Annotated in this window: 194 protein-coding genes and 2 tRNA genes; 89 read left to right on the plus strand and 107 right to left on the minus strand. The window is 48.2% G+C overall.

The window, feature by feature from the left end; translation table 11 throughout:
- From OI18_RS24405 to OI18_RS09350, 4 genes are all read right to left on the minus strand, one after another.
- On the minus strand, positions 1–563 hold a 563-nt coding region (locus OI18_RS24405; RefSeq protein WP_039139322.1), incomplete at its 3' end, for a GumC domain-containing protein.
- Positions 564–577: 14 nt separating this feature from the next.
- Entirely contained in the window at positions 578–1,375 is a 798-nt protein-coding gene (locus OI18_RS09340) for a polysaccharide biosynthesis/export family protein (RefSeq protein WP_052273035.1), read from the minus strand.
- A 136-nt stretch (positions 1,376–1,511) separates the two neighbouring features.
- Positions 1,512–2,018 (minus strand): UpxY family transcription antiterminator, encoded by a 507-nt coding sequence (locus tag OI18_RS09345; RefSeq protein WP_039139324.1) that lies wholly within the window; start codon positions 2,016–2,018, stop codon positions 1,512–1,514.
- A gap of 430 nt (positions 2,019–2,448) precedes the next feature.
- Positions 2,449–3,042 (minus strand): acyltransferase, encoded by a 594-nt coding sequence (locus tag OI18_RS09350; protein WP_039139325.1) that lies wholly within the window; start codon positions 3,040–3,042, stop codon positions 2,449–2,451.
- A gap of 76 nt (positions 3,043–3,118) precedes the next feature.
- Here OI18_RS09350 and OI18_RS09355 point away from each other — a divergent pair, with 76 nt between their 5' ends.
- Both OI18_RS09355 and OI18_RS09360 read left to right on the plus strand, forming a co-directional pair.
- Complete coding sequence (locus tag OI18_RS09355) at positions 3,119–4,270, plus strand: acyltransferase family protein (protein WP_039139584.1); 1,152 nt, start codon at positions 3,119–3,121, stop codon at positions 4,268–4,270.
- A 41-nt stretch (positions 4,271–4,311) separates the two neighbouring features.
- Complete coding sequence (locus OI18_RS09360; protein ID WP_039139328.1) at positions 4,312–4,890, plus strand: hypothetical protein; 579 nt, start codon at positions 4,312–4,314, stop codon at positions 4,888–4,890.
- On the opposite strand, the gene OI18_RS09365 is transcribed toward OI18_RS09360, so the two are convergent.
- Positions 4,891–5,607 carry a nucleotidyltransferase family protein gene (locus OI18_RS09365; RefSeq protein ID WP_039139331.1) on the minus strand — a complete coding sequence of 239 codons (717 nt, stop codon included), beginning with the start codon at positions 5,605–5,607 and terminating at the stop codon, positions 4,891–4,893.
- Positions 5,608–5,628: 21 nt separating this feature from the next.
- A complete protein-coding gene (locus tag OI18_RS09370) occupies positions 5,629–7,089 on the minus strand; it encodes a RapZ C-terminal domain-containing protein (RefSeq protein ID WP_039139585.1) in 1,461 nt (486 codons plus the stop codon).
- A 58-nt stretch (positions 7,090–7,147) separates the two neighbouring features.
- Here OI18_RS09370 and OI18_RS09375 point away from each other — a divergent pair, with 58 nt between their 5' ends.
- Positions 7,148–9,949: a TonB-dependent receptor gene (locus tag OI18_RS09375; RefSeq protein ID WP_039139332.1), complete on the plus strand. Its 2,802-nt coding sequence runs from the start codon at positions 7,148–7,150 to the stop codon at positions 9,947–9,949.
- 45 nt (positions 9,950–9,994) lie between these two features.
- On the opposite strand, the gene OI18_RS09380 is transcribed toward OI18_RS09375, so the two are convergent.
- Genes OI18_RS09380 through OI18_RS09400 form a run of 5 tightly spaced genes read right to left on the minus strand, consistent with a single transcriptional unit; the run spans position 9,995 to position 14,900 of the window.
- Positions 9,995–11,410 (minus strand): APC family permease, encoded by a 1,416-nt coding sequence (locus tag OI18_RS09380; RefSeq protein ID WP_039139334.1) that lies wholly within the window; start codon positions 11,408–11,410, stop codon positions 9,995–9,997.
- Between the two features lies 1 nt (position 11,411).
- Entirely contained in the window at positions 11,412–12,491 is a 1,080-nt protein-coding gene (locus OI18_RS09385; protein WP_039139336.1) for an aromatic ring-hydroxylating oxygenase subunit alpha, read from the minus strand.
- A gap of 44 nt (positions 12,492–12,535) precedes the next feature.
- Positions 12,536–13,597 (minus strand): PA0069 family radical SAM protein, encoded by a 1,062-nt coding sequence (locus tag OI18_RS09390; RefSeq protein ID WP_039139337.1) that lies wholly within the window; start codon positions 13,595–13,597, stop codon positions 12,536–12,538.
- Positions 13,598–13,608: 11 nt separating this feature from the next.
- Complete coding sequence (locus OI18_RS09395) at positions 13,609–14,250, minus strand: hypothetical protein (protein ID WP_052273036.1); 642 nt, start codon at positions 14,248–14,250, stop codon at positions 13,609–13,611.
- A gap of 14 nt (positions 14,251–14,264) precedes the next feature.
- Positions 14,265–14,900 carry a hypothetical protein gene (locus OI18_RS09400; RefSeq protein WP_039139339.1) on the minus strand — a complete coding sequence of 212 codons (636 nt, stop codon included), beginning with the start codon at positions 14,898–14,900 and terminating at the stop codon, positions 14,265–14,267.
- 131 nt (positions 14,901–15,031) lie between these two features.
- Between OI18_RS09400 and OI18_RS09405 the strand changes: the two genes are divergently transcribed.
- Genes OI18_RS09405 through OI18_RS09420 form a run of 4 tightly spaced genes read left to right on the plus strand, consistent with a single transcriptional unit; the run spans position 15,032 to position 19,108 of the window.
- On the plus strand, positions 15,032–15,466 hold the full coding sequence (locus tag OI18_RS09405; protein ID WP_039139340.1) for a LexA family protein: 435 nt from the start codon (positions 15,032–15,034) through the stop codon (positions 15,464–15,466).
- A gap of 19 nt (positions 15,467–15,485) precedes the next feature.
- The gene (locus OI18_RS09410) at positions 15,486–16,751 is read left to right on the plus strand and encodes a Y-family DNA polymerase (protein ID WP_039139341.1); all 1,266 of its coding nucleotides are present in this window, start codon (positions 15,486–15,488) and stop codon (positions 16,749–16,751) included.
- Positions 16,679–17,941, plus strand: a complete 1,263-nt coding sequence (locus OI18_RS09415) for an exo-beta-N-acetylmuramidase NamZ family protein (RefSeq protein ID WP_082037908.1) — start codon at positions 16,679–16,681, stop codon at positions 17,939–17,941. The genes OI18_RS09410 and OI18_RS09415 overlap by 73 nt, the downstream gene beginning before the upstream one ends.
- Before the next feature lie 18 nt (positions 17,942–17,959).
- Complete coding sequence (locus tag OI18_RS09420) at positions 17,960–19,108, plus strand: metallophosphoesterase (RefSeq protein WP_240312745.1); 1,149 nt, start codon at positions 17,960–17,962, stop codon at positions 19,106–19,108.
- On the opposite strand, the gene OI18_RS09425 is transcribed toward OI18_RS09420, so the two are convergent.
- Both OI18_RS09425 and OI18_RS09430 read right to left on the minus strand, forming a co-directional pair.
- A complete protein-coding gene (locus OI18_RS09425) occupies positions 19,102–19,908 on the minus strand; it encodes an N-acetylmuramoyl-L-alanine amidase (RefSeq protein ID WP_039139343.1) in 807 nt (268 codons plus the stop codon). The two genes, OI18_RS09420 and OI18_RS09425, sit on opposite strands and share 7 nt — an antisense overlap.
- A complete protein-coding gene (locus OI18_RS09430; protein WP_052273038.1) occupies positions 19,905–21,086 on the minus strand; it encodes a DEAD/DEAH box helicase in 1,182 nt (393 codons plus the stop codon). Before OI18_RS09430 ends, OI18_RS09425 begins: the two co-directional genes overlap by 4 nt.
- A 109-nt stretch (positions 21,087–21,195) precedes the next feature.
- On the opposite strand from OI18_RS09430, the gene OI18_RS09435 reads away from it, so the two are divergent.
- A complete protein-coding gene (locus OI18_RS09435) occupies positions 21,196–22,104 on the plus strand; it encodes an SAM hydrolase/SAM-dependent halogenase family protein (RefSeq protein WP_039139346.1) in 909 nt (302 codons plus the stop codon).
- Here the strand turns inward: OI18_RS09435 and OI18_RS09440 are convergent.
- A complete protein-coding gene (locus tag OI18_RS09440) occupies positions 22,101–22,976 on the minus strand; it encodes an aldose 1-epimerase family protein (RefSeq protein ID WP_039139349.1) in 876 nt (291 codons plus the stop codon). The genes OI18_RS09435 and OI18_RS09440 overlap by 4 nt on opposite strands.
- An 8-nt stretch (positions 22,977–22,984) precedes the next feature.
- Entirely contained in the window at positions 22,985–26,323 is a 3,339-nt protein-coding gene (locus tag OI18_RS09445; protein WP_039139351.1) for a methylmalonyl-CoA mutase family protein, read from the minus strand.
- Between the two features lie 116 nt (positions 26,324–26,439).
- On the opposite strand from OI18_RS09445, the gene OI18_RS09450 reads away from it, so the two are divergent.
- From OI18_RS09450 to ispG, 10 genes are all read left to right on the plus strand, one after another.
- Positions 26,440–27,447, plus strand: a complete 1,008-nt coding sequence (locus OI18_RS09450) for a DUF2157 domain-containing protein (protein ID WP_052273039.1) — start codon at positions 26,440–26,442, stop codon at positions 27,445–27,447.
- Positions 27,434–28,603, plus strand: coding sequence for a hypothetical protein (locus OI18_RS09455; protein ID WP_039139352.1), 1,170 nt, complete (start codon positions 27,434–27,436; stop codon positions 28,601–28,603). The genes OI18_RS09450 and OI18_RS09455 overlap by 14 nt, the downstream gene beginning before the upstream one ends.
- 24 nt (positions 28,604–28,627) lie before the next feature.
- Positions 28,628–29,194 (plus strand): hypothetical protein, encoded by a 567-nt coding sequence (locus OI18_RS09460; protein ID WP_039139354.1) that lies wholly within the window; start codon positions 28,628–28,630, stop codon positions 29,192–29,194.
- 128 nt (positions 29,195–29,322) lie between these two features.
- Entirely contained in the window at positions 29,323–30,666 is a 1,344-nt protein-coding gene (locus OI18_RS09465) for a vanadium-dependent haloperoxidase (RefSeq protein ID WP_039139356.1), read from the plus strand.
- Between the two features lie 26 nt (positions 30,667–30,692).
- Complete coding sequence (locus OI18_RS09470) at positions 30,693–31,775, plus strand: hypothetical protein (protein ID WP_039139358.1); 1,083 nt, start codon at positions 30,693–30,695, stop codon at positions 31,773–31,775.
- A gap of 46 nt (positions 31,776–31,821) precedes the next feature.
- Positions 31,822–32,766 (plus strand): hypothetical protein, encoded by a 945-nt coding sequence (locus tag OI18_RS09475; protein WP_039139360.1) that lies wholly within the window; start codon positions 31,822–31,824, stop codon positions 32,764–32,766.
- A 10-nt stretch (positions 32,767–32,776) separates the two neighbouring features.
- Complete coding sequence (locus OI18_RS09480; protein ID WP_039139361.1) at positions 32,777–34,327, plus strand: vanadium-dependent haloperoxidase; 1,551 nt, start codon at positions 32,777–32,779, stop codon at positions 34,325–34,327.
- Positions 34,314–36,581, plus strand: coding sequence for a TonB-dependent receptor family protein (locus OI18_RS09485; RefSeq protein WP_039139362.1), 2,268 nt, complete (start codon positions 34,314–34,316; stop codon positions 36,579–36,581). Before OI18_RS09480 ends, OI18_RS09485 begins: the two co-directional genes overlap by 14 nt.
- 2 nt (positions 36,582–36,583) lie before the next feature.
- Entirely contained in the window at positions 36,584–37,120 is a 537-nt protein-coding gene (locus OI18_RS09490) for a hypothetical protein (RefSeq protein WP_039139363.1), read from the plus strand.
- A gap of 67 nt (positions 37,121–37,187) precedes the next feature.
- On the plus strand, positions 37,188–39,212 hold the full coding sequence (gene ispG / locus OI18_RS09495; RefSeq protein WP_039139364.1) for a (E)-4-hydroxy-3-methylbut-2-enyl-diphosphate synthase: 2,025 nt from the start codon (positions 37,188–37,190) through the stop codon (positions 39,210–39,212).
- Between the two features lie 210 nt (positions 39,213–39,422).
- On the opposite strand, the gene OI18_RS09500 is transcribed toward ispG, so the two are convergent.
- From OI18_RS09500 to OI18_RS09510, 3 genes are read right to left on the minus strand one after another with little or no spacing between them, the layout of a single operon-like run.
- A complete protein-coding gene (locus tag OI18_RS09500) occupies positions 39,423–40,073 on the minus strand; it encodes a tetratricopeptide repeat protein (protein WP_039139366.1) in 651 nt (216 codons plus the stop codon).
- Complete coding sequence (locus OI18_RS09505; RefSeq protein WP_039139368.1) at positions 40,070–41,068, minus strand: vWA domain-containing protein; 999 nt, start codon at positions 41,066–41,068, stop codon at positions 40,070–40,072. The genes OI18_RS09500 and OI18_RS09505 overlap by 4 nt, the downstream gene beginning before the upstream one ends.
- A gap of 57 nt (positions 41,069–41,125) precedes the next feature.
- A complete protein-coding gene (locus tag OI18_RS09510) occupies positions 41,126–41,944 on the minus strand; it encodes a penicillin-binding transpeptidase domain-containing protein (protein ID WP_039139369.1) in 819 nt (272 codons plus the stop codon).
- A gap of 67 nt (positions 41,945–42,011) precedes the next feature.
- Between OI18_RS09510 and OI18_RS09515 the strand changes: the two genes are divergently transcribed.
- The 6 genes from OI18_RS09515 (at position 42,012) to OI18_RS09540 (ending at position 47,784) form a co-directional block, all read left to right on the plus strand.
- Positions 42,012–42,974, plus strand: coding sequence for an aldose 1-epimerase (locus tag OI18_RS09515; RefSeq protein ID WP_039139371.1), 963 nt, complete (start codon positions 42,012–42,014; stop codon positions 42,972–42,974).
- A 24-nt stretch (positions 42,975–42,998) separates the two neighbouring features.
- Positions 42,999–43,766 (plus strand): hypothetical protein, encoded by a 768-nt coding sequence (locus tag OI18_RS09520; protein ID WP_039139373.1) that lies wholly within the window; start codon positions 42,999–43,001, stop codon positions 43,764–43,766.
- Positions 43,766–44,443 (plus strand): lysoplasmalogenase, encoded by a 678-nt coding sequence (locus tag OI18_RS09525; RefSeq protein ID WP_052273040.1) that lies wholly within the window; start codon positions 43,766–43,768, stop codon positions 44,441–44,443. The genes OI18_RS09520 and OI18_RS09525 overlap by 1 nt, the downstream gene beginning before the upstream one ends.
- 9 nt (positions 44,444–44,452) lie before the next feature.
- Positions 44,453–46,054, plus strand: a complete 1,602-nt coding sequence (nadB, locus tag OI18_RS09530; RefSeq protein ID WP_039139375.1) for an L-aspartate oxidase — start codon at positions 44,453–44,455, stop codon at positions 46,052–46,054.
- A 61-nt stretch (positions 46,055–46,115) separates the two neighbouring features.
- Positions 46,116–47,069: a lysophospholipid acyltransferase family protein gene (locus OI18_RS09535; RefSeq protein WP_262494001.1), complete on the plus strand. Its 954-nt coding sequence runs from the start codon at positions 46,116–46,118 to the stop codon at positions 47,067–47,069.
- A 55-nt stretch (positions 47,070–47,124) separates the two neighbouring features.
- Positions 47,125–47,784 (plus strand): response regulator transcription factor, encoded by a 660-nt coding sequence (locus tag OI18_RS09540; protein WP_039139377.1) that lies wholly within the window; start codon positions 47,125–47,127, stop codon positions 47,782–47,784.
- Positions 47,785–47,799: 15 nt separating this feature from the next.
- Here OI18_RS09540 and OI18_RS09545 read toward each other — a convergent pair whose 3' ends face one another.
- The 4 genes from OI18_RS09545 to OI18_RS23730 all read right to left on the minus strand — a co-directional run bounded on the left by OI18_RS09545 (position 47,800) and on the right by OI18_RS23730 (position 51,009).
- Entirely contained in the window at positions 47,800–49,206 is a 1,407-nt protein-coding gene (locus OI18_RS09545; RefSeq protein ID WP_039139378.1) for an MBL fold metallo-hydrolase, read from the minus strand.
- Positions 49,207–49,265: 59 nt separating this feature from the next.
- A complete protein-coding gene (locus tag OI18_RS09550) occupies positions 49,266–49,607 on the minus strand; it encodes an ArsR/SmtB family transcription factor (protein ID WP_039139380.1) in 342 nt (113 codons plus the stop codon).
- A gap of 83 nt (positions 49,608–49,690) precedes the next feature.
- On the minus strand, positions 49,691–50,365 hold the full coding sequence (gene tsaB / locus OI18_RS09555; RefSeq protein WP_039139382.1) for a tRNA (adenosine(37)-N6)-threonylcarbamoyltransferase complex dimerization subunit type 1 TsaB: 675 nt from the start codon (positions 50,363–50,365) through the stop codon (positions 49,691–49,693).
- Complete coding sequence (locus OI18_RS23730) at positions 50,365–51,009, minus strand: 3-hydroxyacyl-CoA dehydrogenase family protein (RefSeq protein ID WP_082037909.1); 645 nt, start codon at positions 51,007–51,009, stop codon at positions 50,365–50,367. The genes tsaB and OI18_RS23730 overlap by 1 nt, the downstream gene beginning before the upstream one ends.
- A 29-nt stretch (positions 51,010–51,038) precedes the next feature.
- Between OI18_RS23730 and OI18_RS09565 the strand changes: the two genes are divergently transcribed.
- Entirely contained in the window at positions 51,039–51,419 is a 381-nt protein-coding gene (locus OI18_RS09565; protein ID WP_039139384.1) for a RidA family protein, read from the plus strand.
- A gap of 53 nt (positions 51,420–51,472) precedes the next feature.
- Here OI18_RS09565 and kbl read toward each other — a convergent pair whose 3' ends face one another.
- Positions 51,473–52,669, minus strand: coding sequence for a glycine C-acetyltransferase (kbl, locus tag OI18_RS09570; RefSeq protein ID WP_039139385.1), 1,197 nt, complete (start codon positions 52,667–52,669; stop codon positions 51,473–51,475).
- A gap of 79 nt (positions 52,670–52,748) precedes the next feature.
- Between kbl and OI18_RS09575 the strand changes: the two genes are divergently transcribed.
- The 10 genes from OI18_RS09575 to OI18_RS09620 all read left to right on the plus strand — a co-directional run bounded on the left by OI18_RS09575 (position 52,749) and on the right by OI18_RS09620 (position 61,960).
- Complete coding sequence (locus tag OI18_RS09575) at positions 52,749–52,973, plus strand: hypothetical protein (RefSeq protein ID WP_152616777.1); 225 nt, start codon at positions 52,749–52,751, stop codon at positions 52,971–52,973.
- A gap of 129 nt (positions 52,974–53,102) precedes the next feature.
- Positions 53,103–53,588, plus strand: coding sequence for an RNA polymerase sigma factor (locus tag OI18_RS09580; protein ID WP_039139389.1), 486 nt, complete (start codon positions 53,103–53,105; stop codon positions 53,586–53,588).
- Between the two features lie 24 nt (positions 53,589–53,612).
- Positions 53,613–54,701 carry an anti-sigma factor family protein gene (locus OI18_RS09585; RefSeq protein ID WP_039139392.1) on the plus strand — a complete coding sequence of 363 codons (1,089 nt, stop codon included), beginning with the start codon at positions 53,613–53,615 and terminating at the stop codon, positions 54,699–54,701.
- Positions 54,702–54,734: 33 nt separating this feature from the next.
- The gene (locus OI18_RS09590) at positions 54,735–55,562 is read left to right on the plus strand and encodes an outer membrane beta-barrel protein (protein ID WP_039139394.1); all 828 of its coding nucleotides are present in this window, start codon (positions 54,735–54,737) and stop codon (positions 55,560–55,562) included.
- Between the two features lie 93 nt (positions 55,563–55,655).
- A complete protein-coding gene (locus tag OI18_RS09595) occupies positions 55,656–56,063 on the plus strand; it encodes a DUF4332 domain-containing protein (protein ID WP_039139395.1) in 408 nt (135 codons plus the stop codon).
- A gap of 26 nt (positions 56,064–56,089) precedes the next feature.
- Positions 56,090–56,575, plus strand: a complete 486-nt coding sequence (locus OI18_RS09600; protein ID WP_052273043.1) for a BON domain-containing protein — start codon at positions 56,090–56,092, stop codon at positions 56,573–56,575.
- Positions 56,576–56,587: 12 nt separating this feature from the next.
- A complete protein-coding gene (locus tag OI18_RS24985; RefSeq protein ID WP_052273044.1) occupies positions 56,588–56,962 on the plus strand; it encodes a LysM peptidoglycan-binding domain-containing protein in 375 nt (124 codons plus the stop codon).
- 130 nt (positions 56,963–57,092) lie between these two features.
- Positions 57,093–57,650, plus strand: coding sequence for a L,D-transpeptidase family protein (locus OI18_RS09610; RefSeq protein WP_039139397.1), 558 nt, complete (start codon positions 57,093–57,095; stop codon positions 57,648–57,650).
- 259 nt (positions 57,651–57,909) lie between these two features.
- Positions 57,910–60,639: a T9SS type A sorting domain-containing protein gene (locus tag OI18_RS23735; RefSeq protein WP_152616778.1), complete on the plus strand. Its 2,730-nt coding sequence runs from the start codon at positions 57,910–57,912 to the stop codon at positions 60,637–60,639.
- A gap of 61 nt (positions 60,640–60,700) precedes the next feature.
- Complete coding sequence (locus OI18_RS09620) at positions 60,701–61,960, plus strand: 1-acyl-sn-glycerol-3-phosphate acyltransferase (protein WP_039139398.1); 1,260 nt, start codon at positions 60,701–60,703, stop codon at positions 61,958–61,960.
- Here the strand turns inward: OI18_RS09620 and acs are convergent.
- Positions 61,941–63,854 carry an acetate--CoA ligase gene (acs, locus tag OI18_RS09625; protein WP_039139400.1) on the minus strand — a complete coding sequence of 638 codons (1,914 nt, stop codon included), beginning with the start codon at positions 63,852–63,854 and terminating at the stop codon, positions 61,941–61,943. The genes OI18_RS09620 and acs overlap by 20 nt on opposite strands.
- A gap of 43 nt (positions 63,855–63,897) precedes the next feature.
- Here acs and OI18_RS09630 point away from each other — a divergent pair, with 43 nt between their 5' ends.
- From OI18_RS09630 to OI18_RS09660, 7 genes are all read left to right on the plus strand, one after another.
- On the plus strand, positions 63,898–65,364 hold the full coding sequence (locus tag OI18_RS09630) for an MFS transporter (RefSeq protein WP_039139402.1): 1,467 nt from the start codon (positions 63,898–63,900) through the stop codon (positions 65,362–65,364).
- 9 nt (positions 65,365–65,373) lie between these two features.
- A complete protein-coding gene (locus tag OI18_RS09635) occupies positions 65,374–65,592 on the plus strand; it encodes a DUF6814 family protein (protein WP_039139403.1) in 219 nt (72 codons plus the stop codon).
- Positions 65,593–65,666: 74 nt separating this feature from the next.
- Positions 65,667–66,017: a hypothetical protein gene (locus OI18_RS09640; RefSeq protein WP_039139404.1), complete on the plus strand. Its 351-nt coding sequence runs from the start codon at positions 65,667–65,669 to the stop codon at positions 66,015–66,017.
- A 95-nt stretch (positions 66,018–66,112) separates the two neighbouring features.
- Complete coding sequence (locus OI18_RS09645; RefSeq protein WP_039139406.1) at positions 66,113–67,690, plus strand: SulP family inorganic anion transporter; 1,578 nt, start codon at positions 66,113–66,115, stop codon at positions 67,688–67,690.
- Positions 67,687–68,322 carry a carbonate dehydratase gene (can, locus tag OI18_RS09650; protein WP_240312746.1) on the plus strand — a complete coding sequence of 212 codons (636 nt, stop codon included), beginning with the start codon at positions 67,687–67,689 and terminating at the stop codon, positions 68,320–68,322. The genes OI18_RS09645 and can overlap by 4 nt, the downstream gene beginning before the upstream one ends.
- Before the next feature lie 17 nt (positions 68,323–68,339).
- Entirely contained in the window at positions 68,340–69,254 is a 915-nt protein-coding gene (gene gldA, locus OI18_RS09655; protein WP_039139408.1) for a gliding motility-associated ABC transporter ATP-binding subunit GldA, read from the plus strand.
- Positions 69,255–69,286: 32 nt separating this feature from the next.
- Entirely contained in the window at positions 69,287–71,143 is a 1,857-nt protein-coding gene (locus OI18_RS09660; RefSeq protein WP_039139410.1) for a 2-oxoacid:acceptor oxidoreductase subunit alpha, read from the plus strand.
- A 5-nt stretch (positions 71,144–71,148) separates the two neighbouring features.
- Here the strand turns inward: OI18_RS09660 and OI18_RS09665 are convergent, their stop codons facing one another.
- Together OI18_RS09665 and OI18_RS09670 are read right to left on the minus strand one after the other, a co-directional pair.
- Positions 71,149–73,374 carry an FUSC family membrane protein gene (locus OI18_RS09665; protein ID WP_052273047.1) on the minus strand — a complete coding sequence of 742 codons (2,226 nt, stop codon included), beginning with the start codon at positions 73,372–73,374 and terminating at the stop codon, positions 71,149–71,151.
- A gap of 7 nt (positions 73,375–73,381) precedes the next feature.
- On the minus strand, positions 73,382–74,629 hold the full coding sequence (locus OI18_RS09670; protein WP_039139412.1) for a Pycsar system effector family protein: 1,248 nt from the start codon (positions 74,627–74,629) through the stop codon (positions 73,382–73,384).
- Between the two features lie 110 nt (positions 74,630–74,739).
- On the opposite strand from OI18_RS09670, the gene OI18_RS09675 reads away from it, so the two are divergent.
- Positions 74,740–75,573 carry a hypothetical protein gene (locus tag OI18_RS09675; protein ID WP_039139413.1) on the plus strand — a complete coding sequence of 278 codons (834 nt, stop codon included), beginning with the start codon at positions 74,740–74,742 and terminating at the stop codon, positions 75,571–75,573.
- The gene (locus tag OI18_RS09680; RefSeq protein ID WP_052273048.1) at positions 75,574–79,257 is read left to right on the plus strand and encodes a BamA/TamA family outer membrane protein; all 3,684 of its coding nucleotides are present in this window, start codon (positions 75,574–75,576) and stop codon (positions 79,255–79,257) included.
- Positions 79,258–79,270: 13 nt separating this feature from the next.
- On the opposite strand, the gene OI18_RS09685 is transcribed toward OI18_RS09680, so the two are convergent.
- The 10 genes from OI18_RS09685 to OI18_RS09730 form a co-directional block, all read right to left on the minus strand.
- Positions 79,271–81,646 (minus strand): hypothetical protein, encoded by a 2,376-nt coding sequence (locus OI18_RS09685; RefSeq protein ID WP_152616779.1) that lies wholly within the window; start codon positions 81,644–81,646, stop codon positions 79,271–79,273.
- A gap of 166 nt (positions 81,647–81,812) precedes the next feature.
- Complete coding sequence (locus tag OI18_RS24990; protein ID WP_052273049.1) at positions 81,813–83,051, minus strand: murein L,D-transpeptidase catalytic domain-containing protein; 1,239 nt, start codon at positions 83,049–83,051, stop codon at positions 81,813–81,815.
- 232 nt (positions 83,052–83,283) lie between these two features.
- The gene (nth, locus tag OI18_RS09695) at positions 83,284–83,955 is read right to left on the minus strand and encodes an endonuclease III (RefSeq protein ID WP_039139417.1); all 672 of its coding nucleotides are present in this window, start codon (positions 83,953–83,955) and stop codon (positions 83,284–83,286) included.
- On the minus strand, positions 83,952–84,182 hold the full coding sequence (locus OI18_RS09700) for a hypothetical protein (RefSeq protein ID WP_039139418.1): 231 nt from the start codon (positions 84,180–84,182) through the stop codon (positions 83,952–83,954). Before OI18_RS09700 ends, nth begins: the two co-directional genes overlap by 4 nt.
- Before the next feature lie 110 nt (positions 84,183–84,292).
- Positions 84,293–84,604: an FtsB family cell division protein gene (locus OI18_RS09705; protein ID WP_039139610.1), complete on the minus strand. Its 312-nt coding sequence runs from the start codon at positions 84,602–84,604 to the stop codon at positions 84,293–84,295.
- A gap of 87 nt (positions 84,605–84,691) precedes the next feature.
- Positions 84,692–85,984: a phosphopyruvate hydratase gene (gene eno / locus OI18_RS09710; RefSeq protein ID WP_039139419.1), complete on the minus strand. Its 1,293-nt coding sequence runs from the start codon at positions 85,982–85,984 to the stop codon at positions 84,692–84,694.
- A gap of 82 nt (positions 85,985–86,066) precedes the next feature.
- Complete coding sequence (locus OI18_RS09715; RefSeq protein ID WP_039139420.1) at positions 86,067–88,988, minus strand: serine hydrolase domain-containing protein; 2,922 nt, start codon at positions 88,986–88,988, stop codon at positions 86,067–86,069.
- Between the two features lie 196 nt (positions 88,989–89,184).
- Entirely contained in the window at positions 89,185–91,044 is a 1,860-nt protein-coding gene (mutL, locus tag OI18_RS09720; protein WP_240312747.1) for a DNA mismatch repair endonuclease MutL, read from the minus strand.
- Positions 91,045–91,103: 59 nt separating this feature from the next.
- Positions 91,104–92,444, minus strand: a complete 1,341-nt coding sequence (locus OI18_RS09725) for a D-alanyl-D-alanine carboxypeptidase/D-alanyl-D-alanine-endopeptidase (protein ID WP_039139424.1) — start codon at positions 92,442–92,444, stop codon at positions 91,104–91,106.
- Positions 92,445–92,482: 38 nt separating this feature from the next.
- Complete coding sequence (locus tag OI18_RS09730) at positions 92,483–93,622, minus strand: formimidoylglutamase (protein WP_039139426.1); 1,140 nt, start codon at positions 93,620–93,622, stop codon at positions 92,483–92,485.
- Between the two features lie 33 nt (positions 93,623–93,655).
- On the opposite strand from OI18_RS09730, the gene OI18_RS09735 reads away from it, so the two are divergent.
- Positions 93,656–94,342 carry a phosphatidylserine decarboxylase family protein gene (locus tag OI18_RS09735; protein WP_240312748.1) on the plus strand — a complete coding sequence of 229 codons (687 nt, stop codon included), beginning with the start codon at positions 93,656–93,658 and terminating at the stop codon, positions 94,340–94,342.
- Positions 94,343–94,348: 6 nt separating this feature from the next.
- On the opposite strand, the gene OI18_RS09740 is transcribed toward OI18_RS09735, so the two are convergent.
- Positions 94,349–95,056, minus strand: a complete 708-nt coding sequence (locus tag OI18_RS09740; RefSeq protein WP_039139430.1) for a YjjG family noncanonical pyrimidine nucleotidase — start codon at positions 95,054–95,056, stop codon at positions 94,349–94,351.
- 86 nt (positions 95,057–95,142) lie between these two features.
- On the opposite strand from OI18_RS09740, the gene OI18_RS09745 reads away from it, so the two are divergent.
- The 3 genes from OI18_RS09745 to OI18_RS09755 are packed head-to-tail and all read left to right on the plus strand — an operon-like array spanning position 95,143 to position 98,626.
- On the plus strand, positions 95,143–96,066 hold the full coding sequence (locus OI18_RS09745) for a DUF2167 domain-containing protein (RefSeq protein ID WP_082037910.1): 924 nt from the start codon (positions 95,143–95,145) through the stop codon (positions 96,064–96,066).
- A gap of 18 nt (positions 96,067–96,084) precedes the next feature.
- Positions 96,085–96,783: an SDR family oxidoreductase gene (locus OI18_RS09750; protein ID WP_039139433.1), complete on the plus strand. Its 699-nt coding sequence runs from the start codon at positions 96,085–96,087 to the stop codon at positions 96,781–96,783.
- Positions 96,784–96,802: 19 nt separating this feature from the next.
- Positions 96,803–98,626, plus strand: a complete 1,824-nt coding sequence (locus tag OI18_RS09755; RefSeq protein ID WP_039139434.1) for a BatD family protein — start codon at positions 96,803–96,805, stop codon at positions 98,624–98,626.
- A 50-nt stretch (positions 98,627–98,676) separates the two neighbouring features.
- Here the strand turns inward: OI18_RS09755 and OI18_RS09760 are convergent, their stop codons facing one another.
- The 5 genes from OI18_RS09760 to OI18_RS09780 are packed head-to-tail and all read right to left on the minus strand — an operon-like array spanning position 98,677 to position 102,349.
- Positions 98,677–99,378: a response regulator transcription factor gene (locus OI18_RS09760; protein WP_039139437.1), complete on the minus strand. Its 702-nt coding sequence runs from the start codon at positions 99,376–99,378 to the stop codon at positions 98,677–98,679.
- Positions 99,378–100,361, minus strand: coding sequence for a sensor histidine kinase (locus OI18_RS09765; RefSeq protein ID WP_039139439.1), 984 nt, complete (start codon positions 100,359–100,361; stop codon positions 99,378–99,380). Before OI18_RS09765 ends, OI18_RS09760 begins: the two co-directional genes overlap by 1 nt.
- 1 nt (position 100,362) lies before the next feature.
- A complete protein-coding gene (locus OI18_RS09770) occupies positions 100,363–100,842 on the minus strand; it encodes a gliding motility lipoprotein GldH (protein ID WP_160290212.1) in 480 nt (159 codons plus the stop codon).
- Positions 100,843–100,858: 16 nt separating this feature from the next.
- A complete protein-coding gene (locus OI18_RS09775; RefSeq protein WP_039139443.1) occupies positions 100,859–101,734 on the minus strand; it encodes a YicC/YloC family endoribonuclease in 876 nt (291 codons plus the stop codon).
- Positions 101,735–101,770: 36 nt separating this feature from the next.
- Positions 101,771–102,349 carry a pseudouridine synthase gene (locus OI18_RS09780; RefSeq protein ID WP_240312749.1) on the minus strand — a complete coding sequence of 193 codons (579 nt, stop codon included), beginning with the start codon at positions 102,347–102,349 and terminating at the stop codon, positions 101,771–101,773.
- Between the two features lie 181 nt (positions 102,350–102,530).
- Here OI18_RS09780 and OI18_RS09785 point away from each other — a divergent pair, with 181 nt between their 5' ends.
- Positions 102,531–103,490, plus strand: a complete 960-nt coding sequence (locus tag OI18_RS09785) for a UDP-3-O-(3-hydroxymyristoyl)glucosamine N-acyltransferase (protein WP_039139447.1) — start codon at positions 102,531–102,533, stop codon at positions 103,488–103,490.
- Here the strand turns inward: OI18_RS09785 and OI18_RS09790 are convergent.
- The 6 genes from OI18_RS09790 to OI18_RS23745 all read right to left on the minus strand — a co-directional run bounded on the left by OI18_RS09790 (position 103,475) and on the right by OI18_RS23745 (position 109,412).
- Complete coding sequence (locus tag OI18_RS09790) at positions 103,475–104,548, minus strand: carboxypeptidase-like regulatory domain-containing protein (protein ID WP_039139448.1); 1,074 nt, start codon at positions 104,546–104,548, stop codon at positions 103,475–103,477. The two genes, OI18_RS09785 and OI18_RS09790, sit on opposite strands and share 16 nt — an antisense overlap.
- A gap of 72 nt (positions 104,549–104,620) precedes the next feature.
- Positions 104,621–105,643 carry an NAD-dependent epimerase/dehydratase family protein gene (locus OI18_RS09795; RefSeq protein WP_052273050.1) on the minus strand — a complete coding sequence of 341 codons (1,023 nt, stop codon included), beginning with the start codon at positions 105,641–105,643 and terminating at the stop codon, positions 104,621–104,623.
- A 2-nt stretch (positions 105,644–105,645) separates the two neighbouring features.
- Positions 105,646–106,485 carry a 3-hydroxyacyl-CoA dehydrogenase NAD-binding domain-containing protein gene (locus OI18_RS09800; RefSeq protein WP_039139449.1) on the minus strand — a complete coding sequence of 280 codons (840 nt, stop codon included), beginning with the start codon at positions 106,483–106,485 and terminating at the stop codon, positions 105,646–105,648.
- 35 nt (positions 106,486–106,520) lie between these two features.
- Complete coding sequence (gene pheS, locus OI18_RS09805; protein ID WP_039139451.1) at positions 106,521–107,549, minus strand: phenylalanine--tRNA ligase subunit alpha; 1,029 nt, start codon at positions 107,547–107,549, stop codon at positions 106,521–106,523.
- Between the two features lie 36 nt (positions 107,550–107,585).
- Positions 107,586–108,443 carry a phosphatidate cytidylyltransferase gene (locus OI18_RS09810; protein ID WP_039139453.1) on the minus strand — a complete coding sequence of 286 codons (858 nt, stop codon included), beginning with the start codon at positions 108,441–108,443 and terminating at the stop codon, positions 107,586–107,588.
- A gap of 3 nt (positions 108,444–108,446) precedes the next feature.
- Entirely contained in the window at positions 108,447–109,412 is a 966-nt protein-coding gene (locus OI18_RS23745; protein WP_052273051.1) for a CPBP family intramembrane glutamic endopeptidase, read from the minus strand.
- Between the two features lie 87 nt (positions 109,413–109,499).
- Here OI18_RS23745 and dusB point away from each other — a divergent pair, with 87 nt between their 5' ends.
- Positions 109,500–110,534, plus strand: coding sequence for a tRNA dihydrouridine synthase DusB (gene dusB / locus OI18_RS09820; RefSeq protein ID WP_039139455.1), 1,035 nt, complete (start codon positions 109,500–109,502; stop codon positions 110,532–110,534).
- Positions 110,535–110,536: 2 nt separating this feature from the next.
- Here the strand turns inward: dusB and OI18_RS09825 are convergent, their stop codons facing one another.
- On the minus strand, positions 110,537–111,148 hold the full coding sequence (locus tag OI18_RS09825; RefSeq protein WP_039139458.1) for a glutathione peroxidase: 612 nt from the start codon (positions 111,146–111,148) through the stop codon (positions 110,537–110,539).
- A gap of 1 nt (position 111,149) precedes the next feature.
- Complete coding sequence (locus tag OI18_RS09830; protein ID WP_052273052.1) at positions 111,150–112,568, minus strand: aldehyde dehydrogenase; 1,419 nt, start codon at positions 112,566–112,568, stop codon at positions 111,150–111,152.
- A gap of 48 nt (positions 112,569–112,616) precedes the next feature.
- Between OI18_RS09830 and OI18_RS09835 the strand changes: the two genes are divergently transcribed.
- Both OI18_RS09835 and OI18_RS09840 read left to right on the plus strand, forming a co-directional pair.
- On the plus strand, positions 112,617–113,054 hold the full coding sequence (locus tag OI18_RS09835) for a nucleoside deaminase (protein WP_039139460.1): 438 nt from the start codon (positions 112,617–112,619) through the stop codon (positions 113,052–113,054).
- An 83-nt stretch (positions 113,055–113,137) separates the two neighbouring features.
- Complete coding sequence (locus OI18_RS09840) at positions 113,138–113,512, plus strand: hypothetical protein (protein ID WP_152616780.1); 375 nt, start codon at positions 113,138–113,140, stop codon at positions 113,510–113,512.
- An 81-nt stretch (positions 113,513–113,593) separates the two neighbouring features.
- On the opposite strand, the gene OI18_RS09845 is transcribed toward OI18_RS09840, so the two are convergent.
- The gene (locus OI18_RS09845; RefSeq protein WP_039139464.1) at positions 113,594–115,003 is read right to left on the minus strand and encodes a SusD/RagB family nutrient-binding outer membrane lipoprotein; all 1,410 of its coding nucleotides are present in this window, start codon (positions 115,001–115,003) and stop codon (positions 113,594–113,596) included.
- Between the two features lie 11 nt (positions 115,004–115,014).
- Entirely contained in the window at positions 115,015–118,146 is a 3,132-nt protein-coding gene (locus OI18_RS09850; protein ID WP_039139465.1) for a SusC/RagA family TonB-linked outer membrane protein, read from the minus strand.
- A 208-nt stretch (positions 118,147–118,354) separates the two neighbouring features.
- On the opposite strand from OI18_RS09850, the gene OI18_RS09855 reads away from it, so the two are divergent.
- The gene (locus OI18_RS09855) at positions 118,355–118,963 is read left to right on the plus strand and encodes a superoxide dismutase (RefSeq protein ID WP_039139467.1); all 609 of its coding nucleotides are present in this window, start codon (positions 118,355–118,357) and stop codon (positions 118,961–118,963) included.
- A 63-nt stretch (positions 118,964–119,026) separates the two neighbouring features.
- On the plus strand, positions 119,027–119,617 hold the full coding sequence (locus OI18_RS09860; RefSeq protein ID WP_039139469.1) for a hypothetical protein: 591 nt from the start codon (positions 119,027–119,029) through the stop codon (positions 119,615–119,617).
- A 1-nt stretch (position 119,618) separates the two neighbouring features.
- Here OI18_RS09860 and yidD read toward each other — a convergent pair whose 3' ends face one another.
- From yidD to OI18_RS09940, 17 genes are all read right to left on the minus strand, one after another.
- Positions 119,619–119,849, minus strand: coding sequence for a membrane protein insertion efficiency factor YidD (gene yidD, locus OI18_RS09865; RefSeq protein ID WP_039139471.1), 231 nt, complete (start codon positions 119,847–119,849; stop codon positions 119,619–119,621).
- The gene (gene rnpA / locus OI18_RS24205) at positions 119,846–120,253 is read right to left on the minus strand and encodes a ribonuclease P protein component (RefSeq protein WP_039139472.1); all 408 of its coding nucleotides are present in this window, start codon (positions 120,251–120,253) and stop codon (positions 119,846–119,848) included. The genes yidD and rnpA overlap by 4 nt, the downstream gene beginning before the upstream one ends.
- Before the next feature lie 104 nt (positions 120,254–120,357).
- Entirely contained in the window at positions 120,358–120,513 is a 156-nt protein-coding gene (rpmH, locus tag OI18_RS24210; RefSeq protein WP_072038984.1) for a 50S ribosomal protein L34, read from the minus strand.
- 125 nt (positions 120,514–120,638) lie between these two features.
- The gene (gene murI, locus OI18_RS09875; protein ID WP_039139474.1) at positions 120,639–121,475 is read right to left on the minus strand and encodes a glutamate racemase; all 837 of its coding nucleotides are present in this window, start codon (positions 121,473–121,475) and stop codon (positions 120,639–120,641) included.
- Positions 121,476–121,550: 75 nt separating this feature from the next.
- Entirely contained in the window at positions 121,551–122,057 is a 507-nt protein-coding gene (locus OI18_RS09880) for an OmpH/Skp family outer membrane protein (protein WP_039139476.1), read from the minus strand.
- 68 nt (positions 122,058–122,125) lie between these two features.
- On the minus strand, positions 122,126–122,638 hold the full coding sequence (locus tag OI18_RS09885; RefSeq protein WP_039139616.1) for an OmpH/Skp family outer membrane protein: 513 nt from the start codon (positions 122,636–122,638) through the stop codon (positions 122,126–122,128).
- 29 nt (positions 122,639–122,667) lie between these two features.
- Entirely contained in the window at positions 122,668–125,394 is a 2,727-nt protein-coding gene (locus tag OI18_RS09890) for a BamA/OMP85 family outer membrane protein (RefSeq protein ID WP_039139478.1), read from the minus strand.
- A gap of 53 nt (positions 125,395–125,447) precedes the next feature.
- Positions 125,448–126,203, minus strand: coding sequence for an isoprenyl transferase (locus OI18_RS09895; protein WP_039139480.1), 756 nt, complete (start codon positions 126,201–126,203; stop codon positions 125,448–125,450).
- 105 nt (positions 126,204–126,308) lie between these two features.
- Positions 126,309–127,160 (minus strand): type IX secretion system protein PorG, encoded by an 852-nt coding sequence (gene porG / locus OI18_RS09900; RefSeq protein ID WP_039139481.1) that lies wholly within the window; start codon positions 127,158–127,160, stop codon positions 126,309–126,311.
- Between the two features lie 70 nt (positions 127,161–127,230).
- Positions 127,231–128,112, minus strand: a complete 882-nt coding sequence (locus OI18_RS09905) for an NAD kinase (protein WP_039139483.1) — start codon at positions 128,110–128,112, stop codon at positions 127,231–127,233.
- A 32-nt stretch (positions 128,113–128,144) separates the two neighbouring features.
- The gene (locus OI18_RS09910; RefSeq protein WP_160290213.1) at positions 128,145–129,608 is read right to left on the minus strand and encodes a POTRA domain-containing protein; all 1,464 of its coding nucleotides are present in this window, start codon (positions 129,606–129,608) and stop codon (positions 128,145–128,147) included.
- A gap of 89 nt (positions 129,609–129,697) precedes the next feature.
- Entirely contained in the window at positions 129,698–130,360 is a 663-nt protein-coding gene (locus OI18_RS09915) for a CBS domain-containing protein (protein WP_039139486.1), read from the minus strand.
- Between the two features lie 29 nt (positions 130,361–130,389).
- Positions 130,390–131,166, minus strand: coding sequence for an alpha/beta fold hydrolase (locus tag OI18_RS09920; RefSeq protein ID WP_039139488.1), 777 nt, complete (start codon positions 131,164–131,166; stop codon positions 130,390–130,392).
- A 93-nt stretch (positions 131,167–131,259) separates the two neighbouring features.
- Positions 131,260–131,808, minus strand: coding sequence for a CvpA family protein (locus OI18_RS09925; RefSeq protein WP_039139489.1), 549 nt, complete (start codon positions 131,806–131,808; stop codon positions 131,260–131,262).
- Between the two features lie 94 nt (positions 131,809–131,902).
- Entirely contained in the window at positions 131,903–132,352 is a 450-nt protein-coding gene (locus OI18_RS09930) for a GatB/YqeY domain-containing protein (RefSeq protein ID WP_039139492.1), read from the minus strand.
- 14 nt (positions 132,353–132,366) lie between these two features.
- A complete protein-coding gene (gene gldC / locus OI18_RS09935) occupies positions 132,367–132,717 on the minus strand; it encodes a gliding motility protein GldC (RefSeq protein WP_039139494.1) in 351 nt (116 codons plus the stop codon).
- 33 nt (positions 132,718–132,750) lie between these two features.
- Positions 132,751–133,863, minus strand: a complete 1,113-nt coding sequence (locus tag OI18_RS09940) for a glycosyltransferase (RefSeq protein ID WP_152616781.1) — start codon at positions 133,861–133,863, stop codon at positions 132,751–132,753.
- A gap of 83 nt (positions 133,864–133,946) precedes the next feature.
- Between OI18_RS09940 and OI18_RS09945 the strand changes: the two genes are divergently transcribed.
- The 4 genes from OI18_RS09945 to OI18_RS09960 are packed head-to-tail and all read left to right on the plus strand — an operon-like array spanning position 133,947 to position 137,943.
- A complete protein-coding gene (locus OI18_RS09945) occupies positions 133,947–134,702 on the plus strand; it encodes a DUF4290 domain-containing protein (protein ID WP_039139498.1) in 756 nt (251 codons plus the stop codon).
- Positions 134,703–134,759: 57 nt separating this feature from the next.
- Positions 134,760–136,064, plus strand: coding sequence for a UDP-N-acetylglucosamine 1-carboxyvinyltransferase (gene murA / locus OI18_RS09950; protein ID WP_039139500.1), 1,305 nt, complete (start codon positions 134,760–134,762; stop codon positions 136,062–136,064).
- Entirely contained in the window at positions 136,064–136,642 is a 579-nt protein-coding gene (gene gmk / locus OI18_RS09955; protein ID WP_039139502.1) for a guanylate kinase, read from the plus strand. Before murA ends, gmk begins: the two co-directional genes overlap by 1 nt.
- 23 nt (positions 136,643–136,665) lie before the next feature.
- Positions 136,666–137,943: a hemolysin family protein gene (locus tag OI18_RS09960; protein ID WP_039139503.1), complete on the plus strand. Its 1,278-nt coding sequence runs from the start codon at positions 136,666–136,668 to the stop codon at positions 137,941–137,943.
- Between the two features lies 1 nt (position 137,944).
- Here OI18_RS09960 and OI18_RS09965 read toward each other — a convergent pair whose 3' ends face one another.
- Positions 137,945–138,778, minus strand: a complete 834-nt coding sequence (locus tag OI18_RS09965) for a phosphatase PAP2 family protein (RefSeq protein ID WP_052273054.1) — start codon at positions 138,776–138,778, stop codon at positions 137,945–137,947.
- Positions 138,779–138,863: 85 nt separating this feature from the next.
- Positions 138,864–139,865: a recombinase RecA gene (gene recA / locus OI18_RS09970; RefSeq protein ID WP_039139504.1), complete on the minus strand. Its 1,002-nt coding sequence runs from the start codon at positions 139,863–139,865 to the stop codon at positions 138,864–138,866.
- Between the two features lie 296 nt (positions 139,866–140,161).
- On the opposite strand from recA, the gene OI18_RS09975 reads away from it, so the two are divergent.
- The 4 genes from OI18_RS09975 to OI18_RS09990 all read left to right on the plus strand — a co-directional run bounded on the left by OI18_RS09975 (position 140,162) and on the right by OI18_RS09990 (position 142,628).
- The gene (locus tag OI18_RS09975; protein ID WP_039139506.1) at positions 140,162–140,626 is read left to right on the plus strand and encodes a DUF4920 domain-containing protein; all 465 of its coding nucleotides are present in this window, start codon (positions 140,162–140,164) and stop codon (positions 140,624–140,626) included.
- Between the two features lie 69 nt (positions 140,627–140,695).
- Entirely contained in the window at positions 140,696–141,112 is a 417-nt protein-coding gene (locus tag OI18_RS09980; RefSeq protein WP_160290214.1) for an META domain-containing protein, read from the plus strand.
- Position 141,113: 1 nt separating this feature from the next.
- Positions 141,114–141,674 carry a 1-acyl-sn-glycerol-3-phosphate acyltransferase gene (locus tag OI18_RS09985; RefSeq protein ID WP_039139508.1) on the plus strand — a complete coding sequence of 187 codons (561 nt, stop codon included), beginning with the start codon at positions 141,114–141,116 and terminating at the stop codon, positions 141,672–141,674.
- An 81-nt stretch (positions 141,675–141,755) separates the two neighbouring features.
- Entirely contained in the window at positions 141,756–142,628 is an 873-nt protein-coding gene (locus OI18_RS09990) for an OmpA/MotB family protein (protein ID WP_039139510.1), read from the plus strand.
- A 58-nt stretch (positions 142,629–142,686) separates the two neighbouring features.
- Here the strand turns inward: OI18_RS09990 and OI18_RS09995 are convergent, their stop codons facing one another.
- Positions 142,687–143,772, minus strand: coding sequence for a glycoside hydrolase family 18 protein (locus OI18_RS09995; RefSeq protein WP_039139512.1), 1,086 nt, complete (start codon positions 143,770–143,772; stop codon positions 142,687–142,689).
- A gap of 227 nt (positions 143,773–143,999) precedes the next feature.
- On the opposite strand from OI18_RS09995, the gene OI18_RS10000 reads away from it, so the two are divergent.
- Positions 144,000–146,261, plus strand: a complete 2,262-nt coding sequence (locus OI18_RS10000) for a T9SS type A sorting domain-containing protein (protein ID WP_039139513.1) — start codon at positions 144,000–144,002, stop codon at positions 146,259–146,261.
- Here the strand turns inward: OI18_RS10000 and OI18_RS10005 are convergent, their stop codons facing one another.
- A complete protein-coding gene (locus OI18_RS10005) occupies positions 146,262–147,113 on the minus strand; it encodes a dienelactone hydrolase family protein (protein ID WP_039139514.1) in 852 nt (283 codons plus the stop codon). It lies immediately after the preceding gene.
- Between the two features lie 177 nt (positions 147,114–147,290).
- Here OI18_RS10005 and OI18_RS10010 point away from each other — a divergent pair, with 177 nt between their 5' ends.
- A complete protein-coding gene (locus OI18_RS10010; protein WP_039139515.1) occupies positions 147,291–149,714 on the plus strand; it encodes an outer membrane beta-barrel family protein in 2,424 nt (807 codons plus the stop codon).
- An 18-nt stretch (positions 149,715–149,732) separates the two neighbouring features.
- Here the strand turns inward: OI18_RS10010 and OI18_RS10015 are convergent, their stop codons facing one another.
- Positions 149,733–150,155, minus strand: a complete 423-nt coding sequence (locus OI18_RS10015; RefSeq protein WP_039139516.1) for a YybH family protein — start codon at positions 150,153–150,155, stop codon at positions 149,733–149,735.
- Positions 150,156–150,204: 49 nt separating this feature from the next.
- Here OI18_RS10015 and OI18_RS10020 point away from each other — a divergent pair, with 49 nt between their 5' ends.
- The gene (locus OI18_RS10020; protein WP_039139517.1) at positions 150,205–150,567 is read left to right on the plus strand and encodes an arsenate reductase family protein; all 363 of its coding nucleotides are present in this window, start codon (positions 150,205–150,207) and stop codon (positions 150,565–150,567) included.
- 112 nt (positions 150,568–150,679) lie between these two features.
- Positions 150,680–151,468, plus strand: a complete 789-nt coding sequence (locus OI18_RS10025) for a hypothetical protein (protein ID WP_039139518.1) — start codon at positions 150,680–150,682, stop codon at positions 151,466–151,468.
- Between the two features lie 3 nt (positions 151,469–151,471).
- Here OI18_RS10025 and OI18_RS10030 read toward each other — a convergent pair whose 3' ends face one another.
- Positions 151,472–152,758 (minus strand): vWA domain-containing protein, encoded by a 1,287-nt coding sequence (locus tag OI18_RS10030; RefSeq protein ID WP_052273056.1) that lies wholly within the window; start codon positions 152,756–152,758, stop codon positions 151,472–151,474.
- A 210-nt stretch (positions 152,759–152,968) separates the two neighbouring features.
- Between OI18_RS10030 and OI18_RS10035 the strand changes: the two genes are divergently transcribed.
- Positions 152,969–153,262, plus strand: a complete 294-nt coding sequence (locus OI18_RS10035) for a hypothetical protein (RefSeq protein ID WP_039139519.1) — start codon at positions 152,969–152,971, stop codon at positions 153,260–153,262.
- Positions 153,263–153,266: 4 nt separating this feature from the next.
- Here OI18_RS10035 and OI18_RS10040 read toward each other — a convergent pair whose 3' ends face one another.
- Complete coding sequence (locus tag OI18_RS10040) at positions 153,267–155,609, minus strand: ATP-dependent helicase (protein ID WP_039139520.1); 2,343 nt, start codon at positions 155,607–155,609, stop codon at positions 153,267–153,269.
- A 91-nt stretch (positions 155,610–155,700) separates the two neighbouring features.
- Positions 155,701–156,237 carry a thermonuclease family protein gene (locus OI18_RS10045; RefSeq protein ID WP_052273057.1) on the minus strand — a complete coding sequence of 179 codons (537 nt, stop codon included), beginning with the start codon at positions 156,235–156,237 and terminating at the stop codon, positions 155,701–155,703.
- Between the two features lie 151 nt (positions 156,238–156,388).
- Here OI18_RS10045 and OI18_RS10050 point away from each other — a divergent pair, with 151 nt between their 5' ends.
- Entirely contained in the window at positions 156,389–156,781 is a 393-nt protein-coding gene (locus OI18_RS10050) for a DUF421 domain-containing protein (RefSeq protein WP_039139521.1), read from the plus strand.
- Positions 156,782–156,787: 6 nt separating this feature from the next.
- Here the strand turns inward: OI18_RS10050 and OI18_RS10055 are convergent, their stop codons facing one another.
- The 3 genes from OI18_RS10055 to OI18_RS23755 form a co-directional block, all read right to left on the minus strand.
- Positions 156,788–157,867: a DNA topoisomerase IB gene (locus OI18_RS10055; RefSeq protein ID WP_039139624.1), complete on the minus strand. Its 1,080-nt coding sequence runs from the start codon at positions 157,865–157,867 to the stop codon at positions 156,788–156,790.
- 118 nt (positions 157,868–157,985) lie between these two features.
- Positions 157,986–158,141: a hypothetical protein gene (locus OI18_RS24680; RefSeq protein WP_160290215.1), complete on the minus strand. Its 156-nt coding sequence runs from the start codon at positions 158,139–158,141 to the stop codon at positions 157,986–157,988.
- Positions 158,142–158,200: 59 nt separating this feature from the next.
- On the minus strand, positions 158,201–159,433 hold the full coding sequence (locus OI18_RS23755) for a rhodanese-like domain-containing protein (RefSeq protein WP_160290216.1): 1,233 nt from the start codon (positions 159,431–159,433) through the stop codon (positions 158,201–158,203).
- Positions 159,434–159,966: 533 nt separating this feature from the next.
- On the opposite strand from OI18_RS23755, the gene OI18_RS10065 reads away from it, so the two are divergent.
- Positions 159,967–161,562 carry a hypothetical protein gene (locus OI18_RS10065; protein ID WP_052273060.1) on the plus strand — a complete coding sequence of 532 codons (1,596 nt, stop codon included), beginning with the start codon at positions 159,967–159,969 and terminating at the stop codon, positions 161,560–161,562.
- Between the two features lie 12 nt (positions 161,563–161,574).
- Here the strand turns inward: OI18_RS10065 and OI18_RS10070 are convergent, their stop codons facing one another.
- Together OI18_RS10070 and OI18_RS10075 are read right to left on the minus strand one after the other, a co-directional pair.
- Positions 161,575–161,811: a hypothetical protein gene (locus tag OI18_RS10070; protein WP_039139522.1), complete on the minus strand. Its 237-nt coding sequence runs from the start codon at positions 161,809–161,811 to the stop codon at positions 161,575–161,577.
- 23 nt (positions 161,812–161,834) lie between these two features.
- Positions 161,835–162,602 carry a glycoside hydrolase family 25 protein gene (locus OI18_RS10075; protein WP_039139524.1) on the minus strand — a complete coding sequence of 256 codons (768 nt, stop codon included), beginning with the start codon at positions 162,600–162,602 and terminating at the stop codon, positions 161,835–161,837.
- Between the two features lie 55 nt (positions 162,603–162,657).
- On the opposite strand from OI18_RS10075, the gene OI18_RS10080 reads away from it, so the two are divergent.
- From OI18_RS10080 to OI18_RS10100, 5 genes are all read left to right on the plus strand, one after another.
- The gene (locus tag OI18_RS10080) at positions 162,658–163,683 is read left to right on the plus strand and encodes a radical SAM/SPASM domain-containing protein (RefSeq protein WP_039139525.1); all 1,026 of its coding nucleotides are present in this window, start codon (positions 162,658–162,660) and stop codon (positions 163,681–163,683) included.
- Positions 163,684–163,740: 57 nt separating this feature from the next.
- Positions 163,741–164,196, plus strand: a complete 456-nt coding sequence (locus OI18_RS10085) for a MarR family winged helix-turn-helix transcriptional regulator (protein ID WP_039139527.1) — start codon at positions 163,741–163,743, stop codon at positions 164,194–164,196.
- 29 nt (positions 164,197–164,225) lie between these two features.
- Positions 164,226–165,482 carry a glycoside hydrolase family 10-like protein gene (locus OI18_RS10090; protein WP_052273061.1) on the plus strand — a complete coding sequence of 419 codons (1,257 nt, stop codon included), beginning with the start codon at positions 164,226–164,228 and terminating at the stop codon, positions 165,480–165,482.
- 197 nt (positions 165,483–165,679) lie between these two features.
- Positions 165,680–166,234, plus strand: coding sequence for a peroxiredoxin (locus OI18_RS10095; protein WP_039139630.1), 555 nt, complete (start codon positions 165,680–165,682; stop codon positions 166,232–166,234).
- A 65-nt stretch (positions 166,235–166,299) separates the two neighbouring features.
- A complete protein-coding gene (locus OI18_RS10100; RefSeq protein ID WP_240312750.1) occupies positions 166,300–166,893 on the plus strand; it encodes a carboxymuconolactone decarboxylase family protein in 594 nt (197 codons plus the stop codon).
- Positions 166,894–166,974: 81 nt separating this feature from the next.
- Here OI18_RS10100 and OI18_RS10105 read toward each other — a convergent pair whose 3' ends face one another.
- On the minus strand, positions 166,975–167,286 hold the full coding sequence (locus OI18_RS10105) for a hypothetical protein (RefSeq protein ID WP_152616782.1): 312 nt from the start codon (positions 167,284–167,286) through the stop codon (positions 166,975–166,977).
- Positions 167,287–167,409: 123 nt separating this feature from the next.
- On the opposite strand from OI18_RS10105, the gene rpoN reads away from it, so the two are divergent.
- Positions 167,410–168,891: an RNA polymerase factor sigma-54 gene (gene rpoN, locus OI18_RS10110; RefSeq protein WP_039139531.1), complete on the plus strand. Its 1,482-nt coding sequence runs from the start codon at positions 167,410–167,412 to the stop codon at positions 168,889–168,891.
- A gap of 6 nt (positions 168,892–168,897) precedes the next feature.
- Positions 168,898–169,629 (plus strand): hypothetical protein, encoded by a 732-nt coding sequence (locus OI18_RS10115; RefSeq protein ID WP_052273062.1) that lies wholly within the window; start codon positions 168,898–168,900, stop codon positions 169,627–169,629.
- A 78-nt stretch (positions 169,630–169,707) separates the two neighbouring features.
- Here OI18_RS10115 and OI18_RS10120 read toward each other — a convergent pair whose 3' ends face one another.
- The 10 genes from OI18_RS10120 to OI18_RS10165 all read right to left on the minus strand — a co-directional run bounded on the left by OI18_RS10120 (position 169,708) and on the right by OI18_RS10165 (position 185,211).
- Positions 169,708–170,442, minus strand: coding sequence for a murein L,D-transpeptidase catalytic domain family protein (locus OI18_RS10120; RefSeq protein ID WP_240312751.1), 735 nt, complete (start codon positions 170,440–170,442; stop codon positions 169,708–169,710).
- A gap of 84 nt (positions 170,443–170,526) precedes the next feature.
- Entirely contained in the window at positions 170,527–171,582 is a 1,056-nt protein-coding gene (locus tag OI18_RS10125; protein ID WP_052273064.1) for an AI-2E family transporter, read from the minus strand.
- A gap of 31 nt (positions 171,583–171,613) precedes the next feature.
- The gene (locus tag OI18_RS10130; RefSeq protein ID WP_052273065.1) at positions 171,614–173,038 is read right to left on the minus strand and encodes an MATE family efflux transporter; all 1,425 of its coding nucleotides are present in this window, start codon (positions 173,036–173,038) and stop codon (positions 171,614–171,616) included.
- A gap of 143 nt (positions 173,039–173,181) precedes the next feature.
- Complete coding sequence (locus tag OI18_RS10135; protein ID WP_039139533.1) at positions 173,182–173,865, minus strand: uracil-DNA glycosylase family protein; 684 nt, start codon at positions 173,863–173,865, stop codon at positions 173,182–173,184.
- A 20-nt stretch (positions 173,866–173,885) separates the two neighbouring features.
- A complete protein-coding gene (locus tag OI18_RS10140) occupies positions 173,886–174,527 on the minus strand; it encodes a response regulator (protein WP_039139535.1) in 642 nt (213 codons plus the stop codon).
- Positions 174,528–174,536: 9 nt separating this feature from the next.
- Positions 174,537–178,769 carry a PAS domain S-box protein gene (locus tag OI18_RS10145; protein WP_039139538.1) on the minus strand — a complete coding sequence of 1,411 codons (4,233 nt, stop codon included), beginning with the start codon at positions 178,767–178,769 and terminating at the stop codon, positions 174,537–174,539.
- A 102-nt stretch (positions 178,770–178,871) separates the two neighbouring features.
- The gene (locus OI18_RS10150) at positions 178,872–180,230 is read right to left on the minus strand and encodes a peptidylprolyl isomerase (protein ID WP_052273066.1); all 1,359 of its coding nucleotides are present in this window, start codon (positions 180,228–180,230) and stop codon (positions 178,872–178,874) included.
- Between the two features lie 86 nt (positions 180,231–180,316).
- On the minus strand, positions 180,317–183,370 hold the full coding sequence (gene infB / locus OI18_RS10155) for a translation initiation factor IF-2 (protein ID WP_052273067.1): 3,054 nt from the start codon (positions 183,368–183,370) through the stop codon (positions 180,317–180,319).
- Between the two features lie 54 nt (positions 183,371–183,424).
- Positions 183,425–184,672 carry a transcription termination factor NusA gene (gene nusA / locus OI18_RS10160; RefSeq protein ID WP_039139541.1) on the minus strand — a complete coding sequence of 416 codons (1,248 nt, stop codon included), beginning with the start codon at positions 184,670–184,672 and terminating at the stop codon, positions 183,425–183,427.
- An 11-nt stretch (positions 184,673–184,683) separates the two neighbouring features.
- Complete coding sequence (locus OI18_RS10165; protein ID WP_240312752.1) at positions 184,684–185,211, minus strand: LSm family protein; 528 nt, start codon at positions 185,209–185,211, stop codon at positions 184,684–184,686.
- 89 nt (positions 185,212–185,300) lie between these two features.
- On the opposite strand from OI18_RS10165, the gene OI18_RS10170 reads away from it, so the two are divergent.
- Positions 185,301–185,561, plus strand: a complete 261-nt coding sequence (locus tag OI18_RS10170) for a DUF4834 family protein (RefSeq protein WP_039139544.1) — start codon at positions 185,301–185,303, stop codon at positions 185,559–185,561.
- Positions 185,562–185,566: 5 nt separating this feature from the next.
- Here the strand turns inward: OI18_RS10170 and OI18_RS10175 are convergent, their stop codons facing one another.
- The 14 genes from OI18_RS10175 to OI18_RS10240 all read right to left on the minus strand — a co-directional run bounded on the left by OI18_RS10175 (position 185,567) and on the right by OI18_RS10240 (position 204,663).
- Positions 185,567–186,226 carry an HAD family hydrolase gene (locus tag OI18_RS10175; RefSeq protein ID WP_052273068.1) on the minus strand — a complete coding sequence of 220 codons (660 nt, stop codon included), beginning with the start codon at positions 186,224–186,226 and terminating at the stop codon, positions 185,567–185,569.
- Complete coding sequence (locus tag OI18_RS10180) at positions 186,207–187,019, minus strand: 3-keto-disaccharide hydrolase (RefSeq protein ID WP_039139547.1); 813 nt, start codon at positions 187,017–187,019, stop codon at positions 186,207–186,209. Before OI18_RS10180 ends, OI18_RS10175 begins: the two co-directional genes overlap by 20 nt.
- Positions 187,020–187,044: 25 nt before the next feature.
- Positions 187,045–189,333 carry a beta-glucosidase BglX gene (gene bglX, locus OI18_RS10185; protein WP_039139549.1) on the minus strand — a complete coding sequence of 763 codons (2,289 nt, stop codon included), beginning with the start codon at positions 189,331–189,333 and terminating at the stop codon, positions 187,045–187,047.
- A 10-nt stretch (positions 189,334–189,343) separates the two neighbouring features.
- Entirely contained in the window at positions 189,344–190,006 is a 663-nt protein-coding gene (locus tag OI18_RS10190) for a GDSL-type esterase/lipase family protein (protein ID WP_082037914.1), read from the minus strand.
- Positions 190,007–190,008: 2 nt separating this feature from the next.
- Positions 190,009–191,745 carry a discoidin domain-containing protein gene (locus tag OI18_RS10195; RefSeq protein WP_039139553.1) on the minus strand — a complete coding sequence of 579 codons (1,737 nt, stop codon included), beginning with the start codon at positions 191,743–191,745 and terminating at the stop codon, positions 190,009–190,011.
- 6 nt (positions 191,746–191,751) lie between these two features.
- A complete protein-coding gene (locus OI18_RS10200; protein ID WP_039139555.1) occupies positions 191,752–192,168 on the minus strand; it encodes a DoxX family protein in 417 nt (138 codons plus the stop codon).
- Positions 192,165–193,853: a GMC oxidoreductase gene (locus OI18_RS10205; RefSeq protein WP_082037912.1), complete on the minus strand. Its 1,689-nt coding sequence runs from the start codon at positions 193,851–193,853 to the stop codon at positions 192,165–192,167. The genes OI18_RS10200 and OI18_RS10205 overlap by 4 nt, the downstream gene beginning before the upstream one ends.
- Positions 193,854–193,862: 9 nt before the next feature.
- Entirely contained in the window at positions 193,863–195,218 is a 1,356-nt protein-coding gene (locus OI18_RS10210) for a glucoamylase family protein (protein ID WP_039139558.1), read from the minus strand.
- Positions 195,219–195,235: 17 nt separating this feature from the next.
- Positions 195,236–196,909 (minus strand): glucoamylase family protein, encoded by a 1,674-nt coding sequence (locus tag OI18_RS10215; protein ID WP_039139560.1) that lies wholly within the window; start codon positions 196,907–196,909, stop codon positions 195,236–195,238.
- A gap of 91 nt (positions 196,910–197,000) precedes the next feature.
- The gene (locus OI18_RS10220) at positions 197,001–197,834 is read right to left on the minus strand and encodes a LamG-like jellyroll fold domain-containing protein (RefSeq protein ID WP_039139561.1); all 834 of its coding nucleotides are present in this window, start codon (positions 197,832–197,834) and stop codon (positions 197,001–197,003) included.
- Between the two features lie 22 nt (positions 197,835–197,856).
- The gene (locus OI18_RS10225; protein WP_039139563.1) at positions 197,857–199,341 is read right to left on the minus strand and encodes a RagB/SusD family nutrient uptake outer membrane protein; all 1,485 of its coding nucleotides are present in this window, start codon (positions 199,339–199,341) and stop codon (positions 197,857–197,859) included.
- Positions 199,342–199,351: 10 nt separating this feature from the next.
- Complete coding sequence (locus OI18_RS10230; RefSeq protein WP_205410016.1) at positions 199,352–202,684, minus strand: TonB-dependent receptor; 3,333 nt, start codon at positions 202,682–202,684, stop codon at positions 199,352–199,354.
- A 163-nt stretch (positions 202,685–202,847) separates the two neighbouring features.
- A complete protein-coding gene (locus OI18_RS10235; RefSeq protein ID WP_039139566.1) occupies positions 202,848–203,984 on the minus strand; it encodes a FecR family protein in 1,137 nt (378 codons plus the stop codon).
- Positions 203,985–204,078: 94 nt separating this feature from the next.
- Positions 204,079–204,663, minus strand: a complete 585-nt coding sequence (locus tag OI18_RS10240) for an RNA polymerase sigma-70 factor (protein ID WP_039139569.1) — start codon at positions 204,661–204,663, stop codon at positions 204,079–204,081.
- A 117-nt stretch (positions 204,664–204,780) separates the two neighbouring features.
- Between OI18_RS10240 and OI18_RS10245 the strand changes: the two genes are divergently transcribed.
- From OI18_RS10245 to OI18_RS10300, 12 genes are all read left to right on the plus strand, one after another.
- A tRNA-Ile gene (locus OI18_RS10245) sits at positions 204,781–204,854 on the plus strand.
- An 86-nt stretch (positions 204,855–204,940) separates the two neighbouring features.
- Positions 204,941–205,789 (plus strand): heparin lyase I family protein, encoded by an 849-nt coding sequence (locus tag OI18_RS10250; protein ID WP_039139571.1) that lies wholly within the window; start codon positions 204,941–204,943, stop codon positions 205,787–205,789.
- 104 nt (positions 205,790–205,893) lie between these two features.
- Positions 205,894–208,863 (plus strand): PAS domain-containing sensor histidine kinase, encoded by a 2,970-nt coding sequence (locus tag OI18_RS23760; RefSeq protein ID WP_052273071.1) that lies wholly within the window; start codon positions 205,894–205,896, stop codon positions 208,861–208,863.
- An 11-nt stretch (positions 208,864–208,874) separates the two neighbouring features.
- Entirely contained in the window at positions 208,875–209,504 is a 630-nt protein-coding gene (locus tag OI18_RS10260; RefSeq protein ID WP_039139573.1) for a response regulator, read from the plus strand.
- A gap of 88 nt (positions 209,505–209,592) precedes the next feature.
- Positions 209,593–209,952, plus strand: a complete 360-nt coding sequence (locus tag OI18_RS10265) for a response regulator transcription factor (protein ID WP_052273072.1) — start codon at positions 209,593–209,595, stop codon at positions 209,950–209,952.
- A gap of 308 nt (positions 209,953–210,260) precedes the next feature.
- Entirely contained in the window at positions 210,261–210,998 is a 738-nt protein-coding gene (locus tag OI18_RS10270) for an outer membrane beta-barrel protein (protein ID WP_039139574.1), read from the plus strand.
- A gap of 87 nt (positions 210,999–211,085) precedes the next feature.
- The gene (gene hflX / locus OI18_RS10275; protein ID WP_052273077.1) at positions 211,086–212,312 is read left to right on the plus strand and encodes a GTPase HflX; all 1,227 of its coding nucleotides are present in this window, start codon (positions 211,086–211,088) and stop codon (positions 212,310–212,312) included.
- Positions 212,313–212,372: 60 nt separating this feature from the next.
- Positions 212,373–212,708, plus strand: a complete 336-nt coding sequence (locus OI18_RS10280; RefSeq protein ID WP_039139575.1) for a Rieske (2Fe-2S) protein — start codon at positions 212,373–212,375, stop codon at positions 212,706–212,708.
- A 172-nt stretch (positions 212,709–212,880) separates the two neighbouring features.
- Positions 212,881–216,090: a SusC/RagA family TonB-linked outer membrane protein gene (locus OI18_RS10285; protein ID WP_240312753.1), complete on the plus strand. Its 3,210-nt coding sequence runs from the start codon at positions 212,881–212,883 to the stop codon at positions 216,088–216,090.
- Positions 216,091–216,122: 32 nt separating this feature from the next.
- A complete protein-coding gene (locus OI18_RS10290; protein ID WP_152616784.1) occupies positions 216,123–217,892 on the plus strand; it encodes a RagB/SusD family nutrient uptake outer membrane protein in 1,770 nt (589 codons plus the stop codon).
- A 65-nt stretch (positions 217,893–217,957) separates the two neighbouring features.
- Positions 217,958–221,392 carry a VCBS repeat-containing protein gene (locus OI18_RS10295; protein WP_052273074.1) on the plus strand — a complete coding sequence of 1,145 codons (3,435 nt, stop codon included), beginning with the start codon at positions 217,958–217,960 and terminating at the stop codon, positions 221,390–221,392.
- Between the two features lie 63 nt (positions 221,393–221,455).
- A tRNA-Asn gene (locus OI18_RS10300) sits at positions 221,456–221,529 on the plus strand.
- Positions 221,530–222,161 lie beyond the last annotated feature (632 nt).

Below are 222,161 nucleotides of genomic sequence, written 5' to 3' on the forward strand. Positions count from 1 at the left end.
TAATTTGTGAGTGGCTGGCCATTATAGTGAATTTTATAGACTCCGTTTTTAAGGTTAAGCGGTTCACCGAATACCCGCGGAGTAACTTCCTCATTAAGCAAGTATTGGTTAGAATCAAGGATAGTAACCCTTAATGAAATATTGGTTGAATCATTCTTCTTAATTATTTGCAGAGAGATGGGACTCGTCTTATAAAGAAGAGTTGACCGTACTTTTCCAATTCCTGTGTATTGAGTCTGAAGGCCAAGTTTTCTTACAACCCGCTGAACAAGAGATGGAGATTTAATAATTACCATTTCATTTTTCAGGTTTGGGCCGGCGTCAATAAAGAACAAGCTATTAAATCTTTCATCACCTGAGGAAAAAGGATTCTGCACTTTAATTATCATCTGTCCCTTTGAGCTATATTTATTTGGGGTATATCGCAGATAAATAAAAGCGATCAGAACAGCGATAACTACAGACAATATTACCCATGGTAAATATTTCAGGTACCGGAATACCAATTCCATGGGGGTAAATTCCTTTTTCTTTAGTGCATTACTTTCAAATGCTGACTCCATACAATTTCTGTAATTTATCTTGTAATCAATGTTACCAGCAATGTAACAACAGACAACAAGCTTGTTGCGATCGCAACGTTCCTCAATAATACCTGTTCGTTACCGGTCGGTTTTCTTCTTGTGGGCTCAACGTACACCATGTCATTCTGTTGCAAATAAAAATATGGTGAGTTGTAAATATCCGGTTTCCTAATATCAAGTCTGCCCATAGTTCGCCGACCGTCAATTTCCCTAACTACCAAAATATTATCGCGTCTTCCAAACGGGGTAAGATCTCCGGCCAGGCCCAAAGCATCTAAAATAGAAATTTTTTGATCCGGCAGGTCAAAATATCCTGGCTTCAACACTTCCCCTAAAATCGTCAAACGATTGTTTGCGAATCTAACTATTACATAAGGGTTCTTCAGATACGTAATTAAACTGTCCTTTAATGTCTGGGACAGTTGACTCCTTGTTAATCCTTCAGCTTTATACATTCCCAGTGAATGGATATAAATGTTACCACTAACATCCACCTGGTAACCCTTTCCCATAGTGCTCATATTACTCGCATTTCCGGCGCCGGCTCCACCGGCATTTCCACCTGCCTGCGGCTGATTATATATTTCCGTTGCAGTTTCGTTATCGCTAAATATAAGAATTGTAAGCAGATCTCCCTTTTTAATGACAGGCTCAGGAATTTCAAACCCCCTATTGCTAATGCTGTCAACACCTTGCAGGTATATCCTGGCCTTATGATTCTTTTCAGAAGTCAGACATGAGGAAAGGCCAGCAAGAAGTAAAAAGATAAAGATGTTAGTATAACGATACATTGTACGGTACATTAAATTAGTCGCTTAGTATTTCACAAAGCCTGATTGTAGTCATTCTTTTAAAACTAAAAGTGCAGCGGATTAATACTGCACAATTATTTTGTTGAGAATCTTTATGAATCAGAGTCAACCAGGCTTAATTAATTTTATTCAGTTTTTCTTTGTCAATATGGGCTACAAGTTTGGCCCCCAGACTCTGGATATGCAGTTCAACCGTTCTCCTGTCGGCATGTAGAACAACACCTTCATGATCCATGAAAACGCCACTGTTTATTACAACCCTATCTCCCGGTTTAATTGAATTTAAAGATTCAATCTGCACATCAGTATGGTCGTTCAGAAAGCGTTTGATGCGTTCAATCTCTTCTTCGTGTACCCGTGCCGGTTTGCCGAGCCAATATACAAAGTTTACCACGCCATCAATATAGCGCACACCTGGCTTTTCATCTTCTGAAACCTTTACAAATACATAACTTTTGAAAAGGGGTTCTTCTATTATTTTAAAACGGTCGCTCCATTTTTTTCTGACCTTGTTAAGCGGGCAATAGCTTTCCAGGCCCCGACGCAGCATCAGATCGTGCACTTTCTTTTCCCACCGGGGCTTGGTATAAATTGCGTACCAGGTCTTTTTATCACTGCTCACATCTACTAAATTTAAACACTCCAGTACATGGCTTCGCCCTCTCAGTCACAGTCGCCTGTTTACCGAGCAGGGGGCATTGTGCTATAATCGTGCCAATAAAAAATGGTTGTTGGTTGATTATCAATAATTTAATCTTATTCATTCCATTAACACAATGAACAATGATACTGATTTTTCAACCTGGATACCTTCGCTATAACCAGACAACTGCAATCTTAACCAGGGCTATATAAACGCGAAGAAGGCAAGGCAGGTCAACTGACCTACTATGCCTTCTTCCTCATATGAATAAAATATAAAATTCGATGCGCTAACTTAGTCAGCTCTTCTCTCACAGATTTCAATTTTTGGGTCCAGTGGAAAGGTGCCGGGCACCGCACTTTTCAATGGGCAAATATATGGGTAAAAAGCCGCAAATATTTGATTTCGATCAGGTTTCATTTATAATGGAAATCAATCCTTTCTGGTGGCGGTAAGTCTTGTTTTCCGCCTCGCAGAAAAAGGTGTCGGAGCCGGCAAAATCGAGCTTGTATCCATTGCGGCTGACCCAGCCCTGCACCTTGGCAGGGTTACCTGTTACCAATGCATGCGCCGGCACATCCTTCGTAACCACCGCACCTGCGCCGATAAAAGCATATTCACCGATTGAAATGCCGCAAATGATCGTGGCATTGGCCCCGATACTGGCCCCATGGCCAACGGGCGTGGGCCGGAATTCCTGCTTCCGCTCAACGAAAGCCCTCGGGTTAATGACATTGGTAAAGACTACCGAGGGGCCGACAAAAACATCGTCCGCCAGGCTCACCCCGTTAAACAATGATACATTGTTCTGGATCTTCACTCCGTTCCCGACCTGAACATTGTTGTCGACATATACATTCTGTCCCAGGATACAATTGTCACCAACCACCGCTCCCTGCATCAGATGACAAAAATGCCATATACGTGTGCCCGACCCAACAACGGCCCCGCCATCAATAACGGTTGTGGGATGAATAAAAGCAGATGGATCAATCAATGACATACTGTTCGCATTAGTAATTAAAGGTAAGCATTGCAATTGCGGTTTTTTGTATTTTGTCCCTTTAACCGAAACCAAAGTGAACCAACGTTTTTATTCCCTTGATGTTTTCCGCGGCGCCACCGTATGCCTTATGATCCTGGTCAACAATCCTGGCACCTGGGGAGCAATCTTCGACCCGCTTGAACATGCGAAATGGCATGGTTGCACACCAACGGATCTCGTTTTTCCCTTCTTCCTTTTTGCAGTAGGAAATGCCCTTGCCTTTGTAATGCCCAGGATGCAGCAGATGCCGCAATCGCAGGCGCTGACAAAAATTATCCGCCGCGGTGTAAGCATCTTCCTGATCGGTTTGCTGCTGAACTGGTTCCCTTTCGTTAAGTGGGATGGAGCGGAACTCGTGTTCAAACCATTCTCCACCCTGCGGATCTTTGGCGTACTGCAACGCATTGCACTCGCCTATACGTTCGCAGCACTGATCATCTATTTCTTTAAAACCAAGGGGGCTTTTTACACCGCAACGATTTTGCTGCTTGGCTACTGGGTCATTACGGCTATGTGCGGCGACCCGGCAGATCCCTATAGCCTCGAAGGCTTCTGGGGTACGGGCCTCGACAGGTCACTGCTTGGTGCAGATCATTTATATAAAGGCGAGGGTGTTCCGTTTGACCCGGAAGGACTGGCCAGTACGATTCCTGCCATTGCACAGGTGATCTTTGGTTTCCTGGTGGGCGATTATATTCAACAGAAGGGAAAGAACGCTGAGATGGTTGCCAACCTTTTTGTAGCTGGTGTAACTCTCTGGCTTGCTGGTATGGCATGGGGTCTTGTGTTTCCCATCAACAAAAAGATCTGGACAAGCTCTTATGTTCTTTACACGATCGGACTCGCCATCATGATACTGACCACTTTTATCCAGCTGATCGAATTCAGGAACTGGAAAGGCGGATGGAGCAGGTTCTTCGATGTATTCGGGAAAAACCCCCTGTTCATTTTCGTAATGAGCGGCGTAATCCCGAAACTGCTTGCACTGGTTCGAATTCCTAACGGAATGAACGACCAGGGACAACAGAAATATGTAAGTCCGCTGGGTTGGTTTTATGAACACATCTGTAAGCCCGTTAGTACGAAACTGGAAACAGGCTCATTATTATATGCAGTTTTGTTCATCCTGTTTTTCTGGTTCATGGCCTGGGTAATGGATCAAAAAAAGTGGTATGTAAAAGTGTAAAATCTTGCTAAATTTTTTAGCTTTGTGGGAAATCCGATGCTATGCCACAGTCAATATCCCACGCAGAAATCTGCTACCTCAACCGCCTTGCACTGTATACCCGTGAAGATCCCCTGAAGGCTGATCCACAGGAGATCTACGCTTATTTCTTTGACCTTGAACAACCAGCTGAGATCTGTAACAGGTTGCTGCATTATTGCACAACAGCTGCAGGCAGCGGTTCGCCGGTTGAAGGAAAACTTGCATCGTCACGGGCTGTGGGTTTCTTCCAGAAACTTGAGCTCCTTACCGAAATCAGCTACCTGGTGTATGCAGGGGTCATTTCTATTAAACCGGCAAACGAACCAAGGCAGCCGCTGGCCGTTCTCAAAGATTGTTTCCAGTATAAATCTTTAGGTGAATGGAAAGAGCTTGCTGAAAGCTGGTGTGATTGCTGTCTTACAGGTCAGTCAATAACCGACTTCATCGATGCACAAGATATCCTGTTGTCTGTCTTTAACTGGTGGAAGTTAATTGATGTTTCCTGGGAATTGTTTAGCAGCGCTGAAAACAACAGGGCAGAGGAACCCGAAGCGTACTATTATACAAAGGCGCATCAAAGGGAAATGCTGGTGGCATAGTCAGCTGAATAATTCTTCAGCTATTGCTATGCTGTCGGGTTTGCCGACATCAACAAGTTTATCACCGCTGTGGTCGAATCCCATGATCTTATGTTCTTTCGCCAGGTCGAGGTAGGTATCAACCAACGAAAACTTACCTCGCTGGCGAATTAAACTGAATACCTGTGGTTCGAATACAACCACGCAGCTGTAAGCCCATTCTTCGAGACCTGGCTTATCGATGGAAATTCTCCGCTCGCCCGATTTGGTGTTGGTCCACCCGCAAAGTTTTTTATCCTCATCGAAGAGAAAGTACCTGCTTGTCTTACGACCGGTTACCCCAAAACTGATGAGTGCTTCTTCTTTATGATGGAATGCAAGTAATTGATTAAGGTCGAGATCGGTGAGGATGTCGGCATTGATGGTCACAAAGGGTTCATCACTTTCGAGAAGCGGTCTTGCCTTGAGCAATCCGCCACCGGTTTCCAGTACTTCGTCTTTTTCATCGCTGATCAGCACCTTACTGCCCCAGCCGTTATTTGCTTCCACCGCGTCAATGATCTGGTCGGCAAAATGATGCACATTCACCACCACTTCGTTGATCCCAAACCGTTGGAAGTATTCAATGTTCCGCTGAAGCAGGGACTTCCCGTTAACCGGTGCCAATGCTTTCGGATGTTTATCTGTCCAGGGTTTGAAACGGGTTCCCAGTCCTGCCGAAAATATCATGCCCTTCATGGAAGTAGAATATTGTTGTACTTATGCCGGGTTGTTGACCCAGTTCTTTGCATCCTGCTCAATATGTTTCAGTTCGATCCTAACCCCGAATTTATTTTTGAGGTGACGGGCCAATGCATCGGCAGCATACACACTGCGGTGTTGCCCGCCCGTGCAACCAAAGTTCACCTGCAGGCTGCTGAATCCTCTCTTGATATAATCTGACACGGTAATATCAACGAGGTCAAATACACTGTTCAGGTAATCAGGCATACTCGTCCGTTGTTCGAGGAAATCCCTCACGGATTTGTCGCGACCGGTTTGTGTTTTAAATTCTTCGAACCTTCCGGGGTTGAAGATCCCCCTGCAATCAAATACAAATCCACCACCGTTCGCGGACGGGTCGGCAGGGATACCACGTTTATACGAGAAGCTGTGGATGTGCACCACCAGTGGCGTTTCTTCCGTTGCCTTCAGTGGTTCAAATCTTTCCATTACTTCATCACTCGTACAGAACTGGAGGCATTTGTCGAATTCCGGTACTGCGATTCCCATGCGGCGATTACCGGTAAACCATTTCAGGTTGCGTAATGCGAGCGGGATGCTGGTGAGGAATTGCGCTTTACGTTGGAAGAAGCCACGGAAGCCATAGGCACCCAGCACCTGCAAGAGGCGGATCAGCACATAGCCATTGTATTGCGCGGTAAACAGGTACCTGTCGAGTGGCTGAGACAGGTGATTGCTTGCTTCATCGATATAGTAATCGAGCAGGCTGTTCTTCCATTCGTCGGGCAGTTCGGCCCTCGCCTGCCAGAGCAATGAAGCGACATCGTATTGCAGGGCACCAAGCATTCCGCCCTGGTAATCGATGAAGTGAACCTGGTCATCTTTCACCATGATATTCCGGCTTTGAAAGTCGCGGAACATGAAATGTTTGTTTTCTGTATGGGTGAGATAGGTACTCAGTGCTTCGAAGTCATCGAGCAGTGCCTGTTTATCGTATGGAAACTTAAGTGTATCCAGGAAATAGTACTTGAAATACAGGAGGTCGCTTAGGATCGCCTGCTTACCAAATTCGCGTGCGGTCAGGCAATGGTTATAATCGATCTGTGTTCCTCCCACAACCTGGAGGTGTGCAAGCTTTGAAAGGCTTTGCCTGAACAGCGAATAAACATAGTCGTTATATCCATGCGTTTCGAGCAGGTTAAGCAGGGAAACGTCACCGAAATCTTCCTGCAGGTAAATATTCCCGTTTTCATTGACTGCGACCACATTTGCAACCGGGCATCCGACTGACCCTAGGCCTGTGCTGAATGCAAAAAAAGTCTCATTCTCTTTCAGGTGGTCATTATAGGTGGCAATACAGGTTTCACCGTTATCGCCGGTCACCCTGAAGTACATCCTGTCACTACCACTTTGCGGTAATTTTACAATCGAAGCGGCTTCTCGCCCACTTGTATACCTGCTCCACAGGTCGCCTATCTGCTGTAAGATTTGTTCCATGATAATTTCAGCAAGATAGGGGATAATATTTCTTATATTCACTGAAACACCCATTCAGATGAAAATAACCAGACTACTGCTGGTGCTTACAGCTATGCTGAGCACCTTTTCGCTGTTTGCCCAAACCACGATCACGGGCAAAATAACCGACAGTAAAACAGGCACTCCGCTGCAAGGTGCTTCAGTCAAAATCAAATCTGCCCGCACAGGAACCACAACCAACGAAGCGGGAGTATTTTCAATAACTGCAAATCCATCGGACGTACTCGAAATAACAATGGTCGGTTATACGATACAGTCAGTGCCAGTGGGAAATGAAACCAACCTGAGTATTTCAATGGAACCTGCCATTACCGACCTTAGTGGCGTGGTGCTCGTGGGAACACGCAGGGCTGGCCGGGTCAAAACCGAAACGCCCGTTCCGGTTGATGTGGTAAACGTTGGACAGGTTTCACTGCCGACTGCAAGAATGGAGCTGACTTCAATAATCAATTATTCAGCTCCTTCCTTCAACTATAATAAACAGAGTGGCAGCGATGGTGCCGACCATATTGACCTTGCCACACTTCGTGGACTGGGTCCCGACCAGACATTGGTGCTGGTGAACGGAAAAAGGAGGCACCAGACCGCGTTCATTGCCGTATTCGGAACCCGTGGTCGCGGCAATTCGGGAACAGATCTCAGTGCACTTCCACTTGGCGCTGTTGACAGGGTGGAAATACTAAGGGATGGTGCTTCGGCTCAATATGGATCAGATGCCATAGCCGGGGTGATCAACCTGGTGCTGAAAAGAAATACCGGTGAGCTTACAGGAAATATTGGCTGGTCAGGGTATTATGATAAAAAATACAACCCGGCATTTGAACCGGAACTTGGTCAGTATGTGTACAACTCAAAACTTGATGGAAACGCATTCAATGCAAACCTCAATTACGGAGTGAATGTTGGCAAGCAGGGTGGCTTCATCAATTTCACCGGCAATTTTGTATCCTCAGGCAAAACATACCGGCAGGCGCTTGCAACGGATGAAACTGACAAAGACTGGCTTCCCACAAATGTGTACAGGCGTGCGCATGGAGACGGTTCGCTGGATGCGGGTGGCGGATTTTTTAACGCAGAACTGCCCTTCGCCAATAAAAAAACCAGCTTTTATGCCTTTGGCGGGTATAACCACAAATCATCAGATGCGTATGCCTTTACGCGGAACTGGTCTGCGCGGCCTGACAGGTTTCCGACTGATGCAAGCGGAAATATGATCGATGTTCCGGGGATAATCAAACAAACATCAGATGGCGAAGATTATTTTAACCCGCATATCCAGACGAAGATCAATGACGGATCTGTCGCAGCCGGCCTGAAGGGCAATATGGGATCATGGAACTGGGACCTGAGCAACTCCATCGGGTACAACGACTTTCACTTTTATGGTGACAAAACATTCAATGCTTCTCTCGGTGCCGACCAAACGCATTTTGATGATGGCGGGTTCCGGTTCACCCAAAACACCGTTAACCTCAACACAAGCCGGGAATTCAATACTGTGGCGAGTGGTCTCAACCTGGCGTTTGGTGCGGAGTTGAGAAATGAATGGTACAAGCTGAAAGCCGGTGAAGAAGCGTCTTATCGCAACTATGATCCTACGGGAGAAAAGGCAGGAGGCGCACAGGGCTTTCCCGGGTACCAGCCATCCGATGAAATAAAAACAGACCGCACTGTCCTGGGAGTATATGCTGATGCAGAACTTGATGTTACCAGCAAGTGGCTTGTGGGAGCTGCAGCACGATTTGAAAACTACAATGATTTCGGGTCAACCTTCAACTGGAAAGTTGTTACCCGTTATAAACTCAGCAATGCAGTGAACCTGCGCGGATCGTTCAGCACCGGGTTCAGGGCTCCATCACTTCAACAGATCAATTTCTCCTCAACTTTCACCACTGTGCAGGGTGCAGATATCAAAGAGGTGAAAATTGCCCCGAACTACAGCCCGATTACGCGCGCTGCAGGAATCCCGGAACTGAAGCAGGAAAAATCAAAGAATGCAAGCCTGGGTTTCAGTGCCAAGTTGATAGATGGACTTACACTTACTGTTGATGGCTATTGGGTGGAAGTGAAGGATCGCGTGGTGTTGTCAGGACAGTTCAGTTCAGAAGACGAGGGCCTGGATCCAAGCCTGATCGAGGAAATGCAACGTCTTGATGTAAGCCTGGCCCAGTTCTTCGCAAACGCCGTGAATACAACCAACAAAGGCATAGACCTGGTACTGGAATACAACAAGGCATATGGCAAGAATAATTTGCGGTTGTTGTTAACCGGGAATATCCAGGACATGAGCATTGACAAGATCAATGTTCCGGAGAAATTAAGCGGTACGGCTGACCTGCGTGCAACTTTCCTTACGGAAAGGGAGCAGAAGTTTATCCTGGCCTCGGCGCCCAATTCCAAAGTTGCATTCAATGCAGAATACAACTGGGAGAAACTGGGAATCGGCACCCGGCTAACTTATTTCGGAAAGACGGTGATCTATGGATATGGCGACGGCACTGCAGAAGATTTTATTCCGCCGTTCGACCGGGGTGACCTCTATGCTTATGTGCCCGCAGATCTTGACTCCCATCCCGTAAAGGATGAATATTCCTACGATGGCAAACTGGTGTGGGATGTATATGCGTCATACAGGCTCACAAAGCAGGTTAGTCTTTATCTCGGTGCGGACAATATCACCAATAATCATCCTGATCTTGGATTTGCACCGGGTGCGAAAGGCTGGGCATTTAATAATGAAACCGGCGGACCCTGGGATGCAGTACAGATGGGTGCAAACGGGCTGCGCCTGTTCGCGAGAGTCGGATTCAGGTTTTAATATCCCTTCGCTAAAGCTACGGGATACGAGGTCTGCCTACAGCGGTTAGCGAATTTCTTTCTTCCGGGTAAACCAGTAGATGGGTAGTCCTACAAGTGTGATCAGCACACCGAGCAGGGAATTGATAATCGGAATCTTACCCTGCTGGTAGTGAATGATATCCTGGCAAATCGTAATGACCAGGAAAATAAAGGTGAAAGCAACGAAGACAGCGGGTATGACAGGGTAGCCTGGAACTTTATAGGCCCTGGTCATACCCGCATATTTTTTTCTCAGAACAAAGAGTCCCAGTGCGCTCATGCCGTAAAAAAACCAGCTGACAAAAATGAGCATGTCGGTAAGCATATCAAAAGAGCCGCTGATGATCATGAGTGATGTCCAGACTGCATTCAGGATCAGAGCATTGCCGGGAGTCTGATGGCCGGGATGTACTTTTCCTGCCCATGCAAACAGTTTGTTTTCCTGGCCCATTGCAAAAGTTACGCGGGAAGTGGACAACACGTTTGCGTTTACCGTGCCGAAAGTGGACAGTATCACCATAAGTGCGATCAGGCTGCCTCCTATCGCACCCCAGGTAACGGTAGCCGCATCGGCGGCAACGAACTTCGATACCGCCAATGTTGCCGGGGCAAGCGCATACAGGTAGGCTACATTCACCAGCACATAAATGATGATACAGGCAGACAAGCCGACAAGCAGGCTGCGCGGGATATTCTTTTGCGGGTTCCTGATTTCCCCTGCGATGAATGTGATGTTATTCCAGCCATCGTAAGCCCAGAAGGCCCCGGACAATGCGGCAACATATGCACCGATCCAGGAAAGCGAAAGGGTATCACCGGCAGCTTCACCGAGATGACTGAATGATCCTTTGTCGTTTGAAAGGATTCCGCCGATCAGCAGGATAATCGCAACAGCCTTTAATGCAGTAAGGATCCTCTGGAGGGCACTGCCGGTACGGACACTGCGGTAGTTTACGAAGGTCAGCAACCAGATCAGGGCGATGGTCAGAACCTTTACACCGGCATTGGCGAGCGGAAAAACATAGCCTATAAATGGGATATATAACCGAAATGAAGTTTCCGTTCCAGTTGCGAAACGCGGAAGCTCGACAAAGTAGTTAGCGTATTCGGCGCATACATAGGCGATCGATGCATTACCCGCGGTATTGAAGACTGCAAAAGCTGCCCAGCCATATAAGAACGCAAATGCATTTCCATACATTTTCTGAAAAAACACATACTGGCCGCCGGTCTCCGGGAACAGTGATGCTACTTCCGCATTTGAAAGGGCACCAAATAAGGTTACGATGCCGGCGACCACCCATACAGAGAGCAGCAGGAAGGGACTTTGCAATTGCTGAAGCATCAGTGCAGGCTTCATGAAAATGCCTGACCCGATAACGCCGCCGATCACTATGGCCATCGCGGTTCGCCCGTTAAGCGTTCGTTGCAGGCTGCTCATGTTAACCGATGAATTCAGCGATCAGTGAATGAAAATGATGCGTTCCTTTTTCATGACGCACGGAATAACGGCCATGCGTATAAAATCTTGAGCGGATCCCTTTCTGGACATTCTGCACTACTTCTTCGTCTTCCAGTTCTACTGTATCCAGTCCGCTCCCAGCCCCTGTTTCCAGTTTAGTCGCATCATACACAAAAGTGAGAAACGACACTTTGCATTCGCCCGGCGACAGTGGCTGAACAAGGTTGAAGGATAATCCCCACGGGTAGAAATTGAACATCATGTTGGGAAAGACCCAGTAATAATAGGCGGCAACATATTTCCCGAAATCAGGTGAAGATGCAGGAAGGTCAAAACAACTGTCGCCTTTTTTACCGATGCCAAGCTGGAGGCTGCTGTACCGGTAGATCTCCGTGCTGTATTCGCCGAAGTCAAGCACCGCGTTAAGACCTGAATGAACAAATGGAATATGAAATCCTTCGAGATAGTTTTCACAATATAATGCCCAGTTTGCCTTCACGTGATAATCGCGTGAGAGTTCGGGCCTGTATTCCAGTTTATCCAATGGTAGCCAGCCAACGCGATCGATCATTTCCCGGAATACTTCTTCTGCAGGAATTTTTGGTGCCAGGGAACTGAACAGCAGCTTACCCCAGCTGAACAGAGGCAGTTGCTTCAGGTCATCATCTGCTGTAGGAAAATCAAGTACTTCCTTAAACTCGGGCATCGACTGAAACTTACCATCCAGCCTGAAGATGCGTCCATGGTATTTGCAGCGCAGCTGGTTTGCCTTACAAGGTTCATAGGCAATCAGGTTTCCGCGATGGGTGCACACATTGGAAAGGCAATGCAGCTGGTCTTCCCTGTCGCGCGTTAGCACAAGCGGCTCATCAAGGTAGTGCTCGAGCATGGTTAAAGGAAAACAGTCGCCTTTTTCCTTTACAAGATCGGACGAGCCAACAAACTGCCAGCAGGGCGCAAATATTTTTTCTTTGGCAAGATTGAAATATACAGGATCGATGTAGAAATCGGTAGACAGGGTCTTTGCCTTTGCGATATCCGGATCGATGAAAAAACGCATGGAGACTGTGGTTTCACTAAAGATAATTCGATAAGTGAATAAGTCTAAAACAATTTCAGCTGTTTGCCGGGGATTGAGAAAGCAGAAGTATCCAGATCCCAGCGTTCTTCATTCAATTCGTAGATCTTGCTGAATTTTTTGAATTGCTGTTTTATCAAGTCCGCAACGGCACCTTCGCCCCGCATGCGCGTTCCGAACCTGCTGTCATTCACTTTTCCGCCATGGCCTTCTTCAATTCCATGCCATACTTTATCAGCCCTGTCGGGGAAAGTTTTGTAGAGCCAGTCATGGAACAACAACTTAACTGCACCATTGAGGCGGATGAACGTGTATGCGGAAAATTTCGCTCCCGCCGCGGCACCGGCTTCGAGGATGGCGGGTAGTTCATGATCATTCAACCCGGGAATCATGGGTCCGAGCATTATTCCTGCACGCACGCCTGCATCGCTCAGTTCCTTTATTATCCGCAACCTTTGCTGTGCAGTGGTGGTGCGTGGTTCCATCACCCTGCGTAAAGGCTCTTCGAGGCTTGTTACGGAAACGATCACGCTGGCGAGTTTCTTCTTACCCATTTGCGCGAGGAGATCGTTGTCTCGCAATACTGCCGCGTTTTTCGTGATGATGCCAATGGGCTGGTTGAATTCATTGCACACTTCCAGCAGGCGCCTGGTGATACGGAACCGTTGTTCCGCAGGCTGGTAGCAATCCGTATTGCCGCTGACGGAGATAGGCAGGCATTCCCACGATGGCTTCATCAGGAATTTGCGCAACAGTTCAGGTGCATTCTTTTTTACGATTACGTTCCGCTCGAAATCGAGGCCGGCACTATAACCCCAGTACTCATGCGAATTCCGGGCATAGCAATAGATACAGCCGTGTTCACAACCCTGGTAAGGGTTCATGCTGTAAAACATGCCTACATCCGGACTGTCAACTTTATTTACCAGGCTTTTTGCTTCCTGCTCTATGTAACGGGTAGATGGATCAGATTCTGTCCAGTCGTCAATAGCTTCGACATGTTGTTTCGCTGCGGAAAGCTTGTCGAATTTATTGGCGGGATTGATCTGTGAGCCGCGGCCTTTAATTGTGGTTGTATTGCGAGGCATGGGGAGTGATGTTATTGGAAGAGTGTGCCTTGTTTTATGCCGACGGGGAGATTGCGCATTTCGAATCGCCGGGCGATTTGCCAGGGCAACGTTGGATCTTTCCGCTTCAGCAACAGGCAGGCATCGGCAATGAATTGCGCCGTGAACTGGCGATGGGAATATTCTTTCCATCCCTTCTCAAATGCACCATGATTCAGTTTTGTTGCCAGGTAAAGCCGGTGTTCCGGTGAAAAAAATGCCGCATGTTCTTTATCCGGCCGTAACAGGTGCTGGATGGTTTTAAGATCATTGATATGCTGGCGGATGAGATTTTTATTGGCAACCGGGATGAAGATGGAATGGGTGGGTTGTGCTTCAAAATCTTTCAGCTGCACAAGGAATGGGCACCACCCGGTTATCATTTCGCCAAGGGAAAACCTTAAACGTTCTTCCAGTAAAGCGCGTTGCCTGAATTTCACAAGGGGTAAGATGACTGATCCGGACGCCGGCGGCACCTTACAGATTTCAGCGAACTGGGAGCGCACCCTTCTCACTTTTTCCTTTAAAGATTCCGGCACGGCAAGTACCAGCTGGTATTCGAACATTTCATACCCGGGCATTGTGGCAATGCCGGAATATGCCTTTACCTGGATTTCATTTGCTTTCACGCGCATAACGATTGAATTAATTATACTGCAAACAATTTTGTGTTTTCAGCAGGCAGGAGTTTCAGCCGGCTTACCGTCTTATCAGAATTGACCCCGCTGTCGTTTTTGATCAGCAGCACTTCATTCACTTCCATTTCTGCCCGGAATGACCGGCCGGAGTAATCGAGCAGGATCTCCAGTTCCGTGCTTTTATTGATGTGATCGGCGATCGGAAGCCGCATGCTCTGGAAGAAACGAATGCCGGTGCAACCGTTATCTTCCAATACCCCTGACAACATTTTCAGTCCATACATAAGCGGCCGGAAAGGCGTTGAGTCCTGTACCCGGACAAACAGCGGGAAACCGGGCATGCTACCGTAGTTATTAAGCAGTACCGGGAAGGATGCCGTCTGGCAGATCACATTCCGGAACCATTTCAATAACAGCTCTTCCATTTCTTCCTTTGCTTCAAACCTTGCCACTACAATTTCCGGCCGCGAGAAGCGGAATTCCTTTGTACCATAATAATTCCTGGCATATTCCGACTCTTCGGACCAGTTCCTGCAAACCTCGCCGGATGGCTGAATAACCAACCTGTATTCCATTGCTGCTGCCCGCACACCCTGGTTATAATATCTATTAGCATTACTATCCGGAGAAGATTGCTGAATTGTCATATGCCGCTTTTTTAACCAACTTATTTAGTATAAAAATACTAACATTTTTAGTATTTCAAAGAATTTTTATTGACCTTTGTCATACCAACCCACCCGACCTCGCAGCCCGCTCACTAACAAATTTTACCGATATGGATTTCGACAAAGTATATGCGCCTGTTTACAAAGGCACTAAAGATTTTGACCAGCACCAGGTCCGCATGACGAATGCCACCGGCTTCGGTGCGTCGGCCGACGATTATGCCGAAAGGGGAATTGACCTCAATGAAGAGCTGGTCCGGAACAAGCCGGCAACCTTTTTCCTCCGGGTGACGGGAAACGCCATGACCGGCGCGGGAATCAATGATGGCGACATTGTAATCGTGGACAGGTCATTAAAAGTGCAGAGTGGCAAAATCGTCATCGCCGTTCTTGACGGTGAGATGCTGATCCGCCGGTACGAAAAGACCTTCAACCGGATGCGACTGCTTCCTGAAACGGAAAAGCTGGCACCAATTGATATTGACCCTGGCTGCGAAACCTTTGGAATCTGGGGGGTCGTTACCTATGTGATACATGGAGTCTGAAAAACAATAACCGGAAACTATGTATGCACTGGTCGACTGTAATTCCTTTTATTGCTCCTGTGAGCGGTTGTTCCGGCCTGATCTTGAAAGCCGGCCGGTAGTTGTGCTGAGTAACAATGATGGATGTGTCATTGCGCGGAGTGATGAGGCAAAACAAATCGGCGTTCCCATGGGAGCACCGTTCTTTCAATACAGGGACCTGATTGAAAGCAACCAGGTGGCAGTGTTCAGTTCAAATTATAACCTGTATGGTGACCTGAGCATGCGGGTAATGGATACACTCCGGGGTATGGTAGGCGAAAGCAATGTGGAAGTGTATTCTGTAGATGAGGCCTTCCTGGACATGGGACAAAATTTTGACGGGAAGATTGCAGGAAGTTTAAAGGAAAGGGTGGAGCAATGGACAGGGATCAAGGTTTCTGTTGGTGCAGCGCCGACAAAAGTCCTTTGCAAAGTGGCGAACAGGCTTGCAAAGAAACACAAGGAAGCTACCGGCTGCAGCCTGGTACTCCGCGACGAGGCGGACATCAGGCAGGCACTTGAAGAGACCGAAGTGGGTGACCTCTGGGGCATCGGCTACAGGTATGCCGAAAAGTTGCGGCAGCTCGGGATAACAACTGGTTGGAAGCTGGCCTGCATGCCGGGCGAGTGGGTCCGGAAAAACCTTGGCGGTGTAACCGGCTTACGGATCCACCGGGAGTTACATGGTGAAGCCTGTATCCCATTTAAGGATCCGCTGGAAAACAAAAAGATGATCTCTACCACCCGCATGTTCGGGAAGCCGGTAACCCTGAAGAATGAGATCAGGGAGGCTGTGGCAACGTACACGGCCAGGGCTGCAGAAAAACTCAGGCGGCAACAGGGTGCTGCGGGCAGCGTGGAAGTGTTCCTGGTTGCCGAATCCGGTGGGAAGTTTTCCTATCACCCGGTCAAATCGGCGCTGTCGGCCCGGCTACCGAAAGCCACTATGCTGACGCATGAACTTAGCCGCTATACACTGGCGCTTGCAGATGCGCTTTTTGAGAGTGGTCCGCGTTACCTGAAGGCGGGTGTTATCTTAAGCGACCTGGTACCGGATGAAAGGGTGCAGGGAAATCTTTTTACGGCAAAATCGCGTGAGGGTGACCGTTATCTCATGGAAGCACTTGACAATATCAATTTCAGCCAGCGTGATGAAAAGGTAAAGTTTGGCGCATCGGGCTTGACAAAAGCATGGAAAATGCGACAGGACTGCAAAAGCAAAAGACATACGACGAGGTGGAAGGAACTGGCGATTGTTCGATAAGTGTTATACATTACCTTATGATCAGGAAAAACGGGATTGATGTATTACTGGAAGAGGGAGGTTATGGCGAGTTGAAAGCACTCCGTTGGGGGTTGGTAACCAACAACGCGGCATTTACGCGATCGGGAGTACCTGCAAGGAAGGTATTGGTGGAGAAGGACTGGAATATTGTAAAGCTGTTTTCGCCGGAACATGGGATCTGTGCCCAGGCGGAGGATGGTCAGCGACAGGGAAATGTCGTTGACCTGCTGACTGGGCTGCCGGTGGAAAGCCTGTATGGAGATTCATTTGCGCCTGCAGACAGGTCAATGGAAGATCTTGACGGGATCCTGTTTGACATCCCGGATTCGGGATGCAGGTTTTATACATTCCTGTGGACCATGACCCATGTGATGGAATCCTGTGCAAAGTGGGATAAGCAGTTTGTAGTGCTCGACAGGTTCAACCCGATTGGACGACAGCTCCCGCTCGCAGAGGGGCCGCTACTGGATGAACAGCATTGCAGTTCATTCATTGGCAGGTGGTCCATTCCAATCCGGCATTGTTGTACCCTTGGTGAACTGGCCGGCTATTTCAGGGGAACGCGGCTTCCGGCTCTCCGGCTGACCGTTGCCAGGTGTGACAGTCCGCCATTGCTGCCGGAAACTGACCCGGCGAAATTGCGCTGGACCGCTCCATCGCCTTCCCTGCCTGATCCGATGAATGCATTGCTTTACCCCGGGATGGGTTTGCTGGAAGGACTTAACGTCAATGAGGGACGGGGCACATCTTTACCCTTCAGGGTATTCGGTGCACCATATCTCAACTCCTATGACCTGGCGGCCAATATCAATGAACTCCGGTTACCCGGACTGACTGCACTTCCATTCAGCTATGTACCAGCGTGGGGCACGTATGAAAAAATGTGGTGTCATGGAATACAATGGCAGGTGTATGAACCTGCTGCATGCAGACCGGTAAATTCCATGATCGCGGTTGCCAGGCTGATGGATTCCATGTATCCCCAAAAACTGGCGCAAAGAGCTTATCCTACACATGCAAATCCGCCTGGCAGCAACCACCTCGACAGGCTGCTTGGCATAGCGAATGCATTCCAGGAAATCAGGAATGGCGACCTGGCCCGATTCCTAACGGTCGGGGACAAATGGAAAGAAATGATCTTGCCGTACCGGTTATATCCCGAATCTTAATTTCAGTAAATTAGGTGTATGCGAAAAGTCCTGCTGGCATTATTTGATGTTATCAGAGCCATCTTCAAATTTTTCCTGAAGCGCCCGGTGACCTGGATAGTCAACAGGGTATCATCTTCGCCAAGGCAGGAAAATGTAAACAAATCCTTATCGGAACTTTACCAATCCATTACTACCAACCCGGGTAAAAAAGGACCGCTCTTTGCGTTCCGGCCCGATGAGCACCCGGTGATCATCTTTTCGGATCTGCACAAGGGAACGCGGGACGGATCGGACGATTTCGGGGTTTGTGAGAAGACATACCTTGCCGCACTGGAATATTACAACAACAACCAGTATTATTACATTAACCTCGGCGACAGTGAGGAACTCTGGGAAAACCTGCTGGTCAATGTGATCAAGTACAACAAGGACACTTTTGAGGCGGAGAAGAAATTCGTTGAACGACGGGCCTTTGCAAAAGTGGTTGGCAACCACGACCTATATTGGGGCAATGACCCCCTCGCGCCGACCTTCCTCAAAAACGTATATGGAACAAATGTAAAAGCGCATTCCGGGGTGGTGCTGCGAGCCGAATTACCGGATGGCAGCCTGGACATCCTATGCACCCATGGTCACCAGGGAGATGCGCAAAGTGACGGCAATGCCTTCAGCAAATGGTTTGTAAGTGCGATCTGGGGGCCGTTGCAGGGTTTTCTCGAGATCAATACCAATTCTCCTTCCTGCAACGATGAAAACAAGACCATTCACAACCAGTATATGTATGAGTGGAGTGCTTCACAGAAAAACCTGATCCTGATCACAGGTCATACCCATCAGCCGGTGTTCAATTCGCTTACCCACCTGGAAAGATTATACCTGCAGCTGGAAGACGCTAAAGAGAAAAATGACGAGACGGAAGTAAACAGGATCCTGGCGGAAATTCCTCGCCGGCGGCGGGAGTACAATCACGTGAATACCCACTACCACAGTATGAAACCCAGTTACTTTAATTCCGGTTGTTGCTGCTTTGATGACGGCAACATAACAGGAATAGAGATTTCAGAAGGTTATATGCGACTCGTGAAGTGGACAAGCAAATCCGGAGTGGCATTGAGAGAAGTAGCGGAGGAAACGCATATAGTGAGTTTAGTGAATGCGCTGGCGAGTTCGGAAAGCAGTCAATGAAGGAGACCATACAACACCTTCCTCGATTCTTCAGTCATTCCTGCTGTTGTGTCTTGCATCCAATGGCGTTTGAAGGCGATTATGGCGGCGGATGTGTCGCGAATGTCAAAGCCTACGAGGCGGAGCGTCATAAGGTGATTGAAATCGGGGGGTAAGGTCATGCCGGTAGTATCTGTATACCAGGTGCCAAATCCGCGCTGGTAAAGATCTTTCCATGGGAAACGCCAGTTTGGATCGTTCTTCCGGGTTGGTGCGATATCGCCATGACCGATAAAATTGGCAGGGGGAATATTGTAGCGGGTCTTCAAAGTATCCAGCAGCCTGTAGAGGCTGTTCAGCTGCAGGCTGTCGAAATATTCAAAGCCGTTATTGTCCAGTTCAATGCCGATACTGCTTGAATTCAGATCGGTGTTATTACCCCAGCTTGAGATACCGGCATGGTGTGCACGCAGGTAGTCGTTCAGCATGTGGTAAACGGTACCATTCCTGCAGATCACATAGTGTGCGCTGACCTGGGTGCGCGGCAGGGTAAAAGTCCGGAGGGTCTGGTCGCAACTGTTTTGTGCCGTATGGTGGATGATGACAAAATTCGGCTTACGCATCGAGAAGTTGGTTGTGCCCACCCACCAGCCGCTGTCACCGATGCTTTGTCCGGGCGGCGTGTTACGGAGACTGCGGGCATATGCTTTCACCTTCTTCCTGTAATCCTTATTCGTGGAGGCATAAGGGTTAGTTGCACAGGAGTACATTATTGCCAGGCCAGCGAGCAGCCCAACTACTGCAATTCGTGTCAGTTTCATTTTCCTTGTTTCCGGGGGGGCTTTCGGTTGTTGCGGAAACTGCCTGCAGGCTTCGGTCTCCGGTGGATCTTATATTCGGGTGCAGGCCCAAGCGCTTCAGGAACTGGAGCTTTTTCCACTTCCTTGCCGATCAGTTTTTCAATCCTTGAAAACCTGCCGATCTCCTTATCACTGACCAGGGTAAATGCCTTACCGTCTTTTTCAGCCCTCGCCGTACGGCCAATGCGGTGCACATAGTCTTCGCCGTCATGAGGCACGTCATAGTTGATCACAACATCGATGGTATCGATATCAATGCCCCTGGACAACACATCCGTAGCCACTACGATCGGAATGCGCCCGCTTTTGAAGCCCTGGAGCAGGTCCTCGCGTTCGTGCTGTTCAAGGTCTGAGTGAATCTCGGCAACATTGAACTTTGCGCGTTTAAGGATCTGGGCAAGTTGTTTCACCGTGTGCTTGCGCGAACAGAAAATGATCAGGCTGCGATGCGGCGTATCAAGGATGATCTGTTGGATCAGCGCGTTCTTCTGGGGTTCGTAGATGACGTAGGCCTTCTGAACGATCTTTTCGGGAGGCCTGGAGATCGCAATATTGACCTCAACAGGATCTTTAAGGATCTTCTTTGCCAGGCTGCGGATCTTTTCCGGCATGGTGGCTGAAAAGAGCAGGCTTTGCCGTTTATCGGGCATGTGGCGGATGATCTTCATGATGTCGTCATGGAATCCCATGTCGAGCATCCGGTCCGCTTCGTCAAGAACAAGGTATTGCAATTCTTTCAGGTCAACATAGCCCATATTCAGGTGGGCGATCAGTTTTCCGGGGGTGCAGATCACAAGGTCAACACCATTCCTCAATGCCTGTTTTTCCTGCACAAAGGCGTTTCCATCTCCACCGCCATAAATGGCAATGCTGCTTACCGGGGTAAAGTATGCCAGTCCCTCGACATGCTGTGCGATCTGGATCGCAAGTTCGCGGGTCGGCACAATTATAACTGCGCTGGTATGTCCTTCGTGTCGATGTTCAATCAGCCGGCTAAGAATGGGAAGTAGGAAAGCTGCTGTTTTACCGGTACCCGTCTGGGCGGATGCGATGATATCTCGACCAGCCAGGATGGGCGGCATTACTTGTTCCTGAACTGGGGTAAGGGTTACATAGCCGGATGCGTCGATTCCTTCCATAAGGCCGGAATCCAAGGCCAAATCATTAAAATTCACAAATAATAATACGTTTCAATTCGTGTAAAGATAAGGCTATAATTTTAGCGAACTCAATAAGGACTGACCGGTTATGGCAAACACGTTAAAAAAAATCGCATTTTGTTTATACCTGGCACTGGCCGTACTCGGGCTCCAGGCGCAGAACAAAGCCCTGGTTTTCCAGACAGATTTCGGGTTAAAAGACGGTGCCGTAGCGGCTATGAAGGGCGTTGCGTTCTCCGTTTCACCAGATTTGAAGCAATTTGACCTCACCCATGAAATCCCGCCGTTTGATATCTGGCAGGCTGCCTACCGCTTAGAACAGACCGTTAGTTACTGGCCGTCGGGCACGGTGTTCGTTTCAGTAGTTGACCCCGGCGTTGGGTCGGTAAGAAAATCGGTTGTGGCGAAAACAAAGAGTGGCCATTTCATCGTAACACCGGATAACGGAACCCTTACCCTCATTGCGGAATCCCTGGGGATCGACTCGCTCAGGCAAATTGATGAAAACGTCAACCGACTGAAGGGATCGGGGGATTCCTACACGTTTCATGGACGGGATGTCTATTCCTATACCGGGGCAAGGCTTGCTGCAGGCGTCATCCGCTTTGATGAGGTTGGCCCGGCATTATCGCCGGCTGTTGAACGGATAACATACCAGCCAGCGGAATTCAAAGCCGGCAATTTCCATGGGAACATCCCGGTACTGGATGTTCAATACGGGAATGTATGGACGAATATTCCATTTTCCTTGCTGCAGTCGAATGGCATTGCCTATGGAGACAGCCTGCTGGTCAGGATCTTTCACCACAAAAAACCGGTTTACTCCGGGAAAATGATCTTCGGAACAACCTTTTCTGCAGTAAAGGAAGGACTGCCTGTAGCATATATCAACAGCTTGCTCAACTTTTCATTTGGCATTAATATGGGAAGTTTTGCCGGGAAACACCGGATCGCCAGTGGCAGTGAATGGAGTGTCATCATTGCCAAAGTCCGCTAGAAACACCGAACACTCCATTGCCGGGTCCATTCTTCACCTGGTGCCAGGGACTGGATGCCTTCTTTCTGCTCCAGCTGCTGTTCATGGTGGATGTTGTCGGCAATTCCGCACCACGGTTCCAGGCAAACGAAGCCGGCTCCGGCAGTTGCCCAGATCCCGAAATAAGGAAAATCTTCCCAGCGGAAACTTAAGCCATGCGGATGATTGCTGCATTCGATCCGGATCTCCGAATCAGGAAGACCCTTCAATACAAGTGCATCCTCGCGGAACAGCTCCTCATTTAATCTTAGCTTTCCGTGGTCGAGGGTGACCGTTTCCGTTTCATCGCTGATCAGGCCGTCTTTCAATTTATACCTTACCAACTGGTTGGAGCGGTCGAATACAAGGTAATGGTCGGTATACTTTGCTTCATCCCTGTATTTGAGCAGTGGCACTGCAAAGGCCGGGTGGGCGCCGATCGAAAACCACATCGTATTATCACTACGGTTATTCACGATGTATTTGCAGGTGAGCTGGTCGTCATCGAGCTGGTAGTGCAGGGCCAGGCTGAAGGCAAAAGGATAAACCGCACGGGTTTCACTGTCGTCCTGCAGTGTAAACAGGGCCGCAGTTTCACTGATCTGCTCAGCCAGGAAAGTCCGGTCCCTTGCAAATCCATGCCTCGGAAGCGAATATTGCTGCCCGTTAAAAATATAGGTATTGTCCTTCAACGTACCGACTATTGGAAAGAGTACAGGTGAAAATTTACCCCACCAGGCAGGATCACCGCTCCACATGTAATTAACCTGGGTGGCAGGGTTGATTAACTCCTGCAATTCTGCACCTTTCGGGTGAATGGATGCGATAAGGTGATCGTTCTTTAGCTGGATCATAATTTGAGTTACATGTTACGGCGATACTGACCGCCCACTTCATACAAAGCGTGGGTGATTTGTCCAAGCGAGCAATACTTTACGGTTTCCATCAGTTCTGCAAAAAGATTGCCATTGTTGATGGCTACTTCCTGCAGTCGGCGCAAAGCCATTGCAGATTTTCCTTCATTCCGTTTCCAGAAGCCATGAAGATTCTGGATCTGCTGATCTTTTTCTTCCGTGGTGCTCCTGATCACTTCATTGGGAATTGTGGTGGGAGAGCCTTTTTTATTCAGGAAGGTATTCACACCGATGATAGGCAGGTCGCCGGTATGCTTTTGCATTTCGTAATACAGGCTTTCTTCCTGGATCTTGTTCCGCTGGTACATTCTTTCCATTGCACCCAGCACACCGCCGCGCTCGTTGATCCGGTCGAACTCTGCCAGTACAGCTTCTTCAACCAGGTCAGTAAGCTCTTCCAGCATGAAAGAACCCTGGATAAAATTTTCTGTCTTTGCACTTCCCAGTTCGCGGTTAATGATAAGCTGAATAGCCATGGCGCGTCTTACACTTTCTTCCGTTGGTGTGGTGATCGCTTCATCGTAGGCATTTGTATGAAGGGAATTGCAATTGTCGTAGATCGCATACAGGGCCTGCAGCGTGGTACGGATGTCATTAAAGTCTATTTCCTGTGCGTGCAGGGAACGGCCCGAGGTCTGGATATGGTATTTCAGTTTCTGGCTGCGGTCATTGCCTTTGTATTTCAGCTTCATTGCCTTTGCCCAGATGCGCCTGGCAACGCGGCCGATCACGCTGTATTCCGGATCCATTCCATTGCTGAAAAAGAAACTCAGGTTGGGTGCAAAATCATCAATGGCCATACCACGACTCAGATAGTATTCCACGTACGTGAACCCATTCGCAAGTGTGAAGGCCAGCTGCGTGATGGGATTCGCTCCTGCTTCTGCGATATGGTAGCCACTGATAGACACACTGTAAAAATTCCTCACCTTCCTTTCAATGAAATATTCCTGTACATCACCCATCAGCTTCAGGGCGAATTCCGTAGAGAAGATACAGGTGTTCTGCGCCTGGTCTTCTTTAAGAATGTCTGCCTGGACTGTTCCCCTGACCTGCGACAGGGCTTCTGATTTAAGCTTGTTGTATACATCAATCGGCAGTACTTCATCGCCGCTGAGGCCAAGGAGTTTTAAGCCGAGGCCGTTATTTGTATCCGGAAGCCGTTCAGGTGAAGACGGGTTAAAATAAATCGGTTTCGGCAAGTGAGAGAACTTCTTTTCAAATGCGGCTGGTACCAATTGCTTCTCATCATTTTCTTCAATCCATTTTTCGCAGGCCTGGTCAATGGCAGCATTCATAAAAAAAGCCAGGATGATCGGTGCGGGTCCATTGATGGTCATACTCACCGAGGTACGAGGATCGCAAAGGTCGAAGCCACTGTACAGTTTCTTTGCGTCATCAACCGTAGCAATGCTGACACCGCTGTTACCGACCTTTCCATAAATGTCGGGACGAACCGCAGGGTCCTCACCATAAAGGGTAACCGAATCAAAGGCGGTGGACAGCCTTTTTGCATCCTGGTCCTGGGATACGTAATGGAATCTTTTGTTGGTGCGTTCGGGTCCGCCCTCGCCCGCGAACATGCGGGTAGGATCTTCGCCCTGCCTTTTCAGTTCAAATACCCCGGCGGTGTAGGGAAATTCGCCGGGAACGTTTTCCTGCAGCTGCCATTTCAGGATATCACCCCAGTCCTTAAATTTTGGCAATGCCACTTTCCGGATTGAGGTGCCGCTAAGGGACTTTGTGGTCAGCGGCTGGCGGATCACTTTGTCCCGCACCTGGTACTCAAAAAACTCCTTCGCATATTTTTCCGACAGCGCGGGCCAGCCATCGACAAGATTGCGACAGTCGGGGTGCAGTTGCGCGCTGTATTTCTTCTGGATATCGAGCAATGCCTCGTTACCAGCCATGCTCTTTTCCTGCAGCACACCGTTTACCTGGTAAAGTTTTGAAGCGATTGTCGCCTGTTCCAGCACCCAGGCATCATATTGGCGGTTGTTGTCTGCTATTTCAGACAGGTATCTCACCCGTTTGGGAGGAATGACCTGCGACTTCGAGGAAGTGTCTTTCAGGTGCTGGTGAATCTCGATGTTCCCATAGCGGGTACCTGTTTTCTTTTCCACCGACAGCATGATTTTTTCAAACAGCTCATTAATACCCGCATCATTGAATTGTGCTGCAATGGTGCCTACGATCGGCAGGTCTTCGTCGGCCGCCGCAAACATATTATGGTTGCGCTTATATTGTTTTCTTACATCGTGGAGGGCATCGAGCGCACCGTTCTTATCGAACTTATTGATGGCAACAACATCGGCATAGTCGAGCATGTTGATCTTTTCCAGCTGCGACGCCGCCCCGTATTCCGGGGTCATCACATAGAGGCTGGTATCGCAGTATTCGAGGATGGACGCGTCGCTCTGACCAACCCCTGCACTTTCCAGGATGATAAGTTCAAAACCCGCTGCCGTGCATACATTGATGGCATCCTGCACGTATGCGCTTAAGGCGGTATTATCATCGCGTGTCGCAAGGGAGCGCATATATGCCCGTGGCGAGCTGATGCTGTTCATGCGGATGCGGTCGCCCAGCAAAGCGCCGCCTGTCTTCTTTTTAGACGGGTCAACAGAAATAACGGCAATTGTTTTATCGGCAAAATTGTTGAGGAACCTTCTTACAATCTCATCGGTAACAGATGATTTCCCTGCGCCACCGGTACCTGTAATGCCCAATACCGGAACTTTTCCCTGTTTCTGAACTTTGACATCGCCATTTTCAGCGTTGGTTATTTTTCTTGCGATGCTTCGGATATCCTTCACCTCGCCGAGGGGCATGGAACCATTATAAACACCATTCCCGTTAAGCGCAAAATCGCAGTTGCGGATCACATCCTCGATCATTCCTTCAAGTCCCATATGGCGACCATCATCGGGCGAATAGATCCGCGTAATGCCATAGCTGTGTAATTCACGGATCTCTTCGGGAAGGATGGTTCCGCCGCCGCCACCAAAGATCTTTATATGCCCGCACCCGTTTTCATCCAACAGGTCTTTCATGTATTTAAAGAATTCGACATGCCCGCCCTGGTAGCTGGTAATGGCAATACCCTGTGCGTCTTCTTCAATTGCTGCTTCAACGATCTCATGAACAGAGCGGTTATGCCCGAGGTGGATGATCTCGGCGCCTTTCGACTGCAGGATGCGCCGCATTATATTGATCGCCGCATCATGGCCGTCGAACAATGATGCTGCTGTTACTATCCGTACTTTATTAATTGGAGTATATCCCATAAATCAGGCAATTTCAATTGGTTGACAAAGGTACAACAGCGAAGCTAATAACGAACGCCTGTTAGTTTCTGCAGATCGCCTTTCAAATAAGTATTATATTGGCAGAAATTGCTTTCATGACCCCTGGCTTTTTTGAAACCCTTTACCGGCAGGGACTGATTTCCGAAGACTCTTTCAATAAGGTCAAGGCTGCTCATGAGTCGCCGCGACCGGACCTCAGTACAGAATTAAAAGTGTTGTTATACCTGGGAGTGCTGCTTTCGACAACGGGCGTTGCAGTACTGGTTTACCGCTACATCGACCTGCTCGGTTCATTATCCATTGCCCTGGTCCTTGCTTTATTGGTTACAGTCATATTCAGCTATGGTTTTCTGAAAGGACCAAAGTTTGTTCGCGGTGAGGCAAAAGAACCCTCCACATTATTCGGCTACATGATACTCGCAGGCAGCCTGTTGCTGCTGATCCTTACCGGCTACCTGCAGACCGAATTCGGGGTGTTCGGTAACAGGTGGGGATTGGCAACCTTCGTCCCCATGTGCCTGTTGTTTTTTCTTGCCTATTACTTTGATCATAAGGGAGTGTTGTCACTCGCAATAACCAACCTTGCTGCCTGGATCGGAATAACGATGAACAGGACGAACTGGTATGGACTGGCAGACATGAACAATGACCACACCATCATTGCCGGCTGTATACTGGGAGTATTCCTGATCGCGGTTTCCTGGTACTGCAGGTCTTCCGGGCTCAAGCCACACTTCGATGCGGTGTACCATCAATTTGGCAGTCATTTCCTGTTTATATCGACACTGGCGGGAATGGTTCATTTTATCGAGGCATACCTGTTGTGGCTCCTGCTGTTGGCGGCAGCCGTATACTTCCACGTCCGCAAAGCGTTTGCAGAAGGGTCCTTCTATTACCTGCTGATTGCAAGCCTATATGGGTACCTGGGCCTTGGATTTGTGTTATCGGTTAAAGTATTTGCCAAAGCAAGCGATTCGATAAATACCGTCCTGTACATCAATTTATGTTATTACCTGGCGACGGGCATTATGCTGGCCATTCTTCTTATACAGAAGAACAAAGAGCTCGTCCAAATTAAAATCCCCGCCAATGATCGCTTATAATACTACCGAACTGCATCACCTGCAAGTCCAATTTAATGTGATAGGCTGGGAGGACGAAGGATTGATAACAGCGGAAGAGAAACGTTCAATCCTGGACAAATACCCGGTGAAACTTTTCATGCCGCAATTCTTCCTGAGACTTGGCCTGGGAATATTAACTGTCATTGCTTCCAGTGCGGCTGCGGGAATTCTGTTTATAGCCAATGATGCGAGAGTTCCAGAGGCGCTTTTTATCATCTGCGGTATCGGATCAATAGCGGCGCTGGAAATCTTCATTAAAAAAAAGCACTACCGGTCAGGGGTAGATGATATACTGCTGCACCAGGGAATATTGTACCTGTTTACCGGAACCATGATGATGCTTGCTGATGATGTAAACGACAACGCCGAATTGCTGGTCTTTTCCATTACGGCAATCATCCTGTATGGCATTGCGGCATTGAGGTACCTTGACAGGCTTGCAGCATTATTCTTTGTTGCCGCTATAGTGGTATTTGAGTATGCCTTATTTATGAATACGCTGGGCAGACCTTCCGTGCCTTTGCTGCTGATGAATGCCAGTATCATGACCGCTTTGATTTTCTTATGCAGGAAATCGGTTGGCAAGCACTTCTCCAGGTTTCATAGCGACTTGCTCCGGTTGATAGAACTGGCAGGGATCATTTGCCTGTATATGTCGTTCCATTATTTACTGGTGGCAGGACTCTTCGAACTGCAGCCTATAACGGGAAACCGCGCAGACCTTGCGCCGCTTTCCCAAACATGGTTTTATTGGGCCTGGACAATAATTTTTCCGTTGGGCCTGCTATGGTACAGTACCTGGAAGGTTAATCGTGATTACCTGCGGCTTAGCGTGTTGATGATCCTTTCCATTTTTTACGTAAAGCATTTATTCTATCCATCTATGGCTCCTGAATGGGCTGCACTGCTGTACGGGTTGCTGTTGATTGCTGTGAGTTACTTCGTTATCAGGTACCTGCGGAAGGACAAATCGAAGTTCACTTATGAGGTGAAAGCCGATGGAACAGGAATGAACCAGGTAGAACAACTAGCGGTTACTGCAGCATTCAGCGGCACAGGATTGTCATCTTCAGAGAAGGGAACCCAATTCCATGGCGGTAATTTTGGCGGCGGTGGCGCGGGTTCCGATTATTAATTATTTTTCCTATCTTCCCTCCTTGTGAGAAAACTGGCTGCCATATTAATGGGATTGTTGCTGCTGTTCAACTGGGCAGGATACCGTGCGGTATTCTCCTGGCTTGAGTCGCACTCCAGCGAGTTACTCAATGTACATCTTGACAACAGGAACTACCAGGAAGATGAACTGGTAACCATCAAGCTTCCGATTGATGACCTCCCTTACTATACCAACTCGCCTATTTTTGAACGGGTGAAGGGTGACGTAGTAATCGGCGGAATGAAATACCAGTATGTGGAAAGGCGGATCTACAACGATTCGCTCGAGATGCGATGCATCCCGAATGCCCAGGCCACCAACCTTACCAATGCCCGCGATGCTTTCTTTACTATGGTGAATGACCTCCAGCATGTGAATTCAACAGGAAAGCAGCAGCCGGCAAAACAAACACTGACATTCAAGAACCTTCTTGCGGACTACCTGGTTGAGGAAAATGCAATGCCCCAGCCACCGGTTCAGCCCGAAACGACTTGTAACTACAACCTTTATTCAGATCACCTGGCAGAAGCCTGCTGCAGTCCCGCAGAGCAACCTCCCGATGTTGCTTAGGTTTCGTGACGTTTAAAAAGTTTATAAATAAGTGCTCCCACTCCGGGCATGCCGCAGTATAGTTCACTATATTCTGACATGTCCGGATGGGCTTCACTTAATTTTCCCCCTATTCTTAATTGACCGAAATGAAAACTCTGATGACGGCGGCCATTAGCGGTTGCCTGTTCTTTGTGGCCTGTGTTACCTCCTGCAAACCCGACAATCACAATTACCAGCAAGCAATAAGTGATCCTTTACTGTTCTGCAAGACCGTGAAGAAGCTGAATAACGTGGTGCTTGAAAACAATTTCCCCCCGATGATCGCCAGCCGTAATTACGCTTATGCGACAATCGCGGCTTACGAAGTAATAGCTGCGGGAGATCCCGTGCATTACCAGTCATTGTCGGGCCAGGTGCGTCACCTGCCGGCACTGCCCGCTCCCGGTGATACTGCGAAAATCAATTTTCCACTTGCCTCGATGCTGGCTTTTACCAAAGTGGGTAATGCCGTTACGTTCCCGGAAGGAAGTATGATGGCCCATTACGATGCTTTGATCCGGATGGCCGACAGCCTGGGCATGCCGGAAGAAATGATCACAGCAACAAGGATCTATGCGGACACCGTTTCTTCCCGCATCCTTGCCTGGTCGAAGGGCGATAATTATGCACAAACACGTTCTGCAACAAGGTACACGGTGAATAACGACGCCGGGCGTTGGGTGCCTACGCCACCCATGTATGCCCAGGCAGTTGAACCACATTGGGGTGAGATCAGGCCGATGGTGATGGACAGCCTGGTAGCATGCCGGGCGCAGATTCCACCGGTGTATGATATCAAAAACCTGAAAGGACCATTTTACAGGGATATGATGGAAGTTAAGCACATAGGGGATAGTTTGACCGAAGAACAAAAACATATTGCTGACTTCTGGGACGATAACCCGTTCAAGATGAACGTAAGCGGGCATGTGATGTTTGCTACCAAGAAGTTTTCGCCCCCGGGTCACTGGATGAATATTGTAGGCATTGCCGCACAGAAAGCCGGTGCGGATTTCAATACTACCGTTACCGCCTACACGAAAACGGCGATTGCCATGTTCGATGGCTTCATCAGCTGCTGGGAAGGCAAATTCATTTTTAACTATGTGAGGCCTGAAACGGCCATCAACCAGTTGGTAGACCCGGAATGGAGACCATATATCCAGACACCACCATTCCCTTCTTACCCAAGTGGCCATGCGACGGTATCTGCTGCTGCCGCGGAATCCATGACAAGCGTTTTTGGCGACAAGCTCAGCTTTACCGATACATCGCTGCTTGAATTCGGAATCGGGAACCGTGAGGTCATTTCATTCCGGAGTGCCGCAAAAGAAGCTGCGATGTCGAGGCTTTACGGAGGCATCCATTACAGGTTCGATAACGACCTGGGCGCCGAATCCGGCAAAAAAATAGGTTCACTCGTTGTGAGCCGACTGACTATGAAAAAATAACCAGACCAAAAAACTGAGCGACTATTATGAAAATTATCATACCAATACTTACTGCTGCTACATTTTTTACCATTAATGCGTACTCACAGGGATGTGTGGCCCTACGTGGCACCGGAACAAGCTGTAACGTATCTGCCCAACAGGCCGATGCGGGACAATGGCAGGTATCTATGGGATACCGTTATTTCAAATCCTTCCGGCATTTTAAAGGAAAGGAAGAACAGGAAGAAAGACTGAAACAAAATACTGAAGTGATCAACTGGCAGCACCTGCTCGACCTATCGGTAATGAAACAGGTAAACAACCGTTGGTCAATACTGGTGGGAATGCCGATCGGCATCAACAAGCGGTCATCCTTATACGAACATGGACGCACCGAGCGGCATAATACCGAATCATTCGGGATCGGTGATATGAGGATCATGGCTTACCGCTGGATGATTGATCCCGCCAAACACAGTAAAGGGAATTTCCAGCTGGGTGCCGGGCTTAAACTGCCGACAGGGGATTATGATTACGAAGATTACTTCTATAATGTCGGACCTAACGGTTCGCAGGAACTTAGACCGGTGGACCAGTCCATTCAACTTGGCGACGGGGGCACAGGCGTTGCCGTTGAACTGAACGGCTTTTATAATTTCACACCCCTTGCCGGCGTATATGCAAATGCGTATTACCTGTTCAACCCAAGGGAAGTGAATGGAACCCGCACTTACCGCGAAACATTGAGCCCGACCCTGGCCAATGAATCCATCATGAGTGTTCCCGACCAATACCTCGCCCGCGTAGGATTCAACTATAATTTCCTCGGCAGGATGCGCGGACTCTCCGCCAGCCTCGGTGGACGACTGGAAGGCATTCCTGTTGAAGACGTTCTCGGTGGCAGCAAAGGATTCCGCAGACCGGGCTATATCGTTTCGGTAGAGCCGGGACTGGTTTACCAGATGAAAAAAACAATCCTGTTCGCAAACGTTCCTGTTGCCGCAGTGCGTAACCGCACCCAGAGTGTGACCGATAAAGAAAATTCTGAGATAACAGGTACTTACCGCCATGGTGATGCAGCATTTGCAGATTATTCAATAAATGTGGGATTGACAGTGAGGTTATAGGCAGGGAGAGGCTCAGATTAAATTCAACAACATTAACTGCTTTTTTATGAAGTCAAAATATTTAACCGCATGCATGCTGCTTTCGGGCATGCTTTTTCATTCTGTGACAAGGGGGCAGACAGAAGTGGATGCCATCATGATGAACAAGACCCAGTTCTGTGCAGGATTCATGTACAATTATTCCAAATGGGATGAATACTGGGAGGGCACACTAAAAAGAAACAACCTGAACCTTGGCGATGTAAGCAGCCAGTCCGTAATGTTTATGGCCAACTATGGCATAACCGACAAACTGAATGTAATGGTCGGTGCGCCGTATGTGTGGACAAAAGCCAGCGCCGGCACCTTGAAAGGATTGGATGGTGTGCAGGACATTTCACTCAATGTAAAATGGAAACCTTATACAAAGGTGTTCGGGAAAAACAAGTTGCAACTGTTACTGGTAGGCGGCGTTTCCACTCCCCTAAGTGATTATGTAATAGATTATTTACCGTTATCGATCGGGCTGGGAAGTACAAATGTAACCGGCAGGCTGATGATAGACTACGTTCATACCAGCAGGTTCTTCGCTACCGGCTCTGCAGCCTATGTATGGCGAAGCAATGTGAAGCTGGACCGCACGTCATACTTCGACACTGAGCTTCATAGCACCAACGAGGTGAAAATGCCTGACGCGGCAAGCTTCCAGCTCAGGACAGGTTACCGCGGGAAGTACCTGATAGCCGAAGCATTGCTCAGCAACTGGACTACACTTGGAGGATTTGACATTACGCGGAACAACATGCCATTCCCGAGCAATAAAATGAATTCAACGAGTGCAGGGGTGAATGCCAAATACACGCTGAAGCAGCATACAAACCTGTCCTTCCTCGGCGGTGGTGGCTATGTGATCCATGGAAGGAATTCAGGCCAGGCGTTCAACGTGAATGCCGGGATCTTCTATGCACTGTACTTCAACAAAAAACTGGACAAAAACAATTTCAACCAATAAGTGAATTGTTATGAAAAAGACATTCAGATACGCAGGCATGTTCGTCCTGGTTACAGGAACGATCGTTATAGCCTGTTCCAAAGATATAAATGACAGGACGGCGAACCTGCCGCCCCTCGAGCCTGCTTCAACAGATATTGATGCAGGAACCTGGAAACCGGTATTGCTGGCCAGTCCGGATGAGATCCAGGTACCAGCCCCGATCCCGACGAATGTGCCGGATTATGTAGCCCAGATCAATGAGATCAAGGCCACGCAGGCTGACCTGAGCGACGAAGAGAAAGGCATTGTAAAATACTGGTCTGCAGGCGGCATCTTGCGATGGAATGAGATACTTCGTGAGCTCGTGGCAAAGCATAACCTGCCACCTTACCAGAACGAAGACGGTACATACCCTGCACCCAGTGCGACTAACCCCCTCGCCTATCCGCAGTTTCCGTTTGCCAATCCGCCATACGCAGCAAGGGCATATGCGTATGTGAGTGCCGCACAATACGATGCGCTGGTGGCTGCCTGGCATTACAAAAAATTATACAACAGGAAAGCACCTTACAACGTAGACAGTTCGCTGAAAGTGCTGATCAACCGTTCGGAGCTGCCCTCCTATCCTTCTGAAGATGCGGTGATCGCAGGTGCAGCGGCTGAAATGATGAAACTGCTGTTTCCTGGTGACCAGGATTATATCCAGAAGAAAGCGGAAGAGCATCGCCGTTCCCGCATCATTTCGGGCGCCAATGTCAGGAGTGATCTCGAAGCTGGTGAAGCGCTTGGGAAAGCAGTTGCACAACGCTTTGTCGCAAGAGCAAGAACAGATCGCGCCGGTGTTGCAGGTGGTAACCCGGCCATGTGGAAAAAACTTGAGGATGATTGCATCGCGCGTGGTGAAACACCCTGGTATAGCCTGGAAGTGCCAAAGCGCCCGCCCATGCTGCCAGCGTTTGGCGTAGTTAAGCCATTCCTGTTTGATTCCCTGACAACAATTGCTTTACGTCCTGGCCCACCCCCGCCGGTTGCGAGCCAGAAAATGAAGGACGAAACAAAAGAGATCTATGATTACGTGAAGAATCCGACACGCGAACAGATCAGGATCGTGCATTACTGGGCCGATGGCGTAGGCACCTATACACCGCCAGGCCACTGGGATGCCATCGCAGCTGAAGATTTCATTAAAAAGAATTTCAGTGAAGTACGGTGGGCAAGGAACATGGCATTGCTGAACATGAGTCTCATGGATGCTGCCATTGTATGCTGGGACACTAAAATGTTTTATTTCAATCCCAGGCCGACACAGCTTGACCCGGCAATCAAGACAACTACGGGGATCCCGAATTTCCCGGCATATATCTCAGGGCACTCGACATTCAGTGGCGCAGCTGCCACCATCCTGGGTTACATAATTCCTGACAGGGCAAGCGCTTATACTGCGATGGCAGCCGAAGCATCCTTATCGAGAATGTATGGCGGCATTCACTATCGCAGTGACTGCGAGATCGGAATTGAAACTGGAAATAAAGTAGGGAATTACGCAATTGAACGAGCAAAAACTGATGGCGCAGATTAAATTTTCCGGGCTTCGGGTGTTTTCCGGGGGTTCAGGGCTTCCCGGGCTATTAATTATTGTTTCAGCACTCGGCCTGTCGAAATTCTGCTTCGCGCAGGATTCCGGCAGGCGACATGCTGATTCTTTACCGTATCGTTCCCTTGACAGCGTTCTTGTAACAGCAGATCAACGGTCGTCACGACTCTTGCCAATGCCTGCTGTGAAGGGAACTTATATTTATGCGGGGAGGAAAACTGAAACCGTGCGCCTTGATTACCTGGACGCAAACAGGGTAGATAATAACCCAAGACAATTGTTTGCGAAGGTGCCGGGAATTTTTGTTTATGAAAATGATGGTACGGGGAACCAGGTGAATATTTCGGCCCGTGCCCTCACTGCCCACCGTTCCTGGGAAATGAATGTGCGGCATAATGATGTGATGACCAATTCAGACCTCTATGGATATCCTGCCAGTCATTTCAATGCACCAACGGAATCCATTGAAAGGATTGAACTGGTGAGGGGAAGCGGATCATTACAGTATGGCGCGCAGTTCGGCGGTATGGTGAACTATGTCACGAAGGATGCAGACACCACGAAGAGAATTTCCTTTGAATCATCCAACTCGGTTGGATCTTATGGTTTGTTCAGTACTTATAATGCTGTTGGCGGTAAAGTCAACAGGCTGAAATATTACAGTTATGTGAATTACAGGAAATCGGATGGCTATCGTGACAATAGTGAATACAAATATTTCGCGGCCCATGCGCACCTGGAATATCAATTCAGCCGTGACCTTTCCATGCGACTGGAATATAACCACATGGATTATGTCAACCACATTAATGGGGGGCTTAATGATGTGCAGTTCCGTCAAAACCCGAGGCAATCCACACGTAACAGGAATTATTACAGTCCAACCATTCATTTGCCTTCAATACGGCTCGATTATTCCCTTGGCCGCAATACTCAACTTAATGTAATTGGTAGTGCGGTACTCGGATCCAGGAACAGTGTGCAGTTCATTGCCCTTTCGACAGTTGCCGATACGATCAATGCGGCTACCGGAGAATACAATCCCCGCCAGGTGGACATTGACAACTATCATAGCTATTCAGCCGAAGCGAGGGTCCGTCACTATTACCAATGGTTCGGAAAAACACATGCTGTAGTTGGTGGTGTTCGTTATATCAACAATAACCTTGGCAGGCACCAGCTGGGCAAAGGAACTACGGGAAGTGATTATGATCTTTCACTCACGGATCCGAAGTGGGGAAGGGATATGTCATTCCGGACAAAGAATGTTTCGGTTTTTTCAGAGAACATGTTGCAGCTTCACAGGAAACTAAGCTTTACCGCGGGGTTCAGGTTTGAAAATGGCAGCACGCGGATGGGCGGATATATTTACAACATCGACCCTGTGAACATACCTGTTGAGATCGACCATAGTTTTTTCCTGCTCGGGGCAAGCATGCAGTATGAGGCGGGAAAACACATCCAGGTCTTTGCAAACTGGTCACAGGCTTATCGCCCGGTGATATTTGCGGATATCATTCCGGCAACAACGCTGAATAAAATTGATCCGGGAATTAAGGATGCATATGGGAATAATGCCGAACTGGGGTTGAGGGGAACAGTGGGCAAAAGATTCAGGTTTGATGCAAATATCTTCCTGGTTGATTATAAAAACAGGACAGGAAATGTGGCCGTAACAGATGGCAGTGGCGCAACCTACTTGTATAAGACCAATACGGGGAGATCGCTTGCGGAAGGACTCGAAGTGTATGCTGAACTTGATTTGGTTGGACGTAAGGCCGGTTCTCGCGGGTCGTTCGGACTTTCCGTCTTTACTTCATCTTCGGTCATGTATGCGCGTTACAGGAAAGGAACGGTGGTGGTAAGTGGCAACAATACCGACATCAAAGGGAATAAGGTTGAAGCGGCCCCGCCATTTATCAGCCGCAATGGTCTCCAGTTCAAATTAAAACGCTTATCAAGTACGCTGCAATACAGCTACACAGCAGCAACCTATGCCGACCCGCTTAATACAGAAACACCGAATGCAAGTGGAACAGTGGGCAGGATCCCCGGATACCAGCTTGTAGACTGGAACTTCACTTACCGGTTTGAAAAGTTTGTGACGCTCAGGCTTCTCATGAACAATATTTTCAACAGGCAATATTTCACCCAGCGGCCGGCATTCTTCCCCGGGCCCGGAGGTTTATATCCTTCAGATGGCCGGAGTATAATAATTTCGGCGGGAATAAATCTCTGAAGATGACTACAAGGTTGTACCTGGCCAGTTTGTTCCTGGTCGCTGCGCAATGTTTGGTTGTGGCAGATTTGCGCGCACAATCAGCGTTTCCAGGTGGCTGGGTCGGTAGATGGAAAGGCACCCTGGAATGGTACCAGGGTGTAAATAAACGGGAGCCGGTACAAATGGAACTGCACGTACTGCCTGCCGATAGTGCGGATCATTACAGCTGGCGACTCATTTACGGCGAAGGACAGAAAGACAACAGGCCATACCTGCTGAAGCCATTTGACAAGTCAAAGGGTCACTGGCTGATAGACGAAAAGAACAGCATCGTGCTTGACCAGTTCTTTATTGGTGGCAGGTTCTTCGGCAGCTTCACCGTCGGCGGAAATACAATCACCAACAGCTATTGGTTATCGGGCGACAGCCTCGTCGTGGAGTTTTACAACATCCAGGAGAAGCCGATTGCAGTAACCGGGGGTCGCGACAGTACGGTGCCGAAAGTTAAGAGTTATGGAGTGAGGAGTTATCAAAGGGCCGTTCTTCGGAGACAGTAATTCACTTATCGTTAAATCGCCGGTTCGTGCACCGTTTTATTCTAAATTTGCGTCTCAAAGTGTGACCATGAACTCCTACGCTTCCTCGCTGATAAATTACAAACGACTACTAACCAAAGAGGTACGTATAGGGGATCTTATACTTGGGAATGGTAACCCCATCCGGATCCAGACAATGACCACAACCGATACGATGGATACCATCGCCACTGTGGAACAGTCGATCCGTTGTATTGAAGCGGGCGCGGAACTTGTCCGGATCACAGCCCCGAGCAAAAAAGAAGCAGAAAACCTGCTCGCGATCAAAAATGAATTGCGGAAACGTGGCTTTCATACCCCTCTCGTCGCAGATATTCATTTCACACCCAATGCCGCTGAAATTGCAGCAAGGATAGTGGAAAAAGTAAGGGTCAATCCCGGCAATTATGTAGATAAAAAGAAATTTGAACAGCTCGAGTTCAACGATGCCGAATATGCAGAAGAAATAGATCGCATCAGGCATCGGTTTACGCCACTGGTGAAGATCTGTAAAGAATATGGTACCGCGATGCGGATCGGGACCAACCACGGTTCATTAAGCGATCGCATTATGAGCCGGTATGGCGACACGCCAATGGGAATGGTTGAGAGTGCTATGGAATTCCTGCGAATTTCACGTGACGAAAACTACCACAACATCGTGCTTAGCATGAAGGCCTCCAATCCGCAGGTCATGGTGCAGGCTTATCGCCTCCTTATCCAGACCATGTACAACGAGTTTGGTGAAATGTATCCGCTGCACCTCGGCGTGACGGAGGCCGGGGACGGTGAAGACGGCAGGATCAAATCTGCAATCGGGATCGGGTCCCTGCTCGAAGATGGAATTGGCGACACGATTCGTGTTTCACTCACAGAGGATCCTGAATTTGAGATCCCGGTTTGCAAAGACCTGGTTAAGAGATATGAACCTGTATCCGGCCGACAGGGTCCGGCTTCCCGCTCGAATGGACTTCTTCCGGAACTGGATGCAGAAAACCTTCGTTACTCCCCGTTTGAATACCGCAGGCGGGAAAGCTTTGCCGTTGACAATATTGGCGGGAAAAACGTCCCGGTTGTTATAGCAGACCTGAGCAGGATTGAAAAGATCACCCCGGAACATCTGCAGGGAATCGGGTACACTTACGAACCTTCATTGGATAAATGGACCATCGGTGATGCTGCGGCTGATTACATCTTCACCGGCAGCCAGCCGGTTGATTTTGCCCTGCCAGGTACACTCAAAGTAATTATGTATCCTGCTGCCTGGGAAGCCCTGGCTGACAGTCCGGAGTATTTCCCAATATTCCAGGATAGCGGGTTCGTTTCTGCACCTAAAAAAAGCCAACGACTGAACTTTGTGATGGTCGACTGTTTCAATGACAGCACGCCGCTGAATGACTTTACATTTCTTGAACAGCTCGCAAATGATCCGACAGTAGTGCTCTGCCTTAGCAGTACGAATAGTAATGCACTTCAATCGGTACGCCGCATGTGTATAGAACTGATGGATAAAAGCATCCGTAACCCGGTGATCCTTATGACGGACAGTGGATGGCAAACCACGGACGAACACCTTATTCATTTTGCAGCTGAAACAGGGCCACTGTTGCTTGACGGATTCGGGGATGGAATCTGCCTCGGCTATTCCGGCAACGGGGAAATAAAAAATGTTGAAGTCACCGGCCGCACTTACCTGCCTGTAAGGGATGTCTACCAGTTTACAAACAATACTGCATTTTCGATTCTCCAGGCTACCCGTACCAGGATTTCAAAAACGGAATACATCTCCTGCCCGAGCTGCGGACGAACGTTGTTCGACCTGCAGGAAACCACTTCGCGGATCCGGTCAGTTACCAATCACCTGAAAGGAGTAAAAATTGCGATCATGGGCTGTATCGTGAATGGCCCCGGCGAAATGGCCGACGCTGACTTTGGCTATGTAGGCAGCGGTCCCGGCAAGATCACCCTCTACAAAGGAAAAGAAGTCGTGAAACGCAATGTCGATAGTGAAGTTGCTGTCGATGAACTCATCAATCTCCTCCGCGAAAGCGACGTTTGGGTCGAAAACGCCTAATCGCCTGTGCTAAAACTGGGTTTAATCACCCATTTCACCCGACGGGTGGGACCCGACGGGTGAACCTACATGTGAACCTACTGACGATTTTTCGATACTTGAATTAGCGCTTATCACTGTTGTCCGAACTTCTCAAAAACTGGGTGTTATCCTACATTTTTACCCGACGGGTGAGACCCGACGGGTGAATTACACGATGTCGCAGGGAGATCACCAGTCTTTTTCGGGTTTGTTGGGGCTGGCGGTTTTTTGCTGCATTTTTTTCTGGACCTCTTTTTCTTTTTGTTCGAGTGCGCGGAGGAGTTGTTCAACCTGTTGCTGGTTCAGGCGGCTTTGCTGTTGCTGCTGAGGTTTTGGTTGCTGCTCTTTGTCTTTGTCCTTTTCTTTTTTGTCTTTGGGCTTTTGTTCCTTTTCCTGCTTTTCTTTTTCTTCCTGCTGGCGTTTCTTTTCCCGCAATGCCTTCTCAAGGTTTTCGCGGGCCTGCTGGTCATCAGGATCCAGGCGCAGGGCAGATTTCCAGGCATCTATGCTCTGATCCAGTTGTTGCAGCTGCTGGTGCAGCACACCTTTATCGTAAAGTGCCCGTTCAACAATTTTCGGGTCCTTGCCTTCAGCGATGAGGCGATCGTATGATTCGAGTGCGGCTTCCTTATCGCCTTTTTTCGCGAGGGCGTTGGAGCGATTATACATTGCTGTTATATCTGCCGGAGATTTTTTTACTGCTTTGTCATATTCAGCAACAGCTTCATCATATTTCCCTTCTTTATACAATTTGTTTCCGGACCGAAGTTCGGCAGACTGCCCGAATAGCGTGATGGCGCTGCAGATGGCCACCGGCATTATGCAGAAGATTTTTTTCATGCAGCGGAAATTTTTCTTTCGGGTGTGAACAATTCGACCAGGAGAAGCAGCAGTACCACGGCAAGAAAATAATAGAAATAGGTATTGTATTGAATAAATGAGGAATCCTGGAGTTGCTTCTGTTCGATGCTACCTAATTGTTCGGCGAGAGTTTTAACCGCTGAACCGGCATCCTGCAGATAAACATACACACCATTCCCCTGCTGGGCCAGCTCACGCAGCTGTGCTTCATTCAGCTTGCTGATGACGGTGTTGCCATTGGCATCCCGTTTTGTATCGTTGGTAAGAGGGTCAAAAATAGTGGCGCCTTCAGGAGAGCCGATACCTACAGTATTGATCATGACACCACTCTCCACGAGCTGGCGGGTAATATTCAGCGCCTCGGGATCATGGTCTTCCCCGTCTGAGATCAGGATAATCGCCTTGTGCTTTTTTTCCTTGCTGTTGAATGATGATCCTGCCATCCGCAATGCCTCGCCGATTACTGTCCCCTGCGTAGGCACTGCCTCGGGCCCAGCATTCTGTAAATACATTTTGGCAGCAGAAACATCTGTTGTGAGTGGCATCTGGAGGTAGGCGCGACCTGCAAACCAGATCAGGCCAATCCTGTTGTCGGCCAGGTCTTCGATCAGCAGGCTCACGAGCTGCTTCGCTTTTTCGAGGCGGTTCGGTTTCACATCCTGGGCCAGCATGCTTTTGCTGACATCCATCACGATCATCACATCCACGCCCTTCCGGTTCACATTGCCGCTTTCTCCTTTTGTTCGGGGATTTGCCGCGGCAACGACAAGCAGAACGAGGGCAGTACATGCCAGCACCATTTTGATGAAATACCGTTGCGCGCTGAAGTTCCTGGTGAGTCCGCTTATAATTGCGGGATCACCGATCTTGATTGCCGTCTTTTTCTTCCACCGGAGTATAGCCAGGTAAAGAAGGATGATAACCGGCACGGCTGCCAGGCCGGCGAGCAGGAATATGTTTTCAAAGTGGAACAAGGACCCGTAGTTTTTTCACAATGTACTGTTCCTGCGGGCAAAAAGGAAGCCAAAGTCTTATTTCTTTCCTTCCATGAATCCCAGTTCTTTCAGGATCCCCTTCAGGATTGACAATCTTACTTCTTTCATATTTATGTCAGGATCAGATGACCGGAGTTGCAGTGCGAAGAAATAGGGATGCCTGTTCTCTTCGATCCAGCCCACCAGCCAGCCGATTGCATCACCATTTTCAGCGTGTTCCCAACCGGTCTTATAACTCAGCTTGTAATTGCTGTTGTCTTCCATCAGCATCATTCTCCTGACAATGTCCTGCGTGCGGCGCTGAAAGGGCAGCTGGTCAAAATAAAGTCTCTTGACCAGTCCAAGCTGCTCATCGGGAGTGATCTTTATGGAATTATCCAGCCAGAAGGTATCGATCCTGCTAATCTTTGCGGGCTTATACCTGCTTGCATAGCCGAGGCTGTCGAGCCAGAACTGCATAGTGTCCTTTCCGATCCGGCGGGCCAGCTCCTGGAACCAGGGCACTGCAGAATAACGGAATGCCCTGTACATGCTCAGGTCCTGGTTCCATTCGGGTACCGGGCGGGTGATGCCGTCCCACGGAATAACTGTACTGTCATCCTTTACCCTGCCTGTTTCAATCCCGATCAGGGAGTTGACAATTTTAAAAGTAGAAGCGGGCAGGTATGCGCTGTCGCGGAATTTTTTGGTGTCACTCAGTACAAAATTCCCCTGTCCATTATCAAATAAGCCAAAAACCCCGGTAACATGATGTTCGGTGAAATACTTTTCAAGGCCCTTTTCTTCTGTCACGTTATTAGGTGAACATGCGACGGCGAGCACTGACAAACAGAAAAAGCCAAACAGGTAACGCATAAAAAAATATTGTGGCGCAAAGTTAGGGGAACTGTCATTTGAAGTTCAATTATGGTAGATTTGAAGCATGAGATTTCGCATAACGCAGCAGGTGTCGGAAGGAATCCGCCTCCTCCACCTGCATGACGACGAGATGCAGGCAACCGTTTCCATCGCACCTGACCAGGGCGCAATGCTCCATGCTTTTGAAGCGCCGATAAACGGGAGTACCTACAACATAATCAACAATTATACAGACATCGGCGACATAGACAGGAACCTGTCGCTCAGTTATAAAAGCAGCAAGCTCTCTCCTTTTGCGTGCAGGATCAGGGATGCACGGTACAGCTGGGAGGGAAAACAATATGAATTCGAAAAGAAATTCATTGATGGTTCTGCGATCCACGGTTTGCTGTTCAATAAAAATTTCAGCGAGGACGGAAAGCAGGTAACTGACTTTATGGCTTCTGCCAGCTTCTCCTATGAGTATAAGGCCGAGGACCCAGGATACCCTTTCCATTACCGCTGCAGGGTGACCTACACCCTGCTACCGGGACTTACCCTGCAGGTACAGACTTCGCTTCAGAATAAGGGGGAGGAAAAGATCCCGATTTCCGACGGCTGGCATCCTTATTTCCAGCTGAATGCGCCGGTTGACGATTGTTTCCTGCAATTTCCCTCCGGGGGGATGGTAGAATTTGATTCACACCTTGTTCCCACGAGGCAGGTGTTACCCTTTGATACATTCAATGAACCGAAGGCAATCGGGGATACGATGCTGGATAATTGTTTCCTGCTGGATCCGGAGGGCGGGCAGCCGGCTTGTGTTTTCAGTAGTCCGGACCGGAAAGCCAGGATTGAATTCACCACCGACGGTCAATATCCCTACCTGCAATTGTATATTCCCGGCGACAGGAAGAGCATAGCGATCGAGAACCTGAGTTCTGCACCCGACAGTTTCAACAACCGGATGGGACTCGTAACGCTGGATCCGGGTGAGGAAAAAGCCTTTACCTTGCATTACACTATAAAAACTGAAGAAACCGTTTAATTGTAACTATTAACAAACCCACTTATGAATAAAGCAAAAATGTTCCTGGCTGCACTGTTTGCAGTTTGCTTCGTTTCCTGTATCCAGATCAATGAGGAAGTAGAAATCAAGGAGGACGGCTCAGGTAAACTGACCATAAAATCAGATATGGGAAAGTTGTTCGAAATGCTGAAAAGCTTTGCCGGTGAGGAAGAACTCAAAAAAGAAGGAATGGACCGTGCACTCGATACCACCATTTACATGAAAGACATGGTAGATACGGCCACTAATATCACCAAAGAGAACAAGGCCTTATTACGGAATGGTGTCATGAACCTGAAAATGAATATCAAGGAGAACCTGTTCAAACTTGACATGAATTATCCGTTCAAAAACTTGTCGGATGCGAATAAGCTGTATTCTGCGATGAGTGGAAATGGCATGATGGGCAATGTGCTGAAAGGACTTAACCCGAATGCCGGTGGCCAGGGTGATGGTGCCGACAATGCCGGAATCGAAAAGATCAGCAGCATTTATGACGTTGCGATATCACCGGGCAAATACAGCCGCACGCTGAATAAAGCGCGTTACGACAGCCTGCTCAACGATCCGAAAGTACAGGAGTCGAGGGGAATGATGGCCATGATGGAAGACATGCAGATGAACCTTACCGTAAAACTTCCGAAGGCAGCAAAAAATGTAAGCAACCCGAAAGCTACGCTTTCACCCGATAAAAAGACAGTGATGCTGATGGGCGGACTGATGAATGCCCTCGATTCACCGCAGAACCTGGAAATCGTTATCCAGTACTGATGAAAGGACGAGGCTGGCTGGCAGGCTACGGAATTGTGGCGGCGGTTCACCTCGCAGCTATTGCTGCAGGCTGGGACACGGTACGGTTTGTCACCAAACCCATGCTGATGGTGATCCTGGTATCGTGGTTCATGATTGTAACCGCAGGATCCGCTTCATTGCGTACCTGGATAATTTCAGCGCTTATCTTCTCCTGGCTGGGAGATGTTTTCTTAATGATACAGGGAGGGTCCGGCTTTATCGCCGGACTTTCTTCTTTCCTGCTTGCCCATGCCTGTTATGTCATATTTTTCCTGCTTGTGCGAAGGCGATCTGGGGTGCCACGCAAATGGAACGGGTACATACTTGCTGCCGTGGTGATTTATGTCGCCAGCTTCAATTACTACCTGTTACCGGCACTCGACTTCGCATTGAAAGTTCCCGTACTGGTATATTCGATTATTATCGGCACCATGTTCATTGCTGTGTTCCATGCTTCGCCACGGAATAATATCTGGCACAACCTGGCCATCACCGGCGCCCTGCTATTCATCATTTCAGACAGCATCCTTGCTGTAAATACATTCCTGGAACCGTTTGGTGCCGCAGATCTGCTGATCATGACAACGTATATCCTTGCCCAGGCATTTCTCGCATCCGGAGCCGCTATTTGGTTGCGGACAGCGCATAAGTCATAATTTTGGCACATGAAAAAAACGGATTTCCTTGTAATCGGATCGGGAATAGCAGGCTTGACGTATGCGCTTAAAATGGCGGAACAGTTTCCGGACAAAAGAATTACCGTGGTAACAAAGGCTGCGGCTGATGAAACAAATACCAAGTATGCACAGGGAGGAATAGCGGGAGTAACCGATTTTGAAAATGACAGTTTTGAAAAACATATTAACGATACTCTGATAGCCGGTGATGGGCTTTGCAATGCCCATATCGTGGAAATTGTGGTCAAGGAAGGTGTGGAAAGGATCAGGGAACTGATTGGATGGGGAGCACAGTTTGACAAGGATGCGGACGGTGATTATTCACTGGGTCGTGAGGGTGGTCACAGTGAATACCGGATCCTGCATCACAAGGACATTACGGGAAAAGAGATGGAAAGGGCACTGCTTGAAAAAGTTAAGCAGTACAGCAATATTGAAATCATCAAGCACTGGTTTGTGATTGACCTGCTGACGCAGCACCACCTGGGTTTCCTCGTTACAAAAAGCACTCCCAACATCCAGTGTTATGGAGTATATGCACTGAATACTTCCACTCACCAGATAGAAAAGATCATTGCGGGACATACACTGCTGGCTACAGGTGGAAACGGCCAGGTGTATCGTTCAACCACGAACCCATCGATAGCAACCGGTGATGGTGTATCGATGGTATACCGGGCAAAAGGAAGGATTGAAAATATGGAGTTCATCCAGTTTCATCCAACGGCATTATATGAACCGGGAACGGGCGGGCAGGCATTCCTGATAACGGAAGCTGTGCGCGGTGATGGAGCAATTCTCCGTAACAAGCATGGAGAGGCCTTCATGGAAAGGTATGATGAAAGGAAGGACCTGGCACCCCGGGATATAGTAGCGCGGGCGATAGACAATGAAATGAAAATTACGGGTACGGAACATGTGTACCTCGATTGCCGGCATATGGACCAGGCGAAATTCATTCATCATTTCCCGAATATTTATGAAAAGTGCCTGTCATTGGGAATAGACATTACCAAGTCGATGATCCCCGTTGCCCCTGCGGCACATTATAGTTGTGGTGGTATCAAGACGGATGAATGGGGCCGTACATCTATCCTGAACCTGTATGCGGCAGGCGAATGTGCATCGACAGGACTGCATGGAGCGAACCGGCTGGCCAGCAATTCGCTGCTGGAAGCGATGGTATTCGGGCACCGTGCGTTTGTACATGCATCGCAGCAAGTGACGGAACTCATTGACCCGGACAGGATCCCTGACTGGGATGCAGGAGGAACGACAGATCCGCGTGAGATGATCCTGATCACCCAGAGCCTGAAGGAACTGCAGTTGCTGATGAGTGATTATGTAGGGATCGTAAGGGCAGACGTGCGACTGGAGCGCGCCATGAAACGGCTGGACCTGCTCTGGGTGGAAACAGAACAACTGTATATTACGACCAAAGTGTCGCCGCAGTTATGCGAATTAAGGAATATGATCAGCGTTGCTTTCCTGATTGTAAAGATGGCCCAGTTCCGGAAAGAGAGCCGTGGGTTGCATTACAATACTGACTACCCCGAAAAAAGCGAATTGCTGCAAAATATAGTCCTCTAACCGACTACCGTGTTTTTCACAGTCCCCCCTGCTTGGATTTAGCAGGATTTGCCCACTACTTTTGTATTTACAACCTGCGGTCATGTATTATCTCGTTTATGGATTTCTTTACCTGGTATCGTTGCTCCCGATGTGGATGTTATACCTGGTCAGTGACCTGGCCGGCTGGGTGATCTTCCGGGTTTTTGGTTACCGGACCAAAGTGGTTAAGATGAACCTTGCGATTGCACTTCCGGACAAAACGGAGGAGGAGAGGGAGCAGGTCGCCAGGAAGTTTTACAGAAATTTTACGGATACTTTTATAGAAACCCTGAAGTTGTTGTCAGCTGGCAGGAAGTTCGTAACGAAACGTGTCAAGGGTGACTTCCATGTATTTGATGAATTATATGACCGGGGGCTGAAGTGCCAGGTACACCTGGGTCACAATTTCAATTGGGAAATGGGAAGCCTGGCAGTGGGGTACAGCTGCAAGTTCACGATGCTTGCGGTGTACCTGCCATTAAACAATAAGGTGATGGACAGAATCTTCCTCCGGTTGCGCACCCGTGCAGGATCTGTCCTTTTACCAGCCACAGACATGCGAAGGCAGATGCTGAAGCACGGAAGAGACAAGCAATACCTGCTTGCACTCATTGCGGACCAGGTACCGGCGAATGTCGGAAGGGCATGGTGGTTGAATTTTTTTGGAATGCCCTCTGCATTTATTCCAGGCCCCGAAAAAGGTGCCCGGGCGGGGAATGTGCCGGTTGTCTTTGTACACATTACGAAGGAGAAGCGAGGTCATTATTATGTTCATGCACATGTTGCTGCTGAAACCCCGGCAACATTACCGGAAGGCGAGCTGACCCGGCAGTACAGGGATTTCCTGGAGCGGGTGATCCATCAACACCCGGATATGTGGCTGTGGAGCCATCGCCGATGGAAAAAGTCCTGGCAGACGAGTTACGAGTCACAGTGGATCGACATTCCGCCGCCACCGGCCAAATCGGTCAATCCTTATGTTTCTACCTTATAGGTCATAATAGTTACTATACCCATTAAGCATTACTCACTAATACAAATTGTTTGTTATGAGACAACCATTCAAAGTGGTGCTGGTGGACGATCATGTACTAATACGAACTGGCATAAGTGCCATAGTACAAAGCTTCCACAATTACGAGGTTCTTTTCGAAGCTTCCAGCGGTAAGGAAATGATTGACCGCATTGAACCCGGAAACCTTCCGGACCTGGTCCTGATGGATGTAAACATGCCGGAAATGGACGGCTATTCTGCAACCGGCTGGCTAACGCGCCATTTCCCCGGAGTAAAAACGCTTGCTCTATCGATGTTTGACACAGAGAATTCTATCATCCGCATGTTCAAGGCGGGAGTGAAAGGCTATGTGATGAAGTACAGCGAGCCGGCAGAACTCAGGGCAGCCATGGATGCCCTGGTCCAGAAAGGCTGTTATTATTCAGAGCTGGTGACGGGGAGACTTGTTCATACGATTAAAAAGTATGACGATGACGAAAGTGCGGGCAACCCGCTCTCCGAACTGAACGACAGGGAGATCGAGTTCCTGAAGTTTGCCTGCACCGAGTTGACCTATAAGGAAATTGCCAAACAGATGTACCTGAGTCCGCGTACAATAGACGGCTACCGGGATTCACTGTTTGAAAAACTAAGTACAAAAAGCAGGGTTGGCCTGGTCACATTTGCGATCAGGAACGGGATTGCAGTAACTTAAGATCGATCCCTGGGATCAATTCAGCATACTGGCTTCCTTTTCTACTTTGATGCCTTTTTGTTCCTTAATAGCGGACCAGCCACCAGAAATGTTGCGGAGGTTATGGATGCCCTGTCGTTTAAGCAATGAAGATGCAATTACGCTTCTATAACCACCGGCACAATGAACATAGATGTTGAGGTTATCTTCAAGTTGTGCCAGCACCGCAGGGTCGCTCATATCACTTAAGGGGATATTGATTGCGCCACTGACATGACCTTCTGCAAACTCGGCGGGCTTGCGCACATCGAGTACTACGAGATTAGGGTCATGCGGCAGATCCATAGCCAGTTCGTCTGTATCAACGTCAATAATGAGATCGAAAGGATAGCCGTGATCCTGCCAGGCTTTGAAACTACCGGACAGGAAACCTGAAATATTTTCGAAGCCGACGCGGGCGAGGCGGATCAAAGATTCTTCCTCCCTGCCTTCGGCAGCGATCAGGATGATGGGTGTATTGAAAGGCAGGAGACTTCCGGCCCATTCCGCATACCGTCCTTCGAGGCCGATGCTTACAGAACCGGGAACAAATCCCGCTGTGAACTCGGCTGAGGGCCTTGTATCCAGGATAGTGGCGGTACCCTGGTCATGCATTTGTTTTACCAGTTCGGGTGTAAGCGGTCTCAGGCCATTTTTCATGATCTCTTCGAGGGGACCGTAACCTTCTTTATTGATCCGGGCGTTGATCGGGAAATATAAAGGTGCTTCGGTGAGTCCTTCGGTGACAGATTTGATGAAATTCTCCCTGCTCTGAGGCTGGAGGGCGTAATTCGTCAGTTTTTGCTGGCCGATGGTACTGAAAGTTTCGGGACCAAGCTGTTTGCCGCAGCTGCTGCCGGGGCCGTGAGCTGGGTAAACGATCACTTCACCAGGGAGGGGAATAATCTTGTTGTTAAGGCTGTCGAACAGCATGGAGGCAAGTTCTTCCTTGCTGAGGTTACCGCTGCTGAGGTCGGGTCTGCCTACATCACCAACAAACAGGGTGTCGCCGGTGAAAACTGCGTGGGGGCGGTCGTTTTCATCCCTGAGCAGGAAACACGCAGATTCAAGGGTGTGACCCGGTGTATGCAGTACTTCGATGGACAGGTCGCCTAACGTAAATCTTTCACCGTCCTTAGCCAGGTGAATGGGATATGCTGTTTCCGTTCCGGGTCCGAAAACGATGGGTGCACCAGTGGCTTTCGAAAGATCGAGATGTCCACTGATGAAATCTGCGTGAAAATGGGTTTCAAAAATAAAACGGATCGTGGCGTTACGGGAAGAGGCAAGTTCCGTATAGGCTGAAATGTCGCGCAACGGATCGATTATAGCTGCCTGGCCGTTACTTTCAATATAATATGCTGCTTCAGAGAGGCAGGATGTATAGAGTTGCTGGATAAACATAGCTGCAAAAATAAAAAAAGCGGGGCATTTGGACCCCGCTTAACTAGTTACTGGTAGAATTAATTAATGATATCTTCCACACAACGGCTGATCTCAACGATCCTGGGTTCATTCAGGCGGTAGTAAATAAATTTACCATCGCGTTCGGTCTTCACGATGCCTGCTCTGCGAAGAATCGCAAGGTGCTGCGATGCTACAGATTGTTCCAGCCTTAACCTAACATAGATTTCTGTCACGGTTAACTTGTCATTCTCCTCCAGCAATTTCATGATCTGCTGACGGAGTTTGTGATTCATTGCCCTAAGCGTCAGCGCGGCCTTTTTAACGTGTAAGAAATCAACTTTCATTTCCGGGCCTTCTACCTCGTTTACCAATAGAAAATTTCCTGCTACTGTGTTCATGTCTGAAGATTGGATTTTTTAAAATCAATGAATGCCTTAACCTTAGCACGCAAATTTACATAGCAATTTTTTAAAATGCTTCATCATTTTGCTTTTACGGGCGTGTAAAAAGCTTTTATGTATTGGGGTTCAGCGTAAGCGAGGTCGCAAAACTCCCTCCTGGCGTACATTCCGGCCGCTAATTCGAGTCCATCAGCCGCTGACACCGTCACGTTTCCGAAGCTTGCATCAACGCTTTTTAACATGTTATTATATTTCGGCGATCCATCACCGAAAAAGCAGATGTGTCTTTTTTCCAGCCAGTTATCAAAACTTCCCGGTTCAAGGACCAGGGCAGCCGGCGGCATAATTTCATCCAGGTCGCGGTTGAAAATGGCGGTATATACTTCCATGCGGCGGGCGTCGATCATCGGGCAGTACCAGTTGTCGCCTTCCAGTTGTTTTATGGCTGCGTTCGCCATAATTTTAAGGGTATTCACCGAAATAAGCGGGATTTTCAACACGTAGCAAAGCCCTTTCGCTGTTGCCATGCCTACCCGGAGACCAGTATATGAGCCTGGGCCGGCAGATACGGCAACGGCATCGAGATCATTAAGGGTGGTTCCGGACAGCCGGGTCAACTCCTTTATGGCGGGCTGGATCCAGGCTGCATGTTCTTTCTGACGGTCATTTTTAAGCAGGACAGGATCCTTACCATCAATAGATATACAGACACCGGCGTCCTGCAGGGCAGTATCGATCATTAAAATTCTAGCCATTATACAGATTGAACGGCTGCCCCAAGGCCTGGAGACGGAGCATATTTGGAATCAGTTTTAGCGAGTTTTTCCAGCAGGCCATACACTTTTTTAACCCCGATCCTTTCTGCCCATTCGAAGGGACCAAAGGGATAATTGGTCCCCAATTTCATGGCCGTATCGATTTCCCGGGCAGTGCTGATCTTCTCATGGAGGGTGTGATAGGCTTCGTTGATAATCATGGAAATGATCCTTGGCCTGATCATGCCGGGAGAATCAGGGACCACCTGCCAGCTGAAGCCACAACCAGCGGCAAACCTTTCGAGAACCTGGGGAACCTGGCCATCTTTTGTCGAGAGCTCAAGCATTTCCAGGAATCCAAAGCCTGGCCAGCCATTGAACCTGGCTACATCCAGGCCAATTTCTTCAAGGGTAAGATCTACGGCATTTACCAGCAGAACGGCGGGCTGAAGCGACTTTAACCGGCTGAGATAGCTTTCTCCGGCCTCGAATTCAAAATCAATATAGACGTCTGCACGTATTGCGCAGAAGGTCTCAAGATCCTGGCTCCGCAACAAATTTACATGTTGTCCGCAGGCAGGCGGAAATGCGTCTTGTGCACTATTGGAATGAATGGAAACTGTAAGTGAAGTTTCAAACATCATCAAAAGTACAAAGCAATTATTTTTGGGACATGGAAAAAAAGATCATCATGACCACGAAGGCTCCCGATCCGATCGGACCTTACAGCCAGGCTGTCGAGGCCGGCAATTTAGTATTCCTCTCCGGCCAGGTTGCATTCAATCCAGAAACCGGCAGCATTGATGCTACCGATATTCCAGGTGAAACCGTGCAGGTAATGAAAAACCTGGACGCAGTGCTCCGGGAAGCCGGCTTAACCTTCGACAATGTCGTTAAAACGACCATCTTCCTGAGTGACATGAGTCATTTTGCCGCAGTGAACGAAGTGTATGGTAAATATTTCAAGGGAAATTATCCAGCCCGCGAAACGGTGGCAGTAAAGGGCCTGCCAAGGAACGTAAACGTGGAAATATCTATGATTGCCCTTAAGTAATTCAATAAGTGAATAGGTGTGGTTCACCTATTCACTTATCCACTATTCGCAAGTCAGACTACCGATTTTATCACTTCGAGTTCCTTTCCGACTTTGGTAAATGCAGCAATTGCGGTATCGAGGTGATGCTGGTCGTGCGCTGCACTGAGCTGGACGCGGATCCGGGCCTGTCCTTTTGCTACGACGGGGAAGAAGAACCCGATCACGTAGATCCCTTCTTCAAGGAGACGGGCCGCAAACTTTTGGGCAATTACGGCATCATATAACATAATGGGAACGATGGGGTGATCGCCTGGACGGATATCAAAACCCGCATCGGTCATCTTTGAGCGAAAATATTTCGTGTTGTTTTCCAGCTTGTCGCGGAGTGCCGTCGTTTCACTGAGCATGTCGAGGACAGAGATAGAGGCGCCAACGATCGAGGGAGCAAGTGTATTGCTGAAAAGATAGGGCCGGCTTCTCTGGCGGAGCATTTCGATGATCTCGCGGCGGCCACTTGTAAAGCCACCGGATGCACCCCCGAGTGCTTTACCGAGCGTACCCGTAATAATATCGATACGGCCCATTACGCCCCTGTATTCGTGGGTACCCCGGCCGGTTTTCCCCAGGAACCCGGAAGAATGGCATTCATCGATCATGACGATAGCATCGTATTTGTCTGCCAGGTCGCAGATGCGATCGAGCTGTGCGATGGTACCATCCATGCTGAATGAGCCGTCAGTTACAATTATCCGGCTCCTGGCATCCTGGGATTGCTGAAGCTGGGTTTCCAGGTCAGTCATATCGTTATGCTTATACCTGAAACGGCGGGCCTTGCAAAGCCTTACGCCATCAATGATTGAAGCGTGGTTCAGTTCATCTGAAATAATAGCATCCTGGTCACCGAAAAGCGGTTCGAAAACACCACCGTTGGCGTCAAAGGCGGCTGCGTAAAGGATAGTGTCTTCCGTGCCGAGAAAATCCGCAATTTTCTTTTCCAGTTCTTTATGAATATCCTGTGTTCCGCAGATAAAACGAACGCTGCTCATTCCATAACCATGGGAATCGATGGCCTGGTGAGCGGCTTCGATCACCTTGGGATGGGAGGAAAGCCCCAGGTAGTTATTGGCACAAAAATTCAATACCTGCCTGCCGTTGACCGTAATCTCCGCACCCTGCTCACTGGTAATAATCCTTTCTGATTTGAAAAGTCCGGCCGACCTGATCTCTTCCAGCTCCACGCCGATGCGCTGGACAAATTTTTCGTTCATGCTAAAATTTTAGGTTGTAAAAATAGGGCAGGCTGTAACGTATTCCATTTAACTTGCGTCAAATCCTTAAAACCAGGTCATGAAAGTTCGGGATAAGTGGCGAATTGCCATAATGATTGTCATCACTTCAGCAGCAGTTTTTGCCTTCCGGCAGCACGCGCTGTCAGTTTACCAGCACCAGAACCATAAGTGTTCCAGCAAGGAACCTGAGTGCCCGAAAGTACCCGGGAATGGCAAGGAGGGATCTGTGCAGGGCGGCGAAGGGTCGATCATCTGGAATTCACTGTCTGACCATTTATTATAAGCAATTAGCCATGAAAGAAGTTAATGATCCAGCCCCGACGGCTGGATTTTTTTTGAACAGGTGTAACTTTATCATGAAGCTGACCGTATTACATATGAAACCGCCTATAAAATTCAAGTACAACTGTTTATGACAGAAAGGGAATACAATGAATGCGTCAGGTTACATGCGGATAACGTTTACCGGTTTATCCTGAAAAACCTCAGGCATGAAGATGACGCCAGGGATGTGGTTCAGTCTGCTTTTGAAAAAATGTGGCTGAAACGGGAAGAGGTATCTTATGACAAGAGCAAAAGTTACCTGTTTACCGTGGCTTACCATCAGATGATCGATCACCTGAGGAAAGTTAAACGGATAACACTGAAGGAGGAGTTTCATGAACACACGAGCATCATCAACAAACCGGCAAACAACCTCAAGAAAGTGCTGGACGAAGCTTTGGCAAAATTGAGTGAAACCCAGCGGAGCCTGGTTCTGCTGAAGGATTATGAGGGTTATTCTTATGAAGAGATCGGCAAGATCACTTCGTTAAGCGAAAGCCAGGTGAAGGTTTACCTCCACCGGGCGAGGATCCAGCTGAGGAATTACCTGGTAAAACCGGAGAACGTGTTATAATGTGTTACCCAAAAAAGGCAAACAATGAACATCAACAGACATAATTACGAAGAGTTTTTCCTGATGTATGCCGACAATGAACTTTCGGCTGCGGACAGGGCCGCCGTTGAGGCATTCGTGATGGATCATCCCGACCTGAAGACCGAACTGGAGATGCTGTTACAGACTATTCTTCCCGCAGACGACCTGAATGTCTTCTCGGAAAAGGAAAGCCTGTACCGGACCACTGATACCTCCCTTGTTAACCTGACGAATTATGAATCCTTTTTTGTCCGTTATGCTGATGATGAACTGACCAACGACGAAAAAGCAGCTACAGAACAGTTTGTATATCGTCACCCCGAATGTGAGGCAGATTTTGAAACGATTCAGCGGGCGAAGCTGGTTCCGGATATCACGATCCAGTTCCCTGATAAATCAATCCTGTACAGAAGCGAATCCGGCAAACGTAAACCGGTAGTCGCACTCTGGATGAGGTATTCTGCAGCAGCTGCCGTTATCATACTTGCCGCAATATTATGGGTTAGCCAAAGGCCGATGCCTGTTACACCCGATACAGGTACAATAGCGATAACAGAACAGGGCAAAGAACAGGACAAAGCACAAAATAAGCCGGGCTTACAGGAAATTGAGCAGCCGAAGGAAACTGTTGTAAAAGAAAGTCAGCTGGCTGCAACCGAAAAAATAAAACCCGCAAGGAAATCTGCGGACCAGGCACCTGAAGCCGCCCGGGTAAATGGCAGGGAAGAAACATTACTCGCTTCGAAAGGCCAGCAACCGGTGCAGGCAACAAATTTGCAACCTGCCACGGGGATCCGTCCAACCGAGAAAACATTACCCGTACCAGAGGTGGTTGCCGTTGCAGAGAAAGCTAAACCGGATGTTACGATCAGTCAGCCGGTATATGTAGAGACCAACAATACACCCAATGTGGTATATGCGAACAACACAGACAGGGAAGACATCATTTATGTAGGAACAGAAAATGTTTCCAGGAAAACCCCGGTTCGCGGACTGCTTCGTAAGGCAGGACGGTTCCTTGAACAAAACAACCCGCTATCAACTGAACGGAAAAGATCTGGCGTCTTTACTGCCAGCAATGAACAGGAATAAACAATCACTTACTCATACGATAAAACGAAGGATATGCTAAAGAATATCACATTCTTGGCCATGATAAGCTTTGCCGCAACCGGCGCAATGGCCCAGACAGACAGCACTGAAAAGAAATCAGATACCACGCGGATCGGTAATATTATCATCATCAATGACGGTACCGGAACTCCTTCCGGCCAGGGTTCAGATGAAGTGTACCGGAAAAAGTCAGCCCGCACTTCCAACCTGCATACAGACTGGATGGTATTTGACATCGGGTTCAACAACTTCAACGACAAGACGGATTATTCCAGCGAAGGAGCGCAGAACTATGCACCGGGAAGCGATGCGAACTGGTTCAATCTCCGGAATGGGAAGTCAGTGAACGTGAACATCTGGCTGCTGATGCAGAAGCTGAACCTGGTGAATCATGTGGTGAACCTGAAATACGGATTGGGAATTGAGTTGTACAATTTTCACTACGAGGAAAATATCCGTTATGCCAAGAACCCTCCGGGAGTGTACAAAGATGTAATTGATTACAGGAAAAATAAACTGGCGACCGATTATGTAACTGTTCCCCTGATGCTCAATTTTAATTTCACGCCGCATAACCCTTCGCACAAATCATTTGGAATAAGTGCGGGAGTAAGCGCAGGTTACCTTTACAGTTCGAGAAATAAATATATCAGTGATGAAACAGACAAGGAAAAGACAAAGGGTAACCTGGGGTTGAATGATTTCAAACTGTCATATATAGCCGAAATTCAGTTGGGCCCGATCCAGTTCTATGGTTCCTATGCATCAAAAACAATGTATAAGAACGGGCTTGATCATACTCCATACTCATTCGGCCTCCGGTTCAATCACTGGCAATAAGAAACAGCTGGAACGATATTTTCAAGGCAGCCCCCAAAGGGCTGCTTTTTTATTGCCTCCTTCTTGGTATATTAGATATTAAAATATGTTTAGATGAGTTATAATGTAATTGACATTGAAGGAATAGGTGAAACCTATGCGGCAAAACTCGAGCAACATGGCATCCGTACAACAGTGGACCTTCTGCAGAAGGCGGGAACCAAAGCGGGGAGGGAAATCCTTGCTGCGGGGACGCGGATCCCGGAAACCCTTATCCTTACCTGGGTAAATCATGCAGACCTGTTCCGGTTATCCGGCGTAGCCGGGCAAACGGCGGAATTGCTGGAGGCGGCGGGAGTGGATACGGTGAAAGAACTGGCCAACAGGCGGGCCGATAACCTGCATAAAAGGCTGATGGAGATAAATACGGAATTCGGCCTGTCGGGAAGGGTTCCGGCCGTAGACAAGCTGGAAGCCCTGATCACGGAAGCCAAAGCCCTTGACCAGAAGGTATTTCATTAGATTTCTTCATAATTAAAAAGCAGAGTATGAAAAGTCAGATTACCCGGGCATTACTTGGGTTAGTTATGGGGCTGATAGTCGCCCTGAGCGCCTGTAAACCTAAGGATGCCGACATTGAAAAGAGTATTGCGGGCGCCATATCCGCTTACCCCGGCGTGAGTGTAACGGTCAATGACGGAACCGCAACATTAACCGGCGAGGTAGCGGATGAGTCCACCCGTTCAGCCGTTGAAACTGCAGCAAAGTCAGTCAAGGGGGTTAAATCTGTCAACAACCAGCTCACGGTTCCACCGCCGCCACCACCGCCGGTAACCATAAACCCGGATGCCACCCTGCAGCAATCCGTTTCGACAATAATTACGGATATGAAGCTATCCAAAGTGAACGCGGCAGTTTCGGATGGGGTGATCACGCTGACCGGCGAGATCAAAAAGGCAGAATTGCCGGGGCTGATCCAGAAACTCAATGAGATCAAGCCCAAAAAGATCGAGAATAAGTTGGTGATCAAATAAAAACAAACAACAATGGCATTGAAAGACAAATACAAGGAGTTGATCGATGCGGCCATGGCCCAGGGGATCAATGACCTTCAGGTGAGGGAGCAGGACGGGGTATTATATATAGATGGGACGGCGCCGGGAGAATCGGTAAAGCAGTCACTCTGGGATACGTATGAAAAGCTGAATCCCGATTTCAGGGATTCTGATCTTATCATGAACCTAACGGTAGCGGGAGGCGGAGCGGAAACCTATACCGTAAAAAGCGGCGACAACCTGAGTAAAATCGCGAAGAAATATCCCGGGCTGAGCTGGAAGGATATTTACGAAGCGAACAAAGACCAGATAAAAGATCCAGACCTGATTCAGCCGGGATGGAAGCTTAAGATCCCTTCAAAATAAAGAAGCGCCCCGTTACCGGGGCGCTTTTGTTAAGGCAATTCAAAGTTTTTCCACATCCGAAATATTTGGATAACCGGCAGCGTTTTTGAAGGAGTTAAAACCGTCGAAGCTCCTTTAAAAACAAACCTTTATGCAGCTGTCACGCGTATCCGTATCCCTAATGCTTTTATGCACCACCGCATTATTTTCTTTTTCGGGTCACCACTACCGTAAGATCCGTTACAACCGGCTTAATGGCGAACTCAATGGAACGCCGCGCCTCCTGATCGACAAATCCGACTACGAACTGAGCGTTTTTGATGATGAGGGGTGGTATGCGACCTACCCGGTCGTGTTTGGCGAGAAGACCCTCGGGGACAAGATGATCGAGGGTGACCGTAAAACACCGGAGGGTGAGTATAAGATCGTTTCAAAGCGCCCGCATGAAAAATGGGGCCAGATCATGCTCATCGACTATCCCACACCGGCTGACCAGGCCAAGTTCAAGGACAGGAAATCCAAGGGCCTGATTCCGTCAAAAGCCAGGATTGGTAATGGCATTGGCATCCATGGTACCTGGCAGCGGGATGACATGGCAGTGGATTATTTCCAGAACTGGACCAACGGCTGTATAAGCCTCAAGCGGTCCGAAATGGAAGAGCTTTATGCCATGATCCCGATCGGAACCAGGGTGAGTATCCGAAAATAGGGTAGTTTTCCCCTATAAATTTCCTCAAAAAACTTTAGCCATATCATAGATATGGCTATTTTTGTTCGTACCTTAACAGGGGATATTACGCCCCTCAAAGTCTTCCAACTATCCTTTACAGATCGACCAGTTTATTTTAAATCCTTTTTCCCTGTCGTAGAAATTTTGATTTTCAACGGTAAGCCCCGCTTCTGCCGCTGACTATTACAATTTCAAAACTGATCTGTTTATGTATTCACATCCAAACAAATACTCTAAAATGAGAAGACTTTTACACTTAACCATCCTATGTTTGTTCATTTCCGGCGGGCTTTTTGCCCAGAACCGGTTTTGGGTCGGAACAGCTGCCAATGGCGACTGGCACGATCCCGCAAACTGGTCGCTTACATCCGGAGGTCCGGGTGGCGCATCGGTACCAGGAGAACTTCCTGCCGGAGCAGCACTAACGGCTGTATTTGATGGAGGTAGCACCGCCAATGCTGATGTAAACTCTATTGCCAACTTAGCCTCGCTACAGATCCGCAACACCTATACCGGAACCATAACACAATCCGATATCTTACTAGTATCGGGAAACATGGTTGTAAACGGAGGTACATTTATCGGAGGCTCAACTCTTGTAGTATCTGGAACTTACTATCAAAACGGAGGGTCAGTTACTTTAGGCAATGTAGCAAATACTATAGTAGGATCTTTTTCCGTAATAAGTACCGGCACTTTTACAACTGGCGGTGGCAACCTTACGTTGAATGGAAATGTTGTCGTGACAACTCCATCGAATTTTACTGCTACAACAGGAACAGTGATATTTGATGGAAATGCAAGTGCATCCATAACAGTAGCCGGGTCAACACGGGCGGGATTAACTTTCAACAACGTCACTCTCAATAAGGTCAATAACGTAGATGATGCGTTGAATAACCTGTCTTTGTCAGGAGGTGATACATTGATTGCTGCGGGCACACTTATTCTTCAAAACGGAAATCTCGAAGGAGGTGGTAGTGTAATAAGGGCCGATGGTAACGTTACAATTGGGGCAAATTTTGATGGCGCCACAGGTGGCGACCTAGTTTTCGGCGGTGCTGCAAATCAGACTGTAGTACTTAACAAACCTTTCGGCCTTACGTCTAATTCGGGTATAGTGGTAAATAAAACTAATCCTGCTGGAACGGTTTCCTTTACAACTACACTTCCTTCAAATACAATTGCGCCGTTTGTCAATCCTTCAGCATTTTTTAATGTTGCATCCGGCACGGTCAATTTCCCTGACAACGACCAGGTTGAAATGAATGTTGTCAATTTTACAATTGGAGCAAATGGAACATTTACCTCGACAACGGGTACTATGAACCTTACAGGAAACTTTTTAAACAATTCCACATCAGCAACTGCATTCCAGCACAACAATGGTACTGTAGCATTCATAGGAACGTTTAACCGCACTTATAATGTAAGGGGAGCCGGAACTAATGGCAGCACAATCTTTTACAATGTTACTATTGAGAAGACTAACACGCCAGGAAACCTTGCTGTAAACAATGGAGATACTCTAATTGCAGAAAACTCCCTACAGTTGATTGATGGCGGTTTGACTGTTGCATCCGGTTCAACTTTAGGCCAGGGTTTTGTGCAGGTTAATGGTAACCTGTCAACAACAGCAAACTTTGCCCCTCTCGGTAGTTATCTTCACCTAGTTCTCGGCGGAGCGACTCCTTCTAACATCTCACTGGCAGCAGGTACCGAAGGACATATAAACGGGCCTGTAACCCTAAATAAATCCGGTGGTGGAATTACGCTGGCAAGTCCAGTTAACTTTGACTACCCCGCACAGCAGATTAATTTCAATGGTGGTATAGTAACCAGCACCGCAACGAATTTTATAACATTTGGCGCAACAGCTGTTGCCAATGGTGGTAACAGTGGAAGTTATATTGATGGCCCGGTACGCAAGTTAGGCGTGACAGCTTTCACGTTCCCAACGGGAGACGGTGGATTCTTTGCACCGGTTCGCATAAGTGGAAACACTGGCTTCAGCGATCCATTTGTAGGTGGTTCAAAAACCTTCCAGGCAGAATACTTTCATACAGACCCGGATCCGCTTTACGATACTGAATCTATCCAAGACCCGAATCCCCTGCTGAAAGTAAGTAATGCTGAATACTGGAGAGTGGCTGACGTAGGAACTATATCTGCGACTCAACGTCCATATTTGTGGCTTTCTTATGAAGACGTCAGAAGTGGCGGACTTACGGTACCGGCTACTGTTTATGTTGCCGCATGGCTCGCAGCTGATCAGTGGGCTAATTTGGGTAACGGTGGTTTGAACTCAGCTGGCGGTGTAAATTTTATCCGCTCCGGAGCTCGTAACACAACAACAAATGAAGCTGACCCGGTATTCACTTTCATAACTGACGAACCTGAAAACAACCCGCTGCCGGTAACCTGGCTCGGCTTTACCGGCCGTTACTACAATGGCGTGGTTGAACTGAACTGGAGCACATCGCTTGAACTGAACAACGCTTCATTCACTGTAGAGCGTTCAGGTGACGGTGACAAATACCAGGCGATCGGAACAGTTCCGGGCAAAGGCACAACCAACTATGTTTCTTATTACAACTTCATTGATAAAGAACCTGTACCTGGTGTGAACCATTACCGGATCAAGCAAACCGATATCGACGGCAAGTTCAGCTACAGCAAGGAAATCAGGGTAACAACAGCAGCGCTCAGCCAGAATGGCCTGCGCCTGTTCCCGAACCCGATGACTGCCAGCCAGCCGCTGATTCTTGAAAATGCAGAATGGAAGAACCAGAAAGCTACGATCTCCATATTCAGTTCAACCGGTGGTCTCGTACAACAGGAACAAATTACATTCGGAGCAGACAGCCGCAGCAGGCTGAATCTTTCAAGACTGAAGAAAGGCAGCTACTTCATCACTACCACACTTCCTGATGGTAAGAAACAGACACTTACATTCATCGTACAATAACCGATAATCAACAGGTTACGAAGAGGGCGCCATAACAGGCGCCCTCTTTACTTTTGCACCTATGTTATACAGGCTGATCAAAATCATGATGCGTACCGCCCTGCGATTATTTTACCGCCAGGTAATTGGCAGGAATCTTTCGCAGATCCCTGCTGATGGTCCTGCCCTGCTGGTGGCGAATCATCCTTCTTCATTAATGGATGCCGCGCTTATCGGGATCATGTTGCGGCGGCCTGTTCACTTTTTTGCCCGTGGTGATCTTTTCGCCAACCGTTTCGTAAGCCGCATCCTTAATGCATTGCATATGCACCCGGTACACCACCATGAAGCCGGACGGCAAACGCTTGGCGCCAATGACGACGCGTTTGAAAAAGCATCTTCGCTTCTTGCTTCAGGTGAGCTGGTCCTGTTTTTCCCTGAAGGTTTGAGCCATACCGATTACCACCTTATGGCATTCAGGAAAGGCGCTTTCAGGATCGCGCTAAAAACGGCAGAGGACCATCCTGGCATTCAGCTTCCGATAGTGCCGATCGGGATTAATTACAGTCACCCGACGCGCCTGTTCAGCAGGGCATGGTTGAATGCAGGACCACCTATTCCAACAGAACAATTTCTATCACTATACCGGATCAACCCTGCACAGGCAATCCGCCTTCTTGCCAACACGGCATGGCTTGGCGTTAAGGCACTCGTGGTAGAGAGCCCAAAACACTACTCCGCACATCTTTCTATGGCTTGTGAAATGATCCGCAGTGATTATCCCTGGAACCAATATGTACCGGAAGGGATCATCGATAAAGAAATTGAACTGGGAAAAAACTGTGCTGAATGGAAACCTGAATTGCAGTCTGAGATCAATGAGTATGCAGGCAGGCTGCAGCACATTGGCTTGCGCGATGAACATGTTGTTGCCGCACAGGCTGGGAAACTGTCGGGCCTGCCGGTTATCCTGGGGTTCCCGGCTGCTTTTATCGGCTGGGTCCTGAATGCACTTCCCCTCTTACTTGGAAAAGTAATAGCAGATAAAAAAGTAAGCAGGACTGACTTCTACAGCTGGGTGCTGGTATCCGTTTCCGCTATCCTCTATATAATATGGATGATTATATTATTTGCCATGGCTGTAGTGTTCCTGCCAGCCTGGAAAACGATTGCCTTTATATTTATCACAATTGCAACGGGCCAATATTCCTGGAATTACCTTGCCTATTTCAGTCAATGGCAAATACAAAAACAGGGCTTGAGTATCGATACCCAAACCCTGTCTTCTTTATCCGATGACCGGGAAAATATTCTCCGGGAGATTACAATTTCCCGTTCCTGATTTCATCAACCACGCCCGGGTCAAGAAGTGCAGAGGTATCACCCAGCTGCTCTGTCTCACCTTCTGCAATCTTTCTCAGGATCCTTCTCATGATCTTGCCACTACGGGTCTTTGGCAACCCGGTAACGAACTGGATCTTATCCGGTTTTGCAATGGGACCAATAATGCGGCTAACGGTCTGCGTTATATCCTGCCTGCTCAGATTATCATCGCCATGTGATCCCTGGTAGATCACGTAAGCATAGATGCCCTGGCCTTTAATATCGTGAGGGTATCCCACCACAGCGCTTTCCACCACACCGGCATGCATGTTGATCGCATTTTCAACTTCCGCGGTACCAATCCGGTGACCGCTGACATTGAGTACATCATCCACGCGCCCGGTTATGCGATACATACCCTGTTCGTCGCGGTGACAACCATCGCCGGTGAAATACATATTCTCGTAGGTAGCGAAGTAATTCGTCCGGCACCTCTCGTGATCACCATAGGTGGTGCGGATGATAGATGGCCACGGGAAGCGGATGCAGAGGTTTCCGCTCACGTCATTCCCTTCAATCTCCTCTCCTTTTTCATCTACCAGCACCGGTTGAACGCCGGGCATCGGAAGCGTGGCATAAGTAGGTTTCGCTGGCGTTATTCCGGCGAGGTTGCTGATCATGACACCACCGGTTTCCGTCTGCCACCAGGTATCCACTATCGGGCATTTTTTCTTACCGACATGTTCATCGTACCAATGCCAGGCTTCTTCATTGATGGGTTCGCCAACCGTTCCCAGTACTTTCAGCGAGGACAGGTCCTTGCCTTTCAGTGGTTCCAGTCCGAAGCCCATCAGCGAACGGATCGCGGTTGGTGCTGTATATATTACGTTCACTTTATGCTTCTCCACAATATCCCAGAACCTTCCCGCATCCGGCCAGGTGGGGATGCCTTCGAACATGAGCGAGGTTGCGCCGGCGCTAAGCGGTCCATATACAATATAGCTGTGTCCGGTGATCCAGCCGATATCTGCCGTACAGAAATGAATGTCGCCCGGTTGATACTGGAACACATTTACGAATGTGTAATTGGTGTACACCATGTAGCCTGCACTGGTATGCACCACACCTTTCGGTTTGCCGGTGGATCCGGAAGTATATAAGATGAACAATGGATCTTCTGCATCCATTTCCTCTGCCGGGTAATCAGGATGACCCATGGTCTCCACTTTCTTGATCTCATCTTCCCACCACACATCACGGCCTTTGATCATGGAAACCGGCGTGCGCGTACGGGTCAATACAATCACCCTTTTTACAAACTTGCATTGAACGAGCGCATCGTCGATCACATTTTTAAGCGGGATCTCCTTGTTGCCGCGAAAAGCACCGTCGCAGGTAATGACAAATTCTGCGTTGGCATCAATGATCCTGTCAGCAATGCTTTGTGCACTGAAGCCACCAAAGATCACGCTGTGGATGGCACCAACCCTTGCACAAGCAAGCACTGCGATAGCGAGTTCAGGCACCATGCCCATATAGATACAAACCCTGTCACCTTTCCGGATGCCATTGTTTTTAAGCACGTTGGCAAACTGGATCACTTTATTATGCAGTTCGCGGTAAGTGAGCACGCGATGATGCTCTTCAGGATCATTGGGCTCCCAGATAATTGCAGGGCGATTGCCGAATGAACCGAGGTGTCGGTCAAGGCAGTTCTCGGTGATGTTGAGTTTGCCGCCCTTGAACCATTCAATTTTCGGTTCACGGAAATTCCAATCCAACACTTTATCCCACCGTTTACGCCAGTAAAAATGTCCGGCAATACCTGCCCAGAAACCTTCGGGATCGTCAACACTTTTTTTATACGCTGCTTTGTACTCGTCAAATGACCTGATCTGATACGGGAATGACATATGGCATTTTTAGGAGTTGCTAATTTAGTATGTTTATGTAAATATGAACAACTCTACTGCTAAAACAGGAATATGGCGCGTGATCGGCGCCTCTTCCGCCGGCACCCTGATTGAATGGTATGACTTCTACATCTTCGGCAGCCTGGCAACCGTAATAGCAAGCCAGTTCTTCCCTTCATCCAATCCCACAGCGGCATTGCTGAGCACACTCGCAACATTTGCAGCGGGTTTTATCGTAAGGCCATTCGGCGCACTTGTTTTCGGCCGGCTTGGAGACATTATCGGGAGAAAATATACTTTCCTGCTTACACTGGTGCTGATGGGCGGATCAACTTTTGCGATCGGGCTGGTTCCGGGATATGAACGAATCGGGTTTGCTGCACCAATCATTGTTCTCATATTACGTTTATTACAGGGGCTCGCACTTGGTGGTGAATATGGAGGCGCCGCAACATATGTTGCGGAACATGCACCTGCGAACCGGCGCGGATATTTCACTTCATGGATCCAGACCACAGCCACGCTTGGCCTTTTTCTTTCACTTGGTGTGATATTGCTCACAAGGCATATGCTGGACAGCGACCAGCAGGAATCAATAAGAAAGTTTAATGACTGGGGATGGCGGATCCCTTTCCTTATATCTATCCTGCTTGTGCTTGTATCGATTTATATCCGGCTTAAAATGAGTGAGTCGCCGATGTTCATGAAACTGAAGTCGGAAGGAAAAACTTCGACCAACCCGATCAAAGAAAGTTTTGGCAGGAAAGAGAATCTTAAGATGGTGTTGCTCGCACTCTTTGGCGCAACCATGGGCCAGGGTGTTGTGTGGTATACAGGGCAATTCTATGCGCAATCATTTATTGAAAATGTATGCAGGGTCAACTTTGACCAGAGCAGGACGATCTTAATCTGGGCAATTGTATTTGCCACACCTTTCTTCGTGGTGTTCGGCAGTTTAAGTGACCGCATCGGGCGAAAGTGGATCATGATCACCGGCATGTTGCTGGCTGTGCTGTTTTACCGGCCGATCTATAAACAGTTCCTTGAACTCACCAATGTACCGGCGCTTGAAAAAACGATGACCGCATCAGTGACGGAGCAAAAACAAGGTTATGCGATCAAACACTTCTCCAACGGTTTCAGTTACCGGGAGAACGAGACGGATTCAACAAAGTATACGGAGAAGAGACTTGATACTGCAACCTATTGGAAGTTTGTTTTGCTTGTATTTATCCAGGTCATATTCGTAACGATGGTTTACGGACCGATTGCGGCATTCCTTGTAGAATTGTTTCCCACAAGGATCCGGTATACGAGTATGTCACTTCCATATCATATCGGCAATGGGGTTTTCGGCGGGCTGACGCCATTTATCGCCACTTTGCTGACGACAGTATATACCGGAGATAAACTGACAGGACTATGGTACCCGCTGATCATTGCAGCCATCTGCATGGTGATCGGGGCTGTTTACCTCAGTGCCAAAACCGATCCTAACGTAAACGATTAAACGCAGGCCATGAATACAATTAAACGATACCTTGGAATTGCCTGGATCTTACTCGGTCCCCTGTCTGCCGCATACCTGGTCAAAACAGCCATAGTGGAAATTTCCGCAAAACCGGAAACGAATACGATCATCCAATGGCTGGTGATCACGGGCGTGTTTCTTCCCATTGCCGCAGGGATGGTTTTATTCGGTTACTATGCTTTCCGGGGAGAATACGACAACAATTAACCTGAATTTATTAACTGTTAAATGACTTAACATTTTCCTTATTTCTGGTGGATGTTAGATAAATTTGCATCCCGATGAATAATCAGGTGACAAGATATTGCCCCTCCTTATACCGCTTCAGGTGGCTGGCTACCTGTATGGCGGTATTTTTCATGGTGGCACTTACAAGTACACTTGTCTCCCTCCCATTTGCTTCCCGGCAGAACAGGACTGTCATTCTCAATACTGTTGAGGAGGAAGCCGGTAGCACAACCAATACATTTAATGAAGAGCATAAGAGTGGTAAATCGCTACATGGCCACTTCTTTGATTTTGATTCATTCATGCAGCTGAACAGGGTGGCGGTAAAGTATGACGTACCACGCTCTGTGAATATTCTGTCCTCAAGTCACTCCCGCAGGATCATCCAGCCTCCCGAATGCTGATCCGCTTTTCGCTTTTTTTCACTTACTGACTACTTCCATTGACACTGCCGTACCCGCAGGAATGGACAGATTATTTTATTCCATAAACATATTGTATGACTACACGTCAACAAAAGCTGTTTGGCAGCCTTAGTGCTGACATCCCATCTTCTATTGTAGTATTCCTTGTAGCGTTACCCCTTTGCCTTGGTATCGCTCTCGGATCTGGTGCGCCGCTGTTTTCCGGGCTGATTGCCGGGATAGCCGGTGGCATCGTTGTCGGTTTGCTCAGCGGATCACAGCTGAGTGTAGCAGGACCAGCGGCAGGGCTTACCGCCATTGTTGCTACGGCAATCGGAAACCTCCCCACATTTGAAGCTTTCCTGCTTTCCGTAGTGATTGCAGGTATTTTCCAGGTCATCCTTGGGATCCTGAAAGCGGGAATCCTTGGTGACTATGTTCCGGGAAATGTGATCAAGGGCATGCTTGCCGCGATCGGGCTTATCCTTATTCTAAAGCAGTTACCGCACCTGGTCGGGTTTGATGCCGACTTCGAAGGTGATGAGTCATTCAGGCAGACCGACGGTGGTAATACTTTTACCGGCATCGCAAGTGCCCTGAATTATTTTGTGCCGCTGGCAGCGGTGATAGGGCTCCTTTCCCTTGGCGTCCAGATCTTCTGGGAAAAAACGGTTGCCAAAAAAGGCGGTATTTTCCGCCTGATCCCGGCGCCACTAGTAGTGGTGCTGTTGGCAGTGGGAATCAATCAGTGGGCTATAGCCCAGTTTCCCGGATGGGCGCTTCCGGCACATGCCATGGTAAGCATCCCGGTGGCAACTTCGGTAGAAGGGTTCGTTTCATTTTTCACGTTCCCTGATTTTACCCAGCTCGCCAATCCAATAGTCTGGAAAGTAGCTGCAACACTCGCCATTGTTGCGAGCCTGGAAACACTGCTGAATATTGAAGCGGCAGATGAGCTCGATCCTTACCAACGCGTAACCCCGACGAACCGCGAGCTCAGGGCACAGGGTATCGGTAACCTGGTTTCAGGATTGTTGGGTGGTTTGCCGGTGACATCGGTGATCGTGCGGACTTCCGCCAACGTGAATGCAGGTGCGAAATCGAAAATGTCAACCGTTTTCCATGGTATGCTGCTCCTGCTTTGTGTGGCGTTTATCCCAAAGCTGTTGAATATGATCCCGCTACCTGCACTTGCTGCAGTGCTAATTTATACAGGTTTCAAGCTTGCCAAGCCGGCAATATTCAAGCAATTCTATCAAAAGGGATTTGACCAGTTCGTGCCATTTGTGGTTACGATCGTTGCGATCCTGTTTACAGATCTCCTGGTAGGGATCATGATTGGATGCCTGGTGGGCCTGTTTTTTGTAATGCGCAGCAATTTCAGGACCTCGGTTTTTGTGGTGAACGATGAAAACAGGTACCTGTTCAGGCTCCGGAAGGATGTTTCCTACCTGAACAAGCCAATTATCAAGAGAAAACTGGAACACGTTCCAGATAATGCCTATGTACTTATTGATGCGACCCGGGCAGATTTTATAGATCGTGATGTGGTGGAGGTGATCGAAGATTTCCTGAAACACGCACCTTTGAAGAACATTACGGTTGAGTTGAAAAAGAGTATCAATAAAGAGCAGGGATTTACTAAACCAGAAATTTTAAATTTTACAGCATGATGACTGCATACGATAAACTATTATTAGAGAATAAGGCCTGGGCAGCAGAACAGGTATCCACAGATCCCAACTTTTTCAAGAGACTATCTGGAATCCAAAAACCGGACTTCCTGTGGATCGGCTGCAGTGACAGCCGGGTGCCGGCAAATGAGATAACCGGAACACAGCCAGGCGAGATCTTCGTTCACCGGAACATTGCGAATATGGTTGTTCATACCGACCTCAACCTGCTGAGTGTGCTGGAATATGCAGTGGTGCACCTGAAGGTGCAGCATGTAATTGTTTGCGGCCACTACGGTTGTGGCGGGGTGAAAGCTGCGATGACCAAGCACAACTTTGGGCTGATCAATAAATGGCTCAGGAACATCAAGGATGTATACCGCTTTCACCGGGACGAAATTGACAGCATTGAATCAGAGGAAAAGCGGACCGACAGGCTGGTTGAGCTGAATGTGCAGGAGCAGGTGATGAACCTTGCCAAGACGTCCATTATCCAGAAGGCGTGGAAAGCGGAAGAGCGTCCGCACCTGCATGGCTGGGTTTACGGGCTCAACGATGGTATTATCAAGCCGGTATTTGAAATGGCCCCGAATACGCATATTGACAACCTGTATGAATACGATGACATTTAATTCAGTAGGTTTGCCGGATGTCGATTTCCGTTGAGTCAATACTAAAGAAATACGGCGAACAGACGGCCGTGAATAATATATCCTTTACAGTTGGTAAGGGCGAGGTAGTTGGTTTTCTGGGACCGAATGGTGCCGGAAAATCGACAACCATGAAAATGCTGACCGGGTACCTGGTTCCGGACGGCGGAAAGGCATACGTGTGTGGAATTGACGTGCAGTCGGATCCGCTTGCGGTCAAGGGCAAAACCGGCTACCTGCCGGAGTCCAACCCCTTGTATTATGACATGTTTGTGCGGGAGTACCTGGGTTTTATTGGTTCCATACACAAGATAGCCCACCTGGAACAGCGGATCGAAGAAGTGATTTCACGGGTTGGCTTAACACCCGAAAGCAATAAGAAGATCGGCCAGCTTTCGAAGGGCTATAAACAGCGTGTAGGCCTGGCCGCCGCGCTGATACATGACCCAGAAGTTCTGATCCTGGATGAACCTACTACCGGGCTGGATCCCAACCAGATCCTGGAGATCAGGGAAGTGATCAGGGAGCTGGGACGGGAAAAAACGGTGCTTTTTTCTTCACACATCCTGCAGGAAGTGGAAGCGGTATGCGACAGGGTTATCATCATCAATAAGGGAAGTGTTATTGCTGACAGCAGCCTGTCGGCCATCCGCACTTCAACAGGCGGAGAAGTGATCAGGGTCCATTTCAGCGAGTCCATTGAAGCCCAATGGATTGAGCGGGCAGTGACAAGTCTCCAAAGGCTCGAAAGGATCTCTGCCCAGGAATGGAACCTGGCAGCCGGTGATATTACGGAAGCCAAGCGGCAGATCCTGGAAATGGCTGTAACCAGGAGCCTGAACATCATTTCCCTGCAAACTGCACAGAATAGCCTGGAGGATGTTTTCCGGGAGCTGACGGGCAACGGGAACTGACAAAGCTCGCTGCTCTTTCCTACCTTTGCAGCATGATCCGAAAAGAAGAACTCCTTCCCGAAGTAGTGATAAAGTTCGCCGGCGACAGCGGTGATGGCATGCAGCTGACCGGGACACAGTTTACCAATAATACGGCTTTGCTGGGCATTGACCTGGCTACTTTCCCTGATTTTCCAGCTGAAATCCGTGCACCACAGGGCACCATTCCCGGTGTAAGCGGTTACCAGCTGAGGTTTTCCAGTGACCGGATCTTTACCCCGGGTGATGAATGCGATGTGTTGGTAGCCATGAATGCCGCTGCGCTCAAAACCAACCTGAAATCACTGCGCAAGGGTGGAAAGATCATTGTCAATACCGATGGCTTCGATGCAAAAAACCTGCGTCTTGCCAATTACCCGGATAATGTGAACCCGATCGAAGACGACAGTCTCACCAATTATGAGGTCATCCGCATGGATGTGACCAAGATGACCCGTGAGGCACTGAAGGAATTCACCCTGGGAACCAAAGAAAAAGACCGGGCTAAAAACATGTTTGTGCTGGGTTTCCTGTACTGGATGTATAACCGCGACATGGAAAGCAGTATTCATTTCCTTACAGAAAAATTCGGCAAGAAGCCCGAGCTGCTCAACAGTAACATCAAGGCACTGCAGGCTGGTTACAATTACGGGGATACCACGGAAACATTTACGACGAGATACAAAGTTGAGAAAGCCAGGATGGAGCCAGGCCAGTACCGCAGTATAATGGGAAACCAGGCACTGGCGTATGGACTGATCGCAGCTTCACAGAAGAGCGACCTTCCGCTGTTCCTTGGCACTTACCCTATTACACCAGCGTCAGACATTCTGCATGAGCTAAGCCGGCATAAGAGTTTTGGAATCAGGACCTTCCAGGCAGAAGATGAGATTGCCGGGATCTCTGCGGCAATCGGTGCAGCCTATGGCGGAAGCCTCGGGGTCACCACCACATCCGGCCCGGGTATGGCGCTGAAAACCGAAGCAATGGGTCTTGCCGTTATGCTTGAGATCCCGCTGCTGATCATTAACATCCAGCGCGGTGGCCCGTCAACGGGACTGCCCACTAAAACAGAACAAAGTGACCTTTTGCAGGCATATTATGGAAGGAACGGTGAGTGCCCCATGCCCGTGATCTCTGCTTCCACACCAAGTGATTGTTTTAATGCGGTATATGAAGCGGTGCGGATAGCGGTTCAGCATATGACACCGGTAATTTTCCTGAGTGACGGTTATATTGCCAACGGTGCCGAACCATGGAAATTTCCCACAAGTGCCGACCTGCCCCCGATCGAAGTCAACTTTAAGACTGAACTGGGACATGGTGAAGATAAATTCCAGCCATACCTGAGAGATGAAAAGCTGGTTCGTCCATGGGCCGTTCCGGGAACACCAGGCCTCGAGCACCGGGTGGGTGGACTTGAAAAGCAAAATATTACCGGGAACATCAGCTATGATCCCGATAACCACCAGCTGATGGTTAAGATCCGGCAGGAAAAGGTTGATAAGATCGCAGAATATATCCCTGAGCAGAAACTCGACAGCGGACCGGAAAAGGGCCAGCTGCTGGTTTTGGGATGGGGCTCTACCTATGGCGCAATCAAAAGTGCTGTCTCCGAATTGCAATCGCAGGGTTATGCTGTAAGTCATGCACACCTCAGGCACCTCAGGCCCTTCCCGCGTAACCTGGGTGAGATCCTGAAGAATTTTGATCATGTACTGATCCCGGAGATCAACAATGGCCAGTTGGTGAAAATTGTGCGGGAACAATTCCTGGTTGATGCAAAAAGCTTCAATAAGATCATGGGAATTCCCATCACGAAAACGGAGCTGGTGCTGAAAATAAAAGAGATGCTGGGTGGGATGAACTAATGTGTTCAGTTGCTGCTCACCAGGCGTGACGATAATTTTTCCAGTTCAATACTGATCTTGTTGATATACTCAAACTGATCAGCAAGAGTTTTAAGTTCAGATAACTTACGGCGGGTGGCAGTTTCAAGACTACCCGCTGCTAGTTCCCTGAGCCGTTGTTGCAATAACTGTTTAAGTTCCTCCCTGATTACAAAGTTTTCCTCGTCGTTTAAAATTGCATTTGCATCTTTACTTCCCTCAAGTAACCTGGCTGCATTTTCCAGGTGACCCAGTGATGCTTTAATGATCGGCTTGAATTTGTCGGAAGCATATTCTTCAGCCAGCCTCCTGTAAGAGGATAAGGTAGCGGTGTGTGAAATGATCATATGGCAGGCTACTACCATCTGGTGAATGACCTGGCTTTTCTTCTGTTGTCTTCGCGGTTCGTTGAGCATCCGCTGAAAGGCGTCAGATAAGTTGGCAAGTTGTACAAACGCTTCTTTCCGGTGAAGTTTATAATCGAGGTTATTCAGGGGCTCCGCGATAAAAGGCTTCGAAATAAAACTGAAATATTTCGCCTGTGCTTCGATCGCGTTTTGCAGGAGCTCCTGGATCTGTTCATGTTCCCATCTTGGCGGAATGGCGAAAGTGGCAATGAAGGCAATCATTGACCCGGCAAAAGTATCGATCAGCCTGTCCCGTAATACTTCCGTGAAATCACCGGGTTTCAGGAAGTGGAAAGCGATAAGGACATAGACGGTCATGGCGACAACTGCCACCATGTACTTTACCCGGAGCATGCTGTATGCTATGACCATCCCGATGATCATCAATCCGACAAGCGCCCGGTCGTCCCGGATCACCCAGAGGATGAGCGCACCGACCACGGCCCCGGTAAATGTACCGGTAAGCCTTTCGATATTCCTTTGTTTCGTGAGACTATATGCAGGTTTAAGGATCACTATGATGGTGAGCAGGATCCAGTAGCCGTGACCAAACGGAAGGATCTTTGATAAAAAATAACCTGCGACCAGTGAAAGGCTGACCCTGACGGAATGCCGGAAGATATTTGAGTTGATGCTGAGGTTGTTTGCCAGCAGTTTCAGGTTGAATTCGGAAGGAGATACGAAACGCGAATAGTCTTCCCTTGATGAAGTGTCCGTTCCTATCTTTTTATCAAAACTGGTGTACCGGTGAAGCGCCTCGATGCGCCTGTAAAGGTCTTTCAGGCTGTCAAGGATGTGCCGGAGACTGATAAAGCCTTCGATATTACTGTCATCCATAGACGAAGCCCTTACTTCGAGGAACCTGTTTTCAAGCGCTTTCAGTTCGCCCTCCAGTGCGGGATTGAGACGGGAACGCCTGCCTTCCTGTAATGCAAGCCCGGTTTCTTCAGCTTCAGTCGCAATTTTCAGGATAAATTCACGGAACGCAGGTAAGAGGGCGCTTTTATCCAGCATTTCGTGGAGGTGGCGATAGTCCTGCTGCGAAGTCATGATCCTTTCAAAAAGGTCCACACTGTCGAGGAAGATCATCATCAGGATCCGGCTCGTATGCGTTGATTCCCGGACGATGTCCCTTGTCTTGAACATCATTTCCCTGACAAGGTTTTGTTTGTTGTGAACCTGCACCTGCTGATCGAGCAAGGTCTTATAAGTCTGTTCGTAATCTACCGTACTGTTATAAAAATCGGCGCGGGTTCGCAGGTAGGAAGCAGTCGAGATCAATGCATCCCCCAAAGCCTGCTGGAGTAATTTATACGGTCTCAACCTGTAAAGGGCCATACTAATAGCAAGGTAAAAGATCCCGCCGCCGCTTACCAGCAATGCATTCCGGAGAACCTGGAAACTGTCGTACCGTTCATCGATGCTCAGGATCATCACCAGCAGTCCCGCCCCACCAACAGAATTTGCCCGGGTTCCATACACGCCGATGAAAGAACAGGCAAATCCCATTACGCCGATAAAGACAGCGAGCAGCCAGGGATAAGCAATGCTGAAACCAGTGAGCAGGGAGGCAAGAAAAATGAGGAGGATGGCAGCAACCATTCCATTGATCCGATGATGAATAGGGCCGGTATTATCAGTAAGCGCCACGCACATGGCACCGAGCCCGAGTGCTATTCCTGCCTGCAGGTGACCCAGCCATGATGCCGTCAGCACAGGAATCATTACGCCTGCTGTTGTGCGGGTACCTTCCGATACATAATAACTGCTGCTGTACTTCTTATATTCCCTGATGTAATCGATCATGCGCCTTTTACTTCATACCCATAAAGCTTGCGATGCCAAAAGAAATGACTGCTATAATCAGGCCGAACATAAAAATATTATAGGACAGCCTGAGGAAATGGTATTTGCGGGCAAGCACTTTTCCGAGGTAATAAATATCCTTGATCATACTGCCATAGAGATACTCCCTGTCATTCATCATTTCCTTCATGCCCCATTCATAGTCGTTGAGATTCATTTTAAAGAAGTTGCCGAAGAAAAGGAGATTGACTTTTTTCTCCCTGATATCCTCTTCTGTAAATACACCCTTTGTTACATTGGGCCTGGTGGCCATGATGGCAAAGACAACTGCGAGCAGGCAAACGCAGGAAAGGATGATTGTGGGAATGATGAATTGCGGGTAATACTGAAGTTTACCGATCAGCACTGACACCAGGATGGAAAGTACGATGGTATTTACGGAGATCATGATATTTGCCTTACTGTCGGCCATCTGGCTAAGGCTGACATGGTTATCGCTCATAATGCGGAACATGGTGGCGATACCTCTTTCCGTACGGTTGAGTTTGTCTTTTTCCCGCTTTGCTTTTTCTTTCAGGTGAATGGGCTGTTCGACTTCGGGCAGCGGTTCGGATTCTTCAATTTCGGGTTCGTGTTTTTCAATAATTTCTTCACGGTTGCCCTTATCTTTTTCCATCAGTTCTTTCAGGTGCCTGTCCTGGACAGGCTGCAGGTGCTCCCGGCCAAAGGAGGTGAAAAAATGATGTTGCTGAAGAAAGCGGATGTTCAATTTCCGCCAGGTCTTTTTACTGATATCTTTTCCGAAAGCTACATTCAGTTCTTTCCGCAGCAATTTATTTTCTTTTTCGAACTGGTCAGAACCCAGGTGATAAAGGTCTGAGTCGCACAGGATCTCTTCAATAATGGTGTTGGGAGATTGTGGCATCCGGGTAGCCATGATACAACCCTTAACACTGCTGATGAGAGATTCGTCAACATGCCTTGCTTTCAGAAACTCACCTGCGATCTGGACACTTACACTCTCATGGCCTTCATATTGACGGCTATAACCGGTATCATGAAACCAGGCAGCCAGCAACAAGGCAGTATGTTCCTGTTCGCTCAACGAATAATTCGCTGCGATAGTTCCGGCAGCAGCTACGACTGCGAGTGTGTGGTGCAGATCATGAAAATGATAAGCAGCAGGCACCTGCTCGGAAAATAACTGCGTAACATACTGTTCGGCTGATGTTATCAGTGAGTCATTAGTTGGCATCCCACCTGTTTATGAATCTAAATTAACTCATATTGGGACATTCACCACAGTTCATATTTTTCCCGCATATATACAATTCAAATTGGTTGTCAATAGTTAACTTGCAGTGTATGAGGTATTCAGTTCTGTTCACCCTCATGGCGGTGATCGCAACAACGTTCGAAAGCTGTGACAGAATGGTTTCCTTGTCGTTCGATCCCGGCATACCTGGTTACACTCAGAGTCCCGACAGAACCATACTTCTTAAAAAAGCCCTGCGGGAAATATCGGGAATTCATGACCTGAATGAAACTGAACTGCTGGGAATAAACGATGAGGACGGCACCCTGTTTTTCATTAATAAAGTAACCGGCAGGTTCCGTGAGCAGACATTCGGAAAGCAAGGCGATTATGAAGACCTGGCCATTACTCCCTATGGGTATTATATACTCGCCAGCAACGGTGACCTTCATCATGTGGACAGGAGCAGCGGAAAAGAGACTGCAGTTTACAGCCGGTCATTTCCGAAGTTCGTAGAGTTTGAGAGTCTTTGCTATGATGAAAAACATGACCAGTTGCTGCTCATCTGTAAGTCCTGTGGCCCGAATGATCCTTACATCAATGCATGGCGGTTTGATCCGAAAACGAACAGCTTTGATCCGAATCCGGTGTTCTCTATTCCGTGGACAGAAATAAGAAAAAAAGGAAAGGATGACACAATTGAATGTCTTCCTTCTGCTGCGGCCATTCATCCCGTAACAGGCAGGTTGTTCATTATTGCTTCGATGGGAAAGGTAATGCTGCAGAGCACTGTTAGTGGCGAACTTGAAGCAGTCTATGGCATTAACCCGGATATTTTCCAGCAACCGGAAGGCTTGTGTTTCGCACCCGATGGTGATATGTACATCACCAATGAAGGCAGGCAGTCCAAGGCAAGTTTACTATACTATCCATATAAGAGATAAATGAAAACCTACCGCGGGATATTTTACCTACTGGCTGTTCTGCTGGCAGGAGAGCGTGCCGGTGCACAAAGTGATTCCATAAAATCAAGGATCATACTGGTTGGCGATGCCGGTGAGCTGACTAAAGGCAAGCATCCAGTGATGGAAGCTGTTTCCAAACTTAACCAGGGTGGAAAAGGAGTGGCGGTCGACCGCACCACGTTGTTTTTCCTTGGCGACAATATTTACCCGGTTGGTCTGCCCGACCCGGGCACATCGAATTACCAGAAAAAATATGAGCTGCTGCAACTGCAATGGCAGAAAGGGAAGCTGGCGGCGGGCAACCTGGTCTTTATACCGGGTAACCACGACTGGGCCAAGGGCCGGCCATCTGGTTGGCGGCAGGTCACAAGGCAGGCAATTGTTGTGAACAGCAATCCCGACAGCAGCATCAGGTTCCTTCCAGAGTATGGCTGCCCGGGCCCTGAAGAAGTGGCATTAAGCAGCGATGTAACAGCCGTTATAGTAGATAGCCAATGGTGGTTGCAGCAGGATGGACGTCCGGGTGAAAGCAGCGATTGCGATTGCAAATCAGAAGAGGAGTTGTTGCTGAGGCTGAAAGACATCGTTTACCGCAACCGGAATAAACTATTGTTGTTCATTACCCACCATCCATTTTTATCGGAAGGAATTCACGGCGGTTACTTTACGTTTAAGCAGCACATCTTTCCACTGACAGATGTTAAGCCGGGATTGTTTGTTCCACTACCGGTTATCGGTTCGCTTTATCCCATTGTCAGGGGTGGATTCGGAAATATCCAGGACCTCAAACATCCACGTTATAAAAGCCTGATAAACGGAATTGATTCAATACTTGATGATCATCCGTATTGTATCAGGATAGCCGGCCATGAACATGGGTTACAACACCTGGAGAAAAATGGCCATCACTATATCGTGAGCGGATCGGGTGCAAAGGTCACCAGGCTTCATAATGGTCCATACACTAAATTTCAGCAGGAAAGCCTGGGGTATGCGACATTGGATGTACTTGTCAATGGATCAGTTGAGTTGAAATACCTTGGCGTGAACAGTGATAATGGAAATAAGGAACTTTACTCAACGGTTTTGCCCAGGTTCCAGCCAGTTGCAGATGCAGGCGCCGTTGAAAAACGGCCGGACTTTCCCGATTCAGTAACCGCAATTGCGGCTTCCCGGTATAAAGCGGGCTCCTTCAAGAAATGGTTGCTTGGAAGCAACTACCGGCCGGAATGGACAACGCCGGTGAGGGTTCCTGTCCTTGACATTACGAATTACCTGGGTGGGTTAACACCAACCCGAAGAGGCGGTGGACTGCAATCCCGTTCACTGCGATTTGAAGACAAATCCGGAAAAGAATATGTGATACGCAGCATTGAAAAATTTCCTGACAAAACCCTGCCGGAAGAATTGCGGGAGACTTTTGTAAAAGATGCTGTGGTAGATGGCATCAGTGCTTCTTATCCTTATGCCGCGCTATCTGTACCCGCTATGGCTGATGCGGCAGGTGTTCCTCATATGACGCCCAGGTTGGTATTCCTGCCTGACGATCCGGCGCTGGCACAGTACCGCCCTGATTTCGCAAATGCTTTATACCTGTTCGAACCACGTGACCCCGACAGTGTTGCAAAAAGTACAAGCACGATTAAACTGGCAGAGAACCTGCAGAAAGACAACGACAACCAGGTTGACCAGAAAGCGGTGCTCAGGGCAAGATTACTGGACATGTTCATGATGGACTTTGACCGACATGAAGACCAATGGCGATGGGGCAACATTTCAACTAAGGAGGGAAAGAGCTACTACCCGATCCCGCGCGACCGTGACCAGGCTTTCTTCATGAGTGAAGGAGTATTACCCTCGGTGATCCGCAAACCCTGGATCCTGCCGAAGTTCCAGGGCTTCAGGCCGAAGGCCATCAATATCAACACATTTAATTTCAACGCGCGTTATTTTGACCGGATGTTCTTGACCGAACCGGATGAAGACGATTGGAAAAAAGCGATTGCCGTTTTTGTTCCGACGATGACCGATTCTGTAATTGCAACCGCCTTGAATCAACAACCTTCAGCTATTCGCAATCAACATGCTGTGTCTATAGTGGAAACGCTGAAAAAAAGAAGGGCGACACTTCCTGATGAGGCCCTTCAGTATTATCGGTTCCTGTCAAAGACGGTTGATATACCGGGTTCGGATAAGCGGGAATGGTTCGACCTGGAATGGAGGGATGACGGCAGTCTTGCAGTGAAGGTTTATAAAATAAACCGTTCCGGGAAGCGGTCCGACAAATTGTACGACAGGATCTTTGATCCCTCATTAACCCGCGAGCTCAGGTTATACGGCATGAATGGGGATGATGTTTTCAACCTGCACGGGAATGCAAAACGCAGCCCGCTGATACGCATCATCGGTGGTGTCGGAAAAGACACATTAACTGCGGACCAGAAGGGAGTATCCGCCGGAAAAATAAAGTGGTATGACCTGGCGACAGAGCAGAATGTGAAGACCGGTGAAGGGAAATTCAGGAAAAAGTTCTCTGACGACCCTGCTGTGAACAGTTATGAGCGCCGCAGTTTCAAGTACAATATCACTGCCCCACTCCTTTCTGTTGCATACAACCCGGATGACGGTGTATTTCTTGGTGCGGGTGTGGTGTCGACAAGACATCGTTTCAGGAAAGATCCATTTCACATCAAACAGCAATTCACCGCGAACTATGCCATTGCTACAGGCGCATATAATTTCCGTTACCAGCTGGATGTAACGGAGCTGGTACCTTTGCCAATCGGGAACCTGAAAAATCTTGATCTCCGGTTCATTGCTAATCTAAAGGCACCGAACTATACCCAGAACTTCTTTGGCTTCGGTAATGAAACTGAATTCCCGAATGAAGGCGACAAGAAGATCTCTTACTACCGCGCGAGGTTCAGTCTTGCCGAAATGGGCGCATTGGTGAGGGCGAAGCCGGTCAACAATTTGTCGATATTGACAGGGCCGTTATTTCAACACTTCTGGATTGACAAGGATGATGAAAAGAACGAAGAGAAATTTATAACCGATCCAGCCAGCGGTATCAACCAGGAGACGCTGTACGAACCAAAAACTTATTTTGGCTGGCAATTACAGGCAGTTGTAGATAACAGGAACAGTGTGATCATGCCATCACGCGGTTTTTATTGGAATACATTCTCAAGGTGGGTGGAAGGCATTTCTGATCATGCATATGCGTTCAAGCAGGCGCAGACAGACCTTTCCTTCTATACGAGTTTCAGCGCGAGGGCGAATGTAGTGGTTGCTGTAAGGGTCGGTGGTGGCGTGAACAGCGGGAGCTATGAATTCTTCCAGGCACAATACCTGGGTGTATCTGACAACCTGCGGGGCTTCCGCAAATACCGGTTTGCGGGCAAGCAAATGGTATTCAATAATATCGACCTGCGGTTGAAACTTGGGGAAATCAAAGGTTATATACTCCCGGCAACTGCCGGCCTCGTATTCTTCAATGATATAGGCCGGGTATGGATCCCCGGGGAAAAATCAGGACTCTGGCACGATGGCTTTGGAGGTGGAATATGGATGGCTCCTGCAGGCAAATATGTTTTCACGGCCTGTTATTCACATAGCAGCGATGGAGGATTCCCATTTATCTCTCTTGGATTTCAATTTTAGGTCGAACTGCCGATTATTTGGCTTCGATGATCTGCGGCTTGATTTTGGGCTCCTGTTTTTCAGAAGCGACTTCCATGTTTATGCCTACACGGAGTGCTTTCAGCCCGATGACACCCTGCAATTCTTCAAGCTCCAGTTGCTCAAGGTCGTGCAGCAGGAGCTTTTGGTTCTGAAGGAATTCTATGTAATCGAGATATTCCGCAGCCTCTTTCGATTGTGAGAACACAATTGCCAGTTTGCCCGGCTGGGTAAGCCGCTCATGCGATCCTTTCACGTGCACTTTATCGATCCGTTTTTTTATGATCTCATAACGGATGTTGTAGGCCCCATCCACATCGAACTTTCTTTCGGCAGTCCGGAAGCTGATGGAGATCGGTATACTGTGCGCAAGGATCAACTGGGTTGTCTGCAGGCGTGTGGAGAGACGGCCCTGGAGTTGCTGCACCATATGGGCTGCTTTAGCCAGTGTGGTCAGCTGCCACATTTTAAGATTTTTCAGGTAGAAGGTATCGAAAGGCTTGTCAGGGCTGATGGATTGCCCTATATACATATTGAAGTCAACACCGTCGGTTACAAATCTTTCGAAGTAGTGAGGATAGATGCGTTGAGCCACTTCCTGTTCCTGGTCGATGAACCTGGCGAGTTCCTGGTTGATGAGCATGATGCTTTCTTCGAAATCGTGGCGGTGGTCGACCCGTAACCGGATACGCGAATCGATATGATTGAAGTATTCATCGATTTCCCTCGACACTGAGGGCACAACGATGCGAAGGTGTTCGAACAATTCAATCACTTCATTTTTGAGGAAGTTATCGATCATTATTTCGTCACCGGAAAACAGGATGTTCGATACGTTGAACAGGTATTTGTCGATACGGTATGCAACTTCCTGCAGGAGTGGCATCGTTGTCTGCTGCTGTGCGCTGCGAATGATCTCACCTGCATTGGTCAGCTGGTCTAACAGGTCGAGCTGAATGGCGTTATTCCTTTCAATAGATGAATTCCGGATGTCAATGGCGCCATATAACGGAAATACATGATCGAAGAAAATCGGATCGATCTTGGCTTTAATACCCTGCTTTTTATTAACCAGGTATTGCATTGCCGCTTCGGTGAATTTCCATTCTACCGAAGACTGTACGGCCGTGAAATGACGTTTGATCACTTTGTCCACTTCGTTGTCCATTGCTTCTGCTGCCTTTTCCAGGGCAAGGATAAAGAGCGGGATAGACGGCATGATCTGTGTAATGTGCCGGTGTTTCAGCATCCCCGGGGTTTCGTGCGTTGCTGAGAGGATGCCTATCAGCTCGCCATTGCTTTTCAGCGGGAAAAGAATGGCGCTGTAATTCCATTCAGCGGGTAATTGCCCGAGGAAAGGATGCTTCTGAAGTAGTTCGCTGTTGATATTGCTGTAGATAACAGGATCGTTGCTGTCTTTAAATAGACTGAGCAGCCACTTCAGGAGTTCCTGTTTTACGGCTTTGCTATTTTCAGAGACATCACGGCCTTTGGCCTGGCTATATTGTTCCAGGACGTAATGTCCATTGACCTTGAAAAACGGGATGATACCCATTTTCACATTGGGCATTCCGATCAGGGTCTGCATTTCCTGTTCCAGTTGGGTGAAAAGTCCTGAATCGTCAAAGGAGTGATTATCCAGGAGAATGTTCTTGATATTACTGATCACCTCACGCTGTGTTACATCTTTGATCCTTACGATGGTGATGCCTTCGAACCTGAAGCGGTCCAATGGCAGAAGTTCGCGCAGGCTGTCGATCTTCATCACATCACTGAGACTGCAACAGGCATTGAGGTTATTGATGTGTGGAAGGGCATCGAGGGCAAAAACATCAATAAAGGTTGGATCCATGTCGATTTCGTAATAATTAACCAGGCCGGAAACCGGGTTCTTTATTCCTATAATACTGGTAACGTTTCCATCGACTTTCTGGCCATAAAATTTTGCGAGGATAAGTTTGTATGCAGTGGAACACTTATCATCAGAAAGCTGCTGTTCAACCACCTGTTCGGGAAGGTAGTTCAGCTCGCCATTCTGGTCCAGGAATTTCTGCCGGAAAAGACTGCTTGAATAAATCACTTTATAACTGAACGGAACGCCGACCGCGTACAGATCTTCCTCATCGGAAAAGGTGACAGGAAAGAGAGTGGTCATGAGCATTTCGACCCATTCTGCGTTGTCGTCGAGAACGCTGGGGTCATCAATCGGTTCCAGCAATTCAGGATGGTTGCGGATCCGGTCCAGCAAATTCTGGTATAGTTTTCTTGTACCGGGCCGGCCCTCCGATGCGCTTTTTTTCCATGCTTCGATCAAAGGGGTAAAAGAAAGCCTGCTGTTCAATACGCCTCCCCCGGACAGATTTCGTTCCATGATATAGTTATTTTCTGCAGCTTCAGCGGCAATAAACAAAGGTAAGAAGAGCTTGGTAATTCCACAGATAAACAGGTGAAAGATGGATTGGTTCAAAAAGCAATAGGTCAGCAGGTGAATGTCTCACCAACTGACCTATTGATCTATAGACTTTTGTGTAGAGTTATTAGCTTCCGGTAATATTTTGGTTAGCGGTTGGCAGATAAGTGTCGTCGTACATCCACATCAGGAGGGGTTTGTCGCTGTTGTCGATCAAGTTACTAAGCGACTCGAGCACCTTGGGAGATACTGATGGACAACCTTCACTCTGGCGGATCGGGAAATTGGTTTCCATGTCAGGAATGCTACCCATGGCATGGAGTACAATTGCCCGCTGATGAGCCCTGCTGTTCGTCGCATCCAGGCCATACAGGCGGTACGACAGGCCGAAGTCCCCGTCATAAGGTTTACCGACCTTATACATTCCAAGTGAGGTGCAATTGCTACCCGCACTGTTTGAATAGTCCTTATCCAGGTTGAGCTTAAGCTTACCACGACCCTGGGCAACCAGGGCACTTTTTATAATCTTCATGGTGCTGAGGTCAACGACAAAAAATCTTTTGCGGTTGGATTTGACACTCATATCAGCCAGGATCGCATAATCGGTATTGTAACCGTTCTTTTTAGCGACTTTAGCGATCTGCTGCGCTTTACGGGTCAGTTCGGCCATATTTACCAGGGAATTTCCTGTTTCTTCAGAAAATCCATCCCAGGTGGGCGGAATGTACTTGTAAAGACTTGATTTAACCTTTGTCTTTCCCCTGAAAGAATAAGAAGATTCGTGTTTAGCGACAGTTACGGCTTCTTCACGTAGAGGTGCCATCACATCTTCTTCGTCGAGCGTCCTGGTGTTGGAAGTAACCACTGCATACTCCGCGTCATTGTAATTAACGACTGAACGGCGCGAGCGGGGGCTTTTGTTGACGTGCGTACCGGAATTGTCATCCAGGCGACCCTGGTAAGATGAATTTTCATCGGATTCCAGGCTTGCAAGGGCCTCAGCGTCTTCAGAAAGTGCTTCGGAAAGTGATTTGTCAACCACAATACGCTCTTTGCGGGAAGGCTTTTTGGTTTTCTTCGCTACATCCCCACTTGATGAGGACTTGATGTTAAGCTGCTTTTCAATCTTTTCAGCTTTCTTGTGACTGGCGTCAGCAAGTTTGTTAACTATTGCGATTTTGGCGGGGGTTTTTACCTCCAGCCCTGGGATATTGGATTTTTCATAGTTCATCAATCCTTGAGACTTCATAAGATCCTGCCGGGATTGTTCGGTCGGATCAGAAGAAAACAGAACGTAGGGATTAAAGTAGGCAACAAGCAGCAAGACGCCACCAATGCCAGCAGCTACGCATAGCTTTGTTTTCATAGATTAGACGTTTTCGTTTTAATAGAATGCGGATCGGGCTTCAACTAAAACGAAAATTATACCCTTTTATGCAGGGCACATAGGTAAAAACACATGAAAATACCCCATAGTAGAAATACTAACGGCATAGTTTGTGTGATAATCAATGATTTACGAAATAACCTTTCGATGATTGGGCGGAATTATTCGACGGAAAATTTTAATTTTTTGTAGCTGCAGACAGCCAAACTACCTATTTACCCTGAGTGGTTTTGCCTGGTTGTTTTGCCATCAGGTGGGAGTAATATTTACAAACATCTTTGAGTCCGCAGGCTGGGCAGCGGGGGGATCTTGCGATGCAGACGTAACGTCCATGGAGGATAAGCCAATGGTGGGCAATATGGACCAGGTCGACAGGCAGGTGCTTAACCAGCTGTTTTTCAGCCGCTAATGGTGTCTTTGCGTTGTGGGTGAGTCCAATTCTCTGTGCAACCCTGAAGACGTGGGTGTCGACGGCCATATTGGGTTGCTGGTCAACAACGGAAGTGATGACGTTGGCGGTTTTCCTGCCAACACCCGGGAGCTGAACAAGTTCGTCGACCGTCAGGGGGATTTCTCCGCCGAATCTTTCCACGAGCATTTTACCGAGCCCGGCGAGATGCCTGGCTTTATTATTTGGATAGGAGATGCTTTTGATCAGGGGAAGGATTTCTTCCGGCGTAGCTTCTGCGAGTGCAAATGCATCCGGGTACCTGTCAAACAACGCGGGAGTAGTGAGGTTTACTCTTTTATCGGTACACTGGGCTGAAAGCACAACAGCCACCAACAGCTGATACGGGTTGTCATATAACAATTCCGTCTCAGCGTCGGGGGCATGTTGTTGGAAATACTCAATTACTTTCCGGTACCGTTCCTTTGTGGTCATGCACCGGTCTCCACTGCTTCTCTCGCATAGTTCAGTACATTCAGTACTACTTCCATACGCGGAGTTTCAAGGGGCAATTGTAATTCTTTTGTAGAGTCCTGAAGGATAGCAAGTTGTTCCCTGAGTTCCCAATCCTGGGTTAATGCGGCTTCAATTGCTGCATTTTGTTCAGGGGAAGTTTCTTTGTACAAATACAGAAGCAAATCTTCCGGTGTAAAGATTGACATAAGCAAACCATTTATTGTCCAGTAATAATCCCGGGGTCCAGTCCGGGGTTTCGTCCAGGTATAAAAACGTGATCTGTTGAGTTATATTGCCTTAACCTAAAAAATAAATTTTACTCAGTTACCTTATCCTCAATGATGAACAGGTCTTCATTGTCCCTTTTCATCCTGTAACGCTCCCTGGCGTATTTTTCGAGGAGGTCGGGATCTGTCTGTAGTTTAGCCAGTTCAGCGCGGGTTTGGTCGATCTGTTGCTGGTAATATTCCTTACTTTCTTCCAGCTTGTTCAACTCAGATTTATAGCGGAAATGCGTCGTGATGACGTCCCGGTCATCGAAAAATACCATCCACACGGAGAAAACAACCAACGACAGCAGGTATTTGTTCCGTATTACCGGTAAAATTTTTGAAAAAACCGTCCGCATGGTACTTTTTGAGAGTCCGGGAAGTGTTGAAGCCTGATGCCGGCACCCGGTTTTGGGTTCCGGCATCAGTCATCTATTTCCGATTAATTATTTCTTTCCGAATTTAATCTTTCCGGCGGGAAAAACGGCAGATTCGGCGAGCATTTCTTCGATACGGATCAACTGGTTGTACTTGGCCATCCGGTCTGTACGGCTGGCGCTACCAGTTTTAATCTGTCCGCAGTTCAGGGCCACAGCGAGATCGGCGATGGTAGTATCTTCAGTTTCGCCGCTACGGTGACTCATGATGGTGTTATACCCATTATGCTGCGCGAGCGTTACTGCGTTGATGGTTTCGGTAATAGTTCCGATCTGGTTAACTTTTACCAGCAGTCCGTTTGCGATTCCCTTGTCAATTCCCTGCTGAATCCTTTCCACGTTGGTCACGAACAGGTCGTCACCCACGAGCTGGCAACGGTCACCAACGGCTTCCGTAAGCATTTTCCAGCCATTCCAGTCATCTTCAGCCATCCCATCTTCGATTGAAACGATGGGATATTGCTTAACCCAGCTTTCCCAGAATTTAACCAGTTGTTCGCTGCTGAGTTTCTTGCCATCACTTTTGTGGAACACATATTTTTTGGCCTTTGCATCCCACAGTTCGCTGTTCGCAGCATCCATCGCGATTACAATCTGGGAGCCGGTCTTATAACCTGCTGCAGAAATTGCTTCGAGTACGGTTTCGATTGCCTCGTCATTGCTCTGGATATTTGGAGCAAATCCACCTTCATCGCCCACATTGGTGCTGAAGCCCTTCTTCTTGAGCACGCTTTTCAACGTATGGAAAATTTCCACACCCCAGCGAAGTCCTTCCGAAAAGTCCGGTGCACCAACCGGCATGATCATGAATTCCTGGAAATCGATCTTGTTATCCGCATGGGCTCCGCCATTGAGGATATTCATCATCGGCATGGGCAATGTCTTCGCATTGGTTCCGCCGATATAGCGATACAATGGAAGTCCAGCTTCGAGAGCAGCAGCTTTTGCAGCGGCCATACTCACGGCGAGGATCGCATTTGCTCCCAGTTTTCCTTTATTGGGAGTTCCGTCGAGCTGGATCATAAGGTTGTCAAGGCCAGCCTGGTCTGACACTTCCCAGCCGAGCAATTTGTCTGATATTATGCTGTTTACGTTTTTTACAGCCTTCAGTACCCCTTTGCCTACATATTTTTTCTTGTCCGCATCCCTCAGCTCTACTGCTTCGTGTATGCCTGTGCTGGCTCCGCTCGGAACAGCTGCCCGTCCCAGCGCACCTTCATCTGTTATCACATCTACTTCTACTGTGGGGTTACCGCGGCTGTCGAGTATTTGCCGGGCATGTACTTCGGAAATGTAGCTCATTGTTTAGCTTGTTTAGTTTGGTGATGAATGGATACACAGCAAGCGGAAGCAAAGGTAATAGAAAGTGAAATAGGTCGCCCACTCACTTCTTCACTTTAATAGAACCGTAGATCACTTCCTGCACTTTAGGTCTCACACTCATCTTGAGGAACCTGTTCATATCACCGTTATTGTTGACCCGGTTACTGAGAAAAATATACGTGAGATTATAAGTGGGGTCGATCCAGATGCAGGTGCCTGTGAAGCCGGTATGGCCATAGGTTTCCCTTGAGACGGAAAGGGAAGGATACGGTTCACTGCGCACGGCATTATCCTTTTCGGGTTTGTCGAAGCCAAGTCCACGCCTGCTGACATCGCTGCTATAAGCGGTGAACTGGTTGATGATTGCAGCGCTCAGCAGTCTTTTGCCATTAATGGTGCCCTTGTTCAGCAGCATCTGTGAAAGCACTGCAAGCTCATACGCATTGCTGAACAGTCCTGCATGTCCGGCAACACCGCCAAACATGGCAGCTCCCGGATCATGTACATCCCCCTGTATCAGTTGCTTCCTGAAAGTTGTCTCCTGTTCGGTTGGGGCAATAAAGTTTTTTGGAAACCTTGCACGTGGAGTGAAGCCTGTATGATTAAGCATCAGGGGCTCGTAAAAATTTTCGCGGGCAAACACATCGATAGGTTTGCCTGAGATCGCTTCTACGATCTTTCCCAGGAAAATGAAGTCATTATCACTGTATATGTATTTGCCGCGCATTCCGAGTTCGCTTTGCAGGATCCTTTTGTAAAGCGTGTCGGTCCAGTCTTTACGCATAAACATATTGTCGGCTACACGGACATTAAATACTGAATCCGGTTTATACGCATATACTGATCCGTTCGGAGAGCCGTCCTGAGGATCGATGGTTTCCCTGTAAAAAGGGATAAAAGCCTTCAAGCCGGCCTGGTGAAGGAGAATATCGCGGATAATCAGCCCTGACTTATCGGTACCGATTGTCCAGGGAAGATAATCACCAAGGGTACGGGAAATATCGAGCTTTCCGTCGTCCACCAGCTTCATAACGCTGAGCGTAGTCGCCATCACTTTCGTTACTGAAGCGAGGTCGTAAAGAGTTTCGCAATGCACTGCCGCGGAATCTGTGTAGGCATAGTTACCGAAAGCTTTTTCGTAGGCGATTTTGCCATCGCGGACAACCATTACCACGCATCCCGGAATTGCTTTCTGGGCAATGGCATCGGTGCAGATGGAATCAATTTTCAACAGCTTGTTGTAATCGAGGCCGACATTAGCTGCCCAGGTTTCGGGCAGGATCCTATGTTCAACGATCCCTGACCCGTAGCGGAAAGCATCGCAGGTGGTTACAGGGAGCTTTCCCTTTGCAGGAAATTTCCCGTTAAGCAGGTCGGCTGCGGCTTCCTGGGTAACAGGGTCATCTTCATAAGCAGCGAGCACCACGCTGTTATCACAGGAGTTCCTGGTTGCATACGGGTTTCCAAAATAGAAAGTCACCTGGCGGTATTGTTTTTCGACCTGGCTATTCAGGTAAACAGCCGCAGCACTGATTCCAAAATTCCGGGCCGGAACGCGGTTATAATTATGAAACCCCGTGATGATGATGTCATAACGGTTACGCATAAGTGTCAGCAGCGCGTCGGCCTGTGTGCTGTCGAGACTGTAGTCAAAGTTGTACACATGAGCATTGTAGTCGTCCCGCATCCTGTCTGCAAACTGGCTGTCTTTTTTGCCACCCATGGCTATATAGGCAACGCGTTGACTGGTGCCGGCTGTCAACGGTAAAATATTTCCCGAGTTGCGAAGCAGTGTTATCGCCTCTTCCGCAACCCTTCTCCTCATTGCGGGAACGTCTTTATTGAGATCGGCGGTCAGATTATGAAAATCAACCGGCTCCCAGTTTGCCAGGCCGTACTGGTATTTCGCATGTAATACTTTTTTCACTTTCTGGTCGAGATCTGCCCATTTGAGTTTCTTACGCTTCAGTGCTTTTTTAACCTGTTCAATGCCGCCGGGAATGTCGCCGGGAAGACATAACATATCATTACCTGCGATAAGAGATTGTGCGCTGGCTTCGCCGTCGGGGAAAAATTTGGCGACGCCCTGCATTTCCAGTGCGTCGGTAAAGCTCAGTCCCTTGTAGCCCAATTCCTTGCGGAGTAAGCCGTTTACATTTTTCTTAGAAAGGGATGTGGCGAGGTTTTTTGTTTTGTCGATGGAAGGAATTGCGAGGTGAGCGATCATAACGCTTCCGACACCTGCGTTAAACAGTTCGCGGAAAGGATAAAGCTCGAGCGAATCCAGTTCGTCCCGGGACTTATTGATCACGGGCAGGTCGTAGTGAGAATCGACCGCCACATCACCATGGCCCGGGAAATGTTTCGCGCAGGCCATCACTCCATGATCCTGCATTCCTTTCATATACTGCAGGCCGTATTGTGCTACTTTGAATTTGTCTTCGCCGAATGACCGGTCATTGATCACTGGGTTATCGGGATTGTTATTGATATCTACTACGGGAGCATAATTAACCTGGATGCCTATGCGCCTGCATTGATCCGCCACAATCTTCCCGTAATCATACATGAGTTGCGCGTCCTGCATGGCACCAAGCATCATCTGCCTGGGTAAGGACTGTACACTGTCGAACCTCATTCCAAGTCCCCACTCACCATCAACCGTTACGAGAATTGGTGTCTTCGCCATTTTTTGTAAAGCGTTTACTCTTTGTGCCTGCTGGATCGGTCCGCCCTGGAAGAGGCAGATGCCCCCGACATTGTATCGCTTTACAACATCGTTGACGAGACTGTCATAAAATACAGGCTGACCGTTCCTGATCGAAGACATTCTAACGACCATCAACTGCGCAATTTTTTCGTCTTCAGAAAGCGTACTGAAAACGCTGTCTACCCACTGCTGCGCTGATAATTTGCTTTTCTTCTGGGCAAATGAGCTCCCACACAGAATGAGACCTGCTGCCACTAACCATCCTTTTTTCATATGATTGCTTGCAAAATGCTAAGGGGTAAAGATATTAAAAAGGAAAAATTAAAAATTAAAATTGGAAAAGGCAGCGAACGATAAATTCAGTACAGATGCGGGTTTGTAAGGGCTGAGAGAAGAAGAAGTTACATATTACAAGTATTGCCCGCAAAAAGGTGAACGCGAACTGGCGACTGTTCGAAGAGGGAAATGTTTATTTTTCGAATAACCTATTTAAATAGTCGCGGTTGAATTCTATGAAGGTAGGTTTACCTGTGGCTGTCACATTTGGTTGTGCGCAGGAAAGCAGGTCGCGGGCCAACTGGCGCATTTCGGCCTGGGTAAGTTGTGTGCCGGTGCGGATGGCATGTTGTGAGGCGAGAGAACGGATCAGTTTTTCGCGCTTTGAAAATTTTACGTCGCTGCTGAAGTGTTTGTACTGATCGAGTAATTGCTCAATAGCGGCACGTTCATTACCCTGGAGAATATCAGCCGGTGTACCCTGGATAACAAAACTGTTCTGACCGAATGGCTCTATATGGTAACCAAGCAGGGCCATATCGGAAAGCATTTCAAGCAGCATGGCAGCATCTGCCGGTGAAAGATCAATAGTTACGGGGAACAGACTTCGCTGTGTGGCCATGGGTTTGCCGACGAGGGCAGCGGCATATCGTTCATACAATACCCTTTCATGCGCGAGTTGTTGCTGGATCAGGATATAACCCTGCTGAACAGGGGCAATGATATACTGCAGCTGGATCTGCAGGAAGTCGCAGACTTCGGGCAGCTGCCATTTCTTTTTAGGCGGTTCCCAATCGAAAGATGATGCCTGTTCATATTCGAAACTGCCTTCATTTTTTCCACCTGATGATGAGGCTTCAATAAATGTTTCCCAACTCTTCAATGCGCCGGAGGGCGAATCTGTTTTGTTTCCCGCAGGATCCGGTTTGCTTTTTTCAATAAAGTGGGCCTGGTGCTGACGGGTAAACGCCTGGTACAGCCCTGAACTGCTCGCGGCAGATTGCTGCTCCTGGGTGAATGGTTTGGAAACCGCATCAAGCTTCTGGATTCCTTCATCGATATCGAACTCAAGTGTTGGCGTGATACTGAATTGGGCCAGGGCATGCTTTACAGCGGCCTGGACAAATGCATACACTATCTTTTCATCTTCAAATTTGATCTCCTGCTTTGTCGGGTGCACATTCACATCAATCTGTTCGGGATTGAGATCTATAAACAGCACGTATGCGGGAAAACTGTCGCCGGGAATGAGATCCTGGTAGGCCTGCATCACCGCATGATTCAGGTAGGCACTCCGGATGAACCTGTTATTCACAAAAAAATACTGGTCGCCGCGAGTCTTTTTCGCTGATTCCGGCTTGCCGACAAAGCCCTGGATATTCAGGTAGTCGGTCTGTTCCTGGACACTTACCAGCCTGGAATTATAGTGACTTCCAAGCAACTGCACTAATCTTTGTTTAAGCGAACCGCGATCGAGGTGGAATACCTGCTGGCCGTTATGGGTAAGGGAAAAAAACAGCTGCGGAAAAGCCATTGCCACGCGGATGAATTCATCGATGACATGGCGCATTTCTGCGGCGTTGCTTTTCAGGAAATTCCGGCGTGCGGGTACGTTGAAGAAGAGATTCTTCATGGAAATGCTGGTGCCTGGTGCCGCTGCGCAGGGCTCCTGGCGCACCACTGCACTGTTCTCAATCTCGATATATGTGCCGAGCTCATCTGAGTGGCGCCGGGTGCGTAGTTCGACCTGCGATACCGCAGCAACGGAAGCGAGCGCCTCGCCCCTGAAACCCATCGTGTTGATATGGAACAGGTCTTCTATCTGCCTGATCTTGCTGGTAGCATGACGCTCAAAACACAGGCGGGCATCTGTTTCATTCATGCCCTTGCCGTTATCAATAACCTGGATAAGTGCTTTACCGGCATCGTTAACGATCAGCCTGATCTCTGTTGCACCAGCATCAACGGCATTTTCCAGCAATTCCTTTACTGCACTAGCCGGTCGCTGTATCACTTCCCCTGCCGCGATCTGGTTGGCAATATGATCGGGCAACAATTGTATATTATCAGGCAATTGGTATCTCTTCTTTAGGCAGCAAAGGTAGGGAAAGACTATTCACTGTGAACCTTCTTCAGAAAGGCTTCGACGCTGCGACGCACCAATGTTGCGCTGGTATTGTGATTATTTACCTGCACGGAAAATATCAGGTGTTTTCCGCTTTTGGTTGTCAAGTACCCACTTAGGGCTACATGACCACTGAGCGTTCCTGTTTTAGCATGAATATCACCATTCATTTCTTTGTAATATCCCGCAAGCGTTCCTTCATTTGCACCGGCAAGAATGGAATCGATCCTGTTCCTGCCGAATTCCTGTTCCATCCGTAGCAGCAACCAGACAAAATCATTAGGTGTGAACTGGTTATACCTGCTCAGTCCGCTGCCGTCCACCCATTTCGGCTGCTGTGGAATACCTTTCAGGTCGGATCGCAGCAGGGTGTCAATTATTTCTTCTGTGTTCATTGCCCCGAGAAGATGCTGCGAGGTCATGAGAAGGCATTGTTCGGCAAAAAGGTTGTCGCTGCGGTGCATCATCAGCCGGAGCACCTGGTCCAGTGGCTGTGAATAACGCACGGAAGTGCAGGCGGGGATTTTTTCAGAAGGAACATATGTTACTGACCTGCCAATTGTATCACGCAGAAGGTCAAGGGCCGACAGCAGGCCATTGGTTACGAACGGCACTTCGATGGAGCGGATCAATTCCTTTCCTTCCGTAACATTAAAAATATTGTCATAACGCTCGCGGACAACTGTAAAATTTGTGCCTTTAACGGGATTGAAACGCAGCTTCCAGGACACTTCAGGCTCAGAGTATACAAATGCCTCATCCACCATTTTTCCATCGGGATTTTCAGCTTTTTCAACTACCTGGGTCCATTTGATCACGTTGCCATACACAGGCAATGAACTCCTTTCCGCCATGTAGTTGCTGTTGTAATCGTCCCACGACCAGCCATACCCGAGTTCTTTCTCGTGCCAGTTGCCGTTGCTGATCACCAGTTCCTTCCCGGATTTTTTCAGCCATTCGATTACGGGTTGCTGTTTGAAGTCGGGATGCAGGAGGGTGGGATCACCGGCCGGCTGCAGGTAAATACTATCGGCGGTTTCGCGATAGCGGAGCGACGGTAGTGAATCACCGAGGTGGCGGAGCGCTGCATACATGCTGAACAGCTTGACATTGCTCGCCGGAACAAAATACTTTTCGGACTGGTATTCATACACGCTGCGGCGGGCATCGGCATCGTAAATGCTGATCCCGATATGTGCCTCCCTGAGTCCTTCTTTATTCAGCAGGAGGTTCCTTGCTTCCTTTCCAATCTGCTTAGCGGGTGAGCAGGATGCCAGGCCGGCAACGGCACCGGCTACCAGGAGTCCCGTCAAATAAGATGATCGCATTTTTCAAATGTAGGTTCACAAATTCACATTCCCGCATTTCAGGCGCTTCTCTCCTGCGCCCGCAGCCAACGCTCGGGAATATCATTATTGCTGGCAATTACATAGTCTTTATAAGAGCAGGCGATAAAGCGTTGGTCGGGCAGTTGCATCCACCAGCGGCCGGTCTTCTTGCTCTGGAGGAATACTGTTTCAACTTCGGCAAAGGCCGTATTGTACTCGTAAAAAGCTTCTCTTTCCCTGATGGCGGCTTCGCGCCTGCCTTTGCTGATGCCGTCGATAAAGTACCAGATCATCTGGCTGACCTGTTTTGCCGTGAGCTGCTGGTGATCGTTAGCCGGCTGGTAGCCGTAAATGCCGAAGCTGTTGACGGTGGGGCTCATTCCTGCATACCGGGCAAGCACGCAGGCTTCCTCGCCATTGAGACCGTTCGGCGATACAGCAGAGCCGGGCGCGTACGCATGGGCGATAGCGGACAGGTCGAAGCTGACCATACGGCAATTGCGGATCACAGGTTCCATTTCGTCAATCTGTTCCTTGATCTGTCCCACGCGGAAACAATCGAACCTGAGCTTATCCATGTTCTCGAGCATATATGGATGAACATAATAGCTTTGGAAGGCAAGGTGGCTGTAATGGCGCATGAAATTGGGTTCACCGGTCAGCAGTTCCATCAGGAAATGTTCTGCCTGCGGCAGTGCATCCATATCCAGGTCAATACGTGCATCAATGCATGCAGCTTCTATCAGTTGCTGCCTGCCGGCATAAGAATGATATTGTGAAAGCGTGAGGTCGTGTCCACCCCCGATAATCAAAACAATTTTGCCTGCCTCTGTCAGTTCAGTGATGACAATCTTAAGGGCAGCATAGGAATCGCTCAGAGATGCGCCGGGTTTGATGTTGCCGATATCCGCAATTTTCACGTCAGGATGCCAGTAAAAGGTTTTCAGGAATTCTTTGCGGATGAGGTCAGGTGCCGCTGAAAAGGGGCGACCCATACCGATGCCCCGCTCCTCGCCGCAGCCTACGATCACAAGATCGGATTCAGTAAGGTCCGGAAACTCATCTTCAAATACAGTAATATGTTTTCCCATCTGGCCTGCCCGGTAACCTTCGTCACCATTCAATACGGAAAGCGAAACGGGCACTAAATAATCGGTTAAATGCTGCAGGTCACTCATGGCTGCAAGATAATAATTGGACAATTTTTGCTTATGCCTAATTTTGTCGTTCAACCAATTGACATGACCATTCACAAAGAAGGATTTAAATCTATTGCCATTGCTACGCTGATATTCGCTTTTCTTAATATTCTTTCCTTTTTCTTTATCAGCGCATCTGCACCGATTGTCAGCTGGATCATCCTGGTAGTTACCCTTGGCCTGTTGCTGTTCATCATATCATTTTTCCGGATCCCGAACAGGCAAATGACTTTTGGCGACAGCCAGGTTATTTGTCCGGCCGACGGCAAAGTTGTTGTTATAGAAGAAATCACAGACGAGGAATATTTTAATGGAAAGAGGCTGCAGGTCAGCATTTTCATGAGTCCCGCCAACGTTCACGTAAACCGCAATCCCGTTTCAGGAGAAGTTGTTTACAGCAAATACCATAAAGGAAAATACCTGGTGGCCTGGCATCCCAAATCCAGCACTGAAAATGAGCGGCACAGTGTTGTTATCAGGCAGAAAAATACCGAGATCCTGGTAAAGCAGATTGCGGGCGCGCTAGCTAAACGGATTATCAATTACCTGAAGCCCGGAATGCAGGTAAAACAAAATGAAGAACTGGGATTCATCAAATTCGGCAGCCGGGTTGATGTATTACTTCCGGTAGGAACGCAGGTGAACGTGCAGATCGGCCAGATGGTAAAAGGCGGCCAGACAGTGCTGGCCGTATTGTAACCGGGCTTATTCAATTTCAAAGAGGGCCTTCAGCTCATTCAGTGAATATACGGTGTAGGTAGAATCCACACAGGGTGAGTTGTTGATGTGATTCACATATACCTGGTCCATTCCTGCATTTTTTGCGCCGAGGATATCCACTTCAATATTATCCCCGATCATGAGGCTGTTATGTGGCTGGGCTCCGGTTAACCGGAACGCATACTCGAAAATTTCGCGTTGGGGTTTAATGCTGTTGCTTCCCTCGGAAGTGATGACCTGGCCGAAATATTGCCGGAGCCCTGAATTTTCCAGTTTGCTGTGCTGCGTGGCTTCAAAACCGTTTGTTATCAGGTGGAGCGCAAATCCTTTTGCCTTGAGATAATCGAGCAATTCAACGGCATGGGGAAAGAGTAATGTCCGTGTCGGCAGAAGTTCGAGAAAGATATCGCTCATTCTTCGTGCGAGTTTCTCGTCGCCGATCCGGAAGTCGAGCAATGTATGCCACATTCTTTTCCATCTCAGGTCATCGACGCGGATAAAACCTTTCCGGTACCTTTCCCACAATTTGTCGTTGTGCTGGATATACTGGGTATAAAATTTCTCAAAGTCATTAATGCCCCGATCAGGAAGCGAAAGCTCAGAAAAGAGTTGCTTCAGCGACTGGCGTGCATTTGAATCAAAATCCCACAGGGTATGATCAAGGTCGAAAAATAAATATTGATATTTTTTCATAAATCAGACCTGCAAAGTTATTGCAACAACGGAAACCTTGTACTATATTGCCCCCCGATCCTAAACCCTAAAAAATCTACATCCGTATGCAAAAGCCCCTAATGACAGGGTGTGCCCTGTTGTTTTCGCTGATGTCTATCGCAGATCCCCTCGACGACAGTCTCCGGCTTACAGCTTCAGAAGAAGCACAGGTCATCAACCAATTAAATCTCAGGCTTGATTCAGCGGATAAAAAACTAAAATTCCGCAGCGGTTCCTTTTCGCTTGCCGATGGAAGGATACGACTCCAGGTTCCGGATGATTTACGTTTTATCAATGGCGGACAAAGCAGGTTCGTGTTGGAACAGCTCTGGGGCAACTCACCGGATTCATCTGTGATCGGGATGATCGTGAACAGGAAGTTCAGTGTGAACAGGTCTGCCAATGATTTCAGTTTTGTGATAGGATACAATGAGATCGGTCACGTACCGGATGCAGATGTTTCGAAAATTGATTTCCCTTCATTGCTCAGCCAGCTGCAGGAACATATGGAAGCCGCCAATGACAACAGGAAAAAATTTGGCTACAATACAATGAAGGTAACCGGCTGGGCAGGAGAACCCACATACGATGCCAAACAAAACATGCTGACCTGGGCAACCGAAATCAGTGTGTCGGGCACGGAGGAAAGAATCCTGAATTATGAAGTGCGCCTGCTTGGCAGAAGCGGGGTTATCACAATCAGTGCGGTAGCCACGATGGACCAGCTTGCAACGGTAAAAGAACTATTACCCCGCATCGTTGAAGAAATTCAGTTTGAAAGTGGTTTTGCTTACAGTGATTTTAAACCGGAAAGAGAAACTGAAGGCACTTGGAAACTGGAAGATCTTGTAACCGGCAAGGAACCAGAAAACGCAGGCAAGACCATGAGCACATCACGGAAGGTCTTGTTTTCCCTTGGCGGACTTGCGCTGGCGGCAGGGTTTGCATTTAGCATTTCTAAAAGAAAAGGCAGATCAATGCAAGCGTAAGATGGCTTACATTTACGCATGAATATTGTGATCACTGGCGCCAGTAAGGGTATCGGGAAAGCTTTAGCTGAACAATATGCTGCTGGCGGTCATACGCTTTTCCTGTGCAGCAGGGGAGAAACTGGATTGTATTCCGCAATGGAATCCTTGCTGCGGCAATTTCCCCAGGCCACTATAAAAGGAAGACCTGCAGATGTTTCCGACCGTGCATCTGCGGAGGAATTTGTATCATGGGTACTTGAATCCGCAGTGCCGGACATACTTATAAACAATGCCGGGAATTTCATTCCCGGAAGCATCTATAACGAAGCTGAAGGTGTCCTGGAACAGATGATGCTTTCCAACCTGTATAGTGCTTATCATGTTACCAGGGCTTTTCTTCCGGCCATGATGGAAAAGCGTTCGGGTTATATTTTCAACATGTGTTCCATCGCTTCCATTAAAGCTTATAGTAACGGTGGCGCTTACAGTATCAGCAAACATGCCTTACTGGGATTCAGCAGGAACCTGCGGGAAGAATTAAAGCCATATAACATCAAGGTTTCTGCTGTGATGCCGGGTGCGGCATACACTGCATCATGGGAAGGTGCGGGAGTTGATCCGGCGCGGTTAATGGAAGCGGCTGATATAGCTGTGATGATCGAAGCAGCGAGCAGGCTGTCGCCCCAGGCCTGCGTCGAGGATATTATAATGAGACCTCAACTCGGAGATCTCTGAAACTGTTGAACTGCAGCATATGAAATGGAGGAGTTTCATACTGGCCATTTTTCTTTTCGCCCTGCCATTCGCAGGATGGTCGCAGCCTGCATTTTCGACAGTTGCCGATGAGCTGACAATAAGCAGGAACGGCATTCTCCAGGTACAATACATCATTGAAAATGCGGACAAGATCGAAAAGTTCAAGGAACCAGTATTCACTGATTTCAAGATCATGCACGGCCCGGTTGAGACATCGGGCATGTCGCTTGTCAACGGCCAGCTAACGCAATATAAAGCGATGACTTATGTGCTGCAGCCATTGCATACGGGCAAACTGACGGTACCTGGTGCAACGGCATGGATCGATGGCCAGAAGATGCAGTCGAACAAATTGATCATCGAGGTAGATGACAGCAATGTACCTGCTCCAAATCCTTTCCCGATGAATCCGGGCATCTCATCTTTCCGTGAACAGCCTGAGGAAGATTATATCCTCGGCCCAAACGACAAACCGGTCGAAAAAATCAAAAAGAACCTGCTGGTAAAGCTTGAGCTGGATAAGACATCAGCTTATATCGGCGAACCGATAATGGCGACGTATAAATTGTATACACGTCTCCGTTCTGAGTCGCGGGTGATAAAGCGGCCGAGCATGAATGGATTCAGTGTATATGACATGATTGACCCGGATGGCGCCGGTCCTGTTGCGGAAGCGATCAATGGCAAAATGTACCAGGTGCACATTATCCGCAAAACGCAGTTGTTCCCACTGCAGGAAGGCGATTTTGTACTTGAGCCGGTGGAGCTCGAAAATGTAGTGAGGTTCCTGAAACCATCTTCTCCCCAGGCTGAACCGTCGAACCGCACTCCGCTGGAAAGAATGTTTGATGACCTGTTGGGAGAACCTACTGGTAACTGGGAGGAATACCGGCTCACACTAAGCAGTCAGCCACAGACCATTCATATCAAACCCCTTCCCGCGGGCGCACCTGCAAGCTTTGACGGAGCTGTCGGTAATTTTACCATCAGTGGCAAACTGAAGGACAGCACGGTTGCTGCCGAGGACAATGCGGAATACGAGCTTGTGATCGGAGGCAGTGGAAATCTCCCGCTTGTAAATGCTCCTGCATGGAAGCTTCCGGCTGGAATCGAAGCATTTGACCCGGTTGTTTCGGAAGAATTGAACAAAATGAAATCACCTATGGAGGGTAGGAAGTTTATCCGGTATACTTTCACACCCACCAAAGCCGGCAGCTATATTTTACCGCCAATTGAATTCAGCTATTTTGATCCGGCGACAGCAAAATACAAGACCCTGAGTACGGACAGCAATATTCTTGCAGTAACAGATGCCATTAAACGAAAGCGTAACATGCTGGCCGGGCCTGAAGAAAAAAGCGGGAATGGAATAATGATGGTCGTTACAGGCGGATTTGTTGTGCTGGCGACTTCCGTTCTTGCTTTTGTATTTATTACACGAAGAAATAGACGGAAAAAAGCTGCATTACTTAATCAGCAGGCTGAAGGCACCACAGAAGAGGTTGCTCATGATCTTTTCGCGGCAGCCAAAAATGCCGTGGCGGAAAACGATGTCCATTCCTATTACCGGGAAATTGAAAAAGCCTTATGGCTGGCCATTGCTGAAAAGCTGAACCTTCCGGGATCATTGCAGCAGAAACCCATGGCTACAAAACTGTTGCTTGAAAAAGGCCTGCAGGCTACTGAAGTGGAGGAACTCCACAGGTGCTGGAATGAATGTGAGTGGGCGTTATATGTGCCTGCAACGGAACTGTCGATTGACCATGACCTGCTTCCACGGGCGGAAGAGCTCGTAAATAAAATCAATTTATGCCTACGCTAAAGCTTCAGCATACGAAGCGCTAAAGCTTCGGCCTACGAAGAGGAAAAATTCTATTCACTGTACTTATAACCGACGCCCCGTACAGAATGAAAGTATCGGGGGTTCCTGCTGTCGTCTTCGAAATACTTCCTGAAGTTGAGAATGAAATTGTCGATGGTCCGCGTGGTCGGATATACGTTATAGCCCCATACCGTCTGGAGGATCTTTTCGCGGGTCACGACGTCATTCTTATTTTCAAAAAGCAGTTTGAGCAGCATTGCTTCCTTTTTGCTCAGCTGAATTTTTTCGCCGCTTTTCGTTACAGCTTCCTGGGCCCTGAAATCAACCATATTGCTGCCGAATGAATAGGTGTCACCAATCGTGTCTTTGTCCTGCAGTTTTTTACTCTTGTCAATCAGTTTCTGGACCCGCAATAATAGTTCTTCGAGGTCAAAAGGTTTTGTCAGGTAGTCGTCAGCGCCTTTTTTCAACCCGAGTACCCTGTCGGCACTGCTGTTACGCGCGCTGAGTACGAGGATGGGTACATCCATATTCTGAAGCCTGATGCTTTCCATTGCTGTCAGGCCGTCCATTTCCGGAAGCATTACGTCGAGAATGATCAGGTCGAAGTACTCATTCTGAACTGCTTTTACTGCACTAATGCCGTCGAAGGCGGAACTAACTTCATACCCTTCCAGCTCGAGATTAAGTTTCAGTGAATCGTGAAGGTTCTCTTCATCCTCCACCAATAATATTGATAATGGGTTTGCCATCAGTTATTTCGGAATTGAATAGTAAAGATACTTCCTGACGGATGATGATCACTTACAGAAATCGTTCCCCGGTGATCCGTGACAATCTTTTTGCAGAGGTACAGTCCCAGCCCGGTTCCTTTTGTTTTCCTTACTTCTTCGTTGCCGATCCTGTAGAACCGCCTGAAGATCTTATTCTTTTCATCGTCGGGGATTCCCGGTCCTTCGTCTGTTACTTCCAGCACTATCCCATTGGTATTGTTTGCCAGCCTGAGTTGGATGGCCGATTCCCTGGGAGAGTATTTGATTGCATTGTCGACCAGGTTGCTCATCATGATCTCGATGAGAAGCGGATCACCCCGAAAACTGATCGCCGGTTCTATGCTCCATTCGAAATTGCGGCCGGGAAAGCGTTGCTGGAAGTCCACCATCATCTTATCTGCGATCGCCGACAGATCGAGATCTTCCTGTATAAGCTTATAGCCTCCCCCTTCGAGTTGTGAAGAGATGAGGATATTGTTTGTAAGAGAGTTCAACCGGTTAATTTCCTGCAGCGTCATCTGGATCAATTTCTGCTGCTTCTGTTCATCCAGGCGGTGCTTCTGCAGGGTTTCAAGATTCAGCTTTCCAACAGCAATCGGTGTTTTGAGTTCGTGGGTGATCGCCATCATAAAATTCTGTTGCTGGAGGGCGACCCTGAATTGCCGACGGACTGCCCTGAAAACGAAAACGGCACCAACCAGGATTATCAGCAGGAAGGTGGCGCCTTCGCCCTGGTACTGCAGTTTTTTCCGCCGGGCTTCATCATTGATCTTTTCACTTTTCCGGAGATAAGAGGGATCGTCAGCAACCAGCTCCATCAGCTTATAATTAGCCATCTGCTCGTTTTGCTGCTGCAACCTGATGTACCAGAAAAAAAGCGCGGCAATGATATACATCAACAGGAACCAGTAAAGTGCCGTTGCAATAGCCAGCTTCTGTCTTGGTAAAAATCTGAACAACATATCAGTTGGTGTCTCTTTCCACCCTTATTCCAACATTCAGGACATTATCGAGCGGGTCATCGCGCATGATCTGTTCGAGCCTGAACCGGTATGTGCCGGCCTTTAGCTGAACGGGTGCCTGTGAAATCCGGATCCTGTGTTCATAGATATCATCCATTCCTGCACCCAGCCAGCCCTTTTCATTGCTGGCCAGTTGAAGGTCGAGAGCCTGCGGTTTTGTTGTGGAATCGCCCGGAGCCATCGTATATACATTAACCCAGAGATTATTATAACGATAGGCATCGTTGTGTCGCAATGAAACAAAAATATTATACCGGGAAAGGGTATCCGTTATTACAAAACTGAATTCCGGCCTGTCGGATGACTGCCAGCGATGATCCTTGAAAGAGGTATTCTTTTCGAAGACATCCACTTTCCGGCATGCACCGGTGAAAAAGGACAATGCGAGCAGGGAGAGCAGAACAATGTTACGCAGTTTCATAGCAGCAAAAATATACTTATAAAACATTCAGCACCTGCTCCTTGGCTTTTTCAAGTTCATCCTTCATAATTACTACCGACTTCTGGATCGTAGAATCATATGCCTTGGCGCCGGTGGTATTGATCTCCCGTCCTATTTCCTGGAGCAGGAAGGATAGTTTCTTCCCGATTTCCGCATCGTTTCCTTTCAGCATTGACCGGAAATAGTCGCAGTGATTGCTGAGACGCACCTGTTCTTCGCTGATGTCTATTTTTTCGATGTAAAAGATGATTTCCTGCTCAAGACGGTTCTTGTCATAATTTTCGCCACCTACATTTTCTTCCAGGAGTTTTACGAGTCCTTCGCGGATCTTCACTTTTCGCAGGGGTTCCAGCTCGGCGATTGTATCCTGTTGCTTTTCAATATTGGTGATCCTTTTAAGCAGGTCTTCTTCAAGCACCCTGCCTTCTTCCAGGCGATGAACATTAAGGTCATCAATGGCTTCATCTATGATTGCCCGGAACTCTATCCATTCCTCGTCGGTCAAAGTATCGGAAGTTGGTGTAATCACTTCCGGAAGTTTGAGGATGTTTCCCAGGATCTGGGTGGAATCGAGTCCAAGTTCCTTGCTGAGTTCCGCCAATGGCTGATAGTACGCTTTGGCAAGAGAGATATTAATGGATACCGGCTTGGCGCTGCCGGTTTGTTTTAGGCTGATGGTGCAGTCGATCGTTCCTCTTTGCAGTTTCTCTGACAACCTTTTCCTTATATCAAATTCAAAGGGCTTTAAAAATGCCGGCATTTTAAGCGAGCATTCGAATTGTTTTCCGTTCAGCGACTTGATATCGACCAGGAAGGTCTTATCGCCTACGTTTTTCTCTGCTCTTCCAAAACCGGTCATAGATTTCAGCATGTAATAAATGTTTATGCGGCAAGGTAATGAATAAGGCTAAAGCCATGACAATAATTCCTGTTTCGAAAACTGGCGTAATTCGCCCGGTTGCCAGCCCGTTATATCCAGTTTACCGATGCTCATCCTGATCAGCCGAAGAGTGGGGAATCCCGTAGCCGCTGTCATTTTTCTTACCTGCCTGTTCTTTCCTTCCTTAAGTGTAAGTTTTATCCAGGAAGTGGGAATGTTTTTCCTGAACCGGATCGGTGGATATCGATCAGGTACTTCGGGAGGGGCTTCGAGGAGTTGTACCCGTGCCGGCCTGGTTTTGTAAGATTTGCCATCCACATTGATGATTACCCCTTTTTCCAACCGGGCAACGGCATCATTGGTAATCTGTCCATCGACCTGGACGAGGTATGAACGTTCATGTGCATTTGATGGATGAAGGATGGCTGCGTTGATAGTTGGATCGTTAGTGAGAATCAAAAGACCTTCGCTGTCATAATCAAGCCGGCCAACAGGATACACGTCAGACGGCACTTGTATGCAATCTTTCAATGTTCGTTTATTTATTTCCGGGCTGAATTGTGATAATACTTCATAAGGTTTATATAGTGCGAAGTATTTAAACATGGGCATGAAAAAAGCCTGGGAGTAAACCAGGCTTTGTTATTTGGATGGGTTAGTAAGTACGGGAACAAAATTTCCCTACACAATATTAAAAATAATTTTTCCTAACGAAAAAAATATTTACAGATTTTTTATTCACATTTTTTATTGCGTTGTGGAAATACCTTTGTGCAAATTTGAAATCATGCGATTCCCCTCACCTGTTTCTTTGACCTGGATGGCAGAACTCATCAATGCCGAACTAATTGGAAATACATCCGGAATGGCAACCGGCATCAATGAAATTCACCGGGTAGAGGAAGGAGATCTTGCATTTGTAGATCATCCGAAGTATTATGAGAAATGCCTTCAGTCTGCAGCTTCGTTTATCATCATCAACAACCGGGACGTTACAATCCCCGAGGGAAAAGCGTTACTGGTTGTAGATAATCCATTTCAGTCATATACTACCATCGTCAATCATTTCAGGCCGTTTGTTCCTGCTACCACTTCTATCAGCGAATCTGCCGTGATCGGCGACGATAGTTATATTGCGCCCAATGTGTTTATTGGTCACCACGTAAGGATTGGAAGGAATTGCCGGATCCATCCAAACGTTACCATTCTTGATCATTGTATTATCGGGGACAATGTCATCATCCAGTCGGGAACGGTGATTGGTTCAGACGCTTTTTATTACAACACAAAAAAGGACCGCGAATCATGGTATAAGAGAATGCTCAGCTGTGGTGCAGTTCGTATTGAGGATGATGTTGAGATTGGTGCGGGATGTACCATCGACAGAGGTGTAACCAGTGAAACGATCATTGGAAGCGGAACCCGGATCGACAACCTGGTACATATAGGACATGATACCGTTATCGGAAAGAATTGCCTTTTTGCCGCACAGGTAGGGATAGCCGGGGCTACGGTTATTGAAGATGGCGTAATACTATGGGGACAGGTCGGAGTGAGCAAAACGCTTACCGTCGGAAAAAACGCGGTGCTTCTTGCGCAGTCGGGAGTAAAATCTTCCCTTGAAGGCGGCAAGATCTACTTCGGCTCTCCGGCAGAAGAAGCATCACAAAAGAAACGGGAACTTGTCTGGATCAAAAGGATCCCCGAGATCTGGCAAAAACTCAAATCCGATCAGTCAGGCAGGTAATCATAAGGAACTGCTTCAGCCATCCGCTCATAACTCCAGTAACCGGTGTTCACGAGGCTGGCCTGTTCATACCAGTAACCGTTTTGTTCAATTACGAAGCCATCTGTAATATCAAGTATGGAAAGCTGAACCCTGATATGTGCAGGTAATTTGTGAAAGGTTACGAACTGCTTGTCGGGCATTTCGTTGCGGTAAACAATCCGGAATTTGCCGGTCAATGCAATTTCAACCACACTGCTGTCAGAAATATAATAACTGCTGTCGTAGTAATTTTGAACGGGTGTGGCTTCGAAATTTTTTGCATCTGAATTCACTTTTTCAAGTGCAAATCCCTGTTGCTGGATCGTGCTATCGTACCATGCCCGCATAAAATGAAGTTTGCTGCCACGGTATGCCTTCCGCCTGTTTTCCGCCCACAGCTTTTCCTGTTCCGGAGTGCCACTCATTTGTTCAAAGAAAGGATACCCGGAGAAGGTACTGATGCCGGGACCATATTCAAAACTGAGAGAGTCCAGCTGGTAGCGAATCTTATAACCCAGCGCGTTATTAACAATCTGCAGATCTTCGCGTGCCAGTACTTTCAGCCTGTTGCGTTTTTTGCTGTAAAAAAAGCGCAATGCTTCCGGGTTTGCCAGTGTGCACTGTTTTGCATTTGCTGTTGAACCGAAAAACTGTTCGCGGAAAAAGTCGCCATACTTTGCCAGGCCATCGGGCACTTCATTACTTCCTACCACCGCAACTGCTTCCATGCTTTTATCCTTCGCTTTCATTTCAATCTGGAGCGGTTCGGTTGTTTGGGTGGTAATGCGCTGTTCGGCGGATTGGTAACCTGTGTATGAAACGACCAGGTCATATCCACCCCTGGGAAGTTTTATAGTGAATTCACCATCTGCATTAGTGATCACCCCAAAGGTTGTATTCTGGCAGAATACAGATGCGCCGCTCAATGGTTGTTTACTTACAGAATCAGTTACTTTACCGGTAACCGTAAATTGCTCCTGTGAAAACGCCAGGCCTGACAGGCAAATTGTGATAAAGAGTGCGATCAGTTTTTGCATAAGGATCAAATTAAAAGTAGAAACGTCGGTTTACCCGCGACGAGTATATATACCGAACAAAAAAAAGGCCATTTATCGGGAATACTGCTGTAAATACTGCTCGCAGCTGCGGGTAATGGCAAATTCCAGCGGTGTATAACTAAAATCTTTTACCGCAGTCAGCAGTTTAGTGTTGTCAAACATCGTCCTGCTGTGTGCAACTTTTGCGCTTTCGCTGCTCAGCAAAGGTTTTTTCCCGGTGAAGTATGATTTGAGTTTTTCAATCCGCCATGCAAGCTGTCCCATCAACGGAGTTGCCTCACGATATGGAGGTCTCTTACCAAACCCGTTTGCAATGCTGGTAAGGAGCTGGTGAAAGGTCCAGTTATCACCGTTGACAATAAAACGTTCCATATTGATATCACTGGCGAGCAACTGCACTGCTGCCCTGGCAACATCTTCTACATACACAAAACCATTTACCCCGTTTGTATACCAGGGGAATTCTTCATAGACATTCCGGAAGATGGCACAGCTGCTGTTGTGCCAGTTACCATAACCGAGAATAGTACTTGGATTAATGATTGCCCCGCTCAATCCTTCCGCCATTCCCCGCCACATTTCCATCTCCGCTTTATGTTTCGAAATTGCGTAATGGGTATTGATTCGGTTGTCCTTCCATGTTTTGCTTTCATCCACTGTTTCACCTTTTTCCGTTCTGCCAAGCGCTGCCACGGAGCTCACATGGATCACGCGGGAGATTCCCATTTCAATTGCCGTATTCACCACATTTGCTGTTCCCTGAACATTGGTCGAGTACATCAGTTGCCTGTCCGCCGGATGGAAAGAAACGATTGCTGCTGCATGTATGACCGCATCGGTATTCTGCATGGCATCTTCAAGTGAACCAAGATCCAGCACATCGCCCTCGAGCCAGGTGACCTGGCTGAGGATTGATGGTTCAATAAAAAAAGGTGAGGTGCTCCCTGATCTTCGCAAGGCAGTTACACGGTATCCCCCCATAATAAGTTGCCGGATAATATAGGCGCCGAGAAAACCGGTGCCTCCTGTTACCAGTACATTCAGTTTTTCGGAAGGGTAGTTTTGTGTCGTCATGGTCAGTAAGTATAATAACCGGCACCGGACTTCCGTCCAAGCATTCCTTCGGTCACTTTCTCTTTTTGAATTTCCGAAGGCCTAAGTCTTTCCGGTTTACCGAGCTGCTCATATACGCTGCAACTTACGGCATAGTTAACATCATTCCCGATCATATCCATCAGCCCAAACGGGCCCAGTTTAAATCCTGCTGATTCCATCAGCTGGTCAATTACACTGTAAGGAACACCTTCTTCCGCAAGGCGCAGAGCTTCGATGTAATATGGGCGTGCGACGCGGTTAACAATAAAGCCCGGTGAGTCCTGGCAGAGCACGGGGGTTTTGCCCATGTCCCTGGAGAGTGTCATCAATGCCTGCACGACCTCTTCACTGGTATATCCGGTCTTTACTACTTCAACAAGCTTCATAATAGTAGCAGGATTGAAGAAATGAAGGCCGGCGACCCGCGAAGGGTCAGGATGCTGGCGGGCTATTGTTGTAATTGACAGCGATGAGGTATTGCTGGCAAAAATTGTTTCGTCACCATTGATGTCGGCGAGATTCCTGAACAATTCAGTTTTGACTTCGATCTTTTCGACAACCGCTTCGATAACCAGGTCGGCCTTGCAACGGGCCAGGCTGTTCTCGAACCGCAGTTTTTCGAGGATTGATTTTCGGGCGGCCGAGGAGATCTTCTGCTTGTCGGCGAGCAACTGCAGGTTCTTTTCGATCTGTTCGATCGATTGCTGCAACATGGAAAGGCTCAGATCATAGAGAATCACGTCAAACCCATGCTGGGCAGCTGCCTGGGCAATTCCGGTGCCCATGGTTCCGGCACCGCATACACAGATGGACTTGATCATATGATTATTTTTTCAGAAGCTTTTCAGCAGCCTTATCAGAGACTCGCGGTGAATTGTTCGAGGAACCGGACGTCATTTTCACTGAACAGCCGGAGGTCATTGATCTGGTATTTCAGCATGGTGATCCTTTCGATACCCATCCCGAAGGCATAGCCGGTGTATTTGTTGCTGTCGATGCCACAGTTTTCAAGCACCTGTGGGTGCACCATACCGCAACCAAGGATCTCTACCCAACCCGTGTGCTTACATACATTGCAACCCTTGCCATTACAGATCAGGCAGCTGATATCCATTTCAGCGCTGGGTTCGGTGAACGGAAAGTAAGAAGGACGGAATCGGATCTTTACATCGCGGCCGAACAATTCCTGTACAAAGAAATACAGGGTCTGTTTAAGATCAGCAAATGAAACGTGCTCGTCGATATAAAGTCCTTCAACCTGGTGAAAGAAGCAGTGTGCGCGGGCAGAGATCGTCTCATTGCGGTACACCCTACCGGGATTGACTATCCGAATCGGCAGTTTGCCTTTTTCCATTTCGCGGATCTGCACATTACTCGTATGGGTGCGAAGCAGCCAGTCGGGACTGCGATGAAGGTAAAAGGTATCCTGCATGTCGCGCGCAGGGTGGTTTTCGGGAAGATTGAGCGCAGTGAAATTGTGCCAATCGTCTTCGATCTCCGGTCCTTCCGCAACAGAGAAACCCAGTCTCCTGAAAATAGAGAGGATCTCATTTCTCACAAGGCTGATGGGATGCCGGGAACCCACATTCAAAGGATCGCCGGGAAGTGTAAGGTCGACTGATCCGGCCTGCTCTTCCGTGCTGGTGAGTCCCGCTTTCCACTGTTCGTATTTTGCTTCAGCAAATTGTTTGAAGTCGTTGAGGATGGCGCCAAATTCTTTTTTTCTTTCCGCCGGAACATTCTTCATCTCACCGAACAAAGCCTTAACAATACCCTTGGTTCCAAGGAAACGGATGCGATAAGTTTCCAGTGTTTCCGCACCATTTGGCTGGATGGACGAAATTTCCTGCCTGTATCCTTCAATTTGCTGTAACAGATTTTCCATGGGGCAAAGATAATGGAAGTAAAAGTTCTTATATCCTTAGGTGGCGGCCATTACATACAGCCATACAAACGGTGTCGCAAACAGCAGGGAGTCGAACCTGTCGAGGAATCCGCCGTGACCCGGCATAATATGACCGCTGTCTTTAACCCCGGCAAGGCGTTTCATTTTACTCTCAAGGATATCGCCGAATGTTCCCGCCACAGAAGAGATTGCCGCAATTATTGCCGCCTGTTGTGGGGAGAAGCCGGTGAAATGAGCAAGCAATGCCATTGCGCCGACTGCCAGGATAATGCCTCCGAGTGTACCCTCCCAGGTTTTTTTGGGAGAGATCTTCGTCAGTGGTGTTTTGCCGATTGCTGAACCCACGAGATAGGCCATGGTATCATTGATCCAGATCGAAAAGATAATGGCCAAAGGAAGATAGAAGCCGTTGTCGTGACGCATGCGAAGTGATATCAGCAGACCCCAGCTCAAAGAAATATATACGAGTCCCAATCCTGAGTACAGGATATTTTTCAATTCAATGCTTCTTGAAAAAAGCAGTTCCATAATCGGGAGAACGAAAAGGAATAAAAGGCCAAGCCACCAGCCCATTGCATGCAGAGAAAATTCTCCGCCGGTGAAATTTCCGGTGCGTGCCGCTCCGCCGGTGAAATAAAGCAGGAAACACCAACCGGCGATCATGACGCCGTACCGGTGAAATGGCGTGATGCCGGAATACGAGGGTACAAACCGGGAGACGAGTCGCTGGTACTCGATCCAGCAGCCGAAATGAATTACAGAGAAGAGGATGAGAAATGACCACTGATTCCACAGGAGGCCGATGCACATTACCGCCACAAATATCAGGGCGGTTGTGGCCCTTGTCCAGAATGTTTTCCAGTTAAATGCCATGCCTTAGCTATTGGTTAAATCTTCGTCTTTATCTTCCCTTGATGGGAGAATAAGTTCATCATCAGTATCATAGATCTCACCATAATGTGTATGCGAAATCCTGCGCATGTACCATACAAGTCCTGCAATTGCCACAATGCTGAAGATGATCAGTACCGGCTGCATTGCGGGTTCTTTATCAATATATGAGCTATCCCTGTACACATAGATCACCTGCAGTGCATTGTTTACGAAATGCGCGATGATGGAAGGCCAGATGCTACCGCTGTACCAGTAAATTGCGCCAAGCAGGATGCCCAGCAACGCACGGGGAAAGAAACCCAGGAATTGTCCATGAAACGCGGAAAACAACAATGCCGTGATCACGATGCCGAGCCATGGCCGATGGGTAATCTGGATGAACAGCCGCTGAAGTACACCCCTGAAAAAGAGTTCTTCGCAAATTGCGGGAAGCAGGGCAATCAGGACGAGCATTCCCGCCAGGTCTGCCAGGCTGTGCATTTCCAGCATCGCCTTCAGCAATCGGGATGCACTTTCTTCTGCTGCCCTCATACTCGTTTCGGCGGACTTGAGCCAGGAAGGGAATTGCAGGTCCTGGTTCAGGTGATTCAGCCAGGAGGCTGCAGGGAAAGCGATGATCATTAATATCAGTCCGAGCCAAAGGAACCTGGTGGGAACCGGTTTCTTCAGTCCCATATAATTAAAAGGCCGCTGATCGCTCAGGTAGGAAAACAAAAGTGCCGGAACCAGGAAAATGATAACGGATAATAGTCCCTGCAACAATTTTAACGCTGACAGTACACCAGGTTCTTCGAAGGACAACTGCTGCAATTGTTCCACACTTAAACCATAAACCTTTGATACTCCAAAGAATGCGATGAGTCCGAGTGACAGGTAAATGCCGAATGTCAGGCTTCCGAATATGACCAATTGTAACCATGCCGGCTTGAACTTCAGGTAGGTATTCATACTAAACAGGCTGTTTCTGCTGCTGCAAGATGCATTAAATATTGGTTCCTATCTTTGCATTTTTATTGAAAATTAAATAATTGATTATTGGTCAAGATTGGTCCCATAGAGCTTTCCGACTTCCCATTGCTGCTCGCGCCCATGGAAGATGTCAGCGATCCGCCTTTCCGGGCTGTATGTAAAGACAACGGCGCGGACATGATGTATACAGAGTTCATCAGCAGTGAAGGATTGATCCGGGATGCTATGAAAAGCAGGCAGAAACTGGACATCTTTGATTATGAACGCCCTATTGGCATCCAGATCTTCGGTGGCGATGAAGAGGCTATGGCCCTGAGTGCGCAGATCGTAGACGCGGTGAATCCTGACCTGCTGGACATCAATTTCGGGTGCCCGGTAAAAAAGGTGGTGACCAAAGGTGCCGGGGCTGCCGTGCTTAAAGATATTGACCTGATGGTGCGGCTGACAGCAGCCTGTGTACGGTCGACCAGGCTACCTGTAACGGTTAAAACGCGGCTCGGATGGGATACAGATTCCATCAATATCAGCGAGGTGGCGGAAAGACTCCAGGATACGGGGATCAAAGCGCTTTCCATCCACGGCCGTACGCGAAGCCAGCTTTATAAAGGCAATGCTGACTGGACGCATATCGCCAGGGTGAAAGAAAACCCGCGCATTAAGATCCCGATCTTTGGAAACGGTGATATTGATTCACCTGAGAAGGCGCTGGAATACAAGAATCGCTACGGCATTGACGGCATTATGATCGGCAGGGCTGCTATAGGCTACCCCTGGATATTCAATGAGGTCAAGCACTTTATGGCAACGGGTGAGCATTTACCGCCGCCTGATGTAGGCCAGCGCGTAGAGGTGATCCGGAAACACCTTCACAAAAGCATCGAATGGAAAGGCCTTGTTCCGGGCATCAACGAAATGCGGCGACATTATAACAACTACCTCAAAGGTTTACCTAATATCAAGGAATTCCGGCTAAAGCTGGTTACCCTGCGTTCAGTGGAAGAAATTGACGAAGTGCTCGACCAGATCAACACAGCATATACCGGCTTTACATTCGAAAGAAGGAAAATAGATATGGACAGCATGGCATACAGTTGCGGCTAAACTCAGCTTTCAATTGCCTTGATAACCATCGGGTCAAGGGGTTCGACTACAGTATCGAAGAAGTGGGTCAGCGTGCCGTCTTCACTCAAAAGGTATTTCGAAAAATTCCATCTTGGCTGGTTCTCACACCACCCATTTTTTTGGGGGTCGGACAACCAGGTGAATACAGGGTTTTGTCCTTCGCCGCGGGTAACTTTTGATTTTTTTGCAAGTGGAAAATCAACACCGTAATTGATCCTGCAGAACTGCGCGATCGATTCATCAGATCCTTTTTCCTGTTCCTTGAAATCGTTCGATGGAAACCCGATTATGGTAAGCCTTTCGCGATATGCTGCTGATAATTTCTGCAGTCCATCATATTGTGCAGTATAACCACAATCCGATGCTGTATTTACGACGAGCAGTTTCTTCCCTTTAAAATTCTCCAGGGGAATTTTCGATCCATCATTGAGCTGGATGTGCAGGTTATAAACCGGGGTTGCAGGCTTTCGGTTATTCACGTTTGACTGCGACCTTTTTTCAGAGCTCACAAGTTTTCCTGCCAATGAAACAACCGGATAAATAAGTTTCAGGATGCGTTGCCGGAGTGTTGGTGGATGTAAGACGGGTTCCATGTTACCTGATAATCTTTTTGAAGAGATTCAGCTTGCCTTTGAACGGAGGATATTTTATGGCCGGGTCAAACCAGGCAGGGGTCTTCATCACTGCTTTGCTATGCGAAAAACAATCGAATGATTTATTTCCATGGTATGCACCGATGCCGCTGTTTCCCCTGCCACCGAAAGGCAGGTGCGGGTTGGTAGCATGCCAGCTGGCATTATTGACGCACGCCCCGCCAGATGGAACCGCTGAGATCCAGGCTTGTTCTTTTTCTTTCGATTGCGTGAATACATAAAAAGCCAGGGGATCGGGGTTTGCCTGTATAGTGGATAATGCCTCATCCATATTGTCATAAGAAATGACGGGCAGGATGGGTCCGAAAATCTCATCTTTCATGATGGGACTGTCATGATCAACGCCTTCGATAAGCGTCGGTGCAATATATTTTTCATCGCGGTTTGTTTGTCCGCCGAAAAGAATATTTCCCTGCGACAAGTATGATTGCAAACGCTGAAATTGCCTGTCGTTGATTATTCTTCCATAGTTATAACTATTTGATGCGTCTTCCGTGTAGAAGCTGAGAATTGCCGACTTCAATGCATCGACCAGTTTGTCTTTGACGGAACTGTGCACCAGCAGATAATCCGGAGCAATGCACATTTGCCCGGCATTGGAAAACTTGGTGACCGCGATGCGTTTTGCCGCGACGGTAATATTGGCATCTGCTTCCACGACCACAGGACTTTTGCCACCAAGTTCAAGTGTTACCGGCACAAGTTTCGAGGCGGCCAGTTCGTAAATAATTTTGCCGACTGCAGTTCCACCAGTAAAGAAAACATGGTCGAAGCGGAAGCTCTTCATCATTCCGGGAATCACTTCTGCGCCTTCGCCCCCGACATACAACACTTCACTTTCGTCAAATGCCTCACTGATCATTTCTCTCATTACGGCCGCTGTTGCAGGTGCATGTTCACTGGGTTTCAAGACGACGGAATTCCCCGCAGCAAGTGCACCGGCGAGTGGAGAAATCAATAACTGGAAAGGATAGTTCCAGGGCGCCACAATCAATACCACACCAAGCGGTTCCTTATGAATATGACTCACCGAGGGAAGATTCAGCAGGTTGGTGCCAACTCTTTTTGGTCGCATCCACGACTTCAGGTGTTTCAGGATGTGATTGATTTCGGCAATTACGAAACCCGTTTCGGTTACCCACGCTTCTTCAGGGCTTTTGTGCAGGTCAGCATAAAGCGCCTGTTGCAGTTCATTTTCATATTTGAGCACTAAGTCCCGGAGACGTTGTAATCGTTGTTTCCTGTCCTCATACGACCTGTTTTTGCCGGACTGGAAAACTGAACGCATTGCAGACAGCTGGTTGGCCAAGCCCGCGTGGATCCCGTTTTCATTGTGTATGGCAGCAGAAGATGTGAGCATAGCCTGGTTTAGAGTATACAAGGTAAGGAATGATTATTTTCGCTGGCGATGAATGATGAATTTTATATGCAGCATGCGCTGCGGGAGGCGGAAAAGGCTTATGCCAATGGCGAAGTGCCAGTTGGCGCAATTGTGGTTATCCGGGACCGGATCATTGCACGCGGACATAACCAGGTCGAAAAGCTTAACGATCCGACAGCCCATGCGGAGATCATCGCGCTTACCTCGGCATTCAATTACCTGGGGGCAAAGTACCTGCCTGATGCCACCTTGTATGTAACAGTTGAGCCCTGCCTCATGTGTACCGGGGCAATGTACTGGAGCAAACTGGGAAGGATCGTTTGGGGTACCGATGATGAAAAGAATGGCCATGCCCGGATCACGGGAGCGAACTGGCCGTTTCACCCAAAGACTATCGTGGAAAAGGGAATCCTGGCTGATGACTGCGCCGCATTAATGAAAGCTTTTTTCAGGGAAAGACGATGAGGGAGTGAATGTGCGAACATTAACAAACCGTTATTAATCCCCGGTGCACTTTCGTGGTCTAGGGTTGGTAAACATCAGACCAAATGAAAAGAATCATACTAATAGCATTACCACTTTTGTTCCTGCTGGCGTCATGCCGGAGGGAGGACGTAAGGCCGGGCGAACAGATCGATGAATCATACTGGCTAAACCAGGAGCGGGGCGTTGTTGCCTACAGCGACTATACTTGTGACTATTTTATCATTGAAACATTTAACGGGTTTACAGTAATGAGAAGCTGGGGAGGTTTTACTCCCTTGCGGGGATCCGTACTCTATGGCAGCTTCAGCCGGATTGGAAACCGGACATTTTACAACAGGTCTGAGGGTTACCTGGTACAGGGAGACGTCCGGGATTACTGGTTGTCGTATTACGAAGCAATTGACCAGATGGACTGGTATTGTTCCGATGGATATTAGAAATTGAAATGTAAAAACCCAAAATAAAAATGGTTGCCCGGGTAAGGCAACCATTTTTTTATCATTCACCAATCTGATTGATTACTGATCCCACCAGAGTCGCGATGTAACATCGTCAACCTGGGGTGTATTGGCGCCATTGCGGCTGGTTTCAACTGAGGGGTACACCAGTCTCCTGACGAAGGCTGATGTCACTGCGCCCACCGGCATTTTGAAATCGGTATAGTCATAGTCAATACGACGGGCATCATTCCATGTTTCCGGGCTTAAGAACAATGCTTTATATTTTTCTTCCATGATCCGCTGGAGGGTAAGTCCAGCTTCCCCGACTGCAACCACAGCGCTGGCCAGGTAGGCATCCCGATCTGCGGCGCTTACGCCTAAACGGTCGAAGTTTGCAGCAATACCTGCGAGGTACGCGTTGTATGCCCTTGTAAGGTCATTGGCCCTGAATGCGGCTTCTGCTTCAATAAATTTCACTTCTTCATAAGTAATGATCTGGATCGGGGAATTGTCACCGGAATAATAGCCACCGATCTTCAGGTAACTTTCTTCTTTGTTTGTACCAGTTCCTACGCGACCCTGCCCGTTTCGTGTTCCCCTGTAGTCACCGAATTGTGTAAGCGAGGCTATTTTGTCGATTCTCTTATCAGTTATGCCAAAAGTGGTACCGTCCATAGCATCAACCGAGTGTTCCGACAACCATCCACCAAGCAGGTTGCTGGCATTATCGAGAGCTGTCTGGGCCCAGGGGTTGCGGGTGCTGAATGTGGTAATTGCAGCATCATCGGAAATGGAAGCATAAGAGGCTTCTACTTCACTGAGTATGGCAGCTGAAGAATATTGCGCTGTTTTGCTCAACCTGTTCATCATGCGTGCCTTTAATGCATGTGCAGTCTTTACCCATTTTTCAACATTCCCCTTATGGATAAGATCAGAATTATCAGTGGGCAGATTAATGGTTGATCCTTCTTTTTGCAACAGGGTTATTCCTTCATCAAGGTAATTCATGACATCCTGGTAGATCGCCTGTGCATCATCATATTCGGGCCTGATAAATTCACCTGTGAATGCCTGTTCAAAAGGCGCAGATCCCCATAAGTCATGCAACTGGATAAGGTCCATGGCCTGCAGCACCCTTGCCGCACCCTGGTATTGCGTGGCGCCTCTTTCCCCGCTGAATTTGTAGAGGTCATAAGCATCACTCAGGTTGTCATATAAGTTCGACCAGGTGTTGCTTGCATCGATGGGTTCATAGATGTCAGTTGCCGATCCCTCTGTAGATGAAGCAAGGTATTGCACATAATACGAGGTTGTGTTTGAAACACGATACACATTCAATGCTGCATCGTAGGTAACGTTGGCCAATAACCCGTTTAAAGGCGGTGTTGTCGCCTGGTTTGGATTGGTGTTTATGTCAAGATATTTCTTGCATGATGACAAGCCAAGCACAACTCCTGTCACCAGCATCACTTTATTTAGACTTTTCATAATTTCTCAGATTAAAAGTTGAGATTCAATGTGACCAGATAACTACGTGTGGCGGGATAGGTAAATCCGCTGAATCCATCCTGGTTGCTGGCAGCATTAAAACTGGAGCTTTCAGGATCGAAGCCATTGTAGTTGGTAATTATCCAAAGGTTGTTGCCTGTAAGGGAGATTGATGCGCCCTGCACGAAAGACTTTTTCAACAAGGCTTTAGTGAAATTATATGTCAGGCTAACGTTCCTCAATCGTACCCACGAAGCATCCTGTACGAAGTTTTCGGCGATGCCCCTGTAAACGTTGCGATAATAACCACCTGTTGTGCCATATTGGCGACCGTCAGGTCCTTGTCCCTGGCCAAGCCAAACCAATTGTGTATTAGGTTGACCATCGGCAGTAACACCTTTAAATACCATTGACTCTTCCCTGTTCAGTGTATATGAGGCTATTCCAAATGCTGCCATGAAATTGTCCAACTGGTTAAAGCGGTCCATGCCCTGCTGCGTATCAAACAGGAATGAAAGGTTGAAATTTTTATAGGTCAGGCTATTACTGATTCCACCAATCCATTTTGGCTGTGAGTTTCCGAGGAGGCGTTGTGTAAGGTCGCGCTCAGGAAATCCAGCGTTATTTCCAGTTGTGAGGATAACCAGCGGCAGATCAGTTGCTACATGCACGCCGTCGTCTGTTTTATCATCATAATATCTCCTGTATGATGTTCCGTAAAGATTTCCCACGGCAAATCCGGGCACATACTTTTGCGTAACGGAAGATCCTGAATAGCCGAACTGGCTACCCATTACGATCTCTTCCAGTCCATCGCGCAGTGAAATAACTTTATTCCTGTTGCGTGAATAGTTTACACTCACGTCCCAGCGGAAATCCCTTGTCTGTACCGGGTTTGCTGTCAGTCCGAGTTCAATCCCTTTGTTCTCCAGTTCGCCGGAGTTGAGGATAAACTCAGTGTATCCTGTAGCAGGTGAAACAGAAACAGGAATCACCTGGTCGGTGCTATTAAGTTTGTACCAGGTAAACTCAAGTCCAAGCCTGTTATTCAGGAAACGCAGGTCTGTACCGATCTCCAATGTTTTGGTTTTTTCCGGCACGAGGTTGATATCACCGCGAGAATCAGACCTGGTCCACAACACCTGCCCGTTGTTCTGCAACACTGATGTACCATAATACGAGTTGGTACGATACGGCGTGGTGCCTTTACCAATTTCAGATAATGAGGCCCGGACTTTTCCGAATGTCATCCAGGAAGGCATGGTGAACATGTCGCTGAATACATAAGAGAGACTTACAGACGGATAGAAGAAACTATTTTTCCCATGTTGCAGGGTAGACGTCCATTCGTTACGGGCTGTTACAGTTAAGAAGAGGAAGTTGTCATAGCTCAAGGTGGCATCGCCGAAAACACTCACCAATCTTGATTGAGATAAGTACTCGGAGTTTGTCCTGTTCTTGGTATTGTTCAGTGTCAGCAGGTTGGGAATATCCAGCTCCTGTCCGTCGGCAACGAGTGAATGACTTTTATAATCCTGCACATCGTGACCAGCACGAATAACAGTAGAAAACTTACTGGTCCAGTCATTGCTTGCAGTGAGGATCAGGTTGGAGTTGATAATCCTGTTGCCGATGCGCTGTTCATTTACAAAACCAAGCCCGTTATCTTCATACGGCACTTCCCCTTCAACCCCGATCGGGCCGGGAGCCGTATACCTCCTGAAATCGCTGTAGTAATCGATACCAAGACGATAGTCCACATTCAACCATTTTATCGGTTTGTAGCTAAGCAGGCCATTTGCAATAATCCGGTTAACATTATCGCGTAGTTTATTAGTTGCAGTACCATAAATCGGGTTGTTGTTACCGCCATGACTGATCATGGTGCCATCAGGATTCATGTAATCCTTCACATTCCACCGGGGAGACCAGTATGTAAGACTTTCATTATACCGGTCTGCATTTGCCCTGTAACCACCTGAGTTGATATAGTTTATTGTGGGGCTGAATTGCAGTTTATCACTGAATTTAAATTTCCCATTCAGTCTCACACTGATATTCTTATAATCAGTATTTGGAATAGTGCCTTCCTGCTTAAAGTAGGAGATGCTGGATGAAAGCAAAGCAGCTTCTGTTCCACCGGACATATTCACACTTGCGCGAAACTGGTTGCCCTGCTGGTAACCCTGTTTATAGTGGTGGTAAATACGGTCAGGGTGTGTAGGATCAATTGCTTTGGCAGCTTCTGTTGTAGAACCCCATGAAGGCCAGAAGCTTTCCGGATCATAAACGCCACCTGTTCCCTGGGAGTAGGTCCTTTGCACGTCAGGGAACATATTCACTTCATCAATTCCATAGGAAGTAGTGAAGCCGACGCGCATTTTACCTGCTTTGGCTGATTTGGTAGTAATCACAACCACACCGTTCGAACCCAGTGATCCATACAGCGCAGTAGCGGCGCCACCCTTGAGAACGGACATCGTTTCAATATCATCAGGATTGATATCGGCAATCCTGTTTGACATTCCCCTGAGTTCTGACTGGTTACTGCTGCTCACAGATGTGGAGTTGTCGATAACGATACCATCAATCACAAAAAGCGGTTGGTTATTTGCGGTGGGATCGAGGGAATTGATACCACGGATGATGATCCTTGCTCCCTGGCCTGGTGCACCGCCACCGCTGTTAATCTGAACGCCTGCAAGTTTACCCTGCATTGCGTTGATAACGTTTGGCTGACGTGCGTTAACAAGTGACTCCCCTTTTACTTCCTGGGCGGAGTAACCAAGGGCACGCTTTTCCTTCTTCACGCCGAAAGCGGTCACGATCACTTCTTCCATATTATCGCCTTCAGCCAAAGTGACATTGAAGACCGAATTGCTGCCTACGCGTATTTCCTGTTGCCGGAAACCTGTTGATGAAATTACAAGGGTGGAGTTGGTGCCAGGTACTGAAATACTGAAGTTCCCGTTGGCATCGGTACTTGTTCCCCTCGGACTTCCTTTAAGCAACACGGAAGCAGAGGGAACCGGCTCTCCTTTCGAATTGGCCACCCGGCCGGTCACCTGCCGGTCCTGGGATAAACCTACCAGTGGTATGCACATTGATGCAAAGAGGCATACCATGAGCAGTAGTTTTCTCATGATCTTGATTTAAGTAGTTAGAATTAGTTGATTACGAAATATACTGCATTAATCCGGCAGATTCACGCATTCTTTGCAAGTTTCTGCAACATTTTTATGAGTTGCGGGTTAGTATGATGAATTTTTGCGCAATGAGGCAATGCCGTTAAATTTGCTACTCCTTCGCAATTGACCGTTTATTTTTTGAACCAATATAAATTCTGTTCTTATGGCATTCACACTTCCCGCGCTTCCATATGCTCCTGATGCACTGGAACCGCATTTTGACACATTGACAATGCAGATCCATCATGGAAAGCACCATCAGGCGTATGTTGACAATCTGAATAAAGCGATAGCAGGCACACCGAATGAAAATAAGTCCATCGAAGAGCTACTGGCATCTGCTGGAACTATTTCTCCGGCGGTAAGGAACAACGGTGGCGGTCATTGGAACCACACTTTTTTCTGGGAAAGCCTTGCAGCTAATGCTGGAGGCCAGCCTGGCGGAGCATTGGGCGATGCCATCAAAAGCACATTCGGATCCTTTGATGCATTTAAGGAGAAATTTGCCAATGCAGGTATGACAAGGTTTGGCAGCGGCTGGGCGTGGCTGTTAGTAAAGGATGGTAAGCTTGAAGTTAGTTCAACGCCGAACCAGGACAACCCGCTGATGGATGTGGCAGAAGTGAAAGGGACACCGGTTTTGGGTGTGGATGTATGGGAACATGCCTATTACCTGAAATACCAGAACCGCAGGGCTGAGTATCTTGCTGCATTCTGGAACGTTATCGATTGGAAGAAGATCGAAGACAGGTTCTCAAAAGTTTCGAAATAATCTGCAAGCATTATCTTTATACGATCCCGCCGACCCGCGGGATCGTTGTTTTAAAACTATACCATGAAAAAGATCCTGATCGCAGCTGCAGCCGTTGCAGCATTTGCTGCCTGTTCCACTCCGCCTCAAAAAAAGGTAGTTGTCATGTCGAGTGGAAAAATGGTGGTAACCGGTGACGCCATTAAACTGGAACCGGGAACGCAGCACAACGAAGAAACTATTACTGTGAACGGTGATAAGATCACGGTGAACAGTCCATCCGGTGCAAAAGAATACCCGGTTACTGAACCTGGCAGTTGGTTGCTGAATCTCAAGAACGATACCCTGATCGGAAGTTATCAGTCATTTGGCGAGGCCGGATCACGCGAAGGCCGGATTTCGCAGGAGCAGATGCAGGAAAGAATGGATAGCCTGAGCCAGCTTATGACCGGCAGCAATGTAAGTGCAGCAAAAAGGAATTATTTTCTTGCACCCGGCGACTTCAAGAAAATCACTTCCGCAGAGAATGCAATAATTGTGGGACCGTTTAAAGGCATGCCTGCTTCACTTGAGCCGGACAAGAACGGGCAGGTTCCGGAAGTTTACAAGTTCATCACCAATAAGGATGCGAGGGAGACACTGAGTAGAATAGAGAAGATGTTGAAAGAGGGATGATCTACGGCACCGGATCATGCCCGCTTCCGCCCCAGGGATGGCAGCGGCTGATGCGACGGATAGTAAGCCAGAGCCCTTTGAACAATCCATGTTTTTTTAGTGCTTCGAGCCCGTATTGCGAGCAGGATGGTGTGAACCTGCATTTCGGACCAATCAGTGGTGAGATGGTCCACTGGTAAATTCTTATCAGGGCAATAAAGGGAGAGATCAATATGGTTTTAAGCCAATTCATGCTGTGCCGGAAATCTGCTTTTGAACACGGGTAAGGGCATTTGCAATTGCAACCTGGCATTCTTCAAACCGGGGAAGAGATTTGCCGGTAAAAACAAAAAAGAGATCCAGGTTCTTATCATTCGTGCTCATGGCCTGAGCAAGTGCGTGTTTCTGCAAACGGTAGGCTTCCCTTGTCAGTCTTTTAATACGGTTACGATCCACTGCTTTTTTAAAGTAACGTTTACCAACACCCACACCAAACAGGGTCTTTGGAAAATTGGCTGCTGCAGGAACTGCGGGCAGTTCATTTAACCGGAAGTAAACCCGGTACGGAAAAACAGAAATGCTTTTCCCGGTCCGAAAAATTTCATCAATCGCACTGCGGTGCCTGAGCCTTTCCTGTTTGCCTAATGAGTTGCTGATAAAAGCCGATTAATTGGAATGTAAATAAACAAAATTAGCTCCGTTCCGGTAATCCCGTTACGGAGCTAATCAGCTATATCTAAGTCCCGCTTCTGCGGAATCAGTTACTTGAGTTTGCTTTCAGAAGAAACAGTCAGTTTCTTACGGCCCTTCGCGCGACGGCTTGCCAGAACTTTACGGCCATTAGCAGTTTGCATGCGCTTGCGAAAACCGTGAACGGTTTTACGACGACGACGGTGTGGTTGAAATGTTCTTTTCATTTTACAGTTTTTTACTAACCAAAAAAATATCCGCCTGTGGAGAGCCAGGCTTCTGATTTCCAATCACATCGGGCCACCATACCCAACTGTGTCGTGAAAGGGACGGCAAAGGTAGGATTATTTTTTTATAATTCCACCTGTTCAGCATTAACCGGGGCGCCAAAGAATTTGGTTGCCTGCCGTTCGAAGTTGCCCGGATCGTCGGTAGTACAAAAGCGGCGTTTCCCCGTTGCGGAAAGCCTTCCCTGGATTTCGGGGTGGCGCTGGAGGTATTCCTGTAAGCTTGCTGCCACAATTTCGCCCTGCGACAGCACTTCAACCCCGGCCGGAAGATGCTTTCGGATCTTTTCCGCCAGCAGCGGGTAGTGGGTACAGGCCAGCAGCACAGTGTCGATCTTTTCGTCACTCGACAGGAGTTCGCGGATATTTTTTTCAATAAAATAATCTGCTCCCGCCTGGTCGTGTTCGCCATTTTCCACGAGGGGAACCCACATCGGGCAGGCTTCCTGGTAAACTTCCACTTCAGGAAAGAACTTTTCAATCTCGATCCTGTATGACCCGGATGCGACGGTTCCGGCCGTAGCCAGGATCCCCACTTTATTGGTCCGGGAATAGTTTCCAATAACTTCTGTAGTGGGCCGGATCACGCCAAGCACCCGCCTGTCGGGTGCCAGTGTGGGAAGGTCATTCTGCTGAATGGAGCGGAGAGCCTTGGCTGAAGCAGTGTTACATGCCAGCACTACAAGCGGGCATCCTTGTGCGAAAAACCACTTTACTGCTTCAAGCGTATACCGGTAAACTGTTTCAAAGCTTCGCGTACCATATGGTGAACGGGCATTGTCGCCGAGATACAGGTAATCGTATCCTGGTAATTCGCGGACGATCTCCTTCATTACGGTCAGTCCGCCGTAACCGGAATCAAACACGCCGATAGGCGCATAGTCATTTTTACTGTTGGACATAACTGCTGGCTGGTATAAATATAACAAACGCCGGGATGCTATCCCGGCGTTCATACAGAGCCTATGAAAAGTATTTTACTTAAGTCCGAGTTTCTTCTTAACCAGGGGAAGCAGATCGTCTGCCGGGGGAGAAACGATCATGTACTCTTTAGGAAACACATGAGTGTAACCGCTTTCTTTTGCAACTGCAGTAACTGCGTCCATTGCTTTCTTCTGGATAGGACCGCTAAGATCTTCCTGCTTCTTTTGCAGTTCCTGCTGGATACGCTGCTCTTCACCCTGCAGTTCCTGCAGTTTCTTCTGAAGGTCCTGACGCTTTACTGATTTAACAGCTTCGGTCATTTTGGAAGAGTCTGTATTGAATTTCTGAATTGCTTCGTTAAGTGCATTTTCTTTGTCCTGTGCACTTTGAATCAGTGCATCTCTGAACTGGGAAAGGACTGAGTCTGCTTTCTTAGCCTCGGGCATAGAAGCCACGATTTCATTAAAGCTGATATAACCAATTTTGGTCTGTGCCTTCACTGTGCTGCTAACCATCACCAGCGCCATCGCTACCATGAGGAATGATAAAACTTTTTTCATGCGATTTTTTGTTACTTAAAAGTTGTTTTAGTTTGGTTTTTAGTTGTCTTTAAAAAACGCTTTAAATCTTATTTAACACCCAATTCCCTCAACACGTCTTCACTCTTGTCAAGCTTGGGGTCGGCAAATATAACAGTAATTCCTTCACTTTTATCCAAAATAAAGTCATACATCTTGGCCACCGCAATTTTTTGAATTGCCGTATAAACCTTATCCTGTATGGGTTTCACGAGTTCCTGTCTTTTCTTGAACAGGTCACCTTCGAAGCCAAAGCGTTTCCTCTGAAGCTCACGAACTTCCTTCTCTCTTACAAAAATTTCATCCTCCCGTTTTTTCCGAAGTTCGTCACTCAGCATAACCTGTTCAGCTTCATAGTCTTTATACATTTTATCGAGAGCTGCCTGCTTTGCGTCGATCTCTTTCTGCCATTGCTCACTGAATTTGTCAAGGTTTGCCTGGGCATCCCTGTATTCCGGCATTTTGTCCAGGATGAATTTGGTATCGACTACGGCATACCGCTGGGCCTGAACAGCCATTGCTGTTGCTATAAAAAAACAGAGCGTAATTGCTAATCTTTTCATGAGCATGTATTTGATTTAATTTGAATGCGTTATTCAGGTTCGAAACCTAACATGAAGGTGAACCTCGCGGCATCACGAAGCTTACTGTTAGGAGTGATCCTGTCGAATCCTACACCATAGTCAAACCCGAGCAGACCGAACATCGGCAGGAAGAAGCGCATACCCACACCTGCGCTTCGACGGAGGCGGAACGGGTTATAGTCCTGGTAATTGTACCAGCCGTTTGCCGCTTCGAAAAATGCGAGACCGAAGATCGTACTGTTCGGATTGGTGCTGAACGGATAGCGCAATTCAACTGTGTACTTATTAAATATTGTAAAGAATTGGCTTGCGGATGATTTGTCCGGGTTGATGGTCGGATCTGAATTATCATATACCGGGTAACCCCTGTGTGCGATGATGTCATAACCCAGCAATCCGAAGTTGTTGGTGAGACCGGCATCACCCACCTGGAATCTTTCAAACGGTGAGTAATCGAGCTTCGCGTTATATCTTCCCATGAAGCCATATTTAGCAGCGGCTTTCAACACGAACTGGCGGCTGCGGTCTGCGCCCATTGGCCGCCCGATAGGAACATACCATTCCCCTGTGAATCGCCATTTATGGAACTCAGGTAATTCGTACGGGTTTTCCGACTTCACCCTGTCAGGATCGATGAGTGAATATGGTGGTGTTGCCTGTACGCTGGCAACAAAGTTTGAACCGCTTCTCGGGAAGATAGGCTGGTCGATGGAAGACCTGCTCAGTGCAAGCTTCAGGCTGACGTTATGTGCCGTGGTGTTGTCAAGGCCCGGGAACAGGTTGGGATAATTTCTCAGTTTATACTGGGTGAAATTCAATGAATACACCAAAGTAAAATAGTCATCAGGCCATCTCAGCTGTTTACCCAATGCGATCGACAGACCCAATGTACGCAGGTAAGAAGTATCTCCGGCTTTTCGGCTATACGCACCTGTTCTGGGGTCATAGGTATTTGCGAACCGCGTACTGTAAAAACTTACAGTGAATGAGTTCCTGCGTTTACCGCCGAGCCAGGGCTCCGTAAAGGAGAAGTTATAGGAACGGAACTGCCGGCCGTTACTCTGAACGCGGAGACTGAGTTTTTGTCCGTCACCGGTAGGGAGCGGGTCCCAGGTTTCCTTATTGAAAATATTCCTGATGGAAAAGTTGTTGAAAGTCACACCCAGGGTTCCGGTCAGACCAATGCCACCACCCCAACCGGCAGATAATTCCAGCTGGTCGTTTGATTTCTCTTCAAGTTTGTAGTTGATATCTACGGTACCATCGTCGGGGTTTGGAACCGGGTTGATGTCAATCTTTTCCTGGTTGAAGTAACCGAGGTTGGCAATTTCACGGTTTGAACGGATCAGGTCGGTCCGCGAAAATTTTTGTCCGGGTACTGTGCGCAGTTCCCTGCGGATCACATATTCTTTTGTTTTGTCGTTTCCGGAAATGTTGACATTCTTTATGGTAGCCTGCGGGCCTTCACGCATCCTGATCTCGAAATCAATGGTATCGTTATATACGGCAGTTTCTACCGGGTCAACCTGGAAGAACAGGTAACCGTCATCCATATAAAGGCCGCTGATATCGCCGCCTTCAGGAGTAAGTTGTTTACCGAGTTTTGTGTTCAGTGTTTCCAGGTTATAGATGTCGCCTTTCTTAATTCCAAGCAGCACATTTAATATGGAGTCGCTGTACTTGGTATTACCTCTCCAGGTGATGTTACCAAAATAGTAACGGCGACCCTCATCCACTTTGAGGTCAATATTAAGGTTGCCTTTTTTAGTATAGTATTGGGTATCGGCAATAATTCCTGCATCGCGGTATCCGAGTGAGTTATAATACTCAAGGACCTTCTCCTTATCTTCTTCGTATTTGGTCTGGTTATATTTTGCAGAGCTGAATAATTTGAAGCGGAAATAAGGGTCAAGGTAATCTCTTGTTTTCGTAACAGAGAGGAATCCCCAGTCATTAACGTATTCGTTGAAAGTTTGTCTTTTATGTGTACCGAACGAACTGGAGTCAGTTGTGGGGTAAAGCGTGATCCTTGTAGTTTCCTTTGTACCCTTCAGCTTTTTCTTCAGTTTAACTTCGCTGACATTTTCATTGCCATAAAAACTAACATCGTTGATCCTTACTTTTCCTCCCTTGCTGATTACAAAAGTGAGGTGCTGAGTATTTACAAATGCGGGATCAGCTTTTTCTTCGATGTCAACCTTTGCTCCCCTGAAACCTTTTTCCACATAATACTTCACGATGTTTTCGACGGCCGTGCGTTTCATGTTCTCGGTGATCACCCTTCCTTTCACGAGACCTGTTTTTCCTTCGAGGTCATCAGCCTCTGATTTTTTTACACCTTTGAAAGTAAAGCCTGAGAGACTGGGTCTTTCTGCCACAAATATTTCGATGTATACATTTTTGCCTTCAACTTTTGTGAAGTAAATCTGAACATCAGAAAATAAATTTTGTTTCCATAAGTTTTGTATCGCTTTGGACAGGTTATCACCTCCTGGAATAATGACCTTATCACCAACAGTGAGGCCGGAAATTGAAAGGAGCAGTGCCTGGTCCCTGTATTTTGTTCCACTAACCTGGATGCCTGCAATTGTATATTCTGAAGGAGTCTTGGCATTAACCATAGCCTCCAGCTCAGGGTCGATTGCAGTAGGACGAGTGGTGTCAGGTTGTTGTGCCTGTGCATGAAAACCGATCATCATAAGCAGAACGGCAACAACGGAAAATCTTCTGTACATCCAGTGGGTTTTATAAAGTAGGCAAATTAAGGGTGATAGTTTAAAAAGCTTTGTTAAAGGGACGTCTCCTGGACCTGTTCACTGGTCTTTCCAAAACGCCTTTCACGCAGCTGAAAATCCACGATGGCTTCATACAGATTTTCTTTCCGAAAGTCTGGCCAGCGTACATTGGTGAAGTATAGTTCGGCATATGCCAGCTGATATAGAAGGAAATTACTGATCCGGTACTCACCACTGGTTCTGATCATCAGTTCCGGATCCGGGAATTCACTTGTGCAGAGGTATTGAGCCAAAGTATCCTGGGTAATTGAGGCGGGTTCCATCTTGCCGGCTTTCACGTCGGCGGCAATATTTTTTACTGCTTCTACCAATTCCCACCTGCTGCTGTAACTGAGTGCCATCACCAGGTTCAACCCGGTGTTCTGCGATGTCATTTCGTATGCTTCTTTCAGTTCGAGTCGTGCAGATTCCGGAAGCATTTTGGTATCGCCGATTACATGCAGCCTGATATTGTTGCGGTTAAGGGTTTCGACTTCTTTACGGATGGTGTCTACAAGCAGTTCCATCAGTCCCGTGACTTCATATGCAGGCCTGTCCCAGTTTTCGGTACTGAAAGCATAAAGGGTCAGGTATTGGATGCCGAGTTCAGCACAGCCTTCCACAATATCCCTTACACTTTCAACGCCATGGAAATGACCGTACAGACGGTCCTGCCCTTTTTCCTGGGCCCACCTGCCGTTGCCATCCATAATAATTGCGATATGCCGGGGCAGTTTCTGCCTGTCAATTTTCGCTTCAAGCGAATTCATATAGTCGAATTTCAGGGTGCGAAGTTACAAAAATTCAGCTGAAAGCCCGCTTTCACAGGCTTTTGGTGGGAAATAGGTATCTGGCAGAAAGGCAAAAACGATAGGTTATTGTGCTGTTGGGCAACGATAAGAAGTAAGATTGAAGCTCAGGGTGAACATGGCAGTAATGAACTGGTCTTTCTGCTTGGCATATCCGCGCTGCCTGCCTTCAATGCCGATGGGGTCGCCCAGCTCATAGCTCCTGTCCTGCAGTTGCCCGGCCACCGAAGGGGTGCCATCCGGCAACGCGGGGAATTTGTCTGCGCCAACATAAGTAGAACTTACGTCATCGAGGTAATCGGTGGTAGTAAAGCGGTGAAGCAGTTCAAAGCCGACATTGAATTTTTCATTCAGGGCATATTTCACACCTACGCCAAAGGGGATTGCAAAAGCCATGCTGCTGTAAGGCTTACGGTCCGGGTAAGCTGCAGACCCCTGCCCTTCTGTACCGAGTGGACGAAGGAAATGCTTTTCGCCCTTCAGGTATGCATATGGGTCATAGCTGAATATACTTGCACCTAATGTTACATATGGTGTGAAGCGATTCTCTTCTGATCCGGGAACGAACTTGAAGAAATTGAAATCACCCTGGAGACTAAGTTCCCAAATGCTTGAATTAAAACTCAGGTTCCGGCGTCGCTGGAATTCATTATCATCGTAATATTTGTCTGCATAACCGACCTGGGCAAACTGGGCGCCAACCCGAACTGCGATATAATTCCCGAATTGTTTCCTGAAAAATGCACCGGCCGCGAATTTTGGCCTGTTAACCCTTGCTTTTGTATTGAGATCGCCGAAATAATGAGCTGCGCCGAGCGCAATTCCGATTTCACCCTGGTGGGTAACGGATTCCATCTGGGCATTTACGGCAGCCTGCAATCCTAGTGCGGCCAATAAAAGCAGGGTCATTTTCTTCATAATTGCAATATATGGTTTATCGGCTGTTGTTGACAACGATAGAAGCGCAATTTTTGGTATAAACGTTTTGCTAATTGCGTGTATCCAGCCCCCAGGAAAGTTTAGTCCTCAGCGTAGTGAGGAAATTGTTCTCATTCAGCCGGACGATGCTGACATCGAATTTTTCTCTTTTCACTGCCAGCTGGATGCTTTTGGATACGATTTCCCGGCGGCTGTCCAAAGCGCATATAAAATTATCAGACCGGCCTTCCACTTCAAACGAGATGACGTTATCATCAGGTACTACGATTGGCCGCACATTGAGGTTATGCGGAGCAACCGGGGTAATCACAAAACTTCCGGATTCAGGAAAAACAACCGGACCGCCACAGCTCAGTGAGTAACCGGTTGAGCCGGTTGGCGTGCTTACGATCAATCCATCTGCCCAGTAAGTATTCAGAAATTCACCGTTGAGGTAAGTATGGATCTTGATCATCGGCGAGGTATCGGTCTTATGAATCGCAAATTCATTCAGGGCGTAGGGTGTGTCGCCAAACAGGAGCCGGTCTGCATCAAGGTGAATAAGTGACCTGCGGTCAAGCACGAAGCTTCGGTCGACCATGGAAGCTACAGCGATCTTCAGCTCTTCTTTACCGATACTCGCGAGGAATCCGAGCCTGCCGAAGTTTATGCCCAGGATGGGAATCTTTTTGTTCCGGACGAGGGTTACGGTATCAAGCAATGTTCCGTCGCCACCGAGACTGATAATGAATTCTATGCTTTCATCCAGGTCGTCGGAGGTATTGAATGTATTTATGCTGTGATTGCGAAACCGAACGGATTGTATGATCTGTTCAAAAAAAGGCTGATAAATGACCGGTTCAATGTGCTGCGTTTCCAGTTCGCTGAACAAATCCTGAATTTCTACGTGATCGTTCTGGTCAATTACCCTGCTATAGATCGCCACTCTCATGATGGGTTATTTAACCGCTGAAAGATAGCGCATTAAAAGTCATTCTTGAAGTGAAAAAAGAATCCACTCTCTCCTAACTGGTTTACACTGTACTCGAGACGGAATACCAGATCATAAAGTGTAACGACATCTATACCTGCTCCGGCAGTGTAAAGCATTTTATTATTAAGTGAGTTGCCGGGGAATTTTTTATTGTATGAATAACCAAGGTCTCCATAGGTTTTCGCATAGATCCTGAAAGGGATATGATCATGGCTCTGGCTCCTGATCGGTAAGCGGACATTGAAATTCGCGAGTTCACGACGCAGTGTGTTCCTGAGCATGGCTCCGGCAACTCCATCGACCACATATTTTTCGAGTCCACGCAGGTAGAAGTCCCCATAACCGAAAAGCCGGTGATTCAAAAAAGACTGGTCAAACGGGAGCCTGACAATACCACCTGCCTGCATGGAAAAACTGCTCTTCCATTTCAGGTCCCAGGCTTTTGTGCCTTTAAAATTCAGCGTCCACATACCCACATCCTTGCCGCCAAAACCCTGACGCGACAATGCTGCTTCTGCCATTACACCACGAAGGGGGTAAGGTGCATAGTCTACGTTTATGTGGGTAACGGAATAGGTGAGTTCCGGATAGGAAATATTTGTTTTGCCTGTTTTGCTCAGGTAGTAGGGATTCACCCGCCACACAGCACTGTCTATCTTGTCTTTTTCATAAGCAAGCCTGAGGGTGTGCCGGGTCCGCAGGCCTGGACGATAGCTTACTGCGACAGAACCGCCCCAGAGTTCCTGCAAAAAATTCCCCGCCTTAGGCAATGAGTCAGATTTGAGGAAGAACTGCTGATTATTTACTGTGAGTGGATTTACTTCTTTGGAAGCTGAGTACGAAAAATTAATTCCATAGCCGAATTTAAGAGATTTGTCTGCGAAGGGCTGTTCATATGATCCCTGGATCTGGCGCGAATACCCGGTTATCAGCCAAAGTCGCAGCTTGTCATTCCGGCCGGTAGTATTGTAATAAGTAAATTTTGCCCCATAATTGATACGGTCGAGGCTATACCCTTTGTCGGCCCACATCTGCAGGTTACGATCCACGGGTTTGAAATAAGGGATGGGGAAAATATACCAACGTTCCTTGACGTCGATCTGGATGTCTACCAAATAGCCGTGGAAACTTTTAAGTGAAATGATTACTTCATTGAACAGGCGTGTATTAACCAGCTGTTGTTTTCCTACCCGGAATTTTTCCACGAGCTCATTAAGAACGACTGAGTCGCCTTCGACGAATGGCAATTCACGCTTAATGATATAATCCTTTGTCTTTTTATTGCCGGAGATGAAGATCTTGCTGATGAGGAATGGCTTACGAACCTTGTTGGTGTCTGGAAAGTCGACGTCGTCGGCATTCAGTGCCGATGCAAGATCTAAATCAACAGAAGATTGTAATACTGATTGAGCCGATAGTTCAGCACTTAAACACAGGGCAGCGATCAGTATCATGCAAAGTTTCCACACCATTATCTTTCCTTATTCACGGTCTATGAAAATACAGGATTAGCAAGAAGAATACCAATAGAGTCTGAACTTTTTCAGAGATTAAGGTAATTCATCAGATGATCGTAATTGCTCCTGAGCTCATTTTCATATTGCTCCTCACCAAAGTAATACCGTACCTGGTATTCGTACCGCTGGAAGGTTGCGACAATGTCAGACAGCTCGAACTTGTTGATTTTCAGTGTAACGTAGAGGACCCCAAGGCTGTTGTCGTAGTTGGTGTTCAGTTGGGTTATCTGGGCATCATTAGTTTCCACCAGTTTGTATATCTCGGAAAATGCGAAATTCCTTTTATCCATTTCGAGCACAATAATACCTCCTGGCTCATCTGCACCAATCATGTGCCCCGTGAATTTCAGCAGGTCAGTGGCAACAATTGCACCTACCCATTGCAGGTCGTGCTCTGTAACAGGCACCACTTCGAGTCCATATTCGTTGGCCAGCTGAACGGCTTCCGTAAAGTGACCGGATGGAGAAACACGTACTTTGGAAATATTCCCCGCGAGGGATTCGACGAGGTAGCTATCGTCTTCCACGTTCAACAGGTCGCCCTCTGCGATCAGACCCAAAAATTTCTCATCCATAACGACCGGCAGGTGAATGACATTACTGTCATCCATGAGCTGCAGTGCCTTATAGACAGGATCTTTCGGTGAAAGAACAGGCAGGGACGCGGATATAAGGTCCTTGTTGATCACGGATTTTGTTTAAGTATAGACGACAAAACTCAGGCAACCGCTGCGGGCTCATTGAGTTTCGTCAGAAATTTATGAAGAATCCTGTTAAATTCTTCCGGTACTTCCATCATCGGCGCATGTCCGCAATGGTCAATAAAATGCAATTCACTGTTGGGGATCAACCGGTTAAACTCCCTTCCTACGAACGGAGGGGTGATGGTATCGTTGTTGCCCCATACCAGCAGGGTGGGTTGTTTGATCTGGCTCAGTTCTTCACCCAGGTTGTTGCGGATAGCACTTTTGGCGAGAGCGATTATTTTAATGACCTTAAGCCGGCTATTGACAATATCATATACTTCATCGACCAGTTCCTTGGTTGCCATTTTGGGATCATAGAAAGTAAGTTCCGTCTTCTTACGGATATACTCATAATCGCCTCTTTTGGGATAGGTGTCGCCCATTCCGTTTTCGAAAAGGCCGGAACTACCGGTAAGGATCAGGCTCTTTATCCTTTCAGGATGTTTCAAAACGTGTACCAGGGCGACATGTCCGCCCAGGGAGTTACCTAAAAGATGTATACCACGAAGGTCGCGGGCTTCAATGAATTTGTGAACGAACTTTTCGAGGCCTCCAACTGAAGTATGCAGAATATCGAGTTCGAACAAAGGAAGCATGGGTACCACAACCTTGTAGTTGTGGCGGAAGTATTCAATCAGGTCCTTGAAATTGCTGAGCGCCCCGAAAAGACCATGTAGCAAAACCAGGGGTTCACCTTCACCTTCCTCAATATACCTGAACTTTTCCAGCTGTTTGATCTCGTATTGCATCTGTTACTTAAAATAAGACTTCCAATTATTTGCTAAAATAGGCCATTTGGCCCAATTATGGGCCGGAGGCTTACGGTCACCACTAACCTCAGGCTACGTATGGTTTTGCCGGAGGTCTTTGGAAATCCTTTCAAAAAAATGCCCCAGTTGTTCAAACACATCGCTGAAAACGGGTATTATTTTGCCGAGCCATTCCATAGTTACCGGACCCCATGAGGCAATGATAGGATAAGTATTCGACTGCTCCATTGATTCCGGTGAAAGAATATGCATTTTTTCAAGGTAAAATAACACGACGCTCCAGATCAGCAGATTTAATATGCAATAAAAAACTATTCCGCCGGCTTTGTTAAGCCACCCCAGGTATGTCCATTCTATTGTCGATTCCAGCATTTTACCTGCCGCATTTACCAGCAGGCTGACTGCAATGAAAACCACGAGAAATGAGACCAGGGGCAGCCATTTGGCTGAAATGTTAATTGAATCACCAAGCCATCCTGCTGTTACTGCAGACAATTTCAGGGCAGCAGCTAATCCGATGACAAATGCTGCCAACGAAAAGACTGCCAGAACCAGTCCCCGGGCGAGGCCTTTAATTACTGCCCATACCAGGAGTGCAAGCGTGATAATGTCAATCAGCATATAAAAAACCGTTTTTTCGCCCAACCTCACCCGACGGGTGGCACCCGACGGGAAGTACCCGACGGGAGGTACCCGACGGGTGGAGGCGGAATGCTTAGGAAAGGAGTGATTTTACCATGGCGCTGATGGCTTTGCCGTCGGCCTGGCCTGCAAGTTTTTTTGATGCAACGCCCATTACTTTACCCAGGTCGGCGGCGGATGTGGCTCCCAATTCGGAGATGATCGCCTGCAGGGCGGCCTTCAACGCGCTTTCATCAAGCTGTTGCGGCATGAACTTTTCAATTACGGCAATTTCCTCTTCTTCTTTTTTTGCCAGGTCGCTGCGTTGTTGCTGGGTGAAGATCTCAAGTGCATCTTTCCGTTGTTTCACCATCCGCTGAAGAATCTTTAATTCGCCATCGGCAGTTACCTGGCCGTTTGCACCGGGTTCGGTTTTAGCTTTTATAATTTCAGCTTTGATGGCCCTGAGACCTCTAAGGGATGCCTCATTTTTGCTTTTCATGGCATCTTTCAGTTCAGCCATTACTTTTTCTTCGAGTGTCATTTGGGAAGGTTTTATCAGGATGCCTTCTGATCTTTCAGTTGCTGCTCCCGGAATTTATTATAGAATGTACGTGCGAAATTCTTAATATCTGTCACCATCTCTTCGTTATGGGTGGCGCGGTTATAGGAATCGGCCATTGTCATGAAGGTCTGGTAAAAGAAATCAGCCATTTCATCTACCATCATTTCCTTGGTCCACAGATCAATTCTCAGTGCGGTCTTTTCAGAACCATCCCAGAAAGATATCATCATAGCTTTTGCTTTCTGTTCTTCGTCTGCGGTGCTGCCACTGGCCTTCCAGGAGATCTGGGAAGGAACTTTATCGGGATCGAGCTTAACGTTTATCGTAATTGTAGAGTCCTGCATATCGGTATTTTAAAGGAGCGAAATTAGCCAATCTCACCCACATAGTTCCAGGATGAGGTCGCGGTATTGCTTCAGGCTGTTGTCCCTGTTTATAAGAGCTGAACGTTCTTTTCCTTTTGTAATTACTTCGGTCCGCCTGTTCTCATCTTTGTACAGGATCATCATTGCATGAGCAAACGAATCAATATCACCCGGTATGTAATACATGGCCGCGTCTCCGCACAGGTCTTTGTAGGTTGCATTTTCAGGCGCAATTACCGGGGTTTCTGAACTGAAAGCCCACTCCAGCGGATAAAGATCACTGTTAGCAGCAGTGGGCGATAATAGGGCATATGCACCTGCTACCAGTTCCTTACATTCAGACTCTGCGAGATCGGGGTACAGGGACACATCTGACCTGTATTTATATGTAGCGAGTTGTTTTTCGAAGGTGGCGGTGTATTCGGTAGCCGGCCCTGCAAGTATCAGCGGCATTCCTGTCATAAGCCATTTTTTCAACTGCGAATATGATTTCAGTAACATGATCAGTTGCTGTTCTTCCGCTAAAGGGCCTGTATACATAAAATAATCACGGCCGCTGGAGTAACGGAGTTTCACGTGTTCTTTGGTACCCCAGTCGAGTGGTTCCACGGGATCCTCAAAAGCCGGGTAGATCACTTTTATCTTCTCTGCGGGAATTGAGTGAACCTGCATGAGCTGCTCTTTCGCCGGCCCAGACCCGGTAATGATCCGGTCAGCGGAGAGCCAGTCAGCCGCCCCGGATTTACCAAACATCCCCTTTTTCCGTGTAGCTGACAGCATTCCGGTGGGATTTGCTATGAAAATGGCGGGAATGCCGAGGTCAGCAGTTATCGTTTCGGGATCAGTCGTGATCCAGGCACAGGGCTGGTTTTCACTGAGCCACTTCTTTATTGCCTGCATCTTTTTGAACTGTTTACCCATCAGTGGGGAACCGGAAACCTTGAGCTGTACCAATTCCAGTGTTCCCCCGGGGTCGAGACTCACATCACTATGGGTTGTTAAAGCAATGTGCCGAAAGCCGGGCAAATCCTCTGCGAGTGAAGGGATAGCATTCAGCAAAGACTGGGATGCCGGAGAAGCCAGATCATTTAACAGGGAGTCAATAAAGTAAGCCAGGACTTTCATGTTCAAATTTTGGACAATGGGTGCAAATTGGTTCTTTTTCCTGAAAGCCATAACTTACATTTGCATGAACGCAATTTGTTAGAATGGAATACAACACTACTAGAAATCACCTGGTGATGCGGGAATACGGTCGTCATATCCAAAAGATGATCGAATACCTGATGTCCCTCGAAGATTCCGAGAAGAGGCAGAAGAATGCAAGGGCAGTGATCGAGTTGATGGGTTTCCTGAACCCGCACCTGAAGAATGTTGAGGATTTCCGGCATAAGCTGTGGGATCACCTATTCCTGATTTCTGACTTCAAACTTGAAGTACCCTCTCCTTATCCGATACCCACAAAGGAGACGCTTAAAGCCAAACCATCGCCATTAAGATATCCCAAAGGTTACCCGCGATATTCGCATATAGGAAAGAACATTGAAGTGGTGATCCATAAAGCGCTTAAGGAAGAAAATCCTGAAAAGCGCCAGGGATATGCCAATGCCATTGCATACTACATGAAACTGGCATACAGCAACTGGCACAAGGAAATCGTGCATGACGACGCCATCCAGAGCGAGCTCAGCTCCATTACCGGCGGTCAGCTGGAGTTCACCAATACCCCTTATGTAAAAGCATTCAGGCAAAACGAGGGGCAGCGGGATTTCAGGGGAGGCGGAGGAAAACGTCCTCAGAAATTCCAGCAACGCAGTGGTGGCGGAGGCGGACGAGGTAACGACCGCGACCGTGGCGGAAACGACCGCGGTGGGAATGACCGTGGTGGAAATGACCGGGGCCAAAATGACCGGAACAATGGGAACAGGGGCAATAACAATAAGTTCAAGAAGAGATTCAAGTAAGCTCTCTCTCTTTCTCGCCCTTTTCACATACTCACACACTCATCCATTTCTTTTCCCATGAACAGTTTTGAAGTAACCGGTGGAAAAAAACTGAGTGGCACCATCATTCCCCAGGGTGCCAAGAATGAAGCCCTGCAGATATTAAGTGCCGTTCTGCTTACACCCGAAACAGTTACTATCCGGAATATCCCGGACATACTTGACGTAAACCTGCTGATTGAGCTGCTGGCTGACATGGGGGTTTCCGTACAGCGTCCGGACCGCCATACCGCAATTTTCAAAGCAGATAATGTCAATATTGATTACCTGCACAGCCCGGAATTCAGGAACAAAAGCGGTCGGCTGCGCGGTTCGGTTATGTTTGCCGGACCTCTTTTATCCAGGTTCAAAAAAGCGTTTATCCCAAAGCCGGGGGGAGACAAAATTGGCAGAAGGCGGCTGGATACCCATATCATAGGCTTTGAAAAGTTAGGCGCAACGTTCAACTATCACCCGGAGGATGGTTATTTCCATCTTGATGCTTCCAACCTCCGTGGCACATATATGTTGCTCGACGAACCGTCTGTAACGGGAACAGCTAATATTATTATGGCGGCCGTGCTGGCAAAAGGCACCACCACCATTTATAATGCCGCGTGTGAGCCATACCTGCAGCAGCTTTGTAAAATGCTGAACAGGATGGGTGCGGATATCAGCGGAATCGGAAGCAACCTGCTTACGATTAACGGGGTTGATTACCTCGGCGGGACAGAGCATGGAATATTGCCGGACATGATTGAAGTAGGGTCCTTTATAGGTCTTGCTGCCATGACGCAGAGCAATATACGCATCCAGGGTGCCGGTATCGAACACCTGGGTGTAATCCCGGATAAATTCCGCCAGCTTGGCATCCAGCTTCATTATGAAGGTGACGATATCGTAATTCCCGAACAGGAGCTATACGAGATCCAGACATTTCTTGATGGTTCTGTTCTCACCATCTATGATCATCCCTGGCCGGGATTCACGCCGGACCTGTTGAGTATAGTGCTGGTTGTAGCGACCCAGGCAAGGGGTTCCGTACTGGTACACCAGAAAATGTTTGAAAGCAGGCTATTCTTCGTTGACAAGCTCATCGACATGGGTGCACAGATCATACTCTGCGATCCACACCGGGCTGCAGTGATTGGCCTGGCGCGTGAACAACGTTTAAGGGGGATCACGATGAGCAGTCCCGATATCAGGGCGGGAGTATCCCTTTTGATCGCGGCGTTAAGTGCCGAAGGCAAAAGCACGATCCAGAATATTGAACAGATCGATCGAGGATACCAGTATATTGACCAGCGGCTCAACTCGCTGGGAGCGGAAATCAAACGTCTCTAATGTTATATTACGGTAAGAAGATCATCATTATCACTGCACCGTCAGGTGCGGGAAAAACTTCCATAACAAGATACCTGCTGTCGGTTTACCCACAGCTGGCGTTTTCCATTTCGGCAGCAACCCGGAGTCCGCGAGGATCAGAAAAGAATGGGGTGGACTACTATTTCATCAGCGAGGAGCAGTTCCGCGAACATATCCGGAAAAACGATTTCATGGAATGGGAAATGGTTTATGAAGGAAAATATTATGGCACTCTGAAGCAGGAGATGGAAAGGATCTGGGATAATAAACAGGTGCCGATGCTTGATATCGATGTAAAAGGTGCGATTCACGTACAGAAGGAATATCCTCATAATACCTTGTCGCTCTTTATTGAGCCACCCTCAGTTGACGAGTTAAAAAAACGATTGGAAGGCCGGGGTACAGAAACGGCAGAGAGCCTGCAATCCAGGGTCAGTAAAGCCAGCTACGAAATGTCTTTCAAACATCATTTTGACCAGATAATAGTGAATGATGACCTGGAAAAAGCCTGCAAGCTGGCGGAAAAGCTCATCCTGGACTTCCTGGCTAGGCCTTAACAGAAATCATTATATTCGTCTATATGGTTAACCTGCTTGGTTTCATAATTATACTTCTGTTGCTGGTTGGATTTTTTTCCGGCATCGAAGCTGCGTTTTCCAGCGTTAACCGCTTGTCGGTGGAGCTGAGAAAAAAACAGGGGCGTACTGGTGGGATACTCATGAGTCAATTCCTTGACCGCCCTTCTAATTTTATCGGTATTGTGCTGGTCGGGTTCAACATCTTCCTGGTTTTTTACGGACTTATGATCGGCGAATTCCTGGAACCACTATGGAGATGGCTTGAGCAGAGGTTCCAGAGCTCAATCGGCTATGTGAATCTTTTCCACCTTGTTTTTGAAATAATTCTGGCTTCGGCTATCTTTCTTGTATTCGGCGAATTCATTCCACGCGCCATCTGGCGGGCAAGGAATGAATGGCTGCTAACCAGCCTTGTCTCGGGGATCATCAATATCTTTTACCAGCTTCTGCAGCCATTCACTGTTCTATTTGTAACGATAGCCCAGGGGATCCTGAAATATCTTTTCGATCTCAGGCTGACTGAAAGGAAGGAAGCATTTGTGCGTGCGGACCTTGATGCATTTTACCAGCAAAACACCGGTGAAAAGGAGAATGAGGGCCAGGACGTTAACACCAGCCTGTTTGAAAATGCATTGTCCCTCCCTACCGTGAAAGTAAGGCAATGCCTTATTCCACGCAAGGAAATCGAAGGGGTTGAAGTGAATTCCCCGATTGAAAAGGTCACCAAAAAGTTCATCGACACCAAACTGAGCAAGCTGGTAGTTTATGAAGGAAATATCGACCATATTATCGGGTATGTGCATCAGTTGGATATGTTCAAGCACCCGGCTGATGTGAAGTCAGTCCTGTTACCAATACCTGCCGTACCAGAAAGCATGAATGCCACGGACCTGATCAACCGATTTACCAAAGAAAGAAAGAGCATGGCCTGGGTGGTCGACGAATTTGGTGGTACTTCGGGAATTATTACCATGGAGGACCTGCTGGAAGAAATTTTCGGCGAGATCCAGGACGAGCACGATACAGAAGAGCTGGAAGAAAAAAAGCTTTCGGATATGGAGTATATCCTGTCGGGCAGGCTCGAACTGGACTACCTGCAGCACAAATACGATTTTACATTCGAACAGGATGATTCCGAAACCCTGTCGGGTTATATCATCCATCACCATGAAACGATCCCCAAAGTGAAAGAACGGATCATTGTGGACGACTATGAATTTGAAATCATGGGAGTAAGCGATACACGGATTGAAATGGTAAGGATGAAGATCCTTAAGTGAACTAGAAGCCGATCGTTTTAAGCTGCTGTTTCTTTTTATATTTCTCCTCTTCTACCTTGTACAAAGCCTTGGTGACGAAATGACCACAGGCTGCACCCAGCCATACATCACTGGACCAATGGCGATTTTCATAAAGCCTTGAGATGCCCGTAAGTGTAGCGATACTGTATGCCAGGATTGGCACCCATTTCGTTTCCTTGTATTCGATAGCCAGGGCTGTGGCGACACTGAAGATGGTATTTGCGTGGCCTGACGGAAACGAAGTGTATTCCTTGCCGCCCTGGAAGGGAGCTTTAAAAACGTAGGGATTGTCCGTATACCTGGGCCTCTGTCTCCTGACCAAAGCTTTTGTTGCCGTGTACATTGCAACCGAAAAAACCAGTGACTTAGCGGTCATCAGAGAAACATGTTCCAACCTCCGGTCCTTGGTAATTACTCCGGCCAGGTACATCCCACCGATCAGAAGTGGCGGAAACCGGTTTCCGAACGGCTCCATGACCTTTGATACACTAGTCCAGAAAGGTTGCTGGTTAGCCAACATGATATCCTGAATGGGGCCATCCACTGCAAAGAATAAACCCGCGCCTGCGGATACAATAATGACATTGCGCCAGTCTTTTTTTGTATACCTCCCGGGCGCGGTTACCACCTTTGGGAAGTCAGTAATATAGGATTTCAGATATGTTTTATTTATCCGGTATCCTTCGGATTTAAACCATTCTTTTGAACGGTAAGCTATGGTATCTCCTGCCTGTGTACTATCAACCTGGGCTTGTACACAGAACGGTATCAGCCAGGAAGACAATAGAAACAACAGTAAACCAAACCTATACATACACGAAAAATAATACAAATTTGCAACCTATTGCAAAGAAAAAGGGGCTGTTACCAGCCCCTTTTCAATCAATTGTCTTTCAGACTTACTGAGCCTGCATTTCCGCAATTTTTTCACGGATCTTCTTTTCAATTTCGGCTTGTAATTCCGGGTTGTCCCTGAGGAGTTGTTTTACCGCATCACGGCCCTGTCCCAGTTTATCAGTATTGTAACTGAACCAGCTTCCGCTCTTCTGAACAATAGCAAGGTCAACACCCATATCAATAATTTCACCGACTTTCGAAATCCCTTCGCCGAAAATAATATCAAACTCGGCTGCACGGAAAGGCGGGGCTACTTTGTTCTTTACAACTTTTACTTTAACCCTGTTACCGACAGCTTCGTCGCCATCCTTGATCTGGCTCATCCGCCTGATGTCGAGCCTTACGGAAGCATAGAATTTAAGTGCGTTACCACCGGTTGTTGTTTCAGGGTTACCGAACATCACACCAATTTTCTCCCGGAGCTGGTTGATAAAGATGCAGATCGTGTTTGTTTTGTTAATGGTGGCAGTAAGTTTACGCAGCGCCTGGCTCATCAGCCTGGCCTGGAGTCCCATTTTACTGTCGCCCATTTCTCCTTCAAGTTCACCTTTAGGAACAAGCGCCGCAACCGAGTCAATTACTACTACATCCAGTGCGCCTGAAAGGATCAGCCTGTCTGCAATTTCGAGGGCCTGTTCCCCGTAATCCGGTTGGGAGATAAGCAGGTTATCCACGTCCACACCCAGCTTTTGCGCATATGAGCTATCGAAAGCGTGTTCCGCATCAATAATTGCACAGATACCACCCTTCTTTTGCGCTTCTGCAATGGCATGGATGGCTATCGTCGTTTTACCGGAGGATTCCGGTCCATATATTTCTACGATACGGCCTCTTGGAAAACCTCCGATTCCCAGGGCCACATCAAGGCCAAGTGAACCTGTAGACACCACTTCCTGCGCGTCTGTCGCTTTCTCATTCATCATCATCACAGATCCTTTCCCAAAGTCCTTGTCGATTTTATCCATCGTCAACTTCAGTGCCTTAAGTTTTTCAGCATTTGACATAGTATCAGTTGTTTTTTAGTTAGGGGCCCAAAATAATTGGTTGTTCAAAGATAGAACAGAAAAAATTATGAACACTAACTTATTTAGCATTATTTCACTAAATATTTTATCGTTAAAACACCCTTGACAAAGTCCGAAAACTTTGTATAAAACCGTCATTTCAAATAGTAACCAGTCCAGGCGTAATACCAGCCGTTGCGGGTCCAGCCTGTTAAAAACTTGTTAGACAGCCCCGGGCAGCTTAGCCCGGCTGCAACTCAATGGTGTGGATTTGTATCTTTGAGTAAAACAGGCACATGAGAATATTCGCAATTATCTTACTGGCTGCCGGAATCAGCTTCAATGGCTTTTCACAGTCACCTGCGGCTGCAGCTAAAGGAGTCACCTATGGTACCGGTACTACTCCTGAAGGCGCGATCCCGGTAAATGAGCTGGCTTCGAAAATGAATGGCAACCCCTATTCCGGAAAAGTTTCCGGGAAGGTTACAGAAGTCTGCCAGGAAAAAGGTTGCTGGATGAAGCTGGAAAAGGAAAATGGCGATGCGCTCATGGTCAAGTTTAAGGACTATGGTTTTTTCATGCCCAAGGACATCATTGGCCGCGATGTGGTGCTCGACGGAGACGCCAATTACAAGGAAGTATCTGTGAAACAGCAGCGGCATTATGCAGCTGATGCGGGGAAGAGCCGGGAAGAAATCGAAAAGATAAAAGCACCTAAAAAGGAAGTCCAGTTCGTTGCGAAAGGTGTCCTGGTGTTATAGACAATATTAAGGTATCCTGAGCCGGCCCTGAGGCCGGCTTTTTTATTTCTTACCACTAATATGTGGCTTATGAAATTGCTTTTCTCTTTCCTGCTGATCGCGCATCTTCATAATATAACGGCGATGACTGTGCTACAGAAGCAGGTTGTTTCCGGACAGTGGCAGCTCGAGTATATTATGTTTCCCGGAAAGAGTGCAGAAGAACTGTATGCCGGACGAAAGCCTATCATCCGGTTCGACAGCGCTGCCAACAACGTTTCCGGAAACACGGGATGCAACAGTTTCAGCGGGCCATATACCTGCAACGGAAACAAGCTTCAGTTTGATACCGGTAAAATGACACTGACCAGGATGGCCTGTCGCGGTGAAGCTGAAGGAATCTTCCTTGATGTGCTTAAAAAAGTAAACCGTTATGATATTTACGGTGATGCGCTGTTATTTTTACAGGACGATGTCGTAATCATGCGATGGAAAAAAAAGTCCTGATATGCCTGCTAAATTATTCTGGAAACTATATTGGAAATTATCCGGCTGGAAAGTGAATGGCAGGTGGCCGCCAGATGTCAGGAAAGCCGTGATCATTGTAGGACCTCATACAAGCAGCTGGGACGTAGTTACCGGAATGGCGGCCCGCTCAGTAATACCTATACCTCATGCACATTACCTTGGCAAGAAGGAACTCTTCAAAGGACCATTCGGCTGGTTCTTCCGTGCAACTGGCGGAGTTCCCGTAGATCGTGACAGTAAAAACAGGCTGGTAGACCAAGTTGTGGAAGAATTTAACATAAGAGAAAATTTTATACTGGCACTATCGCCCGAGGGTACACGAAAACGTGTTGACCGGTTAAAAACAGGCTTCTGGCATATTGCAAAACAGGCCAATGTACCAATCGTGATGGCGGGGCTTGATTTCTCTAAGAAAGAGCTCATTTTATCTGAACCTTTTTTCACATGTGATGACCAGGAAGCAGATATAAAAAAAATATTACATTTTTTTTCGCCTATACGTGGCCGGTATCCTGAACTTGGAATGGGTCACCTGGGGTAACAAATACCCATAATGGCAAATTCAGGCATAGTAGTTGTAAGTTATGCGCTACATTTGCACATTCACTAAAACAAAACCAATATGAAAGTTTCTTACTTAGTACTGGCAGCTTTCACAACAGTCTCGATGATCTCATGTGTGAGCTCCAAAAAATTCAAAGCTGAACAGGCCCGTTATGCAGAATTGAACGGTCGTTACGATTCATTGCAAAACAACCTGAAAGGCTGCGAAGATGCTAAAGCTGAAGAAGCACGTAAAAGAGCTGGTTTACAATCAGACCTCGATGCCCTTGCAAAACAACTCGACCTGTTGAAGCAGAACAATACATCTGCCCTTAAGCAACTGGAAGATCTTTCAGTAATCTCATCATCACAGGCTGAGAGCATTAAAAAATCTCTGGATAATATCGGTGCAAAGGATGCTTACATCCAGGACCTGCAGGCACAAATGGCCCGCAAAGACTCTTTGAACATGGCACTGGTAATGAACCTTAAAGGTGCACTGGGCAACATGGATGACCAGGACATCAACATCAAGGTTGACAAAGGCGTAGTGTATGTAGATATCAGTGACAAGCTGATGTTCAAGAGCGGAAGCTACAGCATCACTCCCAAGGCTAAAGAAGTTCTGGGTAAAGTTGCTACTGTTCTGAAAGCCCAGCCGGATATTGAATTCATGGTTGAAGGTCATACCGACAACAATGAACTGCGTGGTAACATCGGACCCATGAAAGACAACTGGGACCTGAGTGTTATGCGTGCAACTTCAGTAGTACGTACTTTGCAAAAGCAGTATGGCCTGGATCCTGCTAAGATGGCAGCTGCAGGTCGTGGCGAATTCAAGCCTGTATCTGACAACACAACTTCAGAAGGCAAAGCTGCAAACCGTCGTACAAGGATCGTTATCCTTCCGCAGCTTGATCAGTTCTTCAAACTGCTCGAGAAAAAAGCATAATATCCATTACTGACATAATAAAAAAAACACCCGGCATTTACCGGGTGTTTTTTTATTTCTAATCAACCAGTGTTTTATTAATCACATCCAGCAGTCCTCCTTTTGCCTGGTCCTCCGTTAGCTCCCAGAACATAATGCCGCCCAGTTTTTTGTCTTTCACATAATTTGTTTTCGCTGCAATTGAACGTTCATTATCATATGTTGCAAACTCGCGGGTCGTTTTATTGTAACTGTATGGTGCCTTGCTTATCTCATCCCAATATGAACGAAACCCATTAGCTTCAGAGATCACTTTGTCGAAGTTCTTGTATGATACACTGTTCTTGAACACCCCGGACTGGAACAGGCCATTGTTGACGTCAGGCACATCCTTCCACACGCGCGCATAGAAGGCTGCGCCGATAACAAGTTTTTCTTTTGGTACGCCCTTTTCAAGCAGGAAATTGACACAGTTATCCGTTGCCTCCGGAACCTTCTCTGCACCATGCAGCGGGGTGTGATGTCCGGTTACAGTACTATACCCATTTACCAGGTCGTAAGTCATCAGGTTTACCCTGTCCACCAAAGGCATCACCTTCTCCCATTCCACCGACTGTTCCAGGAACTTCCTGAAACCACCGGCTGCAAAACTTAACTCATAACGGTCGCCCATACTTTCCCGCAGCGACCTGACAAGGGCAGTGAAATTTGGCACATCTTCAGGTTTGTAAGGATGTCCGGGATGCCCTTCGATACCGGGATATTCCCAGTCCAGGTCAATTCCGTCTGCATTGTATTCTTTCAACAGCTTCGTTGTGCTTGCAGCAAAACGACGGCGGGCGCCTTCGTCAGAGAATACGTCTGAACAGGGCTTACACCCGCCCCATCCACCCAATGATACAATGATCTTCAGATCCGGATATTTCTTCTTCAGGTTAACCAGTCCGCGCAGGATCTTTTGCTGACCTGGTTGCTGGAATGCAAGTGTATCACCATCCAGTTTCAGGAAGCTATAAATGATGTGGGTAAGAGACGCAACAGGATAATCACCGATGATCATTTCATTACCCGTATAATAGGCGATCACCGCAGGTTTCCCGGCCTGAGCATGGATGTTAGAAGACAGGAGGAGTAAAGCACACAGAAAAGAAAGTAAATTTTTCATGGCACACTATTTTTATTTAACAGAGTGAAATACTCACGGTGTTTGTAACCGATCGCATGCAAATAAACATGGATATTTTTAAGTAATGTCCTTAAAAAAAATCTATCTTTATTACGCTACACCGACCGACTCCAGATGCCTTATCCAGTCCACGTAAAGACCAATGGTTTACCCCGATTTTAGCATCGATTCATTACCCTACATTTTTTAAAAGTCAATTTTCAGGCATGAAACATTTTCTACGCAATCAGCGTATAGTGCTGAATATTGCGCTATCCGCATGGTGTGTCGGTTCGTTCCCAGGATTACTTTTCTCCCAGGCAACCGTCTTCCCTAAAGATTACCAGCTGTATCCACGAAACCTGACTACAAATTTAGCCACTGTGAGAGTTCAGGGCACAATAAACCAGTCTTCAGGTTATACCCAGGTGCGATTAAAACGATACCGCGACGGAAGTTTTCAGAATACCACAACTGTCAACCTTCAATATAATAATGGAGTGGCTGCGTTTGATTTTACCAACGAAATTCCCGCGGAACTAAACAACTACCGCTTCTCTCTTTACGGATATAAATCATTTACTGAAACATTGTTGCAGACAGCAAACAATGTTGTTGCAGGGGATGCATATATCATTCAGGGTCAATCCAACGCGGTTGCCAACCTGCGGGGCTCGTATTCATCTGCAAACAATGCTGATGATCCGAATAATGCTCCCAACAGGAGTTTCGTTCGCGTGTATGGAAGCGGCAGTACATCCGGCAGTTACTCCAAGGCGTGGTTTATAGGAAAGGGTAATGTCTGGTATGATGTGGATGGACAAACTGGCCAATGGGGAATGCGGTTGGCTTCCGATCTCGCGACATCACGGAGGATACCTATATGTATCATAAATGGTGGAAATCCCGGACAACGAATTACATATTTCCAACGTAATGACGGAAACCCGGGCGACCCTTCCACGAATTATGGTCGCGTTTTAAACCGGATAAGAGAAGCCGGATTACAAAATAATATCCGTGCCATCATCTGGCACCAGGGCGAATCTGACATCCAGGGTTCATTAAGCCCGGTACAACTCTCGACCGATCAATACAAAAGTTATTTTCACAACCTGATGAATGACTGGAAATCTGATTTTCCCAGCCTCAATAAATTCTACCTGTTCCAGATACGTTATGGTTGCGGCATGTCTTCTGCAGACAATTGCCTTAAAATCCAGGAGGCCCAACGCCAGCTGGATAAAGAATCCTCTGAAGTGGTTACACTGGGCACAAGCAACTCGAGCCAGCTATTTGATGGCGGATCAATCAGATACTGTCATTATAATTTTTACGATGGCTATAAAAATTTCGGCGACTGGGTATCACTCGTGATCCGCCGCGACCTGTACGGGGAGTCCGGCCTGCCTGCAACTATTGAATCGCCGGAACCGCAGTCTGCGACTTTCTCCGTTGTATCTCCGGGCGGAGTAGCCAGCCAGGTTTCCCTGGCGTTGAAAGACCAGGGCTCAGCCTTTACCATAAGCGGCGATCTGTCCGGCCTGATCCGGCTTAATGGCGGCAGTTACGCCATTAATTCAGTCAGCCTTTCAGGAAACAACCTACTTGTGAACTTTACCCGCGGTTCAGGTGTAACCACTAACCCGACAAGTATCAGCTACAGGGGGCATGATCAGGTGGCTTCACCGCAAGTGGTAAATTCAGGCGGATTGGGCTTAATCAATTTTGATTTCATTCCGATCGATGCGGGCTCAACACCTCCACCTCCACCAACAGGAAACTGCACTGACCTCAACGAACCGAACAACAGCTTCCAACAGACTAAAACATTAAATCATAACACTGATTATACCGGATCGATTGCAAGCGTCAGTGATGAAGACTGGTTCAGTTTCAGGACATGGGCGCCATACAAGAATGTGAAAATAAGCCTGTGGAATATGCCTGAAGATTACGACATGTACTTGTATGACCAGAATGGCGTGCTCTTAACTTCTGCAACCGGCACCGGAACATCAGAAGCACTGATTTATAATAACGGGCCCGACAACTTCAATTACCGGTTAAAGATCATAAGCAAGGATGGTCGTTTCAATCCGGATGTATGCTATTCACTCAGGCTGCAGGCCAGCGCATATATGTGGCCGCTCAATTCACCGCCTTATGCGAGCACACTGAATAAATCGATCGTGATCGCGAAAGAGGTGAAGAACAAAATGGAAAAATTCATGTCGACCACTTTGAAAGTGTTCCCGAACCCGGCACGTGAAAAGCTGCACATCAACTACCATGCAAAAGACAAGTGTAATACCGAGTTCAGGATTACAGATATTACCGGAAAAGAGATGATTTACCGCAAGGTGAAATCCGATGCGGGTAATAACCAGTATAAGATAGATATTTCCAAACTTGGCCCTGGAACTTACATGTTACAGATGCGCACAGATTATTCGTTTGAAAACTGTAAGATCATAGTGCTTAAGTGATCAGCCAGCGAGGTACTTTTTAAGGAAGGAGATGGTTCGCGTCCATGCGAGTTCAGCTGCTTCCTTATTGTACCTCGCTGTTGATGTATCGTTGTGGAATGCGTGGTTTACCCCTTCATACAAATATTGTTCATAGCGAATGCCGGCTGTTTTCAAGGCATCCTCGTATGCCTGCATACCGGCATTTACCCGTTCATCAAGACCTGCATAATGCAATTGAACGGCAGCCTTGATATTCGGCACGAGCGACAAATCAGGCTGGCGTCCATAAAATGCCACGGCTGCTTTCAGGTCGGGCACTGACACTGCCAGGCTATTTGCCATGGCTCCTCCCCAGCAGAACCCAACGCAACCCACGGCACCTGTCGAATCCTTTCGCTGGCTGATATAGGGAATAGCTGCCGCAAACCGTATCACATTGTCTTCTGTATTCAACTTACCAAACAGCTCCCTCGCTTCATCTTCATTTGACGGCGTTCCGCCCAGCGGAGAAAGTCCATCGGGTGCTATAGCCAGGAAACCGGCGTTCGCCGCACGTCGTGCCACATCCTCAATATGGGCATTCAGTCCGCGGTTCTCATGGATCACTATCACAGAAGGGTACCTGCCGTTTTTTTTAGGACGTGCAACATATGCCGTCATATCGCCTTTTTCGGAGGGGTAAATTATCCTTTCAGTAAAAAGGTCGTTGTCTCCCGTTTGTGCATGGGCATAATTGTTTTCGAGCAGCGGAAGCAGCGCCAGTGCAGCGGCCAGGCTACCGGTAAGCTTTATTAGCTGTTTCAAAAATGATTCGCGGCTGAGCGGACGATGTGTATACTCGTCGTACAAATTAATGATGCGCTGATCCATAAGCAGATTTATATATGTGAATCTACAAATCAATTTTTGAAGGCGATCTACGAATCCTTTCATACTTGATTCTGACCGCTCGTGCATCGGAAAGATTATTTTGCCCATCATCCCAATTGCGTGGAGGCGACAACGTAATCTTATCAACTTTACGCCCACCAAAAACAACCGTGTTTTATGAAAGTGGTTCGACAGGTATTGATTATAGCAATGCTGCTGGCAAGTGCAACAGGAATGGCCCAGCAATCAGGAATGGTAAAAGGTTCTACAGCTGAAGGTGCTACCGTTTCGCTGTTGAAGGCAAAAGATTCTTCGCTCGTTAAGTTGGACGTAGCAACAAAGTCAGGCCAATTCAGGTTCGAGGCCCTGGCTTTCGGCGACTATCTTCTACGAATAAGCGCTGTCGGCTACCGGCCCTACACAAGTGAGCCTTTCTCACTAACCGCGGAACATTCCGAACAGGCTTTCCCTTCTATTGCCTTAACCAGGACGGAAGCAGAACTTGGCGGAGTAACAGTTACTGCCAAAAAACCAATGATCGAGCAACGGGCAGACCGCACCATGGTAAATGTGGATGCAGGAATTTCAAATGCCGGCGCCACTGCAATGGAAGTGCTGGAAAAATCACCCGGAGTTGCGGTTGACCGCGACGGGAACATAAGCCTGAAAGGCAGGCAGGGCGTTATGGTCATGATTGACGGGAAACCCAGCTACCTGTCTGGCCCTGATCTTGCGAGCCTGCTCAACAGCATGAGTGCGAACCAGCTCGACCAGATCGAGATAATGACCAATCCACCTGCCAAATATGATGCAGCCGGAAATTCAGGCATCATTAACATCAAAACGAAGAAGAACAAACAACGTGGATGGAACGGCAACCTCAGCCTGGGATACGGGCAGGGCCGATACTGGAAGACAAACAACAGCCTGAACCTGAATTACCGGAATGAAAAATTCAATGCGTTTGTCAATTACAGTCAGAATTCAAACAAGGGCTTCAATGAGCTCCTGATCAAGCGGACATACCTTGATGATTCGCGCAAATTCCCGGTAGAGTATTTCGATCAACCCACGCACCTTGTATCTCAAGGGTCCAACAATACACTTAAAGTGGGGATGGACTATTATGCCGGAAAAAATACGACCATCGGTGTAGTTGGCACCGGGTTTATCTCTCCCCGCAAATTCGATGCTACGAGTACAGGGTACAAACGTGATATCGACAGCACGCTGGAGTATTCAGTGAAAACCGTAAGTGACAACAGTAACAAATGGAAGAACGGCACTTTGAATCTTAACCTGCGCCACCAGTTCAGCAAGGAAAAGGAACTGTCTGCAGACCTTGATTATGTGCATTACAACATGGTGAATAACCAGCTGTTCAATAACTATACTTATGACGGTAATGATGCACTGACCTCTTCTGAACAGCTCAGGGGTGACCTGCCTGCAACGATCTCGATCTATGCCGCCAAGTCCGACTATACCCATATTTTCAGCTCTGGTCTCAAACTGGAAAGCGGGCTGAAAACAAGCTTCGTTGAAACTGACAACAGGGCCGACTACTTTAACCTGAATAGCGGGCTGTGGGAGGCCGACTATGAAAAAACAAATCATTTCCGTTATCGCGAAAATATCAATGCTGCTTATGCCACGGCCACCAGGGCAATTGGCAAATGGAACCTGCAGGGTGGATTACGTTTTGAAAATACCTATTACAGGGGGAAACAGCTGGGCAACCCCGCAAAACCGGATTCATCGTTTTCAAAAAGTTACAACAACCTGTTTCCGACTGTGTATATCACGTATAACGCCGATTCATCCAATGTATTTACGATTAATGCAGGAAGACGGATCGACAGGCCTGCTTACCAGCAATTAAACCCCTTCCTGTTTTACATAAACCAGAAAACATACCAGGAGGGCAACCCTTACCTGCAACCGCAGTTCACCTACACTTTTGAGGCGTCACATACCTATAAAGGATGGCTTACGACCTCAGTGAGCTATGCCGATACAAAACAATCTTTCAACCAGTTGTTCCGCCCGGCGCCGGGGAACATAACCATCCTGAAAGAAGGGAACCTGGCGCGTGCAAAGACCGTGAACCTGACAATTACCACGCAGCTCAATCCCACAAGCTGGTGGTCAGCAAATATTTCTGCAACCGGAACTTACCAGGAAGTGCGGGTGCCTGAGCGGGAAAGTGACTTCAACAGTGAAGCATTCAGTGTATCAGGAAATATCAATAACCAGTTCAAACTGAAAAAGGGCTGGGCGGCAGAGTTATCCGGGAACTACAACGGGCTAAATCGCGAATCACAATTCATTATTCACCCGTTCGGGCAGGTAACTGCAGGTGTATCCAAACAGATCCTGAAGTCGAAAGGCAGTCTTAAGTTCAGTGTAAGAGATATCTTCTTTACACAGGGAATAACCGGTGATATTAAATACGGTGAAGTGCGTGAGCATTTCGTTCAGAACCGGGACTCACGCGTTGCGAACATCACATTTACCTACCGGTTTGGAAAGAATTTTTCAGATAACCGCCGCCGTAACAACACGACAAGTGAAGAACAACGCCGGGTTGGCGGAAACTAAAAAGATGAAAGTCGGAGATCAGCTGGTGTGGTCAGAAATGATCACCCAGCGATCATTGATTTTCCGGAACAGGAGGGTATACAATCCGCCCGCATCGCCGATGGTCCTGGTCAGATGCCATTTGCCTACAACCATGTAAACATTATCGGCCAGCCGGATAACATGCAGCAGATCGAATTTGAGTGTTCCCATTTTTTCCCTGCTGTTGTAGGTCTTCCTGTAGCGCTCCAGGGTATTGTTAAACCCATAGGTCACCCCGGAACTGCCGATGAACATGAGGGAGTCTGAGTTCCAGTAACCCTTCATAAACGTTTCGATATCCCCTTTATTCCAGGCTTCCTGTTGTGCCTGCATTACTTCGCGGATAGACAAATCATCAGCTTTTTGCGCAAATAAAATATTGGCTGACAATATACAAAGGGCAAAAATCAATGTTCTCATGCAAGGAATTTACCGGTAAGGTACATTTGCATTTCAATTCGCACAAATAATGAAAAAGATCTATCATCTTGCCAATTGTGACACCTGCCAGAAGATATTGAAGGAAGTGGACGCAGTGAAACAAAAGGCGGAGTTACAGGATATTAAAACCGAAAACATCACCCCGGCCCAGCTCGAGGAAATGAAAGAAAAAGCAGGAAGCTATGAAGCGCTGTTCAGCCGCAGGGCATTAAAGTTCCGCAGCATGGGCCTGCATGAAAAAACGCTTACAGAAAAAGATTACCGGAGTCTTATCCTGCAGGAATATACCTTCCTGAAACGGCCGGTAGCAATCGTCGGCGAAGAAATATTCATAGGGAATACAAAGGCAGTTACCGAGCAGCTCAGGGCAGCACTTAAAAAGAAGTCATAACAGTACTCACGAATATGCTCATATGATTATATGACCGCTCATCCAAATCGCATGATGATGTGATTGAATTTCTTGTCAACCCGGCTGAATTTAGCATCTTAAACTTTATTATATGAAAAGAGGATTTCTGTTTTGTTCAGCCTTTGTTCTCCTGGCAGCCGGTACAGCCTGTAACCATGGTGATGCTCCTTCACCGGATCCTGCCCAGGGAAGGGTGGTAAAAAAGCTTGTGGCTTCTGAATCGGATTACCAGGCTTACACATTTAATGGCAATAACCAGTTATCGGATTATACTGTTCAATGGCAAAGTAGCCAGGACCATACTTCGCGGCAGGACTATCATTTTGAGTATGAAGGCCGGAAAGTAATCCGCGTTACCAACCAGGGTGGTGGACGCGTTGAATACCATTATAATGGAAACAGGATAATTTCGGCTGACAACTATGCCAGCAATGGAAGGAAATTATCGACCCATGAGTTCAGTTATGACCCACAGGGTCGGGTAAAGGAACTGGTTGAAAAAATCGAATCACCACAGGATATTGCAGAGTTAAAATTTGTTCTTGCATACCATTCCGACGGCAATCTGAAAACGATCACGCACCTGGCGCGACGGATGGGATCACAACAGTTCCTTGAGAGCTTCACCCAGTTCTTCGAGGCTTATGACAAGAAGAATCAACCGGTTGCATCCATGTTGCTGGGTCATTATCTTCCGGGCATTGTATTGCATAAGAACAACCCGTTAAAAATGAAAACGCTTATGCCTGATGGAAGTACCGAAAGAACCCTTGTTATGGAATACCAGTATGATAATGAAGGTTACCCCTCAAGCCGGAAACAACATATTGAAATGAACGGCCAGTCACTTCCGGCTCTGGAGTATACCTATATTTATTGATGGCTATTTATCAAGTTTCATATTAAACCGGGCAGCCTGCTGGCGGATTATCTTTTCCACTTCTGTTTCCAGGGTTTGGTCTGTGTTGCTGCTGTTTTCTGACCTTGCCTGAGTAAGAAAGGCCTCCCGTTTAACGGATAAGGCAGCAATTTCCTTTTGGATCCGGTCACGGTCGGCAGAAAGGGTGTGGATGTACTTTTTGATCTCTTCGGGACTTTTGCCTTTCAGTGTATCAGGCAAATCCCCGGGTTTAACAGTTGTGACAAACCCGGGATTGGCGGCCTCCGCGTCTACCAGGTCCCAGCTGTCATTCCGGTAGAGTTCTTTCTTGCCTTTTACTGATATACGCTTTACTGCAACAGAAGAGTGCACTTTGTAATTGGCCTGGTCCACCTGTTCCTGCATGGCTTTTCCTTCGGCAGCCTTTCTTCCATAGCCCACATAGGTCTTGTTCAGCTTTTCATTCAGTTCGATCAAAGGTTGGTCGTACGGCGTTGCGATGTCCTGGATCCTGGCGTCTGAATTAATGAAAGTGTAACTACCGTTTCCACATTCTGAGCCCAGGTTCCAGTGTTCCCTGATTCCCTGCATCCGGTCACCGCAATAGATCGTGTTTACAATCACCCCCTTTTGTTTTGCCAGTACACAGGCTTTTGTGAATGGTATCGATCCCTGGAGAAAATCTTCATTTCCTGCAATAAAAATCACTTTGTAATTATTGTTTCCGCCCGACCATGGCAATTCTGAAAGGGATGTCAGCATCACCTGTCCGCAATACTCATCACCGCCGTTTGTATTGAGCCGAAACAGGTTTCTGGAAACGAGATCGAGGTCGGTCGTGAAAGGACTGATCTGTTCAACATAACCTTTACCAACTTTATTTGTAAGCCTTCCGTACTCATAAAGAGCCAGCTCAACGCGGGGAGCCTGGCCGTCGCATTTTGCTTTTCCCAGCACACTGACCATATTCCACAACTGGGCTTTGGCCTGTTCAATTAATCCGTCCATACTGTTGCTGACATCGAGCAGTATAGCGACCTGGATCTTTGAAGGCTCCGCTGTCATGGCAATTTCCTTATGCGGGTTCGTGCCTGGTGCCGCAACTGTCGCCTGGCTGACCGCTTTCTTTTCAACCGGCTTAGCCGGGGAAACAATGAGCTCAGGTATTTTTGTGGGTGGAGGAACTGATTGAGTTTCCGCCGAAATGGTGGTATAACGATAATAAGTAACCGATGCGACAGCAGCCGTAAACAGGGTTGCGTATGTCGCAGATTTGAGCAGGGATGGCATAGTAGTGGTTTTGACTAAGAGATGCTTCCTGCTGAAGGATTACATATAACCCGGCGTCTAATTATATTACTATTAACAATGTTTAGCCATCCTGGTACGGGAAAATGGTGTCCTGCTACAATTCATCCGGCATTTCAGTCGCTTCATGATCAAAGCGCTTGTATCCACCCCCGGCGCTATTTACATTTGCGGAAGAAAAAACCTTGTTCAATGAAACGGATATTATTAATTGGAATTCCACTGGTGATACTGTCGGTCATTGCGGCTGACAGTATCCTGGATCCGTTGCGGTCGGGAAATCTCCGGCGTGGGGCTGTTGTTGTTCCGAATGTAATGACGGAGCATACGTCTGGGACTGTCAGCCCGATTCACCTCGTTAGCGGATTCAGTCTCCGGACATCACTTGGAATTTTAGACAGATCCCTTGATCGTCAGCTGGAAGCAGAACAGGAAGAGGATCTCCTTGCCGGCGAAGACATGCATATCTGGTTGAAAACCATATAACTGGTCACTCCACTATGCGCAGTTTTGCATAATTGAGCATAATCTTCTTTTCGCCGTTCAGTTCAAATACAACAGTTGCCACAGGATTGTGAGCACTTCCTTCCATTTTACTTACTGTCCCAAATCCGAATTTCTGGTGTTCCACCTTCTGACCTGCCTGTAACCCGCTGGTATCGCTTGGAATGAAATCAGCTGAGGGCTTATGTTCAACCACCTTGGGTGCAGATTTTGGCGGCACATAAGAAGGAACGGTATCTTTCCGCTTGCTGGGAGGCGGACCATAAGTCCTTTCCGCCTGTTCGGTTGCACCAAAACCTTTCATCCGGTCAAAAGCAGATCCCTGGCTATATCCCGCGCCCTGGTTACGGACGCCTCCGCCGGCATAACTCCTGTCGAGGTACAGAACCGGGATTTCATCAATAAAGCGGCTGGGCTCGTTCTGTACCAGCTGGCCGAATTTGTACCGGGTATTGGCATAGGTAATCCATAGCCTCGCCTTTGCCCGGGTTATTACTACATAGAAAAGTCGTCGCTCCTCTTCCAGTTCTTCCCGCGTATTTATAGACATGGCATTTGGAAAGAGCATTTCTTCGAGGCCGGCTGCAAACACGACCGGAAATTCCAGGCCTTTTGCGGCGTGGATGGTCATTAGTTTTACCGTATCCGCATTGGGGTCTTTTTCATCCGCATCGGTAAGGAGAGTGATCTGTTGCAGGTAGGCAGTAAGGCCTTTATCACCAACTTCGCCTTCATCATTGCTAGGCGTTTCTGTAAACTCCTTGATACTGTTAAGCAATTCCTGGACGTTTTCGTATCGCTGGAGCCCTTCTGTTGTTTTGTCGTTGAAAAGCTCTTTAACGATGTTGGTCTGCTTGCCGACATGGAAAGCTACATCATAGGCGTTTTTTACCTGGAGCATACTCTGACAGCTCTTAATCAGCGTAACAAAATTCTCTATTGCCTCGAGCGTACTGGCTTTGAACCCCGCCTGCGCTGCATTAACCAGGACCTCCCACATGGTAATGCCGGAGTTGTTGGCAATCAACATGATCTTATCGATGGTCGTTTTCCCGATTCCACGCACCGGGTAGTTGATGATCCGCTTCAATGCTTCTTCATCACGGGTATTGATGATCAGTCGCAGGTAAGCAACAAAATCCTTAATCTCTTTTCTAGCATAGAAGCTGACACCACCATACATTGTATAGGCAATCCCCATCCGCCGAAGGCTTTCTTCGAACGCCCGGCTCTGCGCGTTGGTGCGGTAAAGAATCGCAAAATCACGGTTTGAATAATGGTTCCTGAGCTTTTGTTCCTGGATAGTATCTGCAACAAACTTTCCTTCCTCATTATCAGTCATGGTTCGTACCAGGCGGATCTTTTCACCTTCCCCATTCTCCGTCCACAGTTCCTTTGGGATCTGCCCTTTGTTGTTGTTGATCACTTCATTCGCAACATTCAGGATCGACTTGGTACTACGGTAATTCTGTTCAAGTTTGATGACCTTAACGTCGTCGTAGTCTTTCTGAAACTGGAGGATGTTCTGGATGGTCGCTCCCCGGAAGGAGTAAATCGATTGGGCATCATCGCCAACCACGCAGACATTCTCGTGGGCCGCCCCGAGTAATTTAATGATCTCGTACTGTGCAGGGTTGGTATCCTGGTACTCATCAATAAGTATATACCGGAACTTATGCTGGTACTTTACCAGGGCTTCGGGAAATTGTTTCAGCAGGTCATACATCTTGATGAGCAGGTCATCAAAATCCATCGCACCGTTTTTAAAGCAGCGCTTCGCGTATGCATCATAGATCTTTGCGATCAGCGGGCGATTACTCCTCGAATCCTCCTGCTGGATATAATAATCCTGTGCGTAATCGGCTGGCCCGACAAGTGCGTTTTTTGCACTTGAGATCCTGTTGTAAACGATATTGGGCTTGTACAGTTTATCATCAAGATTCATCTCGTTGATAACCGTCTTAACCACGCTTTTCGCATCGTCCGTATCATATATGGTAAAGGAGTTCGGGTAACCGAGCCTGTGCGCCTCACTGCGGAGGATCCGCGCAAAAACGCTGTGGAAAGTTCCGATGTACAGGTTGCGGGCGTCGGCGTTACCAAGCATCTTTTCAATCCTTTCCTTCATCTCCTTTGCCGCCTTGTTGGTAAACGTAAGCGCAAGAATATTGAATGCGTCAACCTTATGGAATGACATCAGATGAGCGATTCGGGTGGTAAGCACTTTGGTTTTCCCACTTCCGGCCCCTGCCACTATCATCAATGGTCCGTCTTTATGTAATACAGCTTCACGTTGCCGGTCATTGAGTCCGGATAAATAATCTTGCATAAACTTCTCCAAATCTGTTAACGGCAAATATCCCAAATTTTAAACGATGAAGTTGACTCAAGTTTTCCCCTTCGTGGGCTCTCAGGTCATTTCACCCATTTTTACCGGGTGTAATCCTCGCCTTCACCCGACGGGTGGGACCCGACGGGTGGGAAAGTCGCCGGTAGTCCCAGGGGGCGGTGGGTGACTGTTTTTGCCAGAGGCCCAGGCGCTGAAGGCGGGCTTTGCGTTCAGCGTCCGCGAGAATTTTGTCTGAGGAGTATTTTTTGAAGTGCCAGGACATCCCGTTTGCGATCATCCTGAAATTTATCCACGTGTTGCCGTCAACGTACACATCTGCCAGTAGCCGGCCGTAACGGTCCTTTTTCCGGTACCGGACACTGACCTGTTTTTTTTGCAACATATTACCCAATGATTGCCTGCTTGCCTGGTAAAAATCCTGGCCTCTTTCAGGTGCATCAATACCATTCAGCCGCACACGAAACTGGCGGTGGGCTGAATCCAGCAATACGAAAGTGTCTCCATCAGTCACTTTCACGACAAAACCTGTAAGCAAAAAAGTGGAAGGTTTGCCGGGGACATCAGTTCCTGCCGGCAGAAGGAACAAAAAGGCCAAAATCCAGTTCATAGGGTGAATTAAGTCGTCAATTTACAGATCCGTGGAGAGAAACGGGGATTAGCTGCCACGTTTCGTCCATTACAACTGCACCAGGTAAGCGGAGGGACATCCCGAAGTACAGTTTTTGCATAATCCAGGTTAATCCGTAAATGAGCAGAACATGAAAGAGATACAATATTTTGATGCGTTACCAGCCACAATCTATATGGCTCTGATTTATTTTGGTGCAACCATTATTTCGCTGGGAGGATTGTTTCTTCTCAACAGAATTTTCAGAGCAGCCGCTTATTACAATGAACGGTTTACAAAAATAAGCCACGGAGAACCGACATTCCTCGTACTTGATGGTAAACCAATGCTCAAGAACCTCAGGTTCGAACATATGTCACTGGAAGACCTGAACGAGTCCCTTCATCAGAATGGCATAAACGAAATCAGCCTGGTTAAATATGTGATCAAGGAAACGAATGGCCAGATCAGCATAATAAAAGAAGATCCGGCACATACAACTACCCGTGAAAATAGTAAACCGTCAGTTGCATTAACGGCGTGACCAGAGCTAACTGTTTTCAAGAATTGTCATGAGTATCTTTTCGTCGGCAGTCAGGCCGGCACGCTGGTCATCTTTTTCGATTTCGTTGAGCTCGTTAAGGTATTGATCCAGCTCCTCGTTAGTATACTTGTCGATAATTGACGGATGAACATAATACTTGCGGCAGATCGTACGGGTATTCCCGAGTTTCACGCTCACTTCGTCAAGAGCAGTCAGCAGGTTTTTTTTCCTGTCAATCACTTCCCCGGTTTTTTCAAGGCTCCTGAAAGCCCGAAGGATGCTCAAAGAGCCTGCCCAGGTACGGAAGTCCTTAGCGGTAAAATTGCCGCCGGTGATTTCCCTGATATACGAGTTCACCATACCACTGTCGAGCGATTTTCTATCACCATCCTTATCGATGTACTGAAACAATTCATTACCGGGAATATCCCGGCATTGCTTCACAATTTTTGCCAGCTTCCTGCTCCTTAGTGTCAGGGTATGCATAATTCCTTTCTTTCCCTTGAAGCTCATCCTGATATCATCATTGCTGATCTGAACGTGCCTGTCCTTCAGTGTCGTGAGACCATATGAACCATTCATCTTCTCATATCCTTCATTGCCGATCCGGATGAAAGTCCTTTCCATAACCATTATGGCTGTTGCGATCACCTTTCGTTCATTAAGTTCCTGTTGGGAGAAGTCTTTTTCGACAGCCAGGCGAAGAGCCGGCAAGGCCTTTCCGAATTCAAGGAGGGAATGAAATTTCGTTTCCTTTCGCAGGCTGGTCCACAATGCGTGGTAACGGTACTGCTTACGGTTCCGGGCATCTAGGCCGGTAGCCTGGATATGACCATTTTCAAGCCAGCAGATCCAGACATTTGTCCATGCCGGGGGAATGGCCAGTTTCCGGATCCTTTCCAATACCTGCCCGTCTTTCACGAGTGATTCCTTATGCAGGTAGGAAAATCCCTTCCCCTTTTTCATCCGGATGATGCCTTCATCCTTATCATTGACGTATACAAGGTCGATTGCTTTGGCAGACGATTCAGGGTCCTGGTGAAGTTTTACCAGTTTGCGGTGCGACAGTGTTTTCAGCTCTTCCATATCAATTTCGCTTAACATGGTCCAAAAACAATCCTGCCACCGGTTTCAAGTAAAATACCCGCACACCAAAAGGTCTACGGGTATGATTTGTAGAAAATATTGCGCGATACTAGGACTCTTATGAGCCACGTTGTGCCCCGCCCGTAAGTTTGGTCTGCCGGGAGGCTGATTTCGAGTTGGTTTTTCCTTTACCTGCAGCAAATGCAGCTGCCTTGTTTTGCGTCTGCTGCTTCTTCTTGTCCTTGTTGTTCTTGTTATTGTTTAGTAGTGACATGACTTTGGATTTTGAAATCAATAATATTGAAACATTGGCAGTTTCTGATTACAATCTTGTTAAAAACCATCCGGTGGAACATTTACAACCCAATTGTTCAGGGCAATCCTGCCCCTGATATTTGCTGCCTGCCAGCGGACCGCGAATAGTCCTCCGCTCAGTACAGCAACTTTCTTATACCCTGATAATGCTAACATCTTTGCCGCACTGAATGTTTCGGGCTGACTTGAAAAGCCATAAACCAATATCGGGCGGTCTTTAGAGAATGACCATGAAGAGGCACTCTCCTGCATAAGCGGGTAAGGAATATTTACGGCATTGCGGATATTCCCCTTATTCAGGTACTCTTCTTTTGCCTGATTATGGAAAGCAAGCGTGTCACGGATGTCGATTATGAGGGGGTCTTTTGCCGAGGCGGACCATGTATCCAGTTCGGAAGGGGTGATCACTTTGTAGGGTGCGGAAGAAATCCACCAGTCATATTTTTCGGGAAGATCGGCAGGAGAAGTGGCCATCCACTTGTCCATTCCTTCCAGCAGTACCCTGATGTCTGTGTATCCCTGGTCAGCCAGGATATTTGCCACTTTCCGGCTTCCTTCGCCGAAATCATCTACCAGCACGATCGTTTTCCTTTTAGGTATGTCTTTCACCGCCTCAAGCACATCAATTCCCCCGGCTACCGGGCGTGCAGTTTTTATTTTGCCGAAAGCATTAAGCTTTTCATTCGAAGAAATTCCCTTGTAAGATGAATCGGGTCGAACATCCAGCAGCACAGCATTGCCCGGCTGCCTGGCGAGACTGATTAATTCAGCGGGCCCTATCAGCCTGAACCGGTTGGTTGTGCCATGTAACTGTGCCGCACAACCGACAACTGCATTTCCTTTGACCTGCAGCCCGGTCAGGCCTTCATTGATATTAAATACCTGGGTGAAGCCCTTTTCAGCAAGAAGTGTGGAGGCCCGCCGGCTCCTTTGGCTATGTGAACAATAAATAAAAATGGGCTTCGATTTATAAGCATCCAGTTCACCAACCCTTTTCGGCAGTTCACGGATGTCAATATTGATCGCATTTTCGAGGTGGCCAATATTATAATTCGTAAACTGGCTTGTATCTGCATATTCGCCCGGACTTCTCACATCAAGCAGTAAATAGCCCGGGTGTTGTTTCAGTTCCTTGCAAAGCTCTTCCAGGTAAACGGTCTTATAAGTTTTGTTATCGTTTTTGTATTGGGCATGGCTATAGCTGACTAACAGCAGTACAAGCAATGTGCTCATGGGAAGGACCTTCTTCATAGCAGAGTTTGTTTCAATTTCGGAAAGCCGGAAATATTCAACCATAAGTTAAGGAGATGACCAGAAAAATGGCAGTGACTTTATACAGAAGGTTAACCGAACGGAAAGGAGGTGGAAGGGCAATAAAATTGATGGTGAACCTTTGGATTTACAGCAATTCTAATTGTTAAAAAATCATAAAATTATTTGGCTGTTTCAGGAACAAAAACATATCTTCACAACCGCCAAATATAAAAAAAGAAGGTCCACTGTAGAAACAGTCGACCTCTAACGATTGCTTGCCATATAAAAAACTCTTCAGATCTTGTTTGTGGCTTACCTTGTAAGCGGAGTTCTGAAATTTTTGACCTCTACGATTCTTTGCTTCCTAACGATTGCTTGCCGTATTTTTCTTTTTCTCTGAACTCTGATGTAAAAATAGTCCCAGGAATTTCGCAGGTCAAATCAAATTTGACCGTTTTTTATTACTTCAAAAGGGGTATTTTTGCATCTAAAGCCTTATCCAACAAGGATTTCCGGAAAAATAGTTAATGATGCCCAACAGATCTACAGACGCTTTATTTCAGTTAATAAAATCTCTTCACAAGGCAGAAAAGCGGCATTTTAAACTATATATCAAGCGCAGTTCGGCAAAAGAAGACCTGAAAATCGTGGAGTTGTTCGACACACTGGATAAACTTCCCGACTATGACGAAAAGATTTTATTAAAGAAACTGCCTTCAATTCAGAAGCCACAGCTGAATAATATCAAGACTCACCTTTACAAACAGTTGCTGGCGAGTCTTCGTGACCTGAAAAGTACAGATACACTGGAGTTACAGCTGTCGGAGCAGCTCGACAATGCCCGGATTCTTTATCACAAAGGATTGAAACACCAGGCCCTGAAGATCCTGGAGCGGGCGCGGGAACTGGCAAAAGCCAATGGTAAATTCAACTACCTGGCGCAGGTGATCTCCCTGGAAAAGAAGATTGAAACGCTTCATATTACCCGGACTATCCAGGAAAAGACCGAAAGCCTGACACAGGAAGCCCTGGAGATCAGTAGCCATATCGACAGGGTAACCCGCCTTTCCAACCTGGCACTCCGGCTATACGGATGGTACGTAATGCATGGCCATGCGAGGAACGAAAAGGACGAGACGGGGATCAGGCAGTTCTTCAAGGACCAGTTACCTTCAGATGCGTTTGAGCTGACGGATTTTTATGAACGTCTTTATCTCTACCAGAGTTACACCTGGTACGCTTTTATCCGCCAGGACTTCCTGATGTATTACCGTTATACGCAGAAATGGGTTGATCTTTTCGATTCCAATGAAGTAATGAAAAAAGTGGAGATCGGCCACTATATCAAGGGAATGCATAACCTCCTGAATGCCCACTTTGATCTCAGGAACTACCAGCAGTTTGAAAAAGCGCTTAAAGTATTTGAAACTTTTGCGCAAACACCGACGGCACAACAGCACGACAATTTCCGCATACACACCGATATCTACATCAATAGCGCGCGGTTGAACTGGCACCTGATGACAGGCACATTCAGGGAAGGCCTGAGCCTTGTTGATACGATTGCGGCCAACCTGGAGGAGTATACGCTGTACGTAGATCCTCACCGCATCGTGGTATTCAATTACAAGTTTGCCACATTGCATTTCGGCAGCGGAGACTATAATACCTGTATTGATTACCTGCAAAAGATCATCAATGATACTTCTGCCGACCTCCGGATCGACCTCCAGAGTTATGCCCGCCTCATGCACATGCTTGCGCATTATGAATTAGGCAATGACGAGATCATCGAGTCCCTCATCAAATCCGTTTACAGGTTTATGGCTAAAATGAAGAACCTGACGGTCGTTGAAGAAGAGATGTTCCGTTTTATCCGTCATTCGTTCGGCGTTTCTCCGAGGAAAATGAAACCCGAACTTGAAAAATTCCTGCATAAGATCAAGCACCTGGAGAAAAGCCGGTTTGAGACCCGGGCATTTGCCTACCTGGATATTATTTCATGGGTAGAGAGCAAGGTTTACGAAAAACCGATGAGTGTGATCATCCAGGAAAAATATCACCAGCAACGGAAAAGGAATTATGGCGGAAAGTTGGTGAAGGAAAGCAAACGGCTGGCAGGTTAAGATCGCAACATATCAAGTGATCGGGAATTTTTTCTTCCAGAGCCTGATAAAATACCACACAAGGGCGCCGAGGCTCAATAAAAACCATGCATAAAATATGTAATTGCCCAGCGTAGGTACCACATCAAAGAAGAACCAGCCGAACATTAGCCCGAACGTTGAGTTAATAAGCAGCCACAGCGAACCCAGCGAAACCGTCATAAGCGTTCGCACGAGCAGGTCGCGGGCATCATCTTCCATGTCGCTCATACCGCTAATTTGTAATAAATGTACTAATCAAGCAGGAGGTTCTCAAAGTCTGTTGAATCACCATTGAATACGTTGAAGTCAACCTTGCCCCGGATCCCATTCACATTCCCGGTTTCACTGTACTGCCAGAATGCCCAGTTGCGGGTGATCCGCGGCCGGTCTTTTTTGAGGTAGTGCGCGACCCATAAGGGATAGTCATTAAAGTCCGCCTTCAGGTAACGCTCATAGAAATCAACGTTGGTATAAATAATTGGCTTAACTCCATAGTGTGTTTCGACCCTTTCCAGGAAAGCCTTAACTTCTTTCTGAAGCTTTTCTGCACTTACGCCATAAGTCTGTTCCACGTCAAGCACGGGTGGCAGGTCACCAGGTTGAAGGTCGACCCTGCGGATAAAATTCTCAGCCTGTTCAGCCCCGCTTTTTGGCGCAATAAAAAAGTGGTAGGCACCGCGGGGCAAACCGGTTTCGGCCGCTTTCTCCCAGTTGCGCCGGAAATAACCGTCCATTTTTCCCAGTCCTTCCGTCGCTTTAATAAAAACAAAGCCGATGCGAACATCTTCCACTTCCATCTCCTTAACTGCTTCCCAGTTAATGCGCTGCTGGTATTTGGATACATCAATCCCATGAATGGAAAAATTTGCCGGGATCTCAATTCCGAAGGCATCATAACGGATAAAATCGGGTTGACTGCTTTTAAACCACCACCAGCCGAGGGCAGCGATTATTGCAAGTGTAAGTATTGCCAGCAATGACCTTGCCCCGGGTATGGTATCAGCTTTCTTTTTCGCCATGCGACCGCAAAGGAACAAAAAAGTTTGCGGCGGCAAACTCCTATATCTTTGTCTCATGTCAATGCACCTGTCGGACACCATCAATCTCCTGCGAAAAATGACGCTTCGTCGTGCCTGGAATGCCGCCAGGGTGTTAACCAGTTATTATGTGAGTAAGTACAGCGGGAGGCCGGTGCAATGGGGATTACCCATTTCTATTTCTTTCGAGCCTACCACTTCATGTAACCTGCGCTGCCCCGAATGTCCCAGCGGCTTGCGTGCATTTACTCGCCCTACAGGAATGCTGCAGAAGGATTTTTTCAGTGAGACTATTGACCAGTTGTATAAGGATCTTTTTTACCTCGTCTTCTATTTCCAGGGTGAGCCCTACCTGAATCCTTCATTCCTGGAGATGGTGAAATATGCGGGAAGCAAAGGAATCTACACGGCAACTTCAACGAATGCCCACTACCTGAATGATATCAATGCAAGGAAGACAGTTGAAAGCGGTCTCGACAGGCTGATTATCTCGATAGATGGAACCACGCAGGAAGTGTACCAGCAATATCGTGTTGGCGGAAAACTGGAAAAGGTGATCGAAGGAGCAAAGAATATAGTCAGGTGGAAAAAGGAACTCGGCAGGAAGACACCATTTGTGGTCTTCCAGTTTCTTGTAGTGAAGCCAAATGAACACCAGATCGAAGATGTCCGGAAGCTTGCAGCAGAAATCGGTGTTGATGATGTATGGCTGAAGACTGCACAGGTATATGATTATGAAAATGATCCCAACAGCCTGATCCCCACGATTGAAAAATACAGCAGGTACAAACGGGATAAAAACGGGAAGATGAAATTCAGTAATTCGCTGCAGAACCACTGCTGGCGGGCCTGGCATGCGACCGTTATCACCTGGGACGGACTTGTGGTACCCTGCTGTTTTGACAAGGATGCGCAACACAGGTTGGGCGACCTCAAGGGACTGTCATTTCGCGAGATCTGGCAACATCCCGACTACCGGAATTTCAGGGCGCAGCTACTTGAAAGTCGGGCCAATATTGACATCTGTGCCAATTGCTCAGAAGGCACAAAAGTGTGGGGATGACACATTTGCATGGCGGTTTAGTCATTTTATTTAATTTTATGTTGAACCATTTAATATATGAGTCTCAATAAAGATATCAACCAGCGGAAATTCAGAAGTGAGCACCAGAAAGCGATGATTAACCTGATCTACTCTTATAACTGGTTGATGGAAAATACCAGGAAGCACCTGGACCAGTATGACCTTACTCCGCAGCAGTTCAATATCCTGCGGATTTTGAGGGGAGCCGGGGAACCACTCAGTACACTCCAGATCCGGCAGCGGATGCTGGATAAGATGAGTGATACGTCCCGGATTGTAGACCGGCTGGTAAAAAAGGAACTTGTACAGAAGGTGGTTTGCTCCGCCGACCGACGGCTCGTGGATGTTACCATTTCTGATAAAGGACGGGAACTGCTTACCATTTTGGACACCCACGAGAGCGAGTGGGATGCCCTGCTTAAAAACCTTGACCAGTCCGAAGCTACCCAGTTAAACGGGTTGCTTGATAAGCTCAGGAACTCCCAGGATTGATCCGCACTATTTTTAACGAAATCAGCCACATGAAATTTCGATCGTACCTGCCTGTTATAGCATTGTTATCGGTTAACGGCCTCAGTGCCCAGACAGTTGTTCCCACATCGGAAGTGCAACCTGTTGTTACGGAAAGTCCAAAGGAATTCAGGGCCGCCTGGATAGCAACAGTGGACAATATAGACTGGCCCAACCGGGGCTCCTTTGACACAGAGACCCAGAAAACGGAGTACATCAATCTCCTCGATATGCACCAGCGGAATGGATTGAATGCCGTGATCGTGCAGGTCAGGCCCGCTGCTGATGCGTTTTATCCATCTCAATACGAACCCTGGAGTGAGTGGCTGACCGGGAAACAGGGAAAGCCACCAGTTCCTTATTACGATCCGCTGCAGTTCATGATCGCGGAGGCACAAAAACGGGGCATGGAATTCCATGCGTGGCTGAATCCTTACCGTGCCGTTTTCAATATCAAAAAGTCGAATCCTTCGGCAACGCATGTGTCGCGGCTTCACCCGGAATGGTTCCTTACCTATGGCGATAAAAGGTACTTTGACCCGGGAAATAAGGAAGCACAACAATTCGTGGTGAACGTGGTGCGTGACCTGGTAAAAAGATACCGGCTGGACGCTGTGCATTTTGACGACTATTTCTATCCTTACCGTATTGCAGGAAAAGAGTTTCCTGATACCAGGACATACGGGCTTTATGGAAAAGGCCTCAGTCGCGATGACTGGCGCCGCAGCAATGTTGACTCAATCATTGTGCACCTGTCAAAGGCCATAAAAGAGGAAAAGCCCTGGGTAAAATTTGGCATTTCGCCGTTCGGGGTCTGGCGCAACCAGGAGAAAGACCCCGCGGGAAGTGCGACCCGTGCAGGCCAGACCAACTATGATGATCTTTATGCCGACATCGTCCTTTGGCTGCGGAATGGCTGGATCGATTATGTAGCCCCGCAGTTGTATTGGGAATTCGGTCACAAGGCGGCTGATTTCGAGGTGCTGCTCGACTGGTGGAGCAAAAACAGCTATGGCCGTCACTGCTATATCGGGCTGGGAATTTATAAAGCAGGCACCAGCGCTCCCTGGCGTGATAAGGATCAACTGCCCAGGATGCTTCGAGCCATACGAAAGACACCAAATGTGCAGGGCGAAATCTATTTCAGCAGTAAAAGTTTTGTGAATAACCCCAATGGATGGAGTGACAGCCTGCGATTGAATTATTATAAAGAACGGGCAGGCATACCTGAAATGGATTGGCTTCCTGCAAACAATGAAACTGAATAAACCGGTTTATCATTTCTTTCTATCGGTTATAAATAAAAACAATTAACCTTCAGAAGCCGCTCTCACAGCGGCTTCTGCGTTTTTAGACACTTTGATATTATAAATTTCTCCTGATCATGGAAGCGAAACTTTTTGACATTCTGCTTTCGCTTCGGAGATTTGCGGCCGCTAAATCAGCTAAAAAAAAAGGAAATAATATGAAGAATCTAGTTGTATCAGTAGGGTCACAGTTTCCGGAATTCAGGAAGAAAGCTGTCGTATCCATCGAAAAAGGAAAAGAGTTTTATGAATTGAGCTACGATGAGATCAAAGATGCCGGTAAATGGATGGTGATGTTCTGGTGGCCAAAGGATTTCACTTTTGTTTGTCCGACCGAAATTGCCGAATTCAATAAGCATTACAATGACTTCGCAGACAGGGATACTGTGCTGGTAGGAGCTTCAACCGACAGTGAGTTTGTTCACCTGGCCTGGAGAAATAACCATGACGACCTGAGAGGTCTTCAGTTCCCCATGCTGGCTGACACTTCAAAGTCGCTCGCTGATGAACTGGGAATCCTGGAAAGCGAAGAAAAGATCGCATACCGTGCCACATTTATCGTTGACCCCCAGGGAGTGGTACGTTGGGTTAGCCTGTACGACCTGAATGTTGGCCGTAACGTGAAAGAAGTACTTCGGGTACTTGATGCGCTCCAGACTGATGAGCTTTGTCCCTGCAACTGGCAGAAAGGAGAAGCTACGCTGACGGCGTAATAAATCTGAAGCCTCTTATATTTTTTACAGGCGTCCGGGCTTCCCGGGCGCTTCAAATTTTTGTTATGATGTTTGGAACAACAAATAGCACCGACAATGCTGCTGCACTTTTCAATGACCTGGGAATTGACACACAGTTACTCAGTTCAAACCTGAAAACGCTTGCGGCCGTTGACGCAAAGTACCTGCGTGATCTCAAGATCAATGTCAGTAATGCATTGAATGCTTCGACACTGCAGAAAAAAGAAGCATTCCTGGTTGCCCTCGCCGTGACAGTAAACGAAAAGAACGAAACCTTACAGAATGCTTTTGCCGCAAAGGCAACAGCTGAAGGAGCTACTGACCAGGAAATCGCGGAAGTAATCGGTTGTGCAAGCCTGATGGCTGCCAATAACATTTACTATCGATTTCGCCATTTCATGCATGAAGAATTTTACAACAACGCCCAGGCTGGTATCAGGATGAGCATTATGATGAATCCTGTTATTGGTAAGGAGTTGTTTGAACTGATCAGCATTGTGGTAAGTGCCATCAATGGATGTGAAATGTGCGTAACCAGCCACGAAAAGAACCTCGTGCAGCATGGAACCGATAAACAACGCATTCATGATGCAGTGCGACTTGGTGCGGTATTACGCAGCCTCGCAGTGCTTGTCTGACGGTAATTATAAACTTCGAAGGAAAGGGAAAACGGAAGGCCGCTTTGAGGTCAACGGTTTTCCCTTTTTATTTTTGAATTTTTACTTTTTAATTTCTTCCACTGACCCAACGCGGAACCTGAACGGTATTCCCGTCCGTTTTTCAAACTGCCATTCCTGTTTACAAAAAAAGCCCCAGTTGCGGGTAGCGAAGTCCGCGGGAACAGCTTTTGCCTGAACATTATACCTGTCGGCCCAAACCACCGGAAAAAGCGGCGAGACCGGCAGTTTCAGAGATTTTTTTAGTCCGGTCCCGTTTTGTCCCGCACCCATAATTGCAGGCAGGCTGTCATTTGCTAAAACGCTTGCCTGTTGGGCATTTGTGCGCGTTATACCAATGCCTGTTAATAGCATTATAAATATTTTAAGCATTATTTTTTGACCTGTTAAATTCATATTTAGTAAATTACGGCCTGATTTTTGTGGAATGGGCGCTTTCTTACCCAAAGAAAGTGCCGGGAAACCCTAAATTAACGCATGGCACTTAGTCAAAGTTTACAGCAGAAATTATTACAGAAACTCTCTCCCCAGCAGATTCAGTTGATGAAATTGCTGCAGGTGCCAACGGCAAATCTGGAGGAAAGGATCAAGGAGGAACTGGAAGAGAACCCGGCATTAGAGCAAAGCGATGAAGCATCAGACGAAAATTTTGAGGAAACGCGGGATGAATTTGAAAACACGGATGAGGAATATGAAGCAGAAGGTTCAGATGAATATGAAAATATCGACATCAGCGATTATGTGCAGGAAGGTGATGATGACATAGCAGATTACCGCCTTCGAGACGATAATTACCCGGAGCTGGATGATAAGCAGGCCATGCCCTTCCGTGTGGAGTCGACTCTTCATGATATGCTTGCCGATCAACTGGGAATGCTTAACCTGGATGATCGCAGGAAGCGGATTGCAGAACAGATTGTAGGAAGCATTGATGACGACGGATATCTCCGTCGTGAAACCGCTTCTATCCAGGACGACCTCGCCTTTCGCCAGAATATAGAAGCCAGTGAACAGGATATTGAAGAACTGATTTCCCTGATCCAGCAATTTGACCCACCTGGTGTTGCTGCCCGCGACCTGCAGGAGTGCCTCTTACTGCAGCTGACCCGTAAGAAAAACGATGGAAAAGCAGTGCAGGGCGCGATAGACATCCTGACCCGTTACTTTGACGAGTTCACAAAAAAACACTACGACAAGATCCAGCGCGGCCTCAATATCACAGATGAAGAGCTTAAAGAAATTATTCAACAGATCATCCGCCTTAACCCCAAGCCGGGAGGCAATGTGGGTGAAGTAAATAAGGCCGAGAGTTATGTTGTGCCCGACTTTTTCATTTACAACAACGCCGGAAAACTTGAACTTACCTTAAACAGTAAGAATGCGCCTGATCTGCGGATCAGTGAAGGTTACCGCGACATGCTCAAAGAATATGACAAGGGCAGCAAAAAAGACAAGCGTCAGAAAGAAGCGGTATTGTTCATCAAGCAGAAAATTGATGCGGCAAAATGGTTCATCGATGCCATCAAACAGCGGCAGCAAACCCTGATGATGACCATGCAGACAATACTGGACTACCAGCATGAGTTCTTTCTTACCGGCGATGAAACCCGGCTGCGCCCGATGATTCTCAAAGACATTGCTGAAAGAACCGGCCTGGATATTTCAACCGTGAGCCGTGTTGCCAATAGCAAATTCGTGCAGACCGAGTTCGGAACCTATCGCTTAAAATTCTTTTTCAGTGAAAGCCTCAGCACCGATAGCGGGGAAGAGGTTTCCACACGTGAAGTAAAGAAGATCCTCAGCGACCTGGTAGAAGGTGAGAACAAGCGTAAACCTTTAAGTGACGAAAGGCTGACAGAACTGTTACAGGAAAAAGGTTATAACATTGCACGCAGAACGGTGGCCAAATACCGGGAACAACTCAACATACCGGTAGCCCGCCTCAGAAAAGAACTCTAATCAATTATGGAAAACTCGGACCAGAGGCAAGGCCCTATACAATTTTTTCCCGTCGGGTCGCACCCGACGGGTGAAGCAGGCAATGTGAGCGAAAGAGCTGGAACTGCCACTGGCTTTTTGCGGATCTTCGGGGAGGTTATCTCGTATTTATTTCATCCGTTATTTATTCCGGGCTACATAACTGCGTTCCTGCTTTATATCCATCCCCTGGCCTTTGCAGGCGAAACGGACATTCGGAAACACCTAAAGCTGATATCGGTTGTGCTGAGTACCGCCCTGCTTCCTTCGTTTACGGTCTTCCTGCTTCGGCAACTGGGTTTTGTGCAAAGCATACAGCTCCGGACCCAAAAGGAACGGATTATCCCCATCGTCGCTTCGATGGTATATTACTTCTGGATCTTCTATGTAAGCCGTAAACTTCCTGACAATCCGCCTGAGCTGGTCCAGATGTTGTGTGCTGTCTTTATCTCCAGTATCATTTCCCTTACTGCCAATAACTTTATCAAAGTGAGCCTGCACGGAATCGCGATGGGCGTACTTACAGGTTTCTTTATTCACCTTGCCTGGGTCAGCATAGTTCCTGTTGGCGTTGCATTGTCGATCTCTATCCTGGTTGCGGGACTTGTTACCAGCGCCCGGATGATGGTAAGTGACCATACGGTGCGCGAATTGATCTGGGGCCTCGGCATCGGGCTGGTTTCCATGTTTATTTCTGTCTGGGTCGCTATGCCTGAATAACAGCTATAGCAAAATGAAAAGCCCGATCCGCAGATCAGGCTTTTGCCTCCAGTGTCCAAGCCAACTAAATTTATATCCTTACATGTTAAGGACCTTAGATCTGCTGAGATACAATTTTGTAGGGTGATAGATAAACAGGCAGGACCCATCTTTGATGGTATTGATCACTTCATCGCGTTCTGACAGCGGTACTGCCGGACAGCCATAACTGCGACCATTGAATTTATTGTAGCGAAGAAAGTCAGGGCCGAGATAATCAGATCCATGGATGACTATACGCCGCTTCTCTGCTTTATCGTTAATCCCCTTCTCAAGGCCGTCAATGTTCAGGGAAAGCCCGTGTTCGCCATAATAAGTCTGCCTGGTAACATAAAACCCCAGGCTGCTTTGATGTGATTCCGGGCGGTTGGAAAATTTCCGGGCATACTCACCACCGGAATTCCGGCCATGCGCAACGAAAGTGTTCAGCACCAGCTCACCGGACCGGAGGTCAATGATATAAAACCGCTTCTTACATGAGGATTGACTGAAGTCACAAATAGAAAGAATCTCCGGGCGACGGATAAGTCCTTTTTCGGCAAGGTTCCGGTAACCCTTCCACGCATATACAAATGCCACCTTAGTGAGTCCGCGTGATTGCAAATGAAGTTGAGTGTAAACTGAATCGGCTTCAAGAAGTACTTTCTGTGCCTTTGTTAAACCAGAAGACCTGATCGCTTTTGCCGTTTTACCTGTCAATGCAACAGGAAGCATGAGGGCGAAAATCAGGGACAGACCTGCAACAGCATTTCTGATAACTGGGTACTTTATCAAGGTTTTCACAAGGTTGGACGTGTATAACGAACTACTACAGGATAATAGTATGTTTACCTGCTTCGCGCAGGTATTTTTAATTCGTTAATTAACCAGTGGTGGCTCAGCGGGTGAAGAGCCCGGCGTATCTACTGCTCTTATACTGAATTCGAGTTTGTAAATCCTGATCAGCAGGATAAAAACGGAGATCAGCAGGGGCCCAAAAATCAGTCCAACGAACCCGAACAGCTTAAGTCCCAGTATTACCCCGAAAACTGTAATCAGCGGGTGAACATCACCGATCTTTTTCTGCAGCCAGAAACGGAAGATATTGTCAACAGTTCCTATTATCCCGAATCCGAAAAGCAGCATGGCCACACCTCTCCAGGTTTCCCCGCCGACAAAGAACATTATGGCCAGTGGCACATAGGCCAGTGCGGCTCCCACTATCGGCAGCATTGCGGTAACACAGGTTATGGCAAACCAGAAAACCGGCTCATCGACGCCCAGCAGCAGGTAACCCACCAGGGCGACGACGCCCTGGAGTACTGCAATCAATGGGATGCCAACCGCATTCGAGATCACTAATGTCCTTACCTCTTTCTGCAACTGGTTCCTGTAAACACGGCTCATGGGCAATAATTCGAGTGTAGCAGATTCCATTGACTTCCCCTGCACCAGCATGAAATAGAGGATGAAATACATGATCACAACCGTGGTTATGGTATTGAACGTAGCAGAAAGGATCAGCGGAAGTTCCCGCGCCACAATACTTCCGAGTTCACCAATGTATTTGTCACTCAGCAGTTCCATGCCGGTTCGCCGCTCAATATCGTTGATGAAAACTTCTACCGCGCGGATCACCTGGTTGAATTCGACTTCAGATATGCTCAGCCGCGATACCAGCATTTTGACTACCGCACCAATCGGTAGTACGATAATCACAAAAGACAACAGCATCAGGACTGCGGCTGCAAGGGATGGTCTCCATCCCTTTAGTACCAATAGCCGCATCTGCTTACTCATGAGAATATACAGGGTGAATGCGCCCAATGTGGCCGGCAGAAAGCCCTGTAACTCTACAAATAACAGGATCCCCAGGAATATTAGGATGACCAGGAAAAATACCTGCCTTAGCTTATTCGGCTCCAGGTAATTCATAAGCAGATGTTTGCGGTAAGATAGCCCACTCTTATATCTTCACCAACTTCCATCTGCCACGCCTGAACAGGAGCCATGCCGCAATCGTGATAGCCGTTTCCGCCACTGGAATAGCAATGAATACACCAAGGGGTCCGAACTGCAATCCCTTCGACAGTATATATGCCAACGGAATCTGGAAAAGCCAGAATCCAAAAAGGTTGATCCAGGTTGGTGTCCGCGTATCACCGGCACCATTAAACGCATTCGCCATAACCATCCCGATGCCGTAGAATATGTACCCGGCGCTCATAATCCTGAGTGCAACCACACCTATTCGCTTTACTTCCGGCTGAGAGGTAAAGAAGCCCACCACCCAATCTGCAGCAACCAGGAAAAATAACATCACCACTGCCATAAAGATGGTATTGTATTTTGCCGTTGCGATCACCGACATCTCCGCCCGTTGTGGCTGCTGAGCACCCAGGTTCTGACCTACCAGGGTGGCGGCCGCATTTGCCATACCCCAGGCAGGCAGCAGGAAGAAGATGAGGATCCTGATTGCTGTCTGGTACCCGGCTGAAGCTTCAGAATGGCCGGTTTCTGCAACCAGGCGCGCCAGGAAGATCCAGCTGCAGGAGCCGATGATGAACTGCATGGTTCCCGGTGTAGCGATCTTTACCAGTGACCTGATAACAGGAAAGTCCGGTTTCCAGTCACTGAGATTCAGCTTCACGACAGATTTCCCGTTGAACAGGTGATATAACTGGTAGCATACGCCGATACCACGCCCGATGGTTGTGGCAAGCGCTGCGCCGAACAAGCCAAATCCGGGAATGGGTCCGAGTCCCAGGATGAGTATCGGGCAAAGGATGATATTTGCGATGTTGGCGATCCACAAACTGCGCATAGCCATGAACGCGTCTCCCGCTCCACGGAAGATTCCGTTGATCAGGAAAAGCAACATGATTACAATGCTGCCACCCATCATGAGCCTGGTATAAGGTGCACCGATCCTGATTGTCTCTGGTTCCGCCCCCATCCATCTTAGAATGTCCGGGGCCAGGAAAAGGCCGGATACACTCACCACAGCTGTAAGTGCGAGCGAAACCCACAATGCCTGCATCGCCGCGTGCGATGCCGCTCTATTATCTTTTTCACCTACACGGCGGGCAACCATGGCCGTTGCAGCCATACTGATTCCTATTGCAAGCGCGTATACAAGTGACAAGACGGATTCAGTAAGTCCCACGGTCTGGATATTATGCTGGCTATCGGGCAGTTTCCCCACAAAGTAGAGGTCCACTACGGCGAAAACACTTTCCATACCCATCTCAAGGATCATAGGTATAGCAAGCATAAAAACGGCGCGACGAATGCTTCCTGTCGTGTAATCCTGTGCATCACCACGCAGGGCCGATCTGAATAATTTATAAACACTGCCTGGTGTAAGGGCAGATGAATTCTCCTTTTGCATACAATTAGATTCAAAAAAATTTGGAAAACAAATACAAAACACGCCGGTGTACTGACCAGCTGAATGATCCCTGAAAGATTGTTGGCAGGAGCCAACTAATTAAATGCGCATAAAAAGACGATTAGAGGCAGTAAAAGTAAATATTATTCTTTTACGCACTGCATCAATGCATGTAAATATTCCGCGATATATTTTTCCAGCGATGCCCTTTTATACTGCATGATGAATCGGGGATGCGGTACAGAAATTATTTTTCCAAAGAAACCATACTGCTGGTTCAGACCCTGCAGGTATCGAAGATTCTTATCGCCGCCTATGCAGATCGCGATATTCCTGTTGATGCCAAATCCAAGCTGGCTGTTCATGCATTGAACGGCGAAAGGCCGGATCGCCTCCGACAGCAGGGGATCATCGTAGTAATTGAGATTCTTCCCGTTACGGGTGTAGCCGACCGGGCTCACCGAAGCGAGGTAAAACCTGCTGTAAAAAGCCTGCGCGCCGCCGAATGCTTCAATCACCAGGTAAATGAATTCCGCCGACAATTCTGACTGGTTCCCGAACCCGTGCTGAATGCCGCAGTTTTCAGCAAGTTGCCGGGGGGCTGTAAAATTGATACCGGTAATTCCTGCACCATACCTCCCGGGATTGATTCCAATCAGCATATGCCGGGCGTGATTGTCAGCAAAGTACCTATGGTAAAATTCCCGTATTACTTCCCGGACAGCCGGAGAAGTGAAAGGAAACAGCGCCTGTACATTCGCTGGAAGGTAACCGGGCGCTGTCAGCTCTTTATAAAATGCAAGGACTTTATCAGCGAAAAGTTTCACAATTTCCGGTGATGCGGTAATTAGTAGAGACTGGGGTTGCTGTTGATGAAATTCACGAGAGAAGCAGAGTTCTTTAGTTTCAGCTTCTTCAGGATATTATGGCGATGAACTTCCACAGTCTTCAATGAAATTTCGAGCTGCAATGCAATTTCCTTGGAAGAGTTCCCGGCCTTGATGAAGTGAATGATCTGGATCTCCCGCTCAGTAAGGCTCTGGAAATCAGGCCCGTCAGAAGATGTGTCTGCAAGCTGCTCGGAGATAATGTTTTTGATCTCTTCGCAGATATACTTATTTCCTTTGTCTACTTCGAGAATGGCCTTTACCATTTCCTCGCGACTGCTGTTCTTTGTGACATAGCCCTGGGCGCCTACCTGGAGCATTTTCCGCGCATATGCCGGCTGGGAATGCATTGACACCCCGATAACTTTGGTTTGGGGTGAACACTTCCTGATCTGCTCTGTGGCATCAAAACCGCTGATGGGAACCATGTTAATGTCCATCAGCACGATATTCGGATGATGAGCTCTCGCCATTTCAATCGCCTCTTCGGGATCTCCACAATCGGCAATCACTTCAAACCGGGGATCGCTACCCAGGATGAAACTCCAGGTTTCCCTGATGAGTTTGTGATCATCAACGATCATAATCGAAACCTTACTCATATATTTTACTCAGTTTTTTAGGATATTAGGTAAATCTATAATCAGCTGGCAGCCCTTTCCCGGGGCTGTTTTTACCTGGACAGCGGCATCAAAGATAGCTGCACGGCTTAGAATATTCGAAAGGCCTACGCCATCTTTCATTTTCGCCTGTTCCAGATCAAATCCTATTCCATTATCTGCAATCTCAAGCCGGATAAGGTCGGGCAGGGATGATATAACGATAATTAAGCTACTTGCGTGTGCATGTTTCAAAACATTATTGACCTGCTCCTGAATAATACGAAAAAGCATCAGCTTTTGTTTGGCATTTAACAGTTTATCAAGATCTGGATCGTACCTGAAATCCACCACAAGCTGGCGTGCAATAGCAATATTCTGCACAAGGTCATTCACAGAACTTATCAATCCGAGGTCACTTATACTGGCAGGCATCAGCGAACGACTGATTTTGCGGATCTCGTTAATGGCACTCATAATGGTGTCTGAACTTCTTTTCATCATTTGGTGCTGCATCTCGGGATCATTCCTTCCCACTTCGAGGAACAATTTTGCAGTAGTCAACAGCTGGTTAACATTATCATGGAGTTCTTTCCCGATCTCGGCCCGCTCGCTTTCCTGGACATCCACAACCGCCCTGGCGATCTGTTGCTGTTTATACACTTCCTGCTGAATCAACTGCTGTTCAAGTTGCTTGCGGTCTGTCACATCTTCCATTGACCCGATCATCCTGCGCACCTGGCCTCGTTCGTCATAAATACAATAGGCTTTATCAATCACGATCGCATAGGTTCCGGTTGATTTCCTGAACCGGTATTCTTCCATAAAGAGGCCGGTTTTGGCGCCCGAAGTGAAGTGTTTCAGGTTTTTCAGCACCCGGTCGCGGTCATCCGGGTGAATATTTTTTTCCCAGTTATCGGTATTTGATGGCCATCGTCCCGGGGCATAACCGAAAAGTGAAGTAAACCCTTCTCCCCAGAACACTTCGTCATTTACAGCATCCCAATCCCAGATCGCTTCGTTCGCCGCCCTTGTTGCCAGCAGGTAGCGTTCATTACTGATCCGCACATTTTCAGCCGCATGCTTGTTTTCAATGATCATGGTGAGAATATGCGTAGCCCTGCTGATCATATTCAGTTCATCCGGGACCGGCTGCCTTGCATCACGGAAATAAACGACAAATGTGCCAAGGATCTCATTTAATGAACTGATTATCGGAATCGACCAGGAAGCCCTGATGCCAAGGGCATCCGCTTTAACGCGGGTTTCCTCAGCAAGGTCACTTTCCGGGATATTATCAATGATCACCTGTTGCCGTTGGAGTATCGCCCGGCCACAGGTAGTGAGCATTGGATCGAGAGGTGTATTTTCCACAAATTCGCGGTAGGCGTCCGGTAAACCGGGGGCAGACAAGCATGTCGCATCCCGCAGGTTTGGTTTAACCAGGCAAACTGCGCAGGCAATTTTATTGTTCAGGGCCTCAAGACCAACCAGCAGGTGATTTGCGATCTCAGGCAGGCTGGCATTGGAGCCCGTATGCATCTCCAGCACTTCCTTCTCCAGCTGTAGAAGCCCTTCCTGCAGCTTTCTTTCAGACACATCTTTAAAATAAATGAAGAGTCCCTGGTCGAAGGGAAACGCACTGACATCAAACCACCTGTTCAGCCTGTTGGCATATTCTTCAAATCGTATGGTCCTGTTTTCCCTTACAGCCTGGTTCAACGCCTTGTAACTTGTCGATGTCTTTGCGTTTGAGGCAAGTTCCCAGGCAGATTTTCCCACCCGTAAGTTCGGGCTGTGATCGAGGAGGTCCTGCGCTACCGCGTTATACATGGTGATGTAAAAGTCACGGTCAACCGCTATAAACCCATCCGTTATACTATGCAGCATCCCCGTAATCCTGTCGGAATAATGTTTCAGGGTTTTCTCGATCTCAATGTACTCGGTGATATCCCGCAGGCTCATGATGATGCCATTGATGCTGGGATTGCTGAGTTTGCTTTCGCCTTTTAATTCCATCCACAACCAGTGTCCGCTCCTGTGCAGCGCACGAAGCTGAAGGATGATATCCTTTTCCTTTCCGTTTGCCAGTTTTTTCAATGCGGCATCGAAAGCTGATCGTTCTTCGGGATGGATGATCAAGCGGATCTGTGCCTGCAGGATCTCCGTTTCGTCATAACCCAGGATCTTCTGAAGGCTGGGTGTGGCATAAGTGAGCTTCCCTTGCGGGGATACCAGGAACACTATGTCAAGTGAGTTCTTGAACAGTGCGCGGAAACGCTCTTCGCTATCCCTGAGCTGTGTATCCCGCAGGTCTTTCTCAATGACGCCCCTGACCGAAGAAGCAAAAGTAATGAGGGTATGCCGTACGGTTTTGCTCCAGTGACGGGATTCAGTTTTCTGGCCACAGCCAAGGATACCCCAACTTCCATCGCCACTAACGATAGGCGTGAGTATCAGCGACTTGTATCCGAGTTCCGTCATCCATGTCCTGATGGTAGAATCCCTCTCTGCCGTTACCTGGAATTCTGCTGAATACCCTGCGCGCAACTGTAGCCGATCGGGCAATAAACTTCCAATCCCGGCAAACTGGCCTTTCTTTTCAAGAACATGACAAGGCTTTGCTTCACACCAGATATGAAAAAGCTCGGGATTCCCCTCCTGGAACTTCAGCACAAAAAGGCACTCGGCCTTTACAGCTTCTCCAAGTATGTTAAGGCAATGGTCGAGACCGTCGAGCAATGAATCGCTCACCAGCAATTTATTACTGGCCAGCGCAAGTGCAGAGGATAGCCTGTCACGTTCTACAAGCTCCTGCTCCGCCATTTTGCGGTCTGTTATTTCCCGGCTGCTGGTCTGGATGTAGATTACTTCCCCGTCCTCAACAATCGGTTTGGATACCGATTCAAGCCACACATATTCCCCGCCCTTCTTCCGGAATCGATACTGCAGCAGGGGGGCGTCTACTGTTGCCCCGTCTTCAGGATGAAAAAATTCGTATGGTGACCGGTCGAGAAGTTCATCAGGCGTGTAACCAAGTATTGGTTGTGCAGAAGGTGAAACGTAGATATAGTTTCCTTTGGGGTCATGAAGGCAAATGAGATCCTTCGCGTATTCTGAAAGAAAGCGGAACCTTGCCTCGCTTTTTGCGAGTTCCTGCTGGGATTGTCTCTGGTGACTGATATCGCGGGCTGTTACATGGATGCCGGAGGGCTGTTGTCCTTCATAGATCAGCCTGGAGCTGATTTCAACCGGGATCTTTTTCCCGCTCCTGGAAACGAATTCCGACTCAAATACAGCCGCCGGGATTTCACCATTGAGCTTATCATAGAAAAACTCCCTCGCCAGCTCCAGCCTTTCGGGCGTGAAAAAAAGATCGGCTGATTGTCCGACCAGCTCGTTCTCGGTATATTCCAGCAGTTCCTCTGCCTTCCGGTTCATGGAACGGATATTACTATCGGTTCCGATGATATAGATGATGTCATTTGCATTTTCAAACAGGTCGCGGTACCTGTGTTCGCTCTGCCTTAAACTATTTTCCAGTTTTTTCTGGGAAGTGATATCCGTGATGATGATCAGCATTCCAAGTGGAACTGAGTCGGGGTCCAGTACAGGAGTGAAGTGACAGGAGAACCAGTCATCCGTTCCCGGCAGTGCGTATTCAACTATGGCAGACTTCCGCTTACCCCTGGCTTCATCATATCCCTGCAGTAATAATCCGGCAATGGGCTGGAAATAAGTCACCAGCACATCTTCGACCTTTTTCCCGATGAAGAGTTCCGGGGGAATAAATAATACTGATGGGTCTCTTATCCAGAAATTAAGGAAAATGCCTTCGTGATCCAGCTCAAACACGATATCGTTCATGGCGGCCACGATCAGCTCAAGTTCGTTCAGTCGTCCTTCTATCCGGTTGCGGGTACCGCCAGGAAAACCAAACCATTCACAGCCTCCTTCTTTTGGAATCACGGTCCAGTAAACCGGCAACAGGCTTTCGCCGTTTACCCGGATAGATGCCCTGAAGCAAACAGACTTTCCTTCAGAGGTAGCCATGCGCAGGTGTTTCCGGGCAGTACTGTCGAGATGAAGGAGGGAATCAAGATGAATCGGGTCGCCGTTCCAGAATTTGCCAAGCTGCTCCTGCAGGGAATCACAACAATCATATACTAAAGCATCCGAATCCGAGAAGAGCCGGAAAGGAGAGTGCAGGTTTATTTTCGAAGCAACGGAGTGTTTGGCTGGCATCCCGGGGGGACGGCTGATTGTGCCGTATCAGTAAAAGTACACTTTTAAAATAAAAAGTCTGCCCGAAGGGCAGACCTACTGCTGATTTCAAAGGAGATTGAATTACTGGTTCTTCGTTATGTTCTGCATCCAGATTCCCAGTTGCTGGCAACCGGCAAACTGCGGATCGATCACAAGGTAAAACGTAGGTATTTTGCTGTTGAACCATTTTTCAATCGCGTCCATTTTCTTTTCTTCGATAGCCCTGTCAGCCACTTTATTGTAGTCGTCCTTCAGATTTTCGCGGTGAGGTTCGGTCCTGGATTTCAGGTAAATCAGTCGGACTGCCTTCTTCCCTCTTTCGTCCGTAAAGGATTTAGGAGTCGAGATATCGCCCGGCTTCATGTCGCGAAGTGCGAGCACCAGGTCTTTGTCCAGCTGGTCAATCGTGCAATATGTACCGTTTCCGCACTGTTTCATTCCACCAGTAAACTTCGCTTCATCCGCATCACTATTCCTTGCTACTGCTTCGCCAAAAGGAAGCGCACCGCCATTGATTTTTGTGCGGATGGAATCCAGTTTCTGGATCACCAGGTTGGTTTCAGTGTCAGTAATGGCCGGGATCTTCAGAATGTGACGCACTGTTGCATCATCTCCCGCGCGGCTCACCATCTGGATAATATGATAACCGAATTTTGTTTTGAAAACCGGGGACACCTGGCCTTCTTTCAGGCGAAAAGCGTTTGCAATGAATGTGGGATCCATTTGCTTTTCAGTACGGTTGACATTATACATACCGCCGGTATTCTTGCTTCCCGGGTCATCTGTATAAAGGCTGGCGAGAGTTTCAAATTTTTGCTTGCCGCTCTCCACCTGCTTTTTGAAATCGTTCAGTTCTTCAATTGCATATAATTCAAGGTCGCGGCTCGCTTTCGGGTATACTACGATTTCCCCGACCTCTACTTCCGTTTCGTAATAAGGAAGTTTGTCAACCGGGATCTTATCATAGAAATCCTTCACTTCAGTCGGCGTGATCTTGATATTGGCAACGATCTTATTCCGCATCAGTTCCGCCTGTTTGCGTTCTTTGAACGACTGGCGGAAGTCTTCCTTGATCTGGTAAACGGTACGGCCGGCGATCTGTTCGAGGGCGTCTTTTGAACCATACATCTGAACGAAGCCGCGGATCTGGTTGTCGAGCAGCGCTTCAATTTCCTCTTCACTTACGGCCAGTGAATCCTTTTCGGCCTGCAACACCAGTGCTTTCTGAGCCAGCGCCTGTTCCATGATGAAGCATTCTGGGTTCTCAGGTATTTGTTGTCCCTGCCGCTGGGCATCAAGGATAGCGTTACGGATATCGGAATGCAGAATGATCTTGTCACCCACTACCCCCACGATCTTATCTGCCACCACCTTGCGGGTCTGTGCCTGCAGGGCGAGTGCCGTAATGGAAGCAAACAGGAATAATACAGTTTTCTTCATATAAACTCTAACGGATACCAAATTAAAACAGGAGACTGGCTCCTGTTTATAATAAGAAATGATTTAACAAAAAGATAGGTGTCGGATTACAACGTGCGTTTTACTTCTTCTTCTTCAATAGCCACGATGGTATCGCCCACCTGGATATCTGCGAAGTTCTTAATGGTAAGACCGCATTCGTAGTTATTGTTCACCTCTTTAACATCGTCCTTGTATCGTTTCAGGCTGCCAAGTTCCGCAAAACCACCTTCCTGGCGGGGATAGATAAGTACCCCATCGCGGAAGAGACGGATTTTGCTGTCGCGCCTGATCTTTCCTTCTGTAACGAAACATCCGGCAACAGTAGCTTTGTCGAACCTGTACACTTCCCTGACTTCGACTGTGGCAACTTCCTTCTCCTGGACCTTCGGCTCCAGCATTCCCTCCATCGCGCTCTTGATTTCCTCGATCGCGTTGTAGATGATAGAGTAGGTCTTGATCTGCACACCTTCGCTTTCTGCAAGGCGGGCTGCCTGGTTGGAAGCGCGGACGTTAAATCCGACAATGATCGCATCGGAAGCGGTAGCGAGGAGAACATCACTTTCAGTAATGGCACCTACTGCCTTATGCACAACGCTTACGGCGATTTCTTCGGTGCTCTGCTTGATCAGTGAATCACTGAGGGCTTCTACCGATCCATCCACGTCACCCTTGATGATCAGGTTCAGCTGCTTGAAGTTTCCTAAAGCAAGACGGCGTCCGATCTCATCGAGTGTAATATGCTTCTTGGTCCGAATACCCTGTTCACGAAGGATCTGGGCTCTCCTGGAAGCGGTTTCTTTTGCTTCACTTTCGTCTTCAAATACGCGGAAAGTTTCACCTGCCTGCGGAGCTCCGTTCAGTCCAAGGATCAATACCGGGGTTGACGGTGGCGCCACTTCCAGTTTCTTGTTCCTTTCATTGAACATTGCTTTTACGCGGCCGTAGTACTGACCCGACACCACGATGTCACCCTGGTGCAAAGTACCATTCTGTACAAGCACGGTAGCCACATAACCACGTCCCTTGTCGAGGGTGGCTTCGATGATGGTACCGTTGGCTTCACGGTCAGGGTTAGCTTTCAGCTCAAGGATCTCTGCTTCAAGCAGGATCTTTTCGAGCAGCAGGTCTACATTGAGACCTTTCTTGGCGCTCAGTTCCTGGCTCTGGAATTTACCACCCCATTCTTCAACGAGGATATTCATTCCTGCCAGCTGTTCGTATATTTTCTGCGGATTTGCTCCGTCCTTATCGATCTTGTTGATGGCAAAGATCATCGGTACACCAGCGGCCTGCGCGTGGCTGATCGCTTCACGGGTCTGTGGCATCACCGCATCATCTGCTGCAACCACGATAACCGCGATATCCGTTACCTTGGCACCACGTGCACGCATCGCGGTGAACGCTTCGTGACCCGGTGTATCAAGGAAGGTGATCTTTTTACCTGTGGGAAGGTCAACCGTATATGCACCGATGTGCTGGGTAATACCTCCCGCTTCACCGCCCACAACGTTTGCAGAACGGATATAGTCAAGTAATGAAGTTTTACCGTGGTCAACGTGTCCCATGATGGTTACGATCGGTGAGCGTGACTTCAGGTCTTCCGGAAGATCTTCGATCTCCTCTTCATCCATCGCGTCTGCATCGTCCACACCAATAAATTCAACGTTGTAACCAAATTCACTGGCTACCAGTTCAATTACTTCCGCATCAAGGCGCTGGTTGATGGACACCATCATACCGAGGCTCATACATTTGCCGATCACTTCCGCATAGCTCACATCCATCAGGCTCGCCAGTTCGCTTACACTGATGAATTCGGTAACCTGCAGTGTATTATCCTGCATTTCGTCGCCCATGTGCTCCGCCATTTCCTGGCGTTTTTCGCGGCGAAGCCTGGATTTCACGCTGCGACCCTTGCCGCTTCCACCGGCCATTTTAGCCTGTGTCTGCCTGATCTTCTCCTGGATTTCCTTCTGGTCGATCTCTTTAACCTCACGTGGTTGGTGACGCGGTCCACCGCCCGGGCGATTGGGTCCACGGTTACCACCCTGCTGACCGCCACCGGGACGGTTAAAGCGGTTACCACCCTGCTGACCCTGGCCCTGTCCGGGACCACGGAATCCGCCTTGCTGCTGACCTGGTCCGCGATGACCACCCTGGCCCTGGCCCTGTGAAGGTCCGTGGCCGCTGGCCTGCTGACGGGTAATATTTTCTCCCTTCTTATCGATGGGAATACGCTTGCGCTTACGTTTTTCGTCGCTGCTGTGACCTGCTGATGCAGCTGCCGGCTTAGGACGGGTATCACTGTCAACCGGAAGCTGAATCTTACCGAGGATCTTAGGACCGGTAAGTCGCTGCGCCTGGATATTTTCAATAACAGGCGGAACGTCTTCTTCGACAGGGGCTTCTCCCTGTTTTGCAGGTTCTTCCTTCGGAGCAACCGGTTCTTCTTCTTTCTTTTCCACAACAGGCGCCGGAGCGGGTGCTTCAGCTACGGGCTCTGGTTTAATGCTTTTTTCCTCAACAGGCTCCTGCTCGGTTTCAACCGGCTTTTTGGCGACCTTTTTGGGACGTGTGGAGGAGTCTATTGCGGACAGATCAATTTTGTCGATGATCTTAGGTCCGAAACTCGGAGTTTCTGCTTTAGGCACTTCGGGTGCTGCTTCAGCAGGCTCGGGCTGCGGAGGTTTTACTTCTGCCACAACCGGCTGAACAGGTTCAACTGGTGCAGGTGGCGGTGGCGGTTCTACGGGCGGGGCAGGTGCCTGAACGGCAGGCGCCGGTGGGGCCGGAGCTTCCTCCACCACTGGCTTTTCTTCTTTAGCTGGCTCAGCCGCTTTTTTAACTTCCTTCCGGAAAACCACCTCTTCTTCTTCCTTTTTCTTTTTATCCTGGACACTGCCTTTGGGCAGGTCAATCTGATCACTTTTGATCTTGGCAACCTTATCGCCCTGGAACTCACGCTGAAGCGCATGGTACATGTCTTCAGTAAGTTTAGACGTAGGTTTCAGATCATCGCGATGAAAGCCTTTACTCGCCAGGAAGTCCACCAGGGTCTCTTTCCCGATGTTGAATTCCTTGGCGGCTGCCATCAATCTTGGTGTTGTTGTTTCTGCCATTCGTACTTATTCGTCTGCCCCACGCAGACATTATTTTGTTTTTCTTTTAAACCGTTATTCCTTCTCGAACTCTGCCTGAACTATCTTCTTGACATCTTCAATTGTTTCCTTCTCGAGATCGGTCCTTCTCTCTAATTCGTCAACTGTAAGGTCCAAAACGCTGCGTGCGGTATCGCAACCAATGCGTTTCAGCTCATCAATGATCCATGTTTCGATCTCGTCGCTGAATTCGTCAAGGTCGATATCATATTCTTCGGGCTCGCCTTCGTTGTCGCGGAATACATCAATAGTTAAACTGGTCAATTCCTGGGCCAGTTTGATATTAACACCCTTACGGCCGATGGCCAGGGATACCTGGTCAGGCTTCAAAAAGACATTAACATGCTGCTTTTCGTTGTCCAGCTCCATGCTGGTAATCTTCGCAGGGGTGAGAGCGCGCTGGATCAATAGCTGAATATTGTTGGTCCAGTTGATCACGTCGATGTTCTCGTTCTTCAGTTCTCGAACAATCCCGTGAATACGGCTTCCTTTCATTCCCACACAGGCCCCAACCGGGTCAATGCGATCATCATAGGATTCAACCGCCACTTTTGCTCTTTCTCCGGGCTCACGAACGATCTTTTTGATCACGATCAGGCCGTCAAAGATCTCAGGAACCTCAATTTCCAGCAATTTAGCCAAGAATGACGGACTGGTGCGAGATAAAATGATTACGGGTGAATTATTTTTTAATTCAACCTTCTTTACAACCGCCCTGATGTTCTCGCCTTTCTTGAAATAGTCCTGCGGGATCTGCTCGCTTTTCGGGAGGATGAGTTCATTTCCTTCCTCGTCGAGCAGGAGAATTTCCTTTTTCCATACCTGGTAAACCTCGGCGCTGATGATATCGCCGATGCGGTCACCATATTTTTTAACCAGCACATTCTTTTTCAGGTCGCTGATACGGCTGGCAAGAGTCTGCTTTGCGGCCAGGATTGCCCTGCGGCCGAAATCCAGGATCTCGATCTCTTCGTACAATTCTTCCCCCACCTCGTAGTCCGGTTCGATCTTGCGGGCATCGCTGTAAGCGATCTCTGCAAGCGGATCTTCGACATTACCGTCTTCAACAATCGTACGGCGGCGAACAATCTCAAGGTCACCTTTTTCGGCGTTTACGATAACGTCAAAGTTGTCATCACTGCCATATTTTTTCCTCAGGAGGGTCTTGAATACGTCCTCGACCACCTTCATCATCGTGGGGCGGTCGATATTTTCTGCTTCTTTGAAATCCTGGAATGCTTCAATCAAATTGATACTTGCCATTGTAGTGCTATTTAAAATACTACCTGAATTTTTGTCTGTTTGATGTTATCGAATAACAAGGAGTGTGCTATTACTTCCTTTTTTTTGTTTTTCCCTTTGGTTTCCTCCACAACAATACCGTCTTCGGTTACTGTTTGAAGGACCCCGGAAAGCCTTGTACTGTCAGGCAGTACAACTTCAACCGTGCGACCGATATTTTTTTTGTATTGCCTCCACATTTTCAATGGCTCATCCAACCCGGGTGAGGATACTTCCAGGGAAAAATCCCCTTCAGGAAACCAGCCTGCTTCCTCGATTTTCTTGTAAAGGGCCCTGTTTATGGAGATGCACCGGGCTATCGAGACCCCTGAATCCGCATCGAGGAACACTTTAAAATTGTTTGTCGGCTTTATCCTAACCTCAACCAGAAAATAATCGGTGTCGCCATTCAGCAATTCCTGCATGAACTGGCTGACCGCCTGTATTAATGCTTCGTTTGTCATGGAAAATGAAGAAGGGAACGCTTTCGTTCCCTTCTGTTGAATCTTTATCTGGTGCAAAAATAAGGTAATAGTGGCATATATTCCAAATTACAGCTGTGTTAAGATTAACAATTACAAACCTGCCAAGCCCGTACCTTTGAACAGTTATGTTGAAAACTGTACTATTACTGTTACTGGCGTATATCGCATACCGGTTTATTTTCGGTTTCATCATCCCAGTGGCAAAAACCACCAGGCAGGTACGACGCCAGTTTAAAGCTGCCCAGCAGGATATGGAAACCCAGATGCGCGCCCAGCAGCAAGCATACCAGAACCAGCAGCAATTCAGTCAGCAGAGGGAACCGGTTCAGCCTGAGTCCAGGAAAGTATCCAAAAGCGATTACATCGATTTCGAGGAGATCAAATAACCCGCTCAGAAAGCAAGGTCACTTTCTTTTATATCCAGCACGGTTTTACCAGGCACCAGGTGAATTGCGTTGATACCTGCTTCGCGTGCGCCTTCAATATTCCCGATCGTATCATCAATAAACACTGTTTCTTCGGCCAGCAGGCCCGCGTCTTCCAGTATTATCCGGAATGAATCCGCGAAAGGCTTTCGCTTTCCGAGGATATGGGAGTAATATGCTTTTTCGAAGTAATTGTTCAGGTTTTTACCGGGGAACGACCTTTCGAAGGCTTCGTGGAAAGAATCGTAGTGGATTGAATTGGTGTTACTGTATAAAAACACCCTGTACTTTTTACCGAGGTCTTCCAGCCACTGCAACCGCTCCGGCGGAAAGTCGAGCAGCATCGCGTTCCAGGATTCTATGATCGCCTCGTCTGTAAGGGCCAGGCCGGTTTCGCGACGGAAATGCTCAAAAAACTCGAGTGGACTTACCCTGCCTACCTCGAGATCTTCAAACAAAGGCGAAGCCTGGAATTGTGAGAAATGAGTGTTGAAATCCTCTATTCCGAGTGCCCTGAACGCCTCTTCCGTTTTCTTGAAATTCAGGTTAAGCAATACTCCACCCAGGTCAAGTATGATATTCTTTATTTTCTGCATGTAAAAGCCATTACCGTTTCGTATACTCATTCGGTTTGATGATCCGGATGGCAATGTTACGAAAATCGATCGGCTGTCCTTCGCTCTGCAAGGCTATGAACCCCTTTTTAAGGAGCTTGCCGTCAATTTTCAGTTTGGGGTCGTAGTTGTTTACCACGCCGCCGCCGATCTGTGGACTGGAGTACCTCAGCACCGTATCGCCGTTGATGATGTGGGTGATCAGCGAGTCGCCAAGAACGATCGCTTCAGCCTTTACCCATTCGTCTATTTTGTAGGTCTTTGATTCTGAGTCAATGCAATGGCGCGGATCTACCCGGCCATTGTATACCACATCCGTTCCGGGTGAACACATATTCCCGGTTGGTCTCGGTGCGCCATCATCCAACGCTGCCAGGAATTGCATTTCTACGGAAATGGGCCAGTCCTGGTCTTTCCGCATTGTCCTCGGGTCCTGTGAATGCATCATGACACCGCTGTTCCTGATGGCATATCCCGGCGCCGACTTATGAAACTCCCCGGTTATGCGATACTCGAGCGATAAATGATAATATGAGAACGGTGTTTTAAAATAAAGATGACCAAACTGGTCGTTGAAATCGCCATACTGATCATAACGTACTTTGATCAAGCCATCCTCTACCCTGAACGTATTCCCGAAATTCTCCCCGACCTCATGGTGGTTGATCTTAACGATCCAGTTCTTTATGTTCTTCCCATTGAACAGCGGGATCCATTTGTTTTTATCCGGTGCATGCTGGGCAAACGAACAGACAAAAACGAACAATGCAATCGGGATGGCGGAAAACAGGTTATCTGGCTTCATGAGAACTCAAAGTAAACAGTAAAAGTCATTTACTCCAATTTATATCGGTCGATTTCAGGTCACGTGAGTTCGGGCCGATGAAAATGGTAAAGGCACCCGGTTCCCAGTCATACTTTAATTCATGGTTATAAAACTTCAGGTCGTCCGGCGAAATAGTGAAGTTCACCTGTTTTGATTCCCCGGGTTTCAGCGAAATCGTGGTGAACCCTTTTAATTCCTTCAACGGACGCGTATTGGTTCCCACCACGTCACGGATATACAGCTGCACCACTTCATCACCAGCCCGTTTGCCGGTATTTGTAACCGTTACAGTCGCTGTCAGTTTTTGCGCGCCCTTCGGTGATTTGTTGCTTACAGACACTTCACCGTAAGAGAATGTGGTATAGCTAAGGCCATAGCCAAACGGGTACAGCGGCTCATTTGATACATCAAGGTAATTGGAGCGGAATTTCTGGAACTCATTTCCAGCGAGCGGCCGACCTGTATTCTTGTGGCTGTAATAGATCGGGATCTGTCCTACATTCCGGGGAAATGTGGTTGTCAGTTTTCCTGATGGATTTATATCGCCGAATAAAACGTCAGCAATGGCAAGTCCGCCCTCGGAACCGCCGAACCAGACATTGAGGATTGCAGGGAGTTGCTTGTCCTCTTTTGACAACACCAGCGGCCTTCCGGTAAATAACACCATTACCACTGGTTTGCCGGTTTTCATCAGTGCGTCGAGCAATGCCTGCTGGCTGGCCGGCAATGTCAGTTCTGAACGGCTGGAAGATTCACCGGTCATCTCCGCAGTTTCGCCCATGGCAGCAACAATTACATCTGCGCCTGCTGCGGCTTTCAATGCCTCATCGATTAACTCGGCAGCTGGACGGTTATCCCTTTCCATTTTCTTACCGAACACGCTTACGCGCGCTTCAAGGGCAGAATCTTCGGAAACATTGGCACCTTTGGCATATACAATATTTACCCCGCTACCTGCCACTTCTGCGAGACTCTCGCGAAGGGATTTAGGCGGATTGGAGTAGTCGGCGGTTACAGCCCAGGTGCCCAGGATGTTTTCACGGCTGTTGGCAAGCGGTCCCACCACGGCAATTGTCCCTTTTTTCTGCAGGGGCAGGATATCGCCCTGGTTTTTCAGCAGCACATAGGATTTAGCAGCTGTAAGCCGGGCCTGCTTCCGGTTCGCTTCGGTGAAGATCTCGTTCTTCCTGTTCTCATCACAATACCGGTAAGGGTCATCGAACAGCCCCAGTTTATATTTTGCCTCAAGTATATTCCTGCATGCCCGGTCAATTTCAGCCATGGTCACTTTCCCTTCGCTAAGTGATTGCTTCAGTGTTTTCAGGAATCCTTCTCCCACCATATCCATGTCCACACCTGCTTTAAGGGAAAGCGCGGACACGGTCTTCAGGTCTCCGAGCCCGTGATCTATCATCTCGTTAACTGAGGTATAATCGGTAACGACCATTCCCTTGAAGCCCCACTGCCTGCGAAGGAGATCAGTCAATAGCCATTTGTTTGCCGAGGCCGGGATCCCGTCGATCTCGTTAAATGAGGTCATTACTGTTCCCACACCAGCATCAATCGCAGCTTTATATGGAGGAAGGTATTCATTATACATCCGGACCCGGCTCATGTCGACCGTATTATAATCACGGCCAGCCTCACCCGCGCCGTAAAGTGCGAAGTGTTTCACACAGGCGAGAATAGTATTATTGGCGGCGAGGTTAGTACCCTGGTAACCTTTCACCATCGCCTTTGCAATGGCTGATCCCAGGTAAGGGTCTTCACCGGAGCTCTCTGCGATCCGGCCCCAACGCGGGTCGCGGGAAATGTCAACCATCGGCGAGAATGTCCAGCAAAGGCCGTCTGCACTGGCTTCCTGTGCGGCAATTCTTGCACTTTGTTCAATCAGTTTCAGGTCCCAGCTGCATGACAGGCCAAGTGGAATCGGGAATGCCGTTTTATAGCCGTGAATGATATCCATGCCGAAGATCAGCGGGATCTTCAGGCGGGTGTTATTCACCGCAATTTCCTGTGTCTTACGGATTCGTGCAGGCGTAGTAATGCTGAAGATGCCACCTACATTACTGTTCCGGATCTTGTTGTCCACATCCTGGCTAACCGAGGAACCTGTTGTTGCTTCACCACCCACTACCAGGTTAAGTTGGCCTATCTTTTCATCCACCGTCATTTTTTTCATGAGCGCATCAATGAAGGTTTTCATTTTTGCCGGGTCGGATGTCTGGCCTGTTGCAGAAATAAACAACAATAAAACCAGGAAGAGGCTACCGGTTTTGCGGATGGCGTGCATACAGATTGATTTATTGTTTCAGTAAATATGGTTTTATCTCCTTTTGCCAGATCGCATATCCTTTGGCGTTCATATGCAGACTGTCATCCAGGTAAATATCTTTTAATGGTTCTCCATTCCTGTCAAGCATTTTACTGTACACGTCAATAAAAGCGGTATTTCTTTTGCCCTGCAGGAAATGCCTGATACGTGCGTTCGCTTCCACCATTTTCGGCATAAACTTTTTGCGGCTCGGGCTTGGCTTCATCGACACATACACTATGCCTGCACCCGGGAACCGGTTCCGGATTATTGAATATAATTGTTCAAATCGCTTCACAACTGTAGTTGCGGCGATGGCATCGCTGGATGAGATGTCATTTTCCCCGCAATAGATCACCACCTGTGCCGGCCTGTACGGAACAATGATATCATTTGAATACCGGATCACATCCGTCAGCTGTGATCCCCCGAAGCCACGGTTCACGATTGTATGACCAGGAAAATAATCTGCCACATCTTTCCACAGGGTAAAGGATGAACTGCCGATAAACAGGATTGCATTCTGCGGTGGTGCACTGATGCTGTCCATTTTTTTGAACTCACGGATGTCGTTTGCAAAGGGCAGATCCTGCGCAGTGGTACGGATAGAAACAAACAAAAGAAGCAGGAAACAGTAAAGGGTATTTCTCATTTTCATTCGGCTTTTACCGTGCTGAAACGGTTTGATTGGCCATTTTCATTAATGGCTTCAATAGTGAAATAATAAGTTTTTAGTTTATCCATGCCTTTGAAATAATATTCATTGGCATCGTGAACCATTATGCAATTGTACATCTTATCGGGTGAGGTGCCATAGTAAATATTGTAAGCATAGGCATCATCTACGGGTTTCCATTTAAGCCACGCACTTCGTTTGTCCTTTTCCGTTCTTAACACCAAAAATTGTTCTACCTCATGTGGTTTTGCCCCGTTGCCCTTACCAAATACCCGGAGCCCGCTGATGGCGAACTTACCCGTCGGCATCTGGATGTTTTCCAGCCTTACAAATCTTGCCTGCACGGGTTTTGGCAACTCCACATAATCGTGCGGAACGTCTTTTTTATTTGCGCTTTTGTCAACCAGCACATTCCACTTTTTTCCATCTGTTGAATAGAGCAACCGGTACTGGTGATAGATATCCGTCCGCTTCCCCAGGAATTCTGCATCCTGGTCCGCATAATTCACCTGCACACCATGGATCGTCGAAAGCGCACCAAGGTCACTCTGGATCCATTCGCCTTTATTTCCTGTGGCTGCGCTCCAGTAGGTTTTGATCGATTCATCTACTGCATTATTCGCCGCATAACCACCAAGGGTAGACGAAACCTGCACCGGCTTATTGTAATTCAGCAGCATCCATCCAGTGAAACGGCTTTTGAGGTGATCCGTTTCTCCTTCCGGCAGGTAGTGCGGGTAATCTCCAAAGGCGGTATTGCAATACATAACGCCGTCCTTATCGAATCCCGCAGGCCAAATCCCGTTACGCCGTTCGAAGTTGTTCTTTACCGTTATGCCTATTGTTGACACGTGCCAGTAATTGTTCCATTTATCCTGGTATGTGGCTCCGTGTCCCGCACCCCGCGCAAATCCGCCTGGTTTGAAACTTATCGGATCGGACTGCGGTGTAAAGGGTCCGAGTGGTGAATCACCGACAATTACCCCGTCGGCATAACCACTCATTTCTGTTCCCGGTGCACCATACTGGAAGTAGTATTTACCGTTGTGTTTGGTCATCCAGGCCCCTTCGATAAAGGGATCCAGGAAGGTATTGTCCATGTACTCACCGAAACGCTGCCAGCCATACCGCCAGTCTTCCAGCAGGTACATCTCCTTCCTTGTTCCAATGGGCTGAAAGGTCTTCCGGTTCATTTCCACCCCGTACAGCGGGTAGCGGTTACTGCTCCCGTTATACATATACAATTTGCCATCATCATCGAGAAAGAATGCCGGGTCCCAGCCACCGATATCGAGAGAGTCAATTGCTTCCTTCCAGTCATCCACTTTCGGGTTGGTGCTCATCCAGATGGGAAAGTCCCTGGTGTATGTGGAACCGAAAACGAGCATGGTATCGCCCATCACCCAAACTGCCGGAGCGCAGAGTTCGTCATACACTTTGTGATATGACTTGAGGAATTTGCGCGAAACAAAATTCCAGTTAAGCATATCACTGCTCCACCAGTAGCCCCACTGGTTGGTGGAGAAAAGATAATAATCCCCTTTATAGGTCACGATAACGGGATCAGCTGTAGCACGATGCTTGCCCCATTCACTGAAATTCGGAATAGGCGTATATCCATAGTCCAGGTTGATCGGGTTACAATACGTTTTCTGCTGTGCTTCAGTTGCAATGGAAAACAACATTACCATCGCAGCCAGGATCATTCTTTTCATGTCGAATTATTTTCTGCCAAACAATGCCTGGTCCACGCTGTAGCGGCCCGGACCATTGAAGAAAAATATCAGCCCGATCAGCACAAACATGAATGGATGCTGATCTTCATAAAAGATCTTTCCTTTTCCCATCCCGAAGCAGACGCCCAGCATTGTAAGTATCATTGGCCATACGGTCACCCGCGTAAAAAGTCCCAGGGTGATGCAGCAACCGCCGATGAATTCGGCAGTCTTTCCCAGGTAAGCCATTATGGCCGGGCTCGGAAACTTAAGGTCGGTAAGCCATTTGGTATATTCCTGCATTTGCTTTGCATCAAACACTTCTACGCCATGGTATACCATGAAAAGGCCGGTAATGATCCTGATAAGCGTCATGCCTGGTTCATACCAGATCTTAACGGAGGGAGAAAAGAAACTATTCATAGATGTCCTTTTTTCATCTCGTTTACTGTGTGGTCTACAGCCCTTGCAGTCAGCGCCATGTAAAGAATGGAAGGGCTTTGGTTACCTGTACTGGTCATACAGGCCCCGTCAGTTACAAACACATTCTTACAGGCATGCAGCTGGTTGAATTCATTGAGCATTGATGTCTTCGGGTCACGGCCCATCCGCACCCCGCCCATTTCATGGATATCGAGTCCGGGTGGCTGTTTGGAATCACTGGTCTGCACATCCGTTACCCCTGCTTTTTCAAGCATGGCCTTCCCCTGTACCAGGAAATCCTGCAGCATTTTTTCATCATTCTCATCATAGCCCACGGAAGTTACAAGAAGGGGCACACCCCATGCATCTTTTTTGTCTCCACTCAGCCTGACATGATTGGATTCTTTCGGGATTGTTTCACCCTGCATATACATATACACTCGCCAGGGGCCGGGTTCAGAAAGAGATTCTTTCAGCTCTGCACCGATCACCCCCGGGAAATCATCTGCGGATGGCCGGCCACGCCAGGCCCCGCTGAAAATAACATACCCACCGATAAAATCCGTGTCCTCTTTACCGAGGTTCCGGAAATTCGGGATCACGCATTCCGCCGGCCTGCGGGCAGCATTGTAGTACTGGTCAGTGAAGCCCGGCATAACACCGCTCATATAGCCCCGGTAATTATGGAAGCAGATGTATTTACCAAGTGTGCCGCTGTCGTTACCCAGTCCATTCGGGAAACGCGATGAAATTGAATTCAACAGGATGAGATTACTGTTGAGAGCCGAGCCATTCACAAAGATCACCCGTGCATGAAATTCGATCGCCTCTTTGCTAACGGCATCGATCACGCGAACGCCGGTTGCCTTGCCTTTTTGCTCGTCGTAAATTATGGAATGCACAACAGAATGGGGACGAACCACGAGGTTACCGGTTTTCTTTGCCCATGGCAGTGTGGATGTTACTGAGCTGAAATAACCTCCATAGGGACATCCGCGCATGCAAAGATTCCGGTTCTGGCATTGCCCGCGACCCTGCTGCAGGTGCAATTCTGTGGGTTCTGTCAACTGCGCCCACCTGCCGGTTATGTAATGCCGGCCAAAGTCTTTCTCCAGCACCTGCTTCATGTGCTTCTCCACGCAATTCAGTTCATACCCGGGAATAAATTCACCATCGGGCATGGAGGGTATGCCGTCCTTATCGCCACAGATGCCGGTGAATTTTTCCACATGGCTATACCATGGCGCAATGTCTTTATACCTGATCGGCCAGTCGACCGCAAACCCGAGCCTTTTGGGCGCTTCAAATTCGAAATCACTCCAGCGCTGGCAACTCCTGCCCCAGGTCAGTGACTTTCCGCCCACCTGGTATCCCCTGATCCAGTCGAAGGGTTTCTCCTGTACATAAGGATGGTCAGCGTCCTTGATGAAAAAATGCGCGGTGTCTTCGCCAAACCCCGCAGCTTTGGTGATCAGCGGGTTTTCTTTCAGGAAGGCGCGCGTCATATTGCCACGATGTTCGAACTCCCAGGGATTTTTATCATAAGTCGGGTAGTCCTTGATGTGCTCAATATTCCGGCCCCGTTCCAGGACCAGTGTTTTCAATCCCTTCTCACATAATTCTTTTGCAGCCCACCCGCCGCTTATTCCGCTGCCAATGACAATGGCGTCGTAAGTGTTTTCCAAATTCAGAATTTATTTTGACGAATTAAAATGCGGACTTTGAAAACCGAGCTTCTGCAGTCCACGTTGAATTTCGGGAATTTGCATGAAAAGATTCCAAAGGAGGCCGGAACGATAATTTTCTATCATCACGATGATCGGTCCCTGGTCAATTGCGAGGTGACTGTCTGCATACCAGCCCTGTGTTTCATTGAACGCGTCAATAAAGCCATACTGGCTCCAGATCCTGTCACCATGGTCAGTGTAAAAATGCCTGAGTGCCTGCATGGAATATTCCGGCGTGTAGGGGAAGGCAGACAGTGCGGCTGTGGGCGTTATAGTGCCGTTATCGTTGGTCGGGGAATGGGCATCATAGCCTTTATAGGTGTCACTGGCTGTAAGTCCCCAGCAATTAGCCCCATAACCCTTGAAGTGGTTCGGATTCCGCACGCAATGTTCGCGGTTGATAAGGGTGTGATTTTTATTCTGCTCCCAGTAATCGGCATAGTTGTCTTTCAGTCCGCGCGGGTCAAGACCCAGGAACGAATAATGTGAAAAGAAAAGCGGTCCGCCGTAGTCGAAGCCCAGCGGTAGTTTAATTCCATAGAATTCCTTCCCGTTCTTAAAAAAATTGCTTTCAGCCCAGCCGCGGTGGTAAACGGCAGGACTCACGGGATATCTTTCACCCGAGGCGGCCAGCACGTACATGATGAGGCATTCATTGAAACCGCGCACCGCGAAATTCATGGCCCAGCCATTGTCCGGGCTCCAGTGCCAGTACAGTACTTCCCGCCCGTCGCGGGTAAACCAGTCCCATTCAATATCATTCCACATCCAGCCAATTCGGTTACGCAATTCCGTTTCTACCTGGCCGGAACCATTGAAGTATTGGCGGGCGCATAAAAGTCCCTGGAACAGGAAGGAAGTTTCAACCAGGTCTGCACCATCGTCCTTGCGGCTGAAGGGAATGGTTTTGCCAGTTTCACCATTCAGCCAGTGCGGGAATACGCCATGGTAGGCATCCGCCTTCAGCAGGAAATTCACCATCTTCAGCAGGAAGCGGGCAGCGGTGTCCCTACCGATCCATTTGCGTTCCGTAGCGACGATAACAGCCATGATCCCGAATCCGGTGCCGCCGGTGGTGGTCACTTCGTTGCCATAGTTGAATGCCACATTACTTCGTTCCCTTGCAAGGCCGGAAACGGGGTGTGCAAAGTCCCAGAAATACCGGAAGGTTTGCTTTTGCACCAGGTCCAGCAAGGCCGAATCGCTTAGATTGGCGGGACGGGCTGCGACCGCTTTTTCGGCAACTGCTTTTTTCTTTTGTGCTGTTACGGTAAAGGAGAGGACAGCAAGCAGCGGAATTAACAGGAACTGACGAAACTTCATATTTGTTTTTTATTGCGTTACAGGTATGGTGCTGAGAAGCCGAGTGTTTTCATGCCGGTTTTCACTTCCGGGCAACTGGTAAATAATTCCCAAAGCAACCCCGACCGGTGATTCTCGATCATGACGATGATGGGGCCCTGGTCAATGGCCAGGAACGAGTCCGCAAACCAGATGTCTTTCAACGAAAATGCATCCGTGAACCCGTATTCCTTCCAGATCCTGTCGCCCAGCTGGTAATAGAAAAATTTCAGCGCTTTCATTGACTCAGCGGGAGTATAGGGCAGGGAAGAGATTGCGGCAGTAGGCGCAATGAATCCCAGGTCGTTGGTGGGTGAGCTGGCGGTATACCCGTTTTTGATATCACTCGCAGTCAGTCCCCAGCAGCGGTCACTATACCCATACTGCGATTTTGGATTGGCTACGCAGTAACTATAGTTGATGAGGGTATGGTTGGTATTCTGAACCTGGTAATTTGCATAAGGATCTGCCAGGCCGCGTGGGTCTATACCAAGAAAGGAATAGTGTGCGAAGAAAAGTGGCCCGCCCAATGCGGGACCCAGGGGAAGGGTATAGCCGTAATAAGCTGCCCCGTTTTTCATGCCCCCGTTGCCTGCCCACCCGTTATCATATACGGTCTTTGGAACGGAAAAGGTTTTTGATGATGCCCCGAGTACATAGGTGATGAGACATTCATTCCACCCTTTGATCTGCATATTGATTTGCCACTGGTAATTCGGGCTCCAGTGCCAGTACAGCACCTGTTCATCCTGTTTCCGGAACCAGCTCCATTCCACTGCATCGGCAATGGCGTTGATATCATTCCTCAGCGTTTGTTCATCTGCGTTTGCCCGGTTAAAGTATTGACGTGCGGTGAGTAATCCCTGCACCAGGTAAGAAGTTTCCACGAGGTCTGCACCGTTATCAGTTGCGCTGAAGGGCTGCACAGCCCCGGTGGCACCGTCGAGCCAGTGCGGGAATGCGCCATGAAACCTGGCAGCTTTTGTACCAAGGAAGCCGACTATAGTTTTCATGCGTTCAAGACCTTCGTTCCGGGTAATGAACCCGCGATGAATTGCCGTAACGATAGCCATGATGCCAAATCCTGAACCGCCGGAAGTAACCACATCACCGGAAGTATTGCGTTCGCGGGCAAGGCCGGAGACCGGGTGCGCCAGATCCCAGAAGTAACGGAAAGTCTGTTTCTGTACCAGGGTCAGCAGCGAGTCATCTGTAATCAGGGGAAACTTCGCAGTAGAATCAATTGGCGTTTTCAGCGCCACATTTACCGGCGATGCCAGTTTACTGCCATCATTTGCTTCAAGAGTGCTGGTAATGCGGAGCGTGAATTGGGTGAGAGGCGACAGGTTTTCACCGGGAACAATTACGATTGTGCTGTCGCGGTTATCAGTAGTTAATGATACGGGCACAAAGCTGCTTCCGCCTGCTGACAATGATACCGCGCGTTCAATAGATGATGGTTTAATGTCTTTGGCGAAAGACACGCGGATGGTGGGTTTTGATTTTACATCGGTATAACTGAAACCATTGTTGTTGCCGTCGACCGTTAATGCGGTCATATCAAATTTTGATGGTGCCGGCGGTGGTTCGGGAGCCGGTTCGTTGTCTTCCGATTTACTGCATGCGAAAATGCTGCCCAAAAGTAATCCTGCTATCAAAATCCTGGCCTTCATGCTGCAATGAAAATTGGAAATTAAAAAGTAAAAAAGGGGCTGCCTGCTGCTTCAGGCAACCCACAAAAAAACCAAATAAACCAAACTAAACTTATTTTCCCCTGGCCTCCAGTTTAACCAGTGCATTCACATCCGCATCGGAGAGGGCAACGTTGTAAACCCTGATCTCGTCCAATGCTCCCAGCAGGTAACTCGCCCAGTCCTGCTTGCCTGTTGCAGAAGTAGAGCTGGGATCGGTCTGGAACTGGGCGGTGCCGAAGATCCAGGTAGTTGCTTCATTGAAATGTAATGGCCCGAGCCCGGCAAAGGTTTTTGCCTGGATCCGTGAGCCGTTCACATACAAGGTTGCGGTTGAACTTCCTTCATTATAAGTCAGGGTCATATTATTCCAGGTACCCCAGAAATTCTGGAGTTCGTAGACGTCCGAACCTGCCTCGGTTGTATTGCTTGTGAGGATGTACTTGAATTTGGCAACAGTTTCTGATGCACCGTTTTCAAAGAACATGTTGATGTTTCCCCAGAAGCGTGACGCATGATTCAGGTTGACTGTGCCCATTATTCCATCAGGATTAAAAGGGGTGTTCACCCAATAACTGATGGTGAAGCTGGTCATATTCTGCACTTCCTCACTTGGAGTTGCCAGCACATAGACATCCTGGCCACACTGGATAGCCTGCCCTTTAATTCCGCCAGTCAGCGTTGTGCCCACGTTAGTGGCGGCTGCACCGGAGATACTGTCATTGAGGTTGCCGTTAAATCCCCAGTAGGCGACCATATTTTCAGGTGCTATTTCAGATGTGCTGGTATACCCACCGATCACGAGATCGGGTGCGTATGATTCGGGATCGAATTGTTTATAGCAGGAAGAGAACATCAAAACTGACACTGCCAGCAAGGGCAGCCATGTATTTTGCATTCGTCTCATTGTACTTCGATTTTTAGGGTGATTAATAACCAGGATTTTGAGTCAATGTACCGGCGCTCAGGTCGATCTCATTCTGGGGAATCGGCCACACTTCATTCTTACCGGCAACAAATCCTTTACCGGCGAGAACGGTTGCTGCCCTTCCCTGGCGTACCAGGTCAAAGAAGCGGTCAAATTCCATTGCCAGTTCTACCCTTCTTTCTTTCCAGATCGCCTCGCGAAGCGCTCCCTGGTCGTCTGTTGTCACATCCGGAAGAATAGCAGCGTTGCCTCCCCTGGCCCGGGCACGTACCGCATTAAGCGAAGATTTCGCCTGTGCCGGATTGCCCAACTCATTCGCAGCTTCTGCATTCATCAGCAGCACATCTGCGTACCTGATCACCCGGATGTTCTGTTCTGAACCTTCTGAGCATTCCACGTAAGTGCTGAATGGAACGTATGATTTCTGGTTATACATCGGGTTATCACCTGTAGCTGGGATCGGGTCTCCCTGCGGTGTGGTTTCGCCCCTGAAAATGATGGTTGCGTCTCGTCTTGGATCATCGGCCTCATAAGCATTCGCAAGGTCCTGGGTCGGAACATTAAATCCCCAACCACCGCCAAAGCTTGCGCGAACGCCCTGCACTTGTGAGTACTGTGAATTCGAAATGTCACAGTTTCCTGGCACATAAGCAGCCTGGATCTCGAACACGGATTCCACGCTGTTTTCATTTTGCACCCTGAAGAGTTTTTCATAATCCGGGAAAAGCGCATAACCCAGTCCCATTACCTGGTTGGTAAGATTCAGGACCTGGTCCCATTTGTTCTGGTACATGGAGACTTTGGCATGAAGCGCGAGTGCTGCACCCTTGGTTGCGCGACCGATGTCTTTGGACGGGTAAGTCTGTGGAAGCACTGCGGCTGCTTCGGTAAGGTCCTGTTCGATGGCTGCATACACTTCCTCTTTTGTTGCCCTGGGAATGTTATACTCGGAAGCGTCTACCGGTAACTTGAGGCGAAGCGGTACTCCGCCGAATGCACGCACAAGCCGGAAATAACTGTATGCGCGGATGAATTTCGCCTCAGCCAGGAAGCGGTTCTTCAATCCTTCTTCCATTGCTATCGGCGGCACATTGGCAAGTACCTGGTTGGCCAGGTTGATATTCTGGAACTGACCTGCCCAGAAGTCGAGTGTCTGTCCTTCCGTTGAAGTAGCGGTAAAGTCATCAAATTTATTCAGGAAGGTGGCGTCACTGGCGCTGGATCCTTTCTCGGTATCGTCTGAACCGAGACTTTCAATGGCAATAGGTGCGAAAGCCACATTGTTCCAGGTACGCAGGTTGGCATACATGGCATTAACAGCTTTTGCCGCATCATCTTCATTTTGCCAGAACGCTTCATTTGGTTGTTGTCCCTGCGGTGGTACATCCAGGAAACTTTTGGTGCATCCGTTGGCAACCAATAACACTGTCACCGCTGCGGTTCCCAGGAGAGTGCTGGTTATATAATTAAAACGAATCTTTTTCATACAAATGTTTTTAGAAGGTTACGTTCAATCCAAAGTTGTAGGTAGCAAACAGCGGATACACATTGTTGTCAATACCTGCATCGATCGGCGTTCCTCCAAGCTCAGGGTTGATGCCTCTGTAGCTGAAGAAATTGAATGGGTTCTGCGCGTTCGCATATACCCGGACCCTGCTGATCTTCCAGCGACCGGTCACGTCAGGATTGATTGTGTAGCCCAGTTGCGCGTTCCTTACTCTGAAATAAGCGCCACTTTCAACGAAGAAGGAGTTGGGTCTGTAGTTCTCACCACCACCGATATTGGCGGATGGCCATTTGTTCGAAGTGCCTTCACCATGCCAGCGGTTATCATAAAACTCTTTGGTGAAATTTTCATTTCCGTAGCGGATGGCCAGGTTTGCGTTATAGATGTCTACCCCTGCCACGCCCTGGAAATCGAGTTGCAGATCCCAGTTCTTATAATTCCATGTGGTGTTGATGCCGTAATAATACTTCGGGTTCGGGTTTCCAATGGGAACACGGTCGAGGGCGTCGATTACGCCATCGGGTTTGCCCTGCGGACCACTGAGATCCTTGAAACGGAAGTCGCCGGGTGCAGCCGTTGGTTGTGCGGAATTATTGATCTCCGCCTGGTTCTGGAAGATCCCGTCTGTCTGGTACCCGTAGAACTCACCTATTGGGCGTCCGACAACTGTTCTTGTTGCAAGAGCGCCACCGGTGGAAGCACCGCCCCCGGCAAAAATCGGGTTCTTACCTGTAATGGTGCTGGTTACTTCGTTGTCGTTGATACTCAGGTTGGCGCCAACAGTATAGCTGACATCCTTGCCGATGCCGTCACGCCAGTTCACCGTGAATTCCCATCCCCTGTTCCGGAAGGTTGCCTGGTTACCCAGGATCTGTGCCCCTGTTGTTCCGACAGAAGAAAGAATCGGGATCGGGAAGATCGCATCTTCAGTTTCCCGGTTGTACCAATCGACTTCCACTGACAACCGGCTTTTCAGCAAACTTGCTTCAATGCCGATATCGGTTCCCACACCTTTTTCCCAAACCGTTGTCGGCGGTACCACGGTGGTGATACTTGCACCTGTATACAACTGGCCATTGAAGATTGCTGTCAGGTATGGGTCCTGGTTAACCCGCAGCACGGAGATATTGGTCGGCACGGAGGCGTTACCGATCTTACCCCAGCTACCCCGGAGTTTCAGGTTATTGAAGATTTCCTGGTCATCCATGAAAGACTCTTCGGTAATAACCCAGCCCACACCCACAGATGGCAGGTAGGCCCAGCGGTCGTCACCAAAAAATTTGGATGATCCATCCGCGCGGATGGAAGCATTTACCAGGTACCTGCTTTTAAACGCGTAGTTGACGCGGCCAAAATAAGAAGCAACAGTGTACAGGTCGCCGTCATCATCGATAAACCTTGTAGCCGGATCGCCCAGTGTCAGGTAACGGTCGCCGTCAGAGGTATTCGGAACATTCAGCGCCGAAGCGGTAAGCCTGTACCACTGGTTCCTTTGCGCGCCCTGGCCAACGAGTGCCTTCACACTGTGGTCGCCGAACTTACGGTCATAGGTAAGTGTATTTTCGATGATCCAGTTCCTGATTTCGGTGCGTCCTACATTCAGCCTGCTGGTGGTATTGCGTTGTTTAAGCGTGGCTGCATAAACCGGGGTATAACCCTGGAATTCGTACTGGCCATATTCACCACCCAGGCTGGTGCGGAATGTGAAATTCTTCAGGAACTTGAGTTCCGCATACATACTACCTGTAACCCTGCTGAATTTGGATTTCTGGTCGTTGTAATCAATTGTTACCTGCGGGTTGAAGTTCGCACCATCACCCAGGTTGAAGTCACTCGGGTCACCGTAAGATCCATCGGAATAGTATACCGGCACAATAGGCGCTGCGGTATACAATTCACGGAAGATGCTTTCCGGAACCGAGTCAGTCTGGTTTGCGGAAGCTGTTACGGTATAACCAACTTTCAGGTCTTTAGTGACCGTAAAATCAGTCTGCAGTTTGGCAGTAAAGCGTTCAAACTTGTTCGTTTCCACCAGTCCGTCCTGGCGGAGATAGCCGAGGGAGAAACTATATGTGGTCCGGTCAGCGCCACCACTGACAGAGATCTGGTGACTGGTAATCAAAGCATTCCTCAGGATCTGGTTGTACCATTCGGTACCTTTTCCAAACTGGGAAGCGTCAACCAGTGAGGTATCCGGGTTTTTTGTATTGATCTGGAGAAGTTCGTTCGCCATGGTGGCGAACTCATTCCCATTCGCCAGGTCGATCTGGTTGGTGATCTTCGACCAGCCAACATAGCCATTATAATTAATGACCGGCTTTCCTGAACGACCCTTTTTGGTGGTGATCAGCACCACGCCGTTTGCCGCGCGGATACCATAGATGGACTGTGCAGAGGCATCCTTCAGGATGCTCAGGCTTTCGATATCGTTCGGGTTAAGAAAGCTGATATCGGTGAACCATACCCCGTCCACAACATATAACGGGTTGGGATCGCCATATACGGTTCCAAGACCGCGGATCCTGATCTGTGGTGAGGAACCCGGTGCACCCCGGTTGGTGATCTGTACACCCGCAACCTTACCTTGTAATGAACTCACGGGGTTAATAGCTGGTTGCTTGGCAAGTTCATCGCCTTTAAGCTGGGTAACAGCACCGGTTACGTCCAGCTTGCGCTGCGTACCGTATCCCACTACCACCACCTGGTCCTGGAGCTGGCTCGAGGGCTTGAGGGAAATGCTTATATCGGTTTTCCCGGCCACCGGTACTTCCGCAGTTTCATAACCCACATAGGTGATTTCCAGCACCGCATCATCAGGGACATTAAGGGAGAATTTACCGTTGGCATCTGTTGAGGTGCCGGTAGAACTTCCCTTGACCTTTACCGTCGCGCCGGGCAGGGGCTGTCCTTTTTCATCTGTAACCGTACCTGTAATTACGGCCAGTACAGATTCTGCTCCACGCGTTTTTAACACGACCAGGTAGTTGTCGAGCAGCTCGTAGGTAAGTGCCGTGTTCTCCAGCAGCCTGTTGAGCACGTTGACAACTTCTTCGTTGTTGGCGCTGACGTCAACAAGGGACTGCGTCCCCATCAAAGCCTGGTTATAAAGGAAACGGTAACTGCTTTTTCTTTCGATCGCGGACAGTGCCTTCTTCATTTCAACGCCGTCCAGTTTCAGTGTTATCCTGGTCTGAGAATACACCCCCGCGGAAACCTGTAAGCAGCCGATTAACAGCAGTAAGGTGGTTATTTTCATAATTCTGACAGTCAATCGCATTATGGGACTGTGATACACAGCTCTCCCAAGTGCATTTTTTTTCATATTTTGAGCAATTAGGGTTAACGAAAAGGTTCTTCAACCATCGCAATGTTGAGCGGGACCTGTTTACTCCGGACGGGGTATGTTGGCGCATCCCCGTCTTTTTAAACAATGTTTTTTTCTAATCAGGTGCTGTCGATTTTCATTAGCAGATTTTTTAGTTGGTTTATTTGAATAAGTAGACTTTGTTTCCTTCAATCCTGTACCGGAACGGACTCACGATCTGTAATGCGTCAAGGGCCTGCTGCAGTGTTTCCGTTTTAAAAATTCCGGTCAGCCGCTCTTTTTGTAATCCTTCATCGTTGAAGCTGATCTCCACCCCGAACCAGCGCTCCATCCGCAATGCAAGCTCAGCAAATGATTCATCGCGGAAGATGAGCTTGTTGTCCATCCATGAGGTTTCCAGGATGGTGCTGTCCGAGGGCCAGTAATTGATCCGGTCTATTACCACAAGGGGTTCTGCTTTCCTGGCAGCTTTGTGTACAATGTCCTTTACCTGCGTGGCACCCGGATCATTATTTACAACCAATTTCTCATTTGGTTTCAACAGGATCTTTTCTTCCGGCCTTTCGTGGATCCTCACTTCAATACTCCCCCTGATCAGGCTGGCTTCGGTTGTCTTGTCGCCGGGGTAGGATCTCACATTAAAAGCAGTTCCCAGTACCCGGATATCGATCTGGCTTGTATGGATTATAAAGGGTTGGGACGGATCCTTTACCACATCAAAATATGCTTCGCCTGTAAGTGTCGCTTCACGCTTTTCCTGGCCAAAGTCCTTATTGTAAACAAGTTTGCTGCCTGCATTTAACCAAACCTGTGTACCGTCGGGAAGAACTGTCTTTGATTTCGAACCGTTGCCTGTAGAAACCTCGCTGGTGGGAACTGTGTATGTGCCCTGATTTCCTGGTCCTGAAGATGATTGCCTGTCCCTGCCAGTATTCAAGAACCATACCGCTGCCACTGCAAGAAGCAGGCAGGAAATTGTCGCCCATAAAAGTTTCCGGTTCCGCGAAGGCTGGGGAGTTGTTTCCTCTTCCGCTGCAGTGAATTCAATGCCTGCATCTTCAGCAGGTGAATTGAAATCAACACTCATGGCCGCCATCCTGTTCAGGTGCCGGTCATACGCCGCTGTGGGATCGTCGTTATGCGGGGGATGATAATGCCAGAGATCTGTGATCGTCTGTAACGGATAATGCATTTCGGGCTGCTGGCGTAGCAGTTCGGTCAACTCGTCCAGTTCGGGAAGTGAAGCTTCACCGGAGAGTTTTTTTGCCAATAGTTCCCATAGCCTGTCGAGCGGCATGCAGTCCGTTTGAACCTAAGACACGGGTTTAGGGCTTATACCCCTAAAGAAGTGAAAATTAAAATTGAAAATTATAAAAGGGGCGACCTGCGGGTTACTGGCGACTTTTCAGTTTGAAGGTGCGGCGCACGTCGAAGACGATGGCCTGGCCGATCTTTTTAAGGGCGATGGTCATCTGCGCTTCAACAGTCTTGACCGAAATGTTGAGAACTTCGGCTACTTCGCGGTATTTGAATTCGTCCTCACGTACAAGCTTAAAGATCAGCCGGCAACGGGAGGGCAGTTTGAGGATGGCATCATTGATCCGCCTTTTCATTTCGGCCGTGATCAGCAGCCTTTCCGGATCCATATAAACAGCAGCATGCTCTATCGGGAGCTCATCGATATCGGTGGTGTGAATCCTGTTCTGGCGGGAAATATAATTCAGGGTAATGTTGCGCGTGGCAGAATAGAGATACACACGGAGGTTGGTGATTCCTTCCAGCCGTTTCCGCTTCTCCCAGATATTAATGAACACATCTGAAACCACTTCCTCCGCCTGTTGCCTGGATCGGATGAATCCCATGGAAAACTGCAGCAGGGGATTATAGAAAGCCTGGAACAGTTCCCTGTAGGCTTGCTGGTCATCGTACCGGGCGATGCGTTCTTTCAGGAATTGTATTCTGGCAGGCGCAATCATAAAAACGGAAGAGATGTATCCCTTTAAACAATGAATTTAAAAAGAATGCTGCATCCCCAAATCATTTTTGCAATCGCGCTGAAAATCCACCGTCTTTTTCTATTTTTGCAACCCGTCGGACCCTTAGCTCAGTTGGTTAGAGCATCTGACTCATAATCAGAGGGTCGCTGGTTCGAGCCCGGCAGGGTCCACAAAGGCGAAACGCAGTCACCAGGCGCGTTTCGCTTTTTTTATTCTGTATCATTGAATTGACGATATTCGGAATATATTGTATTTAATGAGAGACCTGGTTAAAGTATTATTGTTCCTTCCCCTGTCTGCCTGTAGCCAGGTCCAACAATCATCTTCACTCGAAAACGCGCTGCAAAACGGCTGGCAGTCGAGCCGTGACGTTCCGGCCCCCGGAAGGTCATACGCGCCTTTTGAATTGGTTGAAGGATCGGAACCATGGTCGCACGAGATCCAGTCCACCATCACCCGTTCAGGCAAATCTGCGTGGAAAATGGAGGTGAGGCCGGGCGACCGTGAGGTGTTCTTTGGTTCTTACCGCGCTGAAATAACTTTGACATCGAAGGCGTCAGCCCAGACCTACAGGCCAAATGCCTTGCGGTTGTCGACCTACGTGCCCTCAGGGGTCTGGGCGGATAGTCCGTTGCCAGAATGTTTCCCCTTCCAGGCCCATCCTTACTCACCTGTGTATGATGCCGGTTCTGCATCGCTTTATATCGAGGTCAAAGACGGGCAGTACAATGCCAGGATCATTCACACCAACGGCAACACGACACCCGGATCAACAGAGGTTATCACCACCATCCCGATCGGGCCGGTAGAGCGCGATACCTGGGTCGACTGGGTGGTATTCTACGAACCCAAAGCGACTCCTGACGGCCGGGTAATTATCTGGCGCAGGGTCAAGGGAGTCGATAACGACTACAAGAAAGTTGTGGACTATACCGGCAGGACATTACACGGCTGGTCGCAATGGCCCTACTTCAAAGCCGGGATCTACTGGTGGAACAGGCCGGCGACCGGTCCTGATTCCCTGGTCCGCAGGGCTTATATTGATATGATCGCATTTGGCAGGACAACAGAAGCAAAGGTCCTGGGTCAGTACAGGCTGGATTGAATGCCGACACGCATACCATTTTGTGGGTAATCAGCGGATTTAATTGTCGCTTTCCCTTAATTGGCCTATTTTTTTCTTTCATATTGCATTGATCTTCAAATCCGATGACGACCATCAGCCTGATTCCACCCGGATTGCCAAAACGCTATTTCCGCTTGCGACTGCTTGCAGCCGTAATCGTGCTGGCAGCTGCAATCTCCATTCTCAATAGCTTTCAGCTGTTCGATTCAGGGCTGGTGAAACGCTTCAGTGAGAACCGGCTGCATTTCTCCATCCTGCTGGTGCTGACCGGGCTGCTGCTCATTTTACAACCTTTAAAAACGAAGATCAGTCAACTGGTGCCTTATTATATCGGCGGAATGCTGGTCAGTATCCCGGCATTTGCACCCGGTGACGCCACTTCCTTTTATTTCCTGGTATGCGGGGTGGCGATATTGCTGATGGAAAGCCATACCCGGTTACTCCATTATGCCGCCCAGGTATTGCTGATTTTTGCCGCAACGGTTGCATACCTGGTTGTCCTCACCTTTATATATGACCTGAGTGGCCCGCGAACTACCAACAGCCTGGTCTTTATGGCGCCGTCGACAGCCATCGCATTGCTGTCGCTTAGCCTGGGCATCCTGCTGCAGAACCCGGATAAAGGAGGAATGAAAAACCTTTCCGGCTCTTATGCCGGCAGTGTTACGTTCCGCATTCTCTGGCCCGCTGCGGTACTTATACCCACGATCCTCGGGACCGTGCGGTTGCTGGGCCACCGGTACGGGTACTATACCAATGAATCCGGAATTGCCCTTTTTGCCGTGGGCACCATCCTGGTGTTCCTGGGCTTCCTTTATTATACTTCGCTGGACCTGAACCGGCGCGATGAACTGCGGATCAAAATGGAACAATCGCTCCAGCGGCGGGAAGATGAGCTTCAGGCAGTGTTTGCCAATGCGCCTGATGCGGTGATTGTGATGGACAGCAATGGCCTGGTGGTAAAATGGAACCCAGCGGCGGAGAAGATCTTCGGCTGGACCGCCACAGAAGTAACCGGCAAACTCCTTATTGAAACCATTATTCCGCCCGATTACCGTTCTGCACACCAGGCAGGACTTGAGCGGTACCTGCAGACCGGTGAAAGCAGGATTTCTTACCGGACCATCGAAATGCCTGCGTTGCGCAAAGACGGTGAACTAACGGAAATAAGCATGCGAATCACGCCTTACACCTTACATGGCAGGCCTTACTTCGTGGGATTCCTTCGTGATGTTTCCGAAATCAAAAAAACCGAACGCAAGCGGTTGTTTGCCGAACAGAAATTTACCGGCCTCTTTGAATCGGCACCCGACGCCACATTTATCACCAATCAACAGGGACTCATTTTATCCGCGAACCAGCAGTCCACCGAGTTATTCGGCCTCTCTGCCCGGCAACTGACAGGCAGGAAGGTCGGCACCTTAGTTGAAGCCGACTTTACCAATCTGTATAACGAACGGCGATCCTCACCCGAATACGACGGCAGGGATTTCAGGATCGTATTCGAATCAAAGGCCATTGTTCCGGGCAACAGGGCGATACCTGTCGAGATCAGCCTGTCGGCATTTTATTCCGATGAAGGCGTACTCTTTTCCAGTGCCATCCGCGACATTACGCACCGCAAGGCCAATGAAGCCAAACTCAATGCCTTCAACCGCGAACTAAGCCGGCAGATCAAAGAAAAAACCCGTGAGCTCGACGATGTGCTCGAGCGACTGACCGATGCATTCATCGGACTGGACCATGAATACCGCTATACCTACCTCAACCGCAAAGCCGGGGAGCTGATCCAAAAGGAACCCGTGGACCTCATCGGCAAAAAGGTCTGGGAAGTATTCCCGGAAGCCATGGGAACCGGAACCTACAATGCAATGGTATCGGCCATGGCCAGCCAGCAGTACACGACCAATATTGATTACATTGAACCCCTGGACCTCTGGCAGGAAAATCATATCTATCCTTCACCGGAAGGACTATCAATGTTCATCCGCAACATCACGGCTACAAAACGAACTGAAAGGGCACTTGAGCAAAGCATCAACCGCTATCACACTTTCGTGGAAGAAGGCGTAGACGCCATCATGGTGTTCTCACCGAAAGAGGGCCGGTATTCAGATGTGAACCGGAAAGCGAGTGCGCTTCTGGGTTATAGCCGGGAAGAATTACTGCAGATGCATCCCCAGCAATTACTATTCGATAATGATGGCGAACCATTACGAACCATCGGGCTCGCTATGGGGGAATCAGTGACTGCAGAAAGAATGCTGCGACGCAAGGATGGAAAAGGAATTGAAGTAGAGACGTCTGCGACGAAACTCTCAGACGGAAGCATTCTTGCATTTGTGCGGGACATTACGGAAAGAAAACACGCTGAAAGGGAATTGCTCCGGCTCACCGATGAACTGCGAACCCTGACCGGCCACCTCCAGAATATCCGGGAAGAAGAGCGGATCCATATCGCAAGGGAGATCCATGATGAACTGGGTCAGCTGATGACAGTAATGAAAATGGATATAGGCTGGCTGAAGAAGCACCTCCAGTACCAGGAGTCGGATAAGATCGGTCTTAAACTCGAAGACATCTTATCAACGGTTGATATAACGATAAAGACCATCCGAAAAATTGCTTCCGAACTTCGGCCGAGCCTGCTCGATGATATTGGCCTGGTGGCTGCCATTGAGTGGCACCTCACGGAGTTCAGCAACCGCACGGGTATCAACACGGGGATTACACTGGATGAGCCGGGACCGGAACTTCCGGACCAGGTTAAAACAAGCCTTTTCCGGATAGTACAGGAAGCACTCACGAACGTTGCGCGGCATTCGCAGGCATCAAAAGTTGATGTTTCACTTGCGCGTGATAATGGGAATCTCGTACTAACGGTGCGCGATAATGGAACGGGTTTTGATGCTAACAGGGAGAGCCGGACCCTGGGAATACTCGGCATGAAAGAAAGGGCACTGATGATTGGCGCAGCGTATTCGGTGGAGAGTAAAAAAGGCGAAGGAACCATAGTAACGATTAGTTACCCGGTGGACAATCAAAGGGAATAATTACATACGATATGCTGAAAATTTTAATAGCCGACGATCATGCGATTGTAAGAAAGGGACTAAGACAGATTATCCTCGAAGAATACCCGGCCGCTTTTATCGGGGAAGCTTCAGAAGCAGCGACACTGATCCACGAAGTGATGAACCAGCGTTGGGATGTGGTGATCTGCGACATGAACATGCCGGGCAGGAGCGGGCTCGATGCCCTTGGACAGATCAAGCAGGTAAACCCTACATTGCCTGTACTGATCATGAGCATGTATCCCGAAAACCAGTATGCGATCAGGGTGCTCAAGGCCGGGGCGGCGGGATACCTCAGTAAAGACTCCGTTCATGAAGACCTGGTCAAAGCCATCCAGATGGTATTGAAGGGAAGGAAATACATTACCCCGGGTATCGCCGAACAACTCGCCGACAGTGTGCACCGGAATGACAGGAAGATGCCGCACGAAACGCTCTCCGACCGCGAGTTCGATGTATTCAAGCTCCTTGCATCGGGCAAATCAGTCTCACAGATTGCGGAAGAGATCTCGCTAGGCGTAACAACGGTAAGCACATACAGGGCCCGCATTCTCCAGAAGATGAATCTTCCCAATAATGCGGGCATCATTAAATATGCGATGGAACATAACCTGTTCTGACAACAGGATACATGTAGTACTAATACTACATGCGTTACATCCAGCGGGCTACAAACTGAAAGGATGATTGTGATTATTTTCATCTGTTATGCCCCGAATCTTAATTGCCGATGACCACCAGGCCATGAGACAGGCCCTGCTGCAAATGCTGCAGGAAGAATTTCCAGGCGTTTATACCGAGCCGGTAGAAGATACCGAGAACCTGGTGAGGCTGGCGCTGGAAGCAGATTGGGATATCATCATCTCAGACCTGGCCATGCCCGGCGGCGGCGGCATGATGGCCCTGCAGCAGATCAAGGCCCAAAAGCCATCTGTTCCCTTCATTATGATCAGTACACATGCTGCCGACCAGTATGAAGAGCATACCCTGAGAGCCGGGGCCGACCATTTTATCAGCAAGGAAGACCTGATGGTCAACCTTCCTGAGCTCCTGCACCGGCTGTTGTAGGAATTCTACTACAGTCAATGCAAAGAATAAAGGACAGCCCAATCAGAGCTGCGTCTATTTTCTTCCCGCCTTCCCTGCCGTTACTTTGCATCATCACACGACGATAACCCTTCAACGATATTTTCCCTGTGAGAGCCAAGACCCTGTTTTAACCCACCCTGACAGCCGTAGAAATTTATTTTGATCCGTACCCCCCACCCCCCTTATTTTTGCGTCTTCGCAGAATGCGGGGGTTTTTTAATTATTATTAACAGTATGGGCTGCGGCTGATGCGCATGTACCAATAGTTTTGTTCTTTATCAACTAATATGAGAAAATTTTTAGTCGCCCTGGCTGTACTGACGCTAGCGCTGGGGGCACAGGCCCAAACCGATTCAACCGGTAAGAAGACAAAGAAGGACTGGAGCAAGATCAATCTTGCCGGCAGGGCCAATGACCACTTTATGATCCAGTTTGGTTATGATGGCTGGGCACAACGCCCTGACAGCATTGAAACCAAGGGAATCGGAAGACACCTGAATATCTACTTCATGCTGGACTTTCCCTTTAAAACCAACCCCCATTTCAGCGTTGGACTGGGTGTAGGCGTGGGATCAAGCAATATTTACTTCGACAAAATGGAAGTGGAAATTGCCGGTCAGACACAGGAACTGCAGTTCCGCAATGTGGCCGATACCAACCATTTCAAGAAGTTCAAGCTGAGCACTACCTGGGCAGAACTGCCGGTAGAACTCCGTTACGTGGGCAATCCCGAGAATACCAACAAAAGCTGGAAAGCGGCTGTGGGCATCAAGGTGGGAACCATGATCAACGCGCATACGAAGGGCAAGAACTACGAAGACAAGAATGGCAACACCCTGAATAACTTCATCCAGAAGGAAAGCACCAAGCGTTATTTCAACAACCTGCGCATGGCAGCAACCGCACGGGTGGGCTACGGACCGTTCGGAATTTATGGTGCCTACCAGATCAACAGCCTGATCAAGGACAATGCCGGTCCACAGGTTCGTCCTTACTCCATCGGCCTCACGATAAGCGGACTTTAAGAATCCATAACAATATTTCAACAGGTGAAAGCGGGCCGATGGCCCGCTTTTTTATTTATTTTTGCAGGTTTTAAACTAAAATATCATTTGTTAGAACGTAATAAAATAGCGGAGCAGGAAAGGACAGTGCTGGTTGGAGTGGTCCAGAAAGACCAGACGGACCAGCAGGTGACCGAGTACCTCGAAGAGCTGGCCTTTTTGGCCGAGACTGCCGGTGCGGTTACGGTTAAACGTTTCACGCAGAAACTGGCGCATCCCGACAGCAAGACCTTTGTAGGGAAGGGAAAGCTGGAAGAGATAAAGGATTATATCACGGGTCGTGACATCAACCTGGTCATTTTTGACGATGAGCTAACCGGCTCGCAGATCATTAATATAGAAAAGGCTTTGGGGGTCAAGACGATTGACCGTTCTGACCTCATCCTTGACATCTTTGCCCGCCGCGCCAAAACCGCGCAGGCGAAAACCCAGGTGGAACTGGCCCAGTACCAGTACCTGTTGCCCAGGCTGAAGGGGATGTGGAAACACCTGGAACGCCAGGGAGGTGGGATCGGTACCAGGGGTCCGGGTGAAACCGAGATCGAAACCGACCGCCGGATCGTAAAGGACAAGATCAACCTGTTGCGCAGGCGGCTGGCTGAAATTGACAAACAAAGCTTTACCCAGCGCAAGGAAAGAGGTGAGTTCATGCGGGTTGCCCTCGTCGGTTACACGAATGTGGGCAAGAGCACCATCATGAACCTGCTGAGCAAAAGCGATGTGTTCGCGGAAAATAAACTATTCGCCACCCTCGATACCACCACGCGGAAAGTTGTCTTCGACACCACGCCATTCCTGCTGAGCGATACGGTAGGGTTCATCCGGAAACTGCCGCACCACCTGGTGGAAAGCTTCAAGAGCACGCTCGATGAGGTAAGGGAGGCCGATATCCTGCTTCACGTGGTTGACCTCAGTCACCCGCAGTACGAAGACCAGTTCGCAGTGGTGAACAAGACCCTGCAGGAACTAAAGGTTACGGAGAAGCCCATGATCACCATCTTTAACAAACTGGACCAATACGAAAAGAACACTTTCGATGAGTGGCTGGAGCCGGAAGTTAAGAACCACCTCCTTGAGGAGCTCCGGGAACGCTGGGAAAACGACACCCTCGGCAATTGCGTATTCATTTCCGCACTGGAAAAGCGCAACCTCGAGGGACTTCGGGCAACCATCCTCGGCAGGGTGAAGCAATTGTACAGGGAGAGATACCCTTATAAAACAGAGTTCTATTACGATCCTGCAGATTATGAAGCTGATGGTGGTGCTGGCGATTAAGCGTTCCGGTCAAAAAGTCAATAAGTCAAAAAGTGAATAATTGGGTTTCGCCCAAGTGCAATGGGTAAGCAATATCAATGGATTAAGGTTGCGGACGACCTGGCGGACTTACAGTTCGCCAGTAACCAGGTGGCCATGGCCGAACTGAACGGTACCCCGATCTGCATCGGCAGGTACCGGGACCAGTTATTCGCTTTTGCGGCAAAATGTCCGCATGCCGGTGGCCTTCTCTCCGAAGGCCGGATTGATGCGGCAGGCAATATTATCTGTCCATTACACGGTTACCGGTTCGCAATTCGCAATGGTTGCAACATGAGTGGCGAGGGATATTATCTCCGTCACTGGCCGGTAGAAATAAAAGATAACGGGGTATATGTAGGGGTAGTTTTCACATGAGAAAGTAATGATGTAATACTTTTCTTAATAAGTATGATACTTTTTTAACCACGGGCACGGGTAGGTGAAAATACTCTTAACATTTAGTTAAATTGGATTACTATCTAACTTAACAAAACTAACGATTATGCAAGTGACCCGACTTGTGTGCAGAGTTTTGCCTACACTCTGTATGCTATTATTCCTATCCTTCGCTTTCGCACAGACAAAAAGATCAGTTTCCGGAAAGGTGGTTGGCGGCACGGACAAAAAGCCCGTAGCCGGTGCAACTGTCCAGATCAAAGGCACCCGGACCGCTACATCAACTGACGGCGAAGGAACTTTTACCATCCAGGGCGTGGATGATAAGAGTGTATTGGTAATTTCTTATGTGGGATTCCAGACTTATGAGATTCCGGTTGGCAGCACCAACAACATCAGTGCTGAACTGAAGCCGATGGACGCCCTGATGTCCGAACTCGTTGTAGTAGGTTATACCTCGCAGCGGAAGAAGGACCTCACCGGTGCGGTAACCGTGGTGAATGTTGCTGACATGAACAAGCAGCCTGCACCCACCATTACTGACCAGTTACAGGGCCAGGCAGCCGGTGTGACCATTACCACTTCCGGTTCTCCGGGTGAGCCACCCCGTTTCCGGATCAGGGGTTTCAACACCTTCGGTGACAACTCCCCGTTATTCGTAGTGGATGGAGTACCTACTGGTAATATTAATGATATCAACCCCAATGATATCGCCAGCATGCAGATCCTGAAAGACGCCGGTGCAGCTTCCATTTATGGTGCCCGTGCTTCGAATGGTGTGGTAATCCTGACAACCAAGCGCGGAAAGGGTAAAGCCAAAGTTTCCTACGACGGTTATTATGGTACCCAGAACCCGAATTCAAAGAACCCTTATGAACTCCTGAATCCCCAGGAGCAGGCCGACATTAAGTGGCTCGCATTGAAAAATACAGCGGCACGTACCAACGAGCAGCCTGTTTATGCAGACGCCCTTTATGGAAATGGCGCTACACCAAGGCTTCCAGACTACATTCTTCCGCTCGGTAAGATGGAAGGTGACCCTGCGGTTGATCCTTCCTTATATTATGTAGTGCCGAACTATGGTGACCTGGCAACTTATAATAAGTTCTACCGCATCACCAAAGCCAATAAGTCAGGTACAGACTGGATGGACGAGATCTTTGATCCGGCCCCGATCCAGAGCCATAATATCAACGTATCCGGCGGCAACGACCAGGGCAACTACCTGTTTTCCGCCAGCTATTTCGACCAGAAGGGTACCTTGCTTGAGACTTACAACAAGCGTTTCACCCTGCGTTCCAACTCACAGTATAATATCCGGAAGAATATCCGGATCGGAGAAAACCTGTCCTATTCAATTATAGACAACCCACGGATCACCATTCTCGATGAAGGCAACGCGGTAAGTATGGCTTATCGCCAGCAGCCGATCGTTCCGGTATATGATATCATGGGGAATTATGCAGGTACTTTCGGTGGACAGCTCGGACAGGCAACCAACCCGGTAGCAGCCCGCCAGCGTACTGCAGACAACAAAGGTTTTGGTAACAGGCTCTTCGGAAACGCATATGCAGAAGTTGACTTCCTGAAAAACTTTACTTTCCGTACGAGCTTCGGTGGTGAGTATTATGCTTTCAGCGGACGGTGGTTCAACTACCCCACTTATGAGAACGCAGAAAACGGTAACGCCAACTCTTATTCAGAAAACAGCGGAACCGGTTACGAGTGGACATGGACCAACACCGTTACGTACACTAAGTCTTTCGGTGACCATAACGTAAAAATCCTGGCAGGTACGGAAGCAATCAACAGCAACAACCAGTACCTGGAAGGAAATACTACTGATTATTTCTCTTTCGACCCTGATTATACAACATGGGAATCCGGTTCCGGTACAGCCACCCACAGGTCGAGCAGGAGCTCTGTAGCTCTCTACTCTCTCTTTGGAAGGGTTGACTATAACTACAAGGGTAAGTACCTGGCAGGTTTCACGCTTCGTCGTGACGGATCTTCCAAGTTCGGTCCCGAAAACAAATATGGTGTATTCCCCGCCGGTAGCCTTGGCTGGAGGGTTTCTGATGAAAACTTCATGAAAGGCCTGACCTGGCTCGACGACCTTAAACTCCGCGGAAGCTATGGTATCATGGGTAACCAGCTGAACCTGTCACCAAACAGCCAGTTCACTACTTACCGCTCCGACCGTAACTCTACTTTCTATGACATCAACGGTACCAGCAACTCCCTGTTGATGGGCTTCCGCCAGGGTGCTTATGGAAACCCCAACGCCAAGTGGGAATCAGATGCTGCCTTCAACATCGGTTTTGATGCGACTGTTAAGAATCGCCTCTTCGAAATCAGTGCAGACTACTACGTGAAGCAGGTATACGACATGCTGTTCAACCCGACTCTTCCGGGTACAGCAGGTGCTGCCGCTCCCCCGTATGTAAACGTTGCTGAGATGAGGACTTCAGGCCTGGATATCACTGTTGGCAGCCATTTCGATGTGGCAAAAGACTGGCAGTTCGATATCACGGGTACCTTCACTTCCTTCAACAACGAGATCCTGAAGATCGCTGAAGGTCAGGACTACTTCACCAGCCAGTCACGCCGTTTCAATGGCCAGGACATCATCCGTAACGAGGAAGGTCATGAAATGAGCTCCTACTATGGTTACAAGATCGTAGGTTTCTGGAATACCCAGGCCGAGATCGACGCCGCCAATGAGCTGGCACGCAAAACAACAGGTAGTGCTACTGCAGTTTACCAGACTGATGCTGCAGTTGGCCGTTTCCGTTATGACGACAAGGGTGCAGGCATCGTAACTCCTGACAGCCGCCAGTTCCTCGGCAGCCCGAACCCTGATTTCTCTTATGGTCTTAACCTTGGTGTTGCTTACAAAGCTTTTGACCTCAGTGCATTCTTCTATGGCGTATCTGGTGTTGAGATCTGGAACCAGGTTCGTTGGTGGACAGACTTCTACCCCTCATTCGCTGGTGGTAAGAGCAAAACTGCCATGTACAATTCATGGACACCTGAAAACCATAATGCTAAGGCGCCAATTGTTGAAAATGCCGCATCCTTCAGCACAAACAGTACACCGAACTCCTACTATGTGGAAGACGGTTCTTATCTCCGCCTGAAAAACCTGCAGATTGGCTATACTTTGAATCACAAGGCACTAGACAAGGCTGGCATCAGCCGCCTGAGATTCTATGTGCAGGCAGCCAACCTCTTCACAATTACGAAGTATACAGGTCTTGATCCGGAAATTGGTGGAGGTGACTCGGGTTCTTTCGGTGTTGACGAAGGTGCATACCCTGCAATCAAACAATTCCTCTTTGGCCTTAACCTTAGTTTTTAACCGTGTGCATTGAAAACATTAAAAGAATGAAAATGAAAAAAGCTAGATATATCATTACGCTTTCCCTGTTCTCCCTGGCCAGCATCGGGCTCGACAGCTGCAGCAAAAACTTCCTGGATAAACCTTTGCTGGGTAACCTGACCGAAGATGTACTGGCCACTGAGAAAGGTGTAACAACCCTGCTCATCGGAACCTATGCGGCCCTCGACGGCCAGAACGTAGGCGGTGGAACCTGGGAATCTTCGCCCACCAACTGGATCTATGGCAGCGTTGCCGCAGGTGACGCCCACAAAGGCAGTGACGCCGGTGACCAGCCACCGATCAACCTGATCGCAACCGGTAAGTCTGATCCGACCAACGGTTTCTTCAACGCAAAATGGCGCGCCAACTACGAAGGAATTTCCCGTGCAAACGCGGTATTGCGTGTTGCTGAAAAGGCAACCGACATGTCGCCCGAAACAAAGGCAATGCTGACTGCAGAAGCCCGTTTCCTTCGTGGTCACTACTATTTCGACCTGAAGAAGATGTTCAACATGGTTCCCTGGATTGATGAAACAACCACCGAATTCAAGCAGCCAAATACAGAAGACATCTGGTCAAAGATCGAGGCAGATTTCCAGTTTGCTTATGATAACCTGGGCGACAATGCCCCTGCTATCGGCCGCGTGAACAAATGGGCTGCAGCCGCATACCTGGGCAAAACCCTGTTATTCGAGAAGAAGTTTGGTGAAGCGATCCCGGTTTTCACTGCGATCATCGCCAACGGAAAAAACAGCGGTGGAGTTAAATATGGTCTTACTGACCGTTTCGAAGACAACTTCGACCCTGCAAACAAGAACAACAAGGAAACCGTTTTTGCCGTACAGATGGTTGCCAAGGCAGGTACCGGTGATATCTCCAGCGGAAACGCCGGTGAAATGCTGAACTTCCCTTATGGTGACAGTCCATTCGGTTGCTGCGGTTTCTATCAGCCAACCGTTGACCTGGTAAACAGCTACCGTACCGATGCCGATGGTCTTCCTTTCCTCGACACCTACAATTCAGAGGTGGTAAAGCATGACCAGGGCGTAGAGAGCGGCACTGCATTCACTACATATACCGGCAGGCTGGATCCCCGCCTCGACTGGACAGCTGGTCGTCGTGGTATCCCTTACAAAGACTGGGGTAACCACCCTGGTAAGAAGTGGATCCGCGACCAGAACTTCGCCGGACCATATGCGCCGAAGAAGAACGTTTACTGGCAGGTTACGCAGGATAAATTCTCTGACCGCATCAGCTGGGCTCCCGGATCTGCGATCAACATCCATGTGATCCGTTATGCCGATGTGCTGCTGATGGCAGCAGAAGCTGAAGCACAGGCCGGTTCACTCGCTAACGCAATGGCTTATGTGAACCAGGTTCGCGAGCGCGCCGGTAAACCAGAAACAATGGTGTACAAGTACAACGACGACACAGATCCGCTGGCTGGTTTCTCTACCGACCTGGCAGCTAACTATGTGGTTGGCCAGTATCCTGGTGGCTCAGCAGTATTTGCATCAAAAGAAAGCGCCCTGAAGGCGATCTATTTCGAACGCAAGCTCGAGCTGGCAATGGAAGGACATCGTTACTTTGACCTTGTACGCTGGGGAATTGCGCCAACAGAAATGGCTAAATTCTTCACTTACGAGTCACAGTGGACATCGGATATTGATGGTGGTACTTTCACTGCCAACAAGAACGAATATTACCCTATACCCCAGGCCCAGATGGACCTCAGTTCAACCGGAGGAGTTCCGACCCTTACGCAAAACCAGGGCTACTGACAGCTATTTTATTGTTAAACGGGGCGGCCGGTCGTGGCCGCCCTTTTTTTATTATCTTTTTGGCCATGAAACCAACGATCTCTGCCCTTCTCTTACTGGCCCTGCTTGCTTCCTGTCGCTCCGATAAGAAATTATTCCGCCTGCTTAACGCCGGCGATTCCGGCATTCACTTCGCCAACACCATCACCGAAAACGACAGCACCAATATTCTCGATTATGAATACTGCTATAATGGTGGCGGCGTTGCCGTTGCGGACTTCAACAACGATGGACTGCAGGACCTGTTCTTTACCGGCAACATGACCGGCAACAGCCTGTACCTGAACCAGGGGGAAATGCGATTTAAGGATGTGACCAGGTTTTCCGGTACGCATGCCGGTGAGAAATGGAATACCGGCGTTGCGACCGTCGACATCAACAACGACGGCTGGATGGACCTTTATGTCTGCGCCTCGCGTTATAACGATCCCGTACGCCGTGAGAACAGTTTCTTCATTCACCAGGGACTGAACGCCAAAGGTGAGCCGTTTTTCAAGGACATGGCCCGCGAATACGGACTCGCGGATACTACCTTCTCCACGCAGGCCAGCTTCTTCGACTACGATAATGACGGCGACCTCGATATGTACCTGCTCGTCGCCGGTAAAATGCAGGAAGGCTACCAGCCCAATACTTATAGTAAAAAAATTATTGACGGCAGCTCGCCAGGAACCGATCGACTCTACCGCAACGATGGCGGCCATTTTACGAACGTAAGCCGTGAGGCCGGGATCCTGATCGACGGCTTCGGTCTTGGTGTTACCGTTACCGATATCAACCGCGACGGCTGGAAAGACATTTACGTCAGCAACGACTACCTGAGCAATGACCTGCTCTGGATCAATAACCGTAACGGCACTTTCAGTAACCGTGCGCCCCAGAGCTTCAAGCATACCAGTTATTCTGCGATGGGCAACGATGTGCAGGATATCAACAATGATGGTCTTGCCGATATCATCACCCTCGATATGCTGGCGAAGGACAATTACCGGAAGAAGACCATGTCGCCCCCGGGCAACTATACCAGTTATATCTACAACGACTTTTACGAATACGACTACCAGTTTGTCCGGAATACTTTCCAGTTGAACCAGGGTGTTCCGCCTTCGGCTTCCGATAGTATTTCCGCCCCGGTCTTTTCCGAGATCGCCCTACTGTCCGGCATTGCCGAAACCGACTGGAGCTGGGCACCGCTGGTGGCCGACTTCGACAACGACGGTTACCGCGACCTGGTAGTGAGTAACGGGTTCCGGAAGGACCTGAGCGACCGTGATTTTTTAGCTTATAGGCCCATGGCCACAACCCTGGTATCAAAAAAGGAACTGCTCGAAGCCATTCCCGAAGTAAAGATCGCCGACTATGCTTTCCGCAACCGCGGTCGCGCTGGGGAGGGAATCATGTTTGAAGATGTGTCTGCCGACTGGGGATTTGACCATCCTGCCTACTCTAACGGCGGGGTATATGCTGATTTGGACAACGACGGCGACCTCGATTGTGTAATGAACACTATTAATGATCCCGCGCACCTGTATGAGAACACCCTGAATAATGATAAGAAGAAATCTTCCGGCTGGCTGCAATTGGCATTGACCGGTCCCGCGCAAAATATTGGCGGCTACGGCGCCATCATTGAAGTTTTTGCAGCAGGAAACAAACAGCTCTACGAACACACACCTGTTCGCGGGTATTTGAGCAGCCAGGCGGGTATTGCACATTTCGGGCTTGGCGGTTCCACAAAGCTCGACTCGCTCCGCGTAACCTGGCCTGATGGAAGGCAACAATTGCTCAAAGACGTTACGGCGAACAAACAGTTAAGGCTTGAATATAAAAATGCTATCTCGGTTGATTCGTCACCTGCCGGAACTATCAACTCCCTCTTTGCCAATGTAACAGAAGCACTGGGCATCGGCTATATTCACGGCGAAAAGGACTTTATTGATTTCAACGTCCAGCGCCTGCTTCCGCACAAGTTATCGCAGTATGGCCCTGTAATGACGACCGGCGATGTCGATGGAAACGGTACCGAAGACCTGTTCCTTGGCGGGTCCAAAGGATTCTATGGACAGGCATTATTCCAGCAAGTCGACGGCAAGTTCCTACAGCAGGATTTTGCAGAGCTCCTGGAAAAGAATGACGCTGCTGCCGTTAAGGGACAGGAAGACACCGGTGTACTCCTGTTCGATGCCGATGGCGATGGCGACCAGGATCTGTACATCGTCAGTGGCGGGGTTGAATCTCCCGCAGGCAGTGCAGATTACCAGGACAGGCTATACGTCAATAATGGCCATGGTCGTTTCCGGCAAGACACTACGTCTCTCCCAAAAATTACTGTAAGCGGAATGGCGGTCAAAGCTGCTGATGTCGACAAAGACGGCGATCTCGATCTTATTCGTACCGGAAGGGTTATGCCGGGAAGCTACCCCAGGCCGGTGAGCAGCCAGCTGCTGATCAATGAAAGCACTCAAGGTCATGCGAAATTCTCTGACAAGTCTGAATCGCTTGCTCCTTCGCTGACTGATGCGGGGTTGGTGACAGATGCAACCTGGACCGATTTCAATGGCGATGGCTGGATGGATCTCATCCTTACCCGCGAATGGCAGTCCCCCCTGGTACTGCAAAACGAAAAGGGACAATTGAAAGATGTGACGGCCGCATCAGGTATTGCTGCTAAATCGGGCTGGTGGAATTGTATCACAGCCGCGGACTTCGACCAGGACGGTGATCCTGACTACATCCTTGGAAATAACGGAATCAATTCCCTTTACCAGGCGGACAGCACGTACCCTGTACGCATCTATGGAAAGGATTTCAATAACGATGGTCGTTATGACGCTGTACCATCCGTATACTACTGCGATTCACTTGGTCGCCGGTTTGAGTACCCCGCTTTCGGGCGTGATGAAATGATCGAGCAGATGATCGGCCTGCGGAAGCGTTATCCCTACTACCGCGACTTCGGCCGGCTGACCATGACGGATATTTTTAACCCTAAAGACCTGGAAGGTGCATTGGTTTACCAGTCCACCGAAATGCGTTCCTGCTACATGGAGAACCTCGGCGGCGGACGTTTTTCACTTCGTCCCCTTCCGATCAATGCGCAGCTCGCCCCGGTATTCAGTGCCCTTGCGCTCGATGCCAATAGCGACGGCCACCTGGATCTGGTTTTGAACGGCAATGACTTCGGATCCGACCTGAACAATGGTCGTTCCGACGCCCTGAACGGGCTGGTTCTTCTCGGAAATGGCAAGGGTGGATTTAGCCCGCTTGGTATCGGCGAAAGTGGAATTTACATTCCCGGCGATGGGCGTTCTCTCGCCACGCTGAAAGCTATATCAGGTGATAATTTATTGGTTGCCAGCCAGAACCGCGGACGATTATTGGTTTTCAGCCGGAAAAATATTAGTAATACTTCGACTGCACTGGTGCAAAAAGAAAAAATTGTCGCTGCCCGCAGGAAATGATTTTAAAATTTTGTTCGAGTGCAAAAATCCCTATTTTTGCACTCCCCAAACGATGGGGCACACTCCTCCTTAGCTCAGTTGGTTAGAGCATCTGACTGTTAATCAGAGGGTCGCTGGTTCAAGTCCAGCAGGGGGAGCACTGGTGGAATAAGGGTTTCAGGAAACTGAGACCCTTTCTCTATTTAGGCCATGTGTAATACAGTTTGCAAATGAGGCACTGAAATCAGTCGCCTGGCGCAAACTCAACATTGTCGTTCATGCTTGACAGGAATTACCGTTCATGCACATTTCACTACTGTTTTACCGTTGAAAGAATAATGTGGGCACTAGTCTTTCACTAGTCGGGCTCCAGTGTTTTATGTTCCTTAGACTGCTTTTTCACTACTCTTCTTAGCTTCTTCATAGCTTCATGAAAGCTTCTTCCACTAGTTGCCCTGCCAACCACCGACGATGCCTATAATCACATACGTCCCCATATGAGTTATGGCAATCTTACTCCTCACCAGGCCCATTTATATGAACAACCGCTTTTTAAAAAATGGAAACCCAAAAAGAGTAAAGCCAAATCAGTATAATTGTGAAAGGCTGTAAAGCTCTGGCCGTATAAACCAGAAAGGTGTAAAGTTCTACCCGTTCAATCACTTCCAAGCGTAAGGTTTTTTCAGTACAAGACACTCTCACTTTTCTCTTACTTTTCTCTTACTTTTCTCTTACTTTCCTCTTACTTTCCTCTTACTTTCCTCTTACTTTCCTCTTACTTTCCTCTTAC

Origin of the sequence: Flavihumibacter solisilvae, from assembly GCF_000814475.1 — a bacterium.
Lineage (GTDB): Bacteria > Bacteroidota > Bacteroidia > Chitinophagales > Chitinophagaceae > Flavihumibacter > Flavihumibacter solisilvae.

What these genes read in the sequence shown, in the direction of transcription:
- OI18_RS09700 (WP_039139418.1), bottom strand. Translation starts at nt 84,182, where the DNA reads ATGTCAATCTTTACACCGGAAGATTTGCTTCTGTATTTGTACAAAGAA.
- OI18_RS09640 (WP_039139404.1), top strand. Translation starts at nt 65,667, where the DNA reads ATGAATAATCAGGTGACAAGATATTGCCCCTCCTTATACCGCTTCAGG.
- OI18_RS10225 (WP_039139563.1), bottom strand. Translation starts at nt 199,341, where the DNA reads ATGAAAAAGATTCGTTTTAATTATATAACCAGCACTCTCCTGGGAACC.
- OI18_RS10260 (WP_039139573.1), top strand. Translation starts at nt 208,875, where the DNA reads ATGCTGAAAATTTTAATAGCCGACGATCATGCGATTGTAAGAAAGGGA.
- OI18_RS09550 (WP_039139380.1), bottom strand. Translation starts at nt 49,607, where the DNA reads ATGAACACAGTAGCAGGAAATTTTCTATTGGTAAACGAGGTAGAAGGC.
- OI18_RS10220 (WP_039139561.1), bottom strand. Translation starts at nt 197,834, where the DNA reads ATGAGACGAATGCAAAATACATGGCTGCCCTTGCTGGCAGTGTCAGTT.
- OI18_RS10065 (WP_052273060.1), top strand. Translation starts at nt 159,967, where the DNA reads ATGCCCAACAGATCTACAGACGCTTTATTTCAGTTAATAAAATCTCTT.
- OI18_RS09880 (WP_039139476.1), bottom strand. Translation starts at nt 122,057, where the DNA reads ATGAAAAAAGTTTTATCATTCCTCATGGTAGCGATGGCGCTGGTGATG.
- OI18_RS09775 (WP_039139443.1), bottom strand. Translation starts at nt 101,734, where the DNA reads ATGCTGAAATCTATGACCGGTTTTGGAAGAGCAGAGAAAAACGTAGGC.
- OI18_RS10030 (WP_052273056.1), bottom strand. Translation starts at nt 152,758, where the DNA reads ATGCCATCCCTGCTCAAATCTGCGACATACGCAACCCTGTTTACGGCT.
- OI18_RS09485 (WP_039139362.1), top strand. Translation starts at nt 34,314, where the DNA reads ATGGCGCAGATTAAATTTTCCGGGCTTCGGGTGTTTTCCGGGGGTTCA.
- OI18_RS09380 (WP_039139334.1), bottom strand. Translation starts at nt 11,410, where the DNA reads ATGAGCAGCCTGCAACGAACGCTTAACGGGCGAACCGCGATGGCCATA.
- OI18_RS10250 (WP_039139571.1), top strand. Translation starts at nt 204,941, where the DNA reads ATGAGAGACCTGGTTAAAGTATTATTGTTCCTTCCCCTGTCTGCCTGT.
- infB (WP_052273067.1), bottom strand. Translation starts at nt 183,370, where the DNA reads ATGGCAGAAACAACAACACCAAGATTGATGGCAGCCGCCAAGGAATTC.
- OI18_RS09430 (WP_052273038.1), bottom strand. Translation starts at nt 21,086, where the DNA reads ATGGAAGGAATCGACGCATCCGGCTATGTAACCCTTACCCCAGTTCAG.
- OI18_RS09410 (WP_039139341.1), top strand. Translation starts at nt 15,486, where the DNA reads ATGTATGCACTGGTCGACTGTAATTCCTTTTATTGCTCCTGTGAGCGG.
- OI18_RS10210 (WP_039139558.1), bottom strand. Translation starts at nt 195,218, where the DNA reads ATGAAGTTTCGTCAGTTCCTGTTAATTCCGCTGCTTGCTGTCCTCTCC.
- OI18_RS09735 (WP_240312748.1), top strand. Translation starts at nt 93,656, where the DNA reads ATGCCTAATTTTGTCGTTCAACCAATTGACATGACCATTCACAAAGAA.
- OI18_RS10055 (WP_039139624.1), bottom strand. Translation starts at nt 157,867, where the DNA reads ATGGAAGAGCTGAAAACACTGTCGCACCGCAAACTGGTAAAACTTCAC.
- OI18_RS09785 (WP_039139447.1), top strand. Translation starts at nt 102,531, where the DNA reads ATGCGATTCCCCTCACCTGTTTCTTTGACCTGGATGGCAGAACTCATC.
- gldA (WP_039139408.1), top strand. Translation starts at nt 68,340, where the DNA reads ATGTCGATTTCCGTTGAGTCAATACTAAAGAAATACGGCGAACAGACG.
- OI18_RS24680 (WP_160290215.1), bottom strand. Translation starts at nt 158,141, where the DNA reads ATGTCACTACTAAACAATAACAAGAACAACAAGGACAAGAAGAAGCAG.
- OI18_RS24990 (WP_052273049.1), bottom strand. Translation starts at nt 83,051, where the DNA reads ATGAAAACAAAGCTATGCGTAGCTGCTGGCATTGGTGGCGTCTTGCTG.
- nadB (WP_039139375.1), top strand. Translation starts at nt 44,453, where the DNA reads ATGAAAAAAACGGATTTCCTTGTAATCGGATCGGGAATAGCAGGCTTG.
- OI18_RS09885 (WP_039139616.1), bottom strand. Translation starts at nt 122,638, where the DNA reads ATGAAAAGATTAGCAATTACGCTCTGTTTTTTTATAGCAACAGCAATG.
- OI18_RS09595 (WP_039139395.1), top strand. Translation starts at nt 55,656, where the DNA reads ATGAGTTATAATGTAATTGACATTGAAGGAATAGGTGAAACCTATGCG.
- OI18_RS09990 (WP_039139510.1), top strand. Translation starts at nt 141,756, where the DNA reads ATGAAAGTTTCTTACTTAGTACTGGCAGCTTTCACAACAGTCTCGATG.
- OI18_RS10240 (WP_039139569.1), bottom strand. Translation starts at nt 204,663, where the DNA reads ATGATTGCGCCTGCCAGAATACAATTCCTGAAAGAACGCATCGCCCGG.
- OI18_RS09540 (WP_039139377.1), top strand. Translation starts at nt 47,125, where the DNA reads ATGAGACAACCATTCAAAGTGGTGCTGGTGGACGATCATGTACTAATA.
- OI18_RS09375 (WP_039139332.1), top strand. Translation starts at nt 7,148, where the DNA reads ATGAAAATAACCAGACTACTGCTGGTGCTTACAGCTATGCTGAGCACC.
- OI18_RS09945 (WP_039139498.1), top strand. Translation starts at nt 133,947, where the DNA reads ATGGAATACAACACTACTAGAAATCACCTGGTGATGCGGGAATACGGT.
- OI18_RS09450 (WP_052273039.1), top strand. Translation starts at nt 26,440, where the DNA reads ATGACCCCTGGCTTTTTTGAAACCCTTTACCGGCAGGGACTGATTTCC.
- OI18_RS09725 (WP_039139424.1), bottom strand. Translation starts at nt 92,444, where the DNA reads ATGCGATCATCTTATTTGACGGGACTCCTGGTAGCCGGTGCCGTTGCC.
- gldC (WP_039139494.1), bottom strand. Translation starts at nt 132,717, where the DNA reads ATGCAGGACTCTACAATTACGATAAACGTTAAGCTCGATCCCGATAAA.
- OI18_RS09905 (WP_039139483.1), bottom strand. Translation starts at nt 128,112, where the DNA reads ATGAGAGTGGCGATCTATAGCAGGGTAATTGACCAGAACGATCACGTA.
- OI18_RS09925 (WP_039139489.1), bottom strand. Translation starts at nt 131,808, where the DNA reads ATGCTGATTGACATTATCACGCTTGCACTCCTGGTATGGGCAGTAATT.
- nth (WP_039139417.1), bottom strand. Translation starts at nt 83,955, where the DNA reads ATGACCACAAAGGAACGGTACCGGAAAGTAATTGAGTATTTCCAACAA.
- OI18_RS09765 (WP_039139439.1), bottom strand. Translation starts at nt 100,361, where the DNA reads ATGTTGTTCAGATTTTTACCAAGACAGAAGCTGGCTATTGCAACGGCA.
- OI18_RS09670 (WP_039139412.1), bottom strand. Translation starts at nt 74,629, where the DNA reads ATGCCAACTAATGACTCACTGATAACATCAGCCGAACAGTATGTTACG.
- OI18_RS10230 (WP_205410016.1), bottom strand. Translation starts at nt 202,684, where the DNA reads ATGAAAAAAAATGCACTTGGGAGAGCTGTGTATCACAGTCCCATAATG.
- bglX (WP_039139549.1), bottom strand. Translation starts at nt 189,333, where the DNA reads ATGCACGCCATCCGCAAAACCGGTAGCCTCTTCCTGGTTTTATTGTTG.
- OI18_RS09985 (WP_039139508.1), top strand. Translation starts at nt 141,114, where the DNA reads ATGCCTGCTAAATTATTCTGGAAACTATATTGGAAATTATCCGGCTGG.
- OI18_RS09515 (WP_039139371.1), top strand. Translation starts at nt 42,012, where the DNA reads ATGAGATTTCGCATAACGCAGCAGGTGTCGGAAGGAATCCGCCTCCTC.
- OI18_RS23760 (WP_052273071.1), top strand. Translation starts at nt 205,894, where the DNA reads ATGACGACCATCAGCCTGATTCCACCCGGATTGCCAAAACGCTATTTC.
- OI18_RS09645 (WP_039139406.1), top strand. Translation starts at nt 66,113, where the DNA reads ATGACTACACGTCAACAAAAGCTGTTTGGCAGCCTTAGTGCTGACATC.
- OI18_RS09630 (WP_039139402.1), top strand. Translation starts at nt 63,898, where the DNA reads ATGAACAACTCTACTGCTAAAACAGGAATATGGCGCGTGATCGGCGCC.
- eno (WP_039139419.1), bottom strand. Translation starts at nt 85,984, where the DNA reads ATGAGCTACATTTCCGAAGTACATGCCCGGCAAATACTCGACAGCCGC.
- OI18_RS09975 (WP_039139506.1), top strand. Translation starts at nt 140,162, where the DNA reads ATGAGAATATTCGCAATTATCTTACTGGCTGCCGGAATCAGCTTCAAT.
- OI18_RS09780 (WP_240312749.1), bottom strand. Translation starts at nt 102,349, where the DNA reads ATGTTTAAATACTTCGCACTATATAAACCTTATGAAGTATTATCACAA.
- OI18_RS09600 (WP_052273043.1), top strand. Translation starts at nt 56,090, where the DNA reads ATGAAAAGTCAGATTACCCGGGCATTACTTGGGTTAGTTATGGGGCTG.
- rpoN (WP_039139531.1), top strand. Translation starts at nt 167,410, where the DNA reads ATGGCACTTAGTCAAAGTTTACAGCAGAAATTATTACAGAAACTCTCT.
- OI18_RS09855 (WP_039139467.1), top strand. Translation starts at nt 118,355, where the DNA reads ATGGCATTCACACTTCCCGCGCTTCCATATGCTCCTGATGCACTGGAA.
- OI18_RS09920 (WP_039139488.1), bottom strand. Translation starts at nt 131,166, where the DNA reads ATGCAATACGAGATCAAACAGCTGGAAAAGTTCAGGTATATTGAGGAA.
- OI18_RS09895 (WP_039139480.1), bottom strand. Translation starts at nt 126,203, where the DNA reads ATGAATTCGCTTGAAGCGAAAATTGACAGGCAGAAACTGCCCCGGCAT.
- OI18_RS09795 (WP_052273050.1), bottom strand. Translation starts at nt 105,643, where the DNA reads ATGACGACACAAAACTACCCTTCCGAAAAACTGAATGTACTGGTAACA.
- OI18_RS10235 (WP_039139566.1), bottom strand. Translation starts at nt 203,984, where the DNA reads ATGCCGCTCGACAGGCTATGGGAACTATTGGCAAAAAAACTCTCCGGT.
- OI18_RS09760 (WP_039139437.1), bottom strand. Translation starts at nt 99,378, where the DNA reads ATGGCAAACCCATTATCAATATTATTGGTGGAGGATGAAGAGAACCTT.
- OI18_RS09665 (WP_052273047.1), bottom strand. Translation starts at nt 73,374, where the DNA reads ATGATCGATTACATCAGGGAATATAAGAAGTACAGCAGCAGTTATTAT.
- OI18_RS09750 (WP_039139433.1), top strand. Translation starts at nt 96,085, where the DNA reads ATGAATATTGTGATCACTGGCGCCAGTAAGGGTATCGGGAAAGCTTTA.
- OI18_RS09465 (WP_039139356.1), top strand. Translation starts at nt 29,323, where the DNA reads ATGAAAACTCTGATGACGGCGGCCATTAGCGGTTGCCTGTTCTTTGTG.
- OI18_RS24985 (WP_052273044.1), top strand. Translation starts at nt 56,588, where the DNA reads ATGGCATTGAAAGACAAATACAAGGAGTTGATCGATGCGGCCATGGCC.
- OI18_RS10090 (WP_052273061.1), top strand. Translation starts at nt 164,226, where the DNA reads ATGAAATTTCGATCGTACCTGCCTGTTATAGCATTGTTATCGGTTAAC.
- OI18_RS09365 (WP_039139331.1), bottom strand. Translation starts at nt 5,607, where the DNA reads ATGAAGGGCATGATATTTTCGGCAGGACTGGGAACCCGTTTCAAACCC.
- acs (WP_039139400.1), bottom strand. Translation starts at nt 63,854, where the DNA reads ATGTCATTCCCGTATCAGATCAGGTCATTTGACGAGTACAAAGCAGCG.
- OI18_RS09360 (WP_039139328.1), top strand. Translation starts at nt 4,312, where the DNA reads ATGCCACAGTCAATATCCCACGCAGAAATCTGCTACCTCAACCGCCTT.
- OI18_RS10180 (WP_039139547.1), bottom strand. Translation starts at nt 187,019, where the DNA reads ATGAAGCCAGATAACCTGTTTTCCGCCATCCCGATTGCATTGTTCGTT.
- OI18_RS10075 (WP_039139524.1), bottom strand. Translation starts at nt 162,602, where the DNA reads ATGGCGAAAAAGAAAGCTGATACCATACCCGGGGCAAGGTCATTGCTG.
- OI18_RS10020 (WP_039139517.1), top strand. Translation starts at nt 150,205, where the DNA reads ATGAAAAAGATCTATCATCTTGCCAATTGTGACACCTGCCAGAAGATA.
- gmk (WP_039139502.1), top strand. Translation starts at nt 136,064, where the DNA reads ATGTTATATTACGGTAAGAAGATCATCATTATCACTGCACCGTCAGGT.
- OI18_RS09715 (WP_039139420.1), bottom strand. Translation starts at nt 88,988, where the DNA reads ATGAAAAAAGGATGGTTAGTGGCAGCAGGTCTCATTCTGTGTGGGAGC.
- OI18_RS09745 (WP_082037910.1), top strand. Translation starts at nt 95,143, where the DNA reads ATGCAAAAGCCCCTAATGACAGGGTGTGCCCTGTTGTTTTCGCTGATG.
- OI18_RS09390 (WP_039139337.1), bottom strand. Translation starts at nt 13,597, where the DNA reads ATGCCTCGCAATACAACCACAATTAAAGGCCGCGGCTCACAGATCAAT.
- OI18_RS09545 (WP_039139378.1), bottom strand. Translation starts at nt 49,206, where the DNA reads ATGTTTATCCAGCAACTCTATACATCCTGCCTCTCTGAAGCAGCATAT.
- OI18_RS09830 (WP_052273052.1), bottom strand. Translation starts at nt 112,568, where the DNA reads ATGCTCACATCTTCTGCTGCCATACACAATGAAAACGGGATCCACGCG.
- OI18_RS09440 (WP_039139349.1), bottom strand. Translation starts at nt 22,976, where the DNA reads ATGATCCAGCTAAAGAACGATCACCTTATCGCATCCATTCACCCGAAA.
- OI18_RS10035 (WP_039139519.1), top strand. Translation starts at nt 152,969, where the DNA reads ATGAAACGGATATTATTAATTGGAATTCCACTGGTGATACTGTCGGTC.
- OI18_RS09770 (WP_160290212.1), bottom strand. Translation starts at nt 100,842, where the DNA reads ATGAAACTGCGTAACATTGTTCTGCTCTCCCTGCTCGCATTGTCCTTT.
- OI18_RS09520 (WP_039139373.1), top strand. Translation starts at nt 42,999, where the DNA reads ATGAATAAAGCAAAAATGTTCCTGGCTGCACTGTTTGCAGTTTGCTTC.
- OI18_RS10265 (WP_052273072.1), top strand. Translation starts at nt 209,593, where the DNA reads ATGCCCCGAATCTTAATTGCCGATGACCACCAGGCCATGAGACAGGCC.
- OI18_RS09685 (WP_152616779.1), bottom strand. Translation starts at nt 81,646, where the DNA reads ATGGAACGAAATCTGTCCGGGGGAGGCGTATTGAACAGCAGGCTTTCT.
- OI18_RS09740 (WP_039139430.1), bottom strand. Translation starts at nt 95,056, where the DNA reads ATGAAAAAATATCAATATTTATTTTTCGACCTTGATCATACCCTGTGG.
- OI18_RS10000 (WP_039139513.1), top strand. Translation starts at nt 144,000, where the DNA reads ATGAAACATTTTCTACGCAATCAGCGTATAGTGCTGAATATTGCGCTA.
- OI18_RS10105 (WP_152616782.1), bottom strand. Translation starts at nt 167,286, where the DNA reads ATGCTATTAACAGGCATTGGTATAACGCGCACAAATGCCCAACAGGCA.
- OI18_RS23730 (WP_082037909.1), bottom strand. Translation starts at nt 51,009, where the DNA reads ATGATGTTTGAAACTTCACTTACAGTTTCCATTCATTCCAATAGTGCA.
- OI18_RS09580 (WP_039139389.1), top strand. Translation starts at nt 53,103, where the DNA reads ATGACAGAAAGGGAATACAATGAATGCGTCAGGTTACATGCGGATAAC.
- OI18_RS10010 (WP_039139515.1), top strand. Translation starts at nt 147,291, where the DNA reads ATGAAAGTGGTTCGACAGGTATTGATTATAGCAATGCTGCTGGCAAGT.
- OI18_RS09500 (WP_039139366.1), bottom strand. Translation starts at nt 40,073, where the DNA reads ATGAAAAAAATCTTCTGCATAATGCCGGTGGCCATCTGCAGCGCCATC.
- OI18_RS09400 (WP_039139339.1), bottom strand. Translation starts at nt 14,900, where the DNA reads ATGACAATTCAGCAATCTTCTCCGGATAGTAATGCTAATAGATATTAT.
- OI18_RS10285 (WP_240312753.1), top strand. Translation starts at nt 212,881, where the DNA reads ATGCTATTATTCCTATCCTTCGCTTTCGCACAGACAAAAAGATCAGTT.
- OI18_RS09395 (WP_052273036.1), bottom strand. Translation starts at nt 14,250, where the DNA reads ATGCGCGTGAAAGCAAATGAAATCCAGGTAAAGGCATATTCCGGCATT.
- OI18_RS09930 (WP_039139492.1), bottom strand. Translation starts at nt 132,352, where the DNA reads ATGACACTCGAAGAAAAAGTAATGGCTGAACTGAAAGATGCCATGAAA.
- OI18_RS10115 (WP_052273062.1), top strand. Translation starts at nt 168,898, where the DNA reads ATGGAAAACTCGGACCAGAGGCAAGGCCCTATACAATTTTTTCCCGTC.
- OI18_RS09960 (WP_039139503.1), top strand. Translation starts at nt 136,666, where the DNA reads ATGGTTAACCTGCTTGGTTTCATAATTATACTTCTGTTGCTGGTTGGA.
- OI18_RS09850 (WP_039139465.1), bottom strand. Translation starts at nt 118,146, where the DNA reads ATGAGAAAACTACTGCTCATGGTATGCCTCTTTGCATCAATGTGCATA.
- OI18_RS09980 (WP_160290214.1), top strand. Translation starts at nt 140,696, where the DNA reads ATGAAATTGCTTTTCTCTTTCCTGCTGATCGCGCATCTTCATAATATA.
- OI18_RS10140 (WP_039139535.1), bottom strand. Translation starts at nt 174,527, where the DNA reads ATGAGTAAGGTTTCGATTATGATCGTTGATGATCACAAACTCATCAGG.
- OI18_RS09525 (WP_052273040.1), top strand. Translation starts at nt 43,766, where the DNA reads ATGAAAGGACGAGGCTGGCTGGCAGGCTACGGAATTGTGGCGGCGGTT.
- OI18_RS09455 (WP_039139352.1), top strand. Translation starts at nt 27,434, where the DNA reads ATGATCGCTTATAATACTACCGAACTGCATCACCTGCAAGTCCAATTT.
- recA (WP_039139504.1), bottom strand. Translation starts at nt 139,865, where the DNA reads ATGTCAAATGCTGAAAAACTTAAGGCACTGAAGTTGACGATGGATAAA.
- OI18_RS10040 (WP_039139520.1), bottom strand. Translation starts at nt 155,609, where the DNA reads ATGCAAGATTATTTATCCGGACTCAATGACCGGCAACGTGAAGCTGTA.
- OI18_RS09940 (WP_152616781.1), bottom strand. Translation starts at nt 133,863, where the DNA reads ATGAAAGTCCTGGCTTACTTTATTGACTCCCTGTTAAATGATCTGGCT.
- OI18_RS09660 (WP_039139410.1), top strand. Translation starts at nt 69,287, where the DNA reads ATGATCCGAAAAGAAGAACTCCTTCCCGAAGTAGTGATAAAGTTCGCC.
- OI18_RS09510 (WP_039139369.1), bottom strand. Translation starts at nt 41,944, where the DNA reads ATGCGTTACCTGTTTGGCTTTTTCTGTTTGTCAGTGCTCGCCGTCGCA.
- OI18_RS09490 (WP_039139363.1), top strand. Translation starts at nt 36,584, where the DNA reads ATGACTACAAGGTTGTACCTGGCCAGTTTGTTCCTGGTCGCTGCGCAA.
- OI18_RS23735 (WP_152616778.1), top strand. Translation starts at nt 57,910, where the DNA reads ATGAGAAGACTTTTACACTTAACCATCCTATGTTTGTTCATTTCCGGC.
- OI18_RS09575 (WP_152616777.1), top strand. Translation starts at nt 52,749, where the DNA reads ATGAAAGTTCGGGATAAGTGGCGAATTGCCATAATGATTGTCATCACT.
- OI18_RS10025 (WP_039139518.1), top strand. Translation starts at nt 150,680, where the DNA reads ATGAAAAGAGGATTTCTGTTTTGTTCAGCCTTTGTTCTCCTGGCAGCC.
- OI18_RS10125 (WP_052273064.1), bottom strand. Translation starts at nt 171,582, where the DNA reads ATGAATTACCTGGAGCCGAATAAGCTAAGGCAGGTATTTTTCCTGGTC.
- pheS (WP_039139451.1), bottom strand. Translation starts at nt 107,549, where the DNA reads ATGGAAAATCTGTTACAGCAAATTGAAGGATACAGGCAGGAAATTTCG.
- tsaB (WP_039139382.1), bottom strand. Translation starts at nt 50,365, where the DNA reads ATGGCTAGAATTTTAATGATCGATACTGCCCTGCAGGACGCCGGTGTC.
- OI18_RS09860 (WP_039139469.1), top strand. Translation starts at nt 119,027, where the DNA reads ATGAAAAAGATCCTGATCGCAGCTGCAGCCGTTGCAGCATTTGCTGCC.
- OI18_RS09705 (WP_039139610.1), bottom strand. Translation starts at nt 84,604, where the DNA reads ATGCGGACGGTTTTTTCAAAAATTTTACCGGTAATACGGAACAAATAC.
- murA (WP_039139500.1), top strand. Translation starts at nt 134,760, where the DNA reads ATGAACAGTTTTGAAGTAACCGGTGGAAAAAAACTGAGTGGCACCATC.
- OI18_RS09480 (WP_039139361.1), top strand. Translation starts at nt 32,777, where the DNA reads ATGAAAAAGACATTCAGATACGCAGGCATGTTCGTCCTGGTTACAGGA.
- OI18_RS09845 (WP_039139464.1), bottom strand. Translation starts at nt 115,003, where the DNA reads ATGAAAAGTCTAAATAAAGTGATGCTGGTGACAGGAGTTGTGCTTGGC.
- OI18_RS10170 (WP_039139544.1), top strand. Translation starts at nt 185,301, where the DNA reads ATGTTGAAAACTGTACTATTACTGTTACTGGCGTATATCGCATACCGG.
- OI18_RS09635 (WP_039139403.1), top strand. Translation starts at nt 65,374, where the DNA reads ATGAATACAATTAAACGATACCTTGGAATTGCCTGGATCTTACTCGGT.
- OI18_RS09755 (WP_039139434.1), top strand. Translation starts at nt 96,803, where the DNA reads ATGAAATGGAGGAGTTTCATACTGGCCATTTTTCTTTTCGCCCTGCCA.
- OI18_RS09475 (WP_039139360.1), top strand. Translation starts at nt 31,822, where the DNA reads ATGAAGTCAAAATATTTAACCGCATGCATGCTGCTTTCGGGCATGCTT.
- OI18_RS10045 (WP_052273057.1), bottom strand. Translation starts at nt 156,237, where the DNA reads ATGAACTGGATTTTGGCCTTTTTGTTCCTTCTGCCGGCAGGAACTGAT.
- OI18_RS10070 (WP_039139522.1), bottom strand. Translation starts at nt 161,811, where the DNA reads ATGAGCGACATGGAAGATGATGCCCGCGACCTGCTCGTGCGAACGCTT.
- OI18_RS09965 (WP_052273054.1), bottom strand. Translation starts at nt 138,778, where the DNA reads ATGTATAGGTTTGGTTTACTGTTGTTTCTATTGTCTTCCTGGCTGATA.
- OI18_RS10015 (WP_039139516.1), bottom strand. Translation starts at nt 150,155, where the DNA reads ATGAGAACATTGATTTTTGCCCTTTGTATATTGTCAGCCAATATTTTA.
- ispG (WP_039139364.1), top strand. Translation starts at nt 37,188, where the DNA reads ATGAACTCCTACGCTTCCTCGCTGATAAATTACAAACGACTACTAACC.
- OI18_RS09565 (WP_039139384.1), top strand. Translation starts at nt 51,039, where the DNA reads ATGGAAAAAAAGATCATCATGACCACGAAGGCTCCCGATCCGATCGGA.
- OI18_RS09840 (WP_152616780.1), top strand. Translation starts at nt 113,138, where the DNA reads ATGAAAAGAATCATACTAATAGCATTACCACTTTTGTTCCTGCTGGCG.
- OI18_RS10195 (WP_039139553.1), bottom strand. Translation starts at nt 191,745, where the DNA reads ATGAAAAGAATGATCCTGGCTGCGATGGTAATGTTGTTTTCCATTGCA.
- OI18_RS09590 (WP_039139394.1), top strand. Translation starts at nt 54,735, where the DNA reads ATGCTAAAGAATATCACATTCTTGGCCATGATAAGCTTTGCCGCAACC.
- yidD (WP_039139471.1), bottom strand. Translation starts at nt 119,849, where the DNA reads ATGAATTGGCTTAAAACCATATTGATCTCTCCCTTTATTGCCCTGATA.
- OI18_RS09610 (WP_039139397.1), top strand. Translation starts at nt 57,093, where the DNA reads ATGCAGCTGTCACGCGTATCCGTATCCCTAATGCTTTTATGCACCACC.
- can (WP_240312746.1), top strand. Translation starts at nt 67,687, where the DNA reads ATGATGACTGCATACGATAAACTATTATTAGAGAATAAGGCCTGGGCA.
- OI18_RS09680 (WP_052273048.1), top strand. Translation starts at nt 75,574, where the DNA reads ATGAAAACCTACCGCGGGATATTTTACCTACTGGCTGTTCTGCTGGCA.
- OI18_RS10190 (WP_082037914.1), bottom strand. Translation starts at nt 190,006, where the DNA reads ATGAGAAATACCCTTTACTGTTTCCTGCTTCTTTTGTTTGTTTCTATC.
- OI18_RS09340 (WP_052273035.1), bottom strand. Translation starts at nt 1,375, where the DNA reads ATGTATCGTTATACTAACATCTTTATCTTTTTACTTCTTGCTGGCCTT.
- OI18_RS09810 (WP_039139453.1), bottom strand. Translation starts at nt 108,443, where the DNA reads ATGGCATTTAACTGGAAAACATTCTGGACAAGGGCCACAACCGCCCTG.
- OI18_RS10270 (WP_039139574.1), top strand. Translation starts at nt 210,261, where the DNA reads ATGAGAAAATTTTTAGTCGCCCTGGCTGTACTGACGCTAGCGCTGGGG.
- OI18_RS23755 (WP_160290216.1), bottom strand. Translation starts at nt 159,433, where the DNA reads ATGAAGAAGGTCCTTCCCATGAGCACATTGCTTGTACTGCTGTTAGTC.
- kbl (WP_039139385.1), bottom strand. Translation starts at nt 52,669, where the DNA reads ATGAACGAAAAATTTGTCCAGCGCATCGGCGTGGAGCTGGAAGAGATC.
- OI18_RS09385 (WP_039139336.1), bottom strand. Translation starts at nt 12,491, where the DNA reads ATGCGTTTTTTCATCGATCCGGATATCGCAAAGGCAAAGACCCTGTCT.
- porG (WP_039139481.1), bottom strand. Translation starts at nt 127,160, where the DNA reads ATGAAGAAAATGACCCTGCTTTTATTGGCCGCACTAGGATTGCAGGCT.
- OI18_RS09415 (WP_082037908.1), top strand. Translation starts at nt 16,679, where the DNA reads ATGGAAAATGCGACAGGACTGCAAAAGCAAAAGACATACGACGAGGTG.
- OI18_RS10150 (WP_052273066.1), bottom strand. Translation starts at nt 180,230, where the DNA reads ATGAAGAAAACTGTATTATTCCTGTTTGCTTCCATTACGGCACTCGCC.
- OI18_RS09995 (WP_039139512.1), bottom strand. Translation starts at nt 143,772, where the DNA reads ATGAAAAATTTACTTTCTTTTCTGTGTGCTTTACTCCTCCTGTCTTCT.
- OI18_RS09425 (WP_039139343.1), bottom strand. Translation starts at nt 19,908, where the DNA reads ATGAAACTGACACGAATTGCAGTAGTTGGGCTGCTCGCTGGCCTGGCA.
- OI18_RS09675 (WP_039139413.1), top strand. Translation starts at nt 74,740, where the DNA reads ATGAGGTATTCAGTTCTGTTCACCCTCATGGCGGTGATCGCAACAACG.
- OI18_RS09420 (WP_240312745.1), top strand. Translation starts at nt 17,960, where the DNA reads ATGCGAAAAGTCCTGCTGGCATTATTTGATGTTATCAGAGCCATCTTC.
- OI18_RS10005 (WP_039139514.1), bottom strand. Translation starts at nt 147,113, where the DNA reads ATGGATCAGCGCATCATTAATTTGTACGACGAGTATACACATCGTCCG.
- OI18_RS10290 (WP_152616784.1), top strand. Translation starts at nt 216,123, where the DNA reads ATGAAAAAAGCTAGATATATCATTACGCTTTCCCTGTTCTCCCTGGCC.
- OI18_RS10080 (WP_039139525.1), top strand. Translation starts at nt 162,658, where the DNA reads ATGTCAATGCACCTGTCGGACACCATCAATCTCCTGCGAAAAATGACG.
- OI18_RS09405 (WP_039139340.1), top strand. Translation starts at nt 15,032, where the DNA reads ATGGATTTCGACAAAGTATATGCGCCTGTTTACAAAGGCACTAAAGAT.
- nusA (WP_039139541.1), bottom strand. Translation starts at nt 184,672, where the DNA reads ATGGCAAGTATCAATTTGATTGAAGCATTCCAGGATTTCAAAGAAGCA.
- OI18_RS09835 (WP_039139460.1), top strand. Translation starts at nt 112,617, where the DNA reads ATGAATGATGAATTTTATATGCAGCATGCGCTGCGGGAGGCGGAAAAG.
- OI18_RS09350 (WP_039139325.1), bottom strand. Translation starts at nt 3,042, where the DNA reads ATGTCATTGATTGATCCATCTGCTTTTATTCATCCCACAACCGTTATT.
- OI18_RS10280 (WP_039139575.1), top strand. Translation starts at nt 212,373, where the DNA reads ATGGGTAAGCAATATCAATGGATTAAGGTTGCGGACGACCTGGCGGAC.
- OI18_RS09800 (WP_039139449.1), bottom strand. Translation starts at nt 106,485, where the DNA reads ATGATCAAGTCCATCTGTGTATGCGGTGCCGGAACCATGGGCACCGGA.
- OI18_RS09370 (WP_039139585.1), bottom strand. Translation starts at nt 7,089, where the DNA reads ATGGAACAAATCTTACAGCAGATAGGCGACCTGTGGAGCAGGTATACA.
- OI18_RS09730 (WP_039139426.1), bottom strand. Translation starts at nt 93,622, where the DNA reads ATGAGTGACCTGCAGCATTTAACCGATTATTTAGTGCCCGTTTCGCTT.
- OI18_RS10200 (WP_039139555.1), bottom strand. Translation starts at nt 192,168, where the DNA reads ATGAATAGTTTCTTTTCTCCCTCCGTTAAGATCTGGTATGAACCAGGC.
- OI18_RS10130 (WP_052273065.1), bottom strand. Translation starts at nt 173,038, where the DNA reads ATGCAAAAGGAGAATTCATCTGCCCTTACACCAGGCAGTGTTTATAAA.
- OI18_RS23745 (WP_052273051.1), bottom strand. Translation starts at nt 109,412, where the DNA reads ATGAATACCTACCTGAAGTTCAAGCCGGCATGGTTACAATTGGTCATA.
- OI18_RS10100 (WP_240312750.1), top strand. Translation starts at nt 166,300, where the DNA reads ATGATGTTTGGAACAACAAATAGCACCGACAATGCTGCTGCACTTTTC.
- OI18_RS10175 (WP_052273068.1), bottom strand. Translation starts at nt 186,226, where the DNA reads ATGAGTATACGAAACGGTAATGGCTTTTACATGCAGAAAATAAAGAAT.
- OI18_RS09585 (WP_039139392.1), top strand. Translation starts at nt 53,613, where the DNA reads ATGAACATCAACAGACATAATTACGAAGAGTTTTTCCTGATGTATGCC.
- OI18_RS10095 (WP_039139630.1), top strand. Translation starts at nt 165,680, where the DNA reads ATGAAGAATCTAGTTGTATCAGTAGGGTCACAGTTTCCGGAATTCAGG.
- OI18_RS10085 (WP_039139527.1), top strand. Translation starts at nt 163,741, where the DNA reads ATGAGTCTCAATAAAGATATCAACCAGCGGAAATTCAGAAGTGAGCAC.
- OI18_RS09470 (WP_039139358.1), top strand. Translation starts at nt 30,693, where the DNA reads ATGAAAATTATCATACCAATACTTACTGCTGCTACATTTTTTACCATT.
- murI (WP_039139474.1), bottom strand. Translation starts at nt 121,475, where the DNA reads ATGTCCAACAGTAAAAATGACTATGCGCCTATCGGCGTGTTTGATTCC.
- OI18_RS10145 (WP_039139538.1), bottom strand. Translation starts at nt 178,769, where the DNA reads ATGCCAGCCAAACACTCCGTTGCTTCGAAAATAAACCTGCACTCTCCT.
- OI18_RS09910 (WP_160290213.1), bottom strand. Translation starts at nt 129,608, where the DNA reads ATGATACTGATCGCTGCCCTGTGTTTAAGTGCTGAACTATCGGCTCAA.
- OI18_RS09435 (WP_039139346.1), top strand. Translation starts at nt 21,196, where the DNA reads ATGGCAAACACGTTAAAAAAAATCGCATTTTGTTTATACCTGGCACTG.
- OI18_RS09445 (WP_039139351.1), bottom strand. Translation starts at nt 26,323, where the DNA reads ATGGGATATACTCCAATTAATAAAGTACGGATAGTAACAGCAGCATCA.
- OI18_RS09790 (WP_039139448.1), bottom strand. Translation starts at nt 104,548, where the DNA reads ATGCAAAAACTGATCGCACTCTTTATCACAATTTGCCTGTCAGGCCTG.
- OI18_RS09620 (WP_039139398.1), top strand. Translation starts at nt 60,701, where the DNA reads ATGTTATACAGGCTGATCAAAATCATGATGCGTACCGCCCTGCGATTA.
- OI18_RS09825 (WP_039139458.1), bottom strand. Translation starts at nt 111,148, where the DNA reads ATGGAACCCGTCTTACATCCACCAACACTCCGGCAACGCATCCTGAAA.
- OI18_RS10295 (WP_052273074.1), top strand. Translation starts at nt 217,958, where the DNA reads ATGAAACCAACGATCTCTGCCCTTCTCTTACTGGCCCTGCTTGCTTCC.
- OI18_RS10050 (WP_039139521.1), top strand. Translation starts at nt 156,389, where the DNA reads ATGAAAGAGATACAATATTTTGATGCGTTACCAGCCACAATCTATATG.
- OI18_RS09890 (WP_039139478.1), bottom strand. Translation starts at nt 125,394, where the DNA reads ATGTACAGAAGATTTTCCGTTGTTGCCGTTCTGCTTATGATGATCGGT.
- OI18_RS10215 (WP_039139560.1), bottom strand. Translation starts at nt 196,909, where the DNA reads ATGAAGGCCAGGATTTTGATAGCAGGATTACTTTTGGGCAGCATTTTC.
- rpmH (WP_072038984.1), bottom strand. Translation starts at nt 120,513, where the DNA reads ATGAAAAGAACATTTCAACCACACCGTCGTCGTCGTAAAACCGTTCAC.